The organism is Psychrobacillus sp. PGGUH221 (genome assembly GCF_042055255.1).
Classification (GTDB): Bacteria; Bacillota; Bacilli; order Bacillales_A; family Planococcaceae; genus Psychrobacillus.
In genome coordinates this window covers 57,672-277,129 of sequence record NZ_JAQMHQ010000008.1, presented here as the reverse complement: position 1 = coordinate 277,129, position 219,458 = coordinate 57,672, and the positions used below count along the sequence as shown (strand labels likewise).

General features: G+C 35.1%; 201 protein-coding genes, 4 pseudogenes, 4 riboswitches and 1 other annotated feature (1 of these 210 only partly in view). Of the genes and pseudogenes, 54 read left to right on the top strand and 151 right to left on the bottom strand.

From position 1 onward, the window contains the following. Positions 1-378: 378 nt before the first annotated feature. Complete coding sequence (locus PGC35_RS15200; RefSeq protein WP_053592041.1) at positions 379-1,242, bottom strand: nucleotidyltransferase-like protein; 864 nt, start codon at positions 1,240-1,242, stop codon at positions 379-381. Between the two features lie 215 nt (positions 1,243-1,457). Here PGC35_RS15200 and PGC35_RS15195 point away from each other — a divergent pair, with 215 nt between their 5' ends. Further along, positions 1,458-1,802 (top strand): YgzB family protein, encoded by a 345-nt coding sequence (locus tag PGC35_RS15195; protein ID WP_053592040.1) that lies wholly within the window; start codon positions 1,458-1,460, stop codon positions 1,800-1,802. A 47-nt stretch (positions 1,803-1,849) separates the two neighbouring features. Here PGC35_RS15195 and perR read toward each other — a convergent pair whose 3' ends face one another. The 3 genes from perR to bcp form a co-directional block, all read right to left on the bottom strand. Then, positions 1,850-2,293 (bottom strand): peroxide-responsive transcriptional repressor PerR, encoded by a 444-nt coding sequence (perR, locus tag PGC35_RS15190; RefSeq protein ID WP_056833291.1) that lies wholly within the window; start codon positions 2,291-2,293, stop codon positions 1,850-1,852. Positions 2,294-2,406: 113 nt separating this feature from the next. After that, positions 2,407-3,351 (bottom strand): D-2-hydroxyacid dehydrogenase, encoded by a 945-nt coding sequence (locus PGC35_RS15185; protein ID WP_375219772.1) that lies wholly within the window; start codon positions 3,349-3,351, stop codon positions 2,407-2,409. 2 nt (positions 3,352-3,353) lie between these two features. After that, entirely contained in the window at positions 3,354-3,836 is a 483-nt protein-coding gene (gene bcp / locus PGC35_RS15180) for a thioredoxin-dependent thiol peroxidase (RefSeq protein WP_375219771.1), read from the bottom strand. A gap of 192 nt (positions 3,837-4,028) precedes the next feature. Between bcp and PGC35_RS15175 the strand changes: the two genes are divergently transcribed. Further along, on the top strand, positions 4,029-5,318 hold the full coding sequence (locus tag PGC35_RS15175) for a glutamate-1-semialdehyde 2,1-aminomutase (RefSeq protein ID WP_375219770.1): 1,290 nt from the start codon (positions 4,029-4,031) through the stop codon (positions 5,316-5,318). A 40-nt stretch (positions 5,319-5,358) separates the two neighbouring features. Continuing rightward, positions 5,359-6,441, top strand: a complete 1,083-nt coding sequence (locus PGC35_RS15170) for an FUSC family protein (protein ID WP_053592035.1) — start codon at positions 5,359-5,361, stop codon at positions 6,439-6,441. 668 nt (positions 6,442-7,109) lie between these two features. Here the strand turns inward: PGC35_RS15170 and PGC35_RS15165 are convergent. The 10 genes from PGC35_RS15165 to mutY form a co-directional block, all read right to left on the bottom strand. Continuing rightward, complete coding sequence (locus PGC35_RS15165; RefSeq protein WP_375219779.1) at positions 7,110-8,003, bottom strand: ABC transporter permease; 894 nt, start codon at positions 8,001-8,003, stop codon at positions 7,110-7,112. 22 nt (positions 8,004-8,025) lie between these two features. Next, entirely contained in the window at positions 8,026-9,030 is a 1,005-nt protein-coding gene (locus PGC35_RS15160) for an ABC transporter permease (RefSeq protein ID WP_053592033.1), read from the bottom strand. A gap of 124 nt (positions 9,031-9,154) precedes the next feature. Continuing rightward, positions 9,155-10,798 (bottom strand): ABC transporter substrate-binding protein, encoded by a 1,644-nt coding sequence (locus PGC35_RS15155; protein ID WP_053592032.1) that lies wholly within the window; start codon positions 10,796-10,798, stop codon positions 9,155-9,157. Between the two features lie 25 nt (positions 10,799-10,823). Beyond that, a complete protein-coding gene (locus tag PGC35_RS15150) occupies positions 10,824-11,807 on the bottom strand; it encodes an ABC transporter ATP-binding protein (protein ID WP_053592031.1) in 984 nt (327 codons plus the stop codon). Next, a complete protein-coding gene (locus PGC35_RS15145; protein WP_375219769.1) occupies positions 11,782-12,801 on the bottom strand; it encodes an ABC transporter ATP-binding protein in 1,020 nt (339 codons plus the stop codon). Before PGC35_RS15145 ends, PGC35_RS15150 begins: the two co-directional genes overlap by 26 nt. Before the next feature lie 235 nt (positions 12,802-13,036). Beyond that, on the bottom strand, positions 13,037-14,788 hold the full coding sequence (locus PGC35_RS15140) for an ABC transporter ATP-binding protein (RefSeq protein ID WP_375219768.1): 1,752 nt from the start codon (positions 14,786-14,788) through the stop codon (positions 13,037-13,039). A gap of 57 nt (positions 14,789-14,845) precedes the next feature. Then, positions 14,846-15,385, bottom strand: a complete 540-nt coding sequence (ntdP, locus tag PGC35_RS15135; protein WP_053592028.1) for a nucleoside tri-diphosphate phosphatase — start codon at positions 15,383-15,385, stop codon at positions 14,846-14,848. Positions 15,386-15,520: 135 nt separating this feature from the next. After that, positions 15,521-15,676, bottom strand: a complete 156-nt coding sequence (locus PGC35_RS15130; RefSeq protein WP_375219767.1) for a gamma-type small acid-soluble spore protein — start codon at positions 15,674-15,676, stop codon at positions 15,521-15,523. A 61-nt stretch (positions 15,677-15,737) separates the two neighbouring features. Further along, the gene (gene fabL / locus PGC35_RS15125; RefSeq protein ID WP_053592027.1) at positions 15,738-16,484 is read right to left on the bottom strand and encodes an enoyl-[acyl-carrier-protein] reductase FabL; all 747 of its coding nucleotides are present in this window, start codon (positions 16,482-16,484) and stop codon (positions 15,738-15,740) included. Then, positions 16,481-17,548, bottom strand: a complete 1,068-nt coding sequence (gene mutY, locus PGC35_RS15120; protein ID WP_375219766.1) for an A/G-specific adenine glycosylase — start codon at positions 17,546-17,548, stop codon at positions 16,481-16,483. Before mutY ends, fabL begins: the two co-directional genes overlap by 4 nt. Before the next feature lie 123 nt (positions 17,549-17,671). Here mutY and PGC35_RS15115 point away from each other — a divergent pair, with 123 nt between their 5' ends. After that, positions 17,672-18,664 (top strand): metal-dependent hydrolase, encoded by a 993-nt coding sequence (locus PGC35_RS15115; protein WP_056833274.1) that lies wholly within the window; start codon positions 17,672-17,674, stop codon positions 18,662-18,664. A gap of 112 nt (positions 18,665-18,776) precedes the next feature. Here the strand turns inward: PGC35_RS15115 and PGC35_RS15110 are convergent, their stop codons facing one another. From PGC35_RS15110 to recX, 3 genes are read right to left on the bottom strand one after another with little or no spacing between them, the layout of a single operon-like run. Continuing rightward, the gene (locus PGC35_RS15110) at positions 18,777-19,043 is read right to left on the bottom strand and encodes a YfhJ family protein (RefSeq protein ID WP_375219765.1); all 267 of its coding nucleotides are present in this window, start codon (positions 19,041-19,043) and stop codon (positions 18,777-18,779) included. A 1-nt stretch (position 19,044) separates the two neighbouring features. Continuing rightward, positions 19,045-19,374, bottom strand: coding sequence for a YfhH family protein (locus PGC35_RS15105; RefSeq protein WP_053592023.1), 330 nt, complete (start codon positions 19,372-19,374; stop codon positions 19,045-19,047). After that, the gene (recX, locus tag PGC35_RS15100) at positions 19,367-20,179 is read right to left on the bottom strand and encodes a recombination regulator RecX (protein WP_375219764.1); all 813 of its coding nucleotides are present in this window, start codon (positions 20,177-20,179) and stop codon (positions 19,367-19,369) included. The genes PGC35_RS15105 and recX overlap by 8 nt, the downstream gene beginning before the upstream one ends. A 98-nt stretch (positions 20,180-20,277) precedes the next feature. On the opposite strand from recX, the gene PGC35_RS15095 reads away from it, so the two are divergent. The 4 genes from PGC35_RS15095 (at position 20,278) to PGC35_RS15080 (ending at position 24,832) form a co-directional block, all read left to right on the top strand. Continuing rightward, on the top strand, positions 20,278-21,174 hold the full coding sequence (locus PGC35_RS15095; protein WP_375219763.1) for a TIGR01777 family oxidoreductase: 897 nt from the start codon (positions 20,278-20,280) through the stop codon (positions 21,172-21,174). Positions 21,175-21,227: 53 nt separating this feature from the next. Continuing rightward, a complete protein-coding gene (locus tag PGC35_RS15090; RefSeq protein WP_053592020.1) occupies positions 21,228-22,034 on the top strand; it encodes a polysaccharide deacetylase family protein in 807 nt (268 codons plus the stop codon). A 160-nt stretch (positions 22,035-22,194) separates the two neighbouring features. Then, positions 22,195-23,571 (top strand): 23S rRNA (uracil(1939)-C(5))-methyltransferase RlmD, encoded by a 1,377-nt coding sequence (rlmD, locus tag PGC35_RS15085; RefSeq protein ID WP_375219778.1) that lies wholly within the window; start codon positions 22,195-22,197, stop codon positions 23,569-23,571. 121 nt (positions 23,572-23,692) lie between these two features. Next, positions 23,693-24,832 carry a zinc-dependent alcohol dehydrogenase gene (locus PGC35_RS15080; RefSeq protein ID WP_375219762.1) on the top strand — a complete coding sequence of 380 codons (1,140 nt, stop codon included), beginning with the start codon at positions 23,693-23,695 and terminating at the stop codon, positions 24,830-24,832. 591 nt (positions 24,833-25,423) lie between these two features. Here the strand turns inward: PGC35_RS15080 and PGC35_RS15075 are convergent. Genes PGC35_RS15075 through PGC35_RS15060 form a run of 4 tightly spaced genes read right to left on the bottom strand, consistent with a single transcriptional unit; the run spans position 25,424 to position 26,839 of the window. Beyond that, positions 25,424-25,852: a GNAT family N-acetyltransferase gene (locus PGC35_RS15075; RefSeq protein ID WP_375219761.1), complete on the bottom strand. Its 429-nt coding sequence runs from the start codon at positions 25,850-25,852 to the stop codon at positions 25,424-25,426. 3 nt (positions 25,853-25,855) lie between these two features. Continuing rightward, positions 25,856-26,068 (bottom strand): hypothetical protein, encoded by a 213-nt coding sequence (locus PGC35_RS15070; protein ID WP_375219760.1) that lies wholly within the window; start codon positions 26,066-26,068, stop codon positions 25,856-25,858. Positions 26,069-26,095: 27 nt separating this feature from the next. Beyond that, the gene (locus PGC35_RS15065; protein WP_375219759.1) at positions 26,096-26,374 is read right to left on the bottom strand and encodes a hypothetical protein; all 279 of its coding nucleotides are present in this window, start codon (positions 26,372-26,374) and stop codon (positions 26,096-26,098) included. A 15-nt stretch (positions 26,375-26,389) separates the two neighbouring features. After that, the gene (locus PGC35_RS15060) at positions 26,390-26,839 is read right to left on the bottom strand and encodes a hypothetical protein (RefSeq protein WP_375219758.1); all 450 of its coding nucleotides are present in this window, start codon (positions 26,837-26,839) and stop codon (positions 26,390-26,392) included. A 155-nt stretch (positions 26,840-26,994) separates the two neighbouring features. On the opposite strand from PGC35_RS15060, the gene PGC35_RS15055 reads away from it, so the two are divergent. Next, positions 26,995-27,777 carry an SDR family oxidoreductase gene (locus tag PGC35_RS15055; protein WP_375219757.1) on the top strand — a complete coding sequence of 261 codons (783 nt, stop codon included), beginning with the start codon at positions 26,995-26,997 and terminating at the stop codon, positions 27,775-27,777. A gap of 20 nt (positions 27,778-27,797) precedes the next feature. Here the strand turns inward: PGC35_RS15055 and PGC35_RS15050 are convergent. Together PGC35_RS15050 and PGC35_RS15045 are read right to left on the bottom strand one after the other, a co-directional pair. Further along, positions 27,798-28,520 (bottom strand): annotated as a pseudogene (locus tag PGC35_RS15050) (class I SAM-dependent methyltransferase). A gap of 18 nt (positions 28,521-28,538) precedes the next feature. After that, positions 28,539-29,714 (bottom strand): MFS transporter, encoded by a 1,176-nt coding sequence (locus PGC35_RS15045; protein ID WP_053592012.1) that lies wholly within the window; start codon positions 29,712-29,714, stop codon positions 28,539-28,541. A 427-nt stretch (positions 29,715-30,141) separates the two neighbouring features. Between PGC35_RS15045 and PGC35_RS15040 the strand changes: the two genes are divergently transcribed. From PGC35_RS15040 to PGC35_RS15025, 4 genes are all read left to right on the top strand, one after another. After that, entirely contained in the window at positions 30,142-30,327 is a 186-nt protein-coding gene (locus PGC35_RS15040) for an SE1561 family protein (protein WP_053592011.1), read from the top strand. 325 nt (positions 30,328-30,652) lie between these two features. Continuing rightward, positions 30,653-32,182, top strand: a complete 1,530-nt coding sequence (locus PGC35_RS15035) for a fumarate hydratase (RefSeq protein ID WP_375219756.1) — start codon at positions 30,653-30,655, stop codon at positions 32,180-32,182. A 144-nt stretch (positions 32,183-32,326) separates the two neighbouring features. Beyond that, positions 32,327-34,237 (top strand): heavy metal translocating P-type ATPase, encoded by a 1,911-nt coding sequence (locus tag PGC35_RS15030; protein WP_375219755.1) that lies wholly within the window; start codon positions 32,327-32,329, stop codon positions 34,235-34,237. Between the two features lie 209 nt (positions 34,238-34,446). Continuing rightward, on the top strand, positions 34,447-34,632 hold the full coding sequence (locus tag PGC35_RS15025; protein ID WP_375219754.1) for a hypothetical protein: 186 nt from the start codon (positions 34,447-34,449) through the stop codon (positions 34,630-34,632). 153 nt (positions 34,633-34,785) lie between these two features. Here PGC35_RS15025 and PGC35_RS15020 read toward each other — a convergent pair whose 3' ends face one another. From PGC35_RS15020 to PGC35_RS15010, 3 genes are all read right to left on the bottom strand, one after another. Then, positions 34,786-35,223 carry a GlcG/HbpS family heme-binding protein gene (locus tag PGC35_RS15020; RefSeq protein ID WP_375219753.1) on the bottom strand — a complete coding sequence of 146 codons (438 nt, stop codon included), beginning with the start codon at positions 35,221-35,223 and terminating at the stop codon, positions 34,786-34,788. A gap of 166 nt (positions 35,224-35,389) precedes the next feature. Continuing rightward, entirely contained in the window at positions 35,390-36,364 is a 975-nt protein-coding gene (locus tag PGC35_RS15015) for a YihY/virulence factor BrkB family protein (protein ID WP_375219752.1), read from the bottom strand. 23 nt (positions 36,365-36,387) lie between these two features. Beyond that, positions 36,388-36,774: a YtxH domain-containing protein gene (locus PGC35_RS15010; protein WP_375219751.1), complete on the bottom strand. Its 387-nt coding sequence runs from the start codon at positions 36,772-36,774 to the stop codon at positions 36,388-36,390. Between the two features lie 187 nt (positions 36,775-36,961). Here PGC35_RS15010 and PGC35_RS15005 point away from each other — a divergent pair, with 187 nt between their 5' ends. Together PGC35_RS15005 and PGC35_RS15000 are read left to right on the top strand one after the other, a co-directional pair. After that, complete coding sequence (locus PGC35_RS15005) at positions 36,962-38,329, top strand: alanine/glycine:cation symporter family protein (RefSeq protein ID WP_375219750.1); 1,368 nt, start codon at positions 36,962-36,964, stop codon at positions 38,327-38,329. Positions 38,330-38,391: 62 nt separating this feature from the next. Next, entirely contained in the window at positions 38,392-38,613 is a 222-nt protein-coding gene (locus PGC35_RS15000; protein WP_053592005.1) for a DUF1128 domain-containing protein, read from the top strand. A gap of 45 nt (positions 38,614-38,658) precedes the next feature. On the opposite strand, the gene PGC35_RS14995 is transcribed toward PGC35_RS15000, so the two are convergent. From PGC35_RS14995 to motA, 4 genes are all read right to left on the bottom strand, one after another. Beyond that, on the bottom strand, positions 38,659-39,570 hold the full coding sequence (locus PGC35_RS14995) for a pseudouridine-5'-phosphate glycosidase (RefSeq protein WP_375219749.1): 912 nt from the start codon (positions 39,568-39,570) through the stop codon (positions 38,659-38,661). Next, a complete protein-coding gene (locus tag PGC35_RS14990) occupies positions 39,567-40,667 on the bottom strand; it encodes a PfkB family carbohydrate kinase (protein ID WP_056833245.1) in 1,101 nt (366 codons plus the stop codon). The genes PGC35_RS14995 and PGC35_RS14990 overlap by 4 nt, the downstream gene beginning before the upstream one ends. A 603-nt stretch (positions 40,668-41,270) precedes the next feature. Further along, positions 41,271-42,038, bottom strand: a complete 768-nt coding sequence (gene motB / locus PGC35_RS14985) for a flagellar motor protein MotB (RefSeq protein WP_056833243.1) — start codon at positions 42,036-42,038, stop codon at positions 41,271-41,273. Next, on the bottom strand, positions 42,022-42,825 hold the full coding sequence (gene motA, locus PGC35_RS14980) for a flagellar motor stator protein MotA (RefSeq protein ID WP_053592001.1): 804 nt from the start codon (positions 42,823-42,825) through the stop codon (positions 42,022-42,024). The genes motB and motA overlap by 17 nt, the downstream gene beginning before the upstream one ends. 191 nt (positions 42,826-43,016) lie before the next feature. Between motA and PGC35_RS14975 the strand changes: the two genes are divergently transcribed. From PGC35_RS14975 to PGC35_RS14960, 4 genes are all read left to right on the top strand, one after another. Further along, complete coding sequence (locus PGC35_RS14975; protein ID WP_375219748.1) at positions 43,017-44,249, top strand: aminopeptidase; 1,233 nt, start codon at positions 43,017-43,019, stop codon at positions 44,247-44,249. Positions 44,250-44,340: 91 nt separating this feature from the next. Continuing rightward, positions 44,341-44,475 (top strand): hypothetical protein, encoded by a 135-nt coding sequence (locus tag PGC35_RS14970; RefSeq protein ID WP_256363939.1) that lies wholly within the window; start codon positions 44,341-44,343, stop codon positions 44,473-44,475. Positions 44,476-44,742: 267 nt separating this feature from the next. Further along, positions 44,743-45,750, top strand: a complete 1,008-nt coding sequence (gene mreBH, locus PGC35_RS14965) for a rod-share determining protein MreBH (RefSeq protein WP_053591999.1) — start codon at positions 44,743-44,745, stop codon at positions 45,748-45,750. 261 nt (positions 45,751-46,011) lie between these two features. After that, positions 46,012-46,581, top strand: coding sequence for a beta-class carbonic anhydrase (locus tag PGC35_RS14960; protein ID WP_056833239.1), 570 nt, complete (start codon positions 46,012-46,014; stop codon positions 46,579-46,581). 100 nt (positions 46,582-46,681) lie between these two features. On the opposite strand, the gene PGC35_RS14955 is transcribed toward PGC35_RS14960, so the two are convergent. Both PGC35_RS14955 and PGC35_RS14950 read right to left on the bottom strand, forming a co-directional pair. Then, entirely contained in the window at positions 46,682-47,227 is a 546-nt protein-coding gene (locus PGC35_RS14955) for a GNAT family N-acetyltransferase (protein ID WP_375219747.1), read from the bottom strand. Between the two features lie 6 nt (positions 47,228-47,233). Next, positions 47,234-49,036 (bottom strand): M3 family oligoendopeptidase, encoded by a 1,803-nt coding sequence (locus PGC35_RS14950; protein ID WP_375219746.1) that lies wholly within the window; start codon positions 49,034-49,036, stop codon positions 47,234-47,236. Positions 49,037-49,188: 152 nt separating this feature from the next. On the opposite strand from PGC35_RS14950, the gene PGC35_RS14945 reads away from it, so the two are divergent. Next, complete coding sequence (locus PGC35_RS14945; RefSeq protein ID WP_053591995.1) at positions 49,189-49,917, top strand: TspO/MBR family protein; 729 nt, start codon at positions 49,189-49,191, stop codon at positions 49,915-49,917. Positions 49,918-49,947: 30 nt separating this feature from the next. Here PGC35_RS14945 and map read toward each other — a convergent pair whose 3' ends face one another. Both map and thiT read right to left on the bottom strand, forming a co-directional pair. Beyond that, positions 49,948-50,697: a type I methionyl aminopeptidase gene (gene map / locus PGC35_RS14940; protein WP_053591994.1), complete on the bottom strand. Its 750-nt coding sequence runs from the start codon at positions 50,695-50,697 to the stop codon at positions 49,948-49,950. Between the two features lie 170 nt (positions 50,698-50,867). Further along, positions 50,868-51,449, bottom strand: a complete 582-nt coding sequence (gene thiT / locus PGC35_RS14935) for an energy-coupled thiamine transporter ThiT (protein WP_375219745.1) — start codon at positions 51,447-51,449, stop codon at positions 50,868-50,870. A 62-nt stretch (positions 51,450-51,511) separates the two neighbouring features. Then, positions 51,512-51,603, bottom strand: a riboswitch (TPP riboswitch). A gap of 106 nt (positions 51,604-51,709) precedes the next feature. Here thiT and PGC35_RS14930 point away from each other — a divergent pair. Then, positions 51,710-52,783: a M20 family metallopeptidase gene (locus tag PGC35_RS14930; RefSeq protein WP_375219744.1), complete on the top strand. Its 1,074-nt coding sequence runs from the start codon at positions 51,710-51,712 to the stop codon at positions 52,781-52,783. A 51-nt stretch (positions 52,784-52,834) separates the two neighbouring features. Further along, the gene (locus tag PGC35_RS14925) at positions 52,835-53,170 is read left to right on the top strand and encodes a magnetosome magnetite crystal formation protein family (RefSeq protein ID WP_375219743.1); all 336 of its coding nucleotides are present in this window, start codon (positions 52,835-52,837) and stop codon (positions 53,168-53,170) included. Positions 53,171-53,934: 764 nt separating this feature from the next. Here PGC35_RS14925 and PGC35_RS14920 read toward each other — a convergent pair. From PGC35_RS14920 to PGC35_RS14895, 6 genes are all read right to left on the bottom strand, one after another. After that, positions 53,935-54,804 (bottom strand): SGNH/GDSL hydrolase family protein, encoded by an 870-nt coding sequence (locus PGC35_RS14920; protein ID WP_375219742.1) that lies wholly within the window; start codon positions 54,802-54,804, stop codon positions 53,935-53,937. A 13-nt stretch (positions 54,805-54,817) separates the two neighbouring features. Continuing rightward, positions 54,818-56,047: an aminopeptidase gene (locus PGC35_RS14915; protein WP_375219741.1), complete on the bottom strand. Its 1,230-nt coding sequence runs from the start codon at positions 56,045-56,047 to the stop codon at positions 54,818-54,820. Positions 56,048-56,050: 3 nt separating this feature from the next. Next, positions 56,051-57,202, bottom strand: coding sequence for a DEAD/DEAH box helicase (locus tag PGC35_RS14910; RefSeq protein ID WP_375219740.1), 1,152 nt, complete (start codon positions 57,200-57,202; stop codon positions 56,051-56,053). A gap of 148 nt (positions 57,203-57,350) precedes the next feature. Continuing rightward, on the bottom strand, positions 57,351-57,506 hold the full coding sequence (locus PGC35_RS14905; protein WP_231687507.1) for a Fur-regulated basic protein FbpA: 156 nt from the start codon (positions 57,504-57,506) through the stop codon (positions 57,351-57,353). Between the two features lie 64 nt (positions 57,507-57,570). Then, entirely contained in the window at positions 57,571-58,143 is a 573-nt protein-coding gene (locus PGC35_RS14900) for a VanZ family protein (protein ID WP_056833223.1), read from the bottom strand. A 55-nt stretch (positions 58,144-58,198) separates the two neighbouring features. Beyond that, complete coding sequence (locus PGC35_RS14895) at positions 58,199-58,921, bottom strand: AAA family ATPase (RefSeq protein WP_375219739.1); 723 nt, start codon at positions 58,919-58,921, stop codon at positions 58,199-58,201. A 49-nt stretch (positions 58,922-58,970) separates the two neighbouring features. Here PGC35_RS14895 and PGC35_RS14890 point away from each other — a divergent pair, with 49 nt between their 5' ends. From PGC35_RS14890 to PGC35_RS14880, 3 genes are all read left to right on the top strand, one after another. Continuing rightward, positions 58,971-59,573, top strand: coding sequence for a DUF3298 and DUF4163 domain-containing protein (locus PGC35_RS14890; RefSeq protein ID WP_375219738.1), 603 nt, complete (start codon positions 58,971-58,973; stop codon positions 59,571-59,573). Between the two features lie 44 nt (positions 59,574-59,617). Continuing rightward, entirely contained in the window at positions 59,618-60,415 is a 798-nt protein-coding gene (locus PGC35_RS14885; protein ID WP_256363938.1) for a DUF2935 domain-containing protein, read from the top strand. A 96-nt stretch (positions 60,416-60,511) separates the two neighbouring features. Then, a complete protein-coding gene (locus PGC35_RS14880) occupies positions 60,512-61,288 on the top strand; it encodes an HAD family hydrolase (RefSeq protein ID WP_375219737.1) in 777 nt (258 codons plus the stop codon). A gap of 142 nt (positions 61,289-61,430) precedes the next feature. On the opposite strand, the pseudogene PGC35_RS14875 reads toward PGC35_RS14880, so the two are convergent. Together PGC35_RS14875 and serA are read right to left on the bottom strand one after the other, a co-directional pair. Further along, positions 61,431-61,777, bottom strand: a pseudogene (locus PGC35_RS14875) (IS5/IS1182 family transposase); the annotation flags it as partial. A 481-nt stretch (positions 61,778-62,258) separates the two neighbouring features. Continuing rightward, positions 62,259-63,845, bottom strand: coding sequence for a phosphoglycerate dehydrogenase (gene serA, locus PGC35_RS14870; protein WP_375219736.1), 1,587 nt, complete (start codon positions 63,843-63,845; stop codon positions 62,259-62,261). Between the two features lie 109 nt (positions 63,846-63,954). Next, positions 63,955-64,182 (bottom strand) — a binding site (T-box leader). 380 nt (positions 64,183-64,562) lie between these two features. Between serA and PGC35_RS14865 the strand changes: the two genes are divergently transcribed. Beyond that, a complete protein-coding gene (locus PGC35_RS14865) occupies positions 64,563-65,927 on the top strand; it encodes an aspartate kinase (RefSeq protein ID WP_375219735.1) in 1,365 nt (454 codons plus the stop codon). A 444-nt stretch (positions 65,928-66,371) separates the two neighbouring features. Here the strand turns inward: PGC35_RS14865 and PGC35_RS14860 are convergent, their stop codons facing one another. From PGC35_RS14860 to PGC35_RS14805, 12 genes and pseudogenes are all read right to left on the bottom strand, one after another. Continuing rightward, a complete protein-coding gene (locus PGC35_RS14860) occupies positions 66,372-66,821 on the bottom strand; it encodes a GNAT family N-acetyltransferase (protein WP_375219777.1) in 450 nt (149 codons plus the stop codon). Positions 66,822-66,866: 45 nt separating this feature from the next. Next, positions 66,867-67,349, bottom strand: a pseudogene (locus tag PGC35_RS14855) (NUDIX hydrolase); the annotation flags it as partial. 599 nt (positions 67,350-67,948) lie between these two features. Next, positions 67,949-69,226, bottom strand: coding sequence for an MDR family MFS transporter (locus tag PGC35_RS14850; RefSeq protein WP_375219734.1), 1,278 nt, complete (start codon positions 69,224-69,226; stop codon positions 67,949-67,951). Positions 69,227-69,385: 159 nt separating this feature from the next. Next, on the bottom strand, positions 69,386-69,703 hold the full coding sequence (locus PGC35_RS14845) for a YbjQ family protein (RefSeq protein ID WP_056833207.1): 318 nt from the start codon (positions 69,701-69,703) through the stop codon (positions 69,386-69,388). Between the two features lie 77 nt (positions 69,704-69,780). Next, complete coding sequence (locus PGC35_RS14840; protein ID WP_375219733.1) at positions 69,781-71,064, bottom strand: methyl-accepting chemotaxis protein; 1,284 nt, start codon at positions 71,062-71,064, stop codon at positions 69,781-69,783. A 161-nt stretch (positions 71,065-71,225) separates the two neighbouring features. After that, the gene (locus tag PGC35_RS14835; protein WP_375219732.1) at positions 71,226-72,983 is read right to left on the bottom strand and encodes an extracellular catalytic domain type 1 short-chain-length polyhydroxyalkanoate depolymerase; all 1,758 of its coding nucleotides are present in this window, start codon (positions 72,981-72,983) and stop codon (positions 71,226-71,228) included. A 310-nt stretch (positions 72,984-73,293) separates the two neighbouring features. Beyond that, the gene (locus PGC35_RS14830) at positions 73,294-74,574 is read right to left on the bottom strand and encodes a nucleobase:cation symporter-2 family protein (RefSeq protein WP_375219731.1); all 1,281 of its coding nucleotides are present in this window, start codon (positions 74,572-74,574) and stop codon (positions 73,294-73,296) included. Further along, positions 74,571-75,158: a xanthine phosphoribosyltransferase gene (locus PGC35_RS14825; RefSeq protein WP_375219730.1), complete on the bottom strand. Its 588-nt coding sequence runs from the start codon at positions 75,156-75,158 to the stop codon at positions 74,571-74,573. Before PGC35_RS14825 ends, PGC35_RS14830 begins: the two co-directional genes overlap by 4 nt. 148 nt (positions 75,159-75,306) lie before the next feature. Continuing rightward, a riboswitch (purine riboswitch) is annotated at positions 75,307-75,408 on the bottom strand. Positions 75,409-75,499: 91 nt separating this feature from the next. After that, positions 75,500-75,790: a hypothetical protein gene (locus tag PGC35_RS14820; protein WP_375219729.1), complete on the bottom strand. Its 291-nt coding sequence runs from the start codon at positions 75,788-75,790 to the stop codon at positions 75,500-75,502. A 104-nt stretch (positions 75,791-75,894) separates the two neighbouring features. Continuing rightward, positions 75,895-76,803, bottom strand: a complete 909-nt coding sequence (locus PGC35_RS14815) for a methyl-accepting chemotaxis protein (protein WP_375219728.1) — start codon at positions 76,801-76,803, stop codon at positions 75,895-75,897. Positions 76,804-76,828: 25 nt separating this feature from the next. Beyond that, a complete protein-coding gene (locus PGC35_RS14810) occupies positions 76,829-77,917 on the bottom strand; it encodes an NAD(P)/FAD-dependent oxidoreductase (protein WP_375219727.1) in 1,089 nt (362 codons plus the stop codon). 2 nt (positions 77,918-77,919) lie between these two features. Next, on the bottom strand, positions 77,920-78,951 hold the full coding sequence (locus tag PGC35_RS14805; protein WP_375219726.1) for a S66 family peptidase: 1,032 nt from the start codon (positions 78,949-78,951) through the stop codon (positions 77,920-77,922). Between the two features lie 198 nt (positions 78,952-79,149). Here PGC35_RS14805 and ypfJ point away from each other — a divergent pair, with 198 nt between their 5' ends. From ypfJ to PGC35_RS14780, 5 genes are all read left to right on the top strand, one after another. After that, positions 79,150-79,998: a KPN_02809 family neutral zinc metallopeptidase gene (gene ypfJ / locus PGC35_RS14800; RefSeq protein WP_375219725.1), complete on the top strand. Its 849-nt coding sequence runs from the start codon at positions 79,150-79,152 to the stop codon at positions 79,996-79,998. Positions 79,999-80,119: 121 nt separating this feature from the next. Continuing rightward, complete coding sequence (gene dapF / locus PGC35_RS14795; RefSeq protein ID WP_375219776.1) at positions 80,120-80,983, top strand: diaminopimelate epimerase; 864 nt, start codon at positions 80,120-80,122, stop codon at positions 80,981-80,983. A 29-nt stretch (positions 80,984-81,012) separates the two neighbouring features. Then, positions 81,013-82,350: a response regulator gene (locus PGC35_RS14790; protein WP_375219724.1), complete on the top strand. Its 1,338-nt coding sequence runs from the start codon at positions 81,013-81,015 to the stop codon at positions 82,348-82,350. Beyond that, positions 82,347-83,393, top strand: a complete 1,047-nt coding sequence (locus tag PGC35_RS14785; RefSeq protein WP_375219723.1) for a HEAT repeat domain-containing protein — start codon at positions 82,347-82,349, stop codon at positions 83,391-83,393. The genes PGC35_RS14790 and PGC35_RS14785 overlap by 4 nt, the downstream gene beginning before the upstream one ends. Continuing rightward, complete coding sequence (locus PGC35_RS14780) at positions 83,390-84,811, top strand: glycosyltransferase family 2 protein (RefSeq protein WP_375219722.1); 1,422 nt, start codon at positions 83,390-83,392, stop codon at positions 84,809-84,811. Before PGC35_RS14785 ends, PGC35_RS14780 begins: the two co-directional genes overlap by 4 nt. A 495-nt stretch (positions 84,812-85,306) precedes the next feature. Here the strand turns inward: PGC35_RS14780 and PGC35_RS14775 are convergent, their stop codons facing one another. After that, a complete protein-coding gene (locus tag PGC35_RS14775; RefSeq protein WP_375219721.1) occupies positions 85,307-88,501 on the bottom strand; it encodes a hypothetical protein in 3,195 nt (1,064 codons plus the stop codon). A 161-nt stretch (positions 88,502-88,662) separates the two neighbouring features. Here PGC35_RS14775 and PGC35_RS14770 point away from each other — a divergent pair, with 161 nt between their 5' ends. After that, positions 88,663-89,217, top strand: a complete 555-nt coding sequence (locus PGC35_RS14770) for a 3D domain-containing protein (protein WP_053591969.1) — start codon at positions 88,663-88,665, stop codon at positions 89,215-89,217. Positions 89,218-89,260: 43 nt separating this feature from the next. Here PGC35_RS14770 and PGC35_RS14765 read toward each other — a convergent pair whose 3' ends face one another. The 3 genes from PGC35_RS14765 to PGC35_RS14755 all read right to left on the bottom strand — a co-directional run bounded on the left by PGC35_RS14765 (position 89,261) and on the right by PGC35_RS14755 (position 91,035). Continuing rightward, complete coding sequence (locus PGC35_RS14765) at positions 89,261-89,881, bottom strand: NUDIX hydrolase (protein WP_375219720.1); 621 nt, start codon at positions 89,879-89,881, stop codon at positions 89,261-89,263. 98 nt (positions 89,882-89,979) lie between these two features. Continuing rightward, positions 89,980-90,621, bottom strand: a complete 642-nt coding sequence (locus tag PGC35_RS14760; RefSeq protein ID WP_375219719.1) for a FusB/FusC family EF-G-binding protein — start codon at positions 90,619-90,621, stop codon at positions 89,980-89,982. A 150-nt stretch (positions 90,622-90,771) separates the two neighbouring features. Then, a complete protein-coding gene (locus PGC35_RS14755; RefSeq protein ID WP_375219718.1) occupies positions 90,772-91,035 on the bottom strand; it encodes a CD3324 family protein in 264 nt (87 codons plus the stop codon). A 255-nt stretch (positions 91,036-91,290) separates the two neighbouring features. Between PGC35_RS14755 and PGC35_RS14750 the strand changes: the two genes are divergently transcribed. Further along, positions 91,291-92,427, top strand: a complete 1,137-nt coding sequence (locus tag PGC35_RS14750; protein ID WP_375219717.1) for a polysaccharide deacetylase family protein — start codon at positions 91,291-91,293, stop codon at positions 92,425-92,427. A 135-nt stretch (positions 92,428-92,562) separates the two neighbouring features. Here PGC35_RS14750 and PGC35_RS14745 read toward each other — a convergent pair whose 3' ends face one another. Continuing rightward, positions 92,563-92,811, bottom strand: coding sequence for a DUF3006 domain-containing protein (locus PGC35_RS14745; RefSeq protein ID WP_375219716.1), 249 nt, complete (start codon positions 92,809-92,811; stop codon positions 92,563-92,565). After that, a complete protein-coding gene (locus PGC35_RS14740) occupies positions 92,798-94,012 on the bottom strand; it encodes an MBL fold metallo-hydrolase (RefSeq protein ID WP_375219715.1) in 1,215 nt (404 codons plus the stop codon). Before PGC35_RS14740 ends, PGC35_RS14745 begins: the two co-directional genes overlap by 14 nt. A 101-nt stretch (positions 94,013-94,113) precedes the next feature. Further along, a riboswitch (PreQ1 riboswitch) is annotated at positions 94,114-94,158 on the top strand. 7 nt (positions 94,159-94,165) lie between these two features. Between PGC35_RS14740 and PGC35_RS14735 the strand changes: the two genes are divergently transcribed. Then, positions 94,166-94,648 carry a QueT transporter family protein gene (locus PGC35_RS14735; protein ID WP_056833178.1) on the top strand — a complete coding sequence of 161 codons (483 nt, stop codon included), beginning with the start codon at positions 94,166-94,168 and terminating at the stop codon, positions 94,646-94,648. 220 nt (positions 94,649-94,868) lie between these two features. Here the strand turns inward: PGC35_RS14735 and PGC35_RS14730 are convergent, their stop codons facing one another. From PGC35_RS14730 to PGC35_RS14690, 9 genes are all read right to left on the bottom strand, one after another. Continuing rightward, on the bottom strand, positions 94,869-95,768 hold the full coding sequence (locus tag PGC35_RS14730; protein ID WP_275789934.1) for a glycine betaine ABC transporter substrate-binding protein: 900 nt from the start codon (positions 95,766-95,768) through the stop codon (positions 94,869-94,871). Between the two features lie 6 nt (positions 95,769-95,774). Further along, the gene (locus tag PGC35_RS14725) at positions 95,775-96,419 is read right to left on the bottom strand and encodes an ABC transporter permease (protein WP_375219714.1); all 645 of its coding nucleotides are present in this window, start codon (positions 96,417-96,419) and stop codon (positions 95,775-95,777) included. Next, positions 96,420-97,382, bottom strand: a complete 963-nt coding sequence (locus PGC35_RS14720; RefSeq protein ID WP_375219713.1) for an ABC transporter ATP-binding protein — start codon at positions 97,380-97,382, stop codon at positions 96,420-96,422. 118 nt (positions 97,383-97,500) lie between these two features. Continuing rightward, complete coding sequence (locus PGC35_RS14715) at positions 97,501-98,520, bottom strand: LLM class flavin-dependent oxidoreductase (protein ID WP_375219712.1); 1,020 nt, start codon at positions 98,518-98,520, stop codon at positions 97,501-97,503. Positions 98,521-98,639: 119 nt separating this feature from the next. Continuing rightward, positions 98,640-100,376 (bottom strand): methyl-accepting chemotaxis protein, encoded by a 1,737-nt coding sequence (locus PGC35_RS14710; RefSeq protein ID WP_375219711.1) that lies wholly within the window; start codon positions 100,374-100,376, stop codon positions 98,640-98,642. 216 nt (positions 100,377-100,592) lie between these two features. Continuing rightward, entirely contained in the window at positions 100,593-101,573 is a 981-nt protein-coding gene (locus PGC35_RS14705; protein WP_375219710.1) for a ring-cleaving dioxygenase, read from the bottom strand. 314 nt (positions 101,574-101,887) lie between these two features. Further along, on the bottom strand, positions 101,888-102,697 hold the full coding sequence (locus PGC35_RS14700) for an alpha/beta hydrolase (RefSeq protein ID WP_375219709.1): 810 nt from the start codon (positions 102,695-102,697) through the stop codon (positions 101,888-101,890). Between the two features lie 172 nt (positions 102,698-102,869). Beyond that, positions 102,870-103,853, bottom strand: a complete 984-nt coding sequence (locus PGC35_RS14695) for an ornithine cyclodeaminase family protein (RefSeq protein ID WP_375219708.1) — start codon at positions 103,851-103,853, stop codon at positions 102,870-102,872. A 70-nt stretch (positions 103,854-103,923) separates the two neighbouring features. Beyond that, positions 103,924-105,267 (bottom strand): MFS transporter, encoded by a 1,344-nt coding sequence (locus PGC35_RS14690; protein WP_375219707.1) that lies wholly within the window; start codon positions 105,265-105,267, stop codon positions 103,924-103,926. A gap of 171 nt (positions 105,268-105,438) precedes the next feature. Here PGC35_RS14690 and PGC35_RS14685 point away from each other — a divergent pair, with 171 nt between their 5' ends. Next, on the top strand, positions 105,439-105,948 hold the full coding sequence (locus PGC35_RS14685) for a helix-turn-helix domain-containing protein (protein WP_375219706.1): 510 nt from the start codon (positions 105,439-105,441) through the stop codon (positions 105,946-105,948). 105 nt (positions 105,949-106,053) lie between these two features. Here the strand turns inward: PGC35_RS14685 and PGC35_RS14680 are convergent. The 5 genes and pseudogenes from PGC35_RS14680 to PGC35_RS14660 all read right to left on the bottom strand — a co-directional run bounded on the left by PGC35_RS14680 (position 106,054) and on the right by PGC35_RS14660 (position 111,505). Further along, positions 106,054-107,195, bottom strand: a protein-coding gene (locus tag PGC35_RS14680) for an IS3 family transposase (protein WP_375219705.1) whose coding sequence is annotated in 2 segments (ribosomal slippage) — positions 106,054-106,907 and positions 106,907-107,195 — 1,143 coding nt in all. Because the reading frame shifts where the segments join, the coding sequence is not laid out codon by codon here. A 170-nt stretch (positions 107,196-107,365) separates the two neighbouring features. Next, positions 107,366-107,869, bottom strand: a pseudogene (locus PGC35_RS14675) (transposase); the annotation flags it as partial. Positions 107,870-108,167: 298 nt separating this feature from the next. After that, on the bottom strand, positions 108,168-108,617 hold the full coding sequence (locus PGC35_RS14670) for a GNAT family N-acetyltransferase (protein WP_253278948.1): 450 nt from the start codon (positions 108,615-108,617) through the stop codon (positions 108,168-108,170). A 56-nt stretch (positions 108,618-108,673) separates the two neighbouring features. Beyond that, a complete protein-coding gene (locus PGC35_RS14665; protein WP_375219704.1) occupies positions 108,674-110,263 on the bottom strand; it encodes a long-chain-fatty-acid--CoA ligase in 1,590 nt (529 codons plus the stop codon). A gap of 33 nt (positions 110,264-110,296) precedes the next feature. After that, complete coding sequence (locus PGC35_RS14660) at positions 110,297-111,505, bottom strand: CaiB/BaiF CoA transferase family protein (protein ID WP_375219703.1); 1,209 nt, start codon at positions 111,503-111,505, stop codon at positions 110,297-110,299. Between the two features lie 188 nt (positions 111,506-111,693). Here PGC35_RS14660 and PGC35_RS14655 point away from each other — a divergent pair, with 188 nt between their 5' ends. Beyond that, positions 111,694-113,148, top strand: a complete 1,455-nt coding sequence (locus PGC35_RS14655) for a phospholipase D family protein (protein WP_375219702.1) — start codon at positions 111,694-111,696, stop codon at positions 113,146-113,148. Positions 113,149-113,611: 463 nt separating this feature from the next. On the opposite strand, the gene PGC35_RS14650 is transcribed toward PGC35_RS14655, so the two are convergent. Continuing rightward, on the bottom strand, positions 113,612-114,760 hold the full coding sequence (locus PGC35_RS14650; RefSeq protein ID WP_375219701.1) for an MFS transporter: 1,149 nt from the start codon (positions 114,758-114,760) through the stop codon (positions 113,612-113,614). 89 nt (positions 114,761-114,849) lie between these two features. On the opposite strand from PGC35_RS14650, the gene yeiL reads away from it, so the two are divergent. Further along, entirely contained in the window at positions 114,850-115,512 is a 663-nt protein-coding gene (gene yeiL, locus PGC35_RS14645) for a transcriptional regulator YeiL (RefSeq protein WP_375219700.1), read from the top strand. Positions 115,513-115,593: 81 nt separating this feature from the next. Here the strand turns inward: yeiL and PGC35_RS14640 are convergent, their stop codons facing one another. The 5 genes from PGC35_RS14640 to PGC35_RS14620 form a co-directional block, all read right to left on the bottom strand. After that, a complete protein-coding gene (locus tag PGC35_RS14640) occupies positions 115,594-117,600 on the bottom strand; it encodes an EAL domain-containing protein (RefSeq protein ID WP_375219699.1) in 2,007 nt (668 codons plus the stop codon). Positions 117,601-117,639: 39 nt separating this feature from the next. After that, positions 117,640-119,748, bottom strand: a complete 2,109-nt coding sequence (locus PGC35_RS14635; RefSeq protein WP_375219698.1) for a flagellar assembly protein A — start codon at positions 119,746-119,748, stop codon at positions 117,640-117,642. Between the two features lie 314 nt (positions 119,749-120,062). Further along, positions 120,063-120,539 carry an NUDIX hydrolase gene (locus tag PGC35_RS14630; RefSeq protein ID WP_375219697.1) on the bottom strand — a complete coding sequence of 159 codons (477 nt, stop codon included), beginning with the start codon at positions 120,537-120,539 and terminating at the stop codon, positions 120,063-120,065. An 8-nt stretch (positions 120,540-120,547) separates the two neighbouring features. Continuing rightward, on the bottom strand, positions 120,548-121,018 hold the full coding sequence (locus PGC35_RS14625; RefSeq protein WP_375219696.1) for a YbaK/EbsC family protein: 471 nt from the start codon (positions 121,016-121,018) through the stop codon (positions 120,548-120,550). Positions 121,019-121,136: 118 nt separating this feature from the next. Next, positions 121,137-122,048 (bottom strand): GNAT family N-acetyltransferase, encoded by a 912-nt coding sequence (locus PGC35_RS14620; RefSeq protein ID WP_375219695.1) that lies wholly within the window; start codon positions 122,046-122,048, stop codon positions 121,137-121,139. A 127-nt stretch (positions 122,049-122,175) separates the two neighbouring features. Here PGC35_RS14620 and PGC35_RS14615 point away from each other — a divergent pair, with 127 nt between their 5' ends. Further along, positions 122,176-122,460, top strand: coding sequence for a phospholipase (locus PGC35_RS14615; RefSeq protein WP_375219694.1), 285 nt, complete (start codon positions 122,176-122,178; stop codon positions 122,458-122,460). A gap of 87 nt (positions 122,461-122,547) precedes the next feature. On the opposite strand, the gene PGC35_RS14610 is transcribed toward PGC35_RS14615, so the two are convergent. From PGC35_RS14610 to PGC35_RS14600, 3 genes are all read right to left on the bottom strand, one after another. Then, positions 122,548-122,979, bottom strand: a complete 432-nt coding sequence (locus tag PGC35_RS14610; protein WP_375219693.1) for an SRPBCC domain-containing protein — start codon at positions 122,977-122,979, stop codon at positions 122,548-122,550. Positions 122,980-123,255: 276 nt separating this feature from the next. Continuing rightward, on the bottom strand, positions 123,256-123,759 hold the full coding sequence (locus tag PGC35_RS14605; protein ID WP_375219692.1) for a GNAT family N-acetyltransferase: 504 nt from the start codon (positions 123,757-123,759) through the stop codon (positions 123,256-123,258). Between the two features lie 15 nt (positions 123,760-123,774). Next, positions 123,775-124,779: a glutathione S-transferase family protein gene (locus PGC35_RS14600; RefSeq protein WP_375219691.1), complete on the bottom strand. Its 1,005-nt coding sequence runs from the start codon at positions 124,777-124,779 to the stop codon at positions 123,775-123,777. A gap of 196 nt (positions 124,780-124,975) precedes the next feature. Between PGC35_RS14600 and PGC35_RS14595 the strand changes: the two genes are divergently transcribed. Then, positions 124,976-126,259: a phytoene desaturase family protein gene (locus tag PGC35_RS14595; RefSeq protein ID WP_375219690.1), complete on the top strand. Its 1,284-nt coding sequence runs from the start codon at positions 124,976-124,978 to the stop codon at positions 126,257-126,259. 4 nt (positions 126,260-126,263) lie between these two features. After that, on the top strand, positions 126,264-127,127 hold the full coding sequence (locus PGC35_RS14590; protein WP_375219689.1) for an RNA polymerase sigma-70 factor: 864 nt from the start codon (positions 126,264-126,266) through the stop codon (positions 127,125-127,127). Positions 127,128-127,332: 205 nt separating this feature from the next. On the opposite strand, the gene PGC35_RS14585 is transcribed toward PGC35_RS14590, so the two are convergent. Together PGC35_RS14585 and PGC35_RS14580 are read right to left on the bottom strand one after the other, a co-directional pair. Continuing rightward, a complete protein-coding gene (locus tag PGC35_RS14585) occupies positions 127,333-128,448 on the bottom strand; it encodes a M20 metallopeptidase family protein (RefSeq protein ID WP_375219688.1) in 1,116 nt (371 codons plus the stop codon). Positions 128,449-128,607: 159 nt separating this feature from the next. Next, on the bottom strand, positions 128,608-129,723 hold the full coding sequence (locus PGC35_RS14580; RefSeq protein ID WP_056833123.1) for a M20 metallopeptidase family protein: 1,116 nt from the start codon (positions 129,721-129,723) through the stop codon (positions 128,608-128,610). Between the two features lie 635 nt (positions 129,724-130,358). On the opposite strand from PGC35_RS14580, the gene PGC35_RS14575 reads away from it, so the two are divergent. After that, positions 130,359-130,853: a L,D-transpeptidase family protein gene (locus tag PGC35_RS14575; RefSeq protein ID WP_053592317.1), complete on the top strand. Its 495-nt coding sequence runs from the start codon at positions 130,359-130,361 to the stop codon at positions 130,851-130,853. 69 nt (positions 130,854-130,922) lie between these two features. On the opposite strand, the gene PGC35_RS14570 is transcribed toward PGC35_RS14575, so the two are convergent. Both PGC35_RS14570 and PGC35_RS14565 read right to left on the bottom strand, forming a co-directional pair. Then, positions 130,923-132,209 (bottom strand): glycosyltransferase family 2 protein, encoded by a 1,287-nt coding sequence (locus PGC35_RS14570; RefSeq protein ID WP_375219687.1) that lies wholly within the window; start codon positions 132,207-132,209, stop codon positions 130,923-130,925. Between the two features lie 854 nt (positions 132,210-133,063). Continuing rightward, positions 133,064-135,430, bottom strand: a complete 2,367-nt coding sequence (locus PGC35_RS14565) for a polyprenyl synthetase family protein (protein ID WP_375219686.1) — start codon at positions 135,428-135,430, stop codon at positions 133,064-133,066. A 325-nt stretch (positions 135,431-135,755) separates the two neighbouring features. On the opposite strand from PGC35_RS14565, the gene PGC35_RS14560 reads away from it, so the two are divergent. Both PGC35_RS14560 and PGC35_RS14555 read left to right on the top strand, forming a co-directional pair. Continuing rightward, positions 135,756-136,412, top strand: a complete 657-nt coding sequence (locus tag PGC35_RS14560; RefSeq protein ID WP_375219685.1) for a hypothetical protein — start codon at positions 135,756-135,758, stop codon at positions 136,410-136,412. A 53-nt stretch (positions 136,413-136,465) separates the two neighbouring features. Further along, complete coding sequence (locus PGC35_RS14555; RefSeq protein ID WP_056833117.1) at positions 136,466-137,977, top strand: glycine betaine uptake BCCT transporter; 1,512 nt, start codon at positions 136,466-136,468, stop codon at positions 137,975-137,977. Positions 137,978-138,057: 80 nt separating this feature from the next. Here PGC35_RS14555 and PGC35_RS14550 read toward each other — a convergent pair whose 3' ends face one another. Together PGC35_RS14550 and PGC35_RS14545 are read right to left on the bottom strand one after the other, a co-directional pair. Beyond that, positions 138,058-139,110, bottom strand: coding sequence for an LLM class flavin-dependent oxidoreductase (locus PGC35_RS14550; protein WP_375219684.1), 1,053 nt, complete (start codon positions 139,108-139,110; stop codon positions 138,058-138,060). Between the two features lie 149 nt (positions 139,111-139,259). After that, entirely contained in the window at positions 139,260-140,438 is a 1,179-nt protein-coding gene (locus PGC35_RS14545; protein WP_275790001.1) for a DHH family phosphoesterase, read from the bottom strand. Between the two features lie 154 nt (positions 140,439-140,592). Between PGC35_RS14545 and PGC35_RS14540 the strand changes: the two genes are divergently transcribed. Further along, the gene (locus tag PGC35_RS14540) at positions 140,593-140,922 is read left to right on the top strand and encodes a DUF3889 domain-containing protein (protein WP_275790003.1); all 330 of its coding nucleotides are present in this window, start codon (positions 140,593-140,595) and stop codon (positions 140,920-140,922) included. Positions 140,923-141,020: 98 nt separating this feature from the next. Here PGC35_RS14540 and PGC35_RS14535 read toward each other — a convergent pair whose 3' ends face one another. The 7 genes from PGC35_RS14535 to PGC35_RS14505 form a co-directional block, all read right to left on the bottom strand. After that, entirely contained in the window at positions 141,021-141,527 is a 507-nt protein-coding gene (locus PGC35_RS14535; protein ID WP_375219683.1) for a YehS family protein, read from the bottom strand. A gap of 343 nt (positions 141,528-141,870) precedes the next feature. After that, positions 141,871-142,266 (bottom strand): VOC family protein, encoded by a 396-nt coding sequence (locus PGC35_RS14530; RefSeq protein WP_375219682.1) that lies wholly within the window; start codon positions 142,264-142,266, stop codon positions 141,871-141,873. A gap of 638 nt (positions 142,267-142,904) precedes the next feature. Continuing rightward, on the bottom strand, positions 142,905-143,564 hold the full coding sequence (gene phoU, locus PGC35_RS14525; protein WP_375219681.1) for a phosphate signaling complex protein PhoU: 660 nt from the start codon (positions 143,562-143,564) through the stop codon (positions 142,905-142,907). 14 nt (positions 143,565-143,578) lie between these two features. Then, positions 143,579-144,349 carry a phosphate ABC transporter ATP-binding protein PstB gene (gene pstB, locus PGC35_RS14520; RefSeq protein ID WP_053591925.1) on the bottom strand — a complete coding sequence of 257 codons (771 nt, stop codon included), beginning with the start codon at positions 144,347-144,349 and terminating at the stop codon, positions 143,579-143,581. Between the two features lie 81 nt (positions 144,350-144,430). After that, positions 144,431-145,258: a phosphate ABC transporter permease PstA gene (gene pstA, locus PGC35_RS14515; protein WP_056833103.1), complete on the bottom strand. Its 828-nt coding sequence runs from the start codon at positions 145,256-145,258 to the stop codon at positions 144,431-144,433. Between the two features lies 1 nt (position 145,259). Continuing rightward, positions 145,260-146,174, bottom strand: coding sequence for a phosphate ABC transporter permease subunit PstC (gene pstC / locus PGC35_RS14510; RefSeq protein ID WP_375219680.1), 915 nt, complete (start codon positions 146,172-146,174; stop codon positions 145,260-145,262). A gap of 248 nt (positions 146,175-146,422) precedes the next feature. Further along, positions 146,423-147,265: a phosphate ABC transporter substrate-binding protein gene (locus PGC35_RS14505; RefSeq protein WP_375219679.1), complete on the bottom strand. Its 843-nt coding sequence runs from the start codon at positions 147,263-147,265 to the stop codon at positions 146,423-146,425. 557 nt (positions 147,266-147,822) lie between these two features. Between PGC35_RS14505 and PGC35_RS14500 the strand changes: the two genes are divergently transcribed. Together PGC35_RS14500 and PGC35_RS14495 are read left to right on the top strand one after the other, a co-directional pair. Beyond that, on the top strand, positions 147,823-149,358 hold the full coding sequence (locus PGC35_RS14500; protein WP_375219678.1) for a phosphoesterase: 1,536 nt from the start codon (positions 147,823-147,825) through the stop codon (positions 149,356-149,358). A 96-nt stretch (positions 149,359-149,454) separates the two neighbouring features. Then, entirely contained in the window at positions 149,455-150,507 is a 1,053-nt protein-coding gene (locus tag PGC35_RS14495; protein ID WP_375219677.1) for a HupE/UreJ family protein, read from the top strand. 449 nt (positions 150,508-150,956) lie between these two features. Here PGC35_RS14495 and ltaS read toward each other — a convergent pair whose 3' ends face one another. From ltaS to PGC35_RS14465, 6 genes are all read right to left on the bottom strand, one after another. Continuing rightward, the gene (ltaS, locus tag PGC35_RS14490) at positions 150,957-152,927 is read right to left on the bottom strand and encodes a lipoteichoic acid synthase (protein WP_375219676.1); all 1,971 of its coding nucleotides are present in this window, start codon (positions 152,925-152,927) and stop codon (positions 150,957-150,959) included. A 405-nt stretch (positions 152,928-153,332) separates the two neighbouring features. After that, a complete protein-coding gene (locus tag PGC35_RS14485; protein WP_056833425.1) occupies positions 153,333-154,184 on the bottom strand; it encodes a DegV family protein in 852 nt (283 codons plus the stop codon). Positions 154,185-154,530: 346 nt separating this feature from the next. Further along, on the bottom strand, positions 154,531-155,199 hold the full coding sequence (locus PGC35_RS14480; protein WP_375219675.1) for a Type 1 glutamine amidotransferase-like domain-containing protein: 669 nt from the start codon (positions 155,197-155,199) through the stop codon (positions 154,531-154,533). 934 nt (positions 155,200-156,133) lie between these two features. Then, a complete protein-coding gene (locus tag PGC35_RS14475) occupies positions 156,134-157,096 on the bottom strand; it encodes a tRNA dihydrouridine synthase (protein ID WP_275790022.1) in 963 nt (320 codons plus the stop codon). A gap of 977 nt (positions 157,097-158,073) precedes the next feature. Then, entirely contained in the window at positions 158,074-158,196 is a 123-nt protein-coding gene (locus PGC35_RS14470; protein ID WP_375219674.1) for a hypothetical protein, read from the bottom strand. Between the two features lie 164 nt (positions 158,197-158,360). After that, complete coding sequence (locus PGC35_RS14465; RefSeq protein WP_375219673.1) at positions 158,361-160,883, bottom strand: EAL domain-containing protein; 2,523 nt, start codon at positions 160,881-160,883, stop codon at positions 158,361-158,363. 329 nt (positions 160,884-161,212) lie between these two features. Further along, positions 161,213-161,299, top strand: a riboswitch (cyclic di-GMP riboswitch). 65 nt (positions 161,300-161,364) lie between these two features. Here PGC35_RS14465 and PGC35_RS14460 point away from each other — a divergent pair. After that, the gene (locus PGC35_RS14460) at positions 161,365-161,742 is read left to right on the top strand and encodes a response regulator (RefSeq protein ID WP_375219775.1); all 378 of its coding nucleotides are present in this window, start codon (positions 161,365-161,367) and stop codon (positions 161,740-161,742) included. Next, positions 161,736-162,644 carry an HD-GYP domain-containing protein gene (locus PGC35_RS14455; protein WP_375219672.1) on the top strand — a complete coding sequence of 303 codons (909 nt, stop codon included), beginning with the start codon at positions 161,736-161,738 and terminating at the stop codon, positions 162,642-162,644. The genes PGC35_RS14460 and PGC35_RS14455 overlap by 7 nt, the downstream gene beginning before the upstream one ends. 459 nt (positions 162,645-163,103) lie before the next feature. Here PGC35_RS14455 and PGC35_RS14450 read toward each other — a convergent pair whose 3' ends face one another. The 7 genes from PGC35_RS14450 to PGC35_RS14420 all read right to left on the bottom strand — a co-directional run bounded on the left by PGC35_RS14450 (position 163,104) and on the right by PGC35_RS14420 (position 171,027). Then, entirely contained in the window at positions 163,104-164,612 is a 1,509-nt protein-coding gene (locus tag PGC35_RS14450) for a TnsD family Tn7-like transposition protein (RefSeq protein ID WP_375219671.1), read from the bottom strand. Continuing rightward, positions 164,605-166,086 carry an ATP-binding protein gene (locus tag PGC35_RS14445; protein WP_375219670.1) on the bottom strand — a complete coding sequence of 494 codons (1,482 nt, stop codon included), beginning with the start codon at positions 166,084-166,086 and terminating at the stop codon, positions 164,605-164,607. Before PGC35_RS14445 ends, PGC35_RS14450 begins: the two co-directional genes overlap by 8 nt. A 13-nt stretch (positions 166,087-166,099) precedes the next feature. Then, on the bottom strand, positions 166,100-168,226 hold the full coding sequence (locus PGC35_RS14440; RefSeq protein WP_375219669.1) for a hypothetical protein: 2,127 nt from the start codon (positions 168,224-168,226) through the stop codon (positions 166,100-166,102). A gap of 16 nt (positions 168,227-168,242) precedes the next feature. Further along, positions 168,243-169,034 carry a TnsA endonuclease N-terminal domain-containing protein gene (locus PGC35_RS14435; protein ID WP_375219668.1) on the bottom strand — a complete coding sequence of 264 codons (792 nt, stop codon included), beginning with the start codon at positions 169,032-169,034 and terminating at the stop codon, positions 168,243-168,245. 158 nt (positions 169,035-169,192) lie between these two features. Further along, positions 169,193-169,723, bottom strand: a complete 531-nt coding sequence (locus PGC35_RS14430) for a tyrosine-type recombinase/integrase (protein WP_375219667.1) — start codon at positions 169,721-169,723, stop codon at positions 169,193-169,195. A 232-nt stretch (positions 169,724-169,955) separates the two neighbouring features. Continuing rightward, a complete protein-coding gene (locus PGC35_RS14425) occupies positions 169,956-170,462 on the bottom strand; it encodes a hypothetical protein (protein ID WP_375219666.1) in 507 nt (168 codons plus the stop codon). Positions 170,463-170,538: 76 nt separating this feature from the next. Continuing rightward, complete coding sequence (locus tag PGC35_RS14420) at positions 170,539-171,027, bottom strand: helix-turn-helix domain-containing protein (protein ID WP_375219665.1); 489 nt, start codon at positions 171,025-171,027, stop codon at positions 170,539-170,541. 355 nt (positions 171,028-171,382) lie between these two features. On the opposite strand from PGC35_RS14420, the gene PGC35_RS14415 reads away from it, so the two are divergent. Further along, the gene (locus PGC35_RS14415) at positions 171,383-171,760 is read left to right on the top strand and encodes a hypothetical protein (protein WP_375219664.1); all 378 of its coding nucleotides are present in this window, start codon (positions 171,383-171,385) and stop codon (positions 171,758-171,760) included. A 68-nt stretch (positions 171,761-171,828) separates the two neighbouring features. Here the strand turns inward: PGC35_RS14415 and PGC35_RS14410 are convergent, their stop codons facing one another. The 5 genes from PGC35_RS14410 to PGC35_RS14390 form a co-directional block, all read right to left on the bottom strand. Beyond that, complete coding sequence (locus PGC35_RS14410; protein WP_375219663.1) at positions 171,829-172,314, bottom strand: hypothetical protein; 486 nt, start codon at positions 172,312-172,314, stop codon at positions 171,829-171,831. 70 nt (positions 172,315-172,384) lie between these two features. Further along, on the bottom strand, positions 172,385-172,756 hold the full coding sequence (locus PGC35_RS14405; RefSeq protein WP_375219662.1) for a hypothetical protein: 372 nt from the start codon (positions 172,754-172,756) through the stop codon (positions 172,385-172,387). Between the two features lie 13 nt (positions 172,757-172,769). Further along, positions 172,770-173,153, bottom strand: a complete 384-nt coding sequence (locus tag PGC35_RS14400; RefSeq protein WP_375219661.1) for a four helix bundle protein — start codon at positions 173,151-173,153, stop codon at positions 172,770-172,772. A gap of 41 nt (positions 173,154-173,194) precedes the next feature. Further along, positions 173,195-174,124 carry a DnaB-like helicase C-terminal domain-containing protein gene (locus PGC35_RS14395; protein ID WP_375219660.1) on the bottom strand — a complete coding sequence of 310 codons (930 nt, stop codon included), beginning with the start codon at positions 174,122-174,124 and terminating at the stop codon, positions 173,195-173,197. Positions 174,125-174,269: 145 nt separating this feature from the next. After that, positions 174,270-174,977, bottom strand: a complete 708-nt coding sequence (locus PGC35_RS14390) for a hypothetical protein (protein WP_375219659.1) — start codon at positions 174,975-174,977, stop codon at positions 174,270-174,272. Between the two features lie 126 nt (positions 174,978-175,103). Between PGC35_RS14390 and PGC35_RS14385 the strand changes: the two genes are divergently transcribed. Continuing rightward, positions 175,104-175,664: a hypothetical protein gene (locus PGC35_RS14385; RefSeq protein ID WP_375219658.1), complete on the top strand. Its 561-nt coding sequence runs from the start codon at positions 175,104-175,106 to the stop codon at positions 175,662-175,664. 1,201 nt (positions 175,665-176,865) lie between these two features. Here PGC35_RS14385 and PGC35_RS14380 read toward each other — a convergent pair. Beyond that, positions 176,866-178,551: a hypothetical protein gene (locus tag PGC35_RS14380; RefSeq protein ID WP_375219657.1), complete on the bottom strand. Its 1,686-nt coding sequence runs from the start codon at positions 178,549-178,551 to the stop codon at positions 176,866-176,868. 238 nt (positions 178,552-178,789) lie between these two features. On the opposite strand from PGC35_RS14380, the gene PGC35_RS14375 reads away from it, so the two are divergent. Next, entirely contained in the window at positions 178,790-179,767 is a 978-nt protein-coding gene (locus PGC35_RS14375; protein ID WP_375219656.1) for a ParM/StbA family protein, read from the top strand. After that, positions 179,764-180,045: a hypothetical protein gene (locus PGC35_RS14370; RefSeq protein WP_375219655.1), complete on the top strand. Its 282-nt coding sequence runs from the start codon at positions 179,764-179,766 to the stop codon at positions 180,043-180,045. Before PGC35_RS14375 ends, PGC35_RS14370 begins: the two co-directional genes overlap by 4 nt. 99 nt (positions 180,046-180,144) lie before the next feature. Here PGC35_RS14370 and brxL read toward each other — a convergent pair whose 3' ends face one another. The 22 genes from brxL to PGC35_RS14260 form a co-directional block, all read right to left on the bottom strand. Continuing rightward, positions 180,145-182,202: a protease Lon-related BREX system protein BrxL gene (brxL, locus tag PGC35_RS14365; RefSeq protein ID WP_375219654.1), complete on the bottom strand. Its 2,058-nt coding sequence runs from the start codon at positions 182,200-182,202 to the stop codon at positions 180,145-180,147. A gap of 16 nt (positions 182,203-182,218) precedes the next feature. Continuing rightward, complete coding sequence (gene pglZ / locus PGC35_RS14360; protein WP_375219653.1) at positions 182,219-184,777, bottom strand: BREX-1 system phosphatase PglZ type A; 2,559 nt, start codon at positions 184,775-184,777, stop codon at positions 182,219-182,221. Positions 184,778-184,851: 74 nt separating this feature from the next. Next, a complete protein-coding gene (gene pglX / locus PGC35_RS14355; RefSeq protein WP_375219652.1) occupies positions 184,852-188,385 on the bottom strand; it encodes a BREX-1 system adenine-specific DNA-methyltransferase PglX in 3,534 nt (1,177 codons plus the stop codon). A gap of 16 nt (positions 188,386-188,401) precedes the next feature. Beyond that, positions 188,402-191,980 (bottom strand): BREX system P-loop protein BrxC, encoded by a 3,579-nt coding sequence (brxC, locus tag PGC35_RS14350; RefSeq protein WP_375219651.1) that lies wholly within the window; start codon positions 191,978-191,980, stop codon positions 188,402-188,404. A gap of 18 nt (positions 191,981-191,998) precedes the next feature. Beyond that, a complete protein-coding gene (locus PGC35_RS14345; protein ID WP_375219650.1) occupies positions 191,999-192,565 on the bottom strand; it encodes a DUF1788 domain-containing protein in 567 nt (188 codons plus the stop codon). A gap of 11 nt (positions 192,566-192,576) precedes the next feature. After that, on the bottom strand, positions 192,577-193,173 hold the full coding sequence (locus tag PGC35_RS14340; protein ID WP_375219649.1) for a DUF1819 family protein: 597 nt from the start codon (positions 193,171-193,173) through the stop codon (positions 192,577-192,579). Between the two features lie 31 nt (positions 193,174-193,204). After that, positions 193,205-193,450: a TIGR04540 family protein gene (locus PGC35_RS14335; RefSeq protein WP_375219648.1), complete on the bottom strand. Its 246-nt coding sequence runs from the start codon at positions 193,448-193,450 to the stop codon at positions 193,205-193,207. A gap of 157 nt (positions 193,451-193,607) precedes the next feature. Beyond that, complete coding sequence (locus PGC35_RS14330) at positions 193,608-194,699, bottom strand: hypothetical protein (RefSeq protein ID WP_375219647.1); 1,092 nt, start codon at positions 194,697-194,699, stop codon at positions 193,608-193,610. 99 nt (positions 194,700-194,798) lie between these two features. Next, positions 194,799-194,930, bottom strand: a complete 132-nt coding sequence (locus PGC35_RS14325; RefSeq protein ID WP_375219646.1) for a hypothetical protein — start codon at positions 194,928-194,930, stop codon at positions 194,799-194,801. Positions 194,931-194,981: 51 nt separating this feature from the next. Then, entirely contained in the window at positions 194,982-195,416 is a 435-nt protein-coding gene (locus PGC35_RS14320; RefSeq protein WP_375219645.1) for a DUF2442 domain-containing protein, read from the bottom strand. Between the two features lie 479 nt (positions 195,417-195,895). Beyond that, positions 195,896-196,336, bottom strand: a complete 441-nt coding sequence (locus PGC35_RS14315) for a helix-turn-helix domain-containing protein (protein ID WP_375219644.1) — start codon at positions 196,334-196,336, stop codon at positions 195,896-195,898. 140 nt (positions 196,337-196,476) lie between these two features. Then, complete coding sequence (locus PGC35_RS14310) at positions 196,477-196,941, bottom strand: ribonuclease H family protein (RefSeq protein WP_375219643.1); 465 nt, start codon at positions 196,939-196,941, stop codon at positions 196,477-196,479. 43 nt (positions 196,942-196,984) lie between these two features. Next, complete coding sequence (locus PGC35_RS14305; RefSeq protein ID WP_375219774.1) at positions 196,985-197,173, bottom strand: hypothetical protein; 189 nt, start codon at positions 197,171-197,173, stop codon at positions 196,985-196,987. 136 nt (positions 197,174-197,309) lie between these two features. Then, entirely contained in the window at positions 197,310-197,654 is a 345-nt protein-coding gene (locus tag PGC35_RS14300) for a DUF6075 family protein (protein WP_375219642.1), read from the bottom strand. A 196-nt stretch (positions 197,655-197,850) separates the two neighbouring features. Further along, positions 197,851-198,453, bottom strand: coding sequence for a hypothetical protein (locus PGC35_RS14295; protein ID WP_375219641.1), 603 nt, complete (start codon positions 198,451-198,453; stop codon positions 197,851-197,853). Between the two features lie 735 nt (positions 198,454-199,188). Then, positions 199,189-199,422 carry a hypothetical protein gene (locus tag PGC35_RS14290; RefSeq protein ID WP_375219640.1) on the bottom strand — a complete coding sequence of 78 codons (234 nt, stop codon included), beginning with the start codon at positions 199,420-199,422 and terminating at the stop codon, positions 199,189-199,191. A gap of 115 nt (positions 199,423-199,537) precedes the next feature. Beyond that, complete coding sequence (locus tag PGC35_RS14285; protein WP_375219639.1) at positions 199,538-199,936, bottom strand: VOC family protein; 399 nt, start codon at positions 199,934-199,936, stop codon at positions 199,538-199,540. 97 nt (positions 199,937-200,033) lie between these two features. Continuing rightward, entirely contained in the window at positions 200,034-201,026 is a 993-nt protein-coding gene (locus PGC35_RS14280) for a zinc-dependent alcohol dehydrogenase family protein (protein ID WP_375219638.1), read from the bottom strand. Positions 201,027-201,513: 487 nt separating this feature from the next. Further along, entirely contained in the window at positions 201,514-202,359 is an 846-nt protein-coding gene (locus PGC35_RS14275; protein ID WP_375219637.1) for a hypothetical protein, read from the bottom strand. A 53-nt stretch (positions 202,360-202,412) separates the two neighbouring features. Next, positions 202,413-203,921 (bottom strand): zinc-ribbon domain-containing protein, encoded by a 1,509-nt coding sequence (locus PGC35_RS14270; protein ID WP_375219636.1) that lies wholly within the window; start codon positions 203,919-203,921, stop codon positions 202,413-202,415. 18 nt (positions 203,922-203,939) lie between these two features. Beyond that, a complete protein-coding gene (locus PGC35_RS14265; RefSeq protein WP_375219635.1) occupies positions 203,940-204,272 on the bottom strand; it encodes a hypothetical protein in 333 nt (110 codons plus the stop codon). A 397-nt stretch (positions 204,273-204,669) separates the two neighbouring features. Beyond that, the gene (locus PGC35_RS14260; RefSeq protein ID WP_375219634.1) at positions 204,670-205,644 is read right to left on the bottom strand and encodes an HNH endonuclease; all 975 of its coding nucleotides are present in this window, start codon (positions 205,642-205,644) and stop codon (positions 204,670-204,672) included. A 530-nt stretch (positions 205,645-206,174) separates the two neighbouring features. Between PGC35_RS14260 and PGC35_RS14255 the strand changes: the two genes are divergently transcribed. Continuing rightward, the gene (locus PGC35_RS14255) at positions 206,175-207,227 is read left to right on the top strand and encodes a hypothetical protein (protein ID WP_375219633.1); all 1,053 of its coding nucleotides are present in this window, start codon (positions 206,175-206,177) and stop codon (positions 207,225-207,227) included. 605 nt (positions 207,228-207,832) lie between these two features. Here PGC35_RS14255 and PGC35_RS14250 read toward each other — a convergent pair. The 14 genes from PGC35_RS14250 to PGC35_RS14185 all read right to left on the bottom strand — a co-directional run bounded on the left by PGC35_RS14250 (position 207,833) and on the right by PGC35_RS14185 (position 219,124). Continuing rightward, entirely contained in the window at positions 207,833-208,702 is an 870-nt protein-coding gene (locus PGC35_RS14250; RefSeq protein WP_375219632.1) for a hypothetical protein, read from the bottom strand. A 39-nt stretch (positions 208,703-208,741) separates the two neighbouring features. Beyond that, positions 208,742-208,930, bottom strand: coding sequence for a hypothetical protein (locus tag PGC35_RS14245; RefSeq protein WP_375219631.1), 189 nt, complete (start codon positions 208,928-208,930; stop codon positions 208,742-208,744). Between the two features lie 1,263 nt (positions 208,931-210,193). Beyond that, positions 210,194-211,411: a DUF6575 domain-containing protein gene (locus PGC35_RS14240; protein ID WP_375219630.1), complete on the bottom strand. Its 1,218-nt coding sequence runs from the start codon at positions 211,409-211,411 to the stop codon at positions 210,194-210,196. Beyond that, the gene (locus tag PGC35_RS14235; protein WP_375219629.1) at positions 211,392-211,913 is read right to left on the bottom strand and encodes a hypothetical protein; all 522 of its coding nucleotides are present in this window, start codon (positions 211,911-211,913) and stop codon (positions 211,392-211,394) included. Before PGC35_RS14235 ends, PGC35_RS14240 begins: the two co-directional genes overlap by 20 nt. A 114-nt stretch (positions 211,914-212,027) precedes the next feature. After that, positions 212,028-212,930, bottom strand: a complete 903-nt coding sequence (locus PGC35_RS14230; RefSeq protein WP_375219628.1) for a hypothetical protein — start codon at positions 212,928-212,930, stop codon at positions 212,028-212,030. A 48-nt stretch (positions 212,931-212,978) separates the two neighbouring features. Continuing rightward, positions 212,979-214,586 carry a recombinase family protein gene (locus tag PGC35_RS14225; RefSeq protein ID WP_375219627.1) on the bottom strand — a complete coding sequence of 536 codons (1,608 nt, stop codon included), beginning with the start codon at positions 214,584-214,586 and terminating at the stop codon, positions 212,979-212,981. Positions 214,587-214,667: 81 nt separating this feature from the next. Beyond that, positions 214,668-214,811: an SHOCT domain-containing protein gene (locus PGC35_RS14220; RefSeq protein ID WP_375219626.1), complete on the bottom strand. Its 144-nt coding sequence runs from the start codon at positions 214,809-214,811 to the stop codon at positions 214,668-214,670. Between the two features lie 68 nt (positions 214,812-214,879). After that, positions 214,880-215,464 (bottom strand): hypothetical protein, encoded by a 585-nt coding sequence (locus PGC35_RS14215; protein WP_375219625.1) that lies wholly within the window; start codon positions 215,462-215,464, stop codon positions 214,880-214,882. A 13-nt stretch (positions 215,465-215,477) separates the two neighbouring features. After that, positions 215,478-215,747: a hypothetical protein gene (locus PGC35_RS14210; protein ID WP_375219624.1), complete on the bottom strand. Its 270-nt coding sequence runs from the start codon at positions 215,745-215,747 to the stop codon at positions 215,478-215,480. After that, on the bottom strand, positions 215,737-216,054 hold the full coding sequence (locus tag PGC35_RS14205) for a phage head-tail connector protein (protein ID WP_375219623.1): 318 nt from the start codon (positions 216,052-216,054) through the stop codon (positions 215,737-215,739). Before PGC35_RS14205 ends, PGC35_RS14210 begins: the two co-directional genes overlap by 11 nt. A 9-nt stretch (positions 216,055-216,063) precedes the next feature. Further along, positions 216,064-216,204, bottom strand: a complete 141-nt coding sequence (locus PGC35_RS14200) for a hypothetical protein (protein ID WP_375219622.1) — start codon at positions 216,202-216,204, stop codon at positions 216,064-216,066. 70 nt (positions 216,205-216,274) lie between these two features. Beyond that, the gene (locus tag PGC35_RS14195; RefSeq protein ID WP_375219621.1) at positions 216,275-217,105 is read right to left on the bottom strand and encodes a phage major capsid protein; all 831 of its coding nucleotides are present in this window, start codon (positions 217,103-217,105) and stop codon (positions 216,275-216,277) included. A 27-nt stretch (positions 217,106-217,132) separates the two neighbouring features. Then, positions 217,133-217,738 carry a DUF4355 domain-containing protein gene (locus PGC35_RS14190; RefSeq protein ID WP_375219620.1) on the bottom strand — a complete coding sequence of 202 codons (606 nt, stop codon included), beginning with the start codon at positions 217,736-217,738 and terminating at the stop codon, positions 217,133-217,135. Positions 217,739-217,831: 93 nt separating this feature from the next. After that, positions 217,832-219,124, bottom strand: coding sequence for a phage portal protein (locus tag PGC35_RS14185; protein WP_375219619.1), 1,293 nt, complete (start codon positions 219,122-219,124; stop codon positions 217,832-217,834). 174 nt (positions 219,125-219,298) lie between these two features. Here PGC35_RS14185 and PGC35_RS14180 point away from each other — a divergent pair, with 174 nt between their 5' ends. Beyond that, a protein-coding gene (locus PGC35_RS14180) for an outer membrane protein assembly factor BamD (protein ID WP_375219618.1) crosses the window boundary here: on the top strand, positions 219,299-219,458 show its start. It continues 695 nt past the right edge of the window; the window shows 160 of its 855 coding nt (coding positions 1-160); it begins with the start codon at positions 219,299-219,301; the stop codon falls past the right edge of the window.

Sequence of the window (219,458 nt, the reverse complement as noted above, 5' to 3'; positions counted from 1 at the left end):
ACGCCGCCAGCGTTCGTCCTGAGCCAGGATCAAACTCTCCATAATAGAGAACTTAAAAAGCTCATTTTGTTTTGCTGGCATCATCATTAAATGATGTCAAAATTGTTTGCTATCCGACTAACCGAAGTTAGTCTATCAAGCTATATGTCTTAACGTTTTGCATGTTCAGTTTTCAATGTTCATTTTGTTATGTCGTTTTTTGCGACTTCTCTAATTTATCACCACTCGAGCGAAGAGTCAAGAAGTTTTTCAAAAAACTTTTTCGTCAATATTTTTTGTTTCGTTTTTGACGACGCTTATTATAATACAACTATCTCGATAGTTTTGTCAACAAAAAAACGAACAAATCTTTGTCCGTTTTTTTCAATCATTTAAAAATCAATTAACTTTATAGTATCTATGCATGATTTCATTGCTTTTGGTAGATTGTTTTTCAATAGATATAAAACCTTTTTCTACTAAAAATTCTATAAAGACTTCTAAATCCACAGAGTAATTTTTTAATTCCTCTTGCTCATGAATCTCTTGGATTGTCCAATAATCTTTTGAAGCTAACACCTCTAATATATGTTGTGCACCCTCTTTTATTCTAGAATGAATTAAAAATTCACTTGCTAAAAATAAGAGTTCTAATCTCTTTTCTATCGACTCTTCACTTGAAACAAGCTCATCGTATAATTTATAGATGGATGGATCTAACTGTTTCACTTGTTTCCAAACCATCACTTCTGGATGCATTCCATGTTCAAACACAGCCAAACGAGCTAAATGATGTAAGGACTCTACTATATGATTATAAGCATCTAAATAATTCAACTGCTCAAAAAACTGTTTACCCTCTAAGTATCTTTTACTTAATTTAGCGAATTCTATACCCATTCTTACTTTTCTTCCGTTTATCGGAAACTCTTGTAACTCTTTTTTCAATTCTTCTATATATTCATTTCTATCGAAGATTACTCTGCCATTAAGTAGCCAATCTACTAATTTAGGATTGGTTCCTAACAGTAACCATTTTTTTAACTGTCTCTCAGTGATTACATGCATAGCAGCTTTTTTATCATTAAACGTATAATGCTTTGTAAAAATAGGATGTTCTGCCTCTTTAGTCAATATAAATAAAATAGAGTCAAATGTATCTGTTATCGGACTAACCTCTTCACGCTTTTCTACAAATATAATACCTAGTGTATTAGGATCACTTGCTCTTTCTTGATAAATAGGTCTCAAAAGTGCTTCCAAAATTGTGCCTCCTTTATTTCATTATATAGTTTTTCGACAACTATTTTATATCTCCTTCTATATAGTTCATTCAAAACATTATTTTAACATTAACGTCAAGGAGTCTAACATAGTAATGAGTTATCATGGGATTTTAAGATAAGTAACTTGAAGTAAAAGGGAAGTAGTTCATAACAAAATATGATATAGTGGATTTAGAAATTAGGAGGATGAAAATGAAACCTTATAAAAACAAAATAAACCGAATACGTTCCTTTGCTTTGGGACTAATTTTCTTCGGATTCATCATTATGTATGGAGCAATATTCTTTCGAGAAAATGCTATTTTAGTAACTATTTTTATGACTCTCGGATTAATTTCTATTATAGCAAGCACAGCTGTTTATGGGTGGATTGGTTTACTATCTACTAAAGCTGTACAAGTTGTTTGTCCGAATTGCGGAAAACATACAAAGGTGTTAGGGAGAGTCGATATGTGTATGTATTGTAAAGAACCATTGACACTGGACCCATCACTCGAGGGTCAAGAATTCGATCAATCTTTAAATAGAAAGAGATAACTATAGATAAAACAAAAAACCGAGCGAAATGTTTTCGCTCGGTTTTCTTATTGTACATTCGTTGCCTGCTCTTTACACGTTGGGCATGTTCCATATATCTCCATGCGGTGTGAACTAACTTCAAATCCAGTTAAATGGGAAGCTAAATGCTCTACTTCATCTAATCCAGGGTAATGAAAGTCTACAATTTTCCCACATGAATTACAAATCATATGATAATGATCATTTGTTATGAAATCAAATCTACTAGATGAGTCTCCATAAGTAAGTTCTTTAACTAACCCAGCTTCTCTAAATACACGTAAGTTGTTATACACTGTTGCAACACTCATGCTAGGGAATTTACTTTCAAGTGCTTTATATATATCGTCCGCAGTTGGATGGGACATTGATTGGATAATAAATTCCAATATCGCATGGCGTTGAGGTGTAATACGTACACCAGTAGATTTTAATGTATCTAAAGCATCTCTTAAATGTACTTCCGTCATCGCAATGCACCTCTCTTCATATTTATTCTTAGTTTGTAATTGTTACAATAAGTATAAGGAAAAAGAGCATCGAATGTCAAACTTTACAGTATTAAAGGGAATATGTACTACTATTAGTATCCTCTTTCCAAATCAATAACGTTTTTTAATGAAGTATCACCATTAAGCCACTTCATTAAATTATCAGAAAAAATATCGAGTGCACGGACGACATATTGAGAAGAATGACTGGAAACATGGGGAGAAACGACTACATTCTCCATTTTCCAAAAAGGATGATCTTCTTTTAGCGGTTCATTTTCAAAAACATCTAACACTGTGTATGCAATGCAGTTATTTTGTAATGCCTGTAAAAGCACTTCCTCTTTTACTACATCTCCTCTTCCGAAATTCATAAAGATAGCTGTACGTTTCATACAATGAAAATGCTCAGAGGTTAATAAATTCCTTGTTTCTACAGTACTTGGTAGTATAGATATAACAATATCTGCTTTAGGCAGTGCTTTTTTTAGGTCAGAAAAAGAAACCATCTCATTCATAAAATCGGCTGGTTCTCCGCTACGGTTGCACCCTATTGTATGGACGCCGAAAGCCTGGAGGATTCTTCCCACCTCACCTCCGATTGCACCCGGACCTAAAATCAATGCAGTTGAATCAAATATCTCTGATGAAGACACTCTCTTTGACCATAAACTATCCCTTTGGTTTTGAGCAATAATCGGAAGTGATTTTTTTATGGATAATATATGCGCGACAATTGACTCTGCCATCGGTATTTTATGAATGCCTCTAACATTCGTCACAAGTATATTACGACTTGCTATTTCCTTCAAAGGCATCTTTTCTAAACCTGCCGAAGCTACCATAATCCATTTTAATCTATCTGCCAGTTCTATATGAGATACATTTAAATCTTCACCATACGTTACAAATATATCAGCATTCCGCAAGGTTTCTTCATCAAAAGGTTTTTGAAAATAAAATTTTTCATGTGGGAATCTTTGTATTAAGTTTGCTTGTTGCTCTGGTTTAGGTAGAAAAGAAAATAATATGTTCATTTTTATTCTCCACTTGTCACAATTTGTTTCAATGTATCCAACGCTTCCTCTACATGACCATCTACCTTTACTTTACGCCATTCTTTTATAACAGTTCCCGTTGGATCAATTAGAAATGTAGATCTTTCAATTCCCATAAATTCTTTACCAAACATCTTTTTTAATCTCCACACTCCATATGCTTCCGACACTTCATGAGAATCGTCAACTAACAAAGAGAATGGTAAACCATGTTTCTCAATAAATTTCGTATGATCTTTTTCATTATCTGCACTTACACCAAGAATAACCGCATTTAAATCAGCAAAGGCTTCATGTGTATCTCTAAAATCACAAGCTTCTGTAGTACAGCCTGGAGTAGAGTCTTTCGGATAGAAATACAAAACAACGTACTTCTTACCCGCAAAATTGTCTAATGATATTATTTCTCCTGCTTCATTTTTTAATGAAAATTTTGGTGCTATCATACCTTCTAGTGTTTGCATATCGATTCCTCCCCTTGGTATGCCTTTATAGTATCGAAGTTTTCCAGTAAGTTCAATTTTCTTTAGCCTTTTTCATAAAAATTTACTACAATTAAAATGGACAGCTTTGCCGAGGTGACTGGACAGTGGCTCGTTCATAACGTTATACTTTCATTTCAGTAAAGCAAGACAAATCAAGCGGAGGTTTTACAATTGGAACGAATTAAATCTGAACAAATACATAGTGAAGCACTTGAACATATCGTAGGTGGCGTAAACAGCCCATCTAGATCATATAAAGCCGTTGGTGGTGGAGCACCAACTGTCATGGATAGAGCAGAAGGCGCTTATTTTTATGACGTAGACGGTAATAAATATATCGATTATTTAGCAGCTTATGGACCTATCATTACTGGACACGCGCATCCACATATTACTGAAGCAATTACAAAAGCAGCACAAACAGGACTGCTTTATGGTACTCCAACAAAACATGAAGTGACATTTGCAAAGATGTTAAAAGAAGCAATACCTTCTATGGATAAAGTACGCTTTGTAAACTCAGGTACAGAAGCAGTAATGACTACCATACGTGTAGCACGTGCATATACAGGAAGAACGAAAGTGATGAAATTTGCTGGTTGCTATCATGGTCACTCAGATTTAGTTTTAGTGGCAGCAGGTTCGGGGCCAGCTACACTTGGTACACCAGATTCCGCAGGAGTTCCTAAAACTATTGCTGAAGAAGTGATTACTATTCCATTTAATGATCCAAAAGCTTATGAAGAAGCTATGCAAAAATGGGGTGAAGAATTAGCTTGTATTTTAGTTGAACCGATTGTTGGAAACTTTGGTATGGTAGAGCCAAACGAAGGATTCTTACCACTTGTGCACAAGATTGCAAAAGACAAAGGTACACTTGTCATCTATGATGAAGTAATCACAGCTTTCCGTTTCCATTATGGAGCTGCTTCTACTATGTTAGATCAGACTCCGGATTTAACTGCACTTGGTAAAATAATCGGTGGTGGCCTTCCAATTGGAGCATACGGTGGGAAAAAAGAAATCATGGAACAAGTAGCTCCACTCGGACCTGCTTACCAAGCGGGAACAATGGCAGGTAATCCTGCGTCTATGCAAGCAGGGATTGCTTGTTTAGAAGTTTTACAACAACCTGGTATATATGAAGAATTAGATAGACTGGGTGGAATATTAGAAGAAGGTATTCTAGAAGCCGCAGAAAGAAATAATATAATAATCACCATTAATCGAATAAAAGGTGCACTTTCTGTTTATTTTACCGATGTAAAAGTAGAAAACTATGACCAAGCAGAAGCGACAGATGGTGAAATGTTCGCCAAATTCTTCAAACTTATGCTCAATGAAGGTATTAATCTTGCACCTTCTAAATATGAAGCGTGGTTTATTACAACTGCACACACAGAAGAAGATATTAATAATACAATTGCTGCAGTTAACAAGGCTTTCGCACAATTAAAGTAAAAGTTACATGAAACCTGCAAAAATGAAAGGAAAGGATTAAATGAAATTAGGAGCTCGCGTATTCAAAACTGGAGTAGCGATTGTTTTTTCATTATTCATCGCAGATTTACTCCAGCTTCCTAGCCCTGTTTTTGCGGGAATAGCTGCGATATTTGCAGTTCAACCTTCAATATATAGATCCTATTTGACTGTTATTGAACAAATACAATCGAATTTAATCGGAGCTGCAATAGCAGTTATTTTCGCATTAGTATTTGGAAATCACTTTATTGCAGTCGGTTTTGCGGCAATATTTGCCATTATGATTATGCTGAAGTTTAAACTTGAAAAAACAATCTCTTTAGCTCTCGTAACCGTTATTGCGATAATGGAAGTTCAAAGTGATGACTTTTTAACGTTTGCTTTAATACGATTTTTAACAATTCTTGTCGGAGTCGTATCTGCATTTGTTGTGAATTTAATATTTATACCTCCTAAATTCGAAACGAAATTGTTTAATGCCATTCACTATACGCAAGATGAGATTATACGATGGATACGAATTGCTGTAAGACATGCGTCCGATCATAGCTCTACAAAACAAGCAATTAATCAAATACAAGATCGATTAACTCGTATAGATCAGATTTATTCATTTTTTAAAGAAGAACGTGGCTATTCTAAAAAAGCAACATATACAAAAGGAAGAAAATTAGTTATCTATAGAGAACTAATCTCCGTTTCCTATAAAAGCTTGGATGTCTTAAAAAGACTTCATCTCCATGAGAACGAGTTATTAGAACTTCCCGAACATTTTCGAATGATGATCAAGGAACGTTTAGATTCTCTCCTAACTTATCACGAACAGCTTCATTTGAAGTTTATAGGGAAGTTAAAACCAGAGCATATAGAATGGAACGGTTCACAAGCGTTCATTCAAAGACAAGAAGTTATGGATATTTTTGTCCAACAAATTGCTGTTACTAAAATTGAAGAGGAATTTTCAACTTATCACTTACTTCATATACTATCCAATATTTTAAAATATGAAGAGCAATTAGAACACATCGATACACTAATTACTTCGTATCAAAACTATCACAGCTCTGAACTTACAGTACAAATAGAAGAAACACCATATTAAGTTTTTCTCAAAAGCACACATACCTGCATTGACAAAGTTTCCTTGCAACAGTGGAAAAAGCAGGCGCGTAGCGAGTGCACTGAAAAGTCTATAGAAATTGTCTTTACTAAATAATGTCGTCCGAATAAGAAAATCGTTGAAACGGCTCCCTTTCCGCGGGCGTTGCCTTAGCCTCCTCGCTGCGCTGCGGGGTCTTCGGCTAACGCTATTCCCGCAGGAGTGTCGCCTTTTTCAACGATTTTCTTTAAATACTAATCGAAAAAATGTAAGTGATAAAAACTTGCTTTTTTATAGCATAGGGTTTCCTAAATGAAAAGCGGATAATAGTTGATTGGAGTGGAAGGCGGCGACTCCAGCCGGAATAGCAAATGTTTGCTGCACCGAAAGCGAAGCGTCAGGTGCATGAGCTGAAGACCCTGGACTGAGCGAGCGAGGGAAGCGGCTGAAGCCATGCCGGCGGAACGCGTCCGCCTGGAACGGAAATTAACGAGTCCGAAATAAAAATCGAGTATGTGAACAACTTGTCGTTCACATACTGTTATAGAAATCTTAGTGAGGACTTTTTCAGTGCCCTAGCTTCGGAAAAACGGATCTACCCTATTTAAACATAAATTTAAGTTTGTCTACAGTTTGAAACGTGTCACCTATTTATCTAGGTGACACGTTTTTTAGTTTTTCATTCGAGGATCCAAAGCATCTCGGAGTCCATCTCCCATTAAATTAAAACCAAGTACTGTTAGCATAATCGCAAGGCCTGGGAAAATCATTGTCCATGGTGCATTACGTAAAAACATTCGAGCATCCGCTAACATTTTTCCCCATTCTGGTGCAGGTGCCTGCGCTCCAAGACCAAGAAAACCTAAAGCTGCTGCTTCAATAATCGCCGATGCAATGGCTAATGTACCTGCAACAATTACAGGAGCCAGCGAGTTCGGAAGAATATGAGAAAATAATATTCTTATGTCTTTCATCCCTATCGCTTTGGCAGATGTTATGTATTCCTCCTCTTTAATACTTAAAACTTTTGAGCGAATGAGTCGACCAAAGTTAGGAATATTAATAATTGCGATGGCAATCAATGCATTACGTAGTGAAGGACCTAATACAGAAACAACTGCAATAGCCAATAATATACTTGGAAATGCTAGCATTACATCAAAAACTCGGGATATAATCATATCCACCCATTTTCCATAATAACCTGCAATAATCCCTAGAATACTACCTATCACTACGGAACCAATAACAGAGAAAAAGCCTACTCCAAGTGAAATTCTTGCTCCGTGTATAATACGTGAAAAAATATCTCTACCAAAATCATCTGTCCCAAACCAAAACTCACTGGATGGTGGAAGCAAACGATGATCTTTTATGGACTGTTCATTAATCCCTTGGGGTGCTAACCACGGACCAAATACAGCTAAAAACACGAAGAAAAGAACTATCACTGCTCCAACTAGCGCTACTTTGTTTTTACTAAAGCTTCGCCAAGCATCACGCCAAGGGCCAGTCGACGTTTCTTTTACAGTACCTACTGCTTCATTTATCGTGTTCGGAACCATTTCGGACATCCTCATTCCTCCTTTAGTCGTATTTAATCCTTGGATCAATTAAACCGTATAAAATATCAACAAATAGATTAATCATGACAAAAATAAACGCAACAATTAATATTCCAGATTGTATGACAGGATAGTCACGGAACTGAATTGCATCATAAATATAACGTCCAATACCAGGCCACCCAAAAATAGTTTCTGTTAATATCGCTCCACCAAGTAACAGACCCATTTGCAAGCCGATAACTGTTAGTACTGGAATGATGGCATTCTTCAACGAATGCTTATAAACAACCCAAAACATTTTTTGCCCTTTTGCTCGAGCAGTTCGAACATAATCAGCTCTCATTACTTCTAACATACTAGAACGAGTCATTCGTGCAATAATGGCCATTGGAATAGTTGCAAGTGCGATACCCGGCAATACTAGATGTTTTAACACAACACCCAGCTGATCAAAACGACCATTCAATATCGTATCTAATACATATAAGTTCGTGACAGATGAAACTGGATTCCTTACATCTTCTCTACCTGTCGTAGGGAGCCATTGAAATTCTATTCCAAATATCCATTGTTCCATCAAACCTAACCAAAAGATTGGCATAGATACACCTATTAACGCTAAGATCATTGCAAAGTAATCAAACCAAGAGTTTTGGAACCAAGCAGAGATAATTCCAGCATTTACTCCAATAATGACCGCAATAATAATGGCAAACAGAGCCAATTCAAATGTTGCCGCTAAGTATGGCCAAATCTCTTTTGCAACTGGTTGAACTGTTCGCATCGATTCTCCTAGATCTCCTTTTAGGAGACCAAATAAGTAATCAAAGTATTGCGTATACCATGGATTATTTAATCCGAGTTTTATTTCTAATGCTTCTATCGCTTCTTTTGATGCTAATTGCCCTAATATAACCTGAGCAGGATTCCCAGGGATAGCCCGTATAATCATAAAGACAACAAATGTCATACCAAGCAAAACAGGGATTAATTGTAATAATCTTTTTCCGATATAGTGAAGCATTGTCTTCACCTCTCCTTATAAATAAAAGCACTGGAATCTAGATAGTTTCTAAGTAGTAAGGCTATTCTCTCGAAATTAATATAGAAAAGGGAGAAATCACGAAGACCTCTCCCCTTCAAGCTTATTACTTAAAGTCGACTTTCGTTAATTTATCAGATCCAGTAGGATGTGGTAAGAAGTCTACCAATTCTGCTTTCCCTGCTAGTAATGGAGTTGAGTGTGCAAGTGGTACCCAAGGAGCATCTGCAAATATGATTTCTTGAGCTTGCTTATACAATTCATTACGTTTATCTTCGTCAACTTCTGTTTGTGCTTCAATTAGGATGTTGTGTAGATCGTCGTTGCTATAATAAGTGTAGTTATTACTTCCAATATTATCTTTGTCCAGTAATACATAAAGGAAATTATCTGCATCTCCGTTATCACCAGTCCAACCTAACATGAATGCATCTGCTTCTCCGTTACGAGCTTTTTCTAAATAAGTCGCCCACTCAAAGGAAACGATTTTCGCTTTAACACCGATATCCTCTAAGTTCTTTTGAATAGCCTCAGCCACCTTAGTTCCATCTGGCATATATGGTCTTGGTACAGGCATTGCCCATAATTCCATTTCAAAGCCATCCGCAAATCCTGCTTCTGCTAAAAGTTCTTTTGCTTTTGCTGGATCGTACTCATAACCAGGAATGTCATCATTGTATCCACTAATAGAAGATGGCATTGGGTTTTTCGCAACTTCCGCACGACCCTCGAAGAAAGCATCTACGATAGCTTGTTTGTCAATTGCATGGTTAATCGCTTGTCGAACTTTTACATTATCAAATGGAGGACGTGTAGATGTAAGACCTAAATATCCTACGTTCATAGATGGACGTTCAAATAGTTGTAGAGTTGAATCACCTTCAACTGTTGCACCATCTGCTGGATTTACTCCATCCGCTAAATCAATTTCACCTGTAAGAAGCGCATTTAAACGAGCCGAGTTATCTGGAATAGAGCGGAAAACAACTTTATCAAGCTTTGGAAGTCCTTCAGCCCAATAATCCTCAAATTTTTCAACAGTTATTGAATCATTACGTTTCCATTCAACAAATTTAAATGGACCTGTACCTACTGGATTGTCTCCAAAAGCATCTCCTGCAGATTCCAATGCAGTCGGACTAGCAATTCCGAAAGGACTCATTGCAATATTTTTTAAGAACGGTGCTTGTGCACGTTTTAATTTAAAGATAACTGTGTAATCACCTTCTGCAGTTACAGATTCAATTACATGACTTTCATCTCCTACAAAACCACCAAACATAGAAGCATAGTATGGGAATTTGTCTTCCGAACCATTTGCCCAACGTTCAAAGTTTTTTACTACAGCTTCTGCATTAAAGTCTGTTCCGTCGTGGAACTTAACCCCTTCACGTAGAGTAAATGTATAAGTAAGTCCGTCTTCTGAAGGCTCCCATTTTGTAGCTAATCCTTCATTAATCGTTGTATCTTGTTCCCCAAAGTTCAAAAGTGTTTCAAACACGTTTTGTGTTACTTTGAAGGATTCCCCATCTGTTACTGCGGCTGGATCCAATGAAACGGAATCTCCACCACGTCCAAAAATAAGTACTTTGTTGCCAGTAGATGCTGATTCCCCTTCAGTAGCACCTTCATTCTCTTTGTCTGTTTTGCTAGTGCCTTCTGATGAATCACCTGAAGAACATGCTGCAAGAACTACTGTTAGAGCTACTAACATTAGCAACAAAAATGACCATATTTTCTTCTTTCCCATATTAACCCCTCCGTAAAATATATTATCAATGTTGGACTGCCTCTTTATATAAATGGCAGGCAACAAAATGACCTGTTTTTACTTCTTCTAATTTCGGTACAACGGTTGTACAAACATCCATCTTATAAGGACATCTTGTGTGAAACGTACAACCTGTCGGTGGATTTGAAGGACTTGGAATATCTCCTTCTAATATAATTTGTTCCCTTTTAAACTCTGGGTCTGGAACAGGAACTGCAGAAAGCAGCGCCTTTGTATATGGATGTAGTGGTTCTGCGTAAAGAGATTCACTTGTCGCAAGCTCAGCCATTTTACCTAAATACATAACACCAACGCGATCACTTATATGCCGCACCACCCCTAAATCATGTGCGATAAAGATGTACGTTAGCTTTAGTTCTTTCTGTAAATCTTGCATGAGATTAAGTACTTGCGCTTGAATAGAAACATCAAGAGCGGACACCGGCTCATCTGCAATAATTAACTTTGGATTTGTCATTAATGCTCTAGCAATCCCAATCCTTTGGCGTTGCCCTCCACTAAATTGGTGTGGATACCTTTTTGCATGGTAACTACTTAGTCCAACGATTTCTAAAAAATCATAAACTTTCTTCTTACGGCTTTTAGCATCGCCAATGTTGTGAACAATGAGAGGCTCCATTAAAATCTTCTCAACTGTATGACGCGGATTTAATGATGCATATGGGTCTTGAAAAACCATTTGAATTTCTCTACGTGCTTTTCTCATTTCTGAACTAGAAATATTCGTAAGTTCTTTTCCATCAAAAGTTACTTTACCTTCAGTCGGCTCTAGTAATCTCATAAGCATTCGACCAGTAGTAGACTTACCACAACCAGACTCCCCTACAATACCAAGTGTTTCACCCTCATTTACATAAAAAGATACATCGTCCACTGCTTTTACGTAACCCGATTGTCTTCCTAATAATCCCGAATGAGTAGGAAAGTACTTTTTCAATCCTTCAACTTGTAGCAGCGGTTTTGTCATGTACTCCAACCTCCTTTTCATCGTATAAGAAACATCTTGTTTTATGACCTTCGGAGGTTTCATATAAAGGAGGACTCTCTACCGTACATCGACCGAACACTGATTCACAACGTGCAGCAAACCGGCATCCTTCTTTAATCGTCCCAGGTTTTGGCACATTTCCTGGAATTGAATAAAGTCGTTGTTTTTTGAAACGCATATCGGGAACTGAAGCTATTAAACCTTTCGTATATGGATGTTGTGGATTATTGAAAATAGTCTCAACCGATCCCTCTTCTACTACCTTTCCAGCATACATAACAACAACTCGCTCACAAGTTTCTGCTACAACTCCTAAATCATGTGTAATTAATATAACTGCCGTATTTAATCGCTCATTCAAGTCTCTCATCAACTTTAATATTTGCGCTTGTATCGTTACATCTAATGCTGTAGTTGGTTCATCGGCAATTAGTACCTTTGGATCACATACTAATGCCATAGCAATCATAACCCGCTGTCTCATACCACCTGAGAGTTGGTGAGGATAATCTCGCATCAATTCTTCTGCCCTCGGTAATCCTACCAACTTCAACATTTCAATCGCTCTAGCTTTCGCCTCCTTTTTGCTCCAGTCCTTTTTATGTAATGTTATTGCTTCTATTAGCTGATTTCCTATTGTGAATAAAGGGTTCAATGATGTCATAGGCTCCTGAAAAATCATCGCAACATCATTTCCACGAACATTTCGCATTTCCTTCTCCGTAAATTTAGTTAAATCTTTTCCTCTAAATAGAATTTGTCCGTTTGTTATTTTCCCTGGAGGACTAGGCACCAAGCCCATGATTGAAAGAGAAGTTACACTTTTACCGCAACCTGATTCGCCTACGATTCCTAATATCTCTCCTTCTCTGACATGAAAATCTACGTAATCAACGGATGGTATAACACCATCATCAGTGAAAAAGGAAGTTTGAAGATCTTTCACTTCTAAAATTACTTGACGATTTTGCATGTTGTGCTCCCCCTTTCTAAATAATCTTATTTTTCTATCTTATCTTACTATATTAAATATTCTACACAATTTAAAAGAGTATGCAATACCTTTATTAAAGTTGATATATCTATACTCATATATAACTTCCAATTTAATCTGTATTTTCATACAATTATATAAATAACCATTCGACTATCTTTTATAGTAAAAAACACCCTATAAGTTAATGTTCACTTATAGGGTGTTTCCTTATTTAATTTACTGTATCTAAATGTTGTATTTGAAAAAGGTTATAATATACACCTTTATGATTCATTAAGTTATGATGATTTCCATTTTCAACTACTTCACCATTTTCAATTACAAATATATTATCAGCATGAGTGATAGTAGAAAGTCTATGAGCAACGATAATAGTAGTACGATCTTTCGCAAGTCGTTCTAATGAGTCTTGGATTAAAGCCTCACTCTCTAAATCTAATGCAGAAGTCGCCTCATCTAGAACTAAAATTGCAGGATTTTTTAAAAACACTCGTGCAATTGCTACCCGCTGTTTTTGTCCGCCGGAAAGTTTTACTCCACGTTCTCCAACTTTTGTTTCATAGCCTTCTGGTAACTCCATGATGAAATCATGTGCATTAGCAGCCTTAGCCGCTTCAATAACCTCTTCATCTGTAGCATTTGGATTACCCATTAATATATTTGATTTTACCGAGTCACTAAACAAAATATTATCCTGCAATACGATTCCGATATGCTTCCTTAAGGATTCAATTGTTACATTCCGAACATCTTGTCCATCAATTTGGACACTGCCACTTGTCACATCATAAAACCTAGGGATAAGACTTATAATAGTAGATTTCCCTCCACCACTCATTCCGACAAATGCTACTGTTTCACCAGCGTTGACGTGAAAATCTACATGATTTAAGATGGTAGTTCCATCTTTATCATATTGAAATGACACATTAGAGAATGTAACATTGCCAAGAGAGCGATCTATTGTGGTCGCTCCTTTTTTATCAACAATATCGTATTGTTCATCCATCAATTCAAAGACTCGATCCATAGATGCAAATGATTGAGTTAACGTTGTAGATGAATTAACTAATCGTCGTAATGGGCTGTACAAACGTTCAATATATGCAATAAAAGCAGCCATCGTTCCCACAGATAATCTTCCGTTGATTGCTTCATATCCTGCATATGCTATCACTAGTAATGGTGCAATATCGGTTATTGTATTCACAACAGCGAATGCCTTCGCATTCCATATCGTTTGGTCGACCGCTTTATCTAAAAACTCTCCATTTGCTTCGTTAAATAGTTTTTGTTCATGCTTCTCCAAAGTAAACGTTTTAATAATACTCATACCTTGTACACGTTCATGTAAATAGCTTTGGACTCCTGCTAATGCCTGCGACCGTTTTCGTGTGAGATCGCGTAGTTTGCCAAAAAAGTATTTCACACTAAATGCGTAAAATGGAAATGCTAATAAAGTAACAATAGTCAACTTTACATTCATTGTGAGCATTATTCCGATTGCAATAAGAATAGTAGCTAAATCTAACCAGACATTCATCAAACCAATCATGACAAAGTTTTTTGTTTGTTCTACATCATTTATAACTCTGGAAATAACTTCTCCAGCTCGAGTATTCGAGTAATACTTTAAACTTAGTTTCTGCAGATGAATATAGAGTTTTTGACGTATATCATATAGTATTTTATTACTCACTAGTTGAGCCAAATATTGTCGATAATACTCGATTGGTGGACGAACTATTAAAAATACTAATGCAGTCCCTCCTAACCAATAAACCAACTGTTGCATCTTTTCTTCCGAAGTCATGTCCCCACCTATAATATCATCAATCACAATTTTAATAAGTATTGGTATAAATAAAGGTATAGCAAATTTGATAATACCAATGACAATCGTTAATAATATTTGAAGGTTATATGGTTTCACAAATTGCATATACCGCTTCATCGAACTCATAGAATTACTCCCTTTCAAAATTGGAAAAACCTGTTGTATCTCTCAACAGGTTTCCGTCTACTCATTTAACTGTTTATAAAAATGATAACGACTTGTCCACGCTTCGATGAAATCAGGAGCAAATGGACCTCTTCTTTGCTTTATCCAAGAAATTAGTTTCTCTATATTCCGATCAAGAATCCCATCTATCTCTTTTGGATAATTCATTTCTTTTTTATGCTGCTCGTATTCATCTTCATCTAGAATCGTATAGGTCATGTCTGGAAAGACCTTTACATCTAAATCATAATCAATGTATTTTAACCGTTGATTATTATAGACAAATGGCGAACTCATATTGATGTAATAATATACACCATCTTCTCGAAGCATACAAATAATGTTGAACCAATGTTCTGCATGAAAGTAACAAATTGATGGCTCTCTTGTAATCCAGGTTCTTCCGTCCGCCTCAATTACAAGAGTTCGCTCATTTGCTCCTATTACAATATTTTTGGTGCCCTTTAAAACCATCGTTTCCTGCCAGACACGGTGGATGCGGCCATTATGCTTGTAGCTGTGAATTTGAATAATTTCTCCTTCAGTTGGAATCGCCATGATTTAGCCACCTTCTTTTCATCAAGCGCAATATAGAATTTTAACTTATTTACTTATTATAGCAATCCATACAAAAAAACTGTAGTAAAAAAATCAGCGAAGGCAAAATGCCTTCGCTGATCTTGGTGAATCCACTTATTTACTTGAGTTAAAAGAACGATTTGCTTTTGGAGCGCTAGCTTGTTGTTTCTTCATCTCCGCTTGACGGTTTTGTTCTTTTACGTTTTGAATATCAGTTTCTGCCGCAAACTCTTGACTCTTGTTTGATTGGTTACTGTTATTCTTTTTCATGGATTTCACCCCCGTACACATATATCATGTGCTCTTTAGGTGTTAATATTCATATGATTATTTACATTTTTATCGATCTTCCGCCGTCCACAATTATCGTTTGTCCTCTAATCATCATGGAGTCATCAGATAATAAAAACATCGCCGTTTTCACCATATCCTCGATTTCCACCATTCTCCCAGCAGGAGTATTTATTCGAGCATCTTCTAATAACTCTTCGCGATTTGGAAAATGTTTCAGTGCATCTGTATCTAATGCTCCACCAGAAACCGTATTTACAGAAATTCCTTTTGGGGCTAATTCAACAGCTAAATATCTTGTAAGGGATTCGATTGCTGCTTTTGAAACGCCAACTGTCGTGTAATTTTCGAGATAACGAATCGAACCAAGTGAACTGATCCCAAGTATTTTCCCACCGTTATCCATTAATTTTGCCGCTTCTTGTGCCCCAAAAAGCATTCCTTTCGCATTAATATTCATTGTCCAATCCCAATGAGACTCTTCCAATTCCATAATTGGTCGTAATACGCCAGAAGCTGCATTGCTAACAAAGATATCTAAACGACCAAACTCTTCTTTTACAGTTTGAAACATTGCTCGTAGTTTTTCGATATCTCCCACATTCGCACGAACAAGAAGTGCTTTTCTTCCTAATGCTTCAATCTCTTGTACTGTTTCAAGTGCTGCCGATTTACTTCTTGCATAGTTAACAACAATATCATATCCATTTTTAGCAAGTTCAATAGCTAGTGCTTTTCCTAAACCTCTACTGCTTCCCGTTACTAGTGCAACTTTTCTTGTTGTCATTGTTCAAAATCCCTTTCTTTCCATGCGTTCCATACTTTCAAAACTGGAACTGGCATTGGTTGATTTTCTACTTCTTCCTTAGTGAACCATTTGCAGTTATCTGGTAGTCCTTTATCTTTTGTTAGCTGCGCTGCATAACTCTCCATTTCCCACGTTAAATGTGAAAAGATATGCTTAAAGGTAAGTATTTCTTTCCCTTTTATAATACTAATTCGATAATCATGCTCGATTACCTCTTCTACTGTATGATTAGTAGTAGGTAGCTCTACCATTGGGAATTGCCACATGTTCGCTAACAATCCTTTACTTGGACGCTTTTCCAAAAGGACTTTCCCATCTTTTTCAATGACAACTGCTTTCATTTTATGTATTTTAGATTTTTTGTTAATTGTTTTAACTGGAAGTTCTTCTTGCATTCCTTCAAAAAATGCTGAGCAATATTCTCTTACAGGACAAAGTAAGCATTTTGGTTTAGTTGGTGTACATATCACTGCTCCTAACTCCATCAATCCTTGATTGAATGCAGAAGGATTCTCCCTATCGATTAACTCCATGACAGCCTCTTCAAAAACTTTTTTAGTTTTTGGTTTGGCAATATCTTCTTTTATCAATAAAAGACGGGAAAGCACTCTCATAACATTTCCATCTACTGCATGCTCAGGTACGCCATACGCGATACTTAATACTGCTCCTGCTGTATATGGGCCAACACCTTTTAACTTAGATATTTCTTTTCTAGTGGAGGGAACGTTACGATCATAATACTCCACCACCTCTTTTACTCCAGCCTGTAAGTTACGGGCTCTGGAATAATACCCCAAACCTTCCCATTCCTTTAATAATTCTTCTTCATCTGCGTTCGCTAATGACTCCAGTGAAGGATATTTTGCAATAAATCTTTCATAATAAGGAATAACGGTATCCACTTTTGTTTGCTGTAGCATAACTTCTGAAACCCATATTTTATAGGGGTCTTTTGTTTTACGCCAAGGTAAGTCCCGTTTTTCTACCTCAAACCAAGAAACTAATGCATTTCGTACTTGTTTTTTGTATAATTCGTTCAATGTAAATTCCTTCCTTGCGATTATTGTCATTTATAATCGGGTATATGTTAGTGTGAGCTTTGTTATTTATTCGATTTTATTTTATGATTAATTCAACTTGTTGTCCAAAAAGGAGATGATTAAGTGGATACAGGTACACATATTGTAATGGGTATAGCTCTTGGAGGCTTAGCACTTGCCGACCCCGTAGTTGCTAGTAGTTCCCTTACTACTACTGCTGTAATAGCTGGAACTATTATAGGTTCCCAAGCACCAGATATTGATACAGTGTTAAAATTACGCAATAATGCGGTATATATAAGACATCACCGTGGGATTACTCATTCCATACCAGCAGTCATTTTATGGCCATTACTAATTTCATCCGTACTTTGGTTGATTATACAAGAAGCAAATTTCTTGCACCTTTGGCTGTGGACATTTTTAGCTGTTTTTCTACATGTGTTTGTAGACATTTTTAATTCCTATGGTACACAGGCAATCCGGCCTTTTTCAAGGAAATGGGTAGCACTGGGTGTTATAAATACTTTTGATCCGATAATTTTTGGCTTACATGTACTAGGCTTGCTACTATGGATGTTTGGTGCTAATCCAGTTCCAACCTTTCTTATTATGTACGCAGTAATCGTTTGTTATTATATTTTACGATTTGCAGTACAAGCAGCGGTTAAAAATGCAGTCAAACATACCATTCCGGATGCCGATCAAATAATAACCGCTCCAACCATGCGCTTCTTCCAGTGGCGTGTAGCTGCTCTCTCCAAAACACACCATTATGTTGGACGAGCATATGGACGCTCCATTACCATTTACGATAAATTCGAACGAGTTCCCATACCTGACTCCCAATTGGTAAAGGCAGCCTTAAAAGATAAAAACTTAAGCGCTTTTCTTTCTTTTTCACCAATCTATCGTTGGGAAATCACGAAGTTTGATCAATTACACGAAGTACGCCTGATTGATTTGAGGTATCGTAGTAATGACTATTATCCATTTGTGGCAGTAGCACATTTGAATGAAGATCTTGAAATCGTCAATTCTTATACGGGTTGGATATTTAGTGAAGATAAACTTCGAAAAAAATTAGACTTTATGCCAATTGATGAAATAAAATAGAAACGCTAGGAAATCAATTTCCTAGCTTTTTTTATTTTGGCTTTGTTTGACTCATTGTAAGAATCAGTGTTTTTTGTATTCTCAATTTAAAAACTTTCCGTAATAAATACCTTTAATTTAAGAAATCATCTACTTCCAAAAGATGCTTATACTTTTCATTCGAGCTAGCAAATTCATGCAATTGGTCACCATAACCTTCTATCCATTTTTTGATGACCATTTCAGTGACTGCTGCACCTTTGTAATCATATCCTGCTCTCGCATAAGATGATTCAAAATCTGACCAAAGCAGTTCAATCCATGCTCTTGCCTTTGCAGCAGAAAGTTTATCGTTTTTTTCAATTAGCTGTTGTGTTAAAGTATCTATTTTATCCTGCATCTTATTTTCCTTCCTTTAGAGGCAATAATAACGAAATTGGTAATGCTTCTTCATACTTGTCTCCACCTAATCTGTATCCCCAGGCAAATCTTCCTTTAAGATACTCCACTTGAAAAAATATTCCTGGATCACTTGAGATACGGTACATTTCACCTGGTTTAATAGATGCTGGATCAGTTAGAAACGCTTGAGCCATTGTAGCTTTTCTTTCATATACTGCATATTCATTTACAATACCTAATTGTTCTGCTTTTCTTGCTTTCTCTTTCAGTCTAGCGATTTCAGTTCGTAATTCTTGTTCTGTCATATCACTATATTTTTTCTCAATCATCCTGTTGTTCCAGCTCCTTTTTCTCTATAAATAAATCAATTTGCTCTCCGGGAAATCCTTTTAAGTATAGTGCTTGTTTTACCCTGTTCCTCAAATCATATCCCGTATATTTCGATACATATTTTCTCCAAACCTTGTCACCCTGAGTTGAAATAATATCTTCCCATTCTTCCTGTTCTTTTTCGAGTTCAAAAGATTCTATTGCTTGGGAAATAATCGAGAAGTTGTATCCTTTTCGTTGTAACGCCTCTTGCACCTTTTGTTTAATTTGCCTTGGTGTTTTATCTGAATTTTGGTTAATTATTTTTTCAGTCAGTGTCCGAGCAATTTTCAATTGTTCGTCTTCTGTATAAGTTGCTAAAACCTCTTCTTGTAAGTCTTTTTCAATTCCTTTTTTCTTTAATTCTTGGCGTATAGCTGAAGGGCCCTTTTTACTGTTTTTCTTTTGAGTCGCGACTAATGCTTTCGTAAAACTCTCATCATTTAAAAAGCCATGCTCGTATAGCTTTCGAATTGCTTCTAACACTACTGCTTCTCCAAAATCACTCGTTAATAACTTTTTCTTTACCTCATGCTCACTTCTCATACGATAACTCAAAAAGTTGATTGCTTTATTATAAGCCTTTCTTACTTCATCATCAAAAACGATTTCATCGATTGTAAAAGCTTCTATCACTTTCCCTTTTGTAAGCTGATACTTAATTAAAACAGCTTCATCTACACTAAAAGCATATTTTTCATCCAAATATAAATTATATCGTTCTTTATTATTTTTTTGACGACCTATTTTTGTAATAATCGGCATTTAGTAAACCTCTCCATTCATCCCTACTATTATACCGTATATTTTAATAGGTGATAACTCTGGAGAATGTTAAGATATTCCATAAAGGAGGGCTGAATATGAAAATAGCTATTACTGGAGGTACTGGATTTGTAGGTAGTGAACTAACTAACCTACTCGTTCAAATGGGACATGAGGTATTTATTTTAACTCGTTCACCCAACAAAGACATAAATAATGTTTCATTTGTAAAATGGTTATCAGGCAATTCCTTACCTGAAAAAAAGCTGGAAGGAATTGATGCAATCGTAAATCTTGCTGGTGAGTCCATAAATAATGGAAGATGGACCGTTGAACAAAAAAAGAAAATCTACGAAAGTCGAATGCAAGCAACAGATGAAGTTATTCGAATACTACATGCATTAGAGCATAAACCAAAAGTTCTTGTAAATGCTAGTGCAATTGGCATTTATCCTGCCTCGGAAGATATAACATATACCGAAAACTCACTCGTAGTTGGAACAGACTTTTTAGCGAAAACAGTTCAAGACTGGGAAGTTAAAGCACAAACAGCTGAACAACTAGGAATTAGAGTTGCTTATGGAAGATTTGGAATCATTTTAGGGAAAAGTGAAGGCGCACTTCCACTCTATGCTCTTCCGTATAAACTATTTGTTGGAGGACCTATCGGCTTGGGTAAAAATTGGATGTCGTGGGTTCATGTCAGAGATGTTTCAAAAGCTCTACTGTTTGCCATAGAAAATAACATACATGGCCCTTTTAATGTCGCAGCACCGGATGCAAAAAGAATGAATGAGTTTGGCAAAATATTAGCGAGCGTATTAAAAAGACCCTATTACTTCCCAGTACCTTCTTTTGCGTTAAAACTTGCCCTTGGTGAAAAAAGCCAACTTGTTTTGGAAGGTCAACATGTCTTACCGGAAGTCTTAATAGAAAATGGATTTGTTTTTGATTTTCCAAATCTGAGTAAAGCACTAACAGATATTTATTCATGAATAAATAAAAACCACTAGCGCAACCTACTTAAAAAAAGGAGGTTGTGTTTTTCATGTGGAAATACCATGTATTTGGAATAGTATTAGCTGCGTTTGTCATCAGTATGGGGTTCTTCTATCAACCCTTCTCTGCGCAATCCAAAGAAATACATTGGGGATTGAAGAAAGCGACAAACGAAATTCCAGCAGAAGCAGGTTCAGAATTAGATGCGATGCTTGAAAGAAATGGCGCTATTTACAAAGGTCCATCAGATAAAAAAGTTCTCTATTTCACTTTTGATAATGGCTATGAAAACGGATATACAGAAAGTATCTTAGATACGCTAAAAAAAGAAAATATTAAAGCTACATTCTTTCTTACAGGACATTATCTAGAAAGTGCTACCCCTCTTGTTAAACGAATGATTGAAGAGGGACATCAAATTGGAAACCATTCTTATGGTCATCCGAATTTAGCTAAGCTTTCAAAAGAAGGTGTGAAGAAAGAATTGCAAAAGTTTGACCAACGATTGAGCGAGCTAACCACCCTAAAAAGAACTACCGTTACTCGTCCTCCAGAAGGAATCTTTAATGAACAAGTATTACAAGCTGCAAACGAAATTGGCCATCAGCATATATTTTGGTCAATTGCTTTTATCGATTGGCACAAGGATGTGAAGAAGGGCGGAAAATACGCTTACGATCAATTAATGTCTCAAATTCATCCTGGTGCAATCATTCTAATGCACACTGTTTCACCTGATAATGCAGAAGGTCTTCCTATGTTCATTCAAGAAGCAAGAAAAATGGGTTATACATTTGGAACAATAGACGAATTAAATATGAATAATCTGGATATTCCGATTGATTTGCAACCTTAAAATTGTCCTTTATAATAGAAGCAAGATTATAAAGTGAAACTTCATTCATAGTAATGGGATGTTAGTTGAAACAATCGGACTTTTACTTTTAGTTAGTCCCCACCGAAGTGATGAAGTGGGGACTTTACTACTAGTTAAAGCGGATAAAGGACGTGAAGGAATGACAGAACAAACAGTAATACAAGTAGGACAAGAATTTCCTCTAACGATAAAAAGACTTGGAATAAACGGCGAAGGTGTAGGTTTTTTCAAACGAAATGTTATTTTTGTTAAAGGTGCTTTACCTGGCGAAGTAATAACAGCTCAAGTGACAGAAGCTAAGGCAAAATATGCAGAAGCAAAAATCAAAAAAATCCGTCAGGCTTCCCCTGATCGTGTAGTTCCACAATGTCCAGTTTATGAAGCATGCGGTGGCTGTCAGCTTCAGCATATGAGTTATGGGAGACAGCTAATCGAAAAAAGAGATCTTGTTATCCAAGCACTAGAACGTTATGTCAAAGACTTAGCACCAACTATTGATGTAAAACAAACTATTGGCATGGATAACCCGTTAAATTATCGAAATAAGAGTCAGTTTCAGGTAAGAAGCATAGGAAATAAAGTTATCGCTGGATTATATGCCGAAAGCTCAAACAAATTAATTGATATCAATGAATGTATTATGCAACACCCAGTGACTACACATATCACAAATGAAATTAAAGGCTTCCTGCATAAACTGAACATTCCTATATACGATGAAAAGAATCCAAATGGAATAGTTCGTACGATTGTTGTTCGTACAGGTGTAAAAACAGGACAAATCCAAGTAACACTTGTTACTACTAAAAAGAAAATGCCTCATAAAGAGGAACTTGTTCAACTAATTCGTGGAATTGATTCTAATATTGTGTCCATTAGTCAAAACATTAATGCAGAAAAAACATCACTTGTTTTTGGTGATACAACATTCAATTTATTCGGAAAAGAAACGATTCATGAAAAACTTGGAGAATTGGCTTTTGACTTATCAGCTAGAGCATTCTTCCAACTAAATCCGGAGCAAACTGAAAATTTATACACTGAAATAGAAAAAGCGGCTGCTCTTACGGGAAATGAAACAGTAGTAGATGCCTATTGTGGCGTAGGTACAATCGGACTTTGGCTTGCAAAAAATGCGAAGGAAGTTCGAGGAATGGATATTATAGAAGAATCTATTCAAGATGCTAAAAAGAATGCTAAACGGAATAGCTTCACTAATACAAAGTATGTTCACGGAACTGCGAAACAATGGCTAACAAAATGGAAAAACGAAGGTTTTGTTCCAGATGTTTTAACCGTCGACCCACCACGCACAGGTCTTGAGGATGAATTTATCAAAACCGTTTTAGCTATCAAACCAAAACGTTTTGTATACACTTCATGTAATCCTTCCACTCTTGCAAAAGATCTTCAGCAGCTAACAAAGCTTTACGATGTGAAATATATTCAGCCAGTAGATATGTTTCCTCAGACTTCACATGTTGAAGCAGTAACTCTACTAGAATTAAAGAACTAAAAATAAGCCAGAGAATCTGTTTAAGATACTCTGGCTTTTTTAACTTCTTCTTAATTATTGGTTTTGTTTTTTCAAATTGGGTTATTACTATTAATGAGACACTTTTAAAGGAGGAGATTTTTTGAAAGCAGTCACTTTCCAAGGAGCAAAGGATATTAAGGTAAAGGAAGTACCCGATCCAATAATTGAAAAGAGCGATGACATTATCGTACGTATTACGACTACTGCCATTTGCGGTTCTGATTTGCATATTTATAGAGGTGCTACGCCTACACGAAAGGACTATGTGATTGGCCATGAACCTATGGGAATTGTAGAAGAAGTAGCACCTGATGTTACAAAAGTTAAAAAAGGTGACAGAGTTGTTATACCTTTTAACATTTCCTGTGGAGAATGTTTCTATTGTCAAAACGAAATGGAAAGTCAATGTGACAATTCAAATGAAAATCCAGCTATAGATTCAGGTGCTTATTTTGGCTTTACCGAACGCTATGGTAATTATCCTGGTGGACAAGCAGAATTTTTAAGAGTGCCCTATGGCAATTACATGCCTTTTAAGATTCCAGAATCCTGCGAATTAGAAGATGAGTCCTTATTATTTATTTCGGACGTTCTTCCTACAGCTTATTGGAGCATTGAAAATTCTGGAATGAAAGCAGGCGATACTGTTGCGGTACTTGGTTCTGGACCAATCGGACTGATGGTACAGAAATTTGCCTGGATGAAAGGTGCAAAGCGAGTTATTGCTGTTGACCATGTACCCTATCGTTTAAATCATGCGATCAAGATGAACAATGTGGAAGCATATAATTTTGATGATTTTGATGACATGGGAAGCCACATTAAGGAAATTACAAATGGTGGAGTAGATGTTGTTATAGACTGTGTCGGTATGGATGGGAAAATGTCCATGATAGAAAAAGTAGAACAAAAGCTTAAGCTTCAGGGTGGAACACTGAGCGCTATTGATATTGGCCTAAATTCAGTAAGAAAGTTTGGAACTATCCAATTAACTGGCGTTTATGGATCTCTTTATAATATGTTCCCACTAGGTAATATTTTTGAACGAAACGTAACTTTAAAAATGGGACAAGCCCCGGTTATTCACTATATGCCTATGTTATATGAAATGATAGCGAACGGCGAGATTGATCCACGCGAAATTATTACACATAGAGTTCCTCTAGAAAAAGCAAGCGAGGCATACAAAACATTCCACGATTTTGAAGAAGAAAGTATTAAGTTTGTCTTAAAGCCATAAACTTCTGTTGCGAGGGCACTGAAAAAATCTATAGAATTTGACCTAACTAACAATGTCATCCGATAAATAAGAAAATCGTTGAAACGGCTCCCTTTCCGCGGGCGTTGCCTTAGCCTCCTAGGCCAACACGATGTTGGTCATGCAATCGTTGCTGCAGGATGCGGCGAACTTAGATTGCCTTCCCCTCAACTGCGGGGTCTTCGGCTAACGCTATTCCCGCAGGAGTATCGCCTTTTTCAACGATTTTCTATAAATACTAATTAAAAAATTGTAAGAGATAAAAACTTGCTCTATTAATGGCATAATGGTTTTCTAATTGAAAAGCGGATAATAGTTAATTGGAGTGGAGGGCGGCGACTCCTGCCGAAATAGCAAATGTTTTCTGCACCGAAAGCGAAGCGGCAGGTGCATGAGCTGAAGACCCTGGACTGAGCGTAGTGAAATTAATTTTTGCGACGAGCTTGCGCAGGAGCATCGTTTTTTTGCGACGAGCTTGCGCAGGAGCAAGGGAAGCGGCTGAAGCCATGCCGGTGGAAAGCGTCCGCCTGGAACGGAAATTAATAGGTCGATAAGCCAAATATCCAACTAAATTTAGTCGTTAGCTACTCTTTTATCATTAGTTAACTCACACATAAAACGTTCAACGCCTGGATATTTTTCTCCTAAACTCGTAATCTCAAATCCATACTTTCGATAAAATTCAACTGCATCCCTATCGGTTTCGGCATGAATAGAACAAGAAGAATAGTGAGCACAAATAAAATTAATCATTTGGCTTCCTATTCCCTTTCCTCTTTTACTAGGTGATACAGCGATGTGTTTTATTTCAATAGTATTTGAGCTTATAATTTCAATCCCAATACAACCAATTATACTTTCTTTTAACTCAAGCCCATATAAATTTCGTTCATTTGAAGATACGTATTTTTCATATTCTTGATTAATCTTATCCACAGAAGTCGCAAAAGACAGAAGCTGCCTTAGTTCTGAATGTATCGATTTGGCATTAATTTTTATCAATTGTTACCTCCTGTTCGTCGTTCCACTCTTTTCTTCCACACTTATTTTTTTTAGCTCTATAAGCCCGCCTATAAACGAAGCAAACCCTCCCATTCCTATAATTACTGGAAGAAAGGAAACAGTAGTCATTGTATCATTTGTCATTAAAAAATACATTATATAGAAGAACAAAACAAGGCTACTAGTAGCTCCTATTATTACACTTATTTTTCTCATAATTATTCACCCTTCGACACTGCGGTATTAGAAAAATAGAATATATGAAATAACAAAATATACAATACCTAATCCTATTTCCGTAAGTACAACCTTTCTTTTAGCTTTGTGATAATAACTTTCAATACCGTCTACTGTAGAGCCAATGCCTCCCATAACAAAGACAAAGCTTAGTATAGAAATATCCAAGTCGTTAACTATTGCCATTATTAAAAAGATAACCATTGCCAAGAGTATAAAAAATCTCGTAAACAAAATGGGCTTAGAACTTTTCTTTCTGTTCACTTTTTCAATGAATAATTCCATTAAACTTACCTCGTGTCATTTATTAATTGCATTATTAGTATTCCTATTTTCAAACATTCCAATCATTATGGATAACCCTGCGACAATTGCTGGAATACCTAGTTCATTTATCCGGTGTAACCAAAAAGGAATAGGAACAGTAAAATTAGATAAATCAGGAGTTGTATATTTTACGATAGTGAATATAACTGGGCTATAAAATGCAATAAGCAAACTTGGTAAACTTACACATAATAGTAATGGCCAATTTATATTAACTGCCCAAGTTTTGATAAATAGTAGTGATATATATAAGCCAAATATTAAAAATATAGTTGCATTGAACCAAAAAAAAGGAAGCATGTCGAACGTTATTGCGCTATTATCTCGAATTCTTTGCCGTAAAAAGGAACTTAATAATGTCAAAGCAATTAAACCAACAACCCAACATAATTTCCAAGCGTAATTTGACCAATTAGTACGCATATGAAATCCCCCTATCATAATCGTTTCTAAGAGTACTTTTATATCATACGTTTTGAATTGAAAATTAGTTTCATTTTTTGCAAAATTTTCCGTTTTAAGATCATACTCTTTGAATTGGCATAGGTTTTATAGTTAAAATGGAGTATATAAAAGAAATGGGTGATGATATGTTCCAAGGAAAAGTATGTGTCATAACGGGTGGAGGCAAGGGAATTGGCAGATGTCTTGTAGAAGAGTTTTCAAAGCTGGGATGCTCTATTGCTTTTATTGATAAAGATGAAAATGCAGGTCAGAAAGTGCTTACCAACTTATCTGGCAATCATTTATTTATAGCTGGGGATTTAGCTAAAAAAGAAGATATTGAGAAGTTTGCCAATCAAGTTATTCAAAAATATGGCTCAATTGATTTCTTGCTTAATAATGCGTGTTTTAGCAATAAGGGAATTATAAGCGATTGCAGTTATGAGGATTTTACTGAAGTATTAAATGTAGGGATAACAGCACCTTTTATGTTGACAAAGCTATTTCTAACTCATTTTAGCAATCATGCTTCTATCGTCAATATGTCGTCCACTCGAGCATTTATGTCCCAAGCGGACACGGAGAGCTATAGTTCCGCAAAGGGAGGTATATCAGCACTAACTCATGCTCTTTCTATTAGCTTAGCAGGAAAGGTACGTGTGAACGCAATCAGCCCTGGATGGATTGAAACTGGTGCATATCATGAATCAAATGAAATCTATAATGCTTCTGATGAAGATTTACTTCAACATCCATCTCACCGTATCGGAAATCCACTTGATATAGCAAGAGCTGCTATTTTCTTATGTGATCCCAAAAACGATTTTATCAACGGAGAAAATATTACAATTGATGGCGGTATGTCCAAGCTAATGATTTATAATGGAGATGGCGGTTGGAACTACAATAAACAATGAAAAAGGAAACACTTGGTGATTTAATCCCGAGTGTTTCCTTTTTTAATTGCTTTTACAATCATAAAATGTGGATTTTTCATTAGACGTTCATATTTTTCAGGTTCATTCATTTTAAATTCTTCTGTAGGTTGAGGTTCAATTATCCGCTCAATAGAAAAATGCACAAGTGTATCATTTAGTATCTGTTGAAGAGGTTTCCGGTAGAATGGAACTTCAATCACTTTCCCTTTTCTTTCCCATTAGTCGATAATGAATTCTTTTGAAAAATAATCTCCATTTTCGGATAATCTAAAATCCATAAAGGGATGGTGGACGGAAAATAACAGTTTTCCACCGGGATTTAATATTCTCTGAAACTCCTTGAAAGTGCTGCTCCAGTCCTTTATATAATGAAGTACTAAAGAGCTAATGATCCAATCAAATGTTTCATCTTCAAAAGGAAGCTTTTCTCCCAAGTCTATACAAAAAACACTTGCAGCTTCCCCAACTCTTCTTTTAGTAGCCTCTACCATTTTAGGACTAATATCGGTGGCAGTTACATCTGCTCCTAAATGGATCAATTGTTTTGTATACCACCCAGCCGCACATCCTGCCTCCAGAACTTTATTATTTCTTAAATCGGATGGCAAAAGGTTCATCATCGCAGGTCGTTCATATTGCGTGTTGAATGGACTATTAGTATCCACGTTATATTCATAATCATCCGCAAGCTGATTGTATGTTTCTTTCACTCTATTATTCATATTTCACCTCACACTCCTTCAAACAAAACTTTTCTTTTGAGGATTCGATACAAAGATAATAAACGATAAAATGCCAAGTAGTAAGGCAACTAATACTAAAAAGCTAATACCTTCAAATAGCTGAATAAAAAGACCGCCTAAAAAGGGACCAGAGAGACTTCCAAGACTAAAGAAAATACCACAAATTAAATTACCTGTAGGAAGCAGTTCTTTCGGTGTTAAGTCAGCCATATAAGAAATCCCCAATGAGAATGTCGACCCTACAAACATTCCAGCTATAAAGAATAATATGGCTATTATCATGGTAGAAGTTTCAAAAAGACTGGCAATTCCAAATGTAATTGCACCAAGGCCAAGCATTATGATTAACACTTTTCGTCTTCCTATTTTGTCACTTAATACGCCAAGTGGCAGTTGAGAGACAACTCCACCAATAGAAAATGCTGCTAGTATGTACGACAAGCTTGTAACTTCTATAGCATTTCGAAGTGCATAAACCGGATAAATGGCGTTTAAAGAAGATTCCAAGAATCCATAACAAAACGGAGGAATAAATGCTACCCAAGCAACTGCGAACGCTGCTCCAAATCGTTTCCATGTTCCTGTGTGAGCTGATGAGCTAGTATGAATTTCTGGTTTTTCATTTTTAACAAAAAAGACTAGCAACCAGGCTCCTAAACAGAGAAGACTAGATACGATAAACGGCAGCCCTTCAAAGATTTCTACAAGTTGGACAAACAAAGGTCCTACTGCAAAACCCACACCAAATGAAAGACCGTATATCGCTATATTTCTTCCTAATCGATGTTGTGGGGAGAAGCTAGTAATCCAAGTCTGTGTGGAGAAATGAAGGGCATGATCTCCAATCCCTATCAACAATCGCAATACAAACCAAAATGCAACACTCTTCCATAACGGAAAGAGCATTAGTGAGACAATTACGAGTAGCCCACCTATAACAATAATGGGCTTGTACCCAAACTTACGAAGTGGAGGCTCGATAAATGGAGATATTAATAATGTACCTATATAAAGACCTGTTGCACTTAATCCATTTAAAGTCGCACTTACCCCGTCTTGCTCAAATATTACGGAGATGAGTGGCAATAACATCCCTTGTGAAAAACCTGATATAGATACAATCGTGACAAGTATCCAAAATCTCTTACGTTCAACTGCTGTAAATTGCTGCATATGCTACCTCTTTTTATATATTCTAAGTTGTTCTAAACAGTAGTGTAGCAGACAAATCGATCACATTATATATATTTTTCTTAAAAATTGGGTAAGCTATAGAAAGCAGACATCAACAAAAGGCCCAGTCGATATCTACGTGAGATCTGACTGAGCCTTTTACATATAACTATTATTCACTTGTATATTCATAACTGCATTTGCGGCGTCTATGCCGGTGAAATGTCTGAACCCCCTCCTTCTCTCGATTGAATGGTTTTCGACTATTCACTACGGCCTCCCTTCTATGTATGCCTTAAAGAAACTTTAACACATAACGATAAAAGAGTAAATATTCTAAATACAATAATTATTAAAATAACTCTTTGGACCTATCTTTTATACCTATTTTCATTTATTCTTAAATCATAAAGTGAGGTGTTATTCTGTGGGTAAACAAATTTCAAATCCAGAACAACAAGTATCTTATTTAAAAGATCGTCTGCAAATGTTTTTAGAGGTATTAGATTCAATTGAACCTGAAACGACTGAACTGGAAGATATAGATCGACTTATTCAAATGATGGATGACTTAGAGTTGAAAATGGAACAATTTAAAAGTTCAAACGATTAAAACGCATGTCAAAGAAGTTCGGAATGCATCACATTGCGAACGCTCAGATTGTCGACAAAAGGTATCGAGAGGCCTCCTCACGATACCTTTTGTCAATTTAAAGAACCAGATTAGTAAATCGTCCGCAAACTGATCAACACTCATTCAGCTGGCGGGGCAGAGCCGCTTCCTTCCCTACGCTCCAATCAATCTATTGGATAATTACATATGAAGATACGTTAAGGCTCTACATAAAACTTACATGAATCCTCTCTTTTTTTCGAAGTGATTAAATAGTATACTTGTAATGTTTAAGATACATTTACATAGAAGGAGCGTTTGTCCCATGCAATTGGAGCAATTAGAAAAAAGTATTTATGACTTAGTAACCGAAACATCGACAAATTTACCAAAAGACGTCCGTCGAGCAATTAAAAAAGCGAAAGCAGCTGAAAATGCTGGTACACGAGCGGCGATGAGTTTAGACACCATTACAAATAATATTCAGATGGCGGATGACAACGTATCCCCTATTTGCCAAGATACTGGGTTACCAACATTCAAAATTAAAACACCTGTTGGAGTTAACCAACTAGAAATTAAAGCAGCGATTAAGCGTGCGATCGTGAGCGCTACTAAAGATGCGAAGCTTCGTCCTAACTCTGTTGATTCATTAACAGGGAAAAACAGCGGCGACAACCTTGGCGAAGGTGTCCCAGTAATGAAATTTGAGCAATGGGAAAAAGATTATATTGAAATGAAGCTAATCCTAAAAGGTGGCGGCTGTGAAAACAAAAACATTCAGTATAGCCTTCCTACAGAACTAGAAGGCTTGGGCCGAGCTGGACGTGATTTAGACGGAATTCGTAAATGTATTTTACATTCTGTTTATCAAGCACAAGGGCAAGGATGTTCTGCAGGCTTTATTGGAGTGGGCATTGGTGGAGATCGTTCCTCAGGTTATGACCTTGCAAAAGAACAATTATTCCGTCATGTAGAAGATACAAATCCTAATCCAGATCTAGCAAAATTAGAAGAGTATATTGTTGAAAAAGCAAATACATTGGGTATAGGAACTATGGGATTCGGTGGAGAAGCAACTCTACTAGGCTGTAAAATTGGTGTAATGCACCGTATACCAGCAAGCTTCTATGTTTCTGTCGCTTACAACTGTTGGGCATACCGTCGAATGGCAATTAACATTCACCCAACTACAGGTGAAATCATAGATTGGCATTACCAAGATGGAGAAAAAATTGAATTTAAAGAAGAAACTACTGAGGAAGCTCCTAAAAAAGTGGTGGAACTTCAAGCTCCAATCTCAGAAGAACAAATCCGCTCCCTACAAGTAGGAGATGTTGTATCAATCACTGGTCGTATGTATACAGGTCGTGACGCAATCCATCATCACTTAATGAGTCATGATGCTCCAGTAGATTTAAACGGACAGATCATTTATCACTGTGGTCCAGTAATGCAGAAAGACGATGAAGGTAATTGGCATGTACGTGCTGCGGGACCAACTACTTCTATTCGAGAAGAACCATACCAAGGCGATATTATGAAAAAATTCGGTATTCGTGCGGTAATTGGTAAAGGTGGGATGGGACCTAAAACACTTGCTGCACTATCCGAACATGGTGGAGTATATTTAAATGCGATTGGCGGAGCAGCTCAATACTACGCAGACTGTATTAAAGGCGTCGAAGGCGTTGACTTAATGGAATTCGGCATTCCGGAAGCAATGTGGCATTTACGAGTGGAAAACTTCACAGCTGTTGTTACAATGGACTCACACGGCAATAGTTTACATGCGGATGTAGATAAGTCTTCGTTAGAAAAACTATCTGCATACAAAGAACCTATATTCAACTAAACGTATCGATTGACATTAAATAACTTCTAAATTATAATAATTATAAAGTAGTAATGAATATAAAATGGATTTCCAACTGGGAATCCATTTTCGTCATTTTATAAGCTTATTAATAGTGAAATTCATTATCAAGGAGGTATTTACATGTCTACTATAAAGGAAACAAATGAGAACCCATCATTATTAAAATCTCTATTTCCCCATATGGAGCTAATTGCCGCTCTCTTCTCTGGAGTATTAATTCTCGGTGCTTGGTTGCTAAGTAATGCTGGCCAAGAGACAGCTTCTATCGTATTTTATTTGTTAGCATTTGTCATTGGAGGCTTCGCTAAAGCAAAAGAAGGAATAGAAGCAACCATTGAAGATAAAGAATTGAATGTGGAAATGCTGATGATTTTAGCAGCGATTGGTTCTGCTATTATTGGTTATTGGACGGAAGGTGCTATATTAATTTTTATCTTTGCTGTTAGTGGTGCACTTGAAACCTATACAATGAACAAAAGTAAAAAAGAAATTTCTTCCCTCATGAAATTACAACCGGAAGAAGCCTGGAAACTAAACAGTGATGGCTCTACAATCCGTGTCTCCGTAAACGAACTAGTAGTCGGAGATCAATTGGTTGTCAAACCTGGAGAAAGAATACCTGCAGACGGAATCATTGTAAATGGTTTTACTGCAGTAGATGAAGCTGCAATTAGCGGTGAGTCTATTCCTGTTTCCAAAAAAACAAATGATGAACTATATGCGGGTACCGTGAATATTAGTGGCGCTATTACTATGGAGATGACAAAAGCAAATGAGGATTCACTTTTCCAAAAGATTATCCAACTTGTTCAATCTGCCCAAGATGAAAAATCTCCCGCACAACAATTTATTGAGAAATTTGAAGGTACTTATGTAAAATTCGTATTGCTTGGCGTGGCAGTTATGATGTTTCTTCCACATTACTTACTTGGTTGGGACTGGACGACCACGTTGTATAGAGCGATGGTTTTATTGGTAGTAGCATCACCTTGTGCTCTTGTAGCTTCTATTATGCCTGCAACACTCGCAGCTATTTCAAATGGAGCCAAAAGTGGGATATTATTTAAAGGTGGAGTCCACTTAGAAAATGTCAGTGAAATGAATGCAATTGCTTTAGATAAAACAGGTACATTAACACAGGGCAAACCAGTTGTAACAGATTTTTTTGTTCGAGAAGATTTAGATCGAATAGCAACTCTAACATTGCTGGCAACTATTGAAACGCAGTCGAATCACCCACTTGCACAAGCAATAACTTCCTATGCCAAATCAGAAGGAATTGGTCAACTTCCCCTTATTCATATTGAGGATAAACCTGGATTTGGGTTAGAAGCAACTATTGATGGTCAAACAATCATTGTTGGAAAACCTGAATTTGTGAACAAAAAGGATGCATTTGCTTTCCAAAATGGTATAGCAGCTACATTAGCTGATGAAGGAAAGACTGTCATCTTCATGCGAGATCAACAAGGAATTGCAGCTGCAGCTGCTTTGAAAGATACAGTACGTGAAGAAGCAAAAGAAGCTATAAAGTTACTTCAGTCACTAGGAATAAAAACAGTAATGCTAACAGGAGACAATGAAACAACAGCGAAAGTGATTGCTAAAGAAGCAGGAATCGATCAATATATCGCTGAATGTCTACCTGAAACGAAAGTAGAACATATGAAAGCATTATTGAAAGAGTACAAATTCGTTGGAATGGTTGGGGATGGCATTAATGATGCTCCAGCACTAGCGACTGCAACAACTGGATTTGCTATGGGTGAAGGAACAGATGTAGCACTTGAAACTGCTGATGTAGTGTTAATGAAAAATGACTTATCGAAAATCGCATATGCAGTTAAAATGTCTCGAAAAATGCAAAGAATTGTTAAACAAAACATCGTCTTTTCTATTTCGGTTATAGGCGTTTTAATTATCTCAAACTTTCTACAAGCAGTTGATCTTCCACTTGGAGTTATCGGTCATGAAGGAAGCACTATTCTAGTAATCTTAAATGGTTTAAGAATGTTAAATAGAAACATTTAAAAAAACACTCCTAAATAATCGTAGAACTCAAAAAGGACTTTTATAGTCCTTTTTTGATTTGTTCTTGAACAAAAGCCTCCGTAGTCGAACAAGGGAGTTATTGTCTTCACTCAAAACGGTATTGTATTCGAATTACCCTCGTGAATCGCAATTGGTTCAACTTACCTTTCACTTGTACATATACTGTACTAAAGAGGAGGCGAAATAGAATGGATCGATTTATTCTTTTAATATTAGCTAGTATATTAGCTGGTTTTGCATTATTAAAGGTTCCCTTAGAAGGTACTTTCTTAGCAGGTTTAGAGCAAATAATTAACTTAATCGGTATTTTAGCAATTGTTATTTTCTCTCTTTTCCTAATTTTTAAAGGTTTAATGGCACTGCTGGGGAAATAAAAAAGTTGCACCACTAATTGCAAGGCCAAACATACAGCAAACAATGACAAAAATGTAAAGAGACTATGTAAACAGTGGGTATACCCCTTGTACATAGCCTCTTTACATTCCTATATAATTTGTTGGCATTTTTTATTACTAATTAAGACAAAATCATTGATCATTTGTGTTTGTACGAGTAAAAGTCATGCTTTCAAATAAACGAACTGCTGCATTAGCTACTTCAATGTCTTGTGCGCTTGTTGCTCCACTTACCCCTATACCCCCAACTATCCTTTTATTGTATATAAGCGGAATTCCTCCACCCAATATAACAATTCTCCCTTGGTTTGTTGTATTAATTCCAAAGGATGGCCCTCCAGGAAGTGCTGCACTAACGAGATTAGCTGTTGGTACTTGCAAAGCAACACTGGTCCAAGCTTTATTAACTGCTATATCGATTCCGGCGATTTTAGCATTATCCATTCGATGGAAGGCTATCAAATTTCCTCCTTCGTCAACAATTGCTATATCCTCTGTAATGCCCATCGCCATTGCTTGTTTTTCTGCAGCTTCTAATAGTGCTTTTGCAGTTCTAAGAGAGATAATCAATAATTGTGCCCCTTTTTACTTTTTCTTTATTTTATGAACAAATTGATTTTCCGTTACGAAAGTTAATATATTTTTATGTATAAAGAAGGTCTCCTAATTTGCACTATGCAGCAAATTAAATGATCATGACATTTACCAAATATTTGAGACAAAAAAAACAGAAGGGCTAATGCTGCCCCTCTGCTTCTTTTTGTTCCAGTGCAATTTTTCTTTCTTGCATCACTGCATTCACTTGCCCACCTACAAGGAGCATTATCCCGGAAATATATAGCCAAAGCATCATAACGATGATTCCCCCAATACTTCCATACGTAGAGGAATAATTTCCGAAGTTACTAACATAATAGGAGAATGCTAACGAAACAACGATCCATCCAAAAGTTGCAAAGGCTGCTCCTGGAAAAACGCTTCTTAAAAATAATTTTTTATTTGGTACAATCCAGTAAAGAGCAGCTAATATTAAAAACATAATAATCGGACTTATTGTCCATCTAATATTATTCCATAGCTTAATAAAACTCTCTTCAAAACCGAAATAAGAAAATAGAATAGTTCCGATTTGCTGACCAAAAACTGGTAGAACAAGTGCAATAACCAATAAAAATATTAAAAGTAATGTGAAGACAATCGATAAACCTCTCACAATAAAAAAAGGTCTCGTTTCCTCTAGATTATAAGATCTATTTAATGACTTAACAATTGCATTCATCCCATTGGATGCTGACCAAATAGTACCTATAATCCCGAAGGATAATAGTCCTCCATTTCGGTATTGCAAAACATCCGAAACTGTATCTTCAATTAGAATATAAACATCTTCTGGAGCATAGTTTTCTAGAAAGCGAAAAACTTGTGCCTCGTCCAAATTTAAATATGGCAATAAGGTAACTAGAAAGATAATCATTGGAAATAATGATAATAAGAAAAAATAAGCTAGCTGAGCAGCAAGACCAGTAATATCTGTTTCCTGAATATGTTTAATCAGATGCTTCACGTATCCAGACCATGTAGTTAAGTCTTGCTTCTCACTTTTTTTCTTTTCTTTCTTTTTAATATTTAAAAACCTTAGCCGATCATACCATTTAGTGGAGGACGAAGTGTTTGTTTCAGATACTTCTTTATTTAAATGATTATGTTCCACCTCATCCCCACCTTTCTTATGATTTATACCTTTTTTTCTTCATAAATACTTGTATATTCCGGTTCCGGGACAACAATTGATTTGTACTCGTCTTTTGACTGTGAAAATGCATCTTTCGTGTCAGTCAGTAAAGTTTTCACTTGAGGAGTCATTTCTTTTACCTCGTTTACTTTTTGAGATAAATACTTAGCATCCGAAGAAAATTGATCATAAAATGCCTTCCATTTTGTCACTTGGGATTCAATGTTAGTTTTTAATTCTTCACGGTTTTTACTGTAGTATACAATTTCATTTCTAATATATCTTGATTTGTTCATAACAGAATCTCGAGTCTTTCTATCCATCATTGTTATTGCACCACCAAGTAGTGCACCATACATAATTCCTTTAAATAATTTATTTTCACTCATATTCTTACCTCCATTTTTCGCTATATATGTATTCAATTATACCCTTGTCATAATGGAATAAAACAAATTAATTGAAAAATAGTCTTGACTATATCTCTGAATTTTAAGAACATTGGTAATAAGTAAAAAACAATATAGAAAGGGAGCAAGACTTGGAAAGTAAAATTATAATGGGGGTTAATAATCGATGGAGAAGTTAAATGAGTTTTTAGGAAGTGTATCATCTTTTTTATGGGGCATACCGCTCTTAATATTAATCGTAGGGACAGGCATTTATTTAACAATTCGAGTAGGATTTTTACAAGTTAGGCTTTTACCTGTAGCTTTGAAACTAGTATTCTCTAAAAAGCATGATAAGTCAGCGGAAGGAGATATTTCACAATTTCAAGCACTTACAACTGCGCTTGCTGCAACTGTAGGGACAGGGAATATTGTCGGAGTTGCTACAGCTGTAGTTCTCGGTGGACCTGGTGCAATTTTTTGGATGTGGTTCTCTGCATTTTTTGGTATGGTTACGAAATATAGTGAAGCCATATTAGCAGTAAGATATCGTGTAAAAGATGCAAACGGTCAAATGGCTGGTGGTCCGATGTATTACTTAGAACACGGACTAAAACAAAAATGGCTGGCAGTTTTATTTGCAATCTTTGGTGCGATTGCAGCATTTGGTATTGGAAATGGAACACAATCTAACTCCGTTGCAGGTATTGTAGATGCAACATTTGGTATAGATACATGGATTACTGGAATTATACTTACTGTATTTACTGCACTTGTTATCCTTGGTGGGATTAAATCTATTGGTAATGTTACTGCGGTATTCGTACCAGTTATGGCATTATTCTATTTATTAGCCGGTTTAATAGTTATGGTTACAAATATCACTGCTATACCAGAAGCATTCGCTACTATCTTTAGAATGGCATTCTCTGGTGAAGCTGCTGCTGGTGGAGCAATTGGTGCCGCTATTCGTTACGGTATTGCTCGTGGTGTATTCTCAAATGAGGCTGGTTTAGGTTCTGCTCCTATTGCTGCTGCTGCTGCAAAAACAGATTTACCAGGACGACAAGCACTAGTTTCTATGACTCAAGTATTTTTAGATACTTTCTTAATTTGTTCCATTACTGGAGTTACGATTGTATTGTCAGGACTTTACCAGGATCCAAATCTTGCAGCAAATGAATTGACTTCTGCTGCTTTCGGACATTTCTTAGGTGACTGGGGACCAATTGTTGTAGCAATCGGATTAGTTTTCTTTGCTTCCTCTACTATTTTTGGTTGGGCTTATTATGGAGAAAAATGTTTCCAGTACTTATTTAAAAGTCCTTCATCATTAATTGTTTACCGTATTGCATTCGTAATAATGGTATTTATTGGTTCAGTTGTTTCTCTAGATTTAATCTGGACTTTCTCTGATATAACCAATGCATTGATGGCAATTCCGAACTTAATAGGATTACTTGGTCTATCTGGGGTAGTTATATATGAAACAAAACGGATTCAAGATAAATTAAAAGAAGAAAAACTAGCGCAGAAATCTGCGAAATCTATTTAGTAATTGACAATCGTTGCGTAGCGTGAAATGATACTTAGTGTATGAAAGGTAGGTACAAAAAAATGAATTTATCTGAGCCTTCGGTTGAAAATGTTACGTATATGATTGAAACAATAAAAGAAAAGCTTCGCATGGTAAACGTTGATGCAATGAAATCAGAACATTTTAATGCTAGCCAATATGAAGATTTAGTTTACCTATACGAAATGGTTAGTAAAAGAGACTCTTTCTCTCCAAGTGAAATGCAAGCTATTGCTGCTGAATTAGGTAATTTAAGAAAATAAAATGAAAAAATCCTTCACCCATACTTGGGTGAAGGATTTTCTATTTTAAAGATTATTCAATTCAACTGCGATCTTCGCTCCAACTTTTGCATTGTTATAAACAAGTGCAATATTCGACTCTAAGCTTTTACCTTCTGTTAATTCTTTTACTTTTCCAAGTAAGAATGGTGTTACGTCTTTTCCTTGAATACCATTTTCTTCTGCTTCAGTTAAAGCTTTTTCAATGATATTAGTAATATACGCTTCGTCCAAAGAATCTTCTGCTGGGATTGGATTTGCAATGATTGCTCCTCCATTTAAACCTAATTCCCATTTCACTTTTAGCATTTCTGCTACTTCTTTAGGCTCATCTAAACGGAAGTTTGAATTGAATGCACTTGTTGCGGAATAAAACGCTGGAAACTTGTCCGTCTGGTAACCTACTACAGGAACACCTTTAGTCTCTAAATATTCAAGTGTTAGACCAATATCTAAAATAGATTTTGCCCCTGCACATACAACCGCAACATTCGTAGAAGCTAGTTCTTCCAAATCCGCTGAAATGTCCATTGTTGTTTCAGCACCTCTGTGCACTCCACCAATGCCACCAGTAACAAACATTTTAATACCCGCTAGCTCAGCACAGATCATTGTTGTAGCAACAGTTGTCGCTCCGATTTCTTTCGAAGCTACCACGTAAGGAAGATCTCTTCGTGATGTTTTTCGTGCATTGCTACTAGTACCTAAAGTTTCTAATTCCGCATCGGATAGTCCGATTTTGATTTTACCTTCCATTATTGCAATTGTGGCAGGAACTGCACCATTATCACGAATAATCTGTTCTACAGTTCTAGCCATTTCAACGTTTTGTGGGTAAGGCATACCATGTGAAATAATAGTTGATTCTAAAGCAACAATAGCTTTGCCTGCTGCCATTCCTTCTTCTACTTCTTTTGAAAATGTTAAAAATTCTCTCATGATAAATATTCCTCCAATTCATTATTTAAAATTACATTTGAAAGCTCTGTTCGAACTGTTTCAGGAGATTGTAATGTTTTACTTGCATTGACCATTCCTGCATTCAATGCTGACTCCATTGTTAATCCTTCCAACCAAGCATGAATCGTACCAGAAACAAAAGCATCTCCAGCGCCAGTGACATCAACAACTTCGCTCACTTCTATCGCGGGTACGATTATCCCATCGTTAGAACTACTAGCATACATAACTCCTTTGTTACCTTGAGTGATAACAACATGTTTAATACCCTTCTGCACAAAAATTTGAGCAGCTTGTTTCCATGTCTCTTGATCAGTTATCTCCATTTGTAAATAGGCTTCCGACTCATCCTTATTCAGAATAAGTAATTCTATTCCTTCTAATTCATCTGGCATTCTCTCCATTTTAGGAGATGAGACTGGAATAATAGCTAAAGGAATATTCTTGCCAATCGATAACGTTCGTAAATATTCAATGACTTCCTTTGGACAATTCATATCTACAATTATTAATTGAGCGTTTGTGAGATAAGCTTCTTGTCTTTTTATATATTCTACGGATAATTCATCATATATTTCCATATTGGCTAATGCTAATAGCATTTCACCTTCATTATCTAATATGGCTGAATACGTTCCCGTTGAATAGTTTGCAAGTTTCTCTACTGAAAATAGGTTCATCCAATGACTAGATGCTTTTTCAATAATTTGATATTCCATATCATTGCCGACTACAGATAATAATCGAACACTATGCCCAAGTCTACCTATGTTTTCAGCGATATTTCTTGCTACGCCTCCAACACTTTGCATGCTTATTGTCGGATTAGAAGTACCCATCTGTAATTTACTTTTCACTATATATTTTCGGTCTACATTAGCACCTCCAATACAAATAACCTCTTTGTTTTCAGGAATAATATATGCTCTCCCTGTGATTTTCCCATTTTTAATTAATTGAGAAATCGTATTTGCTACTGCAGGTCTAGACATCTGGAGATTATCAGCTATTTCTTGTTGAGATGCGTAAGGATTATTTTTAAGATATTGAAAAACTTGAAGTTCCTTCTGTTGCATGTTTCAACCCTCCTTCAAATACAAACTTTTGTTTTAATTATAAACTTTTGTTTGAAAAAGTCAAAACAAAAACTGACAACTTAATAAAAAAGTTGTCAGCTCTCATTGAATACATAAATAAGCTGGCTAATTAGTCTCATTTATTATATTAATTTACTGTTATTATTTCCTATTACCACAAGATTATTCATCTTAAGTATATAGAATATTCGACTATACTAAATAATATCTTCCGATAAACAATAAAATCGTTGAAACGGCTCCCTTTCCGAGGGCGTTGCCTTAGCCTCCTCGCTGCGCTGCGGGGTCTTCGGCTAACGCTATTCCCGCAGGAGTGTCGCCTTTTTCAACGATTTTCTATAAATACTAATTGAAAAAATAAAGTGATAAAAACTTGCTCTAATAATTCATGATCGCGTCTGCCTAAGCGGCTCGTCGCTCGCCCGTGGCGAGCGGTAAGCTTTGGAAAACCAATCTATCCTTTATAAAGATAAAATCGAGTTTATCTACAATCCCAAACTGACAACTTAATATAATAAAGTTGTCAGCTTTGATTAGACAGATTAATATTCCAAGATGTCACTTTAGGCTTTTCAACCGATATTATTTTGGTTCGTCGTTTAAAGTTCCATCTTCCAATACGCGTGGTTGAATTAAAACTTCTACACGTCTATTTTTTGCCCGACCTTCAGCAGTATCATTTTTTGCTACTGGTTTAAATTCACCATACCCCTTTGCACTAAAATATAGGGGATCAATTGTATTATTATTTACTAAAATCTTCAAAAAATTCACTGAACGCATAACACTTAGTTCCCAGTTAGAAGAAAATTCACTACTAGAAATTGGAACATTATCCGTATGTCCTGTTATGACAACATGTCGAGGGGGATCAAACACTAATAGATCGGATATATCTTCAGCAATTTGGCGATACTGTGGATTTACTTCCGCTTCACCTGTATCAAACAAAATACTATCTCGAATTGTTACTAATAGGCCTTCATCCGTTAATTGTGTAGCGAATTGCTTTTCTAATGCATTCACAGCAATATATTCATCTACACTGTCTTGAATCTCTGACAATGCTTGTTGGTCCTCAATGTAAGCCGAACTCTGCTCATTACCATTTGTTTTATTTGGTGTAACCGGTACGTCTAAAGGAGAAGGATTTTCCATTAATCCTACTCCGCCATCAAACACTTGACTAAAAACTTGGGACATCTGCTCCAGTTTTTCCTGATCCACTGTACTAGATGCAAATAAAACGATAAACAAAGCTAACAATAAAGTTAAGATATCCGCATAAGGAAGAAGCCATGATTCACTCATTTCCTCTTCTTCTTTATGTTTCTTATGCTTCTTTGCCAAGGCCAGCCTCCCCGCTTTCATTTAAAACTTTTTTTCGCTCCGACATAGAAAGATATGAAGCTAGCTTTTGTTCGATAACTCGTGGAGAATCACCTTCTAATACAGAAAGAATACCTTCTAACATCATTGTTTTTTGACGTATTTCTTGCTTAGATTTACGTTTTAATTTATTTGCAAATGGATGCCAAAGAACATATCCAGTAAAAATCCCTAGCAAGGTTGCTATAAAAGCGGCAGAAATGGCGTGCCCTAGTTTTTCTATATCGTTCAAATCACCCAAAGCAGCTATTAATCCAACTACGGCTCCTAGAACCCCTAAAGTAGGTGCATAAGTACCAGCCTGTGAGAAAATATGTGCTCCACCTGCATGTCTTTCTTCCAATGCATCTATCTCTTCCGTTAATACATCACGTATATAATCTGCATTCTGACCATCAATCGCAAGTGTCAAACCATTTTTTAAAAATGGATCTTCTACTTCCGTTGTCTTACTTTCTAATGCAAGCAATCCTTCTCTTCGAGCTAAATCAGCCCAGCTAGAGAACATTTTAATAACCTCATAATCAGGCAATAACTTAGTCTCTTTAAATATAACTCCAAAAAGCTTTGGAACGCGTTTTAACTCATTCATTGGGAAACCTATAACAATTGTAGCGATTGTTCCAAAAATGATAATTAAAATAGCTGCAGGATTAAAAAGAGCAACTAATGGAACCCCTTTTAAAACTATCCCAACTAATAAAGCAACAAATCCTAGTACAAGACCAATTACGGTAGACTTATCCATTCATTTACCCCCACATTCTATATCTGTCATTTATTTCGGCAAATTTATATATTTTTTAATATTAAACTTCCTTTTGAATAATATAATTTCATAAAATATGTACTATCTATGTCTTTTAGCCTGGAATATTTTATGTTCAGACGTCATAAAAACTGATATTATGAAATTAAATACAGAAAGGAAGTCGAAATATGTCATCTTTTAATGAAAACTTAAATAAGTACGCTGCTTTGGCTGTAGAAGTTGGAGTTAATATTCAACCAGGTCAAAATTTATTTATCGCTGCTTCAATTGATAGCGTAGAACTCGTTCGATTAATTACAAAAAAAGCATATGAAATTGGCGCTAACCAAGTTTTTGTAGATTTTTCAGACGATGAAATTACACGCTTACGTTATGATTTAGCTCCTAAAGATTCATTTGACATCTTCCCATCATGGAAAGCACAAGAAAAAGAATTATTAGCTGAACAAGGTGCTGCTTTCATGAGCATTATAAGTCAAAGTCCAGATCTTTTAAAAGGAGTGGACACAAATAAAATTGCGGCATTCCAAAAAGCGGCAGGTACTGCATTAAGCAAGTATCGTCAATACACACAATCTGATAAAGTAAGCTGGACAGTTATCGCTTCACCTTCTAAGGCTTGGGCAAGTAAGGTGTTCCCAGAGGTTGCCGAAGAAAAACAAGTTTCTGCTTTATGGGATGCAATTTTTAAAGCGGTACGTGCAGATTTAGAGAATCCAGTGGAAGCTTGGAAAGAGCATGACGAATTACTTCATACTAAAGTAGATTACTTAAATGATAAGAACTATAAAAAACTACACTATACAGCACCAGGGACAGATTTAACGATCGAGCTTCCAAAAGGTCATCTATGGTGTGGAGCTAGTAGTGTAAATGAAAAAGGAAACGATTTCATGGCAAATATGCCTACAGAAGAAGTTTTCACAGTTCCTTTAAAAACTGGAGTAGACGGGTACGTAGCTAGTACAAAACCTTTAAGTTACGGAGGAAATATCATTGATAATTTCACAGTAACATTTGAAAAAGGTCGTATTGTGAAAGTGGAAGCTGAACAAGGTCAAACTGTGTTAGAGAATCTTGTTGCGACAGACGAAGGCTCTCACTATTTAGGAGAAGTAGCGTTAGTCCCACATGATTCACCTATTTCTAATTCAAACTTATTATTCTATAACACGTTATTTGACGAAAATGCTTCTAACCACTTAGCAATCGGAAGTGCATATGCATTTTGCTTAGAGGGTGGTAAGAAAATGAGTCGAGAAGAACTTGCACAAAACGGACTGAATGAAAGTATTACTCATGTAGACTTCATGATTGGATCAGAAAAAATGAATATCGACGGAATCAAAGAAGATGGAACGATTGAACCAATCTTCCGCAATGGAAATTGGGCTTTTTAATCTACCTAACTAGATTTCTATAATATTCTACTTACTTTTTATACTATTATAAGTTATAATGATATTATCATGACTAGTGAGGTGTTTAATAATGGGCTTATTCACAGTTACAGTTCTTGGAGTTGCTGGTGGTATAGGAGTAGTAGGCTATGTAATTCTTAGCTACTTTGCAAAAGCAATGAACTCACATGATTCAATTACAGTTGATCCAAAACCTTCAAAATAATTCAAACAACCGCAATTATATTGCGGTTGTTTTTTTATGGGTGAATAGTTTAAAGTTGATACTATTTCTCTTTTTCTTTTCATTTTCAATACAACTTTGTGTCAAATCAATGACCAACAAGGTCTATCTATTTATTTTAAACAAAACTAACAGGATAAACGCACTATGATCTTTTGAAACAATTGTAAACTTCCAAAAAGTAACAAATGGCAATCCCTCCTTTATCCTTTATACTAAATAAGTATGATTGAATGGGAGGTTTAATATATGTTTTCAAATACTCATATTGGAATAGATTTAGGAACAGCAAATACATTAGTATATACAAAAAGCAAAGGCTTACTTTTAAATGAACCGACTGTTGTCGCAATAAACACTAAAACAAAAGAAATTATCGCATTTGGTGAGAAAGCAAAACAAATGATCGGTAAAACACCAGCTTCTATTGAAGTTATTCGACCTTTAAAAGATGGTGTCATAGCGGATTTTGATGTTACGACAGAATTATTAAAACTGATAATGCAAAAAGCTGGCAAGAAGCTAGGCACTGCTTTAAGAAAGCCGACTGTTATTGTTTGTACCCCCTCTGGTGCTACATCCGTTGAACGCAGAGCAATCCAAGATGCGGTTAGACAAAGTGGAGCAAAAGAGGTCCAACTGATGGAAGAGCCAGTAGCTGCAGCAATTGGTGCAGGACTTCCTGTAAATGAACCAGTTGCAAGCATGGTGGTTGATATTGGTGGTGGTACTACAGAGGTTGGAATTATCTCATTTGGTGGAGTTGTTGCTTCCAACACTGTAAAAGCTGCTGGAGATAAAATGGATGAAGCTATTATCAATTTTATTCGTAAAGAATATAATATTTTAATTGGAGAACCAACTGCTGAAGAAATTAAGAAAACAATCGGACATGCATTGGTGCCACATTCTGTAGAACAAATGGATGTAAGAGGAAGAGATGTTGTTACAGGCTTACCAAAAACAATACATCTTTCATCTACACAAATTCAAGGAGTTTTAGCAGAATCACTTGAAACTATTTTAGAAACTATTAGGGCTACATTAGAAATTTGTCCTCCTGAGTTGGCTGGTGATATAGTAGATCATGGCGTTGTATTAACAGGTGGAGGCGCTCTATTAAAAGATATGAAAGAGTGGCTTTCAACAGTTATTGAAGTACCTGTTCATATTGCCCCTGAACCTCTACAATCAGTAGCTATCGGTACAGGAAAATCATTTTTTATCTCTGAGAGAAAACAAAGAGTAGCAAAATAAAAAATTGGCGCTGTTAACATACAAGTTGTCATTGACGAAAATTCGCTCGCTTTCCACAGAAGTCCCGCTAATTTTCACGACAATAAAAATGACAATCATATTAATAGTGCCAAATAATAAAAAATGCCACTCAAGTTCTCTCTCCTGAGTGGTTTTTTTCATGAAAATTTATTAATAGTTATTACACTAAAAAACATAATAGAGGAAATCTCAGTTGCTTTCATATAAAATAATAATGTAGAAAATTGAAAGGGGAATTCCATGCCTAGTTTAAAAGAAATATTATCTTACAATGAATCCTTTGTACAAAATAAGTTGTATGAACCATTTTTAACAACAAAATTTCCAAATAAACGAATTGTAATATTAACATGTATGGACACAAGGCTCGTAGAAATGCTCCCTAAATCCATGAACTTTAAAAACGGGGATGTTAAAATTGTAAAAAGTGCTGGCGCTGTTATAAACCATCCGTTTGGTGGCATCATGCGCAGTCTAATCGTAGCAGTTTATGAACTTCAAGCGGACGAAATATACGTTATTGGTCACTATGATTGCGGTATGAGTGCTATTCAGACAGATAAAATCATCGGCAAAATGACTACAAGAGGTATAGATCCAAAAATATTTGATGTATTGAAGAATTCCGGGGTAGAAGTAGAAAAATGGTTAGAAGGTTTTTCTGATGTCAAAGACAGTGTTTTACATAGCGTCGATATGATTAGAAATCACCCACTAATGCTAGGTAGCGTACCTGTTCATGGACTCATTATTGATCCTAATACTGGTAGATTAGATTTAGTGAAAGATGGCAATCTCGACGTAAAATAGATTATTTCCCGGGAAATCGACAAAAACTGGTTATTCATCAATTGATGAATAACCAGTTTTTCGTTTTGGAAAGAATTTTTTTATAAATACTCTTACCCTTTCAGAAGTCCTCACTAATGCATGCATAAATATAATGATCTTCCCACTTACCATTAATATAGAGAAGACTTCGAAGTAATCCTTCTCGATGAAATGCATTGTTCTCCAAGACTTTAATTGACCCAAGATTTCTAGGTGATACATAAGCTTCTATACGATTCAAATGAGCATGTTCAAACCCAAACAATTTAACAAGGTGTACAGCTTCTGTTGCAATACCTTTACCCGTTAAATTTTCGTCTATTGAATAGCCTATTAGTCCACTAGAAAAAGGCATTCTTTTTAAGCTATACAATGAAATACTACCTATCATCCGATCGGTATCATGTTGAAAGACCCCAAAGCTGAATTCTCTTTTTTCATTCATTAATAATAGCGACTCTCGAATTTTCTCTCTTTGCACAGAGGTTGTATAATAATCATCTCGATGCAATGGTTCATATACAGCCCAATATTTTTTGTTTCTATAAACAAGATCTGCAAGATTGGGTGCGTCCTTTACATTTAATGTCCGTAAATAACATCTGTCACCTTCTAAATAGATCAAACATCGTCACCCTTTTGCATTAGTTAATTGAATGAACTCGTTTACATCTTGAATGCAAAGATTAATCCCTTTAATCCAAAATTCCTCTTCAGTAATATCTTCACCAAGATGCTTCATCGCTAAATCCTCTACTGACATTACGGCAGTATCTTGAAGAAGTGCAATATATTTTTCTTCAAAATTTGCACCTTCGTTAATTGCTTTCGCATATATACTTAATGAAAATAAATAACCAAATGTGTATGGGAAGTTATAAAAAGGTACCCCTGTAATATAGAAATGCAATTTAGAAGCCCAGAAATGAGGATGTGTTGTTTCGATTGCCTCACCGTATGCTTCTTTTTGAGCGATTTCCATCAACTCATTTAATCTTGCAGCTGAAACGATTCCATTTTTACGTTCCTCATAAAATCTTGTTTCAAATAAGAAGCGAGCATGAATATTCATAAAGAAAGCAACACTTCTTTGGATTTTATCCTCTAGTAAAGCAATCTTTTCATCGTTCGTTTTTGCTTCTTTTACCGCTGCGTCTGCTACAATCATTTCCGCAAACGTAGATGCCGTTTCCGCTACCCCCATTGCGTACTGACGATTCATCCAATGTACTGGTCTTAAAGCATATGAATGAAAAGCATGTCCCAATTCATGTGCAAGTGTAGAAACATTGGACATAGTTCCACTGTACGTCATGAAAATACGGGATTCTTCTGAAACCGGCATTCCTGTACAAAACCCTCCTGGGCGCTTGTTTGGGCGGTCTTCTGCTTCAATCCACCCTTTTTCAAAGGCATTTCTTGAAAAGGATTCTAATTTTGGGCCAAACTCTTTAAAATGCTTTAATATAAATTCTGCACCTTGTTGGTAATCCATTTTCTCGGTTGAAGCACTTACTGGTGCATCCAAATCATACCAATGCATACCTTCTTTTCCTAGCATTGTCGATTTTACATTTAAATATTCGACGAAAGGAGCTTTATTTTTGGAAATAGCACCCCACATCGCATCTAATGTCTCCTGCTTCATACGATTTATCTCAAGTGGTTCTTGCAGTACAGATTCCCAGCCTCTTTTTTCATAAATAGACAAACGGAAACCTGCTAAATGATTTAAAGTTTTAGCAAAAAATTCTTCTTTCTCTGTCCAAGCTGCTTCTAATACTTCAAATGCTTCTTTACGTGTAGTAGCATCTTCGTGAGAGCTTAAGTTATTAGCTTGACCTACTGAAAGTTCTTTTTCTACTCCATCCACTTTAACTTTTACTCTAATATCCCCTACCAACAAATCATATAGCTGCCCCCATGCATGGTAGCCATCTACACCAAGGGCTGTAATCATAGACTCTTCTTTTTCAGAAAGCATTCTCTTTGCTTCTTCTCTCCACTCATTTAGAACAAAAGAAAATTCGAGTAATTCATCAGTTTTTATTAATTCTGTCCATACCTCATCTGGTGTCCTGCTGATCGTTTGTTGTATGCCTAACAGCAAGGAAGAAAACTTTGCATAAATACTTCCTATCTCTCCTTCCAAAAGAGAAGCTTTTTTATCTGTAGTGTCTTGTGCTTGAAAACAACCAATAACTGCTCCAGCCTGAGATAAGTTAGTCGCAATGTCCTTTAATTCATCAATGATACTAACGATTTTACTTGCTTCCTGAACTGATGCCGGAGTGGTAAAACTTTCTAATCTTTCTCCAAAAACCTTTAATTTTTCTTTCACTTGATCTAAATGGTTTCGTAACTCTTTAGATTCACTTCCACCTTCAAAGAACACATCTAAATCCCATGTAATTGGATATACTACTTCTCTCATTATTTTTCCCCCTTAAAAATTCATACTAGTTCGAATTATATTATATCATGATTTTTATGTTCCGTTTATTCTGTATTTGCCATGAAACATTCACAAATCAATTTGTCGCAATAAAATTTCAAAGGTATACTATAATAATAGGAGGGATGCGTATGATTAAAATAATCATTTTGATTATAAGCTTGTTCTCTACCATCTTGGTAAATTTACTCGCAAATACTCTACCGATTAATCATCATACAACCGGAGAAATTTCAAATAGACTACCTTCATTATTTACTCCCGCAAGCTACGTATTTCTCATATGGATTCCCATATATTTATTACTAGCATATTGGATTTGGAATAATGTTAAAGAATTTAAAAATGGAGAGTCCATATCCACGATAAGAGTTATATTATTTGTTTGTAGCTCCATTTTAAATATTCTTTGGATTTTCTTGTGGCATTATGAGTTATTTTTATTATCGCTTATAGATATATTTGCTTTATTAGGAGTCTTGTTTTTATTTTATAAAACGTATTCTTCTGAAGAGCAATTATGGATAAAGCGGCTCCCTATTTCTATTTATTTAGGATGGATATTCGTCGCTACATTTGCAAATATCGACTACTATCTTACTTATGTAGAATTTGGTGGTTGGGGTATGACGAAATCACTCTGGGCTGTTATTTTCCTTACAATTGCTACAGCAATTGCATTACATTTTCGCTACCATTATAATGACCCGACAATCGTGTTAGTCTTTATTTGGGCGTTTTTGGGGATTGCCTGTCGACATATGTTAGATGAATTATTAATAACTGCCGCGTCCATTTTTTTAAGCTGTGTACTTATAGTAGGAATATTATTTATAAAAAAAATGCCTCAGAAATCATAATTTCCGAGGCATTTTACTATTTAATTTTTCTTAATCTAATTTTGTTAATAAAAGCGGGCCCTCTTTTGTTACGACAATCGTATGCTCAATTTGGGCAACTAACGATTTGTCTGGTGTCACGAATGTCCAACCATCTCCCGATTCTACTATATGTTCAGCTTTTTGAGAAATAAATGGCTCTACTGCTAGCACCATACCTTCTTTTAAAATTGTCGGATCCCAAGCATCATAATAATTGAGCACGTGCTGTGGAGCTTCATGAAGTGATTTACCAATTCCATGACCAGTAAGGTTCATAATGACGTGCAAACCATTTTCTTTTGCTTCTCTTTCAACCGCTTTTCCGATTTGATTTAATTTAGAACCGACTTTTACTTTTAACATCGCCCGGTTAAATGCGCTTTCTGCCACTGCACATAACTTTTCTTTCTCCTCATAACCTTCACCAACAACAAAGGAAATACCTGTGTCAGCAAAATAACCATCACATGAGCCTGATACGTCAATATTGACAACATCACCATCTTTAATGATACGGGAACCTGGAATACCGTGAGCAACCTCTTCATTAACACTTATACAAGTGTAGCCTGGGAAATCATACTCACCCATTGGACCTGAAATTGCTCCGTGCTCATTAAAGAGCTTACCACCAATTTCATCCAGTTCCTTTGTTGTAATACCTGGCTTCGTTGCAGCTCTCATTGCATCCCGAATTTCAGCAACAATACGACCTATTTTTTTTAAAGCTTCTAATTCTTCATTTGTTTGTACAATCATCTTTATAAGATCCCTTCTCATATCTAATGCGCCCCGGAGTATTTGCGTCTAAATATTATATCATGGCGAACGATTAAGTCCCTATCCAAAAATCTGCGACGTCCACCGAAGGCTTAACCTGTATTAGCATATTCTAAAACTGGTTAAACTGTACAACAATCATATCATATTTATGCTTTATTCGGCAGTATAAGGCGAGGAGCCTTTAGGAATAGTATCATACAAACGAATGCTGCTAGTAAAAATACTGGAATCATATAAGTAGAATTATAGATTAATGAATAAAGGATAACGTTTTGATCGCCAGCAAATTCACCAAAAAACAGAATACCAGAAGTCACATGTGCAAGATAGCGAAGAAATGCTGCAATAAAAGCTCCAATAATTACCGCAGTAGCCATTTTCTTTTTATCTTTGTTTTCATATGCCTTTAAAAAGGCAGGTCTAAGTAATCCTGCAAATCCTGCTACCATGAAAGCAATAAAATAATCAATTCCCACTTGTAGAATGACAACTTCCAATGATAATGGTGCTGCATAAAAACGGCCTGTTACTACTTGCAGCATTCCTATTAAAAATCCTGTTATAATGCCTGCGACTATCCCACGTCGAAAAGCTATTAAAATTACAGGAACAAGCACAAATGTGACTGTACCACCTTGTGGCATACCAAATCCTATAATATCCAAAATATATCCAAGAGCCGCAAAAATTGCGATTTCCACTAACAATAAAACGCGTTGATTTTTCATAGTAATCTCCTTTTTCGACCACAAAAAAACGACGTCGGGATAGACCCAGACATCGCGCGATTGTCAGTTTCCATCCACATCCCTACGCAAGCATGAACTTACAGGTTCGAAGGGTACTATCTCAGCCGCATAAGCGACGCCCCTTGTGGTGATAAATTATTTAGTTCGAGTTCATTGTAGCCCAATGAAATAAGTTATGCAACCCCCTGTTGTTCATTGTTATACTTATAAAAATATAATATGAAAATGGAGGTAAGTACATGATAGATTTATTGAAAGACTTAATTCGTATAAAAAGTGATGATGTGGATGGAGCAAATGAAGCACTTTTATTTTGTCAAAATTGGTTGGAAGAAAAGGGAATTGGTACAACTTTACATAAAAAAAATTCAAAGCTTATGCTTGTATCAGAAATCGGCGTTGGAAAGGAATGCATCATTTGGAATGGCCATGTTGATGTGGTTCCTGGCAACAAAGAGCAGTTTTATCCTTTTATAGAAGGTGACAAATTATATGGTCGTGGCTCTGCAGACATGAAAGCGGGAGTTGCTGCTATGATGCAAGCATTCTATGAACTTTCAAAAGCGTCAGATCAACTAACGAAGAGAGTCCAACTACATATTGTTACCGATGAGGAAACAAATGGAGAAACGTCCGAGTATTTAGTTGAACAAGGATATCATGGTGATTTCGTTATTTGCGGAGAACCAACTCACCTTCATATTGGCCTCCAAGCAAAAGGAATTGTCCAATTGGATATTAAAATGAAAGGCAAATCCAGTCATGGCAGTCGTCCTTGGGAAGGTATAAATGCAATAGAAGAAGCAATTGCTTTAGATAAAGAAATTCGACAACTCTCTTTTTTAACTGCTAGTAATAAATTTTATGATTATCCTTCTTTAAACTTGGCTAAAATACATGCAGGTGAAAGATACAATATCGTTCCAGATGAGTGTATCATAAGCTACGATATTCGCTATGTGCCTGGACAAGACCCAACAGAGATAATTCAAGAAATAACAGATGTTGCGCACAAACATTTCCCTGGAAATGAAGTGCTCATTTATGCCTCTGAGCCAGCGGTCACAACTAACGACAATAATCCCTATATTATTCAGCTACAATCCGAAACTACTATAAAAACAGGACGAGATACTAACTTATTTGGACAACACGGATCAGCGGATACCCGTTTCTATGCAAAAAATGGAGCAGGAGCTGTAGAGTTTGGTCCGTCAGGAGCGGATTGGCATGGAGAAAAAGAGTATGTCTCTATTTCATCCGTAGAAACATATAAAGATATTTTAGTCTCCTTTGCCAAAAGTATAAACTAATTATGTAAAGAGACGTATATTAGATATCTAATCGGAAAGGAGTGTATTCAAATGGAAAACAACCGAATTTTATCTGCACTATCTTATTTTAGTGTATTGTTTGCGCCTTTTATACTTCCGATTATTGTATTTTTTGTTTCTCAGGATACCGAAGTGAAACATCATGCGAAACGTTCGCTAATTTCTCATCTGATACCCTTTGGATTTATGATTATATTGTTTATAGCTCTATTCTCAAGCTTTTTTTCAGTATTTATGAATGCAGCTGTTAATGAGCAATCGCTTATTATGGCATCAGCACCGTTTTTATTCATATTATTGTACTTAGTCAGTTATATTATTATCCTTGTATGGAATATTATCCAAGGTGTAAAGGTACTAAGGTAATGTTTATACTACCGTTAAAACGGGAAAAGAATTAGTACTAATTAAACTTGGGAGCGATACTAATGAATATAAAAACCATAGCAAAAACTGCAATAAAATGGGCACCTGTAGTCTATCCGATTATTCGTAAATTAATGAAATCAAAAAAGACGATAAAATAAAAAATCTGCTCCCACATAAATTTAATGGGAGCAGATTTTTTAATTTTTGCTCATGCAAGCCGAATGACGTGGAGGGCATTGAAAAACTCTTCAAGGTTCTCTTAGCTAGTATGGGCACCGTGATTTCCGTTCGAGTCGGACGCTTTCCGCCGGCATGGCTTCAGCCGCTTCCCTCACTTCGCTCAGTCCAGGGTCTTCAGCTCATGCTAATCCGGCTGGAGTCGCCGCCTGAAACGAAAATCAACTATTATCTGCTTTCCAATTAGAAGACCATCATGCCTTAATAGAGCAAGTAATTATCACTTACATTTTTTCAAATAGTATTTATAGAAAATCGCTGAAAAAGGCCACACTCCTGCGGGAATAGCGTTAGCCGCAGACCCCGCAGTTGAGGGGACGGCAATCTAAGTTCGCCGCATCCTGCTCCTGCGCAAAGCTCGTCGCAAAAGAACTTTTGCGGCAACGATTGCATGACTAACATCATGTTAGCCTAGGATGCTAAGGCAACACCTGCGGAAAGGGAGCCGTTTCAACGATTTTCTTATTTATCGGACGACATTAGCTCACACAAAAAGTAAGACAGTTTTAAACAAAACCCTAATATTATATCAATGGCTTTAATTCCGTAAGTGACAAATAATGATCTAAACCTTCTACTCTAGAAACGGGTGATTTTGCTTTTTCTCTTTGGCTATTAAGAATTTGTTCAAAAGTTAAAGGATTTGGAGCAGGCAATTCCTTTGGATTTACTTGTAAATTCGCATTGTACTTTTTGAAAAAAGCATTAGCCATCAGACGGTATCCTTCCATTGTAGGATGCACATCCGATACATTAGGTAGCAACTCTTTTTCTTTATTAGAAAAATCTTCCTCAACTGATACGTATGTTGCTCCATTGGCCTCCGCTTCCGTTTTTAATATGGAATGCAGTGCATTTAACTCTTTTCTTATACCTACTTTTTGTGTTTCTCGTAAATGAGGATAGGAAAAATAGTAACCCAACACATATATCTTTGCGTTTGGTGCAGTCACTTGAACTTCTTTCACAATTGCTTCCATATTTTTGCGTACCATATTTAAGGCATAATTTACTTGAATTTGCTTGTACGAAATTGAACCATTCGCTGCATTTAATTGCACAAGCCTTAGTAAATCATTCGCCCCTGCTGAAATGGTAACAATTGATGCATTTTTAAGTAATTCCTTTGATTCTTTTGTGCGAACTGTTTTTAACACATCAGCTGTTGTATATCCTGGAAATGCAAGTGCCTTCGAATAATAAGCAAGCTGCTGAGATTTTTTCAACTCTTGTGCTATTAAATCTGTATAACCAGTATCTATTGATTTATTCGGAGTTTGGCCGGCAGCTAGAGAATCTCCTAAAGCGATATATACTTCAGCACCATTTGCCTCTACAGAAAAAGACGTGAAAGGAAACACAAGGAGTAAGATTATAACTATCCACTTTTTCATCTAGATTTACTCCTTAAAAAGCCCAAGAACCTTTTTTGAAGATAGGTTCTATTGTACCATCTTCTAATTCTCCCATAATATCCATATCAGCAGAACCAATCATGAAGTCTTCATGAACAATGGAAGTATTGAGCCCTAAGTTTTCAAGCTCACTTGGAGATAATCCACGCGCACCTTCCACACATGTCGGGTAAGCTTCTCCAATAGCAAAATGATTCGAAGCATTTTCATCAAATAGGGTATTAAAAAATAAAACATTAGATGCAGAAATTGGAGATTCATGTGGAACTAGCGCAATTTCCCCTAAATATTTTGCACCCTCATCTGTTTGTGTTAATTCTTTTAAAAGCTCCTCACCAGTAGTTGCTTCAACTTTCGTAATAGCACCGTTTTCAAAAGTTAATGTAAAATTATCAATGACATTCCCTTTATATGCTAGCGGTTTAGTGTTTTTCACATAGCCATTAACTCCTGTTTTTAATGGAGCAGTATAAACTTCTTCTGTAGGCATATTAGCTATAAAAGGAACGGATTGCGCATTTTTACTAGCTCCTGACATCCAAATATGACCTTTTGGTAGTTCCACTTGGATATCTGTTCCTTCTGCTGTGTAATGTAATTTTTTATAACGCTTCGCATTTAATAGTGAAGCACGGCTTTCTAAATTTTCGATATGCTCTTTCCATTGTTGAACCGCTGTTCCTTCACCAATTCTTACTACTTGAAAAATTAAATTCCAAAGAGCTTGCATTTGCTCTTCTGCTTGTAATTCCGGGAATACCTTTGCTGCCCATTTTTCAGAAGGCATCGCAACAATTGACCAAGTAATGACATCATTCATTACTGCTTTTCTATAATTTTCAAGCGCTTTCCCGCTTGCTTTATGGAAGTTTGAGATTTTTTCAACCGAAACACCTTCAAGTAAATCTGGATTTTCCGCATCTATCCATAATAAAGCACCTTTGTTTTCAATTAACTCATCTCGTTGCATAGCAGCCCATTTCGGATATTCGTGGAATGCTTCGTCTGGAGCTAAATCATAAAATGATCTTGTATTTGGTCCATCAGAATAATTTACATCTACTCGCTTTGCACCAGCCTCATACGCTTTTTTTACAACAAGTCTAGTAAATTCAATCGTTTCCGTTGTTGTATTAATAAGCAACTGTTGATTTTTTTGAATATTTAAACCTACTTTTACGATAAGCTCAGCGTATTCCTCTAATTTTTGTTGAAAATTCATTGTTTATTTCCCCTTTTTCTGTACTGTTTTCGATGAACCTTCTATTAATTCTCCACGATACCATATTTTCTGAACTGGCTTGCTCGGAAGCTCCTTTGTCCATTTCTTATACGTTTTTTCATCCCCATAAGTTAATAAGGTCAATACTTCTCCATCATTTCCAGCACGGCCAGTACGGCCAGAACGATGCAAATATTGTTCTATAGAATGTGGAACATCAACATGAATTACATGTGTTAATCCAGAAATGTCCAGACCTCTAGCAGCAACGTCAGTTGCTATAAGTATATTTACTTTACCATTTTTAAAGTCATCTAATGCTTTCTTTCTTTCCTCTTTTTTCATTTCTGAATGTAGAGAAATAATAGGAGCATCTCTATAAGAGAGCTTTGTATCCTTCATTAAAACTTGATCTAAACTATTTACAAAGGCTAGTCCCTTCATACCTTCTAAGTGAGAAAGTTTTCTTAATAATTCCGTTTTGTCTCGCACTTCCGTTTTGACAAAACTATGAATAACTTCACCCTTTGAAGGAATTTCCTCTGCTGTAACTTGAATGCGGACAGGATTATTCATGATTCTTTCTGCAACTAGTTCAATTTCTTCCGTAATTGTGGCAGATGTAACAACCAGTTGTCTTTCAACAGTTGCATCTATTAACCCCTTAACAGTCGTACGATTTTCTCGACTTAACAACTGGTCTCCTTCATCTAGTACGATTGTTTTGATTTCATGCATCTTTAATTTTTTTAATTTCACAAGTTCTTGTAAACGTCCAGGTGTTCCAACTACAATTGTTGGCTTCTTTTTAAGTACATCGAGTTGTCTTTGAATATTTGCACCACCAATAAGTTGCGCTACAGTAATATCGGTACCTGCCACCCATTCACGAAATACTTCCACAATCTGCATGCCCAGTTCTTGAGAAGGCACAATGACCAATGCTTGTATGTGATTCTTTGATGGATCCACCTTTTGCAATATAGGTAGCACGTACGCTAATGTTTTTCCTGTTCCAGTTGGAGATTCTGCAACGATATCTGAACCATCAAGCATATGTGGTATTAATTTAGTTTGGATAGGCATTTCAGATGCAAAATTCGCCTTTGCCCATTTTTCTTGTAATGTTTCATTTAAATTTTGTAAAAAAGTCAATTTGTTTTCCACCTCATCTGTGTTTGAGACAAGTGTACCACATTTTTCTTCTAGACAATTAGCTATAAATAGCAGAATTGGACGTTTTTCCGAGACCAGCGTCCGTAATATGAACAGACGAAAAAAAGTGCCGATATTATCGGCACTTTTAGTTATCTTCTTCTGTTATATACTCTTTTGTTAGTTCATACAGATTCAGCTCATATAGTTGTCTTCCATCGATTTTAAATACGCCTTTATTCACTAGATCTTCAATCATATGCTCACGTTTTTCTTCAATTTTAGATTCTTTTGGTATCATCATTTTGTTACGCTCCTTGCATATTGTTTCCGTTATATTTTTACCCAGAAACTAATGATTTTAAACTTTATTCCTTTATTTTTTTAAATGCCAAAGTGACTGTTGGTAATTTCCTGTTGATGATTAAATAAAATAAATAACCAAGTAAGGCACCAAGTGTATTTAACCATAAATCATCTACATCACTACTTCTGTTTTGGGGAAGTTGCATTATTTCAATAAAAAGAGAGACCAATAAACCTATGACTACAGTGTAAGGGAAATCCTCCATTCTTCTAGAAAGAAGGGGAAGGAGAAAACCAATGGGCATGAAAAGAATAATATTCCCAAGAAAATTAATATAAAACGGCTGCCAGAATCCTAAATATTTTATAGCATTATAGGTTTCTTTTATAACCCGAAACAAATCTAAATTTACATTTGTTAGCGAGGGCTGCATCAATCCATACCTTGGAATAATGGTTTGTGAAAACAAACCAATGAGAACTAATACAAGTAGAAATATACCTAACTCGTGGAAACTTTCTTTTAGCTTAAGGCCTCTTTTTCTCCATCGACTAAAACGCCAAACAAAAACAAATGGAAGTGCTACACAGACGAAAAAAAGCATATCATCTAAATAATGAATTATTACGTTCATTTATTTCACTCCCAATACAAGATAGAACGAATTTAAGTCATTTAAAGTTTCATTTTCAATCACCTTCTAATAGTTCTTTCAAAAATTTCTCTCGGTGGTCCAAAAAATATTTTGTTATTTGATAATGATTTGTCATTTCATATTCTATTTCTTCAATCTCTCCATTATCAAAACTAAAGATTGTCGCATTTTGATAGCCTAATATAATAGGTGAATGAGTTGCAATTATGAACTGGCAGTCTTCCTCCGTTACAAGATCATGCATTATTTTTAAGAATGCAAGCTGTCTTTGAGGGGATAGTGCAGCTTCCGGCTCATCTAATAAATAAATAGCTCTACCATTAAATCTATTTAAAAATAAGGACAAAAATGATTCTCCATGAGATTGTTTGTGAAGTGACTTACCACCGTAACTTTGATTGCTACCTGGATGTAGTCTTTCCATCTCATCTATATGCGATGCAAATTGATAAAAAGATTCTGCACGTAGAAAAAAGCCATTTGTGATTTTCGGCATCCATGATAAACGCATGTATTTCCCCAATGCACTTTCCGACGCATCTACTTCAAATACATTGTTTCTACTTCCCCCAGCTGTATTGAACTGACAATTATCAGCAATTCCTTCTAATAAAGTAGATTTACCAGTCCCATTTTCACCAACTAAAAAAGTGATGTTATTTGTTAATTCTAATTCTCTTAAATGATTTATAGTCGGAATCGTAAATGGATAAGTTAGTTCTTGATCTCGTAAAATTGTAATTTTCTTCAAAAACATATGTAGTTCCCCCACTCATATAAAATAACAATTGGAAAGGTGGTGAAAAATGGATTTACCTATTCTCATAAAAACAAAGTATGTTCAATCACCAAAAGTAAACGTATCTTACCCTATTGTAACGAAATTACCTCATCCTCAGATAGAAAAGAAGATAAATAATGAAATTATTTCTACTTTGAACAAAATGTTGATTGAGGAAGGTTTTTATAATGAGAACTTAGTAGAAATGATCGGTCATTACGAGGTAAAAACGAATGAACGCGGAATTTTAAGTTTATCCTTATTAGTTTATTCATATACTGGTGGCGCTCATGGATTAACTATTATTCAATCATTAACTTTTGATGTGGCAACAGGTAAATTAGTTGAATTAAAGGATTTATTTGAACCAAATAGCCAATACGTAAAGATTTTGTCAGAAATAATCGAAAAGAAAATCGTCGAATGGGAAGTCCCTGTTTTAGAGGTGTTTAAAGAGATTCGTATGGATCAAGATTTTTACCTAGCGAACCACAGTATTGTTATTTATTTTCAAGTTTACGAAATAACACCTTATGTATATGGCTTTCCATACTTTCCAATCGCCATAAAGGATATAGAGGAAATTATTCTTGCTGGTGGACCTCTTGATAAATTGTTGCAATTCTAGTCATTTAACATCTTTTAGCGGTATGAATATTATAAGAAAAAGGAGTGATTTCAGTCAGTTTATTTGTGACAAGATCATTGGATGAGATTCGTTTTTGGTCAAGGATAATGAAAGAGCATGCCTTATTTTTAAGTTTGGGATTCAGTTTCGACGACAAAAAATTAATTCAAGAAGCACTGGAATTTGTTGCTTTGTTTGAAAAAATCGAAGAAAAACTAAATACCTATTCTTCACAATCCGATCCAGAAGAAATAAGAAGATTTAATATTCAAGTGTATCAGGCAGCTACTGCGATATGGGCTTATAAAAGAAAAGTACTTGGACTTATTTTACGTTGCGAAATTAGATCAAATAACTATGCATTATTAGTGGATCATACAAGCAGAGAAGCAGCTTATTTTGTTAACAGATTAAAAGAGCTTAATGCCGGAAAGCTCGAACCTACACCTGATGACATTATTAAGGAAAATGTTTTCTTCCTTAAAATCATGGCAGATCATTCTAAATTCATCGGCCACCTTTTGGATCCTTCCGAAAGAAAGCTAGTAGACCAAGCACGAGAGTTCAGTCATGATTTTGACCAGCTTGTTTTTCAGGCACTCGATTTAGATTCCATGCGTCCAGAATCAGAAACTCCACCTATATTGGATCAATTTTTGGATCAAAATCGTGTATCTGTTGTATCCCTCAGAGATTTTAAAAAATCAGCAAGAGACCTAATAGAAGCTTGTCGTATAAAAAGCAATATTCATCCCCTTTTGGCAGACCATGTATTCAGAGAGGCAGAAAGATTCCTTCATATTATAGATATGTTTGAGGAAACTCTTATTTCGAACAATTAATTATTTTGATTTGAAATTCTTACGGTAACTCTAGTGACAGTCTCCCTTTACTGAGGTAAAGTAAATAGATAAGAAAGTGAAGGGAGTATTTAATAAATGAAGGCTATTTTTTTTGATTTAGATGATACTTTATTATGGGATAAAAAAAGCGTGGAAACCGCTTTTCATAAAACGTGTGAATTTGCAGCGAAGAAAGTTGACATTGATCCAATAGCTTTAGAGCAGGCAGTTCGAGAAGAAGCAGCCAATTTATACGATACATATGAAACACGTCCATTTACACAAATGATTGGAATAAACCCTTTCGAAGGATTATGGGGCACATTCGATGACCCTACGGAAGAGTTCCAAAAGATGAAAGTAATCGTTCCAGTCTATCAGCAGGAAGCTTGGACACAAGGGCTATACAAATTAGGCATTGAAGATGAGACGCTTGGAAAAGAATTAGCAGAGTACTTCCCAAAAATGCGAAAAGAAAGTCCTTTTGTTTATGAAGAGACATTTGAAGTTTTAGATCTATTAAAAGATAAATACATTCTTCTATTAATTACAAATGGTTCACCTAGCTTACAAAATACGAAGCTGGAAATTACACCTGAGCTAACCCCTTACTTTGACCACATTATTATATCTGGAGCATTTGGTAAAGGAAAACCAGACCCTTCCATTTTTGAACATGCACTTGAAGTTGCTGGAGTTAATAAGGATGAAGCATTAATGGTAGGCGATAATTTAATGACCGACATCCTTGGCTCCTCTAAAATAGGTATGAAATCAGTTTGGATTAACAGAGAAGACAAACCACAACATGAAGAAGTAAAGCCTACTTATACGATTAAAAACTTACATGAGTTATTCCCAATTCTAGCATAACATTACAAAAAGCTAGCCCAAGGGCTAGCTTTAGACTAGACAAAGTAGCCCGAGAGTCCTTCTCTCGGGCTACTTTGTCATTTTTGAAGGTATTCGAAGTTCAACTTTCCCCAGAATTTTATGTTACGTTCGAACTTCTTCGGGGAAACGGCTTTTTTCCGTTTTCTTCACGATCTAGATTCAATTCTTCTTGAAGCTTTTCCTCGCAGGCACGTGTTACTTTTCTTACGATTTTCTTGCCATACTTGCGTTTATTGGCACTCCCCTTCACATGAGTTGAATCAATGAATACATGGTCTTCTGATAATAGAACACGGTTCATAATCTCTTTTAAATTGCGGGAAAAGATTTGTTCAAAGATGTCTGTCTCTTGAAAACGACGTGCGTAGTTTTTACCTAAGGTTGAAAAGTGCGGTATTTCTGTATGAAAACCAAATCCTTAAAACCAACGATATTAGCTTCAATCTCTTTTATTGTTTGGCGCATCGATGCTCAATCGTTAGCATTTCAAGTTGTGCACGTTCATTGATTTGGTTTTAGTCATCATGATATTCAACACCTCAACGTCTTAGAAGATTTAGAAACTCAACACTTTTTAAATTAGCCAATACTAGTAGATTGGAGTGGAAGGCGCGAAGACTCCTACGGGAACAGCACGAGCCGAAGCACCGGACAGAGCGTAGCGAAATTAATTTTGCGACGAGCTTGCGCAGGAGCATTGTTTTTTGCGACGAGCTTTGCGCAGGAGCAACGTTTTTTCTGCGACGAGCTTGCGCAGGAGCGAGGGAGAAGGCTGAGGCCGTGCCCGTGGAAAGCGTAGCGCCTGAAACGGAAATCGTCGATTTCTTACTATGTATTGTAAAAAAAGACTGTAGACAATTTCAAATCTCTTTGAGTTTGTCTACAGTCTGAAGCTAGCCCAAGGGCTAGCTTTTATATTGTTAGGATTGTTTATGTTCAATTCATTAAATTAAAGATCAATTGTTGTTGCATCTGATATATCTTCTAGTTGTTTCAACTGCTCAATTCCTGTTTCTTCGACATGTTTGTCAATAGAAAGCATCATGATTGCGTCTCCACCCACTTCAGAACGGCCAACCTGCATCGCTGCGATATTGACACCTTCACCAGCTAATAGAGTTCCTACACGACCGATTGCTCCTGGTTGGTCTTTATGACGAATAAATAATAAATGGCCTTCTGGCACTACATCAACGATAAAGTCATCTACTCGTAATATACGTGGTCCTAATCCGTTTAATAACGTTCCTGCCACTTTTCTTGTTGCTGAAGCTGTTTTTACTTCAACCGTGATTAAGCTTGTAAATCCTTTTGCTTTAGTTGTTTTTAATTCATTTACTACAATCCCAATGCGATCAGCATGAAATTTTGCATTTACATCATTGATAGACTCGCCTAGCTTGCTTTTCAAAAGACCCTTTACAGCATTTCGAGATAATGGTCGAACGTCGATATTAGAAAGTTCACCAGAATACGTAATGTTCACTTCTTCAGGAACACCGTCTGTCAAATCGCTTAAGAATGAGCCTAGTTTCTCAACAAGGTTAAAGTATGGCTCTATTTTAGCTAACACATCTTTTGGTACAGATGAAAGGTTAACTGGGTTTTTTACTACCCCATCTTTTAAAAAGCTTACAACATCATGTGAAACGTCGATCGCTACGATTTCTTGCGCTTCAACGGTGCTTGCTCCTAAGTGAGGCGTAGCAATAACTTGCGGTAAAGTTAATAATCGATGATCAACAAAAGGTTCTTCCTCGAATACGTCTAGTGCTGCCCCTGCAACTTTACCAGAGACAATCGCATCGTATAATGCATCTTCGTCGATAATTCCGCCCCGTGCACAGTTAACGATCTGTACGCCATCTTTCATTTTTTCAAACGCTTCTTTATTAATTATATGACGAGTTTCTTTTAATAATGGTGTATGCACTGTAATGAAATCTGCAGCTTTAATAACATCTTCGATAGTACCAAATTGTACTCCTAGTTTTTCAGCTTTTTCAGGAGTTAAGAATGGATCATATGCGATTACATTCATACGTTGTCCTTTTGCACGTGCAGCAACCTCTGCCCCAATTCTACCTAGGCCTACAACACCTAGTGTTTTATTTTTCACTTCTACCCCAATAAATGATTTACGGTCCCATTTCTGATTTTTCAATGCAAGGAACGCTTGCGGGATATTACGTGCAAGTGACATCAACATGGCAATTGTATGCTCCGCAGCAGAGTTTGTATTTCCGTCTGGAGCATTGACAACAATAATCCCACGTTCAGTAGCTGCAGTTAAATCAATATTATCTACCCCAACACCGGCGCGACCAATAATCTTTAAGTTTGTACCTTTTTCAATAATTTCACGGGTTACTTGAGTTTGGCTACGCACAAGAAGTGCATCGAATTCACCGATTTTTTCTCCAAGTTGCTCTGGAGTCAACTCTGTATCAATTACAATATTAAATCCTTCTGCTTGTCTTAAAGGATAAATACCATCTTCGCTAAGTGGATCACTGATTAAAATATTATAAGCCATTTTTTATATTCTCCTTCTGTTGTATGTGTATTTGTTGTGTTACAAATTTTATCTTGGCTACTATCCTCCTTTATTAAAAGCAAAAAAGCCCTTCCCCCCCTACATAAATGTAAGGGGCGAAGAGCTTGTATAAACTCACGCGGTACCACCCAAATTTACTGCATAATGCAGCATCTTAGTTAAAATGCTTAACGCGCATGACACGAATGAACCTACTATAATTGTTCAGTTCACCAATTCAAGAGTGCTACTCTACAATAGAAATCACTGATTTGCACCATCCATCAGCTCTCTTTAGATTCCAAAAAGTAAAGTTTATCTCCGTCAAAATTGTTTAAGTTGTATTGGATTAAACCCATCATACGTTCACTCTTTTCAATTGTCAATATAGTTAAAAAAATTGAAAACGCTATCATTTAAAAACATCTTAAAAAAAGCCTGATTTGGCGCTAATTAATTCAATAAAAAAAATTATAAAAAAATTATTATTCGTGTTTTGATTGCTTATAGAACTATTTTTATGTAGTATTACAACTAAATTATACCAATATACGAACTTTATTTATTAATATAATAAAATCATACACTTTAACATAAAATAAATTATACTTTTTGATCCAAATATATTGACGTTTTATCTTATAATTTGTACACTGTATAAAATCATTTGTTTTTTCTAGGAATACAATATAACTTAATAAGTAAGGATATGATGATATGAAAGTTAGTAAATTCGGGGGAACTTCTGTCGCAAGTGCAGAACAGATTAAAAAAGTAGCAACAATCGTCCAGTCAGATCCAACTAGAAAGTTTATAGTTGTGTCAGCACCAGGAAAGCGTTTTGATTCAGATAAAAAAGTTACGGATTTACTTATAGATTTAGCGACAGCAGCTTTAAACGAAAAAGAAGTAGAAGCAAAACTTCAACTTGTATTAGATCGATATAAAGAAATTGCAGCAGGTCTTGGTTTAGAACAACCAATATGCGATGTAATCGAAGAAGATTTACGCCAACGTGTATTATTAGACACTTCGGACGAAGAATTTTTTATAGATAATATGAAAGCTAGTGGAGAAGATAACAATGCAAAGCTTATTTCTACATACTTTACAAGTATTGGACTATCAGCTCAGTATGTCAGTCCTAAAACCGCTGGACTTTTAGTAAATGATTATCCAGAACGTGCATTAGCTCTTCCACAAGCTTATGAAAACTTAAGCAAATTAAGTGATGTCAATGAAATAGTAGTATTCCCAGGATTCTTTGGATATACAATGGATGGCCAATTACGGACTTTTGATCGTGGGGGATCAGATATTACTGGATCTATTTTAGCTGCGGCTGTTCATGCTGACCTATATGAAAACTTTACGGATGTGGACTCTGTATTTTGTGCAAATCCTAGGGTTGTAAACGACCCAATGGAGATCGAAGAAATCACCTATAGAGAAATGCGTGAACTTTCTTACGCAGGCTTTTCCGTATTTCATGATGAAGCTTTGATGCCTGTCTATAAAGCTGGTATACCTGTTTGCATCAAAAATACGAATAATCCATCTGCTCCGGGAACAAAAATCGTCTCTGTCAGAAAAGGAAAACATCGACCAATTACAGGAATATCTGCGGATAGCGGATTTTCAATATTATACGTAAGTAAGTATTTGATGAACCGAGAAATAGGATTCGGAAGAAAATTACTTCAAATTTTAGAAGAAGAAAACATTTCATATGAGCATACACCGTCTGGATTAGACGATATTTCTGTAATTTTCCGCAGTCATCAGCTAACTTCTGAAAAAGAAACACGGATTATCAAACGTGTAAAAGAAGAACTTCATGCAGAGGATGTCCATTTTCGCCATGAATTTTCTATGATTGTACTTGTAGGAGAAGGAATGAATAACAATACAGGCCTTGCCGCCCGTGCAGCAACTGCTATTTCAAGAACAGGAGCAAACATTGAAATGATTAATCAAGGATCCTCTGAAGTGAGCTTGGCTTTTGGGGTTCATCGAAGTAACGAAAATAAAATTTTACAAGAACTATATAAGGAATTTTTTGCACCAGTTACGATAGGTTAATTAAAAACAGCATCCTAACACAGTTAGGATGCTTCAGCTTGACGACAAAAGTATTTTTATAACCGGTTATGAATAATAATAAAACTTCCTAAAGAGGTTGCTTTATCCAATTAAAAGTAAAGATAGTAGATATCTATAAGGAATTGTTTATAAGGCAAGGACCACCACGAAGACTCCTGCGGGAACAGCTTGAGCAGAAGACCCCACAGTTGAGGGGAAGGCAATCTAAGTTCGCCGCATCCTGCTCCTGCGCAAAGCTCGTCGCAAAAGAACTTTTGCGGCAACGATTGCATGACCAACATCGTGTTGGCCTAGGAGGCTGAAGCCAAGACCACGGAAAGCGAAGTGGTGGTCCTTGCCGAATTTAATAGACAACTCTATACAACCTAAATTGAGTTTGTCTACAGTCTACAGCATCCTAACACAGTTAGGATGCTTTTCTTTTCAAAGTGCCTTCATTCGTTTTATATTAGAAGTTTTAACGTAGTGAACTAGTGTCATCTTATCATTGACTTTCCATCTATCTACGGTTTGAGCATATCCCATCTTTTCATACAGATAGCAGTTTCTTTCATCCTCTAGAATAGTGTCAAGTTCCCAGCTGTCAGCTTCTGGGTACATGGTTTCTAGTCGATCCATCACTTGTTGGGCAATCCCCTTCCCCTGACAGTCTTCTAGAATATTTATCATATGTAGTCGCATCACTTGTGGGGATTTCTTATATACATGGACACTTCCAACTAACAAATCATCCATATGGATTTTATAGAAGTCTCCAGTCTCTAAACGATCTTTAAATCTTTCAAATGTTTGTAGCACAGGACTTGTTTTATGATCCTCATATTTTTCGTAAATAGGTGTGAAAACTTTTTTCTGTAACTCAAATAACTCCAATGCATCTTGTGGTGTTGCCTTCTTTAAGGAAATTTTAGATTGAATAATTTCAAATAAGGCTTTAAGTATAGAATAAGGTATAAATTCTCCGCTTTCGACAAGTTTAAAGATTTCTTCCATAGTAGCCCATTTCGCATTAGCCACTTCCTCATATTGTAGACTTAAATTGTCGATATCCACGTTTTGCTTAACTAGCAGATGATCATCAAAACCTCGCGAAAACTTAATTGTAAATAACACTTCACATTTTTCCACTTGCAAATCAATTCCTAATTCTTCTTTTGTTTCACGTATAGCTGCCATTTCACAAGTTTCCCCAGCAAGGGCAGAACCGGCTGCAGCACAATCCCACATATTGGCCCATCCCTTTTTCCACGGTTGGCGCTGCTGAATTAACAACTCGCCTTCTTCATTCATTATCCAAACATGAACTACTGTATGAAAATCTCCTTCTTGTAACTCCTCGCCTCTTATATGTGATTTTCCTGTTCTCTCTCTTCTTTCATCATAAATATCCCAAACTTCCATTCTCTCACCTTCCCCCTTAAGTTAGATTGAGATAGTATAGCATGCATTCAATAAAGAAGTATATTAGATTATTGACTTTATATGTAATTTATGCTATGATGAGGTTTGTTAACATTTTTGGTAGTGCATAAATCAAGAAATTTGGCATTCTGCTTTATGTGTTTTTGATTATACTTATTCACACTGGAGCGACTAAAGGGTCGCAAGGACGTAAAAGAAGGTAGGGTTTACGTTGCTTAGGTTAGAAGGCAACCAGTGGAACAATTTACCGCGGCATTGAAAGCTGAGGCTTTCATGGAGATTCTTCCCCAATGTATTGGGATGAAAATTAAATTCAAAATTTTATGTGTTACCATATACACAAATCAAGGGGTGTTTTCATTGAAGAAACACTCTTTAGATTGTTAGACATTATCATTCTTCGAAGGTGTACTATCAGACTGACTTGAAAACGTTTGTCAGTCAAGGCGCGCCGTACAAGGCTTAAGCGAATAGAACTTAAGTTCATGAGCTTAAGACGATGTGCAAGCAACGAAGAATGCGAACGTTTTTCAACAGTCTGAAGGGGTGTTCTCAATGAGAACACCCCTTGTCCAATTTTATGCACTTATTTCATTTTGTCTTTTGTTATATTCCTTAAATGTTATTAGATAAATAACTCCACTTAGAACTGCTAAAATGGCTAAAATAACAAAAGTCCATGTAAAACCGATCCATGCTACTAATGGGAATACCAATGGTGCAATTGTCCGTCCAATAGTATAACGCAAACTAGCTGCCGCAAAGTATTGACCACGCATGTCTTCTGGTGCCAGTTTAGATACAAAGCTTTCTTGTAATCCTACTGTCATTAATTCTCCTAAAGTGAATACGGCCATTGCAAATAGGAAAACCCAAAAATTTGCTGTGAGCGGAAAAATTAGCATAGCAACTGCATACATAATAGACGATAAAAAGAATACGCTTTTCTCCGGATATTTCGTCATCCATTTAGTGACGAAAACAGTGAACAGCACAACTAATAATCCATTCTCCGATAAAAGTATACCAAATGAACCTTCTCCAGTGACTGTCCATTCTCTACCAAATAAATTACCGAGCACTTGAACATCAATCACATCTTTCATATAAACAGGTATCAACATATCTAATTGCATATACGTTTGAGCAAGTAAAATGCCTGCAACGACGAAAAGAAAAAAGACTTTATCCTTAACTATTAAGCCATATGCTTTTATTTGATTGACAACTACTTGTATCCAACTATTATTCCCGCTATTCTTAAGCTGTTCTCGCACTTCTGCAGGGAGCGTTTCCTCTGTTAAAAATCTTATTGCTATTCCAACTAAGATAAATATAATACCAGCTACTAGTAATAAAGCAAATCGATATTGAAAGAATAAAACAGCCCCAACAATAGGTCCTATAACAACGGAAATATTGATGGACGTATAAAAGACTGAAAATACACTACTTCTTGCTTGTTCAGGTACTACATCTGCTACAATCGCCTGACTTGCCGGATGATAGAAAGATCCAGCCATCCCAGCAATCGTAAATGCAATGAAACTAACAATTGGCGAATCCATCCATGAAGAATTAGCAAAAGCAAATAGTATAAACGCTATCCCTTCAACGGTAGCAGACAAGAAAATCATTGTCCTTCTACCAAATCTATCTGCACAATATCCACCTATTAAGTTGGCACCTACCGAAAAGACCTGTGAAACCACAAGCAATATCCCCGCCATACTCGTTCCAAATTCATCAGCAAAGTAAATTGCTAAGAACGGAAACACCATCCAAAAACTTAAATTACTAAAAAACTCCCCAAATAAACGTACTTTTAAAGCTCGATCCCAATCTCTTATTCTCATCTTCTGTTCCTCACATCTTGTGTCTGATACAATTCTACCATAATATTGAAATAGTAGAAATATTGTTTTTTCAATTGCAGTATGGGAGTCATTTAGTATAAAAATTAGAAAAGTCGAAAGCTCATAAAAGCTTACGACTCCTTATAAAAACCTCTTTAATTAGTCACGGTATGTAACAGCTGTTCCTGTGGCAACACACATCATCATGCCTTCACGAATAGTTTCAAAATCAAGATCAACCCCGATTACAGCGTTGGCACCTAGTTGATTTGCAAGAACCTTCATATCTTCCAATGCAATTTTACGACCTTCTGATAATTTATTCTCGTAAGCAGAACTTCTGCCCCCCACAATATCCGTCACAGATGCAAATAGATCACGAACTACGTTTGCACCCATAATTGCTTCTCCACTCACGATGCCATGATACTTTTCAATCGTTTTACCTTCTATTGTATTCGTTGTAGTTACTAACATGTAAATCCCTCCCTTTGCTGTTTATTTTCATCATACAATATTATTTTTAAAATAGCTTTTTCAAACTGATTTACATGCTAAATTTGCTTAATTGTATTATCTAACAGCTTTGCTGAATCTAAAATTTCGAGAGATGCATTTCCAATTGATTCAACAGCTGTCGTTAAACTATTTATTTCTGTTCCAACCACTTTTGACTCTGCAGCAACTTCTTGTATCATTAATGAAATATTAGAAAAAGCTTGGGCAGTTAGATTACTTTCTGTTAAGCCTAAATTAGCTAATTGTTGAATAACCTGAATTGCATCCACAACGGTTCTTTGTGCCTCATTCGATTCTCCTACAAGTATATCTATTTGTTCCACTGAACTTTTTGTTTGTTCTGCTAGCTTTCGTACTTCCTCTGCTACAACCGCAAAACCCTTTCCATATTCACCAGCTCTTGCAGCTTCAATAGCAGAGTTCAAAGCGAGTAAGTTTGTTTTATTTGCGATGTCTTTTACAATTTTAACGACATTAAGTATTTCTGTAGAAGACTGATTTAATTTATCGATCATTTTAGACATAGAGGAGGTTTTATCAAATATTTCTTTGGTGTTATTAGTTAATGTATTAATTGTTTGTTTACCCTTTTCAGCAGTACGAATTGTTTCCATAGAGGTTTCAATTCCATTCTTGACATCTTCCTTTAATGTGTTTGTAGTTCCTATAAGTTCTTCTACGGAAATACTTGTATCAGAAGATTGATACTCTAAAACATTTACAATGTTTCCTAATGTTGCTTTAATTTTCTCCCTGATTTCTTCTTGTTCTTCTCTTGATTTTTCTGCAGCATATCGATCAAATTCTTCCACTACTAATTGTTGTTCATAGCTTATAATCTTACTAATTGCATCAATAAAAATACGCTCTTTTTGCTTTGGAAGGTCCTTTAATAAAATTTCCTGTATAAAACTGTTGTGCAAATTGTGGCAAGCAGCTAAATACCATTTTGTTTCTAGTCCAATATGAACATGCATTTTTGCTATTTGCTTTCTTCTGATAATATAATCATCATCTATTATCCCATTAAACCATTCGGCTATGTGGCTTCGTAAAGTTTTTTCTAAACGTACACGTGAGCTATATGTACTTATTATTTCCACCAACTGAGGATTTTCCATTATGGAATCGTAAAAGTGGCTTACTGCTTGGGGAATATAGTCTTCTAAAGTTAACTTCATTTCATTTAATGATTGAAGTACTTCTTTTGTTAATTTTATTAATTGAAGTTGTCGCAAACTTTCTTTCTCAGTCACGGTTAGTAACCCTACGAGAATTTCCTTCGGATGTTCTACTTTTATTCGTTTAGTTAGAAACATAATCACTTTCCTCTTTTCTATTGAAAATAGTAAAAAAGACTCCCTTTATATTTATGCTAACAAATCCAAGATATAATTACAGTGACTTTTATCACAGATTAAATACTTCTTTAGAAACAAAAAAACACGAAGGAAGTAGACCTTCGTGTAATATAAATATCCTAATTGCTATTAATAATTAATTTAGGTGCATAATCGGCAGTTTCTCCTCCATAAAACTCTATGAAATTAGAGTTGAACCCCGCTAAAGTATCAGCCTTTAATCGGAATTGAGTAATACCGTTTAAGTTAATCAGAGATAAACTATCGGCTGGAATATTAATGTCAAAATATTCACCTTCCACAGGTGAGGAACTACTTATATTAGATTGGGTGGCTGAATTGGAGTAATCAAGTTGCTCAATCGTTGAAGCACTTCCGAATACCCCAGTTTTAATGTCTAATCGAAGTAATGAAATCGTTCCTTGTTTCAACTTAGGATATAGTCTTATTTTTGCAGATTCTATTGGTTCTGTTAGTGTACTTGTATCGAAGGATAAAATACCTCTATACGTATCCATATTATACATTCCTTTATCCCCAACTTTAATCGTTGCATTGCTCTTTCCATCTGCAGTGTACTTTCCGACAAATCCATCTTCATTCCCAATGGATGATACAGATGTTTCATTTCCAGGATCATCTCCTGTTTCAATTGTATACGTCTCTGTTTTGACCGATTCGGAGTTATTTTCATTGTCACGACTAAAGAATTTTAAAGTGGTGTTTTCTGTTATTGTAAGCGGTTGCAAATATATGGGCGAGTTAGTAGTTGGTTCAGTTCCATCTGTTGTATAGTAGGTCGTTCCTGGTTTATTAGAAATAAGCTCGACACTTACGGAATTATTGTAAGTTCCACCAGGTGGGGTTGCAGTTGTTACAGGATTAGTTACAGGGGGTTTTACGTCAGATTGAAAAAAATCCCACATCATTCTACTAGCATCAGGACCTTGTGGATCCGTATAGCTTCCTTGAGAACTTCCTCCTGACCACGCATGCCCCATATTTTGTATGTTTACTTTTTTCATCCAAATTTTTTCATCCTGTGCCTTGTAATCATATACGGTATAGCTTTTTCCTGATGGTACTTGTAAATTCTGAGTGTTATCAGCTTGATCATCTAGCCATCCTTCTGCTCCAGTTGCTGCTAGGCTATTCGTTACTGCCCATTGAGAAATGACTTGATCTCCGTTTATTTTATTTACTGTGTAGTCAGAAGTACCATGAAATACAATTACCTTCAGTGGCTTAGCTCTACTTCCCATTGCGTTATAAGCATCTCTTCCTCTTTGAACCGGACTTGACCCGCCACTAGACATCGCTGTAAATGCTTCCGTCATGCTAGTCGCCGCCTTATATTCTAATCCTGCCCCAACTCCTATACCCGAAAAAACATCTGGATAGGTTGCGCCCATAATGACACTCATTGCAGCCCCAGCTGAAAGTCCAGCAACAAATACTTGATCATTCTGAATAGAATAATTCGATTTTATGGATTGTACCATGCCAGCTATCACGCTAGGCTCACCACTTCCGCGATTTTGATGACTTGTTTCAAACCAATTCCAGCACTTATTAGAGTTAGCGCTAGAGTTTTGCTCTGGATAAAGTACTAGAAATCCTTTTTCCTCTGAAAGCGCATTCATTTTTGTCCCTGTTGAAAACTGAGTTGCATCTTGTGTACAACCATGCAACATTACATACAATGGATAACTCTTACTAGAATCATATTGACTCGGTACATACAATTTATAGGTCTTTCCTCCATATGTTCCGGAGATTACCCCTCCTGAAGCTTTTGTCATAGAAGGTAAACCGACCATAGAACTAATTAACACTAGACAGAAAACCACTAACCAAATTCTTTTGAATCTTAACATAAAACAACTCCTTTCCTTTAGTTTGACCAATGGTAAGGGATTGGAGTTACAAATTAGTTACAAAATACTTTAAGTTCAAGATATTTTGTTTTTATTTAGTTCTTATCGCTGAAGGAAAGACGAAGGCACTACGCTTGTTCATAGCTCCTCCATATTCTAAAAATCAATTCAGTAACAGGTTGGCCATTAGAACCTACTATTTAGATGACACCGTATCCAGGAGCAAAATAGCATGTTTTATTACTCTTGTATCTTCACATATAAAAAATGCCACCTACAAGTAGGCGACATTTCATTTTAAAGACCAATTTTATAGTTTTACTTCCTTTTTCGAAGGAAGCATATTGAATAATATATTTAATATAATCGCTGTCATACTTCCAGCTACAATCCCATTACTCGTCAAAATTTGAATGCTTGTTGGAAGTGCTCCAAACAAATCAGGCACTACTGTTACTCCTAAGCCGATTCCAATAGCACATGCAATAATCATAGAGTTTTCTTGAGATTCGGTAATAATTGTGCTTAGCATTTTAATACCTTGCGCTACAATCATACCAAACATCGCAATCATCGCTCCACCTAATACAGATGTTGGAATAATCGTTGTAAGTGCAGCAATTTTTGGAATAAAACCAAGAGCGATCAACATTCCTCCAGTGATATAAATAACGTTTTTCGTTTTCACACCAGAGATTTGCATTAGTCCAACGTTTTGTGAAAAGGTTGTATATGGGAATGAATTGAAAATACCTCCAAGTAAAACAGCAATTCCCTCTGCGCGATAACCCTTCGTTAAATCTTCTTTTTTGATTTTTTTATCTAGAATATCACCAAGTGCAAAATATACACCTGTAGACTCAACTAAAGAAACAATAGCTACCAAAGTCATCGTAATAATTGGGGACCATTCAAAAGTCGGTGTCCCAAAGTAAAATGGTTGAATCATATGGAAAATATCAGACTCTCTTACCGGGGTGAAATCTACTTTCCCCATAAATGCTCCAGCAACTGTTCCTGCGATAATTCCTAGTAAAATAGAAATAGCTTTAATAAATCCAGTAGCAAATCGATATAACAAGACGATAAAAATTAATGTTCCAAATGCTAACGAAATATTTGGAATGGAACCAAAGTCACTTGCACCTTGTCCTCCACCCATATTATTAATTGCAACAGGGATTAGAGTTATCCCGATAATAGTCACGACAGAACCTGTCACAACTGGTGGGAAAAACTTAACAAGCTTTCCGAAAAAGCCGCTTATTACAATTACAACAAGCCCGGAAACAATAATAGCACCGTAAATAGAAGATACCCCGTATTCAGCACCAATAGCGATCATTGGACCTACAGCAGTAAAAGTACAACCTAATACAACAGGTAATCCTATACCGAAAAAGCGATTACTCATTACTTGTAAAATCGTTGCAACTCCGCACATCAAGATATCTACTGCTACTAAATAGGTTAATTGTTCAGAGTTAAGTCCGATTGCTCCCCCGACAATAAGAGGAACAAGTATTGCTCCTGCATACATAGCAAGTAGATGTTGAATGCCTAAAGCGGTATTTTTAATTGCATTATTCATCGCGTTGGTGCCTCCTCAAAAAAATCCACTTTTCCATTAGCTAACGATTTGATATTAGCAAGTGAATCTACTCGAATGCCACGTTCTCGAATAATGCTTCCACCCGTTTGGAAACCTTTTTCAATGACAATTCCAACCCCAGCAGTAGTAGCATTGGCTTGTTCTACAATATCAAGTAAGCCAAGCACTGCTTGTCCATTTGCAAGGAAGTCGTCAATTATCAATACAACATCTTCACTTGATAGGAAGTTTCGTGAAATAGATATATCATTTGTTTCATTTTTCGTGAAAGAATGTACCTTTGACGTGTATAAATTGTCTGAAAGAGTTAAGGATTTACGTTTTCTAGCAAATACAACCGGCACACCAAGAGTTAATCCAGCGAACATGGAAGGTGCAATTCCAGATGATTCTATCGTTACTATTTTAGTAACTCCTGCATCTTTATAACGAGTAGCAAACTCTTCTCCAATTGCTTGCATTAATACAGGATCAATTTGATGATTTAAGAATGAATCTACTTTTAAGACATTTTCCGATAGAACTTTACCCTCTTGAGCAATCTTGTCCTTTAATAATTTCATGTTATTTGAATTCCCTTCAAGTATATTTTTACTAAATACAAAAAAGCTCGAAGACATTACCCATCCATATTTGGAGTGGAATAATGTCATCCGAGCTTGAAAATTTCGAATGGAAATAAAAGAAATATCGACAAAAAGTCCTACTTCTCTTATTTCATTTTCCACTCATAGTCAGCTTATTTACGGTAAGCCGGTAGAAACTTGCAGGCCTTATTCCTGCGATTATACGAGTAAAATGCTATTAGAATATTTCCCATTATAGCACGAATGTTTTCAATTACAACGACCTTGTAATATATTTAATAATTCATAAAATTATGTAGAAATTTGTCGAATTAAAGTTATAAATTTCTTATTTTTAATGACTTGAATGTTTGAATAAATGGATCTGGATCATCTTGAATTTTATAGGAAAATACACCTTGATTGGTATGTAAGTATAAAATCCCGCCACCAAATGAAAAACGCTTATGGGAAACATCATGAACATGCTGAAGCTCGAATTGATGTCGAGCCGACTTAATTCCTTCCATATTCAAACGAAGCTCATATTGGAGCTCTATTTGTTTCTGTTGAAAATAAAAATCTATTTGTCGCTCAATTTCTATATAAACAATTGAATGCTCACTCAACATCCATCCCTCCAATCCCACTATTTAGTGTACCATGTCCGAAAGAAATTATTACAAAAAGATTACTGGTGCCAGGCACCAGTAATCTTTCCGTAATCTATTTGCTAGATGAGTTTGATGAATTGGGCAGTTTGAGTTTCTAGCTTTTCTGATGCTTTGGATATGTCATTGAATTCTTCTAATGCAATTCGAATTTCTTCTTGGCTTTTTTCTATACTAGCTTGAGACTTCCCATTACTTATTGTTACTTTATCAACTTCTTTTGTTATTCCATCGATATTCTCACGTACCTCAACGATGGATGCTTCCACTCTTGCCGCGAGCTTGCGTACTTCTTGAGCGACTACATTAAATCCTCTTCCGTGTTCACCAGCGCGTGCGGCTTCGATTGCAGCATTCAAAGCTAGTAAATTGGTTTGAGCAGCGATTTCTCTAATTGTTTGAACGATGCCCTTAATAGAGTCTGCTTGCACTTGTAGGTTGTTCAAGGTAACCGTATTTTCACTAGAAACTGCAGCAATTTCATCAATAGTTTCTAATAACTCCTGGCTTCTTTTAATACCTACTTCCGCACGAGTACTTAGCTCTTCGGACATATCATTTAGCTCTTCTGTTACAGCCATAATGGTTTGATGGCGATCAGTTACATTCGTCGCTACTTTTGTAACACCTAACACTTGCCCTCTTTCTCCAAATATTGGCATATAGGTTGCTTCAAACATAACGCTATTACCTTTTGCGTCTTTACGTTCTACTTTGTTTTGAATCGTCTTCCCACCAAATAATTCTTTCCAAAACATTTCATATTCTGAGCTTTTTGAATATGTTTCAAAACAAAAATCGCGATGGTTCATTTTCATCACTTTTTCTTTAGTATAGCCCAGTTCGTTGGCAAAGTTATCATTTACATAAGCGACATCTCTATTTAAATCAAAACGAATAATCGCTAGGTTTTTTTCTAAAGCATCTACAACCGACATATCATTTACTTCTTCTACGTGAGAATAATTCATCCTTTTTGCCCCATCTCTTTATAATTTAAACTGGTGCGTATGCGGTTAAATCCAATACTGTTTTTTTCCCTAATGCTAAACGAGCTAATTCAGCTCCAACAAATGGCCCTGCAGTCAATCCAGAAGCACCTAATCCATTCGCAAAATAAATAGTCTCATATCCAGGTAATTTCCCAATAACGGGTAGAAACTCTGGTGTATAAGGCCTAAACCCTACGCGCACTTCCTCAATTACTGCAGTTCCCAAAGATTCCGCTATATATGTTGCCTTTTCTAATAACTCTACTTTACCTGCCTCAGTCACACGGACATCGAAACCGGTGTTTTCTTCATATGTGGAACCAGCCACCACTTTTCCATTTTCAAAGGTTAGTAAATATTGGTTCGTCGGAGGAAGAACAACCGGCCAATCTCCCGTTGATTCATTTTCTATCTTAAAATGCATGATTTGGGCTTTTTGAGAGCTCACCTTCATATTAACTCCCAGTGTTGAAGGAACTTCATTTCCCCAAGCACCAGCTGTTAAAATGACTGCATCCGCATCTATTTGATTTCCATCCACTAATAGAACTCCATTAGTAAACTCTGCATTTCCACTAATCACTTGTGCCCCTAGCTTTTGTGCCCCTTGAATTAATGCATCTCGCATAGCTCGCCCATCGACACGGGCTGCCCCTTCCACAAACAACGACGTAAAGTCCTCTGAGATAAGTGGAAACAATGCTCTCGTCTCATCACAAGACAGTATTTTTAACTCACCAATTTCAGGTGCATCCACTCTTTTTTCCAATGCTCGCTCAAGCATTTTTTGCAGCTTTTTCTCATCATTCTGAAGTGCTATTGCTCCTACCTTTTTATAGCCAGTAGATGTTTCCCCTAATGCTTCCAACTCCCCAACGAGCTGCTTATAATATTTAGCACCATTTTTTACAAGCTCGTACCATTTCTTATTTCTTCGTTGGGAAATCCACGGGCATATAATTCCTGCTGCCGCTTCAGATGCCTGTCCTAAATCATTACGATCAACGAGAATTACTTTCGCATGATGTTTTGCAAGATGATAGGCAGTGGAAGCACCTAATATCCCACCACCTACTACAATATAAGAAGACACAATTACTCAACTCCACTATCTAAAATAGAAAAAGTTACTCTCTCACAATCTATTTCAGCCATCGCTCCATATGGAAGAATAAATTTCGGTTCCGTATGACCAAAATTTAAATTATAAAGTATTGGTAACTCATTCAAATCTAGTTCCTTCATTATTCTTAATATAGATTCTTTGTATTCCTCATAATATCTCTCATGTTGAGGCTTTGCAAAAACTATTCCTTTTATATTTTGCAAAATTCCTTGCGAGCCATAATTCCTTAGCCAATATTCAATATAAGATGGCTCAGGTAGGTCCTCTGAAGTTTCAAAGAATAGTATACTGTCTTTCCAATACGACTCTTCCGGCCATAGAGATGTTCCTTTAGCAAACTCTAAAACCTCGATACATCCTCCGATTAATCTTCCTTGCACGACTCCAGAACCTTGCAGCAATTCATAGCCTTGATTTGGATTCATTTTACGTTGTTTATCTTTGTTTTCTATAAGCCATTCTAATCGTTCACTCGTCCATTCAGGCGCTGGTTTAACTTCTCCGATTACTTCATTTGTGAACAAAGTCTTTTTCACAGCCTCCACCGTATACGCATGCATCTCTACATTTTCAGCAAAGTCTGTCAGTATTGCAGGGCCATAAAATGATGAAATTCCAGCTTTATGACAAAACAAATGAGTTACTGTTGCATCTGAATAACCTATAAAAATCTTCGGATTATTACGGATGACTTCAAAATCAATATAAGGTAATAGTCTGATACTTTCACTCCCACCGATATTGGAAACAATCCCTTTTATGGTAGGATCCTTAAAGGCATTCATCAGATCCTCTGCTCGCGCTTTTGGATTATCATATAAATACTCCGCACCCTTTAAGCTATTTGGCATAGATACTACTTCTAACCCAAAAACCTTTTCTAATCTTTCGACACCCTGCTCATATCGCCAGTTCAATTCAGGTTCTCCAGCTCCACCCCATGACAAACTAATTGTCGCTACTTTATCCCCAGCTCGAAGCATTTTCGGTTTAATAAGCATGATAAACACTCCCCTTTATTACATTATAATCCAAACCATCTAAGTTGGATGTCTAATTTTATAAATTTTGGGTATAAAGACAATATACATGTAATTCCGTTTGTTGATAAAGACAGTTTTCAAAGGCCTCCCCAGACTGTAAGATCTCATGGTAGGATAAAGCGTTTGTCAACAGTCTGATGAAAAGGAGTGAGATAAATGAAATGGAAGGGACGAGCTGGAAGCTCTAATGTAGAAGACCGGCGTGGTATGAGCGGAGGAAAAGCGATAGCCGGTGTTGGAGGGGGTCTTGGATTAATTATTGTAATTATACTTTCCTTTCTTGGCGGGAATCCGGGTGATCTTCTTGGAAATCTTGGAACTTCGGAACAATCAAGTACAATTCCCTATGAAGAAAGTGCTCAAGAAAAAGAATTAGCAGAATTTGTATCGGTAGTATTAGCAGATACCGAAAAGGTTTGGACAGAAATATTTGAGGAAAACGGTCTGGAATATGTGGAACCGACGCTTGTACTATATTCGGGCAGTGTAAATTCAGCATGTGGAGCAGCGGGAGCTTCTGTAGGTCCTTTTTATTGTCCAGGTGACCAAAAGCTTTATATTGACTTAAGCTTCTATCAGGAATTACAAGAAAAATTCAATGCTCCTGGTGATTTTGCGATGGCATATGTGATAGCTCATGAAGTGGGACATCACGTCCAAACACTTTTAGGAACAACGGAAGAAGTAATGCCGTTGCGCCAAAAATTGAGCGAAGAGGAATTCAATAAATACCTTGTCCGATTCGAACTGCAAGCTGACTATTTATCGGGTGTATGGGCTAAACATGCACAAGGATTAGGTTACTTAGAAGAAGGTGATTTAGAAGAAGCGTTGACTGCAGCAAGTGCTGTCGGAGACGATACATTGCAAAAGCAAGCAAGAGGTTATGTCGTTCCCGAAAGTTTTACGCATGGTACTTCAGAACAACGAAAAAGCTGGTTCTATAAAGGTTTTGAAAACGGAACAATTCAAGGTGGAGACACCTTTAATACGAAAACACCATAAAAAAATAATGGCAGTCGCAATAATATCTTCTTTTGCGACTGTTTTTTCTATAGTCATCCATTGACCATGTTGGTTTGTAGTAACTATAATGAATGAAATTGTATTAATAAGGAGATTTCAAATAATGAATATTACATTTACAAAAATGCATGGCTGTGGAAATGATTATATCTATATAAATTGTTTAGAAAACATGATCGAAAATCCTGAAGGACTTAGTCGTTTAGTTTCAGATAGACATTTTGGAATTGGTGGAGATGGTGTTGTATTAATATGCCCATCTGATATTGCGGATGCAAAAATGAGAATGTTTAATGCGGATGGTAGTGAAGGTAAAATGTGTGGTAATGCCATTCGTTGTGTTGCAAAGTATTTATATGATCATCAGATTGTCCCGAAAAATACGATGAATATTGATACTTTAAGTGGTGTAAAAATTATTCAAGTTTTTGCCGATAATAACAAAATGACTTCTGCTACTGTTGACATGGGAAAACCGAATTTAGATCCTGCCGCATTACCTATCTTAATCGATCAAACTAAAAGAATAGTGAATATGCCATTTACGATTGAAAATGAAAACTACCATATTACTACTGTATCTATGGGAAATCCTCATTGCGTAATTATAACTGAAAATATAGAGTCTATTAATCTTCCATTAGTAGGTCCAACATTTGAATTTAATCCTGTCTTCCCTGAGAGTGTGAACACTGAATTTATTGAAATAGTAAGTCGCACTTCTATTAATATGCGTGTTTGGGAACGTGGTAGTGGAGAAACATTAGCTTGTGGAACAGGAGCTTGCGCTGCAGTTGTTGCAGCAGTCTTAAATGGTCATTGTGATTTTGATACAGATATTGAAGTAAATCTTTTAGGCGGGAAACTTATAATTAGATATTCTGATCATGGAGTATTTATGACCGGACCTGCCACTACAGTGTTTAAAGGTGAAATAGAGTGGAATGGTTCTTTCATTAACTAATATTGATAATAATGTAAGGAGGTTTTCAGTTGTTCACTAATAACTCAACTATTAATTCTCACAACAAACTGGGACTTCTTTTGTTAATTGCAGAAGATTTAGTGGAAGTATCTTCTATTAAAAACGACTTAGAAAAGGAAGGCTACACAATCTTAGTAGCACCTAATGTTGAAAAAGGAATTGACTTATTTAATACAAACGAAATTGATGTTTGTTGTATTTCAGCAAATATGTCTGACTCTTCGACTCTTTCTTTTTTAGATAAAATGAAGCAGACTGCTCAAATCCGTTTTATTCCAATCATTGTATTGAATTTTAATAATGAATTTTCTTCGATAAAAACGGAGTTCATCCGTCATGGAGCTGCCGATATGATACATCCGAAGAAAGGAAACCATCTCCTTCTTGCGATCGTTTCAAACTTTTTATCACATCGAAATTTTATTAAGCACCTTCAATCGATTGATCCGCTTACAGGTGCACTTAACTATGCAAGCTTTGAAAAGAAAGCACTCGATTTAATAGACAACTTTAATAATGAAGGCACCACTTTTTCCATCTCAATAATAGAAGTACATCATATACAACAGATGAATAAAGACTTTGGATTTTCTTATACAAATGAGATACTATGCACTTTTAGTGAATTGATGCACACTAACATCCAATCCAAAGAAAGCTTTTATCGATTACACGGGGGAACCTTTGCTCTCCTTCATCCAACAACTAAAGAGAAAGAAGCACTTGAAAAATTGGACAAATTAAATAAAACCTTTGTTTCTAACACTTATTATAAAGATGGTCAAAGCTTTCATATTCAAATTGTATCAGGTGTTGCAGAATGGAACTCTTCTTATAACCATATTCAGCAGCTAGTAGTGAATGGCAAGCAGGCATTGAGTGTTGCCAAGCAATCCACTGAGCCAACATGTATTTCATATAATAATATGAACTTGGAGTCTATAATGCCAATCGTCCGCGTCATTATTGTAGATGATAACAAACTGAGTAGAACGATGCTAGAAAAACAATTTCTATCATGGAAATCCCCTCGATTTCATATAGAAGTCTCCGTATATGATAACGGGTATGAGTTTATACACTCTGATTGGTATCATCCAACAGATTATCATATCCTCCTTTTAGATGTTGTAATGCCTAAAATGGATGGTTTAGAAGTTTTAAATCACATAAGAGACGAGTATCCAAACGACCGTATCATCATATCAATGCTTACTTCCCGAAACAGCAATCAAGATATTTTACATGCTTTAAAAAGAGGTGCAGACGATTATTTAGTTAAGCCTTTCCATCCACAGGAAGTACTCGCTCGAATTCAACGCCTTGCCAGTAGGTTGTTTGTATGATTATAGAAATGATTTACTTCTATTGGGTTATTGGTATTCTTTTAGGATTTCAATTACTATTATTAGCTCTGCTATGCATTAGAAAGTGGCTTAGAAACAGAGAGAATGATAGACAAGACAAAGTGTATGAAGACAATCTAGAGCTTTTTGTGGACTATCTAATGTCAGAAAACTGGAAGATACCTAAGGCCCTTGTAATTAGAGCGAATTTTGAAGTGGCAGAACGTATTTTTAGTGAAACATTTACAGATGTTAAAGATGCGCATATACGAGAGAAACTCGAGCAAGCAGCAGAATCTATATTCTCTGAAACCTATTTAAAACGAATGAAAAGAGGAACTTGGTCTACACGAGTAAATACACTATACTTCATCGAGGATTTTAAACTTATATCGTTAAAGCCTTTTCTTCAAGACCACTTATCGAAATTAAAAGTGTGGGATGAGGAAAAGAATCAAACTGTCCGAGCACTTGCAGCATTAAATGACCTTTCCATTGTTGATTATTTAAATAGAGATAGAACTGCAACATTACAACATTATTTAGATGTATTTAGTAGATTGAATGAGGATACTTTTGGAAATGCTATAAAACTGAGTAAAGAAAGCTATAATCCGATGTGCAGGATTGCCATTCTTTCCTTTATTGGGCTTACAAAAAATCTACGTTACCAACCATTATTAGAAGATGAATTACAAAATGAAAATTTGGAAATGCGTATACAGGCGCTTAAAGGCCTTTATAGGTTGAATTATATAAGCAATATCGAACTACTCATCCCATTTTTCGAATCCTCTTCATGGCAAGAAAGAATGTTCAGTTGTCGTATTTCCGGAGTACTAATGTCGGAAGTCTTTGAGCCATTTTTAGTTAAATTATTGGGAGATAGAGAATGGTGGGTTCGTAATGCGGCTGCAGAATCCATTCTTCAAATATTCGGAGAGGATAAACTTTATTTTCTTTCAAAGAATCATTCCGATTTATATGCAAGAGATATGGCAGTACAATGGATCACTTCTAAAAAAGGGGGAAGTAAGGATTGAAGGATATTGTTATTTTCTTATTTCAAGCAACCTCCTACTTCATCATATTTTATATGGGATTTACTTCAATTAGTTACGTCGTTTTGTTTTTATTTTCCATGAAAAATGTTATGCGTGAAGGAAGACTTATTAAGACGGAATCACTTGAAGATATGGCAGTGAGCGAAAGAACATATCCAGTTTCTATCATTGTTCCTGCCTATAACGAAGAAGTTGGAGTAGTTAGCACTGTTCGTTCATTGTTAGCACTCAATTATCCTGAATATGAGATCATTGTGGTAGATGATGGTTCAAAAGATGGAACGTTATTAAAATTAAACGAAGAGTTTAAATTAGAAAAAATAGAACTGGCTGTTCGAGAACATATGAAAACCCAACAGATACAATCCTCTTATCGTTCGACAATTTATTCAACCGTTATGGTCGTCTCAAAAACTAACGGCGGAAAAGCAGATGCTTTAAATTGCGGTATAAATGTATCCAAGTATCCATATTTTTGTGCAATCGATGGAGATTCTATATTAGAGAATGATGCCTTATTGAAGGTAATGAAACCAGTAATCGATTCGGAAGGTAAAACGGTTGCAGTTGGTGGTTCCGTACGAATTGCAAATGGGACTACTATTTCGCGAAGTAAGGTGGAGTCAATTGATCTACCTAAGAACCCCTTAGTCATCTTGCAAATCGTGGAATATTTTAGAGGTTTTTTAATTGGGAGACTAGGATTTACTAAAATTAATCAGCTTCTTATTATTTCAGGGGCATTTGGTCTATTCCATAAAAATACGGTGATAAAATCGGGTGGATATAAAGTGGATACTGTAGGTGAAGATATGGAACTTATCGTTCGCCTACATCGAATTATTAAAGAGCAAAAACTCGATCTTCAATTAAAATATATTCCCGATCCAGTTTGTTGGACGGAAGCACCTGACTCCTTTAGAGTATTGAAATCTCAAAGAATTAGATGGCAAAGAGGCTTAGCAGAAACATTAAATGCACATAAAAAGATGTTTTTAAACCCCAAATATGGACTACTCGGATTCATCGGCTTTCCTTATTTTTTTACAGTCGAATTATTAGGTGCAGTTATGGAATTGATTGGATATATTTTAATAGTTGGTGGAGTATTTTTCGGCTTTTTAGATCCTTACATTGTAACAATACTATTATTGGTTACAATGCTTTACGGATCATTCATCTCAGCTTTATCTATTCTTCTAGAGGAGCTTACTATGTTTAAATATCCAAAGGTGAAGCATTTATTATTGTTATTCTTTTGGGCATTAACAGAGTCCTTTTGGTTCCGTCCCCTTCTAGTTATTTGGCGATTTGAGGGCTTGATTAAATCATTTCGTAGAAAAGAGGCGGAATGGGGAAAAATGGATAGAAAAGGAATATCTTCAGATTCCAAATAAAAAATATGGCTATCCCAAAAGAAAGAAAATCATTAAAATGGCTTCCTTTCCGCGAGCGTTTCCTCAGCCTCCTAGGCCAACACGATGTTGGTCATGCAATCGTTGCCGCAAAAGTTCTTTTGCGACGAGCTTTGCGCAGGAGCAGGATGCGGCGAACTTAGATTGCCTTCCCCTCAACTGTAGGGTCTTCGGCTAACGCTATTCCCGCCGGAGTGTCACCTTTTTCAGCGATTTTCTAGTAATTAAAAAGTAGAATAAGGGATTTGTAAAAGTTCCCACTCTACTTTTTAGTTTTTTAGACAACTCCATCTCGCTTGTTTCATCTAGATAGGACACCTTGGATGCACTTTCGCAACTAAAGTGTCCTATTTATCTAAGAAGGCGCTCGAATTCGTCCGCCGAGCTTATGCTTTGGAAAACCCATAGAATAATATATAAAATAAAGGGCTGCCCTCAAAAGTCGTTTTTCAATAACTTATGGGACTGCCCTATTTTTTAGTTTACTTCTTTAAATTTGTCTTGGAGAATATAATAAGATTGTTTTAAGCGTTCCTTAGATTGTGGTGCTTCCCACTTATCCCAACTGTATCGAGCTAAAGACTTAAAAGGGATTACCCCATCCTTCATTTTTGGAAAGGTGTGCAATTTACCATTTTTTCTAAAGGTAAAAGCAACGCCTAAATCCTCTATTTCTAAGTTAGTTTCTAGCCCGTCTTTATATAAATCTGATAGGACTATTTTTGAACTTGGATCCTTCACGTTTAATAGTAACCAGGGAATTCTCATCTCTAATACACCTGTTTTAGGATCAGCATAATAATCAGCTAATGAATAATAATCCTTTGCTGACGAATTACTATTTCCATACTGCAATTTTCCGGTTTCATAGCTTTCAAATGGAAGCTCTTTACCTGTGTCTGGCCTAACTAACCCTTTATTTAAAGCATAACGAATTGGGTTAAATACACCGGTACTTTTTGTTGGTATAGGCTCGCTTTCAGGAATCATTTGTAATACATGTCCATATTGATAAAGAAACGAATCGTAATAAGCATCTACGTATAAATTCGCTTTTTCTTTACTCTGTATATTTGCCCAAAAATCAATAACTGGTCGATCGAGTTGAATACTTGGTTGACCTTCTATAACATCTGTTCCACTTTTTGGCGTTACATCGAATAAAATATTTACTTCGTTTTGATCAAACCAGTCACCTTTTTTGCTAGATTTCTGATCTAATCGAATATACAGATACGCCTCATCATGTGTGATAAAAGCAGATTGAATTGGTTCTTTCGACGATTGATAAACTGGTTCAATTCCTTTCCAATCATCCGAATTTCCATCCAATTTTATTTTTAATGTATTAAAACTAAGCAACCCAAAGTTCTGTTCATTTGTTTGTAAATTGGACCAATATGGGCGTCGATTCGGATCGTCCAAGTCCATTGTGTTCCATGTCCGTTTAAACCACTCATCCTGCCAAGTAAAGATGAGTCCCCCCATCATTCCCTCTTCTAAAATATCCTCATATAATGAGACTAATATTTCTCCTTGTTCCTTTTCTGAATGACCTCCCTGATTCCAACCAAAAGGGTTCAAATGTGTTATACCTCGAGATGCAGGAATTCCAAATTCAGAAATGAGAATTGGCATAGAGTGGCTTGCTTTTAGGTCATGTAAATACCCTGCGTAATTATTTTTATTACCTCGATGATCGATATACTCAGTATACTTTTCTTCTAAATTTAAAAAATCTGGGTAGTATGGATATACATGATACGAAGCGAATAAGCCAGGTAAATCTTGCCCTTCTTTTATCTTTATATGGTTTGGATCAACGGAAGCCATGTCTTCTTTTTCTAAAGGTTCCGCTGGCTGGTTTAAATTATCTGTTGAAACCCAGTTTGTAAAGCTCATTGGTCTTGTCCAACTATACACCTCTGCTTCATATTTCATTAAAGTATCCATTTGCTCAGCTAACCATATCTCAAATCCTTCCGCTTGGTCTGTCTTGATATAAGAGCCATCAAACTGGGGGAGGTTTGCATAAACTGTTTTCATATTATCTACCATTAAAGGGTACCACTCTATTCCAATCATCCACCCGATTACGTATGGAGAAATATCTGAGTCATATGTTCCATGTGCATGCCCAACCTTTTCTGACACTTCTGCTTTACCGTGAATTACATCAACCATCTGCTTATACTCTTTCTGAAAAGTCTCTGTAATCTCAGGCGTATATGCATCTAATGTTTCCTCCAACGGCCCCTCATCAATCCATACCCCATGGAAAACATAAATAGGTTTTTCATGCGTCTCATTATAATGCTTAAGCGCTTTATAAAAAGCTGGTGGGTGGAGTGTATAAACCCTAATCGTATTAGCGTTCATTTCACCGATGTATTCAAGCCAACGTGCATATTCTTCTCTTGTAATAGCAGCTTCTCCAGGAAATGCTCCTGGTTTTCCCATTCCAAGATTCACACCTTTTATCGTCATCGTTTCCCATTTATTATTTCTGTACACTTCAAACTTATCCTTTGAAATTCGACTATTATATGTTAACCCTTCTTTTGTTTTCACAGTGCTCAATGTCTGTGTCTTATCCACCATCTTTTCTTGCTCAAAAGATTCTATATCTTTTAGGATAGATGTCATAATAGGTACATAAACTTGCCAATAGAAACTCTCTCCCGGAAATAAAAAATCTACAGTCAACATTTCTCTAATTTTAGTAAACCCTTTATATTGGTAGATTCCTGGAATTTTCTCTACTGTACTGAAATTACCTGCAAAGTAATAGCTATTCGCTGCATTCTGTTTTTTCATTACAATAGCTGGTGAGTTGGAGGAAATCCCGATTTTTTGGAGTATCTTTTTTCCTTTTTCCGTTGTATCTATTTCAAATTCTGCAAGTATTTTAGCATCTGCCTCTGAATCTATAATGTCAAACCAACCATTGTACATACTCGCTTTACTTATAGAGAACGTTTCTTCACCTTGTTGGGTAGTTTTGAATAATAAACCGTGTTTTTGAAGAGTCCCTTCATTCACCGAAAGCACTTCAACTTCTTCTGAGGATTCATTATAAAAAATAATACCTTCTCCATCAAAACTCCATTTTTTATTATTTTTTTCATAGGCATTTACAACCCATTCCGGTACCTCTCCGTCATTCAGTGCTAATGACTTGCCATACTTAGCAATCCAACCCGTTTGTTTAATACCCAAATATTTGGATGCTTTATCTCTTACATTATTAGAAATTGAATTATATTCCACTACTAGAGTTGCGTGTTTATCCTCATTTGCTGATTGAATGGATGTCCACTCTTCATTTGTTAATCCACCTTTTAAATTTTTTTCGTCTACACCATATGTATCTATTACATATATAAAATCCGAACCTGATAAATTCGTAGGAAGTGGTTTTTCAATGTATTCGTTGTCCTCAAAAGTGTAGCCATAATAATCTTCAGAAGGATTATATTTTTTATTCTTTTCATCGTTTATTTTCAAATAGTCTAGTAGCCAAAAGAATCCTTGGTGTTCACTATTATTTCCATGCGGAGTTGTTTTATTTATTACAGTAATGTTACGTTGTTTATCATCAGACATAAACCAAAATAACCACGGCAATAATAATAAAGTCCCTATTAAAATTATCCATTTTACAAATTTCATTGAAATCAGCCCTCTTTCGATAGTACTTTTCCAATATACACGATTCATAATATAGCAACAATATATCTACTATTTGTAATGCTATTGGTAAATTACCGTAATATTCCTGTAACAATATATTGCTAATATATGATTAGACTAAATAGCAAGGGGTAGAGTATTTGAAGAAAATTCTTGGATCACTCATAATCACAATCGTACTATTAGTCAGCGGAGTAACACAAGGCTTCGCAGCTACTACCGTTCACACAGTAAATAAAGGCGAAACTTTATATTCTATTTCCAAAAAGTATAATGTATCAATCGCCAACTTAAAGTCTTGGAATAACTTAAAATCAGATAGTATCAAAGCGAAACAAAAACTTAAAATAACAGGCAAGGAAAAAACAAAAAATCCTTCTAGATCCGATTCAGAGGACAAGGTTGCAAAAGAAATTGTTGTATCTGCGAGCGCTTTTACTGCAAATTGCAATGGCTGCTCAGGTGTTACGAGTACAGGAATTAACTTAAAGCGTAATCCAGATATAAAAGTAATCGCAGTCGACCCTGATGTTATCAAGCTTGGCACAAAAGTGTATGTAGAAGGCTATGGCTATGCTATTGCTGGTGATACAGGTAGTGCAATTAAGGGAAACAAAATTGATGTATTTTTCTCTTCTAAAAAAGAGGCATATAAATGGGGCCGTAAATCTGTAACTATAAAAATATTAGAATAAAATAAAAGCCAACTTTCTATTTAAGGAAGTTGGTTTTATTATGTCATAGAAGTGCTTGAATTCCTAAAATAACTGCTTTGTAATAAGAGTCCTCATGTGGAACAAAGGAGTCCCTTTCAACTATTTTTTTTAGTGGAATCCTTTCTCCTAATTCATTCAACTGATATCCCTCGACTTCAATGGCAAGAACTTCATTCCTCCAAAGTGCTGTAAACTGTTTAAAATCCGTCCTTACTATTCCTGAAACTTCTTCTACTTGGAGGTTAAAGTCTTCAAAATTTACATTGTTATTATATATAAAGACATTTGCTAACTCGTTGTCTATAAGTTCTCCTGTTGTGACGGAATAATCTATTACACCGAGCGGAACGAGCTCGTCAAAAGTTACCTCTATTCCAAGTTCTTCTCGTACCTCTCGTATACCGTCAACCACATTTTCAGTAGCCATTAAATGTCCAGCCGCAGTAATGTCTAGTAAACTAGGATAATCTTTTTTAGTCTCACTTCGAATTTGTAAATATATATACCCTTTCCCTTCCTCACTACAAATAAACCAACAATGAAACGTTTCATGCCACAATCCAAGCTGGTGAACTTTTTCTCGTGTCGCTGTTCCTATTTCTAATCTATTTTCATCAAATATTTTCAGCATTTCATTTTCCATTTATAAATCCTCCTTATATGACAATTATATTACAGGTGCCTGGCACCAAAAAACGTGAATGTTTAAACATTCACGTTTGTTTTGGTTATACATACAATTTAAGAGCCGATGATTAATTCTACAAATTCATCTAGTTTGTCATGGGAAACTAAATTTTGATTACATTTATGGCTGTCCTGGCAAATGTAGTTCCCTCTTTTAATATAGGCGTCTTGTGTCGCACCTTTTGTGGCAGAAGTAAACATACCAATTTCTTCAAAGCGATTACATAAAGTACATATTCCTTTTTTGTTGGAATTTTTGTAGCCACCGGAAATCCCTATAAGCTTACCATGGTGTTCTACTATTAAGTATTTTTTATTCGTCCCTTTGTCCAACCATCCCAAATAAGATATTTCACTAAAGTCTACTTGTTCTAATGAAGGCATTTTTAGTTTCTTTGCTTTTGGAAATAATTTCTTTATTGTTTGTTCTTTTATTTCTCTAAAAGGAACTACATAGGGTTTTATTTGCTCCAAAAACACTTCCGCATCTGATTTTTCCTTTACTTCAACTATTGGATTTAGTAATAGTTTTTGATCTTCATGTAACTCTTCGAACAGCCCTAAAACTTTTTCAATCGTTAGCGACTTTAATGCATTTAATACAGCTTGATCATTTACAGTTGCATGCCCATTAATTAAGTTTTGTGTCTGATATTTAATAAAGTTGTATTGATCACTTTTTATGAAAGGATTCATTTCCATCCCTCCTATTTCACTTTTTAACAAATCATTTCTAATTTATTGTAGCGGAAATGACTTTTTTTATAAATGGTAAAGATGGCTATGAAATGTTCTCGCCATATAAAAAGCTGATAACCATGTATAAAAGGGTCACCAGCTCCTGATTTATTTAGAATAAATGATTTTTTTAACAGTTTCCACAGAAAGAAAATGTTCTGTAGCAAGCTGATTCATCGGAACTCCATTTTTATAAGTTTGCTTAAGATAGGCATTTCGTTCGTCAATACGCTTTCTTTCTCCTGAAAGCGCCCCCCACTGTTTATAACTCTTTTCTGGTTTCGGAATATAAATTGTTTCCCCTTGAATATACTTTTGAATTTCCTTCACAAGCTCCTCAGGTAAAACAGAATTCGCTTTTATATAAGTCATTGCGCTCGCTCCCTTATTTTTATCACTTTCAATAAGGTGCAAAGCCACAAGTTGAAATGGCGATTAATATTTATTTAATGACTCCCCACGCAAAGTATCGCCTTTCCAAAAATAGGCTTTGCATGAGACGTTGCGCTCTCTGGCAATTTACATCGATTTGCCATTACACTCACCCCCCTAGTAAACATCTTAATATAAGCATACCACGATTACAAAATACATATATTTTTTAGATGGCAAAAAATATATGAACAGGTGGTTATAATCATAAAAAAAATTACTATTCTATGTGCAGCTCTTTTCATCTCTATTATTTTTAGTACAACCACTGGACAAGCAGCAGTAGAAACACATTATGTTGGCTTTAATGATCAATTATTAGATTTTAGTGATGTACAAGTTATCAATGAAGACACGAAAGTTCCGCTGGAAGAAATAGCAGCTTATTTAGATATTCCGTATGAAACAGAAAAAGGAAATACCTTTATACGAAAACAAGACTTAGAGATTATTTATAACGAAACATCGAACAAAATTACTAAAAATGGAACAGCCCTTAGTTCGGTTCCTTTTGTGCGATTAGATGGAAAGCTGTTCATTAGTGTTAAATTTATTGCTACAGAAATAGGATATAAAATTGAAAACTTTCCAAAACAGAAAACACAGCGAATCTATAGAGATGACTGGATTCGTATGTCTCATCCAGAATATGAAATTTATTTAAAACAACAGCTGAAATCTAAACAAACACAAGCAAAACCAGGAAAAGCAACTATTTACTTAACATTTGATGATGGACCAAATAAATTCACAGCAGTAAACAATGCCACTTTAAAAAAATATAAAGTGCCAGGTACTTTCTTCTTTTTAGGAAACAATATGAAAAAGAACTCCCCTATTATTAAATCAGTCGTAAAAGAAGGCCATTATATCGGAACACATAGCATGACACATGATAAAAGCATGGTTTACAAGTCCGCAAATTCTTTTATTAACGAAATGAACGAAGGAACCAAGCTAATAAAAGAAATGACCGGGTTGGATTCAAAACTCGTTCGAACCCCATACGGCAGCAAGCCCCATATAACGACAGCCATGAAAAATGAATTAATTAAAAATGACTACAAACTATGGGATTGGGACGTAGATTCACAGGACTGGAAATACACGGACAAACAAGCAGACCAAATCGTGAAAAACGTAAAAGTGGGAGTAGAAAAAGCCTTTAAATCAGGTGATAAAGACATCATCATCCTACTACACGACAGAAGCCAAACAACAAAAGCCCTACCCCAAATTATCGAGTGGCTTCAAAAAGAAGGCTATACACTAAAAACTTACGAACCCAAACAGCATATCGTCCAAAACTTCCTATATGACACATCCCTCTAACCAATTATTACAACAGTATTACTGGTGCCAGGCACCAAAACAAACACGAATAACACGAAAAACGCGATTAACATGAATGTTTGCAGATTCATGTTAATCACGTTTGTTTTAATAATTATGAAAACTTCATTATTATTATTTATTACCGTTTTTTAATTGTTCTAATAAGCTTTGAATTTTGTCTCTTTGGCCCATTGTTTCCTTTTCATGAGATTCAATTTTATACGTATCACCCAAAACTGTTATGGAGACAATATCACCTTCCTCTAAAGGCACCTTTATCTGATCACGAGCTACGAGAACGCTTTCTGTTTCATTTGGATGCTTTAAAAATACTGCATACTCACCATCAAAACGATCTAATGTATACTTATTTGACCTCACTAATAACCTCTCCCTTCTCATTTATCAAGCTAGCTGCATCTCCGTCGTTTCTCCAAACCTGTCTCTTTGTCCATTGAAGGTATCCATGACCTTCCTTGGCACTAGGACCACTTGTAATATAGATAGTTTTGCCAGCTTCTAAATCCATGTTTGGAAACGTAAATACTTGATTACCTTCCGTGGAGATAAGTTGCCAGCCCTCTAAATTTACGGCTTCATCCCCAGTATTTTTTATACCCACTATTTCCCCTTGTAAGTCCTTACTCAAAATCACGATGGATGGGGTGGATACCGTTTTTTTCGCTTCCACTTTGTCTGGACTGTCTTGGGTCGAAACAGAATAATCAACTCCGTTTGTCGTTACTACAATATTTCCAACTTCCGCTGTTGCATATGCTTGGGATTTCACTTTTTTAATATGGTTCACTACTTCTTGCTTTGGATGACCGTAGGAATTATCTTTTCCATAACTTAAGATAGTGACCTCTGGTTTAACTGCTCGAATAAAATCTTCTGAGGTGCTAGTGTCGGAGCCATGATGTCCTGCTTTCAAAAAAGTAGACTGCAGGTTGTATTGTTTCATCATGCTTTTTTCTACCTTAATATCCGCATCACCAGTTAAGAGAAATGATACTTCTCCATATTGCACTTTTAACACGATAGAAGCTTCATTATTATCATCCGATTCCTCTCCTACATTAAAAACAGTAATATCCATATTAGAATCTAATGAAATCTTATCCCCTTTATCTGGCACGACAAACGGGATTTTCTTATCAACTATAAGCTGAAGCATATTTTCATATGTCTGTGATGTATGTATTTTCCCTGAATCTATAAAATGATTAATTGAGATGGAATTTAACACAGCAAGAAGACCACCTATATGATCGGCATCCGGATGAGTTGCGACGACATAATCTAACTTCTTCACTCCCTGAGCGCGTAAGTAATCCACCACTTCTTTACCTGAGTCTCTCTTGCCACCATCTATTAACATAGTTTTTCCATCCGGTGATTGTATAAAAATGGAGTCCCCTTGTCCCACGTCAATAAAATGAACTCTCAATTCATTCCCAGGATTTATTTGGGTGGCAGACGTTTCCACTTTTGTATCAGTTTTTTCTGATTGCATCTCTGTCGTGCAGCCGAAAATGAGAAAAATCATGCATGCACTTAGTAATGTAAAAAAATGTTTCATATAAACCTTCCTTTTTTAATACTGTTTCCTATTTTAACATAGAATTTCTATAATCCTTGACATATGTCAAACCCTGTCATAGAATTAGCAATTGTGATTTATCAAACGTGGTTCGTGAACCTCCCACTTTAAAAAACTAAGGAGAAATGAATAATGAAAACTAAAACACTTGCTACAAGCGGTATTATTGCTGCTTTATATGTAGCGGTATCTTTACTGGTGGCACCATTTGCATTTGGTGCAATACAATTTCGAATAGCTGAGATGTTTAACCACCTTGTCGTGTTCAATAAAAAATATATTTTTGGTATTGTACTCGGTGTATTTGTAACAAATCTGTTTTCCCCACTCGGTTTATATGATTTAACTTTTGGGGTAGCACATTCGATTATCACTTTGTCCATCACTATTTTTGCATCCAAGTATATTAAGGGTCATATTCCTCGCATGATATTCAATACATTACTCTTTACTGTCACAATGTTTATCATTGCAATTGAATTAAACCTAGCATTGGGATTACCTTTCTTTTATACATGGCTTACTGTTGCAGCTGGTGAATTTGTCGTATTAGCAGTTGGTATTCCAGTAATAGCTGCTTTAAATAAACGCTTGAACTTTAAATCACTTTTGTAGGAAATATTTAGAGGGTGACTCAAAATAGGTCGTTAAAAACGACTTTTTGAAGTCACCCTCTTTCCTTTTGGGGTTTGTTCACTGATATGATTTGGTTGCCCTTATATAATGATTGGTTGCTCTAATATCACAATTGGTTGCTTTCATCTAATGAATAGTTGCTCTCATACTCAATTTTGTTGCTCTTAACCAATTTTTAGTAAATAAATTGAGATAATTATTACTTATCAATTAACCCCTTCTCTACTAAGAAATCATGTGCGACATCTTCCGCCTTATCTCCATCGATATCCACCCGTGCATTCATTTTTAGCATATCTTCTTCAGATATTTTCCCTGCCAAATCATTTAGCACTTTTTCAAGCTCTGGAAACTTCTCTAATGCTTCCAAACGAACAACCGGCGCTGCATCGTACTTAGGGAAAAAGCCTAGGTCATCTTTAGTTGTTTGTAACTCAAAGCGTTCAATTCGACCATCTGTTGTAAATGCAGGAATAATATCCACGTCTCCATTTTTCACTGCCTCATACATGACGTTTGGGTCTAAACTTTCGGTTCTTGTGAAAGTAAATGGGTACGAATTAATAAAGTCATCATAGCCGTCTCCCTCTCGTTCATAAAATGCATGAGGTGCACCAAATACCATATTTCCAGTTCTTGAAACTTCCACAAGATCCGAATACGTTTTTGCATCATAATCTTTATCCTTGGCATACGCGAGTGTGTACGTATTCTCAAAACCAAGTGGACTTAACCAAGTTGCTTGAAACTTTTCTTCATATCCTTTTTTCACTCGCTCTAAAACACTTTCAGAGCTTTCTCCGACTTCCGACTCTTCCTTAAGCACATCCTTCAATCCTGTACCTGTATACTCCACATACAAATCAATATCGCCCTTTTCTAAGGCAGGAGTCATAATTGCTACCTCACCAAGACCTTCTTTATACTCAACATTATAGTCCGTCTTCGATTCAATATACTGTCCTAATATTTGAGGCAGAATAAATTGTTCCGTCCAAGGCTTTCCACTTATTACGAGTGTTTCCTCCGAGTTGGAGCTGGAGCAAGCCCCTAATAATAATGATGCTGCAATCCCAATCGTTAATAATGATCTTTTCATTCCCGTTCATCCTCCTGTTTTCATACCTTTTGGTGTAGCTTTTCTCTCAATCCATTTCAAAGCAAAGTCAAACAAAATAGCCAATAAAGCAACAGGTAAGGCACCAGCTAGCACAAGAGAATTATTATATGACTGCAATCCCCGATATATGACATCTCCCAAGCCACCTGCTCCTACAAATGTTGCTAAAGTCGCTATTCCGACAGTTAAAACAGTTGCTGTTCGAATACCCGCCATAATAAACGGTAAGGCCATAGGAAATTCAATTTGCCATAGGAGCTGGTTTTTAGTCATTCCCATCCCTTTACCTGCTTCTAATATCGAGCCATCAATACTTGTAACGCCTGTATATGTATTACGTAAAATCGGTAAAAGTGCGTAAATTATTAAAGCAATTAATGCTGTTTTAGCCCCAATTCCAATAAGAGGAACTAAAAATCCAAATAAAGCTAAACTAGGAATCGTTTGAAACACAGCAGTAATTCCAATTATCGGTTCGGCAAACTTGCGATACCTTGCAACGAAAATGCCTAATGGCAGGGCAATCGCAATGCCAATAGCAAGTGCAATAAAAGATAAGTAAATATGCTGAATAAAAGCTTCTTGGATTAAGTCTGATCTACTTTGAATAGTTTCTATAAAGCTTCGCATCTAAACCACCTCTTCCTTTGCAATAATTGCACGAAGAAGGACGGATTGATTTACATATCCTAGCGGTTCATTTCCCTTTTTAACTAACAAGCTCTTCACTGCATCATTATCTAGTAAAGCAATTGCTTCCTCTAACAATAAAGTGGCATCTACCTCTAAATAAGGTGTTTCCTTATCTTCTTCAAAGAACGTCGTAAACTCTTGTATTTCTCGCAATGAAAGGGACTTTGTTTTATTTATTCGCTCAATTCCTATGAAATCTTTTACAAAATTATTAATCGGTTTTTCTATTAACTCGGTTGGGGAGGCTATTTGCTCTATCTGTCCTTTCCTCATTACAATGATCGTATCTGCAATCTTTAAAGCCTCATCCATATCATGCGTGACAAAAACAATTGTCTTCTGAATCTTCTCTTGCAGATACTTTGTTTCTATTTGTAATTGCTCTCGACTAATTGGATCTAGAGCACTAAAAGGTTCATCCATTAAAACAATTTCCGGGTTTCCAGCTAAAGCCCTTACGACTCCAATACGCTGCTGTTGTCCTCCACTTAGCTCTAAAGGATACTTACCTAAAAACTGTTCCGGATCAAGCCCTACCATTTTCATAAGTGCATGAATTCGTTCGGTAGTTTTCTCTTTTGTCCACCCTATTAAATTTGGAACAAGTGATGCATTTTTTTCAATCGTCATATGTGGAAACAAACCAATACGTTGAATTACATAACCAATAGTTCTTCTGAGCTTTACCTCATCAAGCGAAGAAACTGCTTTACCATCTATAAATATTTCTCCTGAAGACGGCACTACTAAACGATTAATCATTTTCATTAAAGTTGTTTTCCCACAGCCACTTGGTCCTATAATTACAGTTAATTTCCCTTCTTCTATTGTTAAGGAAACATTATGTAAAGCCTCCGTACCGTCTTCAAATACTTTGGACACCTTCTCAAATCGAATCAACCATCTTTCCTCCTTCATACACTATATTTAACTGTTACTATATATACCCTAAAAAGTTGGATTAAAGCCTCTCTTAAAAATAAAAAACCAGATTCAACATTAGAATCTGGTATATACATTATAAAGATTTCATACCCGTTACCTCGGCAACTATCTCATATGAACGCAGGCGAGCTTTTGGATCATATATCGTTGTATTGATAATCATTTCGTCGGCATCCGTTTCATCTAGAAATGCTTGAAGTTTTTCTTTTACTTCGTCTGGATTTCCGATAATTGTAGATTTCAACTGACTCAAAATACTTTCTTTCTCAAAAGTTGTCCAAATCCCTTCCAACGTTTCTACTGGAGGTTGTAATTGACTTGGCGTATTTCGAATAAGACTTAAAAACTGTAATTGATGAGATGTAGAAAGTATTTTTGCCTCTTCTGTAGTATTAGCTGCTATAACATTTAGCCCTACCATCGCATATGGTTTATCTAATATAGAGGATGGCTCAAAATAGTTGCGATACCGCTCTAAAGCAGGCAACGTATTTTGCGGTGAAAAATGACTTGCAAATGAAAATGGCAAACCTAATTGGGCAGCTAAAGTAGCACTAAAACCGCTAGAACCAAGCAACCAAATCGGAATGTCTTGCCCCTCCCCTGGTATCGCTCTCACTTTATTGAATCTAGAATCAACATCCAAATATCCTTGCAGTTCTTCTAGTTGCTGAGGAAAATCTTGCCCATTATTTCTAGGATCTCTACGTAATGCCATCATTGTCACTTGATCTGTACCAGGAGCTCGACCTAATCCTAAATCAATTCTCCCTGGATACATTGCCTCGAGTGTGCCAAACTGTTCTGCTATAACAAGGGGGGCATGGTTAGGAAGCATGATTCCACCAGAACCTACTCGGATTCTTTCTGTCGCCGCCGCTACATATCCAATGACAACCGAAGTAGCTGAACTTGCGATGCCAGGCATACTATGATGCTCCGCTAACCAAAATCGATTATACCCCCATTTTTCTGCATGTTGTGCTAAGTTTTTTGTATGTTGAAATGCTTCGCCTGGATTGCCACCTTGTGTAATTGGCGCTAAATCCAATACAGAGAATTTAATCTGATCTAATGATTTTTTTTCGCTCAATTTATCTCACTTCTTTCTAGCATTAAAAAATGCTAATTAAAAGATAGCGTACATTTTCAAAAATACAAAATAATTGAACTGAAAAAGGTAGCAGCTCGCAAGCTACTACCTTCCATATTTTATTTTGCCAGTTTGAATTCAGAAACAATATCTTGAAGCTGCTCAGACATTTCTGCCAAAGACCTAGAAGCGGCAGTCATTTCAACCATAGAAGCGTATTGTTCTTCCGCTGCAGCAGCTACATTTTGTGTATAACTAGTAGACTGTTCTGTTACTTCTTTCGTTTTATTCACTTCGTTTACAAGAACTTCCGTGTTGCTATTTATTTCTTGAATTTCCTCGGAAATAATAGAAAGCTTATTATTAATGAGATTTACATCCTCTGCTATTTTTTCAAATGTTTTTCCAGCGTTCGAAACATAGCTCATCCCACTTTCTATCACTACTTTTCCTTCGTTAGCAGTTTGGACAGTATGCTTCGTATTTAACTGAATTTCACCGATTAAAGAAGATATATTTTTAGCTGCGTTCCCGGATTCTTCCGCTAGTTTTCTTACTTCATCCGCTACAACTGCAAACCCCTTACCATGTTCTCCTGCTCTAGCCGCTTCTATAGCTGCATTTAAAGCTAGTAAATTTGTTTGCTCTGCAATACCAGTAATTACATTAATAATCTCGCCGATTTCTTGTGATTTATTTTCTAAAAGCACCATAGATTCGGTCGTTACCGAACTTTGATTATTAATTTGCATCATTTGTTCTACTGTTTGCCTTATAACCTCATTACCTGCTAATGAATCTTTAGACGTTGCGATGGATAGTTCGTTTAATTCCTTAATATTTTTCGCTATTTCTGTAATACTTGTAGAGATATATGAAGCAGAGTTTTTAGCTTCCTCTATTCCAACTAATTGACTTTCCTGACCCGAAGAAATTTGTTGAATAGATTCTGTGATTTCCTCCGAAGCTCTACTTGTCTGTTCACTGCTAGCAGTAAGCTGTTCGGATGTTGCAGCTACTTGCTGTGCCGAATTGGAAACAGACGTAATCACTTCTTTCAAATTGGTTGCCATTGTATTTATTCCAATAGCTAAATGACCAAGTTCATCTCTATTTTTTATCTTTATACTTTCAGTAGATAAGTCTTGCTCGGCAATTTGTGTAACACTTTGAGCGATCCTTTGGATTGGTATACCAAGATGTCTAGAAAATAAATAGATTACAACAATACCAATCAATGCACTAATTGCCAGTGTTATTAAGATAGTGAAAATAATATTATTCGTACCTTCATTAAACGCTTTCATATAAGTCCCTGCACTGATTACCCATCCCCAATTAGGATCAAGCGCATTATACGTAATTTTAGGAGCTATCGTTCCTGGTTGATTTGGTAAATCCCATTTATATTGAGTGAAACCACCACCAGATTGTGCAACTTCGATCATTTCCTGAACAAAATAATTTCCGTCTACATCTTGTTTATCCCAAACATTTTCTCCTTCTAATGAAGGATGAGCGATTTCTAATCCATCTGTTCCATAAACGACAAAATATCCATTCATACCTAAATCTACTTTAGATGTTATTGTTCGAGTACCATCACTTTGTAAATCTCCGAGTAAATATTGTTTTGCTTGTTCCTGCGCCTCTTCTAATGTCAAATCTCCATTTTCCACCGATGTATTTAATGACTCGATAACTAAAAGAGCCATCTCCACACTATTTTTAAGCGTTTTTTCTCCCAGTTCATCTAAGTTGTTTTTAGCTGAATAATAACTACTTAGTCCAATTATTAAACTCGGAATAAGTAATAAACTAATAGCAATAATAAAAAGCTTAGAACGAATATTCATTCTTTTCCCCCCCTAAGTAATAGACAGCTAACAAAAAATCGTAGTCTCCTTATTAACCCCTCTAATTGAAAATAAGGATTTTCTCTATGTATTTTTAACTACTTATTTATTATATCGTCATTTTTTCTAAATCTTTAGTATGTTATGAATTTAGTATTAATTACTTATTAAATGATAAAAAAGCCTACTTCGTAAATAGAAGTAGGCGCGATAATATTAATATTCTTTTTCAAATTCCTTTGTACTTCTTACAGTATCGAAATGGCGTACCATACTTTCAATCTCTTCCCGTTTTGGTTCTAAAAATGGAGGCAATGATAACTTTTCTCCAAGTGTTTCGTAAGGCTCGTCTCCCATGAATCCTGGACCATCTGTAGCGAACTCGAACAATAGGCCTGGCGCTACTCTTGCGTATAAAGATTGGAAGAAAAAGCGGTCTACAAAACCAGACGTTTGAAAACCGAAGTTTGCCATACGTTGAATCCACTCTTCCAATACTGCACGGTCTTCCACACGGAATGCTGCATGGTGAACTGTCCCAAAACCTTGACGACCTGGCGGAAGAATAATGTTTTTCTCAACGATTACTTGTGCACCATTACCACCTTCTCCGACCTCGAATAAGTGGAATGAGCCCTCTTGTGCAATCTCTTTAAATAACAAAACCTTTTCCATCACTTCTTTTAAATAATCGAACTCAGCAATCCTAATATGAATTGGCCCTAGACCAGTAATAGCATACTCTAAAGGAATTGGCCCTTTCTGCCATGGAGTACCTGTTGCAACTCCTTCATTATTTTCATCTGAGATTAATTGATATTGTTGGTCATCAAAATCTACGAAAGAAAGCACTTTTGTTCCAAATTGATCTTCAATTCCCGTATGCTTTACATCCAAACGATTAAAACGCTTAACCCAATAGTCTATTGCAGCATCACTTGGCACTCGGAAAGCTGTTTTAAAAATTTCATTTGTGCCATGAGTACCTTTTGGAATATTTGGGAAGTCAAAGAAGGTCATATCTGTACCTGCTCCCCCAACATCATCCGCAAAAAATAAGTGATATGTTTGGATATCATCTTGGTTTACCGTTTTCTTTACTAAACGCATTCCTAATACATAAGTGAAAAATTCATAATTTTTTTCCGCACTACTTGTAATTGCTGTTACGTGATGCATGCCTTTTAAATGATTCATATATTTCCCCTCCGAATTTATCTTTAATTTAAGTATCTCTAATTCAAAGTAATATTAACATGTTATAAAATGCTTGTCAATTAAAGTATTGCCATTTAAATTTTTATAATACTAAATACTAAATACAGGTATCAAACAAATAAAAACACACTTAGCAAATAAGTGTGTTCAGGTCGTAGACTATCTCGAATTTTTTTATATAGATTTGAACAGGTTTTCCGAAGCTTATCGCTCGCTTTCCGCGGGCGATCGAACGCTTCAGCCAACTGCTTTTTTTCTTCCATCTGAACACACTTAAAAAATAAGTGCATTTTTTATAACGCTATTTTCTCACTATTATACGAAAACTTATCTAGCCACTCAAAGGATTTATTAAATAACTCTTCTTCCAATGCATAACTGGAAAAGGTATAATCAGCTTGCTCCACAAAATGCTTATCCACTTCTTTTTTACATCCTCTTTGACGCAGCGCATCAAAATAGCTATATGTATGTTCTGTAGGAACGTCCTCATCCTCTTTTGCATGAATGATGAAAGCTTCATCTTTATAGGAGCAAATAGCTTCTAATGGGTGATGATTTTTTAAGTCCTCTAAAAATAAATGACTGACGTAGAATCCATTATAATCTACTTTTCCATTCACTCTCGCTAATTCAACTGTCTCAGCACCCATAATGTTTGTAATATCTTCGTAAGGTTTACCTACTGGTGACCACAAAATAAGTTTTCGAATGCGTCTATCCTGAGCAGCCGTAATGGAAGCTACAGCACCGCCTAGACTATGTCCAATCAGAGTAATATTCTCGGCATCCACTTCTTTAATCGATGATAAATAATTTAGTACAGTCTGTACTTCCTTTAATTGTTTTGTAACCATAACATTAGAATAATCACCGTCGCTCTCACCACATCCACTAAAATCGAAACGGAATACACTAAACCCTCTTTTAGTAAAAAAACGAGCAGCCTTCACAAACATTCGATGCTCTCCTACTTTACTACCTAAAAATCCATGTAAAATAACAATGAGAGGAACTTTCTGTTCATTAGAGTTTGAAGGAAGATGGAGTACTCCGGAGAGACATAATTCATTTGAAAGGATTGATACTGTTTGTTGTTTCATATTTAACTTCCTTTCATAAGTTAATTTTTTTCTGTTTCACTAGTATGTTAATAGATATAATAATGGAAATGACTTCTTTAGTCAATTAAATATAGTGGTTTAGTAGGAATTAATAAGATACAAAAAGAGGCTTCCATTATTGGATGCCTCAGATGTAATTCTGTATTCACTATTACACATCTATTTCTGTTCCTATTTGTTGTTTTTTCGCTTTATTATATACACCTTTTGCTACTGCCAAATCAAAATAAGCTGCTCCTACCGATTTAAAAAATGTAATTTCTTCCTCGTTTTCACGACCAATTATTTGACCGTTTACAAGCTTTCCTAGTTCGCCATGCACATCGTCAAATGACCATTTCCCAATTTTTTCTGCATGCATTAATTCTCCTGCTTCATCTTTAACACCCTCTAGGTCATCTACTACAATTTTTGACGCTCTAGTAATTGTGGTGATGTCTACTTCCAACATATGTGGCAAATAAGAGCCCACCCCATTTATATGAGTTCCTTTTTTTAAATCTTCTCCTTTAAAAACAGGTTCATTAGAGCGAGTTGCACAGCATATTATATCTGCTTGTCCAACGGCAACTGACACATCTTCAAATACTTCATAAGGTACCTCTACACCAAATGACTTTAGTTTTTCACCAAACATTTCAGCTTTTGAAGTAGTGCGATTCACTAGTAAAATACGGTCAATTTTACGAACAGCAAGAACAGCTAATACTTGCTCAAAGGCCATTGCTCCTGTTCCTATCACCGTAACCACTTTCGCATCTTTTCTCGCTAAATAATCTGTTGCTATTCCACTTAAAGCACCAGTACGAAGTCTCGTTAAATACGATGCATTCAGCATTGCTATATGCTCTCCATTTTGTGCGTCTGATAGTAATACTACCCCTTGAGTAGTCGGTTTACTTTTTTGAGGATTTTTTGGAAAAATTGTCACGACTTTAACTGCAGACACTTCTCCTACTAGATCAGCACTTGGCATATATAACGCAGAAGCTTCGTGTTGCGGAAATTCTATTACTGTTCGATGCGGATTTGCAATTTTCTCTGTTTCTTTCGCTATTAAAACGTCTTTCACATCTTTTATTGCCTCTGTCATTCCATATGTACGCATAATCTGTTCTTCATTTACTACTAACATTTTTGCAACCCCCATTTATATAAAAACTCGTCTTCCCTAGTAATGGCAAAGACGAGTTATTCTAATAACTTTATACTTGACTCAATTCTTTTGCTTTTCTACTATTTGTAGGCTTTTTTAAACCAGCATCATTATTTACATCATCTAAATGTTGTTGACTTCGATCTTTAACAGCCCAAATTGCAACTAAAGATACAAGTGCTGTAAAGATTATATAGCATGCTACTGGAATATAGGAGTTGTTAAATTCAAGCATTAAGCTTGTAGCAACTAGTGGAGCAGTTCCTCCAGCTACTGCTGCACCTATTTGATAACCAAGAGTGATACCAGTGTAACGAACTTTCGCATCAAAAATTTCTGAGAACATAGTCCCTAGAACCGCAGTAATAGGTGCCCAAATAATTCCTAATGCAATAACTGTAGCAATTACTAATAATACCACTGATTGTTGCTGTAACATCCAGAAGTAAGGGAAGGCAAATAACGCCATACCAACCGTTCCAGTAATATACACTTTTTTACGTCCAATTCTATCTGATAAGCTACCCATAATCGGAATAAGAATAGTTGTTACGATCGTACCAATCATCACAGCATTTAAAGTAGTAGTTCTTGAGAAACCTAAATTTGTTGTTGCATATGAAACAACAAAAGTACCAAAAATATAGAATGGAGCTGTTTCTACTACTTTCGCTCCAATTGCAATTAATACTTCACGCCAATGATACTTAAAGGTATCAACGATTGGAAGCTTTGGAATATCTCCTGATTCCTGAACCTTTTTAAAAGAAGGAGTTTCCTCAATACCTTTACGAATCCATAAACCAAAGATAACCAATAATGCACTGAATATAAATGGAATACGCCAACCCCATGTCATAAACGATCCTTCAGGTAATAATGTCATTAGAGATAAAGCGATTGTTCCTAGAACCATCCCGATTGTCACACCCATTTGAGGGATAGCGCCATATAATCCTCGTTTTTCTTTCGGGGCATACTCGACTGCTAATAGAAGAGCTCCACCCCATTCTCCCCCAATACCTAACCCTTGAACTAAACGAAGAGTGATTAGAAGAATCGGAGCCCATACTCCAATTGCTTGATATGTTGGTAGTAATCCCATTCCAAAGGTAGCTACTCCCATTAAACTTAACGTGATAACTAATGTCTTTTTACGTCCTATTCTATCACCAATATGCGCAAAGATTACCCCACCAAATGGTCGGATAAAAAAAGCCAAAGCAAATGATGCATACGCTAATAGTAAACCAACTGTTGGGTCTTCTGTAACAAAAAATAATTGATTGAACACTAAAGCTGCTACTGTCCCATATAAGAAATAATCAAACCATTCTATTGAGCTACCTACTAAACTTGCAATCCATACCTTCCGCATTTGTTTTGAATCCATATTACTTCCCCCTTTCAAAAAATTGAAGTGTCACTTTAATTATCCCTTTTTTTATTGTAGATTGTTGAAAATTTTCTGTCAATAGGTTTTTAATCTATTAACATTGAGAGTTCTTTCAAAAGTAATGTATGATGATAGAAATAACGTGATAATTTAAAAGGAGAATTATGTATGTCTTCTAATATAGGTATGGTTTTAAAAAATCTTAGAAAAGAACGTAAACTAACTTTAAAAGAGTTAGCAGAACAAACGGGGGTATCCATAAGTTTCCTTTCACAAGTAGAACGTGGTAAATCGAGTGTCACTTTAGAATCTTTAAAAAAAATAGCAGATGCTTTAAAGGTAAACCCAACTGTATTTTTTCCTGAGAACGATAAAGAAAAGGATTTAAAGGAAATACGAGAACAATTCTATTACAAGGATTTATCCTATGGTATACGAGAAGCTGCCTACTCTCCCATTTTAGTTATACTACAGCCTGGAGAAAATGAAGGAAATGCATTTTCACATGGTGGACATGAGTTTATTTTTGTTATTAAAGGAACATTAACTGTGGTAGTAGATGACCATAAAGAAGAGATACAAGAGCACCAGTCAATTATGTTCGATGCGAATAAAATGCATTATTGGTATAACCTAACAGATGAACCGATAAAATTTTTAGTAGTCTCCTCGAAATGAACACAAAAAACGCTTGGAACAAATCCAAGCGTTTTATACTGTAGACAAAGTACCCCGAGAGTTCGGCACTGTCTATCCTTTCTGAGACAGGAATAAAACACCCTTTTATGCAGCCAATTGACGGTATTGAACCGGCGATTGGCTGTTTAGTTTCGTTTGAATACGGGTCTTGTTATAATAAGTAATGAATTCTTCGACAATCTGTATCACACGTGCGTTCGTTGTGCGATAGATATCGTCGAGATAGAACGTTTCAGACTTTAGCGTGGAATGAAACGTTTCGATAGGGGAATTATCAGCTGGCGTGCCTTTGCGGGACATGCTCATGGTAATTCCTTTTTCCTTGACTGCTTTTTGATAAGCATAGGATGTATAAACGGAACCTTGGTCACTATGCAGAATACACCCTTCTGGTAGCTCAGGCAGTTGATAGAGCGTGTCCAACACAAAATCGGTGTCTTGTTTGATACCGATAGTTTGTGCCACAATCTCGCCATTGTAGACATCGAGAATACTAGAAAGATACATCATTGATTGGCCATAAGGCAAGTACGTAATATCTGTGACTAGCTTCTCCATGGGTTTAGATGTTGTAAAATCACGTGCCAATAAATTCGGTGCGACGTATGCGGGTTGCCCGGTACGCTTGCGTTTCTTCACCTTCACTTGACATTGCCAACCATACTTTTGCATGACACGCTGCACAGTCTTCTTGCAGACTCCTGGGTACAGAGCGGAGATCTTTCGATAACCATATCGGAATTTATTCTGTTTGCACAACTCACCAATCTGCTGATCTCGAATCTCCTTATGTGTGAGTTGATCCGCATTCTTTCTCCAACGATAGTATGACGAGCGACCTACGCCTAGATGATGGCAGATCTCTCCGACCGACATAAACTCCTTAAATTCTTCTACTAACTGGATTGTTACTTTTGGAACCACTTCCTTTCCAATTCCTCGTACTTTTTTAAGACTTCGATTTGTTGTTTTAAATACCGATTCTCAGCCTGTAGCTTGGCAGTCTCACTTTCATATTTCGATCCTTTGCCGAAGGCATATTGTTTACCAACTGGTTGATAGAGACGGTGGATTTCTCCATTTCTATACCATTGCATCCATCTTTTCAATTGCGCCTTGTTCCGAATGTTCAATTTTTCCATTACTTCTCTTACCGGTACCTTTGCCAATCGCATTTCAATCGCCTTCATTTTCACTTCTATTGGATAACTGACTCTTGTTCCCATAGAAAACATCTCCGCTTTGAATTTAGGTATTGTATACCCGTTTTTCAACGATAGGTGTTTTTATTTGTCTCATTTTTTTAGGTCAGTGCGTTCGTCTCTCGGGGTACTTTGTCAATTTTGAAGGTTTTTGATTTCAAATTTCCCTATGATTTTTACTTTCTGTACACTGCGTAGGCACGTGTTTCTTTCCTTACGATTTTCTTGCCATACTTGCGTTTATTGGCTCTCGCCTTCACATGAGTTGAATCAATGAATACATGGTCTTCTGTTACTAGACCACGGTCCATAATCTCTATTAGGATCCGAAGATTTGTTCAAAGATGTCGGTCTCTTGAAAACGACGTGCGTAGTTCTTACCGAAGGTTGAGAAGTGTGGTATTTCTGTATGAAAACCAAATCCTAAAAACTAGCGATACGCCATATTCGTTTCAATCTCTTTTATTGTTTGGCGCATCGAACGGATGCCAAATATATATTGAATAAACGTCATTTTAAATAACACAACGGGATCAATCCTTGGTCGCCCAGTAGCAGAGTAAAGATGTTCTACTAATGGATAAATGAAATGGAAATCAATCGCGGCATCTAATTTACGGACCAAATGTGCCTTCGGTACAAGCTGCCGTTAGCATTTCAAGTTGTTCACGTTCATTGATTTGGTTTTCAGTCATCATTCAACACCTTAACATCTTAGAAATTTAGAAAATCAACACTTTTTATATAAACCAACACTAGTCGATTGGAGTGGAAGGCGCGAAGACTCCTACGGGAACAGCACGAGCCGAAGCACCCGGACTGAGCGTAGCGAGGGAGAAGGCTGAGGCCGTGCCCGTGTAAAGCGTAGCGCCTGAAATGGAAATCGACGATTTCTTACTATGTATTGTAAATAAAAAAAGACTATAGACAATTTCAAATTTCTTTGAGTTTGTCTATAGTCTGAAAATCTTGGAACAAATCCAAGCGTTTTATATCCTAAACTAATTGCAAACAGTATTCTACTTCACCTTCAATTATTTCGCCCGTTTCCTTAAATCCAAAACGCTCATATAGCTTTCGTGCTAATTCATTATCAGGCTCAGTTGATAAATAAATTGCATCACAGTCTTCTATCCTTTTCATTTCATCTATTATCAATCCAATTGCTCGCTTGCCATATCCTTTTTCTTGATATCTCCTATCAATCATTAATCGACATATTTCATATTTTGAAAGATCTTCTGAAAATCCATACATTGTAAACCCTATTAATTTGTCATCCACTTGAATTCCTTTAATAGTCCATCCTGTCTCAAATACGGATTGAACAATTGAAAGAGCATTAGAAGCAACAAACTTCTCTGTAATGGTTGCATGGCCATTTTCATTTGTAGTTAAAAAAACTGTTTTCAACCAATTTTCCTTTGTTATATCTACTAAATTCATACTTATGATTTCCCCCGATAATACTTGCTTTGTCTATATTTCTTATTTTCTTACTTTTAATTAACTTTTTTCGGTCCATTCCAATACATTTCTCTTAGTCGGAATTTTTGAAGTTTACCTGTGGCTGTTTTTGGTAAAGCCTCTACAAAGTCAACCGCCTTCGGTGCTTTAAAATGTGCCATAGTTGAGCGACAGTAATCAATAATCTCTTGTTCTGTCACATGGCGATCAGGATGGAGAACAATTATGGCCTTTGGTACTTCTCCCCATTTTTCATCAGGCACGGCAATCACGGCTACTTCTAAAATATCTGGATGTTTATAAAGAACCCCTTCAATTTCTGTTGAAGAAATATTTTCCCCACCTGAAATAATCATATCTTTAATACGGTCTTGAATCTCAATATATCCATCTGGATAGGTTACGGCTAAATCACCTGTATAGAACCATCCATCTTTTATAGCTTCAGCCGTTTTTTCAGGATCCTTATAATACCCTTCCATCACAACATTACCTCGAGTGATGATTTCCCCTAATTCCTTTCCATCCCATGCCACTTCTTTTCCATCTTCTTGACTTACTACTTTTGTTTCCCCATTAAACGCAAGCTCAATACCTTGTCTTGCTTTAATCGTCGATTGCTCTTCTGCAGACTTATCATCAAATTCTTTTTTCCACTCACAATATAAGATGAAAGGAGATGTCTCGGTTAACCCGTATACATGCATCATGTTCAAACCTAAAATGGCTTGTGCTTTTGCAATAAGAGCTGCTGCAGGTGGAGCACCAGCGGTAGCCATACGTGGGTTAGTTGTAATCTTGACCTCTTTTGCCTTTGGTTCGTTAACTAGCATGTTCACTACTGTAGGTGCCCCACACAATAAAGTGATTTTATGCTCTTCAAATAAATCTAATATGAGAGGAGGATCTACTTTTCTTAAACAGATATGAGTAGCTCCAGTAGCTGTTATTGCCCAAACTCCTCCCCATCCATTCGCATGGAACATTGGCAATGTGTGCAAATATACATCATCATGATGAACGCTTAAGTGGTACATAAAATTAGCTGCATTCAAATAATTACCCCGATGAGTTAGCATAACACCTTTCGGTTTTGAGGTTGTACCACTTGTATAATTTACGGTTAGCAATTGATTTTCATCAATTGGTGGTAATGAAATCTCTTCTAGATCCTGTTGAATAAAGTCCTCAAAATCAATTCCTTTTAACGAATGAGATTGCCCTTCTACAGATACAATGACAATTTGATCTAAAGACAAGTTACTTTCAATTTTCTCAATTGGCCCAGTAAACTCTTCATCTACGATAAGCATCTTGGAATCACTGTGTTGTATTATATATTCCAAATCCTCTGCATTCAATCGATAATTTAGGGGTACCATTACGGCTCCAAGCTGACAAATACCATAAAAGCATTCCAACATGTAGTGTGTATTTGGAAGCATAACTGCTACATGGTCTCCTTCGCTTATTCCTGCTTGGCGCAAAGCGTTGGAAAGCTTGTCTACACGTTGCCCAAACTCTTTATATGTAAACTTTTTCTCCCCATCTATTACTGCTATCTTTTTCGGATAGTATTTTACTGCTCTGCGTTTCCAGTCTAACGGTGTTAATGGTGAAAACATATGATCAGCTCCTTTTCTATTTATCTATTTTATTTATAATGGAATAACCTTATTCTTATTTGTCCCAAAAACTCCTTTTTGAGTGAACAATTGAATAGTCTCTGATTGGAAACCAATTTCCTTCATAATCTCCATAGAATGTTCTCCCGTTTGTACTCCAGAAAAACGGTATTCAGGTAAGTTATTAGAGAATTTTATAGGGAAAGCAATTTGATTTTGCGAGCCTCCTTTTTGATTTGGAACGGAGATAACCATTTCTCTTGCTTTAATCTGCGGATGGTTCACTGCTTCTGAAAAGCTCAATACAGGTTCAACACAGCCATCGAATTTATCTCCAAGAATATTTAGCCATTCATCAAAGGTCTTTTGTTTAAATGTTTGTACTAATAACTCTTTGAAAGTCTGCTGGTCCTTTTGCCTCTTACTACCACTTAATGTTAATAAACTTTTATCACCGATTAGTTCACAAAGCATTTCCTGAAATTTCGGTTCTAAGCTCCCAACTGAAATGTATCGATGATCACTAGTCTCATAATAATCATAAAAACTACCGCCATTTAATAGTAAAGACTCTTCTGTTGGCTCTTCATTCCCCACCAAATATCCTGGTCCATACATAGCATTTAAAGAAAAAGAAACATCTGTCAGACTAATATCGATATGCTGTCCCACTCCAGTTTTATCTCGATTGTATACCGCTGCTAATATACCGATAACAGCAGGCATTGATCCTCCAGCTATATCAGCAACTTGTATGCCAGACGGAACAGGAACCTGTTTTTTCCTAAAAGAATAACTTGGGATGCCAGCTATTGATAAATAGTTAATATCATGGCCAGCTTTATGCTGTAAAGGGCCTGTTTGTCCATAACCTGTAATCGAGCAAAAAATAATTTTCGAATTAATCTCTTTTAATCTGTCATAACCAATTCCAAGTTTATCCATAACTCCTGGCCTAAACTGTTCAATAACAATATCGTAATCTTGAATTAGTTTATATATTATTTCCTTTGATTCCTCTAATTTTAGATTCAGAGCCAATGAGCGCTTGGAACGATTCAGATGAGCGAAAGTGGCTGATACATCTCCATCCTTAGGATTAATATGTTTTAGAAAGTCCTCTCGATCTGGTGATTCTATTTTTATAATATCTGCACCCATGTCTGCCAGCATCATTGTTGCAAAAGGACCCGGTAGTAATGTAGAGAAATCTAAAATCTTTAAACCTTTTAATATCGACATCCCCATCTCTCCTTATCTATATACCGATTTATCTAACTATTCAAATAACTCTATATAAATTTAATTGTAAAGAATTCCACGATTGCTTTCAATATAATTAATCTATTTCTAACAGTTTTTTCGGTTTGCGTTTACACTTTTGCGGGAATATCTCTATTGCAGATAATATAAACTAGGGGGAACTACAGATGGCTAGAAAGCCGAGCAAGCCATGGAGTAAGAGAAAGAGAATTATTATGGGCTCAATTGGTGTTATTGCACTTATTTATATAGCCTTGATTTTATGGCATACATATAAACCTCTTCCGGAAGGAGTTTCATTCGCCGGAAGGATGCATAAAACAGATACTGTAGAATTTATCACCGATTTGACGTATGCTCAGGACCAAAAAGGAACCGAGATGGTACATGAGAATCATATATTCGAGGAAGTTTATACGATGATTGAGGAAGCGGAAAAATTTGTAGTGGTAGACTTTTTTCTATTTGATGGATACTATGACGACGATATAAACTTCCCTCGCATTGCAGATACACTTTCTATTTCTCTAGCAAAGAAAAAGAAAGAGAACCCTGACATGCCTATAGTTTTTATCACAGATCCTCTAAACCAAGGCTATGGATCCTATGAAAACAAATGGTTTAAAAAAATGAGAGATGCAGGAGTCGAAATCGTATACACTGATTTAGATTCTTTAAGAGATTCTACTCCAGTATACTCCGGTATATATCGATTATTTTTTCAATGGTTTGATATTGGTGGAAAAGGTTGGATTCCAAATGGAATGGCCAGTGAAGCACCCAAAATGACAATTGCTTCTTATATGAAATTACTTAATGTAAAAGCTAACCATCGCAAAACAGTTGTAACAGATAAAGAAGCCATGATCACGTCCTCCAATCCACATGATGCAAGTGGATTCCATGGGAATATTGCTTTAAAAGTAACCGGTCCTATTTTAAATGACATATTAGAGGCAGAGGAAGCCGTTTCTTTATTTTCAGGAGGTCCTAAGCTTCCAAGAGTAGATGTGGAAAAATCAGATGGACAATATGAAGTACAATATTTAACAGAGAAAAAGATATTGGATGCACTACTGAAAGATTTGTCCGCAACAAAGGAAGGAGATAAAATTTGGCTTGGAATGTTTTTTATTGCTAAGCGAGACATTGTAAACGCCCTAATAGAAGCTGCAAATCGAGGCGTAGAAGTAAAGCTCATTCTAGACCCAAATAAAAATTCCTTTGGGCAAGAAAAATCCGGACTTCCAAATCGTCCGGTTGCACAAGAAATGATCGAGGATACAGAAGGAAAAATTGACATTCGTTGGTATAATACAGTTATTGGACAATACCATACAAAAGCTATTTGGATTCAATCAGACGAGCATACTATCATTTCGAATGGTTCCGCAAACTATACAGAACGGACATTAGATAACTATAATCTTGAAAATAATCTACGTGTTATCGCACCAAATGATAGTGATTTAGTAATCGAAATGGAAGATTACTTTGAAAGACTCTGGAATAATAAAGACGCCATGTACACTGTCGATCAAGATAAATATGAAAACAACTTCACATGGTGGCAACGTTGGATTTACTCTATTCAATTTTTCTTTAAAGTAACAACCTATTGAAAATAACCCCCAAATCTAGAGGGGCACTGAAAAACTCTTCAAGGTATCTCTTAGCGAGTATGTAAACGACATGTCGTTCACATACTCGCTTTTTGTCTGGGCTCCGTTGATTTCCATTCCATGCGGACGCTTTCCGCCGGCATGGCTTCAGCCGCTTCCCTTGCTCCTGCGCAAGCTCGTCGCAAAAATTAATTTCGCTATGCTCAGTCCAGGGTCTTCAGTTCTTGCTGTTCCGGCTGGAGTCGCCGCCTGAAACGAAAATCAACTTTTACATGCTTCTTTAGAATAAATTAAAATAAATACAGGTAGGTGCTCCCCATGATTTCAACCCAAGAAACCCTCGATTTAAGTCAATACTTGGTGATTTACAAATTGACAAAGAAATAAGGCACTTTCTGTTCAAAAAGCAATTACGTCATTTAAAACGTAAATTTTTCAGTGTCCACAAATCTTGGAGGTTATTTTAGTATGCATATCGTTTTTTTGTTAGGATAATGATTGCGATTGCTGGAATCGTACAAATAATCATTCCAAGGAAAGACAATCCAGAAGATATTTCATATAAATATCCTCCTATTAAAGTTAATACGGCAGTGCCCCAGCTTAATGCAAAAGCTGAGTACACACCTTGCGCATTTGGAAGCTGTTGCTTTGGTAAGTTTTTTGTTAGATAACTGATAAATGCAAAGTGGGCTACGCCAAAGGACAATGCGTGTAAGCTCTGAGAAAAAATAAAAACCCAAACATTTGGAAACAAAAATACAAGTAACCAACGTAAAGTAGATCCAATTGCAGCTAATAACAACAAGGATGAAGGCTTCCAATTTTTAAATAATTCCGCCTTAGAAAAATAAATTATCTCAAAAATAACTGCTATATTAATAATCATTCCAATGTAGAAGCTATTTACACCTAACTCCTGCAAATATATATAGCCATAATTATAATAGGATGCATGTGCACCCTGTAATAGAATTACGATCAGAAGCACAATAGGAAAACTTTTAACTTTCCACAGACCACTTAGTGAAAGATTCTCCTTCCGATCTGTTTTTGTTGGCTTTACTAAAAGTTCTGGTGGGGATGGGAGAAAACGTATCAATAGCAGTAAACACAGCCCCACCATCATGCTCCATAAAATAGCCCCCTCACCGAAATAGCCTGTGAGCATACTAATGATAAGAACTGAAATTATAAAGCCAAGTGATCCATAGGAACGACTCTTGCCATAATTTACTCCACTTTGCTGGACTAATGAGCTTGCGGTGCTTTCAATAGCAGGAAGTAAGGTCGGGTAAACCGCATTAAATAAAATTGTTACCACAAAAAGCATACCAAACGAGGTAACAGGAATATAAAGTACAGTTACTATTAATGAGATTATCGTTAGCATAAACACAACAGCTTGGCTGCTCATATATTTTGAAGCTATTGGAAAAACAAACATTGTAGAAACTCCACGCGCAACTAATCCAAAGCCCATAATTAAACTCGCATTTGTTACACTTAATCCTTTATCTTCAACTAGCCAACCTGTCCAATAAGGTAGAAACACACCCCAAGTGATAAAAAACACAAAAAAGTTCTGTGAAAGCCATCGTTGTTTATTCATTTTATTCCCTCCGTAATAATTGCATCATACCACTTAAACACATACAATAATGTGAGATATCTCATACTTTTTCACTCTAGGAGGAAAAAATGAAATTTTTAGATGAGCCTATGCGTAGCTATTACATTGAAAAATATCCAATACAGTCCTTATTTTCTTTTCCAATTATCTCTTATATTCAAGTTTGTCAATTTGAACGTGGTGAATTTATTTTAAAGGAAGATTCCAATCCGGAGTACATATACTATCTCGTAGAAGGAAAGGCAAAGCTCTATGTGACACATTCTAACGGAAAAGTTTCCCTAATCAATTTTTTAGAGGCTCCTATTTTTATAGGAGAAGTTGAATTATTAAATTCTGAGAGGTATTCAAAAGGAATACAAACCGCTACTCAAACAACCTGTTTTGCTATCCCTATTCATTTATGTAAAGACAACCTTTTAAAAGATGCCACTTTCCTTCGATACTTGTGCATCTTTATCAGTGAAAAGATGACGATGATTTCGACGAAATACACGCAAAGTCAAGCATTTCCACTAGAAAGTCGTCTTGCAGAATTTATACTTTTATCCGCAGATTATGACTTTTATAAAGAAAAGCACACAGAGGTATGCGAATACTTGGGTGTTTCTTATCGTCATTTACTACACGTTCTTTCTCAATTTTGTAAAGCTAACATTATTGAGAAAGATTCACGTGGTTATATTATTCGAGATAAGGAACGATTGCAAGAACTAGCGAAGGGAGTTTAAAGAAAGACTAAATAAATTTGTACAAAAAATATCCCGAACCATTTATACTGATTCGGGACTTTTGTAAATCACTATTCTTTCTTAATATTTATTGGGATATTTAATACCGAATTGTTGTAAACGACTCAAAAATTGCTCTTCTTTTAATGGCCTATCATAATAATAGCCCTGCACTAGAGAACAACTATGTTCTATTAAGTAATCCCTTTGGGTCACAGTCTCTACACCCTCAGCTATTACGTCTATTTCAAGGTTTTTTGCAAGTACGATTATAGCCTGAAGGATGGCTTCTCCTTTTGTGCTTTCTCCAATACAATTTATAAAAAATTTATCAATTTTTATTTTAGATATTGGTAAATTACTGATATAAGAGAGATTTGAATACCCTACTCCAAAGTCATCAATTGCTATACGTATACCAGCCTTTTGTATATCATACATATGATTATTAATTACAGCAGAAGAAAAAATTTGTACATTTTCTGTAATCTCAATTTCTAATTTCCCTTGTGGAATTGAGTGTTTTTCTAACTGATATAAGAGAAATGATACAAACGAAGGTTCACTGAGTAAAGTTGAAGAGACATTGAATGACATGACCCCTGAAAATCCAGTCATCTTTTTCCATTTATTATACATGGACAATGAACTATCAATTATATGCTCAGTAAGAAATCTAATTTGACCAGTTTCTTCTGCTACAGAGATAAACTCCTCCGGTGAAATTGGTCCTAATTCAGGATGATTCCATCTCGACAATACTTCAATTCCTATAATTTCATTTTTTATACTATCTACCTGCGGTTGAAAAACAGTATAATATGCATCCGATTTAATTGCTTCTTTTAAGCTTTCTTCAATAAAAAGACGTCTATTCAAAGTATCAGACATTACACTTTCATAACGTTTCCATTGATCTCCTTTCATTTTTTTCGCTTCATACATAGCAGTATCGGCAGCCGTTATTAATGAATCTACACTATTCCCATTATAGGGGAATACACTAATACCCAAACTTGCAGATATAGTCACAGGTGGTAATGAAAAGTTATTAAAAGGTTTTTCTATTACAGATAAGATCTGGTATGCGTCACTTTCTACTTGAAAATCATCCACATATTCGGTACAAAGGATAAACTCATCTCCACCAAATCTAGAAAGAAAATACTTGTTTGAAAGGTCATTTCTTAGCCGTTTTGAAATTTCTAACAAAAAACAGTCTCCCATATCATGCCCATATGCATCATTAACAAGTTTAAAATTATTTAAATCTAGAAAGAATATAGCAAATGGTGTTCCATATGAAATTCTCATCTCTAATTTCTTATATAAAAGCAATCTATTAGGAATTTCTGTTAAAAAATCATGATGAGCGGTATCCCATAATTTATCATCTTTTGCTTTTTTTTCATTAATGTTATTGAAATAAACCGATATTCCACCACTTTCTAATGGATAAGCATGTACTTCAAACCATGTCTCTAGTGGTTCAAAATATTCTTCAAAACGTGTTTTTATACGGTTATGCATTGTTATAGAATAATTTTCATCGAAAGGGGTATTTATTGCTTGGGGGAACATGTCCCAAATATCCTTTCCTAATAATTCTTTTTTAGAAAGGAATAATAGTCTTTCAGCCTCTTTATTTATATAAGTAAATCTCCAGTTTTCATCTAGGGCAAAAAATGCATCCGTCATACTCTCCAACACATCATTTACTTCTAAACGTTCATTTTCTTCATTGCTAATGTTTCTATAGACAATCGTTGCCCCTTTTATATATCCCTTTTCAAATAACGGGCTCACTATCATAGACAACCATCTTTTTTCTTTTTGAGAAGGGAATGTATAAGTTGTTTGAAAGAAAGGAACATCTCCATTCAGTACTTGAATAATTCCATCGTATGCTTCGACAGAGTTAGAATTTGACAAAATTCTTAAGAAATTGGTTCCAATCTCAGGTATTTCGTGATTCCCTTCCATCTCCTCACAAAATTTCTTCCATGATTTGTTAATATTAATAATCACTCCGTCTAATTTTATTACCGCTACTTGATCTATTAGGGAATCTATTATTTCTTCATACATTCCTCTCACCCCATTTCATTGAGTACATTTTCTTGCGAACTATTTATATAATTGTAAATTTCCTTCTTCATCTAAATATGCAGCTATATTTGCAGTTCCTTGTCTAAAAGTATGTGTACGTCTTCCTACTTGAATAAATGTATCAACGTGAGCATAATTAATGTAAATTTTTCCTTTCGATGGAACGAGAATAGTTGTTTTTCCACCATTTTCAGATCCGACCTCATCCAGAATAATCTTATTTCCAGCGCTTAAATGTCCACCCCGACAAACTCCTTTAACAATGATGTTATGATCAGCACGCAAAGTACAGTGATATACACCCTGTCCTACAATATTAATATCTCCACTAGAATAAAGAGTGGAATTAATACCATATGGCAACTCTATCGCTACTTTTGGTTCAGGCGGAAATAAATTTGTTTCATACATTTCCTTCATCCAATTAACGAGTTCCTCTAAATTCTGTATCTGGATATTTTGATCTTTTGAAATTGTTATAAAATGTTTCTTCAAAGTATCTGCAAGTAGTTTCCAATCTTCATCTAATCCATCTTCATTATCTTCTATTGTCTTATAAAACTTATTTACCAACTCACTAAAGTCACCGTATTTTTTTTCTAATAATAATTTTATTAGATAGGAAAGCTTAATAGATTCTTCTTTAGGATTTTTTTGACGACGAACCAACAATATTTGATTGATAGCTACTAAAATATGATTTAAATATGTCAATAGCTCTGACAAAATTTGTGTGAGTGTAGCTATAACATGATTGACTTTACCAACCGACAATTCAGATGAAAAAACATTTTGGTCTATTCTCATTGAATGAATAGATTGAACAACCGCTCTATTAATAGTTCCCATGATATAAACTCTTCCTTCTGCCTCAACTTCCATTGAGTCTAACACATTACCTAATATTCGGAGATCACCTGAGAAACGAATATTCCCACTTTCCAAATTTACATCCCCATTGTGTACATGCTCTTTTATGACATCTATTTTAACTAATTTCCCTCTCGATTCAATATGTGGTCTTCCAGCTGAAAGAGCTACTAACTGATTACCTTTCTGCCCAACATTTTTTCCTGTTTTAATCGCAATATCAAAGACTGGTTTTGCTGGAACTATTCGATTAAATAAATCTTTCCCTGGTCTTCCAGGTACAGAAGCTAATATTTTAGCAATTATTTGTCCACTTTCTACGGACAGAATTGATTGACCTTCTCTATAATCAATTTTTTCTTGCTCATCTATACTCTCAAAATCAGCTTCATTTTCATTCCAGTCGTCTATTAATATCTCGATATCTCCATCCAAGCCTTCTATTGGAGAAACGCCTTTCGCTATAATGGCTTCTCCCTCTGCATTATTTAACATCTCATTAATAACAGGAAAAATAATTCCACTTTCAATGTTTAATGATTCTAATCTATTCATGATATCTTCTAATTTTATATCGAGAAAGTAAGATTCTATTTCCTTTGCACGAATAATGAGATGTTCTTGAGGAGTATTATCTTCCAATACCCTCCTAATTTTTTTCCCTTTTTTTATTGAGAGAGTAGCCATCATATTATTATCTTTTATTTCAATCCAAAAGCTACATGGAATTACTTCATTCTCTAATAACACCTTAACAATATCTTGGCTTGTCACGAGTTGTGGTTTTAATAACCTTTCCCCATTTACTAAAACTTTTACATTTTGATCAGCTTCGATTATTGGTAACCGATGTTCATTTTCTTGTACAAACACTTTATTGTTTACAATCCATGCACCAAATTGCAGTTCATTATCTTCTATTACGGATTCTTGCAACATCTGAGGTTTTGTTTTTTCCCACACTTCCTCTTCTATATGAGAATCAAAAACTTCTTCTATAAGTTCCTCGAAAACATCGTCATTTATCGCCAAAGATGTTTTCACTTCTTTGTATTTCTTATTTATTGAGTCTACCATGATTTCTTTTCTAGTAATGCTAACTTCAGCCGGACGTTTTCTCAAACCAAATAGACTTTTAGAAGGAGGTTTTATCACTTGGACGTTAATATCCTCAATTGAGCACTGCAAAATATTAAGTGCAGTTTGGACAGCGTCCTCTATAGTTTCTGCTTTAATAGTAATCGAATTTTGCACCATTTTCTTACCCCCTTTCGTATAATTATTAATTTCTCGTATAATAGCAAAGAATATTACTATTTTATTAATCAAAATAGGTATTTCATAAGACTAAAGACTAAATAAATTTTTATTTATAATAACATAAAATTCCTTATAATCCGACAAATTATTTGACCATCTCCATAATGTTAGATTAAAAATTATTATTTATATCGAAATATTATTATATTTTTTTCGAAATAATCTGTTGTTCAACATAAAAACCTTCCTTGTAAAAGGAAGGTTTTGGATATCTTATTTTGTTTGTATAGAAAAAATCATGATATTTATTGTTATCTCTTCTCCACTATATGTTTAATCGGTTGATCCAATTCTTTTAGATTCCTTTTCAAAAACTCCGGATACACATTTAAATCAATAAGATCTTCAAAGCTTTTCCAATAATACGTATGTATTTTTCCCTCTTCATTCACTGAAAATTCGTTCCCTCTAACATAGAATTCTTCGTCTTGTAATTCTAACAAATAGAAAAAACAAATTTCATGAAACTTCTCTTTCAATGTCGCTTCCTCGAAAAAGTTTTCATTTACCCATAACATACGCTTAATATTCACTTCTAGTGAAAGCTCTTCTTTTATTTCTCTTCTTATTGCATCTTCACTTTTTTCATGCAATTTTACCCTTCCGCCAGGCACATAATAATAGGGTTGATTTTCATCGTTCATGATTAGTAATTTTTCATCATGAACGATTAATCCTGCCACGCGATAATTAAATCTACCTTCAGCTGTTTTAAATGAACTATCCATATTGTTATTTACTCCCATCCTTTGCAAACATCGACCCATTCTTGTGCTTTTGCATATGTATATAATTCTTCACAAGTAAGTTCTATTGCACTATTGCTACTACCACAAGCAGGGTAAACAGTTTCAAATCGTTTCAATGATTCATCTACATATACAAGCACATGATCTGGAATACCAAAAGGACAAACTCCACCAACAGCATGTCCCACATTCTCCAATACTTCATCCGGGGACAACATTTTAGCCTTAACACCAAATGTACTTTTAAACTTTGCATTATCGATTTTTGTATCTCCTGCTGCTACTACAAGGATACTATTATCCTCCTTCTTGAAGGAAAGTGTTTTCGCAATACGCGCTGGCTCTACATCTAGAGCTTGGGCAGCAAGTTCTACAGTTGCACTCGACGCTTCATACTCCTGTATCTTATCAACTATTCCTAGTTTAGAAAAATAATCTCTTACTAATTCAATTGCCATGACATACACCTCTAATTGATCTTTTGATTAATCATAACAGGTATTCATACATATAAGCGCGTGTTATTTCTAACAAAACATTTTGATCCTATCCACGATAATCTCCATTTATACCATATTAAATTTCAACATTCGTAGAATGAATATCGTATTTATAACAAGTTACTGCCTCTACTTGCTCAAATCCTTCTTGCACGTATAAGGCTTTTGCATGGTTATTATCTGCGTTTACACAAAGGATTGTTCTTTTATAATTTTTTTCTTTCGCAAAGTGTAAGGAAGCCCTTAGCAGAACTCTACCTAATCCTTGCCCTTGATATTCGGGTATAATAGCAATTGGTCCTATATTCATAATTGGTGCATTTTCGTATTCATCAACTGTTCCTCGAATAACCCCCACAGCCTTGTCCCCATGATATAAAATCATGGCTCCTCCCTCAATATGGTCATCATCTGACATCATTTTCTTTACCATCCCAGGTGTGATAGGAGTCTCACTTCCTTTAAGTTTCGCAAAGCTCGGGTTTCTAACTGCACACCAAGTCTCTTCATTTCCAGGTTGAAGCTTTTTTATCTCATATCCATTTGGTAAATGGAATTTCGGTACTTCCCTATCCTCTCTCACAAGAACAAAAGTGTATCTTTCGATATTGAACTTTAATCCTTCCATAACTTCCGATAACTTCCTGTTTTCAAATGGTACAAACAAGAAAACCTTCTCTAGCTCTTTTGTATGCAACATGATTGCTTTCATAAGCAAAGTATAAACCTCGAAGCTTTCGATTTCAGTGTGAAATATTCGAAACCGTGCCTTATTCCCACTTCTATGATATTCATCCATTATTAACGAAACAGCACCTACAATACCATCTTGTTCATTCATAACAATATAAGTTGGATTTTCTTCTGTCGGCTCGAAGCTTTGTAAATCTTCTTCATATAAAAATGAATCATCCAACTCCGCTCGGTGTTTCTTGCAATACTTTATAAAGTCATTAACTCGATTATTTTTTAATTCTTCAATTCTCATCAATATCCCACTAACACGTTTTTGGTGCTATTAAATTTGTATGTCTCTTAGGAAACAGTATATACAAAATCGGTAACTATTGAATAGCTTATATTAAATGGAAGGTAATAGAAGGGAGGTTGCTAATTTGTATCAGAGAAGGAATAGGAATCGTCGATTTTGTTTGTTTCCAGGATACAACTGGTGTGGACCTGGTTGTAGTGGGGCTGGTGCACCTATAAATGCTGTGGATGCAGCATGCATGGCACATGATAAATGTTATAGTAGAGGCATTAATCCTTGTGAATGCGATCATGAATTTCTCCGTAATCTCCATCCTCTTATTAACCCTTATACGCAAGAAGGAAGACATGCTCGAATACTCTATAATTATATGAAATTACAAACAGTATTCACTTGTTTTAAAATTTAACAAGTCAAAAACTCTAGATTCCAGGTTCTTATTAGCACAAATAGGACCTGGAATCTAAAGTGAAAAATTGGTCATATAATTTTCCAATTATTTTACGATGCCTGCTCTCAAATTTGTAATACCAAATTCCAAATAAGCTTTTAAACAGGTCAGCACATAAACCCAACCTTCTTTATTATCCACCAATGTATGAATAATCTCATCTTCATTTTCATTAAATCCTTCTTCATTAACCTCTATAATCGTACTCAATTCATCTACTTCTTTCATGGAAATAGTTACAGTGTTTTCCTCAAGCTCTCCCCATTTGAATACAATCTTCTTATTGATGTCGATTTCGGTTACTTTAATATTTACTTCTGCGTTATATTCATCGTATCTTAATGTGATCCTCTTTCCTTGCTCCCATCTTTCTGAGCTCGATGACCACCAAAAGTTCCCGATTCTCAAAGGATCCACAAAAGCTTCAAATACCTCACTTGCAGGTTTTAATATTCTAAATTTTGTAAGTATGTTCATATTACTACAACTCCTTTTTTATTGTTTATTACTTCAAGAATAGACTTTTATCTTATAAAAAAGAGTCCATTTTATAAGAAATAATAAGAACTATGATTTATTCAATTGCTCATAACAGCTATTTTAAGGGATATATTTTTTTCTAATTTCACAATCATATCTTCTATCATTACTTCATGTGTTCCTAACATTCCTTCTAAATAATAGATAAATTTCTTTTCAAGTACAAATCAACTTAAAAAGGTGTCATGGAATTCTCCACGACACCTAAATTTATTAAAAAGTAATACGGAACGCTTTTACGACAATTCCATCATTAGTTGGTTCAAAATCAAATTGTGGCAAACGCTCAAACCCAAGATGACCATATAATTTTATAGCATTCTCCATAAAATCAGCGGTATGTAGTCCCATAGCAGAGAACCCTTTAGCTTTAGACCGTTGAATACATTCGTTAATCAATGCTGTTGCCACACCTTTTCCTCGAGCTTGTGGTGAGATGGCTAGCATTCTTAGTTCTGGATAATCAAGTTCGTCTTCCAGTAAACCTTCATAAGCTTTTATTTCAGGAGAAAATAAAGCAACGCTTCCTACTATTACTCCATCAATCTCTGCTACCATTCGTTCTACGCCGGGCTGAATGTTTCCATCTGATAGGATGGATTGTTTTAAAACTTTCCAATGTTCTTCCGGAATTTTAGGAGCATGCTCGGTATATGCGTCTAATCGTTGTTCTCGGATAAAAGATAATTCATCCTCTATTGCATTACGTATAATCACTATTTCCCCATCTCCTTAATTACTTGTATGAACAAGAAATTTTTCTTCTTTTCCACTTAAAGATTCTCGATTATGTGCAGAATTGAAGTTTGAAACATCCGGTCCTTTTGGTAATATGTTTAGACTTTTTTGATCATCACTCGCAATATGGTTTGATAAATGGTAATGGATTTTAATTGCTTCAAAATTAGTTGTATCTCCAAAACCAGGCGTTTGGAACAAATCTCGTAAATAACCCCATAGATTTGGAAAATCAACAATACGATTTCTATTTGCCTTAAAAGCTGAATAATACGCTACGTCAAACCGTGCTAATGTTGCATATAGTCGAACGTCTGAATCCGTAATATAGTCCCCAAACAAGAAGCGTTGCGTCGATAAACGTTGCTCTAATTCATCTAAACGATTAAATAATACGTCATATGCTTCTTCATATGCTTCTTGTGAACGAGCAAATCCACATTTATAGACACCATTATTAACATCATGAAAAATGACATCATTTAATGCATCAATTTCCTCGCGTAAATTTTGTGGATATAGATCAGGCGCATTTTCTTTATGAAATGGTGCCCATGCAGTTTCTAAATGATTTGTTAATCTAAAGTAATCGTTATTCACTACTTTTTGTTCTTTTACATCAATGATAACTGGTACAGTTGGTCTTCCTGCGTATTCTGGATCTGTTTTTTTATACATTTCGCTTATATATTGAATACCTAAAACAGGATCTACACCATTTTCATCTAAAGAAAATTCCCAGTCTACACGGCCGATATTCGGACGCATTGGACTAGCAGTACCCAAACTGATAGCATCTTCTAAACCCAGCACGCTTCGTACGATCACTGAACGATGCGCCCATGGACAGACAGCAGCCCATAAAAGACGATAACGTCCTTCTTCAACAGGTAGTTCACCTGGTTGATTTCCAAATGGCGTATCAAATTGATTTCTTTGACGAACAAATTTTCCTGTTTTATCAACTTCTACTGGTACTTCCTTCTTTGTTCTTTCCAATTTTCATCATCCTTTTCCAGTCAAAGTTTGTGTCAAATATATAAAACATAGTTATCAACTTTGTTTAGTTAATTTTATTAATTAGTTATCTTGAAGTCAAGATAAAAATAGTTTAATTACATTCTTGATTTAATGTCACAACTTAATTAGCTTCCTCGTCTTAATTTATGAAAACATAATAGGAGGTTATCATCGTATGGCTCAAAAATGGGACGTTGTAATTGTTGGTGGTGGATTGGCAGGGTATGTGGCAGCAAACTATTTGGCTAAAAAGGATTTGTCTATTTTAATAGTTGAAAAAGGTAAAAAGGTCGGCGGAAGGGCTAGGACAGATAAGATTAATCAACATTATTTTAATCTCGGCCCACATGCCCTATATAAAAAAGGAAAAGCGGCTCCTATTCTCGAAGAATTAGATATCAAACTGAACGGGAAATCACCTATATTAGGAGGTACTTTAATAGAAAATAAAATGGAGTACACTGCTCCTTTTAATCCTTTGGGACTTTTAACGACACGATTATTGAACTGGAGAGAAAAAGTGGAATGGGTAGCTATATTAATGAATATAAATAGCTTGGATACAGAAAAGTTAGCAGAGCAAACATTTCAACAATGGGTCATGCAAGTTACGATATCTAAAAAAGTCCAGACTTTATTATATACACTCGGCAGACTCACCACGTATTGCCATGCCCCTGAAATGGTTAGCGCAAAGATAATTGTATCTCATATGAAGATTGGAATGGGTGGAGTACTTTATTTGGATTACGGTTGGCAAATGGTAATAGACCAACTGCATAATAAAGCGGTCATCTCTGGTATTCAAGTTCAATCAAACACTGTTGTAAAGCAAATTATCAAACTTCAACAGGAACATTTTAAATTGGTTCTATCTAATGATGAGGAAATTTCCAGTAAGTATGTGCTGAATACCACAAGCCCTCAGGAGCTTAATAAAATGTTAGGTGAACAATCGAGTATTTCGCAGCGTGACTTTTTTGCCAAAATAACACCTGTAAAAGGAGCTACACTTGATGTTGCATTAACAAAGCTTCCTAATCCAAAAAAATTGTTTGCCATGGGTATAACTGACCCCTTATATTACTCAGTACATTCAAATTATGCCAGACTCTCTGAAGATAGAGAAAATACAGTTTTACATGTTTATAAATACCATCACCCGAATGATCAAATAGATGGTAAAGAAGTAAAAAAGGAGTTGGAACAATTTTTAGAAAAGATGCAGCCAGAATGGAAAAAATACGAGATTACTAGTCGTTTTATGCCTAATATTACAGTTAACCAGCGTCTACCTCAATTAGGAGATGAGCAAAAATTGGCCTGTGCTAATATAGAAATCCCTGGATTATTTTTAGCAGGTGACTGGGTTTCTCCTTATTCTGTTTTGTCAGAAGGAGCAGTAAGCAGTGGAAAGCAAGCAGCGAAAGAAATAATACAACTACTCGAGCAGAGGTGATAAAGTGCAGATTAGTAATGAAGATTATCAACTATTTAGACCACTGTTATTTACAATAGGCTATCGTATGCTAGGTTCCATTGGGGATGCAGAGGATATTGTGCAAGAAACTTTTTTAAAAGCATATCAAATGGATGAACAAGAGATTAATAATATGAAAGCGTATCTCTGTAAAATGATGACAAATCGTTGCCTTGATTACTTAAAGTCAGCACGTTATAAACGAGAGAATTACGTAGGACCTTGGAATCCTGAGCCACTATTGTTAGAGAAATCTAATGATCTAGATCCAGCTGATGTTGTTCTTCAAGCAGAAGGATTAAGCATTGCTTATTTAAGGATGATGGAACATTTAACACCAGACGAACGGGCAGTACTTCTATTAAGAGAGGTATTGGATTTCTCATACATGGAGATTGCTAGCATGATTGAAAAAAATGAAGATAACTGTAGGAAAATATATAGCAGATCTAAGCATAAAATTGCACGCATAGATAGTGAAAGTTTGAACTATGAAAACAATAAGTCGATTATCAATCGGTTTATCCAAGCTTTTGAAATGAAAAATACAAATGTCTTGTTAGAATTAGTATCCGAGAATGTAACACTATATTCTGATGGAGGAGGAAAAGTTAATGCTGCTATTCGTCCAATAACATCCCTTCCAAACGTTTTGGCATTATTATACGGTATAGTGAAAAAAGCTCCTAAGGATTTTTATTTTGAAATAAGAAATGTCAACGGTCAGCCAGCAATGGTGAATTACATGAATGGCTCTCTTCAAAGTATTATTAGTTTTTATATTAGTGATGAAAAAATAAAGGAAGTTTACATTATGATGAACCCTGATAAGTTACCTAAACTTTAGATACTATTAAAAGTAAGACTGTCCCCTGTACAGATGAAAAAAGGGGCAGTCTCTTATTTTAAATAAATATTATTTTTCTTTTTTCTACTTACTTTGTTTCCTTCCATAATTTCTCCTTCCAAAACCATTTATTTTAGTATAGCATTGCTAGATTAAACTTAAAAAGCATCCACACAATAGGGTGAATGCTTAATTTAACGAAGGTTTATAATTCTGCTAATCCTTTGAAAAGCTCTACAGCCGTTTCAATTATATCATCACGGAAATCATATTCATACGTATGTAGATGTGGATAATCTTCACCGTTCCCTATATAGCACATAGCACCTTTTGTTAGCTTTAAGTAATGGCCGTAATCCTCAGAGCCACGGAATGCTTTTGTCATTTCCACTACCTCAAAACCCTTATTCTTTGCAACTTTACGAATTTTATCAGAGCTTTCTTTGTCGTTTACAGTTTCAGGGAAAGAATCCGCAAAGGAAAAACTAACTTTCAAGCCGTATTCTGCTGCTTGAGCATTAGAAAGATCCTCTAGGTTTTTCTGAAGCTTATCTAGTTCTTCTTCATGAAGAGCACGAATAGTTAACAGCAAATCACCCTTACTTGCAGACATACCGAAAGCTCTTTCGCCTATATCCACTTGTACAACTGTGCAAAGTACAATCCCTTCATTATTCTCTGGTGAGATGAACTCAGGAATCGCATCAATAACTTTAGCAATAGCAAAAGCTGGGTTTGCTCCATTCTCCGGTTGGCTAGCATGTGCTGGTGCACCTTCCATATGGATCGTCATCCCTTTGGAAGCACAGTGTGCAGTCCCATCAATTACATTTACGGAGTTAAAAGCCATGCCACTCATATTATGATAAGCAAAAATTTCTTCGATATTATGTTCCTCGATAAATGAAGCGCATTGAGCAGCACCGTCCCCGGTTTCCTCCGCATGTTGGAAAAGGATGAAAATATTTTTGTCTGCACACTTTTGGTCAATTTCTAATGCAAATCCGGCAAGACTAGCAGAGTGGCCATCATGCCCGCATTTATGAGAAATGCCTGGAGACTGAGAAGCATGTGGAATGTCAATTACTTCCGGCATAGGAAGAGCATCAAAATCTGCACGGTATGCAATATTCTTTTTGCCTTCCCCTGCACGATATACCGCATAGAACCACTTTTCTTTGTCTACTATTTCTAATTGTGTATGCGTTTTTAAAAAATCTATTAAATGTTGTTTTGTCCAAACCTCATGATTTGAAAGTTCAGGATGCTTATGTAGCTCATGTCGTAATTGGATTGCTAATTCTAGATTTTTCTTTTCCAAAGCTTTTCTCTCCCTTAACTCATTTTTTTTTGATAAGTCGTAAGTGTATCTTATTAAAATATTCCTATATTTATAGTAGGCTTCATCGTCAGAATGATGCTTATTTCTAAAAAGCGCATTTGGCTAATTAGACAACTTTTTATTATTTATGCTATATGACTATTGTTCCGTGATACCTTTGAAAAGCTCTACTGCTGTTTCAATGATGTCATCTCGGAAGTCGTACTTAGATGTATGGACATGAGGATAGTCTTCTCCATTTCCGATGTAGCATATTGCACCCTTAGTTAACTTTAAATAATGACCAAAGTCTTCTGAGGCACGAAATGCTTCTTTCATTTCAACTAATTGAAACCCTTTATCTTCACATACTTTACGAATTTTATCTGAACTCCCTTTGTCATTTACAGTTTCAGGAAATTCATCATTATAAGAGAAGCTTACCTGAATACCGAATTTTTCTGCTTGATCCTTAGCAAGATCTTCTAAATTTTTCTGAAGTTTATCTAATTCCTCTTCGTATAATGCTCGGATCGTTAAAAGTAACTCTCCCTTACTCGCAGACATACCGAATGCTCTTTCACCGATATTTACTTGAACAACTGTACAAAGTACGATTCCCTCGTTATTCTCTGGGGAGATAAAATCAGGGATTGCATCAATTATTTTAGCAATGGCAAAGGAAGGATTTACTCCATCCTCCGGTTGACTTGCATGTGCAGGAGAACCAACCATGTGAATTGTCATTCCCTTTGATGCGCACTGAGCCGTTCCGTCAATTACGTTTACCGAATTGTAAGCCACACCACTCATATTATGATAGGCGAAGATTTCATCTATATTATTTTCTTTAATAAAAGTAGCACACTGAATAGCGCCATCTCCTGTTTCCTCCGCGTGTTGGAAAAGGAAAAAGATGTTTTTGTCTGCACCCTTTTGGTCGATTTCCAGAGCAAATGCAGCGAGGCTTGCTGAGTGACCGTCATGACCGCACTTGTGAGAAACTCCAAAGAATTGGGAAGCATGTGGAATATCAATTACTTCAGGCATAGGTAGTGCATCAAAGTCAGCACGGAAAGCTATATTCTTTTTGTCTTCACCGGCACGATAAATAGCATAGAACCATTGGCCGTTGTCGACTATTTCTAATTTTGTATGCGTTTTCAAGAAATCGATTAAATGTTGTTTCGTCCAGACCTCTTGATTCGAGAGTTCAGGATGCTGATGCAACTCATGTCGTAGTTGAATTGCCAATTCAAGATTTTTCTTTTCCAATGTATATCTCTCCCTTTTAAAATCGAAATTATACAATATAATAGTTTCACTATTTTAAGTATAGTAGTATATATTGAAAAACAGTAGATTCGATAATTTTTACTAGTAAAAAAAATTTTACCTTCTTTGTATATACGTCATCCAAAAACTAAAAAAACACCCACACGATGTGTAGGTGTTAGACTGTAGACAAACTCAATTTTGGGTGCATAGAGTTGTATATTAAATTCGGCAAGGGCCACCACTTCGCTTTCCGTGGGCTTGGCTTCAGCCTCCTCGTCACTTCGTTCCTGCGGGGTCTTCTGCTCAAGCTGTTCCCACAGGAGTCTTCGTGATGGTCCTTGCCTTATAAACAATTCCTTATAGGTATCTACTATCTTTACTATTAATTGGATAAAGCAACCTCTTTAATTTCTTATTATTCATAACCGTTTATAAAAATACTTTTGTCGTCAATCTGACACCTACACGATGTGTAGAGATTTTAACTTTTCAACAACGTTTCTTATCATTTGCAATTTTGACTCTTCTTATTACATTTTCCATATCATATATGAGAAATGAAAGGATGAAAACAACACTTTTAAATTTCATCATATTATGTAATATAACTAAAAAATATGGAGGTGATTTTACTGATTCATACAGTAAAGCCAGGAGAAACACTAACTCAAATATCTAGAGACTATCGTACACCGTTATCCACAATCATAAGAGCTAATCCTTCAATAGATCCAAATGTACTATATATTGGTCAATCCATTGTTATACCAGGTTTTCCAGACCCTAATACACTCCCCTATAAATTGGAAGTTTCCATTAACAATCGTTGGCTTCGTTTACTATTGGATGGTGTTTTACAAAAACAGTATCCTATCGCAGTTGGGAGAATGTTATTCGCTACTCCAGTAGGAAATTTTATCATTATTAACAAAGCACCTAATCCAGGAGGACCATTCGGTACTATGTGGATGAGTTTATCGAAAGAACACTATGGGATTCATGGAACTAATAATCCAAGTTCCATTGGTCAAGCAGTATCACGTGGTTGTATCCGCATGAACAATAAGGATGTGGAGGAATTAGCACGCCTAGTCCCAATAGGAACTCCGGTTTTTATACACCCATAACATCAAGAGTGACTACCAAAAAGTCTTTGAAACTGACTTTTATAGGTAGTCACTTCTCTTCTTTTGTCCTTATCGTACATCATCAAGTGATTTCACAACTGTGTGAGCAATTGGTTTCCATTCAACATGCTTAAACAATGCTACGACAGAAATTGGTATATAGGTAAACATGAAAATTGGAAAAGTAATTGTAAAAGCGATTTTTTTCCAGGCAGAACAATGGATTTTTCTCCACTCTGATAATGTTGTCATTAAGCCCAGAACAAAAAGGATTCCATAATACCAAACAAAAGATTCTATTATGGCCGTAGTTGCTCCTTGCATAATCCCTTTCCCCTCAAATATTCCCATAAAGATGCCCAAGTATAGTAAACCATTCACCATAATGCTGATACTAGAAACAAGCATGGCCGGCATGATCATCATCGTCATATCAAAGCATGAAAATCTGTTACCCTTACCTCGGAATATATTTTCAATTAAGTCCTTTCCATATTTAGAAAATACCTGATAAAAACCTTTTGCCCAACGTAATCGTTGATTCCAGGATTGAGCAAAAGTGACTGGTTGCTCGTCATAAAACACAGCGTTTCTACAATAACCAATCTTTTCACCTTTAATAATTTGAGAAACTGAAAACTCGATGTCTTCCGTTAGGAGATGATGTATCCAACCTCCATTGTCTCTGAATACATCTGCATGTACTAAAAATCCTGTTCCAGATACCGCACAACTAGAGTTAAGGGCCATTCTAGGAAGGTTGAGATATTCAGCTTCATGCAGGAACCAAAGTGCATATCCTGCTGAAATCCAATTCTGATCATAGTTCTTAGAATTTCTATAACTAGTGATCACCCTGTATCCTTTATTGAATGTCTTGTTCATCTCCGTTATATAATTCTCGTCCAAGAGATTGTCTGCATCAAACACGAAATATCCATCATACTTATTGGAGGAGTAGTCACTTCCAATGATTCTAAGCATATAGTCGAGCGCGTATCCCTTGCCAATCTGAATCTTATTGAAACGCTCTCTAACTATAGCTCCCGCCTTCTCCGCAACCTTAGCAGTATTATCGGAACAGTTATCTGCCACAACGAAAATATCAATCATTTCTTTGGGATAATTTTGATTTTTTATACTTTTGATCAGTTGTCCAATAACGAGTTCTTCATTTCGAGCTGGGATAATAACTGCAAATTTATGGTGATGAGCATTCTGTATTTCAGTGTACTTTTTCTGCTTGGCTTTAAATGTGATAAACATATAAACAAATTGGTAGGAATACATTAATGCAAATAATAGGAACATAAGTGAATTAAAATCATTCATAAAAGTTAGTAAAGTTGAGTCCAAACGGATACCTCCACAATTTCTTCATTTTATTTTCTTCATTCTTCAAGTTGGGTATACAATGCAGAATAATGAAATATAGCTTGGTATAACGGATTCTCCTGCTTAAATGATTAAACAAATAGTATGCCCTGTTTAAAAAGAATCAATTTATCTGTTAATATTCCCTAAAGTTAAGCATATATCACATAAATAAATGAATGATTAAAGCCATGTTAAGTCCACGTAAATTTTTAAACATTAAATAATACAAACTTCATTTTTAGATACACGGATGTATCCTTTTATTCACTTCTATTTCAATGAAAGAAGGAAATATGGTGGACTGAAACCTTTCATATTGAATGTGTTTCAGACACCATAGAAAATTGAAACACGGATGTGCGCTTGCCGCACGCTTCGCTTGAGCCTCCGTAGGATGAGTCGCTCCTGCGGCGTGTGAGGCGCGCATCCTGTTAACCACTTTTGATGAAAAATCATTGATAGCAATATTTTGGACTTTCAATACTATTTAGCACATTTTAGTAAGAAAACTTTTATTTGTAATGGCTGACACCTGCATTCGCGCCTTCCCAGCCTCATGACGTGCCGTATGAGACAGATGTAAGCGTCTAGCGCATTACAGCGGCTCATGCGGACGTGCGGCATCCGCGAATGCATATAGATAAGTAGTATTCATTTTTAGGACTCGGATGTGCGCTTGCTGCACGACCTGCCTTATGAGACAGTAAAATTTAGAGCTTAAACCAGGAGTAAAGACGATACCAAAATAAAAGATCATAGATATTTGCATATCCATGATCCATATATAAAAATTGATTAAATTGTAGTAAAGCCTAAAAGATTGTACCCAACACTTAATGATCGCGATTTATTATATAGTTTAAAAAATGCTTCAAGAAAGAAGTATTGCGTGGCACTTCCTGTAATACTTCCATTGCAATACAGTAATTTTCCCACATCTCTTTTTTGGCACCTTCCAGACCCAATATAGATACGAAAGTGGAGTTGTTGTTTTCCTCATCCTTGCCAATAGGCTTTCCGAGTATGGCAGAATTACCTTCAACATCCAGTAAGTCATCCTTAATCTGAAAAGCAATGCCAGCGTGACGAGCAAACTTTTTCAAAACCTCTATTTCTAAATCATTTGCTTGGGCTAGGATGGCTGGCATTATTAGGGAAGCTTCGAAGCCTATGCCAGTTTTATAAAAGCACATCATATTTAATTGATCTAGTGTCAGTTGTTTCCCCTTTGAATCTAAGTCCATCGCTTGCCCTCTACACATATTTGCAGTTGTTTGTGCTGAATATTTAATCAGATTAAGTACAGTCTTCGAATCGAACTGATCCAGAGAGGTTTGTTCCTCAATTGCCTTTTGTGTTAAAAAAAGACCCGTTATTTCTGATATAGCAATGTTGTACACCTCATGAAGAGTTGGACGTCCCCTACGAATGGATGAATTATCCTGTGAAGGTAGATCATCAAAAATAAGTGAAGCTGTATGCATATATTCTAATGATTTCAAAAGTGGCTCGATAGCCGTTTTATTTAATCCATATGCTTTTACGCCCATGAACCAAGTAATTATTGGCCTTAAACGTTTTCCTTCACCCATTAGGCTGTAATTTGCAGCATCTTGTATAGGGTCTGTTATTAACCTCTTATTCTCGATTGTAGGGAGATTTAAGATACTATTAATCTGATTACGTAAAGTCTTGCTCACATTTGAAAATTCTTCCTGTTCTTCTCGATCCTTTTTCAATATGGTAATCATATGGTCACGAAGCAATTTATCAAAGAAATCTACATCATCGGCTTTTCGAACCATCTCTTGAATCAGTCTATTGAATTTAGGATTACTAGAAGCAAAGAGATCCATAACTTCATTGTACTTTTTAATACCCATTCGCTCTTTAAATCTTTTCAGCCCGTTTATAGCTCGATCCAAAATTACCTCACATGTCTTCCTGTCCGAGTCATACACGTTATGAATTAAATTAGAGATAACTGTCCAGTACAATTCAAATGGGTTTATGAGATCCAAGCGTTTATCATGATACTTCATATAATAAGTATATGGTGTTACCGCACCGTCCTTCATGTCATCAAACATATCTGCAAAATCATCAGCAAGCTGATTATAAATGCCATAAAAGAATGTTCGGTCGTCCAATTCTTTATCCTCAGGAGCACCGATTACTGAACGTACAATCAATCGAGAAGAAGAGGATTTTAATATAACAGGAATATAAAGTTCTTCATTGGTGTAATTTGCATTCGATAAATCTTTTATACGATCAACTTCTTGGGAATTAAAAAAAACATAGGATTGCGCGAAAAAATTCTTTGTTGTCTCTTGCCTCTGCTTGCTCTTAATATACGTAAAGGCTTCTCGAAGCTCCGCATGAATATACTTGATTAGAGCTACGTTCTTCCCCTTCCACTCTCCCAATTCCGGCACTACACCAGTAATAATTGTGGTACGAATCAAATCCGAATATTGTTTTTCCTCTTCTTCAGATAAAATTTTTGCATCCAGAAGATCATCAATAAATGGATAGGTTAAACCATAGGAATAGCCAAGCCTAATAGCTGCATCAAGCCTCCGAGAACGTTCTTCAGGAGATGTTTTGTCGTTCATCTCTTCAACCTCTTGCATGATTACTCCGGCAATGATTTTAATTAGTTTTCGTTGGGCTTGTTCAGCATTCATCCCGTTCGGAATTTTGGAGGATACTGTCTTCAGCTTGTTTATAACCCAGATTAGACTCGATTCCACTCCTTCTTTCTGTGCAATTCTGTATAACCCGGCCATGCTAAATGTCTCTTCTTTGTCTCCTTTTGATAGGTGATTTTTTAAACTATTTACTACACGGTCAATTCTGCTTAGAGTATCAGGTGAATCCAGTGCTTTTCCCAGATCACGCATAAAAATATAGGACATGCTTCTATCGAGGTAATTATCAAGTTTACCTGTGTAATTTAGCCATTGAATATAATGGTGATATCCGCGAGAATCAGGTTTTCCCTTTCCACGCGATAAAAAGGAGAATAATGAATGATGATGAATATGATTGTGTTTCCACAATCGTATATCTTCCGTTAGGATTGGTATATAAGCCTTTTCCATTACTTGCCCATAAAGTGATTTAAAATAAAGAGCAGCCTTCTGCTCAGCATGCTGATAGCATTCATCTGCATTTATTAATAACTCCTCGATCATTCCATAACACACCTTCACTTTATGTTCTCTTTTTTCCATCTTGTAACTATTAAGATCTCATCATATAGTATTTTCTTCATTATATCACCCGACACTTTCTCTAGCTTGTTTACGACTTCTAGCATTGTATTTATTAACTAATTTAAATCTATTCTTCTTTAAATGCCTAAATTCCTATAATTCACCAGACAGCTAAGCAATTGTTTAGTTTCATTTATTTGGTGACATACTAAACGAAGAAATAGATCTTTAGAATCCTAAAAACTATAGGGTTATCCATTACTAGAAATGATTATATGCGCAATTATTTGGAGGGTGTGCTTTTGTGAAACTGTTTCAAGTAAGAAAAGGGCAATTTGTATATTACAATAATGAATTGCACAGAGTTTATTCGGTAAAACCTATGTATAAACAATCTGTTCATCTTATGAGGCTGAGGGATTTGTCCCAACATTTAAGTAGTGCGGCCGAAGTAGAAAAGTACCAACCAAAAGAACTCGATAGCTTTATTTTCAATAAAAATATGTATACCCTCAGTAAAGATAGAAAAGCAGAGGAAGGGGATTTCATATTAATTACAAACCCAAATCCCGATTACCTCGATCATTATTCATTAAATGAAATCGAAGTAGTGGCAGCGGTTGAAAACAAAGGCGTTATTACGAATAGGTCCAACGGGATTAGACATAATGAGTATCTATTAATGGTTCCTGGACGTCATGATCAGAGTAATCCAATTGAATATCGAGATATTCAAAATATAGATGAGAGTACCTTGAATGATCAATTAAATGTTATTAATGACATGTTACCAACAATAGGCGATGTGTATAGAAAAAACGATTCAGATACTGTAATTGAAGCAATGGTTGTTGGTATAAAAGGCAATTCGATATTTCTTGGATGCGAAATAGAGTTACCCCATGAAGAGTTGATGAACACTGAAAAATGGGAATTTCTCTATAACCTTCTTGATAAATGATTATTGTATATTAGTCTTCACAATTATTAACACATTTCCTGTTGGAGGTTTCCATGAATGTTAACAAGCTAAAAGAAAACAGTGTATTTATCATCTCACTTATACTAACCCTTATTTTTATTGCATGGGGGGTCTTTTTCACAGATCTTCTTACAAAGGTCACCAATACTATTTTCAACATTTCTATTGATTACCTTGGATGGGTCTATATTGGCACCACCCTTTTCTTTGTAGTATTTTCCTTTTACTTACTATTTTCTAAGTATGGTCATATACGTTTAGGTAAGACTACAGACAGGCCTGATTTCAATACTGCGTCCTGGCTAGCAATGTTATTTGGGGCAGGAATGGGTATTGGGATTGTTTATTGGGGTGTAGCTGAACCGGTTACTCACTATACGAAACCCCCATATGGAGAGGGCTATACCATTGAAGCAGCCAATGTTGCCATGCAATATACCTTTTTTCATTGGGGCCTCCATCCTTGGGCGATTTATACTGTTATTGGATTAGCTCTTGCTCTCTGCCAATATAATAAAAAACTACCTGCAGCCATAAGTTCTGTTTTCTATCCGTTGCTGAAGGATAAAATTTATGGACCTATTGGTAAAACAATTGATATTCTGTCTGTATTTGCAACTGTCTTTGGAATAGCAACGTCTCTTGGACTTGGAGCATTACAAGTTACAGCCGGGATGCATTCCATTTTCGGTGTTCCAAATACTTTAGTTGTTCAACTGATTGTTATTGTTGTCGCTACAGTTATTTTCATTATTTCGATTAACACTGGCTTGGAAAAGGGAATTCAATATTTATCTAACGCTGCAATGATCATATCTTTTGCTATTTTGTTGCTAATATTAATTGTCGGACCAACTTTGACAATTATTAAAATCTTTTTTAATACGTCTGGGCTCTATATCAATGATTTTATCCATATGAGTTTAAGGATGACACCATTTGGTGAAGGAGAATGGATTGCATCATGGACGTTATTTTATTGGGCATGGTGGATTGCTTGGGCACCTTTTGTCGGTATGTTTATAGCCCGAATATCGAGGGGAAGAACCGTAAAAGAGTTTGTTGTAGGTGTGTTGATCGTCCCTACTCTTGGAACTTGTTTATGGATGTCTATCTTTGGAGGCTCCGCGCTTGATCTTGTGATCAATTCAGAAAATCATGAATTGGCTAAATATATTGCAGACAACGTGTCTTTAGCTATCTTTTCATTCTTTGATTATCTTCCACTAAGTTCTATATTAAGTCTTATGGGATTTGCTCTAGTAGCTATTTATTATATAACTGTTGCAGATACCTCTACTTTTGTATTAGGAATGCTGAGTGAAGGGGGAACATTAAATCCCTCCAATAAAATCAAAATGACATGGGGTATTATTCAATCTGCTGTTGCAGCAGTTTTACTTTTATCCGGTGGATTAACCGTATTGCAAACAGCATCTATTGCAGCTGCCTTTCCATTTGCCATAATTATGATCTTCATGTGTTACTCCCTACTTAAAGTGCTAGATAGTGAATTGGCAGTACAATCAAGGAAAAAAAAGTGAAAGAATATTGAATACTTAGGCTTGGTTCTGCTTCAACAGAATCAAGCCTATTCTCTTATAAGCTTAAAGAGTCACTGAAGTCATTCCCCTTCAGCTTCCCAACGTTCTATTTCTGCACGAACCAATGGTGCCACTTCTTTTCCTAGTAGTTCAATTGCTTTTAACACTTCATCATGAGGCATCGAACCGACTGGTACGTGAAGCATAAAGCGTGTGATGCCTACGTTTTTACGAAGAAAAATAATTTTTTCAGCAACTGTTTGTACATCACCTACGTATAAGGCTCCTTCTAAACTGCGTGCATGGTCAAAGGTGGCACGAGTATATGGACCCCATCCGCGTTCTTTTCCTAAAACGTTCATAGCTTGTTGAGTTGATGGAAAAAATTTGTCCACAGCACTTTCGGTACTTTCAGCAACAAACCCATGAGAGTGTGATGCAACTGTCAACTTCGATACGTCATGCCCTGCCTGTGTAGCTGCTTTCTTATAAAGTTGCACGAGTGGTGCAAACTGAAGTGGACTACCTCCGATGATTGCTATAACAAGTGGCAACCCAAGAAAACCCGCACGAGCAACAGATTGTGGAGTTCCTCCGCTAGCTATCCAAACTGGAAGTGGATGTTGAACAGGGCGTGGGTAAACACCCCGGTTTTGAATATCCGGTCGATGTTTTCCGCTCCAAGTAACCATTTCTGATTCCCTTATTTTCAATAATAATTCTAACTTTTCATCGAATAATTCATCATAATCCTGTAAGTCATAACCAAATAGAGGAAAAGACTCGATAAAAGAACCTCGTCCAGCCATAATCTCTGCACGACCATTTGAAATTGCATCTAGCGTAGAAAATTCTTGGTATACTCGAACAGGATCGTCCGAAGATAATACGGTAACCGCACTTGTCAGCCTAATTTGCTTTGTCTGAGATGCTGCAGCAGCCAACAAAACTGCTGGTGCAGAACATGCATAATCCTTCCGATGATGCTCTCCAACACCAAATACATCTAATCCTACTTGATCCGCTAATACAATTTCTTCTATAACCTCTCGAATTCGCTCAGCATGACTAATTACCTTACCAGTTTCCACATCCGGTGTTGTTTCTACAAACGTAGTTACGCCAATTTCCATTATACTTCTCTCCCCACTGCTAGTTATTTAACATACATATTACATCATCTCACTAATATACTTAGCAGATTATGCCTTCAAATAAAATAAAAAAGAACCATGTGTGTTTCTCACATGGTTCTATATAAAACAAACAGCTGTAATTGTGACTATCTCTTTTGAACCTCATGCATTAAATATTCCACAAACAAATCATCCCTCACCAGCCATGCTTCAAAGTTTCTTTTTAAAAATCGTTCGCATTCATCAAAGCTTATAAAGGTATGTTCCATTTCCCTTTTATTTTTTTCAATCATCCAGTTTTGTTCATCCTCTTGGTAAATAAGAAAAACATCATCATTTCTATTTTTGTATAACGAACCGAATGAAGATTGTTTCAAATTATATCGATTTCTTTTGGCATCTTCCTGTATTGGTTCCAAGTGAAATGTTTCGACCACAAATTGATTGTACGCTTCCTCTGTTAAAGTACAACCAGACGCTTTCTGATGTCCACCACCACCAAAATATCCTGCAATTTCAGAAACATCAATATGATCATGAATGGTGCGCAATGAAATTCTTTTTCCTCCCATAATTATAATTGCAATATAATCTAGATGAGGATATTCTTTACCAAGTTCGTTCCCTAGTTCCGAATGGTATGATTCTGCATAAACGATTCCAGTAATATATGCCCCTACTGTTGACTGTACAATCTCTCTTTTTTTACGACGAATATATCTTTCTATTTTATCTTCTTCCATGTTCAACAATGTCTTTTCTAATTCATCAAACACAAAATGTTCACTTGTCTGTAGTCGATCAATCATTTTTTCTTCAAAATCATCAATTGATACTAAAAAGAATAGCGAATTTAAGGAATGAGCTTGATGATTCTCATTTTTCTCCCACTCCCATGTATCGTATTGCCTAACCAACTCTACAAATTCTGCAATTGAATCCTTTGGCTCCAACAGTCTATGTTTGACTAGATATTTATAAAACAATGAAGTAGCAGACGTTAATTTGCCTTGATTATCTTCAACTAGGACATAGCCCCACTCATAATCATTTAAATGTAAAGCCGTTTTATGATGATCAAGTAGTTGGATTTTTCCTTTTGAATGATAAAAATTATCGAGCCTTTGTTCATTTTCTTTATTCGGAGACAAATCCGTAATAAATAAAAACGTATCTGAAGAATCATGTTCAAGAAAGAATTCAATCTCTCTATTTAAAGATGCTACAGAATTATATCGCACCTTCACTTGTTTACCAAAAGCTAGCTTTGCTAAAATCCCACATCCAACCCCATCTAAATCGTTATGAGTCAGTAATTTATACATTGCTTTCACCTCAAACATAGTATGGTTTTTAAAAGCTTAAATTATTATTAGGACTAGTTTTTATTCTTCCGTAGAGTAATTTTGTGTAACTGGTTATCCGAATAACTTAAATAAACAAGGAAATAATAAAAGTTAAAAGAGAGGTTCATAAACCATGAAGACAGTTTTAGCGATTCAATTAGTTCTAACCTTAATTTTCGGTAACTTTACGGCCTTTCATGTGAACAACGAAGAACATGAAGTTTCCCCACCGTATGCTAAATGGGGACAAATTGCTATACAAGAGACGAAGAAAAAATATCCTCAAGCAAGTATTATCGATTATCTTCATATTGGAAAGGAAACAGGTACAGATTCCTCAACAGAAAAGTTCAAACTATGGTTAAGAGAAAACAACAAAGAATTTGGTGTATTTGTTGATATTTCCTTTGATAATGAAACAGAACAGATAATTGATATTAAGTTAACCGAAACAAGTAACTAGACAGCATTTCTTACATTTAAATATAATTAAACCCCAATTATTAGATGTCAAATCTCACAATTGGGGTTAATCTATTTTATTGAATACAGCTTAGAATTTCATGTTCTATGTCTAACAGCCAAACCTTTTAGGAATTTACGCGCAAAATTATCACCACATACCTTATAATTTCGGTGTCCTTCTTTTCGTAAAATAGCGCCTAATTCTCCCTTTGACACAGCGATACCACCATCATCAAGTATATCTAGCATATCTTCTGCTGTTAATTGAAGTGCTACTTTCAATTTCTTCAGAAGCATATTGTTAGCACTCTTTTCAGGCGGTTCAGGGCTATTAGGCTGGTCTGGTTTTGAATCCTGTTTACCTCTTTTAAACGTAATAAACCCATTCAAAAATGACGCTAACATCTTATTATTACATTTTATTTGATATTCAGTTTCCTCTGCATCATCAAGATTATCGAATTCATCTTTTGATTTGGTTAGTATCTTTATTACTTCCTCTTTTGTAAATTCCATACCACCAAGTTTAAATATCTCTATCATATCTTTATTTTTAATATCTAGAGCATATCTAAGTCTAATTAATATATCGTTATTATCCATTTATAAACCTCCTAATAATGTTACCAATGCTACCTTACCATTTACTAGCCATTAATCACAACCAACAGTAAATTTTGAGATTTCTTCAACTATTCTCGAACCCTTTTTCTACTGTTACATCTTGTTATAAGTAATTCTTTCCTATCCTCTTTTTCTCAAACTTAGTAGCAGTTTGCTTTTCATAGAAAATAAATTTAACTAAAGAGTTGAATTTTATTTTAACTCAGATAAATATTACAAAACTAAAATAACCACCTTTGAAAAGTATTCAAAAGTGGTTATTAATTTAATATATTTATTTTTTGTTATTTAATTCTCGCCAACTATTTTGTAGTGAAAAATTTTATTTTGCGTTCTTATCTGGTTGATGAATTCCGAAAATATTTCCTTCAGGATCATGATAGTATCCTTGCCACGCCATTCCTGGTAAGGCATATTTAGGCAATGCAATCTTGCCTCCATTTTCAAGAATTTTAGATTCCGTTGCTTCGTAATCTTCCACTCCCATTGTACAAGCAAACCCATTTAAGGCTTGATTTGCTTCAGGAGGTGCACTTTGTCGTTGCATCAAAGCTCCATTTATTCCAGGTTCATTTTCATCCCCAGTCAAAGCTCCAAAATAAGGCATTCCCGCATAACTACTATAATCCTCAAATGACCATCCAAAAACCTGTCCATAAAAATTCTTTGCACGTTCCATGTCATCTACATGGATTTCAAAATGTATTAATCTTCCCATGATTACCTCCAAATTTTTTTATTTTAATATCCTAATTACATCCTCTTTAATATTCTATAAGTATTAAAATTATCCTGCTACAACAATACATGCTCCAATCAAGCGACCGCTTCACAATGTGAGGAGTGTGTGTGACAACACAAGGGGCTGATGGGATTATTAATAATATATTTCACTATTTAATTAGAATCAATTTAGCTTTGATATAATTGCTCATTAATTATATTTCTTACAATAAAACGGAGGGGCTTTCCAATAAGTCCTCCATCTGCTTTTGTGTTTAAATCTAATAATGTTGATTGAGTGAGTGAAATAATTGATTGGAGTGAAAGGCGGCGACTCCTGCGGGAAAGCGAGACATGCCGAGACCCCGCACGTAGCTTTAGAGAGGAAGGAAGGCTAAGGCCGCCTCTTCTCTTCCTGAGGCAACGCCTTCATGACCAACATCGTGTTGGCCTGAGGAGGCTCGGCGCTCGCCCGCGGAAAGCGTCCGCCTGAAACGGAAATCCTTCACACTTTTTAATAGAAGTTAGGAAGAGAGGGGCTGCCCTTAAAAGTCATTTTTTGACTTTCAGAACAGCCCCTCCGTTTTTTTATCTCATTTTCTTAGTTATAGTGTTCACAAATCTTTTTTACTTTTATGAATTGAAATCATACATTTGACCTTTAATCAAATATGCTGTACTTTCAGCGATATTTGTTATATGATCTGCTGTTCTCTCTAGAAAACGATTTACAAATAATAATTGTACAACCTGATTTGTTTCTTCTGGATGCTCACTTAAATAAGTAGTAAGGTTTTTATATGTTTCATCATTATATTCATCCACTATATCATCTAAGTCGCCAACTTCTTTGGCTAGCAGGATATTTTCCTCTAAAAAAGATTGTAGTGCTTTTTGGAGCATTTCTATCGATACTTCTTTCATCTTCTCTAGATGAGTAATCTCCATTAAGGGTTTTGTATTACGAATCTTGATAGTTGCTTTTGCGATATTTACTGCAAAATCCGCGATCCGCTCAATTTCAGAGGAAATTTTAAGTACACCAATGATCTCGCGTAGATCTCTTGAAACCGGTGCTTCTTTTGCCATTAGCCAGATTGCGAACTGATTAATCTCCAACTCAAGGCTATCAATAGCTGTATCTCCCTCAATAACTTTTATAGCTATCTCGACATCTTGTGTTTTCAAGGCCTTTAAAGATCTTTCAAGAGCAACAATTGATAGTTCACCCATTTCGGTGATTTTTCTTTTTAATTCCCCTAAATTATTCTCAAAGTTCACACGAATACTCATTTGTTTACCCCCTATTATCCAAATCGACCTGTAACATAATCTTCTGTTCTTTGATCCTGTGGTGTAGAGAAAATTTTATCTGTATCATCGTATTCAACTACTTCTCCATTTAAGAAAAACGCTGTTTTATCAGAGATACGTGCAGCTTGTTGCATGTTATGTGTAACAATGACAATCGTATAGTCTTTTTTCATATTTGTGATTAGTTCTTCTATTTTTAACGTAGAAATCGGATCTAATGCTGAAGTAGGCTCGTCCATTAAAATAATGTCTGGTTTCATCGCAATAGCACGAGCAATACACACGCGTTGTTGCTGACCACCTGACAAACCAAGTGCTGATGTTTTTAGACGGTCTTTTACCTCGTCCCAAATGGCTGCACTGCGCAAACTCTCTTCTACAATATTATTTAATTCTTTTTTACTTTTAATACCTTGCATTCTTGGTCCATAGGCAACATTGTCATAAATGCTCATTGGAAATAAATTTGGTTTTTGAAATACCATTCCTACTTTTGTTCGTAATTTGATTACATCATTTGTTTTATAAACGTTTTCATGATTAATGACAATATCTCCTGTAATTTTCACGCCATCAATTAAATCATTCATACGATTTAATGTTCGTAAAAAGGTTGATTTACCACAACCTGAGGGACCGATTAAAGCAGTAACCTCTTTTTCATGAATAGCAAGATCGACTCCAAATAGCGCTTGTTTCTCACCATAGAATAAATTTAAATCCCTTACATTAATTTTAGATGTACCTTCTTTACGTTGCTCCATTTGCGAAAATACCTTCCCTACTTGTTTTTTTGGTCGTTAGCTCACCATGTTCTATTTCTGATGACCTCATTAACATACTTCTTATTTATTTGTTGCTTTGTTAAATTTCTTCGAGATAAATGTTGCTATAAGATTGATTGCTAAAATAATTACTATTAAGACAATACCAACTGCAGCAGCAAGTTCAATGTCTCCAGACTCTTGTGTTACTAAATAAGAATGAACAGTTAATGTTCTAGCTGATGATAGAATGCTCTCTGGCATAGCTGCTACTGTCCCAGCAGTTAAGAATATTGCAGCTGATTCTCCAACAATTCTTCCTACAGAAAGGATAATACCAGACAAAATTCCCGGCATTGAACTTGGTAATATGACCTTATATAATGTTTGTAATTTTGTCGTTCCAAGTGCTAGTGAACCTTCACGATATGAACGCGGCACTGTTTTTAATGCTTCTTCAGTTGTTCGAATGATTACTGGTAACACGATAATCGTCAAGGTTAATGAAGCAGCTAGAATCGACATACCTAACTTTAACGTAGTTACAAAGAATACCGCTCCAAACAAACCATAGATAATGGAGGGAATCCCTGTTAAGCTTTCTGTTGCAAAGCGTATTAGTCTTACTAAACGCCCTTGTTTAGCATATTCTTGTAAATAAACAGCTGCTAATATTCCGATAGGTGTTGCAATGACTAATGAAATAAGAACTGTGTATATCGTTGTTACAATCATTGGCCAAATACCACCACCTCCAGTTGGAGAATAATCACCAAAGATGAAGTCGAAGCTAATCAAATTAAAACCTTTATAAAAGATAAATCCAACGATCATAACGAGGACGGCAACCGATAAGAAAGCTGATAACCATAGAAGTCCACGTAACAAGTTATCTTTAAAATGTCTCATCTTAGTTACCTCCCTTCGCACTTATTTTTGCTAATACAAAATTCAAAATTAATATAAATGAGAATAAAACAATTCCGGTTGCAAACAACATTTCTTGATGTGTACCGAATGCATAACCCATTTCTAATGCGATATTTGTCGTTAGTGGACGAACACTATCTGTTAAACTAGTTGGCACGATTAAACTATTACCAGCTACTAAGATAACTGCCATCGTCTCTCCAATTGCTCGACCTAAACCTAATACGATTGCCGTCATAATACCTGATTTAGCTGCTGGTACAATGACTTTAAAAATTGTCCCAATTTGTGATACTCCTAAGGCGTATGATCCTTCACGATATGTTTGTGGTACTGCACGAATCGCTGTCTCTGCTACCGTCACTATAGTTGGTAACATCATGATTGCTAGCACAAGAATAACAGCTAATAAGCTTTGTCCTTTTACTAAACCTAAACTGTTTTGTAAAAACGGAACAATGATTGCTAGTCCAAATACACCATATAATACAGATGGGATACCTGCTAGCAACTGAATTGCTGGTGAAATAATTTTTGCTATTCTTTTAGAGGCAATTTCGGCTAAGAAAATAGCTGTAAATAAGCCAATTGGGACTCCAATAATTAAGGCTCCAATTGTTGCAAATATGGATGCAACAATCATTGGGAATATACCAAATTTATCTTCACTCGGTACCCAATCACTACCCAAAATAAAGTCTATAAAGCTATAGCCCTCTGCTACAAAGGGATGAGCTCCTTTATAAAATACAAATCCAATGATCAACAGTAATGTTAAAACTGAAAGAAGTGCACAAAACAAGAAAATTCTTGAGGACACTTTTTCTAACATATACTTCCTTTTATTTGCTTTACCGATTTCTACGGCCTGCTTGTTAGTTGTTGGGATAGTCACTCTTTACTCCTCCAAGATTCCGTTAAAAATTATGTTATTTTCTTCTTTATCAAATACGCCTCGGCGTATTTGCGCCAAGATTTTTATCGAGCTTGCTCGATAAATTCCTCTAAAAATCTGTGGCATCCGCCGGAGGCTTTAACTTTATTCAGCAAGGGTTTGTGAACCCCCACTGAATTGATGCTATGCATTCATTTCACCACTTATAGAAAGTGAGGTACTTCTGCTGAATGAAGTTATATAGTTATTTATTTTACAGGGATTGCTCCTGCTTCAGCTGCAATGAGTTGTCCATCTTCACTTAAAATAAAGTCTATAAATCGCTGTCCTGCATCTGTTAATTGTCCTTCTTTATATACAAACAAGAACGGTCTAGACAAACTGTATTTACCTTGTAGAACATTTTCTGCATTCGCTTCTACACCACTAACATCGATTGTTGAAATCGATTCATCGATGTATTCAAATGAGATAAAACCAACAGCATGTTTATTGTTCGCAACAGTTGTTTTAATATTTCCATTACCACTTGCGATTATTGCGCTTCTGACTAATTCACCAGAGCTGTAGTCAACTATTTCTTGGAACGCATCACGAGAACCTGATCCATCCTCACGAGAAACAACTACGATCTCCATGTCATTTCCACCAAGTTCATTCCAGTTCGTCACTTCTCCAGTAAAAATCTGCTTTATTTGCTCCATCGTAAGGTCTTTTACTTTATTACTTGGATGAGTCACTACTACAATTCCATCATAAGCAATAACTACTTCATTCAAACCATTCGCTTTTTCCTCTTCTTTTAAATCCCGTGAAGACATCCCTATCTCCGACACTCCACTGATTGCGTTGGTAATTCCCGCAGAAGAACCAATTTGATTTATTTCAATATTCGTATTATCTTCCTCTGTATATTTTGCTGCTAATTTTTCAGCAAGCGGCCCTACAGACGTAGATCCTGAAATAGATACTGTAGCACCACTACCATCTGACACCTGTGTATCATTATCGTTATTGCTTGTACATGCAGATAGTACAGCAAGAATAGACAGCATTAATAATCCCATTTTTACTTTTTTCAAACTGATCATTTCTTACCTCCAAGAAATATGTTAGTAATTTTTCCATGACGTATTTTGTCTATTCTAGAATAATTGCATAGTGTAAATTTTCGACACGATATTTGTAAAGGTATTGTAAATTTTATTAATAACAATATGCTTTGTGTTAATTTTTGCTAAATATTTTAAATAAGGAGATAACTTATGATGAGTTTAAATTGAAATAATAATACTTCTTATTTATTTCAGTTTTTTATTAATAAATAAAATCGATTTAATTGGCACAGAAGGACTTATTGGACAAATCTTTTCCTTTGTTTCTCTTATTGCAGAAAAACCATATCCTTTACTCCAATAATTTATGTCTCCTTTTGAAATTCCATTTTCTGCATTATAATTAGCAATACTTTATCTTCATATACAAAATAAACATTATTCCTTATGCCCTATAACTAAATAGTAGAATTTTATCATTTTTAATAAAAATCACAATATTTACACTATATTTACCTTCTATTAACCTCGTATATATATTTACTTCCTATAATTCAAACCGTTGGACAAATAATTTTAGGAGGAACTTTCAAATGAAAAAAAGAGCAAAAAAGGCAATTCCTTTAATCGCAACAACCGTTCTTGCAACTACAGCTTTTGCAACTCAAGCTTTTACTACTAATGGAAATAGCCAAACAGTAGCTGCAAACCAATTAACACAAGAAGAAGTAAAACAAAGTAACGGTACTTGGCTTGCTGGTGATCATCACGTCCATAGCGAATGGAGTGTTGGTTGGGACAACTCTACAAATCCTCCTACACCTATTCAAGGTGGAGATGCTATTTACCCAATTGTGAAAAATGCAGAAAAAGCAACAGAATACGGACTCGAATGGGTTATGACAACGGATCATGGTGGTCCTAACCATTCAAAGGTAAATTTAGAGCAAGCTTATCCTGAACTATTAAAATCACGTGAAGCATATCCAGAACTAATTCAATTCTATGGAATGGAGTTTGATACACCTGCTGCAGACCATAGTACATTGATGATTCCTAAAGTAGATAACGAATCACAAATTCTTTATGATATCGAAAGTCAATTTAATAAACGCGAACCATACCCAAACGATGGTAGCAGAGATACTGAATCTACAATGATTGAAGCTTTAAACTATATGTTAACTGAGTTGGATGAGGACGAGCAGCCAATTCATATCGCTCACCATCCATCACGTTCAGCAAAAGGTGATGGCGAATGGGGGCAAGATACACCAGAGGAATTCCGTAATTGGAACGATATAGCTCCTAATATCTCCATTGGGATGGAAGGTGCTCCTGGTCATCAAGCGGCCGCATTAACTCCAGATGGTGAACTTGATGATGGTGCTCGTGGTTCATATGGTAACTACCCAACAATGGGCGGTTATGATCAAATGGCTGCTAAAGTCGGCGGATTATGGGATTCTATGCTTGGTGAAGGAAGACACTGGTGGATTACAGCTACTTCAGATTCACATGTTAACTGGCGTGATGGTGGTAGTGACTTCTGGCCTGGTGAATATTCAAAAACTTATGTAAAAGCAGATAAAGACTACGACGATATTATGGAAAGCCTTCGTGGTGGGAATGTATATGTAACAACAGGTGACCTAATTTCTGAACTTGATGTGAAAGTGCAAGCAGGTGGAAAATCTCCTATCTTTGCTCAATCTAAAGGAAGTTCAGCGACTTTAGGAGAAACTCTTACAATTCCAGGAAAATCTAAAGATGTAACGGTAACAATTCGCATCAAAGATCCAAATGCCGCAAATGCTAATGGAGATACACCAGAAGTAAAACGTGTTGACTTAATTATGGGTGAAGTTACTGGTAAAGTAGAAGATCGTTCAACTGCGACAAACCCAACTACGAAAGTTGTTAAACGTTTCACAGAAGAAGATTGGACAAAAAATGGAGAATACATTGAAATCTCTTATACTTTAGAAAATGTTGATAAAGACAGCTATATTCGTTTACGTGGTACGAACACGGATCAACTAGAACCCGAAACAGACCCTCGCGGTGAAAATCCATGGACAGATCTTTGGTTCTACTCAAATCCTGTGTTTATCAAAACTGCTAAATAATCTAGGAAACTAGTAAAAGACGAGGAGACACAGTCCTCCTTGTCTTTTCTCATTATTAAATGCTAAAAAGAATCAATTGAAAATGGAGTAGATTTTATGAGAAAGATATATTTAATTATTATATTAATACTTTCAATTACCACTACCCTTCAATCCCCTTCTGCCTATGCTCATACCAATAATAGTGAAGGTTACTCTCTTATTGAGGTTAATGATAATCATATCAATTATGAACTGAAGGTTGACCTCACAGAACTTGGTCATGCCATGAATCAAGAAATGGCACAGAAGCAATTTGACACGAAAATAGTTCAGGACTATGTCAATTCTCGTATTGAACTTTATGCGGATAGTGTAAAAGTAAAAGGAACGCTTGAAGCAACTGATGTTGAAACAATTAATGACAAACAGTTTGCTGTCATGAACCTAAAATACCAATTAGAAGACAACCCTGAAAAGCTAGTCTTAGATTATAATATGTTTCTAGATGATTCAGATCCAAGTCATGCCAATTATGCAACGGTTAAATTAGATGGTAAACAACAAGAAGGAGTTCTTACATTCGAGTCAAGAGAGCTTGAAATCGGTGAAGTGAGTTTTGTTCAAACTGCAACACAGTTTCTTTTACTTGGCTTAGAGCATATCTTTACAGGCTACGATCATATTCTGTTTGTTATTAGCTTATTATTTGGAGCAAAGACCATCAAAAATACATTCACTTTAGTAACTGCGTTTACGATTGCCCATAGTATAACTCTAATTCTTGCAACATTAGATATCGTACAGTTACCAGGTAGATTTGTAGAAGCTACAATTGCGTTGAGTATTATTTACGTAGCACTTATTAATATTTTTAACCCTGACTCAAAGCATCAACCATGGCTTGCCTTTGCCTTTGGTCTCATCCACGGATTTGGTTTTGCGGGAATTCTTTCAGAAATGCAATTAGATGGAAGTCACCTTGCCACGTCTCTATTATCTTTCAATATCGGGATTGAAATTGGACAACTGATTATTGTAGCTATCGTATTCCCTATTCTTCTGTGGTTAAAGAAAATAACTGTTAAACCAGCTAAATGGGTGATTCCTGGAGCTTCAGTAGCAATCTTAGCCTTTGGACTCGTTTGGTTTATGGAAAGAGCTTTTTAATGAAACAACTGTAAGAGATTTTTTTCTTAATAGGACCGACTCAATAGGCCAACAAAGCCTTTATTCATTAGTTGATAAAATTACATGTACTCACGAAGGTAAAATCCATATACACTATACCTTGTTAATCCGTTGCTTGAAGCATAATACTCTACTTAAAGAGGCATCTAGTATATGGTTAGTTACCCTCTTTTAAAATAAGATACGATCACACTCTCCTTAACAAGCAAAAAAGAACGAATTCCTCCGTCGAGAATTCGTTCTTTATTTATTACTATATTAACTTAAACCAAGCAACCGCTTCACAATGTGCAGAGTGTATGTGGCAACAAAAGAGTGTTGATGACTTTACAAAATTTATGTAGTAACAAAAAAAAGGGACAAATCAATAAGGAGTAAGATATCAAAAAACATTCTTGAGATATCTTACTCCTAATATTGAAATGAATCTATTTCTCTTCGTTATCAGTTTCCTCTGTTATATCCTTATTATAATTGTACTGAGAAGGATCAACTTTAGTAAAACCTTCCGGTGTATAGAATCTCAATAAGTCACCATTCACAACTTTATCAGATAATTGTAATTTATAATCTACTACTTTTTTATACTCATTCGCTTTTTCTAATTGATTATCATCTAGTGGTAAACCAGTTTTAGCATCATAGAATTTCCCATCAATTGAATAGATAGTAGGACTGACATAATCATCATTTCTAAACGTTACTACCTCATTATGTTCTTTTGATAATAAGTCGGTACCAAATTGAACATAATTTTGTGATTCAATTCCAAGTAAGTGTAATAAGGTAAGAAGAAGGTCAATTTGCCCTCCGTAAGTATGATTGACTCCACCTTCACCTTGCATTCCTGGGACGTGAATAATTAATGGTACACGTTGTAAATTAGCACTTTCATAAGGTGTAACTTCTTTTCCGATGATTTGTTCCATGGCTTTATTGTGATTTTCTGAAATACCGTAATGGTCACCATAAAAAACAAGCATACTGTTATCATATAAGCCTGACTTTTGTAATTCACCAATGAACTGTTCAATCGCTTCATCCGCATAACGAGCAGTTTGGAAATAATCATCTACACTTGCATCACCAGTATCAGCTTTACCAATTGTTGTTAAGTCTTGATTCATTTTATATGGATAATGGTTCCCAACCGTAATAAATTTCGAATAGAAAGGTTGAGGTAAAGTTTTTATTAGATCTAATGATTGTTCAAAGAATGGCTTATCCAATAAACCATATTCAGCCATATCTTCTTCAGAACTAGTGTCATAATAATTGGCATCAAAGAAATGGTCATAGCCAAATGATTTATAAATCTCATTACGATTCCAGAAACTTCCGCTATTACCATGGAATACAGCAGATGTATAGCCATCCTCTTTTAATATTGCAGGAGCTGCTTGATACGTATTCTGACCTTTTGTAATAAATGCAGATCCTTGCGGTAAACCAAATAAAGAGTTTTCAAGCATAAATTCAGCATCCGAAGTTTTACCTTGAGCTGTTTGATGGAAGAAGTTATCAAAGTATAGTGTATTCGGATCTTTAGTTAATGAATTTAAGAATGGCGTTACTTCTTCACCGTTTAATTTATAGTCAATCAAAAAGTTTTGGAATGACTCCAAATGGATATAGATGACGTTCATCTCTTTTGCTGCGCCAAAATATTCTGGGTTAGGCTCCGCATAGTTTGATTTTGTATAGTTAATAACTTCTGTCATATCATCGCTATCAGCTAAAACCCTTTGTGAAGAGGCCTTTATAGTTTCAGTAGCGTCATAGATAGTATAGTTATACATTCCTAAATACTTAACAATATAGCTTCTATCAAAACCACGAGTTAATAACTGTGGACGATCAAAGTTAGCTAGTCCTAAATTTAAAGCAGATATTCCTATTGCAAAAGCTATCACTGCAATTGCTTGTTTGTATCTAATTTTACTATTATCTTTTTGTATTTTTTTAGATAACCATAGGTAAATCAACAAAAATACATCAATAAAGAACAATATATCGTATGGTTTTAATAAAGAAATAACACTACCGCCTAAGTCTCCAAAGTTTTGCGTTTGAGTAATGGTTGGTAATGTAATAAAGTCACTAAAAAATCTATAATAAACTGCATTTGCATATAAAAGAATGGACATAAGAGAATAAATTACAACAAGTAATGCATATTTCCCTCGTCCTTTGAAAATGAATGAAAATCCAAGAAATAACATAGCTGAACCCAATGGATTCAAAATTAAAAGGAATTGTTGAAGGATTCCTTCTACCCCTAAATTAAACTGTGTTACTTGTATGATATATGTTTTAATCCATAGCATGAAAACGGCAAATAAATAAAAACCAAAAAACTTGTTTAAAGAGACAGCTTTTTTATTATATAAACTTTCCATTTATTCACCCTCCTATTAGTTTAATAATTAAGTTTTACATTAAAAGATTAATTTGGTAAAATATAATTTTACTATAATTTTTATAGAGCTAGTACATCCTACAACGTGTTCGCAATTCTGTCAAGTATTTATTTCTATATATTGTACCTTTGTTTATACTTATTGAATGGATATCTTGCCGTAAAGTGTCAATCATATTCAATGTTCATTATTTACCATAATAGAGGATTCTCTTTTATTTCTCATATAAGAAGACAAAAATAACGACTCTTAAAAATCTGTAAGTATTTATTAAATTATCAAATCAAAAGCGGATTCCAATATAGGAATCCGCTTTTGATTAAAACTATAACCGCTAATTATAAGTAATTTTAAATGTAAAGGATGTTTTTTTCAGGACTGTTTCTAATGTTCAAGACCTGCAATGCCGAAGCCCCCAGGTCCAGAGTGAGTAGAAATCATAGCGCCTGCTTGAATCCATATTACATTTTCAAAACCTGATTGATTTGCGATTTCATTCATCCGCTGCTTGATACTTTCACTGAGTCCGATTGAGTATATAAAATAAAGTCGTTCTCTATCAATGTTATATTGATTTAAATAATCTCGCATGAGTTTTTCGGCAACTCCACTCATTTCCCCACGGTATTTTCTAATTGAAACAAGATTCCCTTCTATTAATTCAATACAAGGTTTTATTTTTAACAATGCCCCGCCGAGGTAAGCAATATTACTAACGCGTCCACCAGCTCTTAAAAATTCTAAGCTGCCGGGTACGAAGGCCAGTCTTGATTTAGGAACCTTTGATTTTATTTTTTCTATGAATTGTAAAGGTTCAATTGCAGGTTCTTTCTCTAGCATAGTAACCGCATCCATCACAATTGCAGTTAATCCACCAGTAACATTCAAAGCATCAATTAAGAAAAGATCTTCAAAATCTTCTGCCGCAATTAACGCATTTTGAAAGGAAGAAGATGCTTTTGATGTATAACCAATGTGAATAATGATGCTTTCAGGAAAATTTTCTCTAATTCTCGTGAAAAATTCTTGATATTCATGAACATTAGTGGCCGTTGTAGATGGTATCTTTTTTGTGCGATCATGAAAGTCATAAATTTCTTTTACGGATAGATCACCATCTAAATAGTCATGTCCATCCATGATGACATGCATCGGCACCACCTGAACATCATGTTTGTCTGCTAAATCTTTTGGTAAATCCGCTCCACTCTCTGTCGATAAAATAATCCTACTCAATTGTACATCCCCCTAATTAACACACTACGATTTACTCTAACTATACACTAAATGGGAAAATCATTCGTTAAATCTTCAGAAATTTTTAAACTTTGAAAGACTTCGATTTCATACAATGCTCTATTAGTATGAAGAGAACACACTATTAGGGTACGCGTGAACTCTAGTGGGAAAATATCACACCAATAAAAAAATTCTAATTTCGTAATAGTTTTTACGAAATTAGAATCAAATTAAAAAGTATATTTACTGGTACTTGAACTGAATCCCGATGAATACCTCAACATTGATCTGAAGTACTCGGTGCATTCGAGATTGTACCCAAGAAGCTAACAGCATAGTAAGGTCATGGCGTAAACAGTTTCCAATGCCCTTCGGATACAACTTCGACCGCTCCATCGATTACTTTGATAGCGGTTTGATCATCAATTGCATACGCCGGCCCTTGCATCCCATTGGCCCATCTCTCTGCAGCAGCCATCGTGTTTCCCGGCAGCATCTCGTGATCCAGGTGCGGAAACATAGCAAAGTCGACCAGACTCAGCGTTTCATCACCAACATTGGGTGGAGTCCAGCCAACGAAGTATTCCCCGATGTTAGGTGCCATCACCATGCTCCCAGCACTCATTCCCACATAGACTGCGTGCAGCGACGGCAAGAGGTCTGCCAGCCCGGATTGCCGCATCCAGTGGCACAGGTAGAGGGCGTCGCCGCCCGCCACCAGCAGGACGTCCGTCTCCCGAACCAGCGGCACCCAGCGGTCTTCGTCGATGCTTGGCAGCGCTGTGAGCTCAAGCACGCCGACGGACTTCCAGCCCAGGTCGACCATGGGATTCTCGGAATTCCCGCTGATGAACTGCCAGGCATTGACTCCGGGGCCGACCCAGGGGTGTCCGTACATCGCGGTGGGAATGCACAAGGCGCTAGACTCGGCAATCGGTTTGTCCAGCATGTCAACCAACGCGTCATGAATGCTTTTGTTATTGATGCCTGCAGATGTAAGTAGAAATTTCATAACTTACTCAACTCCTCGTCTTTGTGTGCGTCTAACGTTTGCAGCTGCATGCTGCAACTTAATGTTTACTTCAGGGTGTAGCATGAGTCAAGAAAATTCTAAGTAGATTTGTAGTTTTCATAAGGCAAATGGGTCCCACTCGCGGGTTAATAAGTACCGATAACAATTAGTTTGATCAAACACAGCATGCATTTTCATTTGATAACTCCTATGAATGAAATAATTGGTAATTTCCATTTTCTAATTCTTAAAGTCATTAAATACTGAGCCATGATGTTTAGGAGCATTGACATAGAAACGTGAACTAGTGTGAGTGAAGCTTATGAACTCGGTTAAATATTGTCCAATCGTAATTGTTTTCACAATCACTCACCTTATGGTAATTATTCGATATTATTACGGAAAATCCTTCAAAAAAAGTACCATTCCAGTTAGGAATGGTACCAATTGAAGAAGTTGTATAGAACTATAAGGAAGCAAATAGTAAACTGATTACTTATCAATGTAGTGTTATGTCGCTAAATTCAAATAGAATAACGTAAAATAATTACCGTTTTCCCTTTTTGTGCAGTACGCTCAAAACTGGGGATTTTTGCAAAGGTTGAGGGGGTAAATCCCCCTTAATCATTTTTGAAAATTAACTGTAAAACGCACTCCACATGTGTTGAGTGTATGTGGCAACACAAGGGTGCTGGTGGGTTTAGTACATTTTTTAAGACCTTTTTCTTTCAGAAAACAGACTTGATCAAACTAAAACAAAAGTAAGTAAAACGTAACCTTTTTGAAGATAACGCAAAGCCACGAATCAAACAATAACAAAGGTTGCCAGCAGCAAAGGAACTTAAAACTGAATAAAATAAGTACACATGAATTGATGGGATTCATTTTTTCTCTAACTTTTTGAGAGGTACATCATTTCACTGTCCCCATCCCATCAACCTTCTTTTTCAAAGTTATCAAGCAATGCACGCACTTCATCTGTTGATTTCGTGCTCATCAATTGATTTCTCAATTCACCAGCTCCACGGAATCCTTTGACATAAATTTTGAAAAAGCGATGAAGCCCTGTGATTGAACGTGGTAGAGCTTCCGCATATTGATCTTGAAGATCAAGCTGCAGTCTTAAAAGATCAAGGTACTCTTTACTGCTATGCTCTTTTGGCTCTTTTTCAAAAGCAAAAGGATTTTTAAAAATACCTCGCCCGATCATAACGCCATCAATACCATATTGTTCAGCAAGCTGCAGCCCAGTTTGACGGTCAGGAATGTCTCCATTGATTGTTAGTAGTGTATTTGGTGCGATACGGTCACGTAATTTTTTGATTTCCGGAATTAGCTCCCAATGCGCATCTACTTGGCTCATTTCCTTTCTTGTACGTAAATGTATAGAAAGGTTCGCAATTTCCTGTTTTAAAATATGCGTTAGCCACTCCTCCCACTCATTTACATCGTTATAGCCAAGTCGTGTTTTCACGCTGACAGGCAGTCCGCCCGCTTTTGCTGCTTGAATAAGTTCTGCCGAAACGTCTGGACGCAGAATAAGGCCACTACCCTTCCCTCTCGATGCCACATTCGGTACAGGGCAGCCCATATTAATATCGATGCCTTTAAATCCTAGCTCTGCCATGCCAATACTCATTTGACGGAAATATTCGGGATTATCTCCCCAAATATGTGCCACCATTGGCTGTTCATCTTCTGTAAAAATCAAACGGCCACGCACACTTTTCATTCCTTCTGGATGACAATAGCTATCCGAGTTTGTAAACTCGGTGAAAAATACATCCGGTCTACCGGCTTCACTTACTACGTGACGAAAAACAACATCTGTCACATCTTCCATTGGTGCAAGTACAAAAAATGGTTTCGGTAAATCCTCCCAAAAATTTTCTGTCATATTTAAATTCAAATCCTCTCATTATGGTTACTTTAACACTTATGCCATGTGTAATAATTAATAGATTAAGTCCACCAGTACCTAATAGAGTTAGGTATATCTGTGGACATTCGAGTTAAAGGTATTAAATCATTTTTAAAGTATAACCTAGCTTTATTAATTTATCTTCACACAATGTCATTTTATACTTTTAACAAATTTTCTCCTACAATATTAGCTTGATTTATATGGTAAATGTAAAAGCAGATTATTTAGAAATACATTATCGTACTTCTAAACCATCTGCTTTTTATATTCATTTTAAATTATTGTTCCATTATAAAAAACTCCTGCTTTTTTACCCCACCCAAACCCGCATTCCACCGTTACCCGTTAAAATAAAGTCCTGCCAACAAACGCTATTTTCACACTTTTTCGATCATGTTTTGACCGTTTTTCCAACCTTTTTTCACACTTTTTGTTCCCGTTTTTTTCGAGTTGCAATAAAGTTGTGCTTCCCCTCTTTTTCCTCAAACTGAGTAGGTATAAGGGTTTAGGGGCAAGGAAATAGGTAAAAAGAGCAGGTGTTTATTTTAACTCCGTCGGAGTTGGTGGCAGATGTTTATTATATGTGTTGCTGTTTATTGTGGGGCTACATAGAAGAGATAAGGTTAAAATATAAGGTTATATTAGATTTATAGGTGATTTTGTATAGAAAAATGAGCTTGGAGAAGAATTTCAAAGCTCATTCATCAAGTTAGAGATTCTTTGTAAAGAACAGTAATTTAATAGAGAAGCACCATACTGTTAAGCGTTTTTCAACAACGCATCGTTTTAAAAATTTTTTTTAAAATCTAACCTATAAAATCCAATAGTGTCGCCCCGATAATCATGGTAATTAAATTGTATAACCAATTTTCCCTTAAAGCTTCAAAGATACCTTGTGGTGTCAAACCATAAATTTTATACCATTTAGAATTTGTCTTTAAGCTTTTATCTTATACCTTCTCTAAGATTGAATTCATCATGTTTACTTTACGTAATGATGAATGATGAATTTGAACATACTTCTTTTCTTCAAAGGCAGTTGACTCTGCTTCACCATTTAAAAAATCTTTCATCGTAATATTATTCTTTTCTGCTAATTTTGCAAATCGAGGGTGATCAATATAATCTCCACCATAGATATCTTTTAGTTTATCAGCTAAATCAATTTTGTTTTCGTTTGGAATATTAACTGGCCCACAACCTACTACCTTATACCTATGGTTTATCCCCTGTAGTATTATGTACGTAATTTTTTTATATAAGTATAACGATCCTCAGTTACAAAACTACAGTCAGGGACTAAAGGGGCTTTGCGAAGCTTTATAACAAGCTTATTTAAAATTGGTGTAATTTCAGCACGTTCGCTTTCATCAATGGCATATTCTAAGCCATATTGATAAATATCAGGTTTTATTTCGCTCATCCAGACAATAGAGCCAAGTAGTTTTATAGTCTCTCCAAATAAGTAAGTCTCTAATTCAAAAATGATATTAGGATTAACCGTAAGTTTTAAATCTGTTAAAAAGCGAAGCCCACCAATTCCAATATCTTCAATTAATATTATCGTTTTTCCTACATCCACTGTCCGACCATTGATTCTTGTAAGAGTCATTGAGCCACTGAGCGGAAAATGAAGAGGCACTCTAAAAAACTTTCTTTTTTCCTCTAATGTTCGATTATCTAATTTAGGAACATTAGGTAAATCAATTGTCCCAATTTTTAATAATTCTTCAAATTCAGTAGCTGGTAGAGGCTTTGAAAATAAATATCCCTGAACAATCTTACATCCCATTTGCTCTAAAAGATGATATTGTTCATAAGTTTCGACTCCTTCGGCTACAACGTTCATCTTCAAGCTTTCTGCAAGTTTAATCATGGTTTGAGTTATCAAGTTAGATTCATTCTCTTCATCGGAATTTAAGCGGGTTATAAAAGAACGATCAATTTTTAAAGTATTGATATATTTTTTAAACTTGGTTAGGTAAGAAAGTGAAGAGTATCCTGTACCAAAGTCATCTAAGGAAATAGTTATTCCCGTTCTAATGAGATCATTTAGTGTCGTCAACACAATTTTCTCATTTTCTAACATAGAAGTCTCCGTAATTTCTATTTCTATAAACTCAGGATCGAGTTTTGTCTCGGCTAAAATCTCCTGAAAATTACTTACAAGGTTTTTATCCAAAAATCGTTTTGCTGATAAATTCACCGAAATGGGAATTTGCGGTAAGCCCATTTCTTGCCAAGCTTTGATTTGTTTGGCTACCTTCAAATTCATTTTAATGCCCACTTCAGCTATTAACCCATTTTCTTCAATAATCGGAAGAAACTCGTTTGGTGATAGTATTCCCCATTCTGGATGATTCCATCTTATTAACGCTTCAGCTCCTATTATTTTATTATTCTCTGTGCTTACCTTTGGCTGAAAGTAATACTCTAATTGATCCTCTTCAAGTGCTAAACGAATGTCAGATCCTAACTTAAAAGTTCTAAATGTTCGGATATCCATTGTGGAAGAAAAAACTTTGAATGTATTTTTCCCTTCTCCTTTTGCGATATTTAGTGCTGTATCTGCTTTTTTCATGAGAGAAATTGAATCCTCACCATCAGTCGGATAAAGACTGATTCCAATGCTTGTCGTCATAAAAAGTTTAAATTGACCAATGACAAATTGTTCTTCCATTGAACTAATAATTTGATTTGCTATTTCAATTGCCGTGCTGATGTTTATACAATTAGGAGAAATGATTGCAAACTCATCACCGCTTATCCTAAACAGTTGATGTTTATCTCCCAGTACTATCTGAAGGCGTTTAGAAATAGCTTTCAATAACTCATCTCCAACACGATGACCGAGTGTATCATTTGTATATTTAAATCTATCCAAATCAAGATACATAATTGCCAACTTCTGATTTAACGTTTTAGCAATTACTAATTCCTTTTCCAAGGTTTCTTCAAAGGATTTTCGATTTGGTAACTCTGTCAATTGGTCATAGTATGCAAGAAAGTTGATCTTCTGCCAAGTTTCTTCTCTCTCTGTAATATCTATAATTGTACCCAAAATTATTGGATCTCTATCTATATAAATTAATTTGGAATGTGCTTCGACTCTTATCTCAGATCCATCTTTACGAATTACACGACAATAATGTCTTATTCCTTCTTCTCCTTCTTTTAACGAATCAAAGTCGGATTGGAGTTCATCTCTATCTTCAGGATGGACATAATTAGTAATATTGAACTTGCCGTCAGGGTACTTAGTTCCGAGTAGTTGATGATAGTATGGATTACCATATAGAAGATTGTTATCCATTAAGATATAGACACCTACCAATGCTTCTTCCACAATAGCTCTAAATTTCGTCTCCGACTCCATTAAACTATTTTCAATTTTTTGAGCTTCAGATTTATCTTTTATAATTCCGAAAGCACCAGTTACTTTACCCCCTACAATCGCAGGAATCAGTTTAATATGAATCGGAATGCTCATCCCGTTGTTATGTATAAAGAAAGATTCCATACTTCTTGGTTCTCCGTTAAGGACTTCTAAGAAATTTTTCTGATAATTATCCTGTTCATTCTTCAGTAAATACTTGGAAAATGGTGTAACCGAAAATTCCTCAACCGAATAACCTATCACTTTTGAGAGATTTTGATTTGCTTTAGCAATAACACTTTCTCTATCTAAATAAAGCACTATATCTGGGTTATGCTCAAATAAAGAGCGGTAAAAAATATCATTATCTATATGCTTCTTCATGGAATAAACTCCTTACCTTTTTGATCCTAAAGACCTTATTACGAATATTCAAATAAAACGATTATAATATTAGTATTTTACCATATTTATTATTTATAACCTACTATTAGCAAGAATATCTTGAATAATGCCAAAAATATGTCATTAAAAGCTAATCAGAATTGAATATCTTTAAATTCGTACTTATTCTTCCAATGTGTAAATACTTCTTCAACCACCCTCCTTTATTAGATCTTTAAGTTCAACAAAAGGAGCTTCAACAAGAAGATTAGCTACACTATTATTTATTTACAAATTTCGCTATTTCTCGACATTGTTTGATATGTTAATATAAACAAGGGCAAATTTTACGAAAGTAAAAGACGCAAAGCCAAGGGCCTAAAACGCATAGTCGTCATGGTAGCCTGGTTGCCAGGAATACTTCCTGTATTATTTAATATTTATCTTTCCTAATTTGCCTAAATTTAGTGAAAGGTTGTTTATATTGAACATTCTACTTGTAGATGATTCTCGTTTTATGAGGAGTTATTTAAAAAAGATTTTAAATGAAGCCAACTTTAATGAAATAATTGAAGCAGATAACGGTTTACAAGCAATTGATATGTACAAGATACATTCACCAGATATTGTAATAATGGATATTACAATGCCATTGCTTAATGGAATTGATGCACTAAAAGAAATAATAAAAATAGACCCACATGCAAAAGTTGTTATGTGTACTGCATTAGGAGGACAGCAATCCATAATTAAAGAAACACTAATAATCGGAGCAAAAGACTTTGTAGTTAAACCCTATTTTCATAATTTAGTTTCAATAGTAAATACTTTGTTAGGAGACTTAGAGGATTCATGGTAAATATATTTAATAAATGGTTGAGTCATCCTTTATACTTTCGCTATGGTTTTTTTATTCTTTTAATAGGAAGTGTGATATTAAACAGTTTTTTTCTTCAAAATGGAAGTCATTTTTTTATACTTTATATTTTTTCAGTTCTATTTTTAGGTATTGGTTTTTATAACAAATCTACTTGGTTTTTAATCTTTTTTACCATTATAGTCGTTTCCTGTAGATTTTTCCTTATACCAGATGCGACAGATAATTTCTTGAGTTTTATCATTTATATACTTAACTATCTTTTAATTACCTTTATATCAGTTGGATTAATGAAGAATGTTCAAAAAGTGAAAGAAGATAATTTAGAGTTGACAAAAGCCCTTGCGAACGCTTTAGATTCAAGAGATACTTATACACTACATCATTCCGAAAACGTTGCAAGATACGCTGTAGAAATAGCTGAAAAGATGAAGCTGTCGAAAGATTTATGCAATATCATTCACATAGGAGGGCTTCTACACGATATCGGAAAAATTGGTATTCCTGAGAACATACTTACCAAACCTGGAAAGCTAACGAATGATGAATATGAGCTCATCAAGACACACCCAAAGATTGGGTATGACATCATAAAGCACGTTGAAAGTTTTCATAATAATGGAGTTTTAGATATTGTACTTTATCACCACGAGCGTTTTGACGGGAAAGGTTATCCAACTGGATTACAAGGTAATCAAATACCATTAGTTGCTCGAATTGTTGCTGTTGCTGATACGTTTGATGCCATGACTTCTAAACGTGTATATAGAGAGAAAGAACTTGATATTGAATATACTCTAAACGAAATTCGTAAAAATAAGAGTACACAATTCGACCCTGAAGTCGTTGACGTATTTCTAAGTTTATTTGATAAAGATAAATAACACGAAAACACGCTTGAGTAAAATACTCAAACGTGTTTTATTTTAACTAATTTCTTTTTATATGAAATTCGGGGTTTAAGGTAAAAAACTGGGTAAATTGAGCCTGTGTTTATTATTGCTACGTTGGAGTTGGTAACATAGGTTTCGTTTATTTGTTGAGGTAAATAGAGAATATGTAAGATTTCAATGTATTGGCACAAGTAAAACAAAAGACTGTTAAACAGTGGATTATAATATTACATATAATTGCTGTTCCTCTTGTAATAGATGATATTCTTCTCCCTGGTGAAATTTTAAAGTTTTATGAATAGCTAATTCATGGTGATTGTGAAAGGTAGAAACTCTGACAATTAGATATAAAAATTTTTCTGACTCAGTATATTTAATAAGAACTCAATAAAATAAGGCCATGAAAAATTGGCAATTTCTTAAAAGACAATTCTTCATGACCTTCACTTTTTAATAATGTTCCTTTAATACCTTATCAATTAATATCCTTACTTCTCTTTGTTCTCCACCAAAACCCACAAATCTTTGGATCTTATATGCCGTAATTCTTTCATTGCATTTATTCAATTCATCAATTGCCCATTTAATTTTTCTAATGCGGAATTCATTTATTTCTTCTTTTGCTTCTCGCATAAATTGATGTGTTTCTTTCAACCTTTCATTATTAAACCAACTTCTTTCCCCTACTGTCCTTCTGATACTTAAAGGGGTTACTCTAATTGGCTTACCTTGTTCATTCATTATTCGTTCTACTGCTTGTTTAGCGAGTTTCAAACATTCCTTATCACGTTCCTCCCATTCTGAATCATTTGTTTTTCGCATACTGGTTTTAACTCTCGGTGTAACTTTTTCATACCATTCCCGATCGTGTCTAAATATCCACGTATGTAATCCTTTTCCCTTCGTTTTCAGTTGACTTCGATTTGCCTCTGGGTTTTCTTTCAATAAAATCAACCATTTTTCTCTCATCTCCTCGATTTCAAAGAGCGGAAGATGCTTTATATCAGTAGTTTTCTTTCCCTCAACTCTATCCTCACAAAAAAACTTATCCACACTGACACCAAGAAATTGAAGATACAACAGATGTCTTAAGGGACTTCTATTCTTGTTATTGTTCCTAACAAATAACCTTAACCAGTTCGTTTCTTTTAAAGGATCGACTGTGCTTTGCATAATCTTTAAATATTCAGTTGGATAGTACTGTAAAAAACGTTTTTGCACTTCATTTATATACAAACTTCCTTGTTTAGAAGCAAAACCCCTATCCCTTAATTTATCAATATAGAATCGAATAATAAATTGAAGATCCTTCCTTTGATAATTTCCCCACAATAATTGTTCAGATGCTTTGATATATTGGATGTTCAGCTCCTTTACTTTTGTTGAAAAGTTATCTGTTAGGACATTCTCATTACAAACGTCTTCATCTGCACATATAAAATTTAGTGCATTGGCTGTACTTAATACTGAACTGTCTTTTAAGCGTACCCTATGTTTTCTACAGTACATTACACCAACAATTTGATGTACTCTCCGCCAATAACTTTCACCCTTTTTCACCATATCTTCTTGAAAACAAATAGGACAATATCTCAAATAAGTTTGGATATTCACCTTGCTTCCTCCAAAACCAATAATTGTCTCAATTCCTCTACCACAACCATCTACCATATTTGTATAAACTCTTTTGGTTTTCTCTTCAGATAAAAAAGCTGAAAAAAATGGAAGCATCGTATTTTTCATTATTATTTCTTTTGCTGTAAACTTTGATAGTGGCGTTAGATTGCTTACGAACGCATTAATATGTTGGGGGAAAAATATTGATCTCTGGATAATATGACTTCCAAACAGATCGTTAATTAGTGCCTCATTACTGAGCATTCCACACATTCTTTTATATCGAGCAAATACACTATAGAGTAATTCATCTTCATAAACAGTTGGTAGAAAGTTAATCATATGCTGAATCCTCATTCCAATGTGCCATATCATCAATCCAACCATTTTCTAAGAGTAACTCATAGGGTGACTTTTCTTCTTCCACTCCTTTTTTCAAGAGCAATCTCAAGTCTTCCTCTTCATAAGCTAATCTTTTGGATTTTTTCTCTTTCGTAGATATATCAACTAATTTATTGTTAACTTCTGCTTTAAGGTTCTCTTCATCTGATATCTTACGTGTTTTGTGTTCTCCAGTTTCAATAGAGGTCTTTTCTATTCTTCTAATATCTTCATATTTAGCTATTTTATATGGATTATCCGAGCGGATTGCATCCAACATAGGTTCCATTAATTTAAAATTATCCTCAGCACACCTACGAATATCTTCCACATCAAAATGCTCTTTCTTATTCTTTATTACCATCTTCTGAGTGAATATAAAAAGCTTAACGACGAGGTCTGATATTCCTTGTGTATGATGGTAAAAAACGCTTATTATTTCATCGGAAAGAGGAGTATAAGTTTTTGTCCATTGATATTTCCATATTGATTCCAATAAGAGTTTGAATTCATTGTTTAAATCCATATTATTAAAAATAATTTCTGCATTTCCTGTTACCCTGCGTGCAATTCTCAATTCATTTCCAAATAATGCATATGCTCCTGGTGTACCAATAATAGCAAGGTTCACTCCAGAATTAATAAGACTCACAAAAAAATTCATGATTTGATCTGCACCACGCTTTTTTATGTTTTGGATTTCATCAATAATTAGTAAACCGAGTCCAATATTTTGAGCAAGTTGTCCAATTAGGGGTAACATCATATCCACCGAAGCGTTTCTCGAAACATATTTCTTATAGTTGTTCGTGCCAAGTAATTCATCTACTTTCATGAAAAACTGCAAGCATAAAGCTTTCAACGAGACCGTACTCGGGGCATCCAACTTTAACCATACAACTTGAATGTGGTTGAAATTCTGAGCATTATATTCATTATGAACAATAATTTGAGGGAAATTGCTGAGTACTCTATTTGTGCTTGTAGTTTTACCCATACCAGAAAAACCAATAAGAGTCCCACAGCCTGCAGTTGTTCGAAAGTTGAGTCTGGTATTAATCTCATATGAGCGATTAATAATCTGCTTACCTGACTCATTTTGGTATCGTCTATAATCTATATCAAATGGATTCCTTGCTAAATACCCCTGAATCAGTAAGCTATGAATCATATCCCAAATATCCAAATGGATTGGGAGTGGCTGATAAAACTGATAAAGCCTTTCAACCATATGAAGGCGATATATACTATCCATATCCCGTTCACTTTCTGAAAAAGAAGGCTCTACCGCAAGCTTCTTTATGATTGTTGTCTTATCAGCCAACAGTGGCAATGCCTGGATGAATGGATTTTGATTAAACTCTTCGAGAGGAAAGGTGTTATATTCGGCTTGTATTGCCTCCATTCCATTCGGAAGATAGATTTTTTGTGCCAATTAGATTCACCTCTTATTCATTTTTCAAATTTCTAAATATAGCTAATTCATCATCGTCATCTTTTATTTCTTCAATTGCTGAATCATCTAAAGCCTCAAGTTCTTCAACTTCTTTTTCTTCTTTCAGTAATGCACGCTGTAATTCTCTTTCTTCCTTTCGATTTTCCTTTATACCCTTTATACGCCTACTTTTACTTATATTCACATCCCGTTCTTCTTCGGCACTTTTTCTGACTTCATGCATGATTTCTTCCACTTCATTAAACAGTTTCATTTTCTCTTGAAGCTCTTTTTGTTTACTTTTTGTTTCCATTTCTTTTTCAAATACAATAATTTGCTCAACCTCTTCTATCGATTTCCCTCTATATTTTTCATACTGATCTATTAGTTTTAATGTGTGCTGTTTACCTTCTTCATTTATGGTATAGATTTCAGTCATATCACGTACATCCACCTTTATCTTGATTCTTTTATTTCCATTCATCCTTGCAGATTCAAACCAATTATTTTTTAAGCTAAATTCCGAAGCGTAATACATTTGTTTGAACTTTACACCCCTTGCCGTAATTGATGCGGTATATTCTGGCATTAGGTGAAATTTTATTACCTCTTCAGGTAATGTACGCAAAATTCCTTTATGATGTTTTACTCCAAACTCCCAAATGCTTTTTGGTACTTTTTCTACGCCCGCTCTTACCATTTCTTCAGTCAACACATATTCTTCAAGTACATGATGATTGTTATGAAAAATAATGCATTTGATCAAAATGATTGTGAGTTCATCGATTGTAAGATTTGCCTTTAATCGTGCATCGCTTTCTCCACGTTCACGTACTCTTTTCCTACTTGCAGATGCCCCATCAACAAGTGAACCGATTTGCAATTCTATACGATTCAATGCTTGTTCGACCTGGCCTTTAAAATCTGGTCTATAAGAAGAACTATTTTGTATAGATATACCTAATCCTTCAATTGCACTTTCAATTTGCTTTCCATTTAGCTCTCCCCGATCTGTAAAGATTCTGTGGGGAATGCATGCAATATCCCATGTATTTCCTATTTCAAGACCATACTTTTCACAATAACTTCTTTTGGAAGTCATACTAATTAACAATGCTGACATTGCACCACTGTAAGAGTTCAATGACTCGAATGATAAGCTGAAGCCTACAATGATTCTGGAGTAGCAATCCATAACAATATGAAGCAGGGGGTTTCCTACCAAAATGGTACGATTTATACTTGAGACACATGTCACAGATAAAGGTGTGGAATCTGTTTGCCATAGAGTCCCTGGCCCTAACCCAGAATCTTGAGTGGAATTCCCTATTATTGAGCGATATTGTTGATAATAAATCCGTGATCCCTTCCTCTTTGTTATTTCGTTCTTCAAGTTATTGGTTTTTCTGTAATGGTATAAAAATTGATGATAAGTTGGGATTTCTTCTTGGATGATAGGGATAATAACGCCATTTACTTCTTCTTTCTGCTGAGTGAAGAAGTCTTTAATTGTCATCTCATACGCAAACTTCAAAGTATTTTGTTTGCTTGTATAATAATAACGATTCAAACCAATGTTAAAGAATTTCTTGATTTCATCATTTATATTAATACCTTTTCTATTACCATATTTTTTCGGTCTTCCTCTTTTTTTAAGACCAACCGTTTTGTCTCTTCCTCTTGCTCCACATTGATAATACTTTGGTAATAAACCATTCTTCTCTTTACCACCTCTCCAATACTCAATTAAATATCCTTTCACAGTGTTGTACTGTACCTGGAAAACAGCCATTGTGTTTTTCATGGCTTTTTGCCTGTACTTATTTAGAAACATTTGCTGTTCATTCTCCATTTGTTCCAGAACATGCATCACAACCTTCCAAGCCTTGTCCCGTCGTTGCTTCTCAGAAACACTAAGTTCATCTTCTACTACATATCGAACAAATGGATCATCTGTAATTACAACCATTTCTCCTTGTTGAATTGCAGAAGTGATAACATCCATTTCTATTGGATACGGAAACCTTCTCCCACTATCTATTTCAATCACATATATAATAGAAGAAAGTCTATTACATGAAACCACTCTCAAAATTTTATCTTCTTTGTTTTCTAAAAACATCCCTTCCATTATTTCCATTTATATATCCCCTTTCTTAATTTCGCAGATCATCAAATGATAAAGATAGATCTATTACCTTATACATATTTATTTGGATTTCTTTTTTGGCAATCAAGAACCGAAATAGAAATAAACCTGATCCCTTATCTAATTTTTTCTGTTTATCAAAAGACTTTAATATAAGACTAACTGGTTGATCCCCATTTTGATGCAGTTCCCTAAACAACTCTATAGAAAAAGCTTCCTTATCCATTTCAACTTCAAAAAAAGTTTCTCTTACCCATTCCAGATTCTTAGCGAGTTGCCTTGGTAACTCCTTCTCCGTAATCAGCTTCCAATCAATGTTTTTCTGTGACCAATACCGTCTCTCAATTTCAAGCTTCTCCCAAGTAATTTTTCTTTTTAGTTCAGAAGTGTTTTTTACAGTACGAGCAATATACTTTTCTTTGCCTCTTGAATCTTTCAAAGTCAGGAGAAAATTCGTCGTTATGACATAAGGTTCATTCGTCTCTTTATCACGAAACTTATCAAATCTTAAATTTTCTTTTGCATCAATAGTCTCCATCACGTCGAGAAGAGGATATGATTCTCGAACATCAAAAAAATTTTGAAATTCGAAAAGTAGAAACGCTCGATATTGGATATCGGATTGCAAATGATAAATTCTTGGAATTTTTGTTCCTTTTAATCTTGTTGCTCTACCTAATGATGAAAAATCAGATGTCTTTGTCCATGGAATATATTCCACACCTATTCCTTGCCCACGTCCCTCCCTTAACCATTTCTGTACTTTGGCACTCGCCTCATAGTAAGAATTTACCTCCATAGTCATCCAACTCCCTTGTATTTTTTGATTCTTGATAATCTGTCTTTCATAATCTAAGGGTTCTCATTCCGTTTTTAGGCAACAAAAAAATGCATCTGTACTAAGGGCAATGTAGTCCGTTTTTTTTAACGGAACTCCCTTTTTACGAATGCATTTTGCTATAAATTAACTTGTAAATAGATGTTGTCAAGATCTTCCTGTAACAACCCAAGGTATCTCTTGGTTTCTGAAATGGATCGATGATTTAATGCAATAGAGATGTAATCTAACGATATTCCTTGTTTAAAAGCCCAGTACCCCCAACTTTTTCGCATACTATGAGAACTAACCGTCTCTTTAATTCCTACCATATCACATGCATTTTTTAACATCATATTGGCATATTGACGAGTAATCGGCTTATTATGTCCTACTCTACTTACAAACAAAAAGTCATCAGGTTGACCATTATATTCTGTCATATATTCTTTAATTGCCTTGTTTAAATTAGGTGTTACAGGAAATCTCTTATATTTACTCGTTTTCTTTTCATGTAGCTCAACATATTCTACTGGCTTCTTACCGTCCCAAAGATGTTTCACCTTTAAACTTAAAATATCACTTATACGCAATGCCGACGAAATACCGACTGAAAATAATAAAAAATCTCTCTTGTTTTTTCCTCGTAGATATCCCTTTACTGCTTCCAATTGTTTCTTCTCCCGAATCGGACTGACAACGTTAATAATACCACCCTACTTTCCATAAGTTTACACAATTATTATACCAGGCCCATTTTGGAAAGTACAAGAATTCTGATGAAATCAGTAATATTAAAATCAGTGATATAAAGGGATTTCGTACTTTACAAAACAGGATTTTGTAAAGTAGATAATTTCCCGTTTTTATATCACTTTAAATTCTTATAAAAACTGCTTTGGATTAAACGATTCTTTTTATAGATTCTTGAGCAATCATTTCTACACCCTTTTTAAATAATTCTGGATTGCGAGTAGCTAAAAATATTGCTCCACCGATAACTGATGCACCAAGACCAGCCGTAACAATTAGAGTTTTTTGGAAATGAGTTCTATTCGCATCTGCTTCTTCTTTTAATCTATTCAGAATCGAATCAATTTTCTTATCAAGTTTTTCTTTTAGTTCCTCTGTCTCAGCATTCTCTGCTTGCTTAATTAAGTCCTTTAATCGGTAATCCAAAGATTCAATATATTTGTTACTTGACTCTTTATGGATGTCTACAAAAACACCTAAGCCTTCAATAAATGTTTTATAAGTAACATTACTTTCTTTTAGAAACTCTTTTAAGTCTTCCTTATCAATTTTATTTGTTAGATGTAATTCAATCAATTTAATGATATCCTCACCTGTTAAATTATTTTGATTTATCCCAGCATTCTTGATAATATTTAATTTTTTTTTATTTTCCATTAATCTATACAGCTCCTTCTATTTTTGTATTTTGATATTAGTTTTACTAACACGATTAAAAATTCTAAATTATAAACTATTTTCCCTCAAGGTCGTTCCTTATTTTTTGATACATTTCAATATCTTCTTCTATTTGTAATACTTCCATTTGATATTGCAAATCTAACTTTTGTTTTTGACGTTTTAAAGTCGCAATGTATTCATCAATTTCATCTATTGATTGATTATATGCATTTGATTTATTCGAAAGTTTAGATAATACTTCTGGATTACTTTCATTACCTTTAGAATTTATCATTTTAATAAATTTCGAAACTGATGACGCTCCTCCTACTACTCCTCCTACTATTGGTAATAATAATGCCATTTTTCCAATTGAAGTAGCAGTTCCCTCCTTTGCTTTTTTGTTTACGAAATGATTTAAATCATTTCTATCTACAAGGTAACTCTTGCCCTCTTGTATAGCTTTTAATTCTTTGGTGCGAATCCATCTGCGAACAGTTTCTTCAGAAACACCAAGCATTTGGCTAATTTCTTTTGTAGTAAGAATTGTTCTAACCTCCAATTTATACCTATACACACATAATACACACGTGTGTGTGTATGTGTCAACATTAAAGTTAGAATTTCCAATATTAATTGAGTTATTCTTACTTTTATAAAAATGCATATTAAAATTTTTGGCATCTTAGTTTTAATAAGTATTATAAATTTCTGGAATGTATTTAAATTACTAAATCCACTTTTTGAAACGCCATTTTCGAACTATCACTTAACTCATACTTTTGTGCCACTTACCCTAAAGTTTTTGGGCGGGGTTATTTAGTGTAGCTAAAAAATTGCTTTTCTGAACTGATTTATTGTTCTCATACAAAAAAGGAGCATATACATATATTAATAAACTTAGGGAGTGATGATTTATGAGTGAAATCAAGTGTATAGTTTGTGGGGGTAGCCATTTTCGTAAAGGCTACTATGAAATTGATGTTGATGTGGATATTTATCCAACTGCATATAATAATGTTGATGTTACAAGCAGGAGCAATGATGACGTACATATTTATATTGATGTTGGTGTGACCACCACTATTGAAAATGAAATAGTAGAAAAGGGGGATATTTCTTTTAACTTAATATCTGAAGAAAATAATGGTTACCATCGTTATGATGAATCTGTTGAAACCTACAAATATATTTGTGAAGATTGCGGTTTTATTATGAGCTTTATTAAAGAAAAATTTGTAGAAAGTAAAATTGAAGAAAAGAAACGTAAACAAAAGGAAGGAAAATACCTATGATTGGTCAGGCTTTGGAAAATAATAATTTTTAAAGGGCAAAAAAGACCCCACTTTTGGAGTCTTTTTTGTTACCAGATATCATCAACCCTTACCTTCTTATCTTCCTCTTCCTCTTCCTCTTCCTCAGCTTCAACTTCTGTGAAACTAAATGAAATTCTCACATCAAGTTCATCACACAACTCAAAAAATAAATCAAGTATTTCATCACGTATTTCATCAAATTCTTCTTTCTGCTCCACTGTGAGATTTGAAATTTCCTCTATTTCAAAATTTGAAACATAGGCTATCTCACACTCATTGCCTTCCACTTCGATTATAGGATTAATTGATATTTGGTTTTCCTTTAAATTCAATAGTGACTCAATTAATTCTCCAATTTTTATACATGGTACATGAGCAATATAATTAAATACATCAGCATTTACATAGTCCACTATTTCACTAACATAAATCACATCTCCAATATATTTTTTTGAAATTAAATCTTTTTCTAATTTAATTTCCCCTCTTAATTCTTCTAACTTTTCCTCACTAAAATAGTCTTTTAATTCCATCGTTTTATCAGCCTCTCTTTGCTATTGTTTAATTTTTATTCCATCGTTTTAAACTGCAATTAATTTCTGATTAATCTTTATAATTTCTCTTTAACCATCCGAAATAACCGTTCATTAATCTCATTAATTCACCAGAGTAATAGTCTACCTCAAATCCATATTCGTAGATTAAGTCTACTTTTTCGTGAATTTTATCCAGCATTTGTTCAAAATTTTGTAACTCTATCTTTGCTTCATTCAATCGCTTGAATCGAAGTTTCATATTATTTTGTCCAATAGCTGTTGCTATCTTTACTGGAATGCGAGTTACCATCCTTCTTATTTTAAAAGCATCCTCCATTGTAATTTGGCTTTGATGTTTCTCGATAAAAAGATAGCTTGAAAAGCAAAGATCAAGTGCTTTGTCATATAAGTTCATGTTACGAAAGGTTTCTATTTGCATTTTTGACCCTCCATTACCCCGTTATTCTTCTGATACTCTGCATTTTTCCGATAAGCATTTTCAGAATTTCTTCTGCATCTTTGTCGAGAAGTTTATAATCTTCTTCAGAGATATACCCCATCATCAGACATAAGTCCAAAAAGCTCCTCACCTCAGAAATACTTCCTACTGAAATATTGAGGAAGCTGTACTCCTCTTTATAAGATATACGTGCATAACCTTCTGCGATGTTAGCAGTAACACTTGATACGGCACGACGCATTTGGTCAGCGATGTTGTATTTCTCAATCGCAGGAAGATTATTAACTATTTCATATATCTTTTTGACGAAAAGTGCTGATTTTTGATAAACAATTAATGAACGAAAATCACCAATATTATCTTTTGTGTAATTCATCAACTTTGCTCCTTTTATCATTTTCCGAACTATTTTATTGTTCATCCTTCTTGGAAATAACCATAATCTATGCGGTGAGTAAAATAAATTTGATGATTACCTCCTATACGGGCGTTCTTTAGTTGCAGTCTTAATAATTCATTTTGAGAAGTAGTGGATTGATTTTTTGGGGTTTGCTCAGGTTGAGGAGGAATCGCTGAATGCAGAAATGAAAAGGTAGTAACATGACGCTCAATCCCTGCAGATGTGGAGTAGCCCTTTAATTGATTTTGGACATCATTGGGATTCAAATCGAAGGTCAGAAGTATCGGGATTTGAAGTTTTACTGCAATTTGTCGAATCGTATCTATTTTTTCGTTAAGCAAGCTTTCATCTTTATTCCAAGAAGAAAATTCATGCAAATCTATTAAAATGACTGACTGACTGTAAGCTTCTTTTTGCTGTCGTATCTTATCCTCCAATGAATACATGTCGAGCATTGGTGTCTCTGTAAGACTTATAAACTTAATTGTTGGAGCTACCTGATTCAATAATTGCTTATATTTCAGAGGATCGCTTGATAATTGGTTAGGTACTTGGTTGAGTCGGATTGCATTGGCGGGGTCATTTTTGTAGGTGGTTCTTGCAATAAATCGTTGGACAATAGAAGTTTTAGTTTCTTTGGAAGAAATCATAATGACAGCGAACTTTTGTTTTGTAAACTCCTCCGTCATATGGATTAATAATGACCGTTTTCCGATGTTTGGCATTCCTGCGATTACATGTAATCCTGGTGAATAACCATTTTCTAAGATTACATCCAAATTAGGTAGTCCTGTTTTTGCAGACTTTTCTTCTTTCAATTTCTTATTATATATTTCTCTTAAATAGTTGATTAACGGTGGAAATCTATGTCCTTTAGTGGAACTTTGCTGAACATTTTCATTTGTCTCACTTGCTAACTTCTGCTCATTCTTTACTGTATTAAGCATTAATACAATCCTCCTTGTTTTGTTGTATATTCATTAGTGTAACCCCTTATAATGCTATTGTAAGTCAATTTGTAAGGTTTGTATCTACCAAACTGGTTCGACCTTGTTTGAACTTACCTCCTCAAGTCGCCACTTTGTTTTTGTTTTAATATATCCGACCACTTAATAAAGAAACTGTTGACTCTATCGGATATCCAAGTAGCAATCCTGTTAATACATGCTCCCACTTCCTTTTTTCACAACTCGCATAAGCAAAGTCTTTTATAAAATAATTCAATTCTAATTCAGCAGTTTTTAGTAAGATTTCTTCTCCCTCTGACGTAAGTAAGTCGTAACCTAAATGTTCACTGAACAATTGATATGAACTAATCAATTTTTTAAGATCGAAATGGTCTTTAACTTTACCTCGATTGGCGATTCCAATTTCATAAGTATCTTGCCCTTGCTTACTTATTTCAAAGTGAAGTCCGCTAAGCTTGACTCTTTCGACCATAATCTCAATACTTTTGCTATTTACGATAATAAATCCAATGGGTTTTAATCCTTTATTTACTGCTTCCAGTAGTCTCTCGTTACTCCCTGATCTCTCTCCATTTTCTAACAAAACATCATATCCTCCGCAAAAGGTCAAATTCATCCACCTTACCATCGGAGATTCGAAAGGAATATTAATCCCCCTTGGATATTTGTATCTACATAACAAATTACCATTGCTCACAACTACCATTTCATGGTTCTTTTTATAGTCTCTTCTGAAGAATCCCGAAAGCCCTAAACCTTGTTCATTACGATACTTCCCTTTATAGGATTCCTTAACCGTTGCCCATCCATCTACTGCTATAATCTTTCTCATAGTTTGTTCCTCCTCTAAATTTCTCGATTTTGTAGAACGAACATCGTGTGTTGTTCTATAATCATTATATATGGGCAATTTTCCTTTTTTGTTGCCTCGGAGACAACTTGTTAAGGAGAAAATAATATGATAAAAGAATCGTTAAAGTCTAAGTTAATCAAGTTCATTTCAGAAGGACAAGCCAAGGAACTTTTATTTGTTACGTTAAATCAAATTGATGCGGAAGAAGAACCAGATGACTATGGATTTTTCGGACATAGTTTAAGTAACTTTCAGTTAAATAAGCTGGATAAACATTTTGAAAAAAGTAAAAAGACTAAATCTGTTGGACAATATCTACTAACACTGACCACGGATAGAGGAATCTATTCATTTAACGACGAAACTTTTGGTGATGCCTTAATTAATAAAGCATATTGGAGCAAACTCGTTAATGATAAAGTTTCTAATCACGATAAAGACAAGCTAATTAGAATATCGATTTTCTTAAATCTAAATTTATTGGAAACTACTAAACTTTTGCAGAAGGCGGGATTTACGCTTAGTGAGGAGAACAGCAAAGATAATCTTATTATTTTTTGTTTAGAGGAAGGCATTTATGATCTAAAAGAAGTAGAAGAAATTCTTGCAGAATGGAATCAGAGAACGCTATTTTCTAACGTACGAACTATTAATTCGATCAACTAACAGCTCTAAATCAAATAACGCCCTTAGAAATAATAGAAGACTGACTCTAAGTAAGTTATTGTTTTTATTTCTTTATTGGTAGCTTGTTGTTAGAGGTGACTCAGTCAATCAACTTGGTCAAAACATAAACCTATATATAGATTCAAAAACAGACTCCTGCAAATTTCATTTGGAATCCAAAGAAGCGTTTCTTGCTAATAGTGCTGTTGCTTATTGTCTACTTGGGCTTCTATTGGTTGTGGATACTATAGAATAATTGTAATTTCTGCAGGGGTAACTTTCAATATCGCTAACGCTTAAAGTACTAATAAAATAGTCTATAGCCGTATTCAATTGAAAAGTTGTATTGCTCGTTCGCTTGAGAAAGTAAATGAAAATATGCTGTATCTTATTAAGTTGTATGCAATTCTTCTTATATAAAGTAATAAGTTTAAATCATACAACTTTTGAAAGTGTCGGTAGCGTCTAATATGAATTGCATTATTAATAGGTTAGATTTACTGAATTCCACCAACTAAAGTTGACAAGACTAATCTATTATCAAAATTCAATTTAACTTTCAGCACCATTGAATGCTGTAGCATCATTCAAATTATTGTCTAAGACCCATAAAAGGATGTCAATTATATTCCAATGTAATGTTACTACAGTATTTTTACGGATTCTAATTGTTGGAATACAAAAGCGTTACTTTAGTCTACACTATTTATTATTGAATATATTTGTATCTCTAAGGCTACCCGTTTCATATAAATTAAGTCTATAGTATTCTACAGTGCTAAAACTCAAGTTAGATTGTAGCAACAAGCCATATATAATTTTTCATTTCAGCATTACTATAGATGCTTACTGCAAAGAAAGCCAAAAGAATTTCAATAGTATTCCATTATGTTGTTTTATAGCATGATATTGTTTCAAATGGTTGGAATACAAAAGCGTTATACCCATCTGTATTAAATATCTTTTATTTTTATAGATTTGAAACTGTTACCAGTTGGTTATTACCAATTGAAAAAGACTACAGTACCCAATGATTCATATTTCGAAAACCAGCTCGACAATCCTGCAATACTCTTTAACGAACGTACAATACAACCATACATCTATAAACCATATAATTTTCGTGCCTGCTCCTACATTATTTTTGAATACATTAATAGAACAGCCAACAGAAATATGTTGGCTGTTCTATATTTCTTTTCTATCTAAGAATTATTTTTTGTCCATTCATATCAAAGCCGTTTACTTCTAAGAAGCCTTGAATAGCTTTCATAATTTTCGAAAAATTACTTTTGTCCGATATACCAATCTCCTCTCTAATAGCTTTCTTTTGTATATAAATGGCTCCAGATCTTTTGGCATCCATAATTGCCCTTATTGTTCCTTCGACTTGCTGATCGAATTTCTTTACTATTTTGGTTCGACTCTTGGTATCACTTTTATTATTAGCTTGCATACTTGTTTTCTTGTATTGAATTCCTGGCAATTGATTTACCACAAAGTCAATTACATCCTGATTATCTGTGAGTACATACATGTTGGAAACTCTGCTATTATCTCGATTAACCCGTTTAATTGCTTGATAAATTTCTCCTGCAATGACCGTTTTTCTAATTTTCTCCACCTCTTCGTGTTGAAATACGGAAACATTTCCCACACTTTGTTGATCATTCAGTCGATAGTACATATACGTTAAAGCGTATGCTAAATAATCAAAGTTCGGTGTTTTCATGATAACGACATTATCAAAATCTCGATAAGAATTTACTCCAATGATATTTCCGAAATAATCGATTTTGAATTTTTCATTCATCATCGCCTGAACTTTTTCCGAATCATATCTATTTAATAAGTACTCAGTGAGCTTCTTTTCAATAATAGCCTTATTCTCTTTGTCTGATATAAATAAAGTTTTTCCCATTTGTTCTGGTAAAATCGCATGAAATGTTTTTTCGGGTAGGTTAATTTGAGAGGATAGTTCCTTTTTGCTTGTTTTTATTTCGATGTGGTTTAAGGTAGATGGGGAGTAATCATAAATTTTTGGCTGTTGTTTAACGTGATATTTTTTCGAAAGGCTATATCTATAGTCAAATCCATTTGCATCTAAAATAATATTATTATCCAACAATAACATCTGAATTTTATTATTAAAAGTATGGAAAGCCTCTTCGTAGAAGTAGCATCCATTGGTAAGGACTTGTTCAATCTTGCCCAAGATTTCTTTCTCTTTTGTTCCACTAACACTATCAATTATAGATGGCATTCTATCTCTAATTAGGCAAAACTCTCGATCATCAAATTCAACTAATATTAACTCATTTCCATTTTCTACCTTTCTATTAATTTCGGTTTCCATTAAGCTTTTTCTCAATTTATATACAAGGGTTTTAATGGATTCATCTTTATATAAATACTCCATCATCCACAAATATCCTATTTCATCTTTACTAAGCGTTACTCGCTCTAAAAAATCTGGGTATTCGTCAATTATTAGTATATTGCGATCTTTCCAGAATTCCTCATGATTTCCTTTACAAAATGAAATATACATTTTATGGGTTAAACACAGGACTTGTGCATCTTTAGCTTTACGTCTACTTTTTACTTTTTTTGCGTCTTCCCCAGTAAAAGTTTCTGCGACCCTTCTGCCCGCATGTTCATTTATTGTAGCTACAGTGTTACCTAATTCATCGTCTTTTAAGAAACGTTGAACATAGAGTACACGATATGGTTTCGTTTTTGTCATCTCTCCTACGAATTGAAATGTGTTCGTACTCTTTCCAGAACTTGCCTCATAATCATAAATATAAAATTGATTCTTATCCCACAGCTCCTTATTCGTTATCTGTGCTTTCAATTCTTTAAAGTAATCCATCATTTTAGTCATTAATAATGACCACCCTTCAATAGTTATAAATCTATCATATAAGGAAGTCAATATCTGATATATGCCTTTTGGGTTCTACCTTGTTTTAGGTGGTAGATACTCTTTACTCGTGAATTATTGAGATTTATGACATTTCATATAGTTAAGACACTATTAAACTAATATTTTTATGAAATGTCTTATAAATCAGTAGATATCAGTATAGAATACAAAATACTAATAAAAGGAGTGATTTAAAGTGAAAGAAAAAGTGTTAATCGCAGTAGACTCTGGAAAGTTTATGACGAAAGCAAAATTAAAAAGCAAGGACAAGCATGCCATTACGAGTTTTCGCTCAAAAATGCAGGAAGTAGGGAAAATTGGTGTGGATATTCAGCCAGGTTCCTATTCTGTAGAATACAATGGAAAATCCTATTTGGTGGGAAATATGGTGGGTGAAAATCACAGCAATTTTGATTTAACCAAAACAATTGATCTACACAGAGTTTGTATTTATACGGCTATATCTGACCTTCTACAACTTGCTAATCTTCGAACGGAAAATGTGGATATAAGACTGGCAATCAATATTCCGATTTCTGCTTATAAAGTTGCATCTGCCAAACAGGAATACAAAAATTTCATTGAAAATGATGGAAAACCAATCATATTAAACGTAAACGAAAAGCCCGTTATCATTCAATTAACAGATGTCGTTATCGCTTTTGAAGGCATGGGTATTATCTACGATGAAATAGAGCAAATGAAAGGGCAACATACTGCCGTGATCGATATCGGTGGGCTTAATACCACTTTCTGTATTTTTTCAAGTATCAACCCTATATTTGATTCCATGACCGTATTTAATGGTGGAATTAACATGTTAAAAGGCAAGGTTGGAAAAATGATAAATGAACAGTACGGAGTTGCCGTAACTTCCAATGACCTCGAACGAATTCTTCAAGACGGCTACTTTTCACAGGCTGGAAAAATTATAGAGGAAAGCAAGATGCTAATAGAACAATTGAAAAAACAGCATTTCAAAGAAATTATTGAGTTTGCGAAGAGTCAAGATTATACGTTTAACAATGTCGACATTCATTTTTGTGGGGGAGGATCCTATATGTTATCGGATAACATTCAACAGGAATTTCCTGAAGCTCGCATTATCATAGATCCACAATTTGCAAACGTGAAAAGTTTTCTTAAAATCTTGGAGATCAAGTATGCAATATGAACCGAGAACGTATTACAATCAGCTTGCTAACCGAAGACAGCGACATCCTTGAGCATCTTCACACCATCAAATCCGAACGCACAATTAGCTCCTATCTTCGCCATCTGATTCGCCAAGATATGCTTGGCAACCCCTCAACAAATAACCTCGATCAATTGGCAGAAATATTAGCCAATATACTTCTAAAAGAACCCCTCATGCTTTCTTACCAACAAGAAAAGCCCACTGAAATAGTAGTGGACTTGGAAGATATAAGTATTATAAACGGGTTGTTTTAGTCTTTAATATTTTGAATAAAAGGAATGGGTTTGCTCCCAATCCTTTTTTCGTTTATCTAATGTCTCTACGCTTGTATAGTGTATAAGTACTCCGACCTTTTAACTTACCCCCAACGCCTTAAACACCGCATCAATCGGATCAGCATAAAACACAGGTTGTACTTTTACCAATAAATCTGGTGGAACAGTCTGCAAGTCCATGACAGATGAAGCTGGAATCAATACTTTCTTAGCCCCTGCATCCACACACACTTGCAAAACGTTGGCGAATTCCTCGACCTTGCTTATAGTTCCTCCAACAGTCATGTTCCCAATTACAACCATACTTTCTTGAACTGGCTTTTCTAAAGCTCCAGAACATAATCCAATTAATTCTGCTACTGCAAGCTCACTTGTTATACCAATCCCTTGCAAATCGCTAATATGCATTAAGTAATCTTTGGTTTTTGTGCTAATCAAATTGCTGATGCTTTTGCTATTGGCTGTGAAGTATCTGAACGCTGTATCAAGGCTTTCTTTTGCATCTCGTGAAGAACCTACACCTGATTTATCGAACCTCCCAGTGCCACTAACAACCTGATTTTCAAGCTTATACACGCCAATCATGCCCGATTGTCCATGTCCTACAACGTATACGTGACCTGGTTTTCCCATGCCCTCTGGAATGAGTTTTCCTCCACCTTGTTCTGGAACGGATACATACTCTTCGTTCAACGACTCTTTATCGATATACGAGAACATAACATCATAGAACTCCATGCCACCGATTTTCTTAAGCTGTTCCTTAACACGACGACGACCTTCAAGAGCATATTGTAAGATTTCCTCTATATCTTCTTTCGTGAATTCACCATTCGGATAAATGAGTTTCACCATACCAGAAACTGTCTTTCGAACAGCGACTGTATCACGTTGATTCAAGTTGTTCCCAAGCTTGAAATACCGATCTATTGAATCTGCATATTGATATTTACGCATTTCACGGAAGAATTCAGCAAGATAATCAACAATAAATCCATACTTGTCAGTAAATAAATTAGGTCGCATTTTGGGGATTTCCCAACCAGGCATGTAATAATGCATCCGATCAAAGAAAGCTGTGTCATTTGCCATTTCTGGTGGGAATGGAGCAAATAGATGGGATGTTTTCAACAAGACATCAACGCTTTGATTGATATTCCCGACAAATACCATAGATGCAGAAGCATTCTTTTCTTCTTTCCCACGGCTGAAACTTCCCGATGCCATATAATCCTTCATAATTTGGATTCCGTCCTTGTCTTTAAAGTGAATCCCTGCCACTTCATCGAAAGCCACTGTATCCCACATACCTACTAATCCTACTTTGCGGGTAGTCATGTTATAAAAGAGATTTGCGACAGTAGATTGTCCGCCTGAAACTAATATGGAATTGGGGGAAACTTCCTTATAAACAAAACTCTTCCCCGTTCCACGAGGGCCGAGTTCACACATATTGTAGTTATTCTCCACTAAAGGTACAAGTCTTAACAGCAGATGCCATTTAACTCGTTCCTCTAATTGTGTTGGTTCCATTCCAGTTGAACGAATTAAAACATCAATCCACTCTTTTTTAGTGAACTGTTTTCGCCCCTCAAACACCTCTTCCATATCCATATTCGGCATTTGAATTGGTTGCAAGCTACTAACACTAAAAGGATTCATAACCCTTATTTCTTCATCATAAAAGTAATCAATCTTCACCATGCACCAAATACCACCAACTAAAAGCTTGTCGAAATCTTTTACAAAGTTAGAGGAAATTGGAACACCTTTTAGTCCAAGATTAGAGAACTCTGCTTCATAGGTATCTATTTTCGGATTTAAAGCAACGGTTACTTTATCTATAATAGAATACTGCCCCAGTTCACGAATGCGTGATTTGATCTTCTCTGCTTCATCTGGACGTACAAAGTTATCAGATAGGATCTTTTTCACACGTTCTACGCCTTGTTTAATACTTTCTTCGTCATCAGTGGCCGCATACATCCCCAGTAAGTATTCCAGTACATATATAGGCACGTTTGCCCCTTCTTTTATCAGTTTAGTCAAGTCTTTACGGACGACACGACCCGCAAATACTTCATTCAGTTTTTTATCCAGGTCAAGCGTCAACGTTTCTTCCACTCTCTCTTCCACAATTACACCCCCTCATTTAAAAATCAAAATCACTCACAATTCCTAAGTTAATTGTAAACGGTACTTTCTCCGTAATTACACCTGTTTCCGTATCTTTAATTATTAAATAATACGACTTGTTTCGATCATATGAAATACTTTTCAAGACAAACTGAAGCTTAAATGTACGTTCTGCAGGATTATCATATGAGCGATCCCCTATTATCGTTTCTTCGTTCGATAGTATATTTCCTTCTTCATCACCCATATAGATGACAACTGTACGAGAAATCATTTTTTCTTCTACTTTTTCCGTTTGGAAGAACTCTAAGTTGAAGATGCTGTTCGTAATTTTGCGTGTCATGTTGGTTAGCCTAATGTCTACTTTTTGAATTGCTTGCGAACCTTTTTGACCTGCTCGTTTATTTTTAAAGGAAAGCACTGGTACAACGATTTCCTGAAGGCTTGCACCACCGTGGACAAAGTTTACTCCAGACCCTTGCATACGATTGCGAATTGTTCCGTTTGGTACATAAGCAGTCAATTGTTGTTCGTTATCGACGACTGTTGATAAATCAATCGCAAGTTGCCCTGATATATCACGTTTTTCTTTTGAAAGTAAGTAGCGACGTTTCACTTCTATAGCATCGATTGATTCTTTTTCAATCTTATCACTTTCTGGAAGCGTATCTCGTTGATAAAGGAAACCATGATCTGCAGTGATATATACATTTGTTCCACTCAAATCATCTCGAATGATTTTCACTAAGTCATACAACTGATTTAAGGCAGTTTCTACTGCATTAAAGGTGTATATCTCCGTAGATGCCTTATCACCCATCGCATCAATTGTATCGTGGTATAAGTAGATAAGTTTCTTCCCTTTAAACGTTTCACGTCTACCTGCTTTATTCATATCAAATACATCTTGGAAATGCATCACAACACTATCTTCCACATATGACTCGATAATCTTCTTACGACTTTCCAGTCCTGACGAGTCTTTGCCATTTACAAGTACACGTCCATTCTCGTCAAAGTCCAAGTTTCGATGTGGGAGGAGTGAAGCCATGCCAAGTTTTGTGACAGATGGCAACACACCAAGTTGCGTCTGTATATCGCAAATCCCCATTGTTTCAGAATTCAATCGCTCAGCAAGCTCAACTCCTACTTCATATCGCATAGCATCTGAGATGATAACAAACGCACGCTCACCTCTACGGATATGCGGGGCAATGAATGACGAATAGAAACTTTGTTGATTTTGCACTCCAGGAAGTGTCCAATTATTCATCATTTCACTTTTCACTGCCTGTGACCAGTGAGAGCTTAACTCACCCATATACCAATTTGTGTACAGGTTTTCCACAAGTTCTTTTAACTTCTTCAACAACTCATGGTTATTTTCTTCATCATATGCAACATAGAACTTACGGTAATATGTATCCATTTTAGAAAACTCGTTCACATAAGCCTGATACAGATCAATAGCTCGACCTTGTGGCATACCTTGTTCATGGTCTTTGTAAAACGCATGCATTTTCACCGTATAATATAGTGCATCATAAACAGACGCATATTGCTCATAGTAATGTTTCACACGTCTTAATTTAATCAGCTTCGAATATTCCTCATAATCTTCTAACTTCTCCATTAGGCTGTTCGCAATATAAATAATAATGGCTTTATCAATATACGGGAATGTATCCGCCTGTTTAAATTCCTCAATTGGAATAGATTGCATGATATTAGAGAGTAGAATTTCTTGTTCAACCATTTCCGAGTATTCATCAAACACAGTATAATCCGTTTTATGGTGCATCCAGTGGTCAATAAATACTAATGCATTTGTTTTATTTCGCACTGCAATAAATTCCTTTACAGCAGTTAAATAATTCTCACTAATGGAGTGACTTAATGCAGTCACAGTTAAATGAATGAATAAAGTCTTTAAAGTCTTTGTTTCACGCTCGTACCCGTACTTATTTGCAACATACTTCCAGAACACGCTGATATCAAAGTATTTATCCATAAGTGTTAAATACTTGTTGTCACCATCATTCAGCGTATCCATCAAAACAGCCTTTAACACACCTTCAAAATCAGGTGTCTTCTCATTACACAAAACACTCATGATTGCTAACTCGATTTTTTCTTCTGTAAAACCTCTCATACCGAGTGCCTGAAATTTTTTAAACCGTTCCTTATTATTGAAAAAACGCTCATATTTTTTTATCACGGCTCTCAATGAAGGATCTATCTGAAGATCACTCAATATTAGAGATACCTTATCAGCATAAAACGTCTTCGAATACAACACTGTGTCTGCAAGCCAATTTTCTTCTACACCTAACTCTAAATTTGTGTATATCAAATAAGAAGAGGTCGGATCTTCTTCCTCCAATAAATACTTTGTATAGAACTGATTCAGCTCCGTCAGTGGGTGAACTTTCACTCCATTTATTTGAAGTTGTCCAATTTCCTCTGTAAATTCGTTGTCCTTATCTACCCAGAAAACAATCTTCCGCAGTTCTCCGTCTTTTAAAGGTTCGTTAAAAATATCATGTAAAGCGGACTCTATCTGTTCTATGTTCATAAAACTCACCTACCCTCTAAATCCATTATAGAATATAAGATACATCAGCAGTCGCCGATGTATCCCATGTGACCTTATATCTTAGCCACAAGTCCATTGAATTTTTCATAATTCACTACAACACCATCATCAAGGTCGATTTCAATCTGCATGTCAGCCATGTGATGCAACAACTCGTCATACGCTTTTAACTCGTCAATTTTCTTATCAAGGGATTTCAATTCCTTTTTAGCATCGCTAATTTCCTTTGTTGTGGAATCCCCTTCAATAATATTCAACAAATCCTTCTTCTCAGCATCCATTCGAACTTGAACTTCATGAAGATAGTCTGTACGAATACGAGACAACGTCGTTTTGTCATAACGGTGCATATAAATGAGACAATTGAATGCCTTTTCCTTGCCTGACGTAAATAACCAGAAAATTGGTCGCTTCTTATATACTTGAATATGATCCTTGTAGAAATCATTCAAGAAATAACGACGTAAGACTTCCCTTGCTGTTTCATTCTTCTTCTGCCCAATAGCATTTGCCACATAAACAAGATTTTCTTCAAGTGTCTCTTCTCCAAATGTCACTCTAACAAAATCAACGAATCTTGTTACTATATCATCTTCAAAATAAGCACTTGACATTATTGGGAGTATGTTATCTTGATTCACTAAAAACGTTCTATAAGAAGATGAATTGAACTCACCACCCGCATAAATTAAACCCTCCTCATCGAGTGAATAACGACCGAAAGAACAACCCATAGCATAAGATATGAAACTTTTTATATCAATTTCTAAATCCGCTCTTCTAATTGTTACATCCTTTTCTTCTATCTGATACGATATTTCATTTTCTAAGTTATTTAGTTCAATAAAAATACGATTAAGTTCTTCTTCATTTTCTTTTAGATTTCTAAACTGGAACTCATTGTATTGTTGCCATTTTTCGAAGGATTCTTTAACTTTATTATTATCCTTCCTATGAGTTAATAATGGGTGCTGTTCAAAATCCCAAGAAGTTTCATAAGAATCCCAATCATTCTTACTAATTCCAATATTTTCTTTTACTTTTTCAATTATTTCTATTTTTTTATTAGGGCTGATATTCCTTACATAAGGTATTCTATATATATCACCATTTGTGAAACTCATTGAAGGATTAAGTATACTTAATATCTCAAATGCAACTTTAGAACAAAGTAAACCTATTACAAGAAAATTTTCTTCTAAGTCTTCTGTGAAAGCAGATCTTCCAGTATCATCAAATATAAATCCAATGCCTTTATATCGAACACCAAATTTACCTGAACTTATCTTTGTCCATGTTAATCCTTCTTTAAAAAAATATTGCGTATTTTGTGGACGAGATCTCAGTTTCCCATCTGGAGTTCTGAAATTTCTAATTCTTTCCCCATCAAACTGCCAATCAACAACCATCTCATTGTTTCCATACCATTTTCTAAATGAACCACCACTATTACAAGGAAACCATTTATGTTGTCCTTTTTCTGTTTCTACAGTTGATGAATAGTTAAACCCTATTTTTTTAACATTAAGTTCGTACCAAACCCTTTGGAATATATTATTATCCCCAGTTGCTAATCCTGCTTTAGGTTCAGCTACCTCTCCCAATTTATGGCTTTTTTTAAATAATTCTATAATGTTATCACTTATCCAATATGCAATTGGAGTTGAAGGTAGATTAATAAACTTCTCTTTGCTAATTTCAAAAGTACCTTCTTGTTGAAAAAACCATTCTTCTTTTTTCTCTAAACTATCAACAGCACCCTGTTTCTTAAATAATTTTTTATAAATAGCTATATATTTGGGCATATTATTATTTTTAATTACAAAGGCAACTGTTCCAAAATCTGAACCGAATACACCTCTTCCTAAATGAAGCACATTAGTAAATGTTACTTTATTTAATAGTGTTAATCTTAGCTTTTCAAAACTCGATGAAAACATCCAAACTGGTATATTTATCATTGAGTAAAACCCATTTTGTTTGGTTAATTGTCGAGCTTTTTCCATAAAGACGGTACTCAAATCCGATTTAGTTTCTGAATAATTATTTTTTAAAAAATTACTTAGATCTGTGTTCATTCCGTTGTTGCCCATATAAGGTGGGTTAGTACACACAACATCATACTTTTGACTTAAGATTCGTGTTTGCAAAATTAATGACGGCATATTTTCTAATATGAGTTCATTTTGAATCATTTCTACCAAATTTACATCCGTATCATTGAGTTCTAAAAGCCATTTTTGTATAGATTCTAAATTTTGTTCATCTATAGATAGAATTGACCCAAATTCTTTAGCATTAAGAAATGTATTACGGATATTTACTATAGAGTCAAATATATTCTTCCCCTCAAATGAATCTCCTAATTTTCTATTGATATAATTCATAGTTTCATCGGTGATCCAATTACTTTCTTGGATAGATTTAATATTTAACTTGATATTATTTGCAAAAACTCTGCGTGATTTTTCTCTCGCCTTCATCATAACTGCAAAAGATGCTAACTGAACTGCACGATTATCAACATCTAATCCATACAGATTTTTTTCTAAAATCAGTTGCGGAATCTCATTTTCCATATAGCCTTTTTCAATGTATATGTCATAGAAGACTTCAAATGCATAAACAAGAATATGTCCACTTCCACAACATGGATCAAGGAATAGAATATCTTCTGGATTTACATTTTTGTGCCGAATTTCTTCAAGTTGTTTAATTACAACTTCTTCTTGCCCCGCTTCATCTAAATAATATTTCCATTCTGGTTTCAATTGGCTTTCGGGATAGCTCTCAAGCCAAGTGCGACCCAATGAGTTCTCTACCATATATCGAACAATCCAATTAGGTGTAAAAAGCTGTGTGGCCGCAGGAAGTGTTTCTTTTGTTATTTTGATATTCTTTTTCAAATTAGCAAACACTGCATCTTTTTCTTCGGAAATATAGTATTGATAAAGCCATCCGATAACCTCAACTTTTACCCAATTATCCTCTGGTATAAATTCAATGTCTGTCATTTTACGGATAAAAGAATCGGTTCCCAGTAACCCTTCTGGAAATAGGATCTCAGTATAGTCCTCAATCGTTTCGAACATAAATGGCATATAACGATTTAAGTCATTACAATGCATCTTGATAAGATATTTAAAAAGCTCGTTTGTTTTGTTATTCATTTTCAAATCATAGACATATTCTTTGTCTAAATCCAAATTAAGCGATAAGGCTTCTTTCATCATATCTGGCTCTGCACTGTCTGAATTTATGGAGGAAAGAACACGAACTTTTGTTGGAAGATAGTCATTTACTTCCATAAAACGAAGTGCGACAAAACGGTTGAACCATGTATACGCAGTTTCTTCCATTACTCTGTCAAAGCCAATTTCATTGATACGGGCAATAAGTTTATTACGTTGCCTACTTTCTGTATCTAAGAGCTGTTTGCCGTCAATAAAGACGGCATCTGAACTTTCTACATTTGCTTTCTGAATGGATTCGGCTGTAATTCCGATTTTTCGTGCTTGCAGTTCTACTCTTTCAAGCAATTCTCTTCTTGCATTTGTCGCAAAGTTTTTCAATGCTGTTTTATTCATAACCGTATTAGCCCTCCTATTCTATAAACTCAATTTGTTTATTTGATTTGATGATTTGCTTTAATTTATTGGATAAGGTATTGATGTATTTATCTACATCTTCTTCAGTAGATAATGTTGTTATGGCAACGAGTTCTGATACTTTTACATTTTCTTTCAAAATAATAGGTTCAATGATTGGTGGATCCAGAACTTCCCCACCAGGTTTTTGTTTCTGCTCTTCCGCTTTTTTACGTTGCCATTCAACGATTTCACGTCTTATTTCTATTTCTGTTCGTTCTTTGAAGCTTGTACTTTGTGAAACAGTAGCATCTACTTTGAAAATATCCGTAAACCTATCAAGATTGCCTTTTAATCCGTTATAGTAATCATCGACACGCTGTTTTGTTTCATTGGACACACCATATTGCTTCGCTTGTAGTGACAATTCGTCATAGTCTGCTTTTAATTTTTTATGGGTATTTTCTTTTTTCTCTGATAAAACGAGATTGATTTGTTCTTCTAATGAATAAACCAATTCTGGCATATCTTTGATTTTCCGATAAGGAATCGGATCTTGAACGATTGAACGAAGTTTGTCCATTGCTTCTGCCACTTCTTGTTCTGACAGATATGCCTTGTTTTCCTCGTACTTGGTGAGTCCCGCTAAACCTTGATCGAAAATATCTTTCTGGTTTGTGTCGAAGAAACTTTTTACAAAGACGATATCTTCTTCCCAAATTGCCAAATCATCTTCTAACTCATTTAGCTTCATAAAGAAGGAAGCATTATCAAGTTTGTTATCGAATCGCCCAAAATATTCCAACCCTTTATCGAGTAAGCTTCTACCTGGATACTTTCTTCCTTCATAGCGTGCTTTATAAGCATCGATTTCTGCTATTTGTATTTCTATCAATACTCGAATATCTTTAACAAGACCATCTTCATCATCCGCTAAATCTGTTGTATTGAAGACCTCTTTACACACTCTTTTAGCTGTACGGATTAAAGTCTCATCCACTTTCACTCGTTTAAGAATGATTCCTTTATCGGCTTCAGAGGTTTTGGCAAATACAGTGAGTAATTTGTTCGTATCTATTTCTGGCTCCAGATACTCAGCATTGTAACGGATGCGAATACGTTGCTCTTTTAATAGCTCAGCAATAAGTCCCGCTATATCAAGCTGTTTCCATCCATAAGGTTTGTCTTGGAAGCGATCATAGATAATTTTCACTCGAATCTGTTTTTGAATTTGATCTTGCAGATCGATAAAATCAAAGATTTCTCTTTTGGCAAGTTCGTTAGGATTTGTGCCGATTTTGTCGTCAAAAGAAATCTGATCTGTATCAGAGGCTAAAATAGGAATCAATGCTCGTTCGTTTTCCAAATACTCTTTCACATAACCAAGTTTCGTATACACATTATCGACCAATTGTTTGAAAGCAGAATTAATTTTCTCCTTCACAGAAGAACCTTTAATATCCATTTTGTCACCATTCACAAAGAACGCTCCATCTTTTATTGCGTCCTCCAGTAGTTCACGCACTCTACGTTTACGTTCACGAACTTCTGCTGACTTGTTGTTTAAGATATTTTGAATGTTTTCTGGAAGTTGTGTTATATTCTTTTTCTTTCGGAATTCTTCGATTCGTAATGCTTCTTCCATTTCCTCGACATATATCTCGTTTCCACCAAGCTTAATAATCATTTCACCACTACCCGAAGTCATCATCATCAATTCTTGAGCGGATTTTTGATAATGGTCAGATAGTGGAGAAACGATGTTCAATCCAATACTTGATGTCTGATTGCCGTAATTTTTTTCATCCATTTTTTGATTGTAGGAGAATGCATATTCCTTCGAATAATTAAATCTTTTATCATCAAACATGTCTTGAAAGATATAGTTGGCCAATTCTCTTTTTACAATATCTTCATCTATGTTCATTTGTTTAATTTCTCGGTTTATATCCTGTTCATCATCTGTTAAGAATACGAAATAGTCCCCATTTTTCTGAATGAGTGTTTGCGAAGTAAGTTTTCGTACAGCTACCTTTATTTTTTCTTTTAGCTGTAGTTTGTCTTCATCCATATTTGTCACCATTAATGTAGCGATATTGTCAATGTTCGAAGGTAATTCTTTAATATATTTAATCATGAACAGTACTTTTAGTAAGTTGATGTTAAATTCATCATCTTTTAACGCAGGGTTTTCCTTTGCTCCCTCAATAACTCTTGAGATGGCAGGGTTAAGAAACTCTTTAATTGTATCGTAGAACGCATAGAACGGAATTAGCGTACCTTCTTCAGCATCTTTATAGTTAAGCCCTGCTTCTTTAAATGCCGAAAGCATAGACCGTTCCCCTTCAGATAAGTGCTTGCCTGATGAACCATGTTTTCTCACTTGCTCGAAAACATTTTGCAGAAGTTTAAATTGATAAGGAATGAAGGGATATACATCCGCAAATTCTTGATCATTATCGTAACCTCTCAGATCCGCCGTGCTTTCTCGGAAACTAATTAGATTTTTCAAGATGGCACTCTTTTCAGGGAAGAAAACCTTTAATTTGTCATTAACATGCGAATGCTTCTCCAAGATTCGCTTCTTGATTACTTCATCTACAGAAATAGAAGACAATGATAGTCTTGTATCGAAGCGTCCTTGTATACGAGAGAAGTCATCCCCTTTAACTTTCACAATAGAATCTATACTTTCTTGTGAAGTCACCATGATCCATACCTTACCGTGTGCATGTGTTCCGAGGTCTTCCGCAAGTGTTTGCAAGTTAAGCATTAGATTACGGCTGTCACCGATATATTGACCAATTTCATCCACCAAGAAAACTAAGTGGAAATTAGATTCCTTTTCGTCAATGTATTCTTTTACGTCTTTTGAGAATTTCTCAATACTAATTTCGAAGTTATTGACACCATTTTCGAACCAATTTCTTGCAGATTCTTCCGACATATCTGTTACTTTCGTCAATGCCCCGATCACAAAGTCTGCATCGAAATAGAAGCTGTTGCGACGACTCTCCCATGATTCACCCGCTAATGCCCTAAACTCCTTTTTAAACGCTTCGTACACGCCTTGCTTGTCTAAATACTTCTCCATCTCTGCAACACCTGGAATGTCCCCATAATAGCCTCTATGCTCGTAAAACACCTTCATGAAGACACGTAAAATTGCATCTTCTTTGGATTTATTGTCAAGGGAACTTTTGGAATCAATGTTGAACAAAATGACTTCTGTATCGACATCTGCAGTTCGCTTCATATTTGCATAGACAAGTGAATCCTGCACTTTGTTCTCAAAGAAATCAATCGGTTGCTTCCCTTTCACTTCCTTGTTCTCTAACAGGTAAGCGAGGATTTTAAGAAAGTGAGACTTACCCGATCCAAAGAACCCGCTAATCCAAACGCCCATTTTGTCTGTCTTGCCGTTAATTCCTTTTTGGTAATTATCGTAGAACTTCGATAAGTGCTTATGTAGCTCTTGAGTCACAACATATTCATCAAGTTCTTGGTAAATGTCTTCTTCATTAGTTTGGGCAACTTTAATTACCCCACGTATATCACGTTCAATATCCTTTAAAAACATATCTTTCAGTATCATCTCAATTCCCCCTTTTCTCTAATCTACTAAACGAAATGCTCTATAGTAGTTGTCATCTTTGAATTTGCTAAACAATTGTAATGATTGACCATCGTATTGCCCTGGAAAAAACATAATTACAGGCGTTTTATCCAGCACTTCTTGTAAGTTGTTTAGTATGTTATGTGACCGCACGAATGGATACACTTTTCCTATCCCAGTAAGGAAGACAACATTATTATCTCCCATCTGTTCCTTTATTTTCTGTAAAAAAACTTCTGGTTTAGCAAACGTCGTCATTGCCTTGAACAAAGCTTCTTTCCCTTGTCTTTCCTCCATCTCAAAAATACGATCAAAAATTCTCTTTTCTTTCGTGATATCAAGAATCATTTTATATAAATCAAATTCTATAATTCGTCTATTAGAACCTTCATAACTGAATTCTTTTTTGATGTGCTTTATATAATCCCTCACGACAAGTTCGTCATCTGGTTCATAATCGAAGACATAAAAGCTGATTTCGTTTCCAAGCCCACGTCCTTCGATAAACTTATCCTCTTTGATTTTTGGTATGATTTGATCCAGTCTTGCATTCAAATTCGCCATTTTGTCACTCCTCACTCACCCATTGCTCGTACACATCGTTCATCATCAATCAGTTTAAGATGGCATTTAATTTGCTCGTCGATGATCAGACGATTTAGTTCGCCAGTCTTCAAACTCTTTAGCATACCTGTTTCCAGTAGGATTTTCTTGTAGACTTGTTTCAATTTTTGGATTGTTGTCTCTGACCAACTCGCTATAAAATCACTCTGCTCTGCTTTCGCAGTAAAATATGAATTAACATCTTTTTTTTCTAATAGATAATCATTTTTTTGTAGTTTTTCTTGAATCACTTCATGCATAAATTCAAAGAATAGTCGATCTGATTTCATGATTGCATATAAATTGATTATCTTAGCCGTTTCTAATGATTCTTTCATAATTAGCTGTAGAAGTATTTCATCCAATACGTTTACCCGTTTTAAAATGTATGGAAAAGCTCTTTTAATACTCGACATTTTTTCATATTGAAATACGTTCTCTTCTAATACTTTTTGTTTAATCTCTGTATCTGAAAATCCTTGTTCTTTTAATAGAGCAATTTGTTTAACTTCGTATAACATGAATCCAGCTCCTGTTAATACAGAAGAATATTCTAATTCTATTGTCATTCCATTCAACCTTTCACACAGCACTGGTAAACTATTTTATTTCCAATATTCTTTCAACTATTGCTAATCTACGTTTTCCGCATTGCTGTTGAACAACTGTTGTAAACTCATTATTTTTCATTAGTTTATCCTGATTATTTAAATACATACTTTTTATTCCTTCTATTAGTTCTGCTTCTTTAATCTTCTCCGACCAATATGCGTCAATCAATTGATTTAACGCAGTAGCCAAATCACGCTGAGTACGGTAGAAAAGTTTTAACTCCAAGAACGTCACCTCGTATTTCTATTTTACTTAATTCTTATTTTACTTTTACTTTTGGCGTAACACAATGTATTCTCAAGAATTAGCACACATTCTTAACAAGCAGGAACAAAAAACAAAAATAGCTTCGTACCATAAAGATACGAAGCCATTGACTAAAACCTTATAATTACCAAAAACCTTCAGAACGTTCTTCTAATTGAATACGATAACTATCCTCCGTAACGATACACTCTTCAGCACATTCTGTTTCTACAGAAACAAAACGTTGCCTAATCATTGGCGTTACAATTTCTTGTTTCTCCACAAGGATTTCTTCCTTCCCAAATGTATAAGGGGCAAAGTAATCGAGCATTTTCTCAATAATCTCTGCTAATTTAGAAAAAATTACCTCGTAATCTTCATCTGTTTTAAAATAAACACCTATCCTTCTGTCACCAAAAACAATATCTGGGTGTACATTTGTCTTTATTTCCTGCTCACTATGTTTAAAATCCTCAAACCAATCTTCTCTCGATTTTTCGAAGAATAATTCGACAAAGGAACGGTATCTAACATCTTTAGCGGAAATTCTTAAATAGATTCCTGCTTTACCACCTCCAACTGTCATTATTCGATCGTTCTGATTCATTTTTTTCTCATAGTGAAAGTTTAAGAAGTAAGGTATTTCCAAGCGTAATTTGCTAAGGAGACCTTTCTTCACATCTTCCACACGTGAAAAGTCTAACTCTCGGTTCACTGGCTCTACAGTTCCACAATGCGAGGGGGATAAATTCTTATTCGAATACTGAACGGTTAATAGTTTATCTACCTGGTTTAAGCAATCAAGTTGATTGTATATGTCCAATTTATACAATCCATTTAATTCTTGTAATAGTCTTATCCCAGATTCATTAATGGTTAGGGCATAGAAATCAATATACTTCTTCTTACTTTCCTTCATCCATTCCCCTAAATCCTTCAGCAATGCATCGTCAAATGAAGATGCTACCCAAATAACTACTCCTTCCGAATATCCGCTATTCATCATTTCCTTAAGACGAGCTAAGTAACGTTTATTTGCTTTGGTCACTTGCATCTCAAAAAAAACGTTTATTCTTCTTCGAGAATCGTAGCCCAATAAATCAACGTTCTTGCCCGCATGTCGTTGTTCCAATCGAATATTTTCTACCTTAAACCCTAATAATTGTTCCCAGCATTGATAAAAGTCCTTCATGAAAATAGCAAAGATGGACTCTTTATTGGAATTATTTATGCTCATACTATCTTCTCTCCATTCATCCGCTCTCTTTAATAGAACCTGGTTAGTATGTAACGGCATCAAATTTATCGTCTCAATTGTAAGTATTTTCCTTTCTTTCTACATCAACCAAACTTTCAAGAAATAACCCATAACCAGACCAATTATGAGCATGAAAATGTCACTGGAGATTTCAATAATAATATTTCTGATAAAATCTTTAGATTCTAATTTAGCCAGTACTTTTTCCATTCCCGTTGTCCCCCTATCTTTTTACTTTCGATACATGTATAAGTACATTCATTACCACCCACTCATGTTTTTGTTGATTCTAATGCGTTCTAACAATTCTTTATTAGATTGTTCTAACTCTCTTGTAGTACGAGATTTTGATGCTTCTGTTAAATGAGTAGTTTTTGATGCAACAGGTAATCTTATTTTTCTGGGGGGCGGGTTGATTAGTTGATCTAAATCCATACTTAATTCATAAATTATTTCGGCACTAAATTTTAGCTTGTTCTCCCAATAAAGATCTCCCGAAGTGATATCTATTTTTACAGTTAAAAATAAATCAACGTCCTCCATAACTTCCTTTAGAAGAGCATTACTACTTTCTACTGCTTTTCTAAAGTCGCACGCTCGATACTCACCATTTTCGAATTCTAAAAGCAATTTGAATGTTTTTGTTGCATAGAAAGAGATAATTTTCATTTTATAACGTCGCTTCATTTCATTCATTTTATTCCCAACCTTTCTGACATAATTCTGTTAATCAAACTCTATTATCTTCCTTTCCTCCTTTATTTCTGGCTCATGCATTTCTACTTTGCATAGAGATACTGCCAGTTAATAAAATGCAAAAAAGCTAATTTACTTACATGCACAACTTAATAGGCTTCTTCCAAATAGGCATACTGCTCCCATGGAAAAATAGACTACACCTATCAAAATTTGCGAACATAAGTAAATTAGCTTTCATAAAAACAAAAGGTTTAATAAAAATATTTAAAGAAAAAGTTAGTGACTGTAAAAATTGATGTAACATCAGTATAAGTTATTTTCGATTAATATTCAACCATCTTTTACTATTTCGAATAAAATTTTCCAATACAGTTACCGTGATAACTGTATCACAAGAAAATATTCCGTTTGCTATTACGAGATGATTCCTTGGTAAAATAGAAAAACGAGAGGAAGTTTATTCCTCTCACACTTATTCATACACTTAATTCCTGTTTCAAATCATTTACCACTTGAATAACTTCGTAAATATCCGCAATTATGGTGTCCTTCTCCCAACTAACATCATTGACTAAATCTAATAGGTTAAGAATTAGCTCTTTTGTTCCAGGACTTACAGATTTAACTCCATCCAAGGTGAAATCGTTTGTATACAACAGTTCCTCTAACAGAACTACACTCTCCTGATTGTTTGAGCTAACTTCTAACAAAAAATTTGGTGTAACACCTAAAACTGTTGCCAACTTTTCAATCACAGGAAACGACGGACAGATACGAAAACCGTTCTCTATTCGATTAATATAGCTTTCGCTTATTCCTGTCGCCTCGGTCATTTGTCTCAAACTCATTGACCTCTTACTTCTAAGATGTTTAACGAGGTTTCCAAAATTTGGATTAACTGATCGACTCTCCCTCATATTCTACCATTCCTCCTGTATTTCACTCATGTGAAATTCCTTTTTAATTTGAAACATTATATTATAGATAATTAGCTCTAAAATATAACTTCAAATCGGGAGGCAAAATAGAATATTGATAGATTAATAATAAGCTATACCTAATTCATTACGTTCATCTTCAGTGACTCGGATTGCTTAATGATTCTTTCTGTTAGTGGATCCATCATATATTCTCGACTTAGTAAGTGAGCCATTTTAGCGTAGTGTTTTACAATTTCATCTGTATATCGCAACTCAAACTTAGCAAACTTTTTTATTAGTGCTACCTGCTTTTTTATATTGTCGATATAGAGATCATTTGTTATCTCGTCCAATGACTTATTAAATAATTTATGAACCAACTTATGATCGGAATAAATCTCAAAAATTCTTTCCGCATTTCCCTTTTGCTGAATGAGCTGTAAAGCACAATCAAATGCATAAATTTCTGCTAATGTTGCATCTGCTTTCAAATGATATGTTTGGAAAGTATGCGTCTTCACAAAACCCAAACCATTAACTTCTACGATCCCTGCACCCATCGCAATTCCCTTACTTGAACCATCAATGATAAACTGTCTCATTTTTCTTCACCTCATGTGTCTGTCAGATCCAAAAACGTTTGTGCTACCTCCCTTTATTTCTCTCTCCTGGTACAAAATCATTTTTACACCATTTCACGAAATTGCTGGCATGTAACAAATACGTTTTTGCAGTGCTTTCTGTTAATAACCCGCTTTTCTTAGCTTCCAGAACTTCATTTTCATAATCACCCAATAATTTTGCTAACTGCCTGTTAATTTCCATGTTCTCCATCACTCCATCATCTCCCTTAACTGCCTTTTCTTTTGAGCAATCATATAACAAATAGAAATTTCCCGATAGTAAGCGGGAGTTGTGATTGAATGATTGTGTTAAGAGTGAACGAATGAAGAAAGAGCAATAAAGATGTTCAATTCATTGCAAACCTTAATCGAATTGCTTTCAACGCTAAATTGCTATTCTTATCATCCAAATTGGCAAATAAATCGACAATGGTTCCACAGTCAAAATTATTGTAAAGATTAAACGCCAGCTTCACCAATGCTGTAGCATTACTGGACAAGTTAACTTCTTCCAATCCCTTAGTCCGTATCATGCCATTGTCAAAGTCATAGAATACAATCATCTTTTCCAATAGCTCGCTGTTTCCTGAAAAAATATAGAACATCGCATTTCTCTCCATATCCTTTGGATGTGTTTTGTCCCTATTTATTAATTCTTCAAAGTTCCTTTGATGACATGGAAATAAAAACATAGAAAATCTCCTCCTATTTTTTTGATTCTCTATGTTTTATGCAGAAGTCTATTCTTTATAAGAAGATTGCTCACTTTTTTATGTAAATTGAACAATTGAAGTAGAAGAAATTAATGTTTCTCATACTCCAATCATTTTTTCAATCTTAGTTTATATGGGCTTTACATCCGAGTTGGATCAATTAGAAATCTAAAGTTCATTTACGTGGATAATTTAATATTGCAAAATCCTGATTGTTTATTGTTAATACACTCTTGTCAAACGGTAAAACAATAGGGGCTTTATCTTCCTTGTTCATCACAAACATAATAACTGGGATGTTATCTTCGTCGTAATATACATATTGATGTTCCAAAAAGTACTCTTCGCCTTTAGTTAACTGAATTTCATCAAAACCATGGTCGAGTGTGACATTCTCTAATACTCGAACCATTTGCCGTCTAACCGTTCTACTTATTTGTCCACACCATACATATTCTGCAACAACAGAATCCCAAACGAAAGCTCCTTCTTTACATACGATAACTCCACCATTATTCCAAGGTTCAGTTTCTTTAATGTTTATTTCATCTCCAGAATTATTTTCTTCTTGAGATAAAAATAATTGTTCTTCTATTTCTGCAAGTACTTCAGAAATACTGGCAAATCCAAATTGATCAATTACAGTTAGTACGCCACACAAACCTGTACTCTCTTCGTTATACATATACATCACTTCTTCATATTCGTTAATATAACCATTGCTCAGTGCCACCTCAATTACCTTGCTTTGTTCTTGAATACTCATTACGTTTGTCATTTTTGTTTCCTCCTTCAATTTGTTATAGTTTTTCCAAAAATCTATTTGTAATTTTAAACTTTAAAACATTGTATTTTACATCTTTTGCATTCACCTCACCTTGATTAGATCAGTTATCGAATCAACAAATAATGATGGATAACCTAAGTAAAAAATTCTGCTAAAATCAAAAATGCTTCTAACTTCTAACTAACACAAAAAAGCTAACTTACTTACACATACAATCGAACAGCTCAATAACTTTTTGAAGAGACAAACTCCACCCTTCAAATAAGAGATTGATACTGTATGAAATTGTATACGTATGTAAATCAGCTTTTATCTAAAAATTGGTTTTATATTAAATATGCAAAACAAAAATTAATTTCCTAAAAAATATGTACTCTTAATATATATCTCTATGTATTAGATGTCAACCATTTTTTTCTATTAAACCTAAATTATTACAGATGGTGTTCTCATGGCAACTCCATTACAAAAATTGATTTCTATAGGATAGGGTTAGTAAATTTCTGTTCAAGAACTAATGGAGAAAACATTTCTTTTCGCCAATAAATATGATTAATTGACCAAATCGTAAGCAAGCCGAGAGACTTACTTAGGGGGGCTGAAGCCACAAAAAGTAGTATGATATAAAAAAAGCTGACCACAGTCTCGATCAGCTCTGAAGCACTTACTTTAATGACTTTCGATTCAACCATAGTATACCAAAATAAGGCATGCTAAAAACTTCAATTATTTATCCTCTTTATTAAATATTAAATCCGTTGCAGATGGAGCATCATTATCTATCATATCCAGTAACAATAAGAAATCTTTTTTTATATTTTCTGCAATCGTATGATGTGAACCATCTCCACGAGTATGTGTTATTTCATAGATTCGCCCCTTCTTTAAATCATCTAAACGATTTAAAACCGCATTGACCTCCAAAGAATAACGACTACGAATGGAATTTTCTTTTGCCATAAATATCACCTCCAATCAACACTCCGAAACGGTTATACATTCGTATACAAAGGGTTAAATACACTCGACTCTGAGTCTAAACGTTGTTGAACTAAAGCACCTGTTACTTAAATTACTATTCAGGAGCCACAAGTTCTACTTTTATTCTATCTGGGTCTTCAAAATAAATGGTATAATGATTATCTCCCCCAGCAAAAGGATGCTTTTTTGGATAAAGAATACTTATACCTTTTTCTTTTAATTTGATTGTCATTTCATCAACGTGTTGTCGTGAGTTTGCGTGGAACGCCAGATGATTAAGTCCTACTCGGCATCTATGATACGGAACATCTAAAAACCTGTCTTCTGTTTGTACAAAAACAATATATGTATCACCTAATTTCCAACTTCGTCCACTCTCCCACTCTTGAAAAGGAATGTATCCTAATTCTTCAAGAAACCAACTCCAAAAATCTACTGTCTTTTTTATATCTGATACATACAATTCAATATGATGGAGTAACCCCTTTGACAATGAAAAATCCCCTCCCTTATTCCACTTACCCGCTTCTTTAGTAAAAATGCGTCTCCACTTATTGTAGAAACGCACCTTTAGTTGAACAAGAATTACCTCAGTAGCTTGTTATAAACACTTTCCCTTTGGTTATTTTAGAAGATTCAACAACTTCAACAGCTTTTTTTACGTTTAATAAATCGTATTGAGAATCTACCATCATCAAACTTAATCTTTTATCATTTATTAGGGTTATCAAATGGTTAAAAGTTTCTTGCCATTTATCTGCTGAGACATTTTTATTCCAATTCCGTAAATGAAAGATATTAGCATTCACTTTTGCTTTATTTATAATATCTGACCAGTTTACTTGTACCCCTGATAAAAGACCGATGGTTAAAAAATTACCATTAGGGTGAACACAAAAAGCCAAATCGTTTCCAGATGAACCTCCAACAGAATCAATAGCAGAATCTGCACCCATTCCATTTGTTAATTCCATAACTGTTTCGTAAAGTAGAACTTCTGAGGTATCTATCACATAAGAAGCACCAAGATGAAGTAAATCTGCTGTATATTTATTATTTCTGGTAACTGCAATTAATCGAAAACCTAAAACCTTCGATAATTGAGCAAAAATATGCCCGATTGAAGAACCACATGCGTTAACCAATAAAACATCATTTGGTCTTAATTTTAAAACTTCCGTACAAATCACCAAGGCTGTAATTGGATTGATATACATCTGTGAAGCCGTAAAGTCATTAATAGAATCTGGTAAAGAAACTGCAAATTCTGCTGATGTCTTAACAAATTCTTGCCAAGTGCCTTCCCCACGTAAAGGTAAAACACGTTTACCAATAAGATTATGAGAAACTAAAGAACCAACATCTTCTACAATTCCAACTCCTTCATAACCAGGAATATTTGGTAAAGAAATCCGTTGAGAATATGCCCCACTAATCGGTATTAAGTCAGAAGGATTTATAGGACGTGCTAACATTCGAACAAGTATTTCATTATCTTTCGGTGGTTCAATGCTTTTATATTCAACTTTTAAAACATCTTTAGGGCTACCGAATTCGTAGAATTTAATACATTTTGCATCCAAGACTATAAGTCTCCTTATTATAAATCAGATTTATTCAATTATATCATCTCCAACTAAATTGCATCTTTAGTTGAATAACAATATAAAGGCTGTCTTCTGACAGCTCTGTTCTGCTAAAGTACCTGTTAGTTTAAGTACACTTTTTCACCAACTATTAATTTTCTAATAAAACATCGAATTCTTTAACATAGACTGCATTTCCAGTAATCTCTATGTCATAATTATCTTCATTCTTAGAAACTTGTACCATGACACGACCATCTTTTCAATTTCATGACCTTGTTCGACTATTAGATTTAACGGTTCTTTAAATATTGTGTAAGGAACGGTAATTTTATTTAGGGACAGTAGGCCCTCCTTCACTCTTCAAAAGGTATAATCCATAACGAAAAGTTATCCCCTTTGTTACTGCAACCTTGGATTTTATGTAGAAAACTTTCCTTTTCACCAATAATTAAAGTTCGCTGAACAAATTATTTTAGTAGTTTTAAACCTCATTCTCTTCAATTTCTGACTTTAAAAAGAACTGAACAAAGTCTCGACCAAATCTTGACATCTCAAAATTTTCTTTCGATTTTAAATTTGGTTCCTTTAGTTTAGGAAGTGAACCTTTATGTTTAGGATTTGTTAGTTTATCCAAATAAGTGTACAGCTCTTTAAACTTCTTTGAAATTTCCTTTAAGTCATCTGTGATATGCAAGTCCGTTTTGGTGGTTAGCAGTCCAATTCTAAGTAAATTCCTTCTTACAGACTCATATTGTTCATAGCTAATCCCATGTCTCTCCATAACGTCCTGAAACGATTCATTCGATTCTTGATCATGAATATAACGAGAAGAATACATAAGTCTTATTACTGAAATATCAACCATTCTTAGCTCTTTCAAGACATCATAATAGGTAAGAACAAAGTCCTCTGTCACTTCCTCATGTTCTGTAATTCTTACAAAACCATTTACCATATACTCAATTTTTTCTTCTTGTTGTTCGTCGATTACATAATCCATAACATAATTAAACAATTGATCGATTCGCTCTTTTTGTTCTTCAGTCTTGGATTCCAAATTGACACGAATTACTTCTATATTCGAATTTAATTCCTGGGTGAGTGTTGTAATGTTTCTCTCGAAACGATTATGTTTATAACTTTGAACTAACCCTGAAACTCCAGGAACGAGTGAACTAACAGTATCAACCATGATACCCCCTACAAGGCTGGTAATAGAGCCTTTTACAATGTCTGCAACTGTTTCACTTCCGACATTCAATACAGTATCAAGAGCCAAACTTTTGGCCATATCTTTTCTATCATTGTTCTGATTGTGCATACTCACTTTATCCCCTCCAATGTTCTGCTTTTCGTATTGTTTAATTCTCGTAAAAGTACTTAATTTTTACAATATGAACACTTGGCACTCCGCCTGCTATTAGGGCTTTTGTGGAATTCATGTCCATTATCACATAGCCACCAATATTCCTTTCTTGCGTAAGCTCCTACTTCATATGGACTGATATCTCCATTTTTGGTTGAATGCCATTGTTTAGCTACTTCTGGTTTTTTTACTCCCAATGAATTTTCCCTTTTAGCTTTTTGGGGCTTATGACGGCCATAAAGTTTATAGCAAGTAGGACAACCCCGCCCATCTATACGACTATAAACATAGGCAGGATAACTATGATTCCTCTCACATATCCACCAAACCTTTTCATGCGAACCTTTTGTCACGTTATTTGGTGTTAGATCTCCATTCATACTGTAATCCCATTCTAATGCCAAATGTGAGTGTGTGTTAGATAAGCAATTGGTTTCGTTCACTCTTTTACCTGCACAATACGGGCAACCTTCACCATTACCAGTACGCTCATTTATCATCTTATTATAAGTTGATTTACATATTGGACAATCCCAAGAGACTACTTGATTTGAAAATGGTAAATAAGAGTCTGGAGTTATATTCTTATTTAATTTCATATTCCACTCTCTTGCAATTTCGGGAAATAATAAACCCAGATTATACTCTTCCGTAGCAACTTTACCATCACAGACGTTACACCCATGTCCTTGTGCTTTACTACCAATCTGAGCTAATGTTGAATGTTTTTTCTCACAGATAAACCAAGCCTTATGGTTTGAATATTGTTTAAAATGTTCAGGTCTTAAGGGATAATTTTTGTTATAGTTCCAAATTGTTTCTATTTCTGGACAATTATCTAATAAATTATCTTTTTCAATGATTGGTTTTATTTGAGCAAGAATAGGAATATTGTCAAGGTCTACATTGATTTGAGCTTTTACCTTATTGATATCTGTTTTAAATCCGTCATAACGGTCATTTATAATCCCTAACAAATACTTAATCATTTCGCTTATCGTCTTATTTGAGGTTCTCTCATAAAGATATTCTTGTACTCCTACCATGTTTAGCGGGGATAATCCATTATCTCTGATTCGTATTAAATCATATCCTCTCTCAATAATAAGTTTACTTTTATCTTGATCGATTTCTAACCTATCTCTATGAGTATGCCCGCCATCGTATTCAACTACGAGATTAAGAGAGGGTATATAAACATCTACTAATTTATACTTTCCAATGCCATCAATAGGTGAATTCAGTTCGGTATCTTTGAAAATCTGTTTTATATAAAAATATATAGCAAGTTCAGGGAATCCAACATTGTAGCGTTCCATGCACTTTGGACAACCAGTATTTTTAATCGCCCTGCTTTTAGCCTGACTTTTCCAAATGTGGTCACACTCATTACAACACCAAGTAATAATCTTATCTGAACCACTTCTAACATTGTTTGGAGTATTCCCCTTATTTTCTGTTGGATGCCACTCGTCTATTAAATCTGGACGTTCTTTTACAATAAATCCTCTGGTATTTTTCAAAGTTTTTCTCCTTCAAAGTTAAATCCCCATATCAGGTTTCATTTCTGGAATTAGGTTAAAGGTAATTTCGCCATCCGCTACTTGATCTAAATGCCACCACCATTCGTTGATTGATTGGTCTGATAAAGAAAAATCATAGACTTCTCCGATGTGAATGGACATCTGTTTTGCATTCTTTATTAATTTCATATCATGAAAGTACAAACTTAATCTCTCTTCGTTTGTCAATTCATTAATTACTGTTTCAATTTTACTTCTAACATGCAACATATCTACCGCTTCAAATGGACTGGTTTCTGTATCAATTGCACTTATTCCATAGTTCTCTATTCTCTTGGAATGCTTCGACATTTTCTACACAACTCCTTTAACTAAAATAATTATCTAAGCTTTGAATTTTTCTGATTTCCTCTTAGTACTATTTAATCACAAAAATAAATTATTTGTAAATTTAGATTTTTCATCTATTCTCTTCTTCTCTATTCCTTTAATGAAAGTTATCTACATTCACAGATAGTGTTGCTTTGTTAACTTAAACAAAAAAACCGAGACAACGTACCAACGTACATATCTCGATTCTGGTATTTGTATGAGGTTTTCTTCTGAGTTTTCTCCTATTTTTGTAACAACCTAATACAGATTGGGAAGAACTGTTTCACATAGGGACGATGGGAATTGCGAAAAGACACATTCGGTCTTGATCAAACCTTTTTGCTTAAAGACATAGCCTATTATTTAAGTCTAACGATTATTGTTGGCCAAAATGAAATTCTCTATGACAATTTGGGCAAACGGCCATTGCATTTTCAACCGTATCATCCCCGCCGTCGGCCAACCCTTTAATGTGATGGACTTCTAAGTAAAGGGTTCCATCAGAAGCCCTTTTAAAAGGAGCTTCCTTTTCACATTTCTCACAAATACCATTTGCTCGAATTAATACCTCAGCTATGACATCAGGGTTACGATAATATTGTTTAATTGTGGTATTGTATGAATTAGGATAAGGATTACTTATATTATTTATCCGTTTCTGTCTTTCCTCGCTTCTGGAATTAAGTGATTTTTGTACCTGACTGTAAAAGTTTTTGTCCTCAATCTCAAGAGAAGATTTGATAACCTTTAATTTACTGATACTTTGAAATCCACCGATTGGAAATTTTATTACGTTCTCCTCATCGACTGATAATCCCTCATTACCAGTCCAATGCATTTCTGGTCGCTCATTTGCTTCAGCAATTAATACATCCAAGTGGTTAACATATTCATTAAGAAAATTGGGGAATTTATTTACCTCATTTAATATAAATCGTTCGTAAGATTTGGGCTTAATTGCTTTTTGTTGATAAATCCCTTCTATTGAATTTTGATTTAAAGATAAACCTCTACCAAGACATAAAATATCCAAAATGTTTTTATCCATTTTTACTCTGTCTTCCATAAGTAGAATCTTTACGTACTCTATTGGATAATTATAGGTGTAGCTATCCTTCTTTTCTGAATTAACTATATATGGTTCCCCAGTAAACCTTGCTAATGCAACTATACCTGTATATGTTTCACTTGTAATTAGAACAAGAAGATCTCCAACTTTATAGTATTTATATTTACTTTTGGTTGACCAAATCCTCTCTTTCATACTTAATAATAACTGCAACTCATTGTATATATAACCAACCCTTAACCCCATTATATTTCCCCCATCGATTTCTTCTACTATATCCAAACCCAAAAGCTCTTTTCGAGCATAAAAAACCGAAGGTCTGCTGAACTTGATTTAAAGTACTTTCGGTTTGGAAATATTATTTTTATTTTAGGTAAGTCTTATTGTTTAATTACCATTAATTTTGCGGTGGGACATCTATACCATGCAACTTTAGTTCTTGAATTGACATCCGTTCTGTTGTCTACAGTCATTCCATTGAGTGATATAATCCTAATTTATGAAAATAACCAATGCCACATTGTCTACCCTTATTATCTATAGTATATTGAAAAATATTCCATTGCACGTATGTTTATGTATTTACTTAAAATTTATTATAATAGACAAAACGATTATTCAAGTAATTCACACTTTTTAAGGAGGGTAAATTTATGCTATCTATATACCGAAAAGATCTTTATGAAAAACTTTGGTCTATTGGAATATCAAAAACAGCCAAGGAATTAAACGTTCCATACAATAAATTGAAAAGTGCTTGTATCTCTAATGACATTCCTTTGCCCACACCGTCATATTGGAGTAGTTTATACATGGGTAAAGAGAAACCAACTCAACTATTACTCCCCTATCCGAATGATAACTCTATCATTATTATTGAAGAAACTAAGGAAAGGAGTATACCTTCACAAAAAGTATTGTCCACCAAAAATAATCAAGATCAAGAATTAGTAAAAAATAATCAAATTACTTCTTCGAAAAATGAAGTATTAAGCGTCCCAAAACAATTCCTTTATTTTAGTAAAGATGAACAATTACTATTTACTCATACTTATAATTCATTAGCAGTCAATAAAACCCTTTCTTCTAAGCCACACAATGAAATTGTTAAATATCGTCAAAAGAAAAAAGAAAATGTTCCATATTATATTAAAGAAGCAAAACTGAAAATAAATTCGTCATCTGGCGTAATCATTCCTGAAACCTTGCCTTTTATTGATAGCTTATTTAAGGCTTTAGAAAAAGTAGGTGCAAAAATAAACATTACTACCGATGATAATCAGATACTGTTTAAAGGAAATATTTACATATTAAATTTTAGACTTCCTTCAAATAAAATAACCTTATCTCCTGGCGACAAAGAATATTCTACCTATAATACTTTTAAATTTGTCCCTACTGGGAATTTGAATGTTGAGGTAGGATATCTACTTGAATGGCATCGGTGGTCTAAACACGAAAAACTGATTAAACAGAATAAGTCTGATACGATTGATGACTTATTAAAGAAAGTCTTTCTTTATATTTTTTCACTCCCTGAAAAAATAGATATGGAAGAGAAAAATCATAAAATTACAGAAGAGAAAAAGAGAAAGGAAGAAGAACAGAAAGCCCTTTTAAAAAAACAACATGAAAATGAGTACAAGCGTACAGAGGAATTACTAAATAAATCAATTCACTACTTCTACTCTCAATTAGTAAAGAACTATATTGAATCTGAATTAGAAGAAACAACAGAGGAATATAATTGGGCTATGAATAAATCTAATTGGATTAAAGACTCGGATAAGTATTTAGATTCTATACTATCTATTAGAGATAAAGAAAGACTAATTGATTTAAAAAGTTCCAAGGGTTTTATATAAGAATGAATATTAATTCCATATGTCATTAAATAATACTCCATAAATTGAAATGCTTGGGGGTTTGTTGAAATTACCCACAAGCATTTATTATAAATAAATCTATGTCATTGTAATTTAGCTTTTCTCCATTTCATCTTAACTACATATCTGTAATTAGATCTTCTCGAATTACAGATAGAAGAAAGGTAAAGGGTGAGAAAAAGCGGGTGAAGGAATGGGAAAGGAGGATTTAGAGAAAATTTATATGCGTGAAGACATAGTAGAAGAAGGGATGAAGGGTTTAGGTACGTGTCTCGAAATAAATTACCGTTTTTTACAAAATAACAGCGTACCTTAAATAAAAATAATACTCTCTTCCCAAAAAACAGCCCAGATTGGTTGGAACTGACGGAATAAGAGCAAGGAAATTGGAATATAGTTCTTCCATTTCAACACCCAATAAGTGTTTTCAAAAAATTTTATATTTTTATAATACGAAAATTCTCTTCATTAACTCTAATTACTTAAGTAAATACGAAAAAGAAAAGGGATGCTAACTGCATCCCTTCTCAAGTGGTAGTTTAGATTGATATTTAATCAAATTCATCACTTCAGCAAAAGACTTGCTAAGACAAATTAAATGCTATGTTTAATTGTCTTAGAGAATCACGCTTCGGCAATCTAATGCCTTGCTCCCAAACTTTAAACTCTTCAGACAAAATTACCTTTTGAATACGTTGTTGTGGAATTTTAGTTCTTTTAGCTTCTTCATTAGCTAAAGCTAAATGATCTGATAAACTGTGGCAATCTTTATATGACTTATTGGTATCACACCAACACATACCATTTGGCTCCAGTATTCTGGGATAGTGTTGTGGTAATAATTCTCCAGTTTCAGGGCCAATCCATACACCACGTTTTTTATATTTTCGAGTAGCCTCCCAAACTTGGTGTCTAAAAAGCCACATAGATATTTGTGAAAAGGCATTTAATAAACGTTCTTTTTGAGTACTACCAAGCAGTTGTGGATTGTCTGTATAGCATAATGAATCTGGAAAATAAAACTTATTTGCTTTATCATATCCGCCTACATTTATATGAGGATGATATGGATAGGTAAAATAACTTATTTCTGGTTCTATAACAATTGCGATGGGTTGATTCTTAAGAGCCGTCATGCTTGTCTGACCTACATATACAGCTACTTTATAAGTCTGCTCTTCTAAGTGCTTCAATGCCTCACGAACAGCTCTTTGAAGAACTATATGGTCAGAGGTATTATAATTTTCTAAACGAACCATTTTACCACCTTGTACTCCAACTGGACGTACATTATTTATATCAGAAACTATTTGTTCAAGCTCCGTTGGATTGGGGAAAGGGGTGATTTCAAGAAGAAACCACCCTTCATTTGTAACCCCTTTGGCACTTTTATATTCAACTACTTGTCCAAACTCTGATTGTAACTCTTTAATCAAAGAAAGATAGCTGTTCATTCATTACCACTGCATGAGATGTGTGAGGTATAGTTGGTCTTATTGGCGTGCCATTGCCGTTGCCGTTTCCATTGCCGTTGCCATTGCCATTGCCATTGCCATTGCCGTTTCCGTTTCCGTTTCCATTGCCGTTGCCGTTGCCGTTGCCATTGCCGTTTCCATTGCCGTTGCCATTGCCGTTTCCATTGCCGTTGCCATTGCCGTTGCCATTGCCGTTTCCATTGCCATTGCCGTGTTGATTATTCTGCTTTTCGTTCATCCAATTCACTCCTAAGTTATAGTATCTATAATTAGAGCGATAAAACCGAACAAATGCTGTTGCTATGTTCCTCCCCCTCACAGCTTCTAAATCCATTAAACAAAAGATATATTTTCACCTATCACAAATGGGAACAAAACCGAACATATTGTTACAGTTTCAATTTTCCATTGCATTTAGATATGTAAGTTTGGTAATATAACAATAGTCGATTCTTATATTACAACTCAATATTTTTTGGTTAACGTGGAAAAGTATATTTTTGCACGCTTTTTCGCTTTTCTTTTTCCATATTTTATTCTATCATTCTTTCTAATGAACTACAACTTTTGTGCTATGAATATATATTTGTAGATAAAATCTATTAAAATATGTTTTTTCCTCCTCAATATTACCTACTTTTTGCTCTCCTTTTGACCAAAGCATCCAATTGCAGTGTTTGATAATATCTTAAACTTTTTACGATAAATTTGTTAAATATAGTCACTAATCCACGCTTGAACTTATCCTTAATCCCTGCTTTTTCCTTTCATTCTTTTACCACTCCTGCTTTAGTGAACAGCATTTTATCTAAATGTTTTTTAAATAATACTGGCTTGCCAATAAATCTACTACACTCTTTACTTTGATCTGTGTCATTTTCTCATTATGACTTCTTAAATGAGCAATCGCTTTACTTGGTCTCATAAGTATCATTACACACCAACATTTTAGAAATGATATGAATCCTTAAACCTTACTCCATAACAAAAACGGGAAAAAGTATTAACTTTTTCCCGTTTTTCGTTCCTTCTATGTTCCATTATAAAAAACTCCTGCTTTTTTACCCCACCCAAACCCGCATTCCACCGTTACCCGTTAAAATAAAGTCCTGCCAACAAACGCTATTTTCACACTTTTTCGATCATGTTTTGACCGTTTTTCCAACCTTTTTTCACACTTTTTGTTCCCGTTTTTTTCGAGTTGCAATAAAGTTGTGCTTCCCCTCTTTTTCCTCAAACTGAGTAGGTATAAGGGTTTAGGGGCAAGGAAATAGGTAAAAAGAGCAGGTGTTTATTTTAACTCCGTCGGAGTTGGTGGCAGATGTTTATTATATGTGTTGCTGTTTATTGTGGGGCTACATTATACTAACTCCAACCACGCGACCGCTTCACAATGTGTTGAGACGTTGAAAGGGATATATTTAACAGCAACCTAATATTATTATCAATAGTAAAAATTAAGTCTTAAAATTATTCAGGCTGTTCAAAATGTATTAGGGTATATTTTATTGAATGTTCGTCTTCAACATAATCATTAATTACTTCCTTTTCAACAACTGCTTTTATTAAACTCGGCACTCGAAATTGAAGAGTTTTATCTTCCTTCAATCTCTTAAACATATCTGTGGACATCTTACCACCTATGTCACCTATTGAATCAGTGGAGATTCTAAATCTGTTATTCGTAGTATTAATTGATGTTAAAAGACCTTCAATACTTATTTGTTCAGTATATTTTTCACTTTTATCCTCGAGTATTTTCGTAAGTATATCTAATTTAGCAAAAGAATTCTTATCAAAACTAACTTCTTTATTTATTCCTTTTGCTTTTGTAGCTGCTTCCAATTTTAAAGAAAACTCATTATCAGATATTTCCTTTAGCCATTTCTTAATACTTTTCACTGTATTTATAGAAAAAGATTCATCAATTTCTATTTGTTCCTCTATTTCTATTAGATCCTTAACTTGTATATCTTCGATTATTTCAAATAAAGTGCTTAAAGATTTCTCCGGAACTTCAAACAAATCTGTTTCATTCGGTTCAGTTCTTATCCATACTCCAAAAGATGAGGGTTGTAAAGAATCAAGTCTAAGATTAATTTGCTGTTCCAATCTGTTCCCCATTAATTTACTTCCTATATCAGTTGCTACATCATTCAATGATTTCTTCAAATTACTTAATACATTTAAAAATAAATCTAAGTTAATATCATGACTATTTTCAACATCCTTTAATACCATTTTAAATTTAGAGCTATCAAGGATATCTTCTTCTACTTTTAATAATTCTGTATCTGTGACATAATCGTATTCCACATAAAAATCTTCTTCTGGAAAGCTCTCTTTGTCAAAGTTACTTGAATTAACAAGTTCAACAAATAATTTAGTGTCTTTATCATTTATATTTGAATCTATAAAAAGGTGATAAAGTCTTTCTTTATTTTTTAATTTATTAAGTAGTTCTAACACCGAAATTTTTTGATATATTAAATCAATACGTTCTTTATTTGAAATTCTACAGAACAGCCATTTATCAACGCTGTCTTGAATTTCCTCTATATAATAGTTTAAATAATATTTACCGCAAGTAGATTTGGAAATAAAAAATAATGGAAAGTCATAGTATTCGAATATATGAATTATTTCTGATTGTTCTAAATCAGCATATTTACTTATTCCCAATTCCACTCACCTCTCCTAAAAATACATTTAACATATTTATTTCCTTATATACCCATAGATTCAAATGATAATTATTTATATTATGTATTCCACATTCTGACGTGACTCTTCCTGCAACAATCTTTTTATTCCTTAGATTTTTAAACTTTTTTGAAGCATTTTTGGCAGCATCGATGGTTGTATAAAATGATAATGCAAGTGCTTCACAAGTTTTGGTAGGTGGATAGCTTTTTCCTCTTTCAATATGGTTAAGAAAATCTAATTCTTGAACAGAATCATCTTCAATAAATCTATAAACAGGTTCCACATCATTTGAGGTTGCATTAGATGGGGGACATTGTGGTGGCATATATTCTTGGCTTTTAAAATACACCGTATTACTCCTTTCCATTTGTATTATTCCCATTAATTGATTTTTATTAATATATTGGAAAAAATTACTTAAATTATAACAATCATAGTCATGTTTTTGGTGTTTTTCGACAAAATTAGACACATATAAATACATTTTCTTAGAACCAACATTGCTTCGCTTCTTGTATGCATATTAACCTTTGATACAAAAACAAAATGCATTGGCAAAAGAGAAATTTTCCATTCCTCTACCAATGCATTATATATATTAGCTAAAGTAAATTTGATTACTTGTCATGATAATATTATTTTCTGATACAGTCGATTGAAAGCCTACTTTAGTTAATGCAGATTTTATTATTGGATGTTCTAATATTTTTTCATTAAATAAATCATCAATCTTTATAGTATTATTTATAAGCCCAATTATTAATGGCGTATAGCTCTTTAACTCTTCATATGCGTCTATATCAAATGCTTTAACATTAATAAAGTCTCTTCCAATTTCTAACTGTGTATTATTTTTATAAAGATAATGTGCAACCTCATCAAAGTCATCGTTTAAACCAAAATAAACCATAGGTACTTCATATCTCTGACTCTTTAGGTCATCTAAAATATAATTTATTCCACTAGTACTTACCTTGATTTGTAATCCAGCACTTATTCCGCTAACACTATTTTCGTTTATTTGGAGTAGCTCTTCCTTACCTTTTTCCGTATTAATCCATATAATATCCCTTTGAGGATTCGTTGTATCATACTTTGTTGGATATCTATCTTTTGTTGTTTTCAATCCTGTACCTATTGCAAGATATTTATCTAATTTTCTTACCTTCTTCTTCCCTTTTCTTGCAATAGTAGCCCATTTCCTATTAACCTCTTTACAATTGTTACATCTATTTACAATAATCGCTTCGGCAATATTCCCAAGCAATCTGATCGCAGTTTTGAATGAATTTTGTTCTACAAAATATTTTAAACCTAGTATACCTTTTTCATTTAATTGAATATATCCTAAGTCGTCCATTAAAATTTTTAAAAGATTTTCAGCATATAGGAATTTAACAATTTCCATCTTCCTATTACCATTTATCCATTCCGAATAAGTTTGAGTATAATGAGGATTTATAGTTCCATCCTCATTTTTTATGGCAACAACTAATTCCATTCATTCTTACCCTCCCAATTATTTTGACTTAACCTAATTATAGTTTTTTCACATTATTTCCTCCACCCTCATCCCACTCTTCAATACAAAAACAAAATGCGCTGGTGAGAGAATTTCTATCTTCTCTACCAGCGCATTGAATATGCCATCATCAAATTGTTCGAGTAATCCTTCTTTTTGTTTGAATACATTCATGATTTCTTGTACTCGCTTTTTATACTGCTCCTTCGATTCCTGACTGATTTCGATTTCATGTCTTTGCTCACGAAGTTGTTCTAACTGGTCACCAATTCTTACTTGTTCCTCTTGGTATACTTCTGCATCCATTTCTCCTTTTAGATTTAGTTGGACAAGCCCTTTGTATTCCTGCTTCAAATGTTCGATTTTCTTATCAATCTTTTGAATTTTAGTTTCATCTGCATTTTTCAATAATACCTTCTCAATATTCCGATTCATCGTTTGGACAAATTGATCCTTATCCTCTTTCATTCGATTAAATGCTCGGACAAAGGCTTCCATCAAAACTGCTTCGTCCACTGCTTTGGCATCACATCCTTGTTTTCCAGCAGCTATATATGTTTTGCATTGCCATACAACTTTTCTAGAGATATTGTTACTGTTCCAAATTCTACGTTTCAAGGTATTTCCGCAACACATACAAACTAATTTTCCACTGAACGGATATTTACTTGAATAGCGATGTGCATTTTCTTCTTTATACCCTTTCAATTTGGCTCTCCGTTTCTTTTCTGATTGCACTTGTTCAAACACTTCTTTGGGGATAATGGGTTCATGATTTTCTTCTATAAAATATTGTGTGGCTTGCCCATCATTTTTCACTCGTTTTTTCGTAAGGTAATCCACTGTGATTGTTTTTTGTTGTAACAATGCTCCGTAATACTTTTCGTTCGTTAAGATTCCTGTAACCGTAGAATCCCACCATTTTTCATTACCTGCGACTGTTTTAATGCCATCTGCCATTAACCCTTTTGCGATTGCTTGAGTACTTTTTCCTTCTAAATATTCTCGATAGATTCGTTTTACAATTTCTGCTTCCTTTTCGTTTATGACAAGTTCCCCGTTTTCATCTTTGTCATATCCTAAAAACCTTGTCGTATTGCAATAAACCTTTCCATCACGAAATCCTTTGACAATTCCCCAGCGTGAGTTTTCGGATATGTTACGACTTTCATCTTGTGCAATGGAACTAAGAATTGTCAGTAACACTTCCCCGGAAGCTTCCAGTGTATTGATATTTTCCTTTTCAAATACGATTGCAATGCCAAGGTTCTTCAGTTCCCTCGCATTTTCTAATAAGACAACCGTATTTCGAGAGAATCGGGAAATGGACTTGGTTAGTATCATATCTATTTTTCCTGCTTTTGCATCTTCAATCATCTGTTTAAATTGTATTCTCTTTTTATCAGACGTTCCTGAGATTCCTTCATCTGCGTAGATATCGACAAACTCCCAATTAGGATTATTTTGAATTAAATTTGTATAATGATCTAACTGATTGGTATAACTTTCTTTCTGTTCCTCTGAATCTGTGCTGACTCGGCAATAAGCACATACTCTTAACTTTTGCTTACTTTGTACTCCTTCCAATTCTTCTAATGGTTTTTTCTCTAAAATTTGAACAACTTTTTTCGCCATTTCCCTTCCCCTTTCGAACATATATTCTTTTCCCACACACATGATAGATTTGTTTTATGTATACATCAACTGATTTCTTCTTTAATTTGCCAACTCTTTTTTATAAAAGGACTGCTGATTTAATCGGTCTATTTCTTGATATTCTTCCTCTGTAATTAACTTTTCTTCAAGCATCTCTTTTAAAATATGTACACTCAATAAATAATCCGCTGTATGTAAATGCATTCCTTATGCTCCTCTCTCATAAATAAAAAATGGCTCACCCGAAGGGAAGCCTAAGTATTTGTAATTCACTAATTTCTCGCTGCTTTTATGTATAATAGACCCGTCTTAAATCGGTCTATTCCTATTACTTGATATGTCTTGTTTAATACAGTAAACACTTCTCCCAAACTGAATTCCTGTAACGTTTCATCACTTTCATGTACCAAAGCTACCAATTCATTTTCAGGAACAACAATGGGATAGCCAGTTTCAATATCTAAAACGGTGTTCTCTACAATGGATAAGTAGCTGATAAAGATTGGAGCACTCGTACTATAAATAGGTCGACCAAAATCATCATATCCAATAATAACCTTCTCTCCTGGTTTTTCTTTCACGAGGATTTGATTACATTTCTTTAAACGAACTTTGTTATGATTTGTACGTTTATCAATGTCGCTCACTACTAAATAGGTATCATTTCGGTCAACTATTTTCACATAATCACCTGTTTGAATCTCAAACTTTCCAAATAAATACTTATCATTATAGTATTGAATGGACTCAGTAGTGTTTTTTATCAAAGCCTTATGCATAGTACCATTTACTTCTACAAATACACCTTGTTCATATAGAAAAAAATCTAGAAATGGTTCAAGCGATTGTTGACTCATCTTACACTCCCTTTCACTTTTTGCATTGATACAGCCAAATATCTAAGTAGTCTGACCATTTTTCAATTAACATGATTTTATATGTATCGTTATCCACTCGAACATAACGAGTTAAAGTTATTTCTTTTTCATTATCACAAAACAATCGTTTCGTCACATCTACATAAAAGCCATCTTCAAAAATAACGGTTTGACGAAATGGTTGAAGATCCCCTTTTACTTCTTTAATATGCAAAGGGGAATCTAGAGTATCTACTATTAATATAGATGAATTATAGAACACTATATCCCACCTTTAATTTTGGTAATGGTAATGCAGAACGAATTGAAAGAGGGATTCCTAATTCATAGGTGGCACTTCTTTCTCCTTGCCTGATTTGATTCATGCCTTCTGAATTTCTATTTTTATAAAGGAATATTGCATAATCTACGATCGTTTCCTCATATTGAATCGGCAGTTCATTTACATTGCAATAATGCAAGATAGCGATTTTTGCTCGGTTATAATAATGAAGTAAATGTTCATCTTTTGTTCCATCCGTATCATCTATTTCTAACAATCGTTTCATTTTTAATAATGGTTCACTCATGTTCATCACCTATTCTTTCTTTTGAACTGTTGTTGACTTTTTAGTATTCGTTTTTACTTCTTCATAAGTATCTTGTGCTAACAATCGGATTTGTAATGCTGTATCTGTGATTTCCCAAATAAGCCCTGTTTCCTTGTTTACTATTTTCATCTCAACGCCTCCAATAAATAAAAAATAGGGCATCCATACAAAACTGGACACCCTTTTACTATGTATGTATTTATGAACGATTTGCAGTTAATACTGCAATTCCCTCTGGTTTGATGCATTTTGCCCCATATACTTGAAGCCCTTTGATTGCATCGGAAAATTGTTTCTCAGGTCGATATGCTTCCACTGAATCCACTTGTCCAGCAAAGGAAATGGCTGATTTGTGACCTGCGATAATCTTATATTTGGTACCTGCATTATTTGGAACATTGTTTGATTTGAATACGTTCAAATTATCAATATTCCCCACATATCCAGTAGAAAGAACATTTCGGTCAACCGTAAAACGTGGGTCTTTTACTAGTAATCCATAGAACCATGCTGGAATAACAACAAAACGGTCACTTTCTGGCACATCATTTTCATCTAGAATAACACCTAAATCAATAAGGTAATCATAAGCATTTTCCTTTACTGGAATAATTGGTGTGGTATCATCACCAATCGTATTACCTGCTTTCACCTCTGTATAAAGACTAGCAATATATTGGTCAGCCACATTTGCTAATCCATAAGCTGCCTCAACAATTCCCTTTTCTAATAAATCCACGTTGGCTTGTGCTCGGTCGATATCATCTACTTGGAAGTTAAAATATTTCGCTTGGTCAATCACGAGTTGTTTTTGATCTGAATTTAGTTCCTCTGGATTCCCAATACCTGTCGACTTATTATAATCCCCAATCGTTACATCCCCAATGGAATTAATTTTCACAACAGAACCTTGCCCTTGAATTTCTCCTTCATAATCATGATTAACGATATTTCCATACACCAATGCTTTCTGGAATCTTTCATTTAATCGAGCACTCCAAATAGTAGGAATAAAATTATTAACTGTCATATATATCACCTAATCCTTTTCAAATTATTATTGTTTTAATAGTTGTTTCACACTGTCCCAATTTTGATTTATTTCGGCTTGGGACATGCCTTTTAATGAATCTAATGTTAATGTTCCTTTGTGGTTTTCTCTTGGAGGATTATAACCATCCCCTTTCAATCGTTGTTCAACAATGGATTGAACGGATGATTGAAATACAGATTCCAATACTTCTAAGTTTGCATTCGTTGTTTCTTCATCTGCACCAATAAAAAAATCCACTAATGGTAGTGGAAGTTTCTTGTCACTCGCTATTTTGATGGCTTGATTCGTTAAGATTTCCCGTTGCTTCTCTCGTTGCATTTTCTCCACTTCTGTTTTTAATTTCTCCAACTCAATATCTTTCGCATCTTTTTCAGGGAAACGCCTTTTCACTTCTTCATCAATTAATGCCTCAAGATGGTTGGCTTTCCATGTTTCAAGTGACTTGGAAGTGCGTTTATCTACTGTACTATCTAGCCAACTTTTCGCCTCCTTATTGTCTTGTAGGAATTGTTGTACTCCCTCAACGCTTAGTAAGCCCTGCAGATAGTTACTTACTTCCTCGTTCCCTTTGTTTTCCTCAATAAATTGTTTGACTTCTTTCCATTCCATATTGCTTCCTCCTACTGCCCTTCTAACTCCAATTGGAACTAGAAACGCAAAATTTTTATTAGCCTTTTCATGTCATGCTTAGGACAAAATTAGTTATTCACCTTCAGCAAGCTCATCTGGTAAAATTCGATTTTGTTCGCTGATAAACTTTTGAATCTCCATCTTTGGATTTTCGATAAATGGCAATAGTGATAATAATGTTTCTTGAGAGCAAACATCTTTCAACTTCACAATCACATCAGCTAATCCCACTAAATCGGTAGGAAGGTTTCGTGTAAATTTAACGGAAACATCCCGATAGTCATATAATTTTCCTTCCTTCTTTTGCAGATAGGTAAAGAAATTTTTCAACCGCTGCTTGATGACTTTCTCCATTATGGCTTCTCGCATACTCACTCGATTCTCTAAATTTAATAACTTGTTTCGTAATGCCAATGAAGAAGTATTTGAACTCCAACTTTCATTAAAGTTGACCTCATCCATTAAGTCATAAATTTTACGCTCTAAATTGTCCAATTCATTTTTTACAAACGAATCATTAATTTCTTTCGTTAACCATGACACTTTACCTCCAGATGGAACTTGTATAATCCCCATTTTCTTCATATTAATTAAGTCCTCTTCTTCAATCCTTGCGTTCTCAATTACTAGGTAAGCATTACGATGATCGGCAATTTCGTTCACTAAATCAGAGTTCAATGCATTGTAAGCATCAAACAATGAAATAACATCTTGATATCCACTTTTCCTTTCTGTATTTGCTGGACAGGTGATAATTGGAACACGTCCAAATATGTGATAATGCTTACCGAGGTACACAAGCTTTTCTTCTTGTTTACGTAATCCATGTTGCTCCTGAGAAATTTCATAATGAAGAATTTCTTGATCCGTATAAACATCTAAAAACTGTTTTTCTTCAAACGGTTTTGTAAAACGATGTAACCCTAGCACCACATTTCTATCTGCAGACCCATCCTCTAAGACAAAACAATGAAGAGGAGTCAGTATTGTCGCACTGAACTCCCCTTCTTGATTTACATAATGCAATTCATAACTTTCACCAAAAATTTCACTTTGCTTCCGAAGTTGAATATTATGTTCCTTATCCCAATGGCTCATTTCATGGTCAATTTTCTCAATGATTTCTGCATTGTCCGTTTTGGATATGTAATTGACTGGCTTACCGAGAAGATAACCTGTTTCATTATCTACAAATTTACGAGGGTAATTGAATATGAGTTTACGATTGCTTCGGCTGTCTTGCATGTCGTAATCTTTGAGAATTTTATGATCGCCTTCATAATAATCTTTGTACTGTTGCTTGGATAATGCTTGTTTGTTTAATTCGTTTAAGCATTCTAGTATTAATTGCTCGGTTACTTGCATGTGGTCACTTCCTTTCTGAAAATAAAAAAAGCCTGTACCATAAAATGATATAGAACAATAAAAAATGGATATTAATAATATTCTGTTTTTATTTCCGACTTTAATTTTAATTCCCTTAACTATTTATATAATAAATGGTAGAATTTACTACAAATACTAAAGGGGTGAGCCTTTATGAAGAATAATATATTCACAGTTATGACTATTCTTTTCATTGCTTTATTTTTAGTTGGATGTGGTGAAACTGCGATAAATAAAAAGGAATCGGAAAAAAATAGTGAAGAAAGTAGTACTGATAAGATTGCAGATCAAGAGATGATAAATGAAGAAGTAC

Bases quoted from the DNA above. Each gene is read 5' to 3' on its own strand.
- PGC35_RS15070 (WP_375219760.1), bottom strand. From the start codon at position 26,068: ATGAGAAAAATAAGTGTAATAATAGGAGCTACTAGTAGCCTTGTTTTG.
- PGC35_RS14670 (WP_253278948.1), bottom strand. From the start codon at position 108,617: ATGAATTTAGTAGATATAACAAAGGAAAATTGGTTGAAAACAGTTTTT.
- PGC35_RS14415 (WP_375219664.1), top strand. From the start codon at position 171,383: ATGAGTGAAATCAAGTGTATAGTTTGTGGGGGTAGCCATTTTCGTAAA.
- PGC35_RS14650 (WP_375219701.1), bottom strand. From the start codon at position 114,760: ATGAATAAACAACGATGGCTTTCACAGAACTTTTTTGTGTTTTTTATC.
- PGC35_RS14920 (WP_375219742.1), bottom strand. From the start codon at position 54,804: ATGAAAAAGTGGATAGTTATAATCTTACTCCTTGTGTTTCCTTTCACG.
- PGC35_RS15150 (WP_053592031.1), bottom strand. From the start codon at position 11,807: ATGACAAAACCGCTGCTACAAGTTGAAGGATTGAAAAAGTACTTTCCT.
- PGC35_RS14655 (WP_375219702.1), top strand. From the start codon at position 111,694: ATGGCTAGAAAGCCGAGCAAGCCATGGAGTAAGAGAAAGAGAATTATT.
- PGC35_RS14455 (WP_375219672.1), top strand. From the start codon at position 161,736: ATGGTAAATATATTTAATAAATGGTTGAGTCATCCTTTATACTTTCGC.
- PGC35_RS15145 (WP_375219769.1), bottom strand. From the start codon at position 12,801: ATGCAAAATCGTCAAGTAATTTTAGAAGTGAAAGATCTTCAAACTTCC.
- PGC35_RS14950 (WP_375219746.1), bottom strand. From the start codon at position 49,036: ATGAGAGAAGTAGTATATCCAATTACATGGGATTTAGATGTGTTCTTT.
- perR (WP_056833291.1), bottom strand. From the start codon at position 2,293: ATGACGGAAGTACATTTAAGAGATGCTTTAGATACATTAAAATCTACT.
- PGC35_RS14320 (WP_375219645.1), bottom strand. From the start codon at position 195,416: ATGAATGAAATGAAGCGACGTTATAAAATGAAAATTATCTCTTTCTAT.
- PGC35_RS14480 (WP_375219675.1), bottom strand. From the start codon at position 155,199: ATGAAATTTCTACTTACATCTGCAGGCATCAATAACAAAAGCATTCAT.
- PGC35_RS14995 (WP_375219749.1), bottom strand. From the start codon at position 39,570: ATGAGAGAATTTTTAACATTTTCAAAAGAAGTAGAAGAAGGAATGGCA.
- PGC35_RS14710 (WP_375219711.1), bottom strand. From the start codon at position 100,376: ATGAATATTCGTTCTAAGCTTTTTATTATTGCTATTAGTTTATTACTT.
- ltaS (WP_375219676.1), bottom strand. From the start codon at position 152,927: ATGGAAAGTTTATATAATAAAAAAGCTGTCTCTTTAAACAAGTTTTTT.
- PGC35_RS14620 (WP_375219695.1), bottom strand. From the start codon at position 122,048: ATGAGAATTGAAGAATTAAAAAATAATCGAGTTAATGACTTTATAAAG.
- PGC35_RS14535 (WP_375219683.1), bottom strand. From the start codon at position 141,527: ATGGATAATAACGATATATTAATTAGACTTAGATATGCTCTAGATATT.
- PGC35_RS14400 (WP_375219661.1), bottom strand. From the start codon at position 173,153: ATGAATTACACAAAAGATAATATTGGTGATTTTCGTTCATTAATTGTT.
- PGC35_RS14330 (WP_375219647.1), bottom strand. From the start codon at position 194,699: ATGAGCATAAATAATTCCAATAAAGAGTCCATCTTTGCTATTTTCATG.
- PGC35_RS15105 (WP_053592023.1), bottom strand. From the start codon at position 19,374: ATGATTGAGAAAAAATATAGTGATATGACAGAACAAGAATTACGAACT.
- PGC35_RS15195 (WP_053592040.1), top strand. From the start codon at position 1,458: ATGAAACCTTATAAAAACAAAATAAACCGAATACGTTCCTTTGCTTTG.
- PGC35_RS14410 (WP_375219663.1), bottom strand. From the start codon at position 172,314: ATGGAATTAAAAGACTATTTTAGTGAGGAAAAGTTAGAAGAATTAAGA.
- PGC35_RS14730 (WP_275789934.1), bottom strand. From the start codon at position 95,768: ATGAAAAGATCATTATTAACGATTGGGATTGCAGCATCATTATTATTA.
- PGC35_RS14595 (WP_375219690.1), top strand. From the start codon at position 124,976: ATGGCTCAAAAATGGGACGTTGTAATTGTTGGTGGTGGATTGGCAGGG.
- bcp (WP_375219771.1), bottom strand. From the start codon at position 3,836: ATGCAAACACTAGAAGGTATGATAGCACCAAAATTTTCATTAAAAAAT.
- PGC35_RS14205 (WP_375219623.1), bottom strand. From the start codon at position 216,054: ATGAGTGAACCATTATTAAAAATGAAACGATTGTTAGAAATAGATGAT.
- PGC35_RS14190 (WP_375219620.1), bottom strand. From the start codon at position 217,738: ATGGAATGGAAAGAAGTCAAACAATTTATTGAGGAAAACAAAGGGAAC.
- PGC35_RS14690 (WP_375219707.1), bottom strand. From the start codon at position 105,267: ATGGATTCAAAACAAATGCGGAAGGTATGGATTGCAAGTTTAGTAGGT.
- PGC35_RS14610 (WP_375219693.1), bottom strand. From the start codon at position 122,979: ATGAACATACTTACAAAATTTAGAATATTAAAACCTGCAAGTGAGGTA.
- PGC35_RS14265 (WP_375219635.1), bottom strand. From the start codon at position 204,272: ATGTCGAAGCATTCCAAGAGAATAGAGAACTATGGAATAAGTGCAATT.
- PGC35_RS14495 (WP_375219677.1), top strand. From the start codon at position 149,455: ATGAGAAAGATATATTTAATTATTATATTAATACTTTCAATTACCACT.
- PGC35_RS15160 (WP_053592033.1), bottom strand. From the start codon at position 9,030: ATGCTTCACTATATCGGAAAAAGATTATTACAATTAATCCCTGTTTTG.
- PGC35_RS14765 (WP_375219720.1), bottom strand. From the start codon at position 89,881: ATGGAAAATGAAATGCTGAAAATATTTGATGAAAATAGATTAGAAATA.
- phoU (WP_375219681.1), bottom strand. From the start codon at position 143,564: ATGAGTATTCGTGTGAACTTTGAGAATAATTTAGGGGAATTAAAAAGA.
- PGC35_RS14565 (WP_375219686.1), bottom strand. From the start codon at position 135,430: ATGATCGAGGAGTTATTAATAAATGCAGATGAATGCTATCAGCATGCT.
- PGC35_RS15110 (WP_375219765.1), bottom strand. From the start codon at position 19,043: ATGCAGGATAAAATAGATACTTTAACACAACAGCTAATTGAAAAAAAC.
- PGC35_RS14255 (WP_375219633.1), top strand. From the start codon at position 206,175: ATGGGTAAAGAGAAACCAACTCAACTATTACTCCCCTATCCGAATGAT.
- map (WP_053591994.1), bottom strand. From the start codon at position 50,697: ATGATTGTACAAACAAATGAAGAATTAGAAGCTTTAAAAAAAATAGGT.
- PGC35_RS15055 (WP_375219757.1), top strand. From the start codon at position 26,995: ATGGGTGATGATATGTTCCAAGGAAAAGTATGTGTCATAACGGGTGGA.
- PGC35_RS15165 (WP_375219779.1), bottom strand. From the start codon at position 8,003: ATGGTTCCGAACACGATAAATGAAGCAGTAGGTACTGTAAAAGAAACG.
- mreBH (WP_053591999.1), top strand. From the start codon at position 44,743: ATGTTTTCAAATACTCATATTGGAATAGATTTAGGAACAGCAAATACA.
- PGC35_RS14550 (WP_375219684.1), bottom strand. From the start codon at position 139,110: ATGGAAATTGGCGTAACTACGTTTGTAGAAACAACACCGGATGTGGAA.
- PGC35_RS14470 (WP_375219674.1), bottom strand. From the start codon at position 158,196: ATGAAAGATTTTTTAAATGGTGAAGCAGAGTCAACTGCCTTTGAAGAA.
- PGC35_RS14185 (WP_375219619.1), bottom strand. From the start codon at position 219,124: ATGCAAGTAACCGAGCAATTAATACTAGAATGCTTAAACGAATTAAAC.
- PGC35_RS14395 (WP_375219660.1), bottom strand. From the start codon at position 174,124: ATGCTTAATACAGTAAAGAATGAGCAGAAGTTAGCAAGTGAGACAAAT.
- PGC35_RS14990 (WP_056833245.1), bottom strand. From the start codon at position 40,667: ATGCAACAGAAGGAACTTCAAGTTTTTCAATATCTTAAAAATAATCCT.
- PGC35_RS15155 (WP_053592032.1), bottom strand. From the start codon at position 10,798: ATGGGAAAGAAGAAAATATGGTCATTTTTGTTGCTAATGTTAGTAGCT.
- serA (WP_375219736.1), bottom strand. From the start codon at position 63,845: ATGGCTTATAATATTTTAATCAGTGATCCACTTAGCGAAGATGGTATT.
- PGC35_RS15010 (WP_375219751.1), bottom strand. From the start codon at position 36,774: ATGAGTGAAAATAAATTATTTAAAGGAATTATGTATGGTGCACTACTT.
- PGC35_RS14785 (WP_375219723.1), top strand. From the start codon at position 82,347: ATGATTATAGAAATGATTTACTTCTATTGGGTTATTGGTATTCTTTTA.
- PGC35_RS14530 (WP_375219682.1), bottom strand. From the start codon at position 142,266: ATGGGAAGATTAATACATTTTGAAATCCATGTAGATGACATGGAACGT.
- PGC35_RS15090 (WP_053592020.1), top strand. From the start codon at position 21,228: ATGTGGAAATACCATGTATTTGGAATAGTATTAGCTGCGTTTGTCATC.
- PGC35_RS14740 (WP_375219715.1), bottom strand. From the start codon at position 94,012: ATGAAACATTTTTTTACATTACTAAGTGCATGCATGATTTTTCTCATT.
- PGC35_RS14960 (WP_056833239.1), top strand. From the start codon at position 46,012: ATGCCTAGTTTAAAAGAAATATTATCTTACAATGAATCCTTTGTACAA.
- PGC35_RS15065 (WP_375219759.1), bottom strand. From the start codon at position 26,374: ATGGAATTATTCATTGAAAAAGTGAACAGAAAGAAAAGTTCTAAGCCC.
- PGC35_RS14825 (WP_375219730.1), bottom strand. From the start codon at position 75,158: ATGAAATTATTAAAGGACAAGATTGCTCAAGAGGGTAAAGTTCTATCG.
- PGC35_RS14815 (WP_375219728.1), bottom strand. From the start codon at position 76,803: ATGAATTATTCTCACGTAGAAGAAGTAAATGATATGTCGGTTGTAGAT.
- PGC35_RS14850 (WP_375219734.1), bottom strand. From the start codon at position 69,226: ATGAGAATAAGAGATTGGGATCGAGCTTTAAAAGTACGTTTATTTGGG.
- PGC35_RS15030 (WP_375219755.1), top strand. From the start codon at position 32,327: ATGTCTACTATAAAGGAAACAAATGAGAACCCATCATTATTAAAATCT.
- PGC35_RS14805 (WP_375219726.1), bottom strand. From the start codon at position 78,951: ATGCTTATTAAACCGAAAATGCTTCGAGCTGGGGATAAAGTAGCGACA.
- PGC35_RS14200 (WP_375219622.1), bottom strand. From the start codon at position 216,204: ATGAAAATAGTAAACAAGGAAACAGGGCTTATTTGGGAAATCACAGAT.
- motA (WP_053592001.1), bottom strand. From the start codon at position 42,825: ATGGATAAGTCTACCGTAATTGGTCTTGTACTAGGATTTGTTGCTTTA.
- PGC35_RS14945 (WP_053591995.1), top strand. From the start codon at position 49,189: ATGATTAAAATAATCATTTTGATTATAAGCTTGTTCTCTACCATCTTG.
- PGC35_RS14890 (WP_375219738.1), top strand. From the start codon at position 58,971: ATGGATTTACCTATTCTCATAAAAACAAAGTATGTTCAATCACCAAAA.
- PGC35_RS14970 (WP_256363939.1), top strand. From the start codon at position 44,341: ATGGGCTTATTCACAGTTACAGTTCTTGGAGTTGCTGGTGGTATAGGA.
- yeiL (WP_375219700.1), top strand. From the start codon at position 114,850: ATGAAATTTTTAGATGAGCCTATGCGTAGCTATTACATTGAAAAATAT.
- PGC35_RS14540 (WP_275790003.1), top strand. From the start codon at position 140,593: ATGAAGACAGTTTTAGCGATTCAATTAGTTCTAACCTTAATTTTCGGT.
- PGC35_RS15035 (WP_375219756.1), top strand. From the start codon at position 30,653: ATGCAATTGGAGCAATTAGAAAAAAGTATTTATGACTTAGTAACCGAA.
- PGC35_RS14865 (WP_375219735.1), top strand. From the start codon at position 64,563: ATGAAAGTTAGTAAATTCGGGGGAACTTCTGTCGCAAGTGCAGAACAG.
- PGC35_RS15185 (WP_375219772.1), bottom strand. From the start codon at position 3,351: ATGAACATATTATTTTCTTTTCTACCTAAACCAGAGCAACAAGCAAAC.
- PGC35_RS14345 (WP_375219650.1), bottom strand. From the start codon at position 192,565: ATGGCGAATTTGAATGCAAGACTGGATCAAATCATACCAAAAATCAAA.
- PGC35_RS14880 (WP_375219737.1), top strand. From the start codon at position 60,512: ATGAAGGCTATTTTTTTTGATTTAGATGATACTTTATTATGGGATAAA.
- PGC35_RS14625 (WP_375219696.1), bottom strand. From the start codon at position 121,018: ATGGCAATTGAATTAGTAAGAGATTATTTTTCTAAACTAGGAATAGTT.
- PGC35_RS14685 (WP_375219706.1), top strand. From the start codon at position 105,439: ATGTCTTCTAATATAGGTATGGTTTTAAAAAATCTTAGAAAAGAACGT.
- PGC35_RS14840 (WP_375219733.1), bottom strand. From the start codon at position 71,064: ATGTTTCTAACTAAACGAATAAAAGTAGAACATCCGAAGGAAATTCTC.
- PGC35_RS15060 (WP_375219758.1), bottom strand. From the start codon at position 26,839: ATGCGTACTAATTGGTCAAATTACGCTTGGAAATTATGTTGGGTTGTT.
- PGC35_RS14465 (WP_375219673.1), bottom strand. From the start codon at position 160,883: ATGAAGAAGCATATAGATAATGATATTTTTTACCGCTCTTTATTTGAG.
- PGC35_RS14830 (WP_375219731.1), bottom strand. From the start codon at position 74,574: ATGAATAATGCAATTAAAAATACCGCTTTAGGCATTCAACATCTACTT.
- pstA (WP_056833103.1), bottom strand. From the start codon at position 145,258: ATGAGACATTTTAAAGATAACTTGTTACGTGGACTTCTATGGTTATCA.
- ntdP (WP_053592028.1), bottom strand. From the start codon at position 15,385: ATGGCGATTCCAACTGAAGGAGAAATTATTCAAATTCACAGCTACAAG.
- PGC35_RS14290 (WP_375219640.1), bottom strand. From the start codon at position 199,422: ATGGCAAAAGAAAATTCCATTCGTAGTCGTTATTCTTTGGAGGTCAAT.
- PGC35_RS14545 (WP_275790001.1), bottom strand. From the start codon at position 140,438: ATGTATAAATTACTGACTCATAACGATTTAGATGGGGTTGGATGTGGG.
- fabL (WP_053592027.1), bottom strand. From the start codon at position 16,484: ATGACAACAAGAAAAGTTGCACTAGTAACGGGAAGCAGTAGAGGTTTA.
- PGC35_RS15045 (WP_053592012.1), bottom strand. From the start codon at position 29,714: ATGCAGCAATTTACAGCAGTTGAACGTAAGAGATTTTGGATACTTGTC.
- pglX (WP_375219652.1), bottom strand. From the start codon at position 188,385: ATGAATAAAACAGCATTGAAAAACTTTGCGACAAATGCAAGAAGAGAA.
- PGC35_RS14245 (WP_375219631.1), bottom strand. From the start codon at position 208,930: ATGGCAATGGAAACGGCAATGGCAACGGCAATGGCAACGGCAATGGAA.
- PGC35_RS15140 (WP_375219768.1), bottom strand. From the start codon at position 14,788: ATGAGTTCGATGAAGCGGTATATGCAATTTGTGAAACCATATAACCTT.
- PGC35_RS14195 (WP_375219621.1), bottom strand. From the start codon at position 217,105: ATGACAGTTAATAATTTTATTCCTACTATTTGGAGTGCTCGATTAAAT.
- PGC35_RS14925 (WP_375219743.1), top strand. From the start codon at position 52,835: ATGGAAAACAACCGAATTTTATCTGCACTATCTTATTTTAGTGTATTG.
- PGC35_RS14695 (WP_375219708.1), bottom strand. From the start codon at position 103,853: ATGTTAGTAGTAAATGAAGAACAGATTATGCGTACATATGGAATGACA.
- rlmD (WP_375219778.1), top strand. From the start codon at position 22,195: ATGACAGAACAAACAGTAATACAAGTAGGACAAGAATTTCCTCTAACG.
- PGC35_RS14300 (WP_375219642.1), bottom strand. From the start codon at position 197,654: ATGTTTTTATTTCCATGTCATCAAAGGAACTTTGAAGAATTAATAAAT.
- PGC35_RS14640 (WP_375219699.1), bottom strand. From the start codon at position 117,600: ATGTATGAAGAAATAATAGATTCCCTAATAGATCAAGTAGCGGTAATA.
- PGC35_RS14435 (WP_375219668.1), bottom strand. From the start codon at position 169,034: ATGGAGGTAAATTCTTACTATGAGGCGAGTGCCAAAGTACAGAAATGG.
- PGC35_RS14930 (WP_375219744.1), top strand. From the start codon at position 51,710: ATGATAGATTTATTGAAAGACTTAATTCGTATAAAAAGTGATGATGTG.
- pstB (WP_053591925.1), bottom strand. From the start codon at position 144,349: ATGGAGCAACGTAAAGAAGGTACATCTAAAATTAATGTAAGGGATTTA.
- PGC35_RS14630 (WP_375219697.1), bottom strand. From the start codon at position 120,539: ATGGATAGTTCATTTAAAACAGCTGAAGGTAGATTTAATTATCGCGTG.
- PGC35_RS15000 (WP_053592005.1), top strand. From the start codon at position 38,392: ATGAATTTATCTGAGCCTTCGGTTGAAAATGTTACGTATATGATTGAA.
- PGC35_RS14440 (WP_375219669.1), bottom strand. From the start codon at position 168,226: ATGGAAATAATGGAAGGGATGTTTTTAGAAAACAAAGAAGATAAAATT.
- PGC35_RS14450 (WP_375219671.1), bottom strand. From the start codon at position 164,612: ATGATTAACTTTCTACCAACTGTTTATGAAGATGAATTACTCTATAGT.
- PGC35_RS14235 (WP_375219629.1), bottom strand. From the start codon at position 211,913: ATGTATTTATATGTGTCTAATTTTGTCGAAAAACACCAAAAACATGAC.
- PGC35_RS14755 (WP_375219718.1), bottom strand. From the start codon at position 91,035: ATGACTTATATAAAAGCGAATTCTGTTTTACCTGAGGAGCTTGTGAAG.
- PGC35_RS14380 (WP_375219657.1), bottom strand. From the start codon at position 178,551: ATGACTAAAATGATGGATTACTTTAAAGAATTGAAAGCACAGATAACG.
- PGC35_RS14835 (WP_375219732.1), bottom strand. From the start codon at position 72,983: ATGTTAAGATTCAAAAGAATTTGGTTAGTGGTTTTCTGTCTAGTGTTA.
- PGC35_RS14425 (WP_375219666.1), bottom strand. From the start codon at position 170,462: ATGGAAAATAAAAAAAAATTAAATATTATCAAGAATGCTGGGATAAAT.
- PGC35_RS14725 (WP_375219714.1), bottom strand. From the start codon at position 96,419: ATGCGAAGCTTTATAGAAACTATTCAAAGTAGATCAGACTTAATCCAA.
- PGC35_RS14405 (WP_375219662.1), bottom strand. From the start codon at position 172,756: ATGCAAATAGAAACCTTTCGTAACATGAACTTATATGACAAAGCACTT.
- PGC35_RS15130 (WP_375219767.1), bottom strand. From the start codon at position 15,676: ATGAAAAAGAATAACAGTAACCAATCAAACAAGAGTCAAGAGTTTGCG.
- PGC35_RS14635 (WP_375219698.1), bottom strand. From the start codon at position 119,748: ATGGTGCAAAATTCGATTACTATTAAAGCAGAAACTATAGAGGACGCT.
- PGC35_RS15025 (WP_375219754.1), top strand. From the start codon at position 34,447: ATGGATCGATTTATTCTTTTAATATTAGCTAGTATATTAGCTGGTTTT.
- PGC35_RS15095 (WP_375219763.1), top strand. From the start codon at position 20,278: ATGAAAATAGCTATTACTGGAGGTACTGGATTTGTAGGTAGTGAACTA.
- PGC35_RS14895 (WP_375219739.1), bottom strand. From the start codon at position 58,921: ATGTTTTTGAAGAAAATTACAATTTTACGAGATCAAGAACTAACTTAT.
- PGC35_RS14305 (WP_375219774.1), bottom strand. From the start codon at position 197,173: ATGGAGAACATGGAAATTAACAGGCAGTTAGCAAAATTATTGGGTGAT.
- PGC35_RS14700 (WP_375219709.1), bottom strand. From the start codon at position 102,697: ATGAAACAACAAACAGTATCAATCCTTTCAAATGAATTATGTCTCTCC.
- PGC35_RS14230 (WP_375219628.1), bottom strand. From the start codon at position 212,930: ATGGAATTAGTTGTTGCCATAAAAAATGAGGATGGAACTATAAATCCT.
- PGC35_RS14475 (WP_275790022.1), bottom strand. From the start codon at position 157,096: ATGACAGAAAATTTTTGGGAGGATTTACCGAAACCATTTTTTGTACTT.
- PGC35_RS14340 (WP_375219649.1), bottom strand. From the start codon at position 193,173: ATGACAATAGAATTAGAATATTCTTCTGTATTAACAGGAGCTGGATTC.
- PGC35_RS14900 (WP_056833223.1), bottom strand. From the start codon at position 58,143: ATGAACGTAATAATTCATTATTTAGATGATATGCTTTTTTTCGTCTGT.
- PGC35_RS14220 (WP_375219626.1), bottom strand. From the start codon at position 214,811: ATGCATTTACATACAGCGGATTATTTATTGAGTGTACATATTTTAAAA.
- PGC35_RS14370 (WP_375219655.1), top strand. From the start codon at position 179,764: ATGAACCGAGAACGTATTACAATCAGCTTGCTAACCGAAGACAGCGAC.
- PGC35_RS14845 (WP_056833207.1), bottom strand. From the start codon at position 69,703: ATGTTAGTAACTACAACGAATACAATAGAAGGTAAAACGATTGAAAAG.
- PGC35_RS14905 (WP_231687507.1), bottom strand. From the start codon at position 57,506: ATGATGATACCAAAAGAATCTAAAATTGAAGAAAAACGTGAGCATATG.
- PGC35_RS14325 (WP_375219646.1), bottom strand. From the start codon at position 194,930: ATGGAAAAAGTACTGGCTAAATTAGAATCTAAAGATTTTATCAGAAAT.
- ypfJ (WP_375219725.1), top strand. From the start codon at position 79,150: ATGAAATGGAAGGGACGAGCTGGAAGCTCTAATGTAGAAGACCGGCGT.
- PGC35_RS14385 (WP_375219658.1), top strand. From the start codon at position 175,104: ATGATAAAAGAATCGTTAAAGTCTAAGTTAATCAAGTTCATTTCAGAA.
- PGC35_RS14390 (WP_375219659.1), bottom strand. From the start codon at position 174,977: ATGAGAAAGATTATAGCAGTAGATGGATGGGCAACGGTTAAGGAATCC.
- PGC35_RS15170 (WP_053592035.1), top strand. From the start codon at position 5,359: ATGAAATTAGGAGCTCGCGTATTCAAAACTGGAGTAGCGATTGTTTTT.
- PGC35_RS14665 (WP_375219704.1), bottom strand. From the start codon at position 110,263: ATGTTTTCACCATTAACACCGTTAGACTGGAAACGCAGAGCAGTAAAA.
- PGC35_RS14760 (WP_375219719.1), bottom strand. From the start codon at position 90,621: ATGAATCCTTTCATAAAAAGTGATCAATACAACTTTATTAAATATCAG.
- PGC35_RS14315 (WP_375219644.1), bottom strand. From the start codon at position 196,336: ATGAGGGAGAGTCGATCAGTTAATCCAAATTTTGGAAACCTCGTTAAA.
- PGC35_RS14735 (WP_056833178.1), top strand. From the start codon at position 94,166: ATGAAAACTAAAACACTTGCTACAAGCGGTATTATTGCTGCTTTATAT.
- brxC (WP_375219651.1), bottom strand. From the start codon at position 191,980: ATGATACTGAAAGATATGTTTTTAAAGGATATTGAACGTGATATACGT.
- thiT (WP_375219745.1), bottom strand. From the start codon at position 51,449: ATGAAAAATCAACGCGTTTTATTGTTAGTGGAAATCGCAATTTTTGCG.
- PGC35_RS14915 (WP_375219741.1), bottom strand. From the start codon at position 56,047: ATGAATTTTCAACAAAAATTAGAGGAATACGCTGAGCTTATCGTAAAA.
- PGC35_RS14775 (WP_375219721.1), bottom strand. From the start codon at position 88,501: ATGAAATTTGTAAAATGGATAATTTTAATAGGGACTTTATTATTATTG.
- PGC35_RS14500 (WP_375219678.1), top strand. From the start codon at position 147,823: ATGAAAAAAAGAGCAAAAAAGGCAATTCCTTTAATCGCAACAACCGTT.
- PGC35_RS14225 (WP_375219627.1), bottom strand. From the start codon at position 214,586: ATGGCGAAAAAAGTTGTTCAAATTTTAGAGAAAAAACCATTAGAAGAA.
- PGC35_RS14555 (WP_056833117.1), top strand. From the start codon at position 136,466: ATGAATGTTAACAAGCTAAAAGAAAACAGTGTATTTATCATCTCACTT.
- PGC35_RS14295 (WP_375219641.1), bottom strand. From the start codon at position 198,453: ATGACAAACGTAATGAGTATTCAAGAACAAAGCAAGGTAATTGAGGTG.
- PGC35_RS14250 (WP_375219632.1), bottom strand. From the start codon at position 208,702: ATGAACAGCTATCTTTCTTTGATTAAAGAGTTACAATCAGAGTTTGGA.
- PGC35_RS14660 (WP_375219703.1), bottom strand. From the start codon at position 111,505: ATGTCGATATTAAAAGGTTTAAAGATTTTAGATTTCTCTACATTACTA.
- PGC35_RS14705 (WP_375219710.1), bottom strand. From the start codon at position 101,573: ATGAATCATTTAAAAGGCATGCATCACGTAACAGCAATTACAAGTAGT.
- recX (WP_375219764.1), bottom strand. From the start codon at position 20,179: ATGCCGATTATTACAAAAATAGGTCGTCAAAAAAATAATAAAGAACGA.
- PGC35_RS14505 (WP_375219679.1), bottom strand. From the start codon at position 147,265: ATGATCAGTTTGAAAAAAGTAAAAATGGGATTATTAATGCTGTCTATT.
- PGC35_RS14975 (WP_375219748.1), top strand. From the start codon at position 43,017: ATGTCATCTTTTAATGAAAACTTAAATAAGTACGCTGCTTTGGCTGTA.
- PGC35_RS14215 (WP_375219625.1), bottom strand. From the start codon at position 215,464: ATGAGTCAACAATCGCTTGAACCATTTCTAGATTTTTTTCTATATGAA.
- PGC35_RS14310 (WP_375219643.1), bottom strand. From the start codon at position 196,941: ATGAGACAGTTTATCATTGATGGTTCAAGTAAGGGAATTGCGATGGGT.
- PGC35_RS15005 (WP_375219750.1), top strand. From the start codon at position 36,962: ATGGAGAAGTTAAATGAGTTTTTAGGAAGTGTATCATCTTTTTTATGG.
- pglZ (WP_375219653.1), bottom strand. From the start codon at position 184,777: ATGAACATAGAACAGATAGAGTCCGCTTTACATGATATTTTTAACGAA.